Here is a 225,586-nt window from a genome sequence, read left to right as displayed (position 1 = left end):
GCAGGTTCGCCGGCGCCAGCTGCACCGAGCCGGAGTACGTCAGCAGCAGCAGGTTCGCCAGCAGGTCCGGCCGGAAGATGCCGAGCACCAGCGCCAGCGCGCTGGCCAGCACGACCGTGCCGTGGTTGATCCAGAACTGCCTGCGCTCCCCGCGCACCCGCGCGATGTTGCGCGCCACCAGCGACGAGATGCCGATCAGGATGCCGGCCGCGGGCACCATCGCGGTCGCCGTCGCGGCGACCACCACGAGGCCGGTGACCCAGCCGGGCAGCGCGTCCTTGCTCAGCGTCAGCAGCACGCCGTTGGGGTCGCTTCCCTTGGGCACCACCAGGATCGCGGCGAACCCGATGATCATCGGCAGCAGCAGGCACAGCTCGTAGAGCGGCATCCAGGCGTAGTTGCGGCGCAGCACCTTCGGGTCGCGCGCGGACATCAGCGCGGGCCAGGTGTGCGGCAGCGTCATCAGCCCGACGCCGATCGCGCTGACCAGCATGCTGGTGATGAACCAGGTCTGGTCGTTCGCGCCGGCGTGGATGAACAGCTTCTCCGGGTGCAGCTGCTCGATCTTGTGGAACACCCCGGACACGCCGCCCGCGAAGTGCGCCGGCACGGCGATGATCAGCACCACCAGTACCACCAGCATGATCGCGTCCTTGAAGTACGAGGTCGCCGCGACCCCGCGCAACCCGGCCCACAGCACGAACGCGACCACCAGCACGCTGCCCGCCACCATGCTCAGGTTGCCCGAGGCCGTGTCGCCGGTGACCAGCCGGACGATCAGGCCGAGGCCGGTGATCTGCAGTTGCAGGTACGGCAGCACGAAGATCACGCCCAGCACGGCCGAGAGCGTGCCGAGCGCGCGGCTGGAGAACCGGTCCTCCAGGAAGTCGCCCTGCGTCAGGTAACCCCGCTCCTTGCCCATCACCCAGATCCGCTTGGCGAGGAAGAACAGGACCACGTAGGCGATCGGCACGTACGGCAGCGCGTACATCGCCGCGACGCCGCCGGAGAACGCGAGCCCGGCCATGCCCAGGAAGGTGAAGGTGGTGAACACCTCGCCCGCCTGCAGGAACCACATGGTCAGCGCGCCGAACTTGCGGCCGCCGACGGTCCACTCGGCCAGGTCCGCCGCGGGACGGCGGCGCCCGACGAACCCGAGCACGCCGATCAGCACGATCCCGACGAGGGTGAAGGCGAGGATCATCGGCCATCCTCCTCGCCCGCGCGCGCCAGCAGGCGCTCGGACAGCAGCAGCGCGGGGGTGAACATCAGGCACCAGAAGCCGCCCCACACCAGCATCTTCGGCATCCCGAGCCACAGCCCGGCGGAGTTGACGAACGGCAGGAACGGCATCAGGACCAGCGCGATCACGGGCAGGATCGGCGGGAGGTGGTAGCTGCGCATGCGCTCACGCTGCCAGAGCCGCGAGCCGGCGGCAGGCCAGCTCGGCCAGCAGGGTGGCGCCGTCGGCGAGCACCGAGTCGTCGAACGCGGCACGCGGCGAGTGGTTGCCCGGCGCGTGGTCCGGGTCGTCGCCGCGGACGGCGCCCAGGAAGACGAACGCGCCCGGCACCCGCTGGAGCACCCGCGAGAAGTCCTCGGCGCCGGTCATCGGGTTCGGCAGCTCGGTGAAGCGCTCCTCGCCGAAGACCTCGCGCACGGTTTCGGCGATGAACTCGTGCCCCTCGGCGTGGTTGACCGTCAGCGGGTACTCGGGCTCGTAGGCGATCTCGACGTCCAGCCCGTGCGCCGCGGCGATGCCCTCGCAGACGCGCAGGACCTCGGTCCTGATCCGGTCGCCGACCCCCAGGTCGAACGAGCGGACGGTGGCCTCGAACACCGCGTCGTCCGGGATGACGTTGCGCCGGGTGCCCGCGTGGAAGCTGCCGACGGTGAGCACCACGGGCTCGAACGCGCTGAAACCGCGGGTCATCCGCGTCTGCAGGGCCGTGACCATCTCGCACGCGGCCGGGATCGGGTCGCGCGCCATCTCCGGTGACGAGCCGTGCCCGCCGGCGCCGACCACCCGCACCTTCACCGCTTCGGACGCGGCCATCAGCGGGCCCGGGCGGCTGGTGAACATCCCGCGCTTGTGCCGCGAAGCCGAGACATGCAGCCCGTACGCGGCGTCGACCGGGCGGCCCGCCGCGTTCAGCACGCCCTCTTCGATCATGTGCCCCGCGCCGTCCCAGCCCTCTTCGCCGGGCTGGAACATGAAAACGACGTCGCCGGGCAGCTCCGCCCGGCGCGCGGAGAGCAGCCTCGCGGCGCCGACGAGCCCGGCGGTGTGCAGGTCGTGCCCGCAGGCGTGCATCGCGCCGGGGATCTCGGACGAGAACTCCTCGCCGGACGCCTCCGTCACCGGCAGGGCGTCCATGTCGCCCCGCAACAGCACGGTGCCGCCGGTCCCGCCGCCGCCGCGCAGGACCGCGGTGACCGAGCTGAGGCCCCGGCCGATGCTGGTCTCCAGGCCGAGGCCGTCGAGCGCGGCGAGCACCTTCGCCTGGGTGCGCGGCAGGTCGAGGCCGACCTCGGGGGTTCGGTGCAGGTCGCGGCGCAGCGCGGCGAGTTCGGGCTGCAGGGCGGCGGCGTCGGAGCGCAAGGTCACAGGGGGACTCCCTCGCTGGATCGTCGGCATAAGGTGGCCCGAAGATGATGCGAGAGTCGGACACAACCGCCGCCGGAATCGCGGGAATCCGCCAGAAACCCCGCCCGGATACGAAGGATCGGCCATGTTGAGCGAGAGCGACCTCAAACTCCTCGACGCGCTGCAGACCGGCCCGCGGACGTCGTGGTCGGTGCTGGGCCGCACGCTCGGGGTCGGCGCCACCACGGCCGCCCGGCGCTGGGACGCGCTCGTCGCCCGGGGCGAGGCCTGGCTGACCGCGTACCCCGGCGGCGAGCTGGTCGCGCAGATGGCGCTGGCGTTCCTCGAGGTCGACTGCGCGCCCGGGGAGGCGCTGCGGGTGGCGCGGGTGCTGGCGGCCGACCCGCACGTGGCGACCGTCGAGTACCTGGCCGGGCACTGCGACCTGCACGTCCACGTGGTGGCGCCGACGCTGCGCGCGATCGGCGACTACGCGATCCACCGCCTGTCGACCCTGCCCGGTGTGATCGCGGCGCGGACGGTGGTTTCGCCGCGGCTGTTCACCGAGGGCAGCCGCTGGCGGGTGCGGGCGATCTCGCCGGACCAGCGGGAGGCGCTCGCCGCGCCGGTCACCCGCCCGTCCTCGCCGCTGCGCTTCGGCGAACTCGACCACACGCTGATCCTGGCGCTGGGCGAGGACGCCCGGGTTTCGGCGGCCTCGCTGGCGCTGAAGCTGGGGGTCGGGGCGAGCACCGTGCTGCGGCGGCTGGACGCGCTCGTCTCCCGCGGCGCGGTACGGCTGCGCTGCGAAATCGCCCGCCCGCTGTCCCCCGCGCCCGTCACGGCGATGCTCTGGCTGCGCGTGCCGCCGGACAAGCTGGAGACGACCGCGCGGTCACTGGCGATGCTGCCGGAGGTGCGGATGTGCGCCGCCATCAGCGGTGCGGCGAACCTGATGCTGGTGGTCTGGCTCAACTCGCAGCACGACACGGTCCCGTTGGAGAGTTCCCTGGCCGCGAAACTGCCGTGGCTGGAGATCGTGGACCGTGCCGTGACGCTGCGGAGTGTCAAGCTGATGGGTCACCTGTTGGACGACGCCGGCCTGGCCGCGGGCCGGGTGCCGCTGGACTTCTGGGCCCCGGTGACGGCCCGCGAGGACTAGCGCTGCTCAGTTCTGACAGCGTTTGCCGGTGTTGATGCAGGAGACCACCCGGTTCATCTGCGACTGGGACATCACGTTGGCGAAGTCGTCGTGGTCCGAGCGCGGGTTGTGCTTCTCCTCGGGGAACGAGTCCACTTTGTACTGTCCCTTGACCTGGACGTCGTGCGGGATCTTGTACACGAGGGTGATCTTCAGCTGCGGCACGGCCTTGAAGCCGGCCTTGCACGTGCCGCCGGCTTCGGGGAAGACGATGTGCGTCCGGTGGTTCGCGCTGTCGATGTCCTTGCCGTCCCAGCAGTTCGGGAACGCGTGGATGCGCTCGACATCGCTGCCTTGCGGGCAGATCGGGTAGTGGTCGGTGAGCCGGTCTTCGAAGCCGGTGCAGGTCCAGCTCGCCCTGGCGTTCGCCGGGCCGTTCGCGCCCTCCTTGGCATCGCCGTAGAGCACGCGCAGGAATCGGGGCATGGCAACGACTTTGCGAGCGCCGCCGCTGCCGAACGACAGCTTCGCGGACACCACCCGCTGGATGTCGCCGTCGTTGCCGGCCACCTCGTTCCGGCCGTTCACGCCGGGCAGCGCGGCCGCGGCGCCGTTGTCCTGCTTCTGCTGTTGTTGCGCGGGGCTCTCGCCCTGGCTGGGATCACTGTTGGCGCCACCGTTGTCGAGGCCCGCGCCCTGCTGATCCTGCACCGCGCACGTGGTCAGCGCCGTGGTGTCGCCGGTTTTGGCGCCGTGGGCGGCCATCTCGTCCGAGATCTTGCCCAGCGAGGCGGAACGCCGGCCCTTCACCTGGTCCAGCACCGCCGGCGGGCCTTGGCCTTGCGCCACTTGCTGATCGGCCTGGTCGACTTGGGCGTCCATCGCGTCGAGTTCGGTGTTCACCTGGTCCAGCGCGGCGTCGGGCACCTCGGGCAGCGCGCTCGCGACATCCGGGCAGTCGATGTGTGGCTGGGCCGCGTCTTTCGCGGCGGCCGCACGGTCGGCGGCGAGGTTCTGGCCCTGCGGCGCGGCGGTTTCGTTGTTGTCGCCGGTGTCGATCCGGACCACCGGCCAGTAGTAAGTGGACTTGTCGCCGTTTTTGCAGGTGGTACCGGCCTTCGCCAGGCTCTCGTTGGTCGAGTCGGCGTTGGTGGAGAGGTTGCCGACGTAGTCGTGCAGGTGCTGGGCGCCGTTGCGGACGCCGGGCTGGGCGATGAAGTTGTCCGGGTTGAAGTGGCCGCTCTCGTTCCGTCCACAATCGACGGTGAACGTGCCACGGGCGCCCCGGTCCTGGTTCCGGCCGACGTTCGCGCCGCGGGGAACCTTGGTGATGTCGAGGAAAAACGACTTGTCGGCCGGGTCCGCACCCGCCTCTCCGGGACGGCCTGACGTCGCGATCACCGTCAGCGCGCCGACGGCGACCGCCAGGCCGAGCGCACCGGTGACGATCTTCGTCCGTTTCGCCGGACGATGGCGTGAAAGAGCACGGGTCATGAAGCTGCTCACCTCGTTCGTTCAACGACAATTCGAGGTCGAAACGCACGGCACCCGGGGAGGGAAACCGGAGGTTTCCGGTGCCGGCACTGGGGAATACGGCCGGCGAGCGCATACGGTTCACAATGAGATCTGCGCGTTATCCGTTCGTTATCACACCGCGGCGGTTCAACGGGTGATCGCGGCGAGCAGGACGCCGTCGGCCGAGCGCACCTCGAAGCGGCTGATGTCCTTGTCCGCCAAGTAAGTTGTGCCACTGACGCGCAGCGGGGCCGGCGATCCCGGGACGCCGTAACCCTTCGCGGGCACGGACCAGCCGGCGACGGTGCGGATGGCCCCGTCGGAGGCGATGGCGAGCAGCTCGCAGTCGGCCGGGCCGGTGATGCCGCCCAGCTCGAGGTCGACCGAGCTGCCCCACTCCCGCGGGGCCACGGTCACGCGCGCGGTCACCACGAAGCCGCCGCCGGTCCGGCCGGACGAGGGCCCGCCGCCGGGCGAGGACGGCGCCGCCCCGGGCACGGACGCCGCGGACAGGGACTCGGCCGGCGGGGACGCGGCGGTCGTCGGAGACACCGCGTGCGGGGATACCGGGGGCGCTGCCACGGATGTCGGCGCGGCGATGCCCACCGAAGGCCCGGCCGCGTCGGCCGGGCGCACCGCGAGCGTGACGACCGGGCCGGCCACCACGAGGGCGGCGGCCGCGGCGAGCAGCGCGACCCGGCGGCGGTATTTGCGCTTCGCCTCGGCCATCAGCCCCCGCAGCACCCGCGGCCCGGGGGCCGGGGCGCGGCCGCCGGGCACGGGCGCCGGCGGGTCCGGCCAGTTCTTCTTCACCAGGTCGAGCACGTCGGGCAGCCGGTACAGCTCGACCAGGTCCAGCTGGCAGTCCGGGCAGCCCATCAGGTGCTCCTCGAACCGCGCGCTCTCGGCCTCGCCGAGCACGCCGAGCACATAGGCGGCGATGTCGGTGTGACCAGCCCCGGCCCACATTTAACGCAGTGCCTTCCGCAGCGCGCGGACGGCGTGGTGGATCCGCGACTTCACGGTGCCCGGCGGCACGCCCAGCGTCGCCGCGACCTCGTTCACCGTGCGGTCCTCCAGATAGGTCCGCTGCACAGCCTCCCGCTGTTCGGGCGAAAGTCCTTGCAGCGCGGCGTAGATGATCATGGCGGCCACCGTCTTGTCCGACTCGTCGGGCAGGACGATCGCGTCGGACTCGATCTCCGCGAGCTCCTGGGGCCGCGCGCTGCGGCTGCGCCAGCCGTCGATGACCGTGCGCCGGGCCACGGTGAACAGCCAGGCCCGCAGCATCGCCGGGCGGCGGTCGAGCTTGTCCGCGTTCCGCCATGCCTTGATCAGCGTCTCCTGCACCACATCCTCGGCCCATTGGCGGTCGTGCCCGGTCAGGCCCAGCGCGAACCCCATCAGGGCTCCGCCGAACTCTTGGTACAGCGCTTTTGCCAGGTCTTCGTGATGACCGCGTGATTCGTTTTCATGATCGTCCGTAAGGCGCAGCGTGCGATTGTGCCGTCCCACGCCGCACATCTTTGTGCGCACGGACCGCTACGTCCAGTACCAAAATCGCGGCCACGGTCACCGAAACTTTTTTGAACCGTTTCCGGTCCGTGTCCGTATCCCCCCTCGAAGACCCCCGACAAGCGTTGTCCCCCCGCAACGCCCCGCATTCACCTTGGGCTTACTGTCCACAGTGGATTGACTGCGCCCTTTTCCCGTCGTTTCCCCGGCGACGGGCGCGGTTCCGCCCCCTGGAGGAAGCCGTGAACCGCTTGATCCGCGCGGCGGCCCCGACCGCCGCCGTCCTGGCCGCTTCGGTTGTGTTGACCGCATGTCAGTCCGGCGGCGGATACTCCGCGCCCGCCTCGACGACCATGCCGATGCCCGCCGACGCCACCGGCCCGGCCCACGCCGCCCTGCGCGCCGCCCGCCCGTTCGACCTCGGCCCGATGGTCGTCGACGGCAGCGGGTTCACCGTGTACGGCTACGACCGCGACAGCTCCGCGCCGTCCCGCTCCGCCTGTGACGATGCGTGCGCGCAGATCTGGCAACCAGTCCGCGCGAGCAGCGAAGTCGCCCTTTCCGGCATCGACCGGAATCTGGTCGCCAGCCTCACCCGACGTGACGGCACGGACCAGGTAACCCTCGCCGGCTGGCCGCTGTACCGCTTCACCGGCGACCGGATGCCAGGAGAAACGGCGGGCCAGGGCAAGAACGGCGCCTGGTTCCCGCTGACCCCCGAAGGCCACGAAATCGAGACCACCACGGACACCTGGCGGGCCGATGCCTTCCGCATCTGACCCATCCCCCGATCCGGCCGCCGGCCCGCCCCTGACCCGGCCTGCCCGTTTTGTTCGAGTGCTGCTCCTCGCGTTCGGTGTGCTCACCCTCCTCTGGCCTGCCCCCGCGTTCGCCCAAAGTGCGCCGCCCGGGGTCGACGCCGGTGATCAGTTGCTGCTCACGAAGGTGCGCCAAGCCGGGCTCTGGGAGATGCCCGCCGGGTTGTGGGCCGAGACTCGCGGGGCCAGTCCGCAGGTCAAAGCCGTCGGCGCGGCGTTGATGGTCGACCACGGCCGGATCGACGTGCTGACCCGGCAGCTGGCCGCCAAGCTCGGCGTCGCGCTGCCCGATGAGCCTTCGGCCGAGCAGCAGGGCTGGCTCAGCGAACTCCAGAACGCGGCCACGCCGCAGGATTTCGACCGCATCTTCGCCAACCGGCTGCGCGCGGCCCACGGCCAGGTGTTCGCCATCATCGCGTCAGTCCGCGCCGGCACGCGCAATCCGGAGATCCGGGACTACGCCACTGTCGCCAACCAGGCCGTGCTGCGGCACATGACGCTGCTCGAAAGCACCGGGCTCGTCGACTACTCCGCGCTGCCGCAGTCGTCCGGGTCCACCACCGCGGCCCCCGCGGGCGCCGCCCTCGATCTGCGCACCACCGACGTCCTCACCGCCGCGGCGCTGGTCCTGGTGCTCGGCGGCGCCACGACCGCCGGGGTGCGCTACGTGAAGTCCGGCCGCCGGCTTCGCCCGAAATCAGGAGAAAGCCATGGTTGACGCCTTCCACCAGGCGGTGACCACCCTCGCGCAGCAGAGCACCGACACCGCTGCCCGGGGCGTCACCGCCCTCTCCGCCCGGCTCTCCTACGCGTTCATGTGCCTCACGCTCAGCTGGGGCGTGCTCACCGCCACCGGCTGGGTGCGCTCGGTCACCGGCCGCAAAGCCCTACGCAGCGGGCACATGGTCCTCGCCACGCTGACGCTGGCGTTCGGCACCCTGCACGCGCTGACCTTCCTCTACCTGACCGTGAACCCGTTCTCGCCGGCCTACCTGAGCATCCCGTTCATGCCGGGCACGCTCGCCCGGCACACGTTCGGGATCGTCGGGCTGGAGCTGATGCTGGCCATCGCGCTCACCGCGTGCGTCCGGCGGTGGACCTCCTACCGCCGCTGGCTGTGGCTGCACCGGCTCGCCTACCCGGCCGTCGCGCTGACCGCGCTGCACGCGTTTTTCGGCGCGGTCGCGAACGGGCACCTTTCGGTGGTCTGGCTCGGCGGCATCACGCTCGCCGTGCCCGCCCTCACGCTGGCCCTGCTCCGCTTCCTGCCGCCGCGGACGCTGGAGCGGATCGGCCTCGTCGAGGAGCAGGTCGCATGAAGCGCCCGGGAAGCGCGCCCCGCGTCACCGTCGACCACGACCGGTGCGAGCTCTACGGGATCTGCGCGGCCGACGCGCCCCGGCTCTTCGAGCTCGGCCAGGACGGCCGGCTCCACTTCCGCAAGCGCCTGCTCGGCGCGGACGACCTGGACCAGGCGATCGCCGCCGCCCGGGTCTGCCCGGCCCAGGCGGTCGTACTGAGAGGGGATCTCGATGGCTGACGGCGACCGGATCGTCATCGCCGGGGCCGGCGTGGCCGGCCTGCGCTCCGCGGAACGACTGCGGGAGCTCGGCTTCGACGGCGAGATCGTGCTGGTGGGCGACGAGCCCCGCCGCCCGTACCACCGGCCGATGGTCTCGAAGCAGCTGGTGACCGGCGCGGTGCGGCCGAACGACGTGTCGTTGCGGGCCTACCGCGACCTGGACGTGCACTGGCGGCTCGGCACCCGGGCCACCTGGCTCGACACCGTCGAACGGGTCGTGCACCTGCCCGGCGGCGAGCCGCTCTGGTACGACGGGCTGATCCTGGCCACCGGCGTCGTGCCGCGGCACCTGCCCGGCTCGCCGCGCCACGACCCACGGGTGCGGGTGCTGCGCACGATCGAGGACTCGATCGCCGTGCGCCGCTGCCTGGACGCGAGCAGCAAGCCCGCGGTGGTCATCGGCGGCGGGCTGATCGGCTGCGAGTTCGCCGCGAGCATGCGTCACCTGGGCCGCGACGTCACCCTCGTCAGCGACCGGAAGGCGCCGCTGCACCGCTTCGGCGAGCGCGTCTCGGGCGGGGTGGCGGACCTGCACCGGCAGCACCGCGCGCGGCTGTCGATGAAAACCGAGGTGCGGCACTGGATCAGCACCAAGGACGCCGTCGGCCTGCACCTGACGAACAACAAGCTGCTCGTGGCGAGTGTGGTGGTGCTGGCGATCGGCAGTGTCCCGGCCGTCGACTACCTGCGCGGCTCCGGCCTCGACACCTCCGACGGCGTGCTGTGCGATCCGGCGCTGTTCGCCGAGGGAGCGGCCGACGTCGTGGTCGCCGGTGACCTCGCGCGGTGGCCGAACCTGCGCTTCGACGGGGTCCCCCGCCGCGTCGAGCACTGGATCAACGCGGTGGAATCGGCGCGCGCGGCGGCGGAGAACCTGCTGACGGGCCGGTCCTCGGCCGAGCCGTTCACGCCGCTGCCACGGGCCTGGTCTTCGCTTTACGACGTGCGCCTGCAGACGGCGGGTCTGCCCGCGCTCGGCGACGACACCGTCCCGCTGGCCGGCGGCATCACGGGGTATCTGCGCGGTGGCGAACTCGTGGGCGTCTGCGGCTGGGACAAGCCACGCGCGATGCTCCACTGGACCGCCGAACTCGAACGGCGGCTGCCGGTGCCCGAGTACACCTCGATCGACGAGCCCGGCGAGTTCGGCCGTGTTTTCGACAGCGAGTTCGAGGCCGAGTTCGAGAGCCAGTTCGCCACCGGATCGATGCCTTCCTGGTCGTCCGAACCGGTGGGCTGAACCGGGGCGGGGCCGCGCGCGGCGGTCACGTCCCTCCGCCGGTCACCACATCGTCCCCCGCGGCTGGCGGTGTGGTGACCGGTCCCGGCGAAGCACTCCTCAGAGCCGCTCGATGATCGTGACGTTCGCGGTGCCGCCGCCCTCGCACATGGTCTGCAGGCCGTACCGGCCACCGCGGCGTTCCAGCTCGTGCAGCAGGGTGGCGAACAGCTTCGTGCCGGACGCGCCGATGGGGTGGCCGAGCGCGATGCCGCCGCCGTTGACGTTCACCCGCGCCGGGTCCGCGCCGGTCTCGTCGAGCCAGGCGAGCACCACGCTCGCGAACGCCTCGTTGACCTCGAACAGGTCGATGTCACCGATCGTCAGCCCGGTCTTGCGCAACGCGTGCGCGGTCGCCGGGATCGGGCCGGTGAGCATCCACACGGGATCGGCGGCGCGCACGGACAGGTGGTGGATCCGGGCGCGCGGCTTGAGCCCGTGCTCCTTCACGAAGGCTTCGGACGCGAGCAGGGTCGCGCTGGCGCCGTCGGAGATCTGGCTCGCGACCGCCGCGGTGAGCCGCGAGCCCTCGCTCAACGGCTTCAGCGCGGCCATCCGCTCCAGGCTGGTGTCGGGCCGTGGCCCCTCGTCGGTGCGGAATTCGCCGAACGGCGCGATTTCGGCCTCGAATCGGCCGTGCGAGATGGCGTCCAGCGCGCGTTCGTGGCTGCGCAGCGCGAACTCCTCCATCGCGGCTCGGGAGATGTCCCAGTGCGCGGCGATCATGTCCGCGCTCTGGAACTGCGAGACCTCCGCCCCGCCGTAACGCTCCTGCCAGCCCTTCGAACCGGAAAACGGGTCGGGGAAGCCGTATTCGCGCCCGGCCAGCATCGCCGCGCTGATCGGGATCGCCGTCATGTTCTGCACGCCCCCGGCCAGCACCAGGTCCGCCGTGCCGCTGAGCACGGCCTGCGCGGCGAAGTGCACGGCCTGCTGGCTGGAGCCGCATTGACGGTCGACGGTCACGCCCGGCACGTGGTTCGGGAACCCGGCGGCGAGCCACGCGGTGCGCGCGAGGTTGCCCGACTGCGGGCCGAGCGTGTCGACGCAGCCGAGGATCACGTCGTCCACCAGCGCCGGGTCCACGCCCGCGCGTTCGACGACCGCGCGGATCACGTGCGCGCCCAGGTCCGCCGGGTGCACCCCGCCGAGCGCGCCGCCGCGGCGGCCGACGGGGGTTCGGACGGCGTCCAGCACATAGGCCTCAGCCACGGCTCCTCCGTTTCTTCGCGCTGCCGGTTCTGCCAGTGGGCACCGCGATGCCCTCCAGCAGGATGCCGAGGTACTGCTCGGCGACGTCGTGGGCGGACAGCGCGCCGTCCGGGTTGTACCAGCGGACCGCGACCCACACCGTGTCGCGGATGAACCGGTAGACCAGCTCGACGTCGAGGTCCGGCCGGAACACGCCCGCCGCCACCCCGTCGGTGAGGATCCCGTTCCACAGCTTGCGGAACTCGGCGTTGCGGTCGTTGAGGTAGGCGAAGCGCGGCAACGACATCAGGTGCTTGGCTTCGCTCTGGTAGATCGCGACCTCGGCCGGGCGCCGGTGGATGGACTCGAACGACGCGACCACCACCGCCTCCAGCGTCTCGCGCGGTGGCAGGCCCCGGCCGACGATCTCCCCGTACGCGCCGAAAAGCTCGTCCAGGAAGCCGGTGAGGATCTCGTCGGCCATCGACTCCTTCGAGTCGAAGTGGTGGTAGAGGCTGCCGGACAGGATGCCGGCGGCGTCGGCGATGTCGCGGACGGTCGTGGACACGTAACCGCGATCGGCGAACAGCCGCGCGGCCAAGCCCAGCAGCTCGGCGCGCCGGGATCCGGGGGCGTTCTTGACGACTGGGCTCACTGGGGCGACCTCACGCATGCTGGGCACTCACCGACACGACCTCGCCGGTGAGGTACGAGGCGTACTCACTGGCGAGGAACACCATCACATTCGCGACCTCCCACGGCTTCGCCGCCCTCCCCGACACCTCGCGCGCGGTCAGCTCGGCCAGCACCTCGTCACTGGTCACCTTGGCCAGGAACGGGTGCATCGCGAGGCTCGGCGCCACGGCGTTGACCCGCACGTCGTACGGGGCGGCGTCCACCGCGGCGCACCGGGTCAGCGCCATCACCCCGGCCTTGGCCGCCGCGTAGTGCGCCTGCCCGGCCTGCGCGCGCCAGCCGAGCACGGACGCGTTGTTGACGATCGCGCCGCCGGTCCCCTGCTCGGCGAACCGGCGCAGCGCGGCCCGGGTGGCGCGGAAGGTGCCGTTCAGGGTGACGTCGAGGACCCGCGACCACTCCTCGTCGGACATCTCCAGCAAGGAGCAGGTGCCGCCGAGTCCCGCGTTGTTGATCAGCACGTCGAGGCGGCCGAAGTGCTCGACAGTGCTGTCGACGAGTCGTTGGACGTCTTCCTCGCGGGTGACGTCGCATGGGACGGCGTGGACGTCTCCGAGTTCCTCGGCCGTTTCCCGCAGGCGCCGCTCGTGCCGATCGCTGACCACCACCCGCGCGCCCTCCTCCAGGCACCGCTTCGCGGCGGCGGACCCGATCCCGGTCCCGGCGGCCGCGGTGACCACCACGACCTTGTCCCGCAACAGGTTCGCGCCCTCGGGGTACTTTCCGACACTGATCACGGACGGGCCTCCCTCGGCAGGCCGAGCACCCGCTCGGCGATGACGTTGCGCTGGATCTCGTCGGAGCCGCCGTAGATCGTGTCGGCCCGCGAAAAGAGGAAAAGCCGTTGCCACGCGTCGAGCCCATCCGGCGCGACGAGGCCGGATGCTCCACGCACCAGCATCGCCAGCTCCCCCAGCCGCCGATGCCAGCCCGCCCAGACGAGCTTGACCACGCTGGCCGCGCCAGGACTCGCGTCGCCGAGCGTGCGGACGGCGTGCGCGCGCAGCACTTCCAGCCCGACCCACGCGCGGTTCAGCTGTTCGGCGATGTGCGGGTCGTCCGCCGCACCGGTTTCCTCGGCGAGCCGGCACAGTGCTTCCAGCTCACGGCGGAAGCCGATCTGCTGGCCGAGGGTGGCGACCCCGCGTTCGAAGCCGAGCAGCCCCATCGCGACCCGCCAGCCGTCGCCGGGCTCGCCCACGACCTCGGTGGTGCGGGCACCGTCGAAGAAGACCTCGTTGAACTCGGCGGTGCCGGTGAGCTGCCGGATCGGCCGGACGTCGACGCCGTCCTGGCGCAGCGGCACGAGCAGGAAGCTGAGCCCGTGGTGGCGCTTCGAGCCGGGCTCGGTGCGGGCCAGCACAAAACACCAGTCGGCGACGTGCGCGAGCGAGGTCCACACCTTCTGCCCGGTGACCACCCACTCGCCGCCGTCGCGCTGCGCGGACGTCGACACCGCGGCGAGGTCCGAACCCGCGCCCGGCTCGGAATAGCCCTGGCACCACAGCTCTTCGACGGCGAGGATCTTCGGCAGGAACCGGCGTTGCTGCGCCTCGCTGCCGAACGCGATGAGCGTGGGGCCCAGCAGCTCCTGGCCGAGGTGGCTGACGCGCGCGGGGGCGTCGGCGCGGGCGTACTCCTCGTGGAAGACGACCTGCTCGGCGAGCGTCGCGCCGCGGCCGCCGTGCCGCTCGGGCCAGCCGATGCCGTTCCAGCCGGCGGCGCCCAGCTTCCGCTCCCAGGCCCGGCGTTCCTCGAACGCCTCGTGCTCGCGGCCCGGCCCGCCGAGGCCCTTCAGCGCCGGGTCGAGGTGCTCGGCCAGCCAGGACCGGACGCCGGCGCGAAACTCGTCCACGGTTCCTCCTCTGGCCTCGGGGCTCGTCCGTACGTTACCCTACCAAGCACTTGCTAGGGAGGCCTGCGATGTCGCTGTCCGATCCGACCGTCCCGGCGGCGCTGGACGCGGTCGCGCAGCGGTACCCCACGGGCGAAGCCGTGGTGGACGGGGCCGTGCGGCTGACCTGGGCCCAGCTGCGCAGCCGGGTGCGCCAGTGCGCGAACTTCCTGGCGGCACAGGGCATCCGGCCGGGCGCGCGGGTCGCGGTCAACTCCCCCAACACCTGGCACTGGGTGGTCGCCGGCCTCGGCGCGCTGTACGCGGGCGCGACGCTGGTGCCGGTCAGCACCCGGTTCACGGCGCGCGAGACGCAGGACATCCTCACCCGGGCGGACGTGTCGGCGCTGGTGATCACCGGCCGTTTCCTGGGCACCGACCGGCTTTCCGCCCTCGGCGCGCTGCCGCCGGTGGTGCTCCGGGTGCCCGTGGAGGGTCCCGAAGAGCCGGTCCCGGGCGTCGCGGAATGGTCCGCGCTGGAGGACTTCCCCGACGACTTCACCCCGAACGTCACCCCGGACGACGTCAGCGACATCCTGTTCACTTCGGGTACCACGGGCCGCAGCAAGGGGGCGATGAGTTCGCACCGGCAGGCGCTCGGCGTCGCGGCCGCGTGGGCTTCGTGCGGCGGGCTGACCGAGCGCGACCGTTACCTCGTGGTGAACCCGTTTTTCCACAGTTTCGGCTACAAGGCGGGAATCCTGGCCGCGGTGCTGACCGGCGCGACGATCGTGCCGCAACGCGTGTTCGAAGCCCGCGAGACGCTGCGGCTGATCGAAAACGAGCGGATCAGCGTGCTCCCGGGCGCGCCGACGATCTACCAGGTGCTCCTGGACACGCCGGAACGCGCGGCCGCGGACCTGTCGAGCCTGCGCCTGGCCGTCACCGGCGCGGCGACGGTACCGGTCGCGCTCGTCGAGCGGATGCGCGCCGAGCTGGGCTTCGAAACGGTGCTGACCGCGTACGGGCTGACCGAGGCCGTCGTAGCGACGATGAGCCTGCCCGAAGACCCCCCCGAAGTGGTGGCGCGCTTCGCCGGCCGCGCGACGGCGGGCTTCGAGGTGCGCCTCGGCGACCGCGACGAGGTGCTGCTGCGCGGCCCGAACGTGATGCTGGGCTACCTCGACGACCCGGAGGCCACCGCGTCGGCGATCGATCCGGACGGCTGGCTGCACACCGGCGACGTCGGCGAGCTGGACCCGCGCGGCTACCTGCGGATCACCGACCGGCTGAAGGACATGTACGTCTGCGGCGGGTTCAACGTCTACCCGGCCGAGGTGGAGCAGGTGCTGGCGTGGCACCCGGACGTCGCGGAGTCGGCGGTCGTCGGCGTGCCCGACGCGCGGCTGGGCGAGGTCGGCCGCGCGTACGTGGTGCCGAGACCCGGGCGTCGTCCGTCCACAGAGGATTTACTGGCGCACTGCCGGGAGAGCCTGGCGAACTACAAGCTGCCGCGTTCGGTGGCGCTCCGGGCGGAGCTGCCGCGCAACCCGGCGGGCAAGGTCCTGAAACGAGTGCTGCGGGAGGAAAAGGATGGCTGAGGTCGCCTACGAGCGGCGCGGACCGGTCGCGATCGTCACGATGAACCGGCCGGAGTACCGCAACGCCCAGAACTCGGCGATGACCTACGCCCTCGACGACGCCTTCACCCGCGCCGTTTCGGACGACGACGTGAAGGTGATCGTGCTGGCCGGCGCGGGCAAGCACTTCTCGGCGGGCCACGACATCGGCTCCCCGGGCCGTGACGCGGACGTCTCGTTCGACCGCCGCGCGGTGACCTGGTGGGACCACGTGGGCGCGTCCGGCGCGGACCAGCGCTTCGCCCGCGAATCCGAGGTGTACCTGGGCATGTGCCGCCGCTGGCGCGAACTCCCGAAGCCGACCATCGCCAGCGTGCAGGGCGCGTGCATCGCCGGCGCGCTGATGCTCGCGTGGGTCTGTGACCTGATCGTCGCCTCGGACGACGCGTTTTTCGCCGATCCCGTGGTGCGCATGGGAATCCCGGGGGTGGAGTACTTCGCGCACCCGTGGGTCCTCGGCCCCCGCGCGGCGAAGGAGGTGCTGTTCACCGGCGAGCGTTTCAGCGCCGAGCAGGCGCTGGCGTGGGGCATGCTGAACCGGGTGGTGCCGCGGGCCGAGCTGGAGTCGGAAACCCTGGCGCTGGCGGCGAAGATCGCCGAGATGCCCCGGTTCGGCCTGGCGCTGGCGAAAAAGGCCGTCAATCAGGCCGAAGACCTCATGGGCCTGCACTCGGGCATGGACTCGGTCTTCGGCCTGCACCACCTGGCCCACTCCCACAACGCCGAAACCACCGGTGACTCGCTGGCCGGGCAGGACGCCCGCTCGATGCGTTCCCCGGGGGCGTGATGGACCTCGACCTCGACGAGGCCGCTCGCCAGTTCCGCGACGAGGCCCGGGAATGGCTGGCCGCGCACGTGCCGCGATCGCCGTTGCCGTCGTTCGACACCGCGGAGGGCTTCGCCGCGCACCGCGAGTGGGAGACGGAGCTGGCGGACGCGCGCTGGTCCGTCGTCTCCTGGCCGCGTGAGTACGGCGGCCGCGACGCGAGTCTGCTCGAGTGGGTGCTCTTCGAGGAGGAGTACTACGCCGCGGGCGCGCCCGGGCGCGTCAACCAGAACGGCATTTTCATGCTGGCGCCCACCCTCTTCTCCCACGGCACGCCCGAACAGCTCGCGCGGATCCTGCCGAAAATGGCGCGGGCCGGGGAAGTCTGGGCGCAGGCCTGGTCGGAACCCGAAGCCGGCAGCGACATCGCGGCGTTACGCAGCACCGCCACCCCCGCCGACGGCGGCTGGCTCCTCAACGGCCAGAAGACCTGGAGTTCCCGCGCCGCCTTCGCCGACCGCGCGTTCGGCCTGTTCCGCAGCGACCCCGGATCGACCCGGCACCACGGCCTGACCTACCTGATGGCCGACCTGCGCGCACCCGGCGTGACCGTCCGCCCCATCCCGCAGCTCGACGGCGAACCCGGCTTCGCGGAGATCTTCTTCGACGACGTTTTCGTCCCGGACGAGGACGTCATCGGCACCCCCGGCAACGGCTGGCGCGTGGCCATGACCACCGCCAACAACGAACGCGGCCTGTCGCTGCGCAGCCCCGGCCGTTTCCTCTCCGCCGCCGACCGGCTGGTGTCCCTGTGGTCCTCGGCCGGCCGCCCGGAGGCCACGGCGGCGCGGGTGGCCGACGCGTGGATCGGCGCGCGGGCGTACCAGCTCTACACCTTCGGCACGGTCACGCGCCTCGCGTCCGGCGCCGAGCTGGGCCCGGAATCCAGCGTCAACAAGCTGTTCTGGTCGCATCTCGACGTCGCCCTCCACGAAACCGCCCTCGACCTGCTCGGCCCGTCCGCCGAACTCCGCGGCCCGTGGACGGACGGCTGGCTGTTCTCGTTGGCCGGTCCCATTTACGGCGGGACCGACCAGATCCAGCGCACAATCGTCGCGGAACGCCTGCTCGGCCTGCCGAAGGGAGACCGGTGAGATTCGCGTTGTCCCCGGAACAGGAGGCGTTCGCCGCTTCCCTGGACGCCCTGCTGTCCACTCTGGACTGTGACACGGCCACTCGCGCCTGGGGTGCGGGCGACCACGGCCCGGGGCTGAAGATCTGGCGCCGGCTCGCCGATCAAGGCCTCACCGCGCTGACCACCCCGTCCCACCGCGGCGGCCTGGCCGAGGAGGACGGCACGGGCGCGACCACCGTCGACGCCGTCCTCGCCTTCGAAGTGCTCGGCCGCTTCTGCCCGCCCGGCCCGTGGACGGATTCCGCGGTCCTCCCCTGCCTGCTCGACGACGAGATCCTGGCGTCGGCCGCCGCCGGCGAAACCCTTGTCTCGCTGGCCTTTCCGCCGTATCTCCCGTTTGCGCTGGACGCCGACATCGCCGACGCCCGATTCCTCGTCGACGGCACCTCTTTGCGCGGCTTCACCCCCGGCACTCCTCTGACCTCATTGGACAGTTCCCGTCGCCTCTTCGAGCCCGTCCCCGGCGACGAACTCGGCCCCGCGCTCGACCCGGCCCGCGCGTTCGACCTGGGCGCCCTCCTCACCGCCGCGCAGCTGCTGGGCGCCGGCCGCCACTTGCTCGAGATGTCAGTCGCGTACGCCGGCCAACGCCGCCAGTACGGCCGCGAAATCGGCCGCTTCCAGGCGATCAAGCACCTGCTGGCCGAGGTCGTCACCGCCCTCGAACTGGCCCGGCCGCTGCTGCACGGCGCCGCCGTCACCGCCGAGCCCGCCGACGTCTCCGCCGCCAAGGTCGCCTGCGGCGACGCCGCTCACCTGGCCGCCCGCACCGCCCTCCAGGTCCACGGCGCGATCGGCTACACCGCCGAGCACCCGCTCGGCCTGCGGCTCACGCGGATCCGCGCCCTGACGTCCGCCTGGGGCACGCCCGCCGTCCACCGTCACCGCGTCCTGGCGGCGATCGCACCGTGACCCCGGAGCAGGACCAGCTGCGCGCCGGCGTGCGCAAGCTCCTCGAACGCGAGCCCGAGCCTTGGACCGCGCTGTGCGCGCAGATCGGCGTGGCCGCCCTGACCGTGCCGGAACGCTTCGGCGGCCTGGCCACCGACACCGAGTCCGGCGCGGGCATCACCGAGGTGCAGATCGTCGCCGAAGAACTCGGCCGCGTGCTGGCCGACGTGCCGTTCCTCGGCTCCGCGGTACTCACCACAACGGCACTGCTCACCACCCGCGACGACAGCGCGTGCGAACGGCTCCTGCCCCAGCTGGCCGAAGGCGCCGTCGGCGCGCTGGCCTGGACCGGCGTCGACGGCCGCTGGGACCCGGAGCAGCCCGCCGTCCGGGCCCAGGGCGCCACGCTCGACGGAAGTGCGCACTACGTCCTCGACGCCGCCGAGGCCACCGTCCTCCTCGTCGCCGCGGCAACCGCGGACGGCCCCGCCCTGTTCGAGGTCGACCCGGCCCACCCCGGCGTCGAGCGGACAGCTGTCGCCGCCATGGACGAGACCCGTCACCTGGCCACGGTGACCCTCGACCGGGCCCCGGCCCGGCCGCTCGGCCCCGTCGACCTCAGCCGGGTACGGGACGTGGCCTGCGCGGTCCTGGCCGCCGAGCAAGCCGGAGCCGCCGCGCGGGCTCTGGAGCTGACCGTGGACTACACGTTGAGACGAGAGCAGTTCGGCCGTCCGATCGGCAGCTTCCAGGCGCTCAAGCACCGGATGGCCGATCTGCACGTGCTCGTCGAGACCGCTCGCTCGGCCGCCTACGCCGCGCCCGAGTCGCCCCGCCTCGCGGCCGTGGCGAAAGTGCACTGCGGCGAAGCCCTCGCGACGGTGGCCGCCGAGATGATCCAGTTGCACGGCGGCATCGCCGTGACCTGGGAACATCCCGCCCACCGGTACTTCAAACGCGCGCACGCGACCGGGCAGCTGTTCGGCCCGCCGCAGCAGCACCTCGCGCGCGTCCACCCCTAAGGGGTAGGGCCAACCCCCGCACCGCTCGTCGGGTGTGCAGGGTTCTGCCCGGCCCGGATCGCCGAAACACTCGACGAGGTGACCACAGAGAACCTCGTCCAGTCCGCCCCGGCCGGCTCCGGCAGCGATTTCGCCCGCTTGTCGCGGCGCATCGCCGACGCCGGCCTGCTCGCGCGGCGCCCCGGCTACTACACGTTCCGGATCACCCTCGTGACCGCGTTGTTCACCGGCGGCTGGGTGGCGTTCGCGCTTCTCGGCGACTCCTGGTGGCAGCTCGCGATCGCGGTGTTCCAGGCCTTCATGTTCGGCCAGATCGCCCTGCTGTCCCACGACCTCGCCCACCGCCAGGTGTTCCGCACCCGCCGCCCGACCGAGATCGCCGGCCGCATCGCGGGCAACCTCGGCGTCGGCATGAGCTACGGGTGGTGGATGGACAAGCACACCCGCCACCACGCGAACCCCAACCACGAGGAGCTGGACCCCGACGTGGACCCGGACATCCTCGTCTGGTCGAAGGACCAGGCCCGGGCGAGCCGCGGCGTGCCCCGGTTCATCGGGCGTTACCAGGCCTTCCTGTTCTTCCCGCTGCTCACCCTCGAAGGCCTGAACCTGCACTGGTCGGGCATCCGCTCGGTCGCCAAGCCCGGGCTACGCGCCCGCGGCGTCGAGGCCGCCCTGCTGGCGACCCACTTCGTCGTTTACCTGTCCGCTCTGTTCATCGTCCTCCCGCCCGGCCTGGCGCTGCTCTTCTTCGTTGTGCACCAAGGTGTCTGGGGTGTCTACATGGGATCGATCTTCGCCCCGAACCACAAGGGCATGCCGACGCTCACCGGCCGGCCGGAGCTGGACTTCCTGCGCAAGCAGGTGCTCACCTCCCGCAACGTCCGCGGCGGCGCGGTCATCGACGTCGCGCTGGGCGGGCTCAACTACCAGATCGAGCACCACCTGTTCCCGAGCATGCCGTCGGTGCACCTGCGCCGGGCGCAGCCGATCGTGCGCGACTACTGCGCGGAGCTGGGCGTGCCCTACCTGCAGACCGGCCTGATCGACTCCTACCGGCAGGCCCTCACCCACCTGCATGAAACTGGGGCCCCTCTCAGGAAGCGTTCGTAGACTCGGCTTCATGGTGAGGAAGACGGTCTCGGCACTCCGCAATTTCGCGATGGCCTTCGGTGGTGACTTCCCGGTGGCCTTCGGCGCGAAGGCCACCGGTGCCCGGGCCGAGCGCATGCGCCGGTCGCCCCAGTTCGCCGACGGCCTGTTCCGCAACGCCTCCCCCACCCGGGCGTCACCCTCGCCCTCGGCCGCGGGCGGCATCCTGCGCGAGCTGCTGTTCGGCGAAAACCGGGCCCTGCGCAAGCCCGGCGGGGAGATCCCGCTCGTCGCGCAGCCGGTCGTGGAATCCGCGGACGGCGTCTACCTGACCTGGTACGGCCACGCGTCCACGCTCGTGGAGATCGACGGCGCCCGCGTGCTGTGCGACCCCGTGTGGAGCGACCGGGTGTCGCCCGCCGCGTTCGCCGGCCCGCGGCGGCTGCACGCGCCGCCGGTGCCGCTGGCCTCGGTGGGGCGGGTGGACGCGATCGTCATCTCCCACGACCACTACGACCACCTGGACCTCGCCACCGTGCGCGAGCTGCTGGCCACCCACGACGCGCCGTTCCTGGTGCCGCTGGGCGTCGGCGCGCACCTCGAACGGTGGCAGGTGCCGGGTTCCCGGATCATCGAGCTGGACTGGAACGAGGCGGCCGAGGTCGGCGGCATCCGGTTCGTGGCCACCCCGGCGCAGCACTTCTCCGGCCGGGGCATCAGCAACGACAGCACCCTCTGGACGTCATGGGTGATCGCCGGGCCCCGGCACCGCGTCTTCTACAGCGGTGACACCGGTTATTTCGACGGCTTCGCGAAGATCGGCGAGGAACACGGCCCGTTCGACGCCACGCTGATCCAGATCGGCGCGTACGCCCCGCATTGGCCGGACATCCACATGACCCCGGAGGAGGGCGTCGCCGCGCACATCGACGTGCGCGGCGGCCTGCTCGTGCCCGTGCACTGGGCGACGTTCTCCCTCGCCATGCACCCGTGGGCCGAGCCCGCCGACCGGGTGTGGCGCGAGGCCAAGGCGAACGACCTGGCCCTCGCCGTGCCGAAGCCGGGCGAGCGGCTCGACGTCGCGAACCCGCCGGCGGTCGACGGCTGGTGGCAGACGCTCTGACAACGGCGAGCGCGGAGCGGCCCGTCGGGGTCGCTCCGCGCTGCTGTCGGTCTGTGGATCAGTGGATCAGTGGATCAGTGGAAGGTCAACGTGGCGGAGTCCACCGTTTCCGAGCTCGGGCACAGCCCGCCGCCGCCGTTGGCGGTGAACGGGCCACCGGTGTAAGTCCGCGTCGTTCCCTGGCGGGAGAGCGACAGGCCGGTCACCTTGTACGAGCAGTTGATGCCGAGCACCGTCCCGGTGACGTCCACCTCGGCCGACGAAACCGTGCCGGCCGTGTCGTCGAAGGTGGCGGTCGGGTCGTTGGTCAGGCTCGCCACGATGCTGCCGCTGCAGCTCGGCTTGACCGTCGTGTGGTCGATGGTCAGGGTGTTCGGCGCCACGTCGCTGGTGGTCGCGTTGGTCCACGAACAGCTCGAGCCGCCCACGGTGATGTTGCCGTCGACCTGGCCGGTCGCGGCGTAGGCGGGAACGGCCAGGAACATCGTCCCGGCAACAGCGGTGATGCCGACAAGCAAGCGGGTCGCCTTCATGTGGTCCTCCTACTGTGGTTCACATCTTCGGCGGTGCCTCCGCCGCCACAGTCCCGCTGGCCCGTAGAGGATCAAGAGAATCACGGGGTTCGGCGCCATTGCTCGAACGTGAAGATGATTCATGACCAAGATGGTCGCATGGTTTGGACCAAGTAACAAAGCAGATAGTCATTTGTTAACCATTGCGTGACTGATCAACTTCTTGGCCTCCTGCCGCATGCGCCTGGCGTGCCACTCAGCGGAACACGGCACCGCCTGGCACCCCCCAAGGGACTGGGTCGAACCACCTGGATCCGCCCACCGAGCCGCTTGAGCACACGGCACCGCAAGCACGGTTCGCAAGAGCCGACCCCGGCAGCTCACCCTCTCAGCACCGACCGCTAATCGACATCCTCGAAAAACTGCTTGACATCGTAATTTGCGATAAGCCGGGCCAGCCCGACCGGAGTCTGCCCCGAGCGGTTTACCTTGCGCGGATCAGCCCCGGACCGACGAAGCAATCGAATGACCTCGCCTCGTCCCTGCGAATTGAACACAGCCACGAACAGCGGCGTGTTCCCATACTTGTCAACCGCATCGACCGCGGCTCCGGCTTCCAGCAGCACCTCGGCGACCTCTACGTTGCCCTGCTGGGCCGCGAGGTGGAGCGGGACGAAACCGTCATAGTCCCCGAGGTTCGGGTCTTGCCCCTCCGCCAAGAGCGCGCGGGCTTGACCGGCAGCACCTTCAAGCGCGCTGTAATGCAGCTCAGAGCGCCCTTGGCGGTCAATCATGTCAAAGCCCCTAGCGTTACACAGAGAGGCAGCTCACACTACTACGCGAGTCCTCGGCCCAGTGGTGCGACGGCTCGTTATCCTACTCAATAAACCACTGCCAGGCCCAGTCTTCCAGCTGGGCCCGGTCACGAGCCCGCCAGCATTCAAACCCAGGCCTGTGCCCATGGCGGATCGGACCGTCCTTCGGGATGATTTTAAGCAGCAGCCCAAGAGATGACAAAATCAGGGCAAAAAGGCTCACGCGAGCGTCACCCGTTGAGCTTGGCGCATACTGTAAATGAGCGTCACAACCTACGACATCGCTTGCCGTTCATTTCTACAGAATACCTGGCCAAACCGATCCCGCAGGACGAGTTCTCGGCCGCCATGATGACCGCGGTGAACCAAGGGGACGGGTACGTACTGCCGGTCCTCTTGGGCAAGGTTCAAGTGCCATCGGATCTGATGCACCCGCACATCCACTACCTGAAGGCCGACGACTACACCCCAGAGCAGCTGGCTGAGGCGGTGGCACACCGTATCGGTGCGAGTGGTCAGCAGCCGGCCCGCGAGGTTGGCGAGGTCGTCCAAGAAGCAATGCAGGTCCGCCTGCCGAAGGTGGTGCCGCAAACCTTCAGCACCTACCGCGAGCTCGGCACCACCTACGACTACTTGGCTGACCAGCTGCAGGCCGCCGCCCACCAGCTCGAATCGGCCGGCTTCGTCGGCACCGTCCGGCGAGGTGAGGTAAAGATCGCGGTGCGCATCGAGCGACAGGGGCGCACGGTCTACGGACTGGACATCGAGAAGGGCAGTTCGTTCGGGGACAGCAGCCTGAACTTCGTGGTCGGCACCCACCGCATGGGGGCCGGTGGCAACTCGAGCAATGGATACGCGACGCCGTTCTTTGACCGCGAGGCGCAGACGCCCAAGCTCAAGATGGTGGACTTCTCCGTCTTCGGCAGCATGGGCAGCGGTGATCGCACCTACACGAAAGAAGAGTTCTTCACTGCACTGTGGGACCGCATAGTCGAACAGTTAGAGCGTTAGCCGGCTGTCCGTGTCTCGTACATAGAACGGGCGTCGGAGACTTCGATCAACGACCACTGATCATCTGCAAACCGTGGCGCGACCGGCAATCGTCTCTGCCACCAGCCGAAACTCCGTCGGACACACCTCAGTGGCAGTCTGGGTCCCATGAAGCTGAAACTCGACCTGCACGACATCTACAACCGCGGCGGTGAGATCGACCGGGCGCTGCAGGCGATCATCGACGAGGCCGTGGCGAAGAAGGCACCGCTGGTCGAGATCATTCCCGGCAAGGGGTCCGGCCAGTTGAAGAAGCATGTCCTGCGGTTTCTGGAGCGCAAGGACATCAAGGCGCTCTACCACCGGATCGAGAAGGACAAGGACAACTTCGGCCGGGTTTTTGTCCACTTTCGCTGGAAATAACCTATAACCAGTCGTCCGGGCGGGGCCAGGGCATCAGGGCCGTGAGGGCGTCCGGGACCGGCTCCGTCACGGTGTAGTGGCCGCGGTGGAACAGCAGCGGACGGGCGTCCGAGGTCTCCCCCAGGTCCGTCACGCGCCCGACCACCACGAGGTGGTCGCCGGCCGTGTGCACGGCCTCCAAGGCACAGTCCACCCAGGTCAGCGCGCCGTCCAGCAGGGGCGCTCCGGAGGGGGCCGGCCGCCAGGGCACTGAGGCGAACTTGTCGGCCCCGCGAGCGCCGAAGACGGCACTGACCTCGCGCTGCTGTTCGGCGAGCACGTTCACCGCGAAGGACCCGGACTCGGCGAGCACCGGCCAGGTCCGCGACGTCCGGGCCACGCAGAACAGCACCAGCGGCGGGTCCAGGGAAAGCGCCGCGAAGGACTGGCAGGCGAAGCCGGCCGGCGCGGCGCCGTCGTGGCCCGTGACCACCGTGACGCCGGTGCAGAAGTGCCCGAGCACCTCGCGGAAGCGGAACGGGTCCAGCACCGCTGTCACGGGGCACCGACGGAGAAGTCGTGCCCCCACAACGAAACCGCCGTGCTCTCGCGGGCGATCCAGCTCTCGTCGTCGACCTGGCGGCCTTCGCAGCCGAACTCGACGTCGAAGCCGCCGGGGGTCTTCATGTAGAACGACAGCATCAGGTCGTTCACGTGCCGCCCGAGCGTCGCGGACATCGGCACCTTGCGCCGCAGCGCGCGGTCCAGGCAGAGCCCCACGTCGTCGGTCTCCTCGACCTCGACCATCAGGTGGACGATCCCGCTGGGCGTGGGCATCGGCAGGAACGCCAGGCTGTGGTGGCGCGGGTTGCAGCCGAAGAAGCGCAGCCACGCCGGTTCGCCGTCGGCGGGACGGCCGACCAGCTGCGGCGGCAGGCGCATGGAGTCACGCAGCCGGAAGCCCAGCACGTCACGGTAGAACGTGAGGGACGCGGCGTCGTCGCGGGTCGAGAGCACCACGTGGCCGAGCCCCTGCTCACCGGTCACGAAACGGTGGCCGTACGGGCTGACCACCCGGCGGTGCTGGAGCGCGGCACCGTGGAACACCTCGAGGGTGTTGCCGGAGGGGTCGTCGAAGCTGATCAGCTCGTCCACCCGCCGGTCGGCGAGCTGCTCGGGCGTGCCTTCCTTGTACGGCACGGAAGCCGCGTCCAGCCGCGACCGGATCTCAGCGAGTCCGGCGGCGTTCTCGGTCTCCCAGCCGGCCTGCGCCAGGCGGTCCCGGGTGCCGGGAAAGATCACCAGCCGCGCGGGAAAGTCGTCCATGCGCAGGTAAAGCGCCTCCGGATCGCTGCCCGAGCCCTCGACCATGCCGAGCACTTTGAGGCCGTACACCCGCCAGGCCTCGAGGTCGGTCGCCTCGATCCGCAGGTACGCCAGCGAACGGATGCCCATCACGCACTCCCGAGAAAGTCGAGGGCGAGCCGGTTGAACTCGTCGAACTTCTCCAGCTGCGCCCAGTGCCCGCACCCGCCGAACACGTGCAGCTGCGCGCGCGGAATCGTCTTCAACGCCAGCAGCGCCCCGTCGAGCGGATTGACCCGGTCCTCACGGCCCCAGACGAGCAGCACCCGTTGCCGCAAGCGGTACGCCTCGCGCCAGAGCAGCCCTTCCTCGTACGTGTCCGGCTGCGAGAACGACCGGCCCATCGCCCGCATAGCGGCCAGGGACCCCGGCGCGCTGGCGGCGGCGAACCGCTCGTCCACCAGCTCGTCGGTCACCAGCGCCTGGTCGTGCACCATGATCCGGAGGAACGCCTCCATCCGCTCCCGGGACGGCTCGGCGCCGAACCGGGCCAGGAGCCGCACGCCTTCCGTGGGATCGGGCGCGAAGAGGTTCAGGCTCAGGCCGCCGGCACCCATGAGCACCAGCCGCCCCGCCCGGTCCGAGTGGTTCAGGGCCAGCCGGACCGCGGCCCCCGCGCCGAGCGAATTGCCGACCAGGTGCGCCCGCTTGATGCCCAGCTCGTCCATGAGCCCGGCCACGGCGTCGGCGCTGTGCCGGAAGTACTGCGGATGCTCGGCAGGCTTGTCCGACCGGCCGAACCCGGGCTGGTCGACGGCGATCGTGCGGTAGGCCTTGCCGAACACCGGCAGGTTGCGCCCGAAATTGCTCCACGCCGACGCGCCGGGCCCGCCGCCGTGCAGCAGGATCACCGTCTCCTCGTGTTCGGAGCCGGCCTCGTGGTAGTGCAGGTTCAGTCCACTTCGGACCTTGACGTACGCGCCTTCGGGTGCCATCACACCATCGCATTCTCGACGGGCAGCCCGAAGGCGCCGGTGCCGAACATGACGTACGCGCGTTCGGCGTCGTTGGCCGCGTGCACCCGGCCGGCGTGCGCGTCGCGCCAGAACCGCTGGATCGGCGTGCCCCGCTGGATCGCGCGGCCGCCGGAGTTCTCGAAGAGCCGGTCGATGGCGGAGATCGCCCGCTCGGTCCCGCGCACCTGGTCCCGCCGCACGCGCAGCCGGGTGCTGAACGGCAGCTTCTCGCCGCGGCACGCGTGCTGGTACAGCTCGTCGATGTTGTGCGTGAGCTGCAGCCAGGCCGCGTCGATCTCGCTGGCCGCCTCGGCGATCCGCACCTTCGCGAACGGGTCCTCTTTGGACTGTTCCCCCGCGTACGCCGCGCGCACCCGCTTGCCCTGGTGCTCCACGTGGGCGTCGTAGGCGCCCTGCGCCATGCCGATGATCGGCGCGGTGATCGTGCTGGGGTGCACCGAGCCGTACGGCAGCTTGTACAGCGGGCCCGGGTTCACTTCCTGGCCCGGGGTACGGCATTTCGACGTCGCCATGAAGCTCAGCGCCCGGTGCTGCGGCACGAAGACGTCGTCGACGACGATGTCGTTGGAGCCCGTCCCGCGCAGGCCGACCGTGTCCCAGACGTCGACGATGGAGTAGTCGGCGATCGGGAGCAGGTAGGTGCAGAAGTCCACCGGCTTGCCGTCGGCGAACGCCGGCCCGCCGAGCAGCACCCACGAGCAGTGGTCGCAGCCGGAGGAGAAGCTCCAGCGGCCCGACAGCCGGTAGCCGCCGTCCACCACGGTCGCCTTGCCCATCGGGGCGTAGGACGACGAGATGCGCACGTCGGTGTCCTCACCCCAGACGTCCTGCTGCGCCTGCGCGTCGAACAGCGCCACGTGCCACGGGTGGACGCCGAGGATGGAGGCGACCCAGCCCGTGGACCCGCAGGCGCTCGCGATGAGTTTCACCGCGGTGTAGAAGCTCACCGGGTCGGCTTCCACGCCCCCGTACGATTTCGGTTGCAGCAGCTTGAAGAACCCGGTCTCCTGCAGTGCCTTGACCGACTCGGCGGGCACGCGGCGCGCGTCCTCGGTCTCCTGTGCGCGGTCCCGCAGCACCGGGAGCAGGTCCCGGATCGCCGTGATCACCGCGTCGGCAGCCAGTTCGCTCATCGGCCGTCCCTCTCTCGCTCGACCGGACCAAGACTAGAACACGTTCTCGTTTTTGTCGATGCGGTCCGGCTCCAGCGCGCTGTGCAATCCCGCCCTGCGGCCGGAGAAGACGCAGTCGGCCAGCGAAAGACCGCTGACGTAGGAGCTAGAACAGATTCCCACCGCGGTCCGCCCGGCGGCGTACAACCCGGGCACCCCGGCCACCGCGCCGGTGTCTTCGTCGACCACGAGCCCGCCGAGCGTGAGCATCGGGCAGGGGTAGCCGAGGTTCGGCTTGACCGAGACGTCGATGAGCGAGTACGGCGGCGCGTCCAGCGGGCGCGCGAACTCCGCCGGCTTGCCCATCGGGTCCGGCCCGCTCCGGTAGGCCTCGTAGGTGGCCGAGAGGCCCGCGGGGTCGACACCCGCACGCCGCGCGACCTCCTCCACCGTCGCGCCGGAAACGCGGCCCCTCTGCAGGAGGTAACGCAGTTGCAGCCAGGCGAACCACTGACCCTGCCGACGTCCGTCGCGGCGGGCTTCGGCCACGATCGGCGCGTCGACGAGCAGCCAGCCCTTGCCCTCGTGCGCGGTGATCATCCGCTCGCCGATCGCCGCGCCGTAACGGGATTCGTCGATGATCCGGCGGCCGTTCGCGTCGACGAGCAAGCCGCCGAGGAACGCCGCCGGCGGGGTCAGGAACCGCCACGCCGAGATCCGGCCCATTTCGGCGGTCCGCCCACCGGCTTCGACGCCGAGCCCGATGCCCGACCCGTCGTCGGCCGAGGTGCCGAGCGCGAGGCCGCCCCGGTAGGCCGGCGCGTGCTCCCGCACCAGCTCGCGGTTCGCGATGAACCCGCCCGCGGCCAGGACCACGCCACGCCGGGCGGTGATCTTCAGCTCGCGGGCGTGCCGCCGCTCCAGCCGTTCGACGCGGCGGTGCAACGACTTGCGCAGCGAAGGCACGTAGATCCCCGGCTTGGCGGAGTACGCCGCGAGGCGCGCGTGACGGGCACGGACCGAGCGAGGCGCGTCGCGGAGACTCTTCACGACCACGCCGGTGACGGTGCCGTCCGCCGCCTTGATCAGGCTTTGCGCCTGCGTTTGGGGCAGGACCCGGATGTCACGGCGGCGCACGGCCTCGGCCAGGCGCGCCATCAGGAGCTTGCCCGAGGTGCCCGGCCCTTTGACCCGGTGCCCGCGCGGTGCGGGCTTCGCCACCTTCCGGAACTCGCCCGAAGCCTCGCTGCCGGAGTAGTACAGGTAGTGCTTGTCGCTGGGATAAGAGGTTTTGTACGGGCACAGACTGCCCTCGAACGGCACGCCCTGGGCTTCCAGCCAGGTGATCATGGCGGGACTCTCCTCGCAGAAGCGCCGCAGCGTCCGCTCGGAGACGATCTCCCCGGTTTCGAGCCGGAGGTAGGCGTACATCGCGTCGACGGTGTCCTCGACACCCGCCGCACGCTGCTGTTCGGTGCCACCGCCGGCGTAGACCACGCCGCCGCTGACCCGGCTGGCACCACCGCCGGTGAAGCGGTCGAGCAGGAGCACGTCGGCGCCCGCGTCGGCCGCCTCGATGGCCGCGCACACGCCGGCCGCTCCCGATCCGATGATCACGACATCCGCGACGAGTTCGTCCATATCGAGCCACCCTAGAACTGGAACACGTTCTCGTCTATGGTGACAGAAGCGGCTCCGAACAGGCCAGTAACGCGCTATAACACGTTGCATGTGAGGTGGAATGGCGAACGAGGAGTACGACGTCGTGGTGGTCGGCAGCGGCGCCGCCGGGATGACCGCGGCCCTAGCCGCCGCGGACCGGGGGCTCAGCACTGTCGTCCTGGAGAAGGCGGCCTGCTTCGGCGGGTCGACGGCCCGGTCCGGCGGTGGCGTCTGGATCCCCGGTAATCACGCGCTGAAGGCGGCCGGGATCGACGAGCCACCCGAGCGGGCGCGCGAGTACCTGGCGGCGATCGTCGGCGAGGTCGTCCCGGCCGAGCGGCGTGAGGCCTTCCTGGCGCGCGGGCCCGAGGTGCTGGAATTCGTCAGCGCGCGCACCCCGCTGAAGTTCCGCTGGGTGCCGGGCTACAGCGACTACCACCCCGAAGCGCCCGGCGGACGGCCCGGTGGACGGTCGGTGGAACCGAAGGCACTGGACGGCAAGCTGCTCGGCGCGGAGCTCGCGCACCTCGAGCCGCCCTACAGCGCGCCGCCGCTGGGCGTGCCGATCACGCAGTCGGACTACCGGTGGCTGAGCCTGATCGCGCGGCACCCCCGCGGGCTGGCCCGGGTGCTCGGGCTCGGCGCCCGGTGGCTGGCCGGGCGCCTGCGCGGGCAGCAGCTGCTCGCCATGGGGCAAGCGCTTGCGGCCGGGCTCCGGGCCGGGCTGGCGCGGGCGGGCGTCGACGTCCTGCTGGACACCCCGCTGCTCGACCTGCACACCGAGGACGACCAGGTCACCGGGGTGCTCGCCCGTCACAACGGCGTCGAGACGCTGTTCCGCGCGCGGCGCGGGGTGATCCTCGCCTGCGGCGGCTTCGAGCACAACGAGGAGATGCGCACCAAGTACCAGCGCGCGCCGATCGGCACCGAGTGGACCGTCGGCGCGGTGGCCAACACCGGCGACGGCATCACGGCCGGGCTCAAGCTCGGCGCGGCGCTCGACCTGATGGACGACGCCTGGTGGGGACCGTCGATGCCGCTGACCGGCGGGCCGTGGTTCGCGCTCGCGGAGCGGTCGCGGCCGGGCTGCCTGATGGTGGACGCCCGCGGGCAGCGGTTCGTGAACGAGTCCGCGCCGTACGTCGAAGCGGTGCACGCGATGTACGGCGAAGGCGACGGGCCGGGCGAGCACATCCCGACGTGGCTGGTGTTCGACCAGCGGTACAAGGACCGCTACCTGTTCACCGGCATCGGGCCGCGCCAGCCCCTGCCCGGCCGCTGGTACAAGTCCGGAGTCGTGGCCAGGGCGGCCAGCCTCGCGGAGCTCGCCGAGCGCATCGAGGTGCCCGCGGACGCGTTGACGGCGACCGTCGACCGGTTCAACGGCTTCGCCCGCGCGGGGGTCGACGAGGACTTCCACCGCGGACGCAGCGCGTACGACCATTACTACGGCGACCCGCGCAACCGGCCGAACCCGAGCCTGGGCGAGCTGTCGAAGGCGCCGTTCTACGCGGCGAAGATCGTGCCCGGCGACCTCGGCACCAAGGGCGGGCTGCGCACCGACGAACACGCGCGAGTGCTGCGCGAGGACGGCTCCGTCGTCCCCGGGCTGTACGCGGCGGGAAACACCAGCGCGGCCGTGATGGGCCGCACCTACGCCGGGCCCGGCGCGACGATCGGGCCCGCGATGGTGTTCGGCTACCTTGCGGCCGAGCGGCTGGCGAACGAAGATCGGACCGGCACGGGAGGCAGGCGATGACGCCACAGACGCAGGGATCCGAATCCGTCCGCACGATCGATGCCGGCACGCCGCCCGCGCGGTTCGCCCGCGGCTGGCACTGCCTCGGGCTCGCCGACACCTTCCGCGACGGGAAACCGCACGCCATCAACGCGTTCGGCACCAAGCTGGTGGTCTTCGCCGATTCGGCGGGCAAGCTGAACGTGCTCGACGGGTACTGCCGGCACATGGGCGGGGACCTGTCCCAGGGCTCGGTGAAGGGCGACGAGATCGCCTGCCCGTTCCACGACTGGCGGTGGAGCGGCAGCGGCAAGTGCGTCTCGATCCCTTACGCCAAAAGGGTTCCGCTGCGGGCGCGCACCCGTTCGTGGCAGGTGCTGGAGGAGAACAAGCAGCTGCTGGTCTGGCACGACCCGGAGGGCAACCCGCCGCCGGACGACGTGGTGGTGCCGCGCGTCGAGGGCGCGTTCAGCGACGAGTGGAGCAACTGGACCTGGGACTCCATCCTGATCGAGAACGCCAACTGCCGCGAGATCATCGACAACGTCGTGGACATGGCGCACTTCTTCTACATCCACTACGCCTACCCGACGTATTTCAAGAACGTCTTCGACGGCCACGTCGCCACGCAGTACCTCAACACCAAGGGCCGCCCGGACATGGGCATGGCGTCCAACTACGGCGGCGAGGACAACCTGCTGCGGTCGGAGGCGTCGTACTTCGGCCCGTCGTACATGATCAACCACCTGGTGAACTCGTTCCAGGGCTTCGAGATCGAGAACGTGCTGATCAACTGCCACTACCCCGTTTCGCCGACTTCGTTCGTGCTGCAGTGGGGGATCATGGTGAAGAAGATGCCGGGCATCTCGGACGAGCACGCGGACAAGATCGCGGAGAAGCTCGCCAAGGGCATCGGCGTGGGCTTCCTGCAGGACGTGGAGATCTGGAAGAACAAGTCGGCCATCGACAACCCGCTGCTGTGCGAGGAGGACGGGCCGGTGTACCAGCTGCGGCGCTGGTACGAGCAGTTCTACGTGGACGCTGCGGACGTCAGCGAGGACATGACGCGCCGGTTCGAGTTCGAGGTGGACACGACCAAGGCCAACGAGGCGTGGTCGGCGGAGGTCGCGGAGAACCTGGCGCGGCAGCGCGCGGAGGCGGAAGAGGCCGGGGTGTGACGGCCGAGGCCACCGAGTTCCTCACCGCCGGGCTGCGGCCGCACGAGTGCCGCAGCTGCGGGACCTGTGTGCTGGTGAAGAAGAACAGCCTCAAGCACACCAGCATCCAGTGGACCACCGACGCCGCGCGCAGCTGCCCGGTCTTCGCGGCGCACGCGGCGGCCGGCGGGAGCACCGCGCTGCTGGACACCTGCGAGAAGCTGTCGGACAGCATCGCCGACGCGGTGCGGGACGGCGTTCTGGGCCTGGCCACGGCCGCCGAACAACCGGGCGGCGGGGTCGCTCCCGCACACAGCAGCCCGGCCCAGGCCGCCAACGGAGTCGCTCCTGGTGGTGCGCCATGAGCGCGGTCGTCACCCTCACCGTCGCCGAGGTGGTGCGGGAGACCGAGGACGCGCGGTCGATCGTGTTCGAGGTGCCGCCCGAGCACGCCGCCGCGTTCGCCTACGCGCCCGGGCAGTTCCTGACCCTGCGGATTCCGAGCGAACGCACGGGATCGGTCGCGCGGTGCTACTCGCTTTCGAGTGCGCCGCACGAGGGCCGGGTGCAGGTGACCGTGAAGCGCACCGAAGGCGGATACGGCTCGAACTGGGTGTGCGACGAGCTGCGGGCCGGGTCGGCCATCGACGTCCTGGCGCCGTCCGGGGTGTTCTGCCCGGCATCGCTGGACGGGGACTTCCTGCTGTTCGCGGCGGGGAGCGGGATCACGCCGGTGATCTCGATCCTCAAGTCGGCGCTGGAACGCGGCCGCGGGCGCGTCGTGCTCGTGTACGCGAACCGGGACGAGAAATCGGTGATCTTCGCGCGGGCGCTGGCCGAGCTGGGCGCCCGGTACCCGGAACGGCTCGTCGTGCTGCACTGGCTGGAAAGCCTGCAAGGCCTGCCGCGGCCCGAACAGCTGCGCGAGCTGGTGCGGCCGTACGCCGGGCACGAGGCGTTCCTCTGCGGTCCGGCGCCGTTCATGGCGGCGGCGAAGACCGCGCTGACCGAGCTGAACGTGCCGCGTGAACGCGTCCACGTCGAGAAGTTCCAGTCACTGACCGGAAATCCGTTCGAAGCCGGCACCCCCGAGCCCGAGGCCGTCGACGCGGGCACCACGCAGCTGACCGTCAGCCTCGACGGCGAGACGCGGCAGGTCACCTGGCCACGGCAGCGGAAGCTGCTCGACCACCTGCTCGCGGAGGGGCTCGACGCGCCGTACTCGTGCCGCGAAGGGCAGTGCAGCGCGTGCGCGTGCCGGCTCGTCGCCGGTGAGGTGAAGATGCTGAACAACGAGGTACTGGACGCCGAGGACATCGCCGACGGGATCGTGCTGGCCTGCCAGTCGGTACCGTTGACCGACGAGGTTTCCATCAGCTACGAGTAGGGAGAGCCCGTGCCCATCGACCCCGCGCTGGCCGTCGGCGCCGACCTCGGCGAGCTGGCGTTCGGCTGGACGCCGTCCGACGTGCTGCTGTACCACCTGGGCCTCGGCGCGGGCGCGGACCCGGTCGACGAGCGGGAGCTGCGCTACACCTACGAGGACGATCTGCGGGTGATCCCGACGTTCGCGACTGTCGCGGCGAACCTGCGCACGTTCGAGCCGCCGAAGCTGAGCTTCCCCGGGGTGGACATCGACCTGGCCAAGGTGCTGCACGGCAAGCAGGAGATCGAGCTGCACCGGCCGATCCCGGTCGAGGGCAAGGCGGTGGCGCGCACCCGCATCGTGGACGTGTTCGACAAGGGCAAGGCCGCCGTGCTGGTGCAGGAGACCGAGGTGGCCGACGCGGGCGGGGATCCACTGTGGACAGCGCGGTCGAGCATCTTCGCGCGCGGCGAGGGCGGGTTCGGCGGCGAGCGCGGGCCGTCCGACCGGATCGCGTGGCCGGAGCGTGAGCCGGACGCCGTGCTGGAGACGCCGACCCTGCCGCAGCAGGCGCTTTTGTACCGGCTGTGCGGCGACCGCAACCCGCTGCACGCCGATCCCGCGTTCGCCCGCGCGGCCGGCTTCGACCGGCCGATCCTGCACGGCCTCTGCACGTACGGCGTGGTGGCGAAGTCGCTGATCGACGCGTTCCTGGACGGGGACCCGGCGCGGGTCGCGTCGTTCGGCACGAAGTTCGCCGGCGTCGTTTTCCCCGGCGAGCGGCTGCGGACCCGGGTGTGGCGCGAGGACGGCCGGCTCCTGGTCACCACCACCGCGCCCGAGCGCGAGGACGCGCCTGTGCTGTCCGACACAGTGCTCGTGCCGCGCTGAGCCCCGCGTCCGGCGATACCGTGTGCGGAACGGAAACCCTCGCACACGAGAAGGACGGCGGGATGTCGGACGAGCACGACGGCACCTTCTTCGTGGTACGCGGCCCGGTCGAACCGGGTGACAAACGCGGCCGCGAACTCGGGTTCCCCACGGCGAACATCGCCCTGCGCGACCAGAGCGGCCAGGTCGGCGACGGCGTCTGGGCCGGCTGGGTGGAGCGCGCGAACGGGACTTTCGTGGCGGCGGCCGTCTCGGTCGGACGCCGCCCGACGTACTACGGCGCCGACGGCTACCGGCTCGTCGAGGCCCACCTGCTGGACTTCGCGGACGATCTGTACGGCGAGACGCTCACCGTCTGGCTCGGCCGGCACCTGCGCGAGCAGCAGAAATACACGTCGGGGGAAGCGCTGGTCGAGGCGCTGGCCCTCGACGTGGCCGCGGCGCGCGAGTGGGTCGCCGGTCATCCGGCGAGCGGGCTGCCCGCCTTGGGTTCACCGCCACCGGACGGCGAAGTCCGCCGGCTGGGCTGATACTCGCCGTCACAGCGCGGCGAGCAGCATGTACCCCATACCGGCACCCATCACCGCGCGGCAGACGGTCCGCGAGGTGAAGCCCGGCGAGTACCGGCCACGCGTGCGGACGGCCAGGAAACCGGACCGCACGGCGTCGGCCGCGAAGTAAACGGCACCCCCGATCGCGAGGACCGGCAGGGCGAGCCCGGTTTCCGCGGTGGACATGGTGAGCCAGGGACCGTGGACCATGTCGCCGTGCGGCATCGCGGAAACCAGGTAGAGCATCGCCGCGGCGGAAAGCGCGTGATGGCCGCAGCCCCCGGCGTGCAGCCCGGCTTCGGCGCGAGAACGCCACCAGGCGAAGGCGAACCAGCCGGTGGTGAGGACGAGGATCGCCTGCCAGCCCGCCGCGGGGATCGGCGCACCGACCGGCGACGCCATCGCGATCATGGCGACGACGAGCAGCAGCTCGGCCAGGTCGCCGTTGCGGACGGCGGGGCCGAGGTGCACGTAGTCGAGCCGGACCAGGCGCCGGACGCACGGCAGCACCAGCACCGCGAACACCGCGGTGAGCAGCCACGCCACCACCACCGCCAGAGTCATGCCTTGCCTCACTCCGCGTTGCCGGCCGGGGATTCCACCGTGACATCCGGGTCCGGCCGGCGCCAGCCAGCAGAGGGGTGAAGCCGTTGCCCCACAAGAGTTACCGGCGCTCACCGGGGCGCTGTACGGGGCCGGGGTATGGGTGACGGTCAGTCACTCGTCAAGACCAGCCCACTGGTCGGGACGCCGGTGCCCGCGGTGACCACCACCGTCGACGCGCCGGCCACCTGGTTGACCGCCGTGCCGCGGACCTGGCGGACGCCCTCGGCGATGCCGTTCATGCCGTGGATGTAGGCCTCGCCGAGCTGGCCGCCGTGCGGGTTCAGGGGCAGCGCGCCGCCGAGCGAAAGGGTGTCGCCGGCGATGAAGCCCGGGGCCTCGCCGCGGGGGCAGAACCCGAGTTCCTCCAGCTGCATCAGCACGTACGGGGTGAAGTGGTCGTACAGCACCGCGACGTCCACATCGGACGGTCCCAGCCCCGACTGCGCCCACAGCTGCCGCCCGACCACGCCCATCTCGGGCAGCCCCGCGAGGTCGTCCCGGTAGTAGCTGGTCATCACGTACTGGTCCGGCCCGCTGCCCTGGGCCGCGGCCGCGACGACGGCGGGCGGGCAGCGCAGGTCGCGCGCCCGTTCCAGGGAGGTGACGACCAGCGCGACCCCGCCGTCGCTCTCCTGGCAGCAGTCCAGCAGGTGCAGCGGCTCGGCGACCCAGCGCGACGCCTGGTGCTCTTCCAGCGTGATCGGCCGGCCGTGGAACCAGGCTTTCGGGTTGGTGGCCGCGTGCGCGCGGTCGAGGACGGCGATCCGCCCGAAGTCCTCACTCGTCGCGCCGAACTCGTGCATGTAGCGGCGGGCGACCATGGCCACCGTCGCCGCCGGGGTGGCGATGCCCATCGGGTAGTGGAACGCGTTGTCGACGCCCGAGGAGTTCACCTGCCCGGCCGCCGCGGCGGACACCTGGCCGAACCGCTGCTCGGAACGCTCGTTGAACGCCCGGTAGGCCACCACGACCTCCGCGACGCCGCTCGCCACCGCCAGCGCGGCCTGCTGCACCGTCGCGGCCGCCGCCCCGCCGCCGTAGTGGATCCGGCTGAAGAACGACAGCTCCGGGATGCCCAGCTCCCGCGCCAGCGCGATCTCCGCGTTGCCGTCCATGGTGAACGACACCAGGCCGTCCACATCGGACGGTTTCAGGCCCGCGTCGGCCAGCGCGTGGGAAACACACTCCGCGGCCAGCCGCAGCTCGCTGCGCCCGGAATCCTTGGAGAACTCCGTCGCACCGATCCCGGCGATGGCCGCCTTCCGCGAGAGCGTCACGCGGCACCTCCAGGCAGCGTCAGCGAAACCGTTCCGGTGACGTGCTCGCCGAGACTGTCCACAGCGGACACGGCCAGCTCGACGTCGGCGCCGTCCCGGGCGACCACGTGCCCGGTGAACGTCAGGGTCTCGTAGGCGTAACACGGCACGCCGAGCCGGATCTTGATCGACCGCACCAGCGCCTCCGGCCCGGCCCAGCCGCTCACGAACCGCTGCACCAGGCCGGTGTCGGTGAGGATGTTCAGGAAGATGTCCTTCGAGCCGCGGGCGACGGCGGCGTCGCGGTCGTGGTGCACGTCCTGGAAGTCACGGGTCGCCAGCGCCGTGCTGACCACGAACGTCGGCGTCGCCTCGATCGTGAGCGGCGGCAGCTGCGCGCCCACCGAAAAGTCCGGCTGCGTTGAATCCGTCATGGGGCCACCTTCCACGCGGGCAGGGTCAGCTCGTCGTCCACGCGGACGAACGCGGCGAGCACCGGGAGTCCGATGTGGACCTCGTCCGGCCCGGCGTCCAGCAGCTCGGCCATCACCCGCACGCCCTCCTCCAGCTCCACCAGCGCCACCACGAACGGCAGCCGCTTGCCCGGCACCGCCGGGTGGTGGTGGACGACGTAGCTGTACACCGTGCCGCGGCCGCTGGCCACGACGTAGTCCGGGACCGCGTCCAGCGACCCGTCCGGCGGCATCGGCCCCGGCGGGTGCCGCAGCGTCGTGCCCCAGCGCTGGATGCGCAGCTCGCCCGCTTTCAGGCCCTCCCAGAAGAACGCCGTGTCGCGGCTGATCACCGGCCGCAGCACCGGCGCCGCCGGGGCCGCCGGAGCGGGCGGGCGGAACTTAAGCACCCGGAACACCATGTCGGCGACCAGTTCCTCGCCGACGTACCAGTTGGTGCGGGTCGTGACGAACCAGCCTTCGCCGAGGCCGGTGCGCTTCGGGCCGGTGACGTCCTCAAGGATCGTGGTGGCCGCGAGCCGCTCCCCCGGCCGCAGGTACCGGTGGTAGGTCTGCTCGGAGTTCGTCGCCACCACGGAGGTGAACCCGGCCTCGTCGAGCACGGCCATGATCGCGCCCATCGGGTCGTCCTCGGCGCGGCCGCCGTGCAGGCCGGCCATCGTCCACACTTGCGCCATCGCGGGCGGCGCCACCAGTCCCTTGTGGACGCTCGACGAGGCGAAATCCTCGTCGGTGTAAACGGGATTGACGTCGCCGATCGCCTCGACCCAGTTGTTGACCATCCCCTGGTTGACCGGGTCGCGCGCGTACCGGGGAGCGCATTCCCCCTGTGCGGCGATTTTCGCGGCGGCTTCCTCGATCGTCATCGCGGCACCCTCGGCAGTCCCAGTCCGGCGGAGGCGATCAGCTCACGCTGAATCTCGCTGACGCCCCCGCCGAACGTCAGCACCAGGTTCCGTTTCGCCAGCACGTCCAGCCACTCGGCGAGTTCCGCGGTCTCCGCGTCGGCCGGGTCGCCGTGCCGTCCCACGAGCTCGTCCAGCAGCCGCCCGATCCGCTGGATCCGCTCGGAGGAGAACACCTTGGTGGCCGAAGCGTCGGCCACCGCGACCGGCCCCGCCGACGCGGAGACCGCCACCTGCCAGTTCAGCAGCTCGTTCACCCGCGCCACCGCGAACGTCTCGGCGAGCACCGCGCGCACGTCCGGCAGGTCGAGCAGCGGGACGCCGTCCGGGGTGCGGCGCGCGGCCGCCCACGCCCACACGCGGTCGTGCAGGCCGCCGACCCGACCGGCCGGGCCGAGCATCACGCGCTCGTGGTTGAGCTGCGTGGTGATCAGCCGCCAGCCCTCGTTCTCCTTACCCACCAGCATTTCCGCGGGCACGCGCACGTCGCTGTAGTAGGTCGCGTTCACGTGGTGCGCGCCGTCGCAGGTGATGATCGGCGTCCAGGAGTAGCCGGGGTCGCGCGTGTCCATGATGAGGATCGAGATGCCCTTGTGCTTCGGCGCGTCCGTCGCGGTGCGCACGGCGAGCCACACGTAGTCGGCGTCGTGGCCGCCGGTGGTGAAGATCTTCTGGCCGTTGACGACGTACTCGCCACCTTCCCGCACCGCAGTGGTGCGCAAGGACGCCAGGTCGGTGCCCGCGTCCGGTTCGGTGTAGCCGATGGCGAAGTGGACTTCGCCGGCGAGGATCTTCGGCAGGAAAAAGGCTTTCTGCTCCTCGGTGCCGAAGGCCTGAAGCGTCGGCCCCACCGTCTGCAGTGTCACGGACGGGAGCTGGACGTCGGCACGCGAGGCCTCGTCGACGAAGATGTGCTGCTCGATCTCGCCGAAGCCCTGGCCGCCGTACTCCTTCGGCCAGCCGACGCCGAGCCGCCCGTCCCGGCCCATCCGCCGCACGATCTCCCGGTAGACGGTGCCGTGCCGTTCGCGCAGCATCGCGCGGCGCTCGTCCGGCGACACGAGGGTCGCGAAGTACGTCCGCAGCTCCGCGCGCAACGCCTGTTGCGCGGCGGTCAGTTCGATGTTCATCCCGCCACCCGTTCGCCCAGTCGCGTCAGCCGATGCGCCGCGCCCCCGACGGCGCGGGCCAGGTCCTTCACCGCCGAGGAATACCGGTGCAGCGGATACGTCTCGTCGACGCCGACACCGCCGTGCAGGTGATGGCAAGTCGCGAGCGCAGACGGCGCCTGCTCGGTCAGCCAGTAGGCGGCGATCTCGAGTTCGGTGTCCGCGTCGAGGCCCGCGGCCAGGCGCCACACCGCGGACGTCGCCGCGAGGTGCACGGTCCGGGAGGCGACGTAGACGTCGGCGATCTGCCCGGCCACGGCCTGGAACGTGGCGAGCGGGCGGCCGAACTGGACCCGTTCCCCGACGTACCGCGAAGTCAGCGCGAGCGCCCCGGCCAGCAGCCCGTCACCGAGGGCCAGCGCGCCGGCGAGAGCGAACCGGTGCAGCGTGGCGACGGCATGGCCGGGCGCGCGGTCGCGGAGCAGGTCCTCGTCGGTGACCCGCACGTGGTCGAGGCGGAGGGTGTACTCGGGCGCGCCGGTCGAACTGTGGCCGCCGACCAGTTCGACGCCGTCGGCCCGCGGGTCGACCAGCGCCACGGCCGTCCCGCCGGGCATCGCGACCGGCGTGAGGATCCGGGCGGACTCGGCGGCACACGGCACGCCGACCTTCACACCGGTCAGCTGCCAGACGCCGTCCCCGGCTTCGGCGACGGTGCCGGGCACGGTGGTCAGCGGCGCGGACGGCTCGTGCAACGCCGCCGTGAGCAGGGTCTCCCCCGTCGCGACGGGGGGCAGGAGCGCGGCCCGCTGACGGGGGCTGCCGAGCGTCTCGACCGGCAGCACGCCCAGGGCGAGCGCGGCGTACGCGGGCACGGCGGCGGCCGCGCGGCCGACCTCCGTGAGCACCTGCGCGACCTCGGCGACGCCCAAACCGTCGCCGTCGAGGTCGGCGGGCAGCGCGAGCGCGAGCAGGCCCGCGTCCGCCATCGCCCGCCACTGCCCGGCCGGCTCGTCGGCCTTGGTGAGCACACGCGCGGTCAGCGCGGTGATCTCCGCCTGCGTATCGTCAGGGGTGAAGTCCACGCCGGGCCTCCCTCCGGATGCCGGAACTGACTGGAACACGTTCTAGTCTTAACCGGAACGGGGCGGATCGGCAACCCCCGGACGCCTCGGCAACCGGGTACACAGAAGCGGAAGACGCCGTCGAACGAAGAGGGGCGCCGAGTCGACGTGGGTGCGGAACAGGTTCTCAAAGACGCGCTGGGTGACGTCGGCTGGCAGGCCACCCGGCGGCTCGCGACGATCCCGCCCACGGCCGGCGTGCCGGACCCCCAGCCGCTTTCGCTGCCCGGGCGCGGGCAGACCGTGGTGGTGGACGTCGGCCCGCGGCACGCGCCCGCGATCATCCTGCTGCACTCGGTCGCCTGCACCGGGCTGCTCACCTGGTACCCGGTGCTGGCGCGGCTCTCGGCGCGTTACCGCGTGGTGGTGTTCGACCAGCGCTGGCACGGCCAGGGGATCCGCTCGCAGGAGTTCACGCTCCAGGACTGCGCCGGCGACGTGGTGGCGGTGGCCGACGCGCTGGGCATCAACCGCTTCATGGTCGCGGGCTACTCCATGGGCGGCATGGTCGGGCAGATCGTCGCCTACCAGGAGCGTGAGCGCGTGAGCGGGCTGGTGCTGTGCTCCACGGCGAGCAACTTCCGCCGCGGCATCCGCCAGCGCGTCGCGCTCGACCTGTTCGGCCGCACCCTGCACCTGATGCGCGACCAGGCGCGGATCGGCCTGGTGCCGGGTGAGCCGCGCCGGGAACGGCTCGCGCGCCTGGAAGACCACCGGTGGGCGCTCGAGGAATTCCGCTCCACCAGCCCGTGGGCGATCGCCGTGGCACTCGACGAGATCGGCCGCTTCGACTCGTCGCCCTGGCTGCACACGCTGCGCATCCCGACGTCAGTGGTCGTCACGACCCGCGACGGCTTCATCGCGCCCGCGCACCAGCGCTCACTCGCCCGGCGCATCCCGGGCGCGGCGACGTACGAGATCCCGGCCGGGCACACGGCCTGTGTGCTGGCGGCGAACCAGTTCGTGCCCGCGGTGATGGCGGCCTGCACGGCGGTGCACGCGGCGATCGCCGACGAGGAGGCCGAGGATTCCGAAGAGGACTCGGCCTAGTTGAGACGGCTGTTGAGCGGGAATCCGTTCGAGGCAACCACCGCCGGCCCGTCATCCTGGGGAATGCTGTTCGAACTGACCGGGTCCGGCGGCTCGGGCAGGACCACCCTCGCCTTCCCGGCAGACGACCGGCGCCGGGGGATCGCCGTGCACGACCGGATCGCCACTGGCGCCAGCGCACGACCGAGCGGTGGCTCCGGCGGGCCCTGGAGTACCAGGACCGTGGAGCCGACCGGCCGGTGGGATTCCTCAGCCGTTGAAGCCTTTCTCGGCTGGGCGGCTTGGCATCGCGGCCATGCCCGAGATCCCCCCACCGCTGGACCGGCTGGGGCGCCGAGGATCCACGATGGCGCACCCACCGGCTCGACACCACCGGCGACTCGTGACCTGCCGCTAGTTCTCCGGCGCGGCCTTCAGCAACTCGTCCAGCGCTTCCGGCAACGCTTCGGCGAGCGGCCACAGGTCCTTCACGAGTTCCTTGGCGCCGATCAGGCCGACGCCGATCTTGCCGTCGTTGGACAGGACCGTGATGTTCAGCCCGGCGCCGTGGAAGACCGGGCCGAGCGGGTACAGGCCTGTGACGCGCGCGCCGAGCAGGTACAGCGGCACCGGCGGGCCGGGCACGTTGGAGATGATCAGGTTGTGCACCACCGGATGGCGCTCCGCCAGGCGCAGCGACGAATAGGCGCGCACGCCGAGGCCGAACGCCGTCGCCGGGGAGAACTGCGCCCAGTCGGCGAGCATGTCGGCGTCGATGTCGTAGTGGTGGTCCTTGGACAGCCGGTTCGCCTCGGCGAGGAAGAACACCCGCGCCGCCGGGTCGCCGAGGTGCGTGGGCAGCGAGGCGAAGAACGCGGACACCTTGTTGCTGCCGTGGTCCCGCTCGGTGCGCTCGTGCACCGACACCGGCACGGTCGCCACCAGCGGGTCCTCCGGCAGCTCGCCGCGCCCGAGCAGGAACTGCCGCAGCGCGCCGGAGACGAGCGCCAGCACCACGTCGTTCACCGTGACCCCGAAGGCGTTTTTCACGCGCTTGACGTCCTTCAGCTCGACCTGCGCGAACGCGACCGAGCGGTGGCCGGTGATCGTGCCGTTGAGCGAGGTGCGGGGCGCGGTGAACGGGACCGGCATTCCCTTGCCGCGCAACGCCTTTCCGACCCAGCGCGGCACCAGCTCCACCAGCTCGGGCAGCAGCCGCACCATTTCGAACGGGCGCCGGATGACCGACTCCACGCTCTCGCGCACCAGGTCGGCGCGCGTGGGCAGGCCGTTGTTCTGCTCCTCGTGCGGGACCTCGGGCAGCGGCGCGTCGGGCTCCAGCCCGGCCAGGTAGGTGATCAGGCTCGCGCCGCCGACGCCGTCCACGCTGGCGTGGTGCATCTTGAGCAGCACCGCGACCTGGCCGTTCGACAGGCCTTCGATCACGTAGAGCTGCCACAGCGGGTACGCGCGATCCAGCCGCTGGCCCGCGATGTGCGCGCACAGCTCGGCCAGCTCGCGGTCGTCCCCCGGCGACGGCACGCCGATGCGGTGCACGTGGTTGTCGAGGTCGAAGTCCTCGTCCTCGACCCACACCGGATGGCTGAGGTTCCAGAGTGGATTGTGGAGTTTGCGGCGGAATGCCGGGATCAGCGCGACGCGCTCGGCCAGGCGCCGCTTGACCTCCTCGAACGAGTAGCCGCCGGGGATCGTGGAGCCGTCCAGAACGAGCAGGCCGCAGACGTGCAGGACCTGCGAAGGCGTCTCCAGGTAGAGGAAACTCGCGTCCAGCCCGCTCAATCTCTGCATGTTCGCCAGCGTAAGCCAGAACGCGTCCGAGGGTGGATCGCGGCGGTAGCATCGGTGTGGTGAAGCCGAACTTCGTGACCCGCCGGGCGGTGCAGCTCGGCCTCACCGCGCTGGCGCTGCGCCCGCCGCGGCGCCGCTCCACCTCGATCCCGGTGTTCTTCGGCGCGTGGCTGACCGACGAGCTGGCACCGCACCTGCTCGGGCTCACCCTCGCCGACACCGCGCAGCACCTCGCGCGCCGCGGCCTGCGCACGCCGGGCGACCGCGCCGGGCTCGCGCTCGCCGCACTGTCCGCCGCCGGGCTCGGCTCACTGATCGCGACCGCGCAGAAAGCCCGCGGCGAGGTCGAGACGGCGTTGACCGAGGCACTCGGCCCGGACTACAGCTCGCGGCTGGCGCACCCGCCGAGCCCGCGCGACCTCGCGACGCCGTGGGGCCAGCTGGCGCTGCCGTTCCGCGGCCGCGATCCCGAAGTCGTGCGTGAGCGGAACATCCCGTACGCGCCGGGCGGCAAACGCTTCCTGCTGGACGTCTTCCGCCCGCGCGAGCCGGTGACCGGCGCGCCCGTGCTGCTCCAGGTGCACGGCGGCGCGTGGACGATCGGCAACAAGGACGAGCAGGGCCAGCCCCTGATGCGCCACCTCGCGCGCCGCGGCTGGGTGTGCGTCGCGATCAACTACCCGCTGGCGCCGGCGAGCCGGTGGCCGGCGCACATCGTCGCGGCGAAACGGGCGCTGGCCTGGATCCGCGGGAACATCGCGTCCTACGGCGGGGATCCGGGCTTCGTCGCCGTCACGGGCGGGTCGGCCGGCGGGCACCTCGCCGCGCTGCTCGCGCTGAGCCAGAACGACCCCGCGTTGCAGCCGGGCTTCACCGAAGCGGACACGAGCGTACAGGCGTGCGCGCCGCACTACGGCGTGTACGACATCGCCGCCACCAGCGGCGCGGAGGAGAGCAAGTACCGGCTGGAAAGCCTGCTCGCGGGCCGGGTCTTCGCCGCCGACCGCGACCCGGTGAACTACCTCGACGACTACATCGCCGCTTCACCGCTGGACCGGGTGTCCGACGAGGCCCCGCCGTTCTTCGTGATCCACGGCAAGCACGACTCACTGGTGCCGGTGGCGGAGGCGCGCGAATTCGTGGACCGCCTGCGCTCGGTGTCCAAGCAGCCGGTGGCGTACGCCGAGCTGGCGGGCGCGCAGCACGCGTTCGACGTGTTCCCGTCGATCCGCAGCGCCCACGTGGTCCGCGGGGTGGAGCGGTTCCTCGACCACACCTACCGGGCGTGGGCCGCCGCTACTTGTTGACGCCGGTCAGCGCGAAGAACTCCGAGCGGGAGCGCGCGTCTTCCCGCAGCGTGCCCAGCAGCGCCGAGGTGACGGTGGTCGACCCGATGGCCTGCACGCCGCGCAGGGTCATGCACGAGTGCTCGGCCTCGATCACCACGCCGACGCCCTTCGGGCCGAGCTGATCCGAAAGCCAGCCGGCGACCTGCTTGGTCAGGCGCTCCTGCACCTGCGGCCGGCAGGCGAAGTGCTCGACGACGCGCGCCAGCTTCGAAAGGCCGAGGATCCGCTCGCCCGGCAGGTAGCCCACGTGCGCGACGCCGGTGAACGGCAGCAGGTGGTGCTCGCACACCGACCGCACCGGGATGTCCCTGGCCAGCACCAGCTCGTCGTACCCCTCGTCGTTGGGAAAGGTGGTGAGGTCGAACGGACGCGGGGTGAACATCTCCGCGTATGCGCGGGCCATGCGCTCGGGCGTGCCCCGCAGGCTCTCCGACTCGATGCTGACGCCGAGCGCCCGCAGGAAGTCACCCGCCGCGCGCTCGGCGGCGGCGAGGTCGATGCCGTGGTCGGGTTCGTGGACGACGTGGAGAGCGGAGCCGGAGCGCATGGACAGTCCCTCGATTCCGTCGGGCTTTCGCACACGAATCTTGGTCTTATTCGGTGACGGGGTCAAGATGACCAGATCAGATGTGGGAGCGGCCACTTGTGGACATGGTGTTGGGCGTTATCGTGGAGGGGTGACGACTGAGCCCGCCGTCCCGGCGATCAAGGCCGTGGCGGCGCTGGAGGAAGACCTGCGCCGCGGCATGTACGGCTTCATCCGCGCCGCGCGCCGCCCCGTCACGCGTGACGAGGCCGCCGCGTCGGTCGGCATCTCCCGCAAGCTCGCCGCGTTCCACCTCGACAAGCTCGTGGACGCCGGCCTGCTGCGCGCCCGTTACGAGGCGGTCGGCGGGATCCGCAAGGTCGGCCGCACCCCGAAGGTCTACGAGCTCGCCGGCACCGACTTCACGGTCACCATCCCGCCGCGCCGCCACGGCGTGCTCGCCGACATCCTGCTCGACGCCGTGGCCACCGAACGCGAAGGCGAAACCGCGCGGCAAGCCACCGTGCGCGTCGCCGCCGGCCAGGGTGAGGAACTCGGCACGGCCGAACGAGCCGTCTCGCGCCCAGGCCGCCTCGGCACCGAACGCGGCCTCACCCTCACCGAAACCGTGCTGGCCCGCCACGGCTTCGAGCCGAGCCGCGAGTCGCCGACCCGCGTGCGCCTGCGCAACTGCCCGTTCCACCCCCTGGCGGCGAAGGCCCCGGACCTCGTCTGCGGGGTCACGCAGGCTTTCCTGACCGGCATCGTGACCGGCCTACGGGTCCCGAACATCGAGGCAGCCCTGGTGCCACCCCGCCCCGGCGAATGCTGTGTGGAACTCCGGGGCAACGCGGGCAACTGACCGCGACGCCCCGCCCAGCGGGTAGGGAACCGGGCCAGGCAGCTTCCCGCCCTCCGACCCGCGACGTCGCAGCGGCACCCGAGTCGACTCACCCCGCCTCACCCGGCGGGTAGCGGCCGGGCCGCGGCTGAGCCGTCCAGTGACCAGGAAGCGACACCAACGATGGCCGCAGCGACGCCCATGACGGCTCACCCCGGCTCGCCTTGCGGGTACGCCAAATCCAGCGGCCGGGCCGCGGCCGGGCCGTCCAGCGACCAGGCGGGCCGGAACCCAGGAAGCGCCAGCCGCGACTCACCCCTGCTGATCCGGCGGGTAAGCCAAATCCACTGGCCGAACCGCGGGCGGACCGTCCAATGACCAGGAAGAGCCGGAGCGGAGGAAGCGGTACCAGCGGTGGTCGCGGCCATAGCGGAGTTGCAGGGGGCCTTGCGTGACGCGGTTGCGCCAGGTCTTCACCGGGTCTGGCAGGCCTGCCTCGGCCAGGTCGGCGCGGGCCGCGGCGAGGGTGGCGGCGGCTGGGGTCCAGGTGTCGCGCAGGGCGGACAGGCCGGGGCGGCCCGCTTCGCGCCAGGCGTGGGCCCAGGCGGCGAGGTCACCCGCCGGGACGCCGGCCGCGGCGGCCAGCGCCGCCACGTCGGCGGCTGGGCGGGCGGCGCGTCGGGCCAGGTCCTCCTCGAAGGTGAGGTCCACGGCCCCGGTCCCGGCCAGCAGCTCCCGCGCCAGCGACGCGGCATCGGCGGCCAACGTGCCCAGCCCGCGCGTCGTCCAGCCCGTGCTCGGGGGCGGGTCGAGGTCCAGGACCGCGGGCGGACCCGGCTCGGCGGGCACCGGCGGCAGCGCGGGCGGGGCGGCGACGCGGCGGGAGTAGGCCCGGCGCGGCGTGACGCCCGGGTCCGGCGGACGCACGGACCTGGATCTGGACCCCGCCCCGGATCCGGCGCGCGCGGCCGGGGCCCGGCGGGCACGCAATTCGGCCAGCACCTCGTCTCGGGGGCGGCCGCGGAGCTTGAACAGCACAAACGGGTCGGCGTCCACCTCGTCGGCCACCAGGTAGCAGACGGCCGCGACGTGTTTGCACGGGTTCGCCGAGTCCGGGCACGAGCAGCGCGGCCGCAGGTCGCCGGGGCCGGGCAGGAGGTCGGCGCCCGCCTCGCGGGACTGGGCGGCCAGCTCCTCGGGCAGCTCGCCGTCGAGCAGCGCAGCGGTGTGGCCGAGCCGGCGGCCGGCGACGTCCAGCAGCGTTTCCCACTCCTGCGGCGAGAACTCGCGCATACGGATCTTCACCCGGTACGGCTGCGGAAGGCTCCCGCGCACCTTCGCCGTCACCTCTCCCACGCCGACGCTCAGCTCGCTGACGGTGTCCTTCCGCGCGTACGTGCGCCCGCGCGGGAGACGGTTCGGGTCGAGACTCGCGCGGTGCTCCAGCGCCTCCACCCAGGCCCGCCCCCACCAGGTGTTGCCGAACGTCCGCCGGGGCGGCATCAGCCGGCCCCGAGCCGGACGAGGTCGGCGATCTGGTCGTCCGACAGCTCCGTGATCCAGTCCTCCCCCGCCCCGACCACGGCGTCGGCCAGCCCGCGCTTGGTCTCCAGCACGACGGCGATGCGCTCCTCCAGCGTGCCCTCGGCGATCAGCCGGTGGACCTGCACCGGCCGGTCCTGGCCGATCCGGTACGCGCGGTCGGTCGCCTGGTCCTCGACGGCCGGGTTCCACCAGCGGTCGTAGTGGATCACGTGCGTGGCCCGCGTCAGGTTGAGCCCGACGCCGCCCGCCTTGAGCGACAACAGGAACACCGGCACCTCGCCGGCCTGGAACCGCGCCACCATCTCGTCGCGCTGCTTCGGCCCGACCTCCCCGGACAGCAGCTGCGTGGGCAGCCCGCGCTCGGCCAGCCGCCGTTCGAGCAGCCGGCAGAGCTGCACGTACTGGCTGAACACCAGCACGCTGTCGCCCTCGTCGAGGATCACGTCGAGCAGCTCCTCGAACGCGGCGAGCTTGCCCGAGCGCCCGGTCAGCGCACCGCCGCCCTCCTTGAGGAACTGCGCCGGGTGGTTGCAGATCTGCTTGAGCTCGGTGAGCAGCTTGAGCACCTGCCCCCGCCGCTGCACGCCCTGCGACTCCCGGATCTGCGCCAGGTTCTCCCGCACCACGGCCTCGTACAGGGTGGTCTGCTCGGCGGTCAGCGGGACGAACCGGTCGGTCTCGGTCTTGCGCGGCAGCTCCGGGGCGATGTCCGGGTCGGTTTTGCGGCGCCGCAACAGGAACGGCCGCACGGTGGTGGCCAGCCGCTCGGTCGCGGCCTGGTCGCGGTCGCGCTCGATCGGCCGCGCGACGGTGCGGCGGAACCGTTCCAGCGAGCCGAGCAGGCCCGGCGTCGTCCAGTCCACAAGGGACCACAGCTCGGTCAGCCGGTTCTCCACCGGGGTGCCGGTGAGCGCCACACGCGCGGCCGCCGGCACCTTCCGCAGCTCCTTCGCCGTGGCGGACAACGGGTTCTTCACGTGCTGCGCCTCGTCGGCCGCGACCAGCCCCCACTCCACTTCGGACAGTGACTCGCGATCGCGGCGCAGCACGCCGTACGTGGCCAGCACCACCTCGTCGACAGCTAGCTCGTCGAGATGCCGGCCGCCACCGTGGAACCGGCGCACCGGCACGCCCGGCGCGAACTTCGCGAACTCGCGCTCCCAGTTGCCCAGCAGCGAAGTCGGGCAGAGCACCAGCGTGGGCCCGGCGCCGAGCGGGCGGCGGTGCAGGTGCAGCGCGATGAGCTGGACGGTCTTGCCCAGCCCCATGTCGTCGGCCAGGCACGCGCCCAGGCCGAGCCCGGTCATCGTGGCCAGCCAGCCGAGGCCGGCCAGCTGGTACGGGCGCAGGGTCGCGGTCAGCCCCGGCGGTGGCGCGACCGGCTCGGATTCGCGCTCGCGCAGCCGTTCGACCAATCCGGCGAGCGCGGGCTGGGCGGCGAACTCGACCGTCTCACCGTCCAGCTCCAGCTCGCCGGTGAGCGCGGCGGCCAGCGCCTCGGCGCCGGTCAGCTTACGGGACCGGCGGGCGCGCATCCGGGCCAGCAGGAACGGGTCGAGCTTCACCCACTGCCCGCGCAGACGCACCAGCGGACGCTTGGCCTCGGCCAGCGCCGCGACCTCCTCGTCGGTCAGCTCCGACCCGCCGAGGCTCAGCCGCCAGCGGAACTTCAGCAGGCCGTTCAACGGAAAGGCCGGGCCGCCCTCGCTCGCCGGGGCCTGCGTGGCGCTCGCCTTCGCCTTCAGCTCGCCGGCGAACAGGTCCTTCGGCCACAGCACCTCGATGCCGGCGCCGCCCAGCTCGCGGCTGCCGTCGGTGAGCAGGCCGACCACCTCGCCGTCGGTCAGCGCCAGCTCGGTGGGCGCCGGCTCGGACAGCACCCGGCCCAGCGGCGCCCACGCCCGCGCGCCGCGGCGCAGGCCGAGCAGCAGCTGGGTTTCCACCTGGTCGCCGAGCCGGTGCAGCACGGCTTCCGGCGCGTCCCAGAGCATCGCGGCCTCGACGATCAGGCTCGGCTCCACAGTGGACCGAACGGCCAGCACCCCCGCGAACTCCGGCTCGTCGCCGCCCTCGCGCGCCTCGACGCGCAGGATCAGCTGGACGCCGTGCGGGCGGCGGGTCTCCAGCTCGGTGAGCCAGGCCGCGCCGTCGGGGCCGATCAGGGTGGGCTCGGGCTCGGCGAAGGCCGGCCCGCCCGCCCCGACCGGGGCCGCGGGGCTGCGCACGAGGACGTCGGCCGCCGCGTCCCAGAGCGCGCGGACCAACGATTCCGGCGAGTGCAGGCGGATGCGTTTGACCCCGGACAACGGCAGCGCGTGGGCCTCCGGCGGCAGCGCGGCGGCCAGGTCCCGCAGCAGTGCCTCGTCCGCCGCGTCGAGCGGCCCGACCCGCCACGATCCGACGCCGCCCGGCGTGACGGCGGGCCGGAGCCGCCCGCGCGCCACGAGATTCACCCCGGCGTTGACCGCCGCCGACCACGCGGTGACCGCCGGGCTGGCGTCGTCGGCCACCACGAGCAGCCGCGGGATGGCCTGCGAGAGCGGCACGAGGCGAGCGGAAACCTTGGCGCGCGCGAACTTCCCGCCCGAGGGCAGCACCAGCTCGATCGCGGTGTCCCCCGCGACCTCGTCTCCCCAGAGCGCCAGCACCCCGTCCCGCGGCGGATCCGACGGGACGTAGGTGGCCTGGGTGTGCTTGCCGAACTCCACGATCAGCACCGTAGGCCAGGGGTACGACAAACGGCGTCACCGACGTCGCGAAAGTCCCCCTCACGGCGCGGGCGACGGCGCTCGACGGGGCAGCCTCAAGAACGCTCCGGCAGCGGCGGCGCGAGGACTGCGGCACTCAGTGAGGCAGGCCGCAAGAGCCGTTCCCCGGCGGCAGGCGCGCACCGAGGGCCACGCCCGCCACCGGCATCGCTCAGCGGGGCAGGTCGAGGAGCCGTTCCCCGGCAGGCGTGCGGGGGACAGCACTCAGCGAGACAAAACCCAAAACCGCTCCCTAGCGGCGAGCGCGCACCAGGCATCGCGCCCACCACCGGCACAACTCAGCGAGGCCCACTGAGGAGCCGCTCCCCCGACCGGCGTGCGGGGGACGGCACGCAACGAGGCAGCCCCACGGCGGCAGGCGTGCACCGCGCATCGCGCCCACCACCCGCACCGCCCAGCGAGGCACGCGGAGGAGCCGCTCCCAGGCAGGCCTGCAGGGGACGGCAATCAGCGAGACAACGCCCAAAAACCACCCCCCGGCGACGAGCGCTCACCGGGCACCGCCGCCCACCACCGCCACCGTTCAGCGAGGCAGCCCCAAACGCCGCCGCTCCCCGGCGGCAGGCGCGCACCGAGGGTCACGCCCGCCACCGGCATCGCTCAACGGGGCAGGCCGAGGAGCCGCTCCCCGGCGACGAGCGCTCACCGGGCATCGCGCCCACCACCCGCACCGTTCAGCGGGGCAGTCCCAGCAGCCGTTCGGCAGCGGCGGTGCGGAGGATCTGAGTCGTGCCGCCCGCGATGGACAGGCAGCGGGTCATGAGGAACTCGTGCGGGATCTCGCCGCCGGACTCCAATGCCGACGGGCCCGTCAGGTCCAGTGCGAACTCCGCGACCTCCTGGCGATGCCGGACACCGAGCAGCTTGCGGACGCCCGATTCCGCGCCCGGGCTACGTCCGTCCAGCCGGCGGAGAGTGGCGCGCAGATCGAGCACCGAGCACGCGCTGCCCTCGCCCACCAAGGCGCCCAGGCGTTCCCGCGCGGCCTCGCCCAGACCCGGGTCCGGCCCATCACCGGAGGCGGCCGAACCGGTCAACGCGGCCACCAGGTTCTCCACCCCCTCCCCCACCGCCGAGCCGCTGCCGATGGCCACGCGCTCGTTCGCCAGGGTCGTGCGGGCCAGCCGCCAGCCGGCACCCTGCTCGCCGACCACGTCGGCGTCGGGGACGAAGACCTCGTCCAGGAAGACCTCGTTGAACACGCTCTCGCCGGTGATCTCGCGCAGTGGGCGGGTGGTGATGCCGGACGCGCGCATGTCGACCAGGAAGTACGTGATTCCCTTGTGCTTCGGCACTTCCGGGTCGGTGCGGGCCAGGCAGATCGCCCAGTCGGCCTCGTGCGCGAGCGACGTCCAGACCTTCTGCCCGGTCAGGCGCCAGCCGCCGTCGGCGCGGCGGGCGGTGGTGCGCAGGGCGGCCAGGTCGGAGCCCGCGCCGGGTTCGCTGAACAGCTGGCACCACGTCAGTTCGCCACGCAGGGTCGGGCCGGCGAAGCGGTCGCGCTGCTCTTCGGTGCCGTGGTCGAGGATCGTCGGGATCGCCCACGCGCCGATCACCAGGTCGGGCCGTCGCACGCCCGCCGACGCCAGCGCCGCGTCGATCCGCAGCTGTTCGGCGGCGTCCGCGCCACGGCCGTGGGGCGCGGGCCAGTGCGGGGCGAGCAGTCCGGCGTCCGCCAGCGCGACCCGTTGCCGTTCCGGCGGCAGGGCCGCGATTTCCGTGGCCTCGCGGGTCAGCGACGGGTCCGTGCCGACGTCGACGGCCAACGTCCGCCGCGACCCCGCCAGCGTCAGGTCCGCCGCGCGCCGCCGCCAGCGGGACGAGCCGCCCAGCCAGTGCCGCAACGCCAGCGCACGCCGCAGGTACAGGTGCGCGGCGTGCTCCCAGGTGAACCCGATGCCGCCCAGCACCTGCACGCAGTCCTTCGCGTTGTCGACGGCCGCGTCGAGCGCCACGGCGGCCGCGCTCGCCGCCGCCAGCGCGTGTTCCGGGCCGCCGGCCGCGGTGGCCGCGTCCCAGGCCAGCGCCTCCGCGGATTCGGCGCGGCACAGCATCTCCGCGCACAGGTGCTTGACCGCCTGGAATGAGCCGATCGGGTGACCGAACTGCTCGCGCACCTTCGCGTACTCGACCGCCGTGGTGAGGCACCACCGCGCGACGCCCGCGGCCTCGGCGACGGCGAGCGTCGCGGCCAGGTCCTCGACCCCGCCGATCCCACCCTCCGCAGAGGCCGACGAGTACCGCACCCGCGCCAAAGAACGCGAGAAGTCCATTGGCGCCAAGGGTTCCACGTCAGAAGCACCCGGCGGCAGCAGCACGTGGCCGTCCGGTCCGGGCAGCAGCAGCCAGGACGCCGCGTCCGCGCCGGGCACCAGCGAGGTGCCCGCCAGCCCGACGGCGATCCGTTCCGTGCCTTCGGCCAGCGCGGGCACCAGTTCCTTCGCGCGCGGGTGCTCCGCGAGCAGCAACGCGCCCAGCGCCGTGCCCAGCACCGGACCCGGAACCAGCGCCTCGGCCGACGCGGCGAGCCCGGCCGCGAGGTCCGCGACGGTCCCGTCCGCGCCCCCGGCCGAAGCGGGCAGCGCGACGCCGAACAAGCCGAGCGCGGCGAAGCCTTCCGGTAGTGACGCGCCGCTGCCTTCCGCGGCGCGGACCGCCGTAACCGGGTCATGGGCCGCCGCCCAGTCATGGATCGCCGCGGCCAGCGCGGCCTGTTCCTCGGTGAGTGCGACCGGCATCGGCCCTCCTCGCGGGGTACGGGACTACTCGCCAGTGTAGAACGTGTTACAGTTTTTCGGCCAGTGGGTCACCAGTTGAACGCTTCGCCAGGGGAGGTACGCTCGGACCAGAACTGGAACGGGTTCCGGACGTGGAGGAGAAGCGGATGCCGGGCAAGGCGAAGGCTCCGGCGGCGAAGGCCCGCTCGAACGGGCTCGGCGCGATCGGCGACGAACTCGGGTCCGCGGCGCAGCGCGACCGCCGCCGCCGCATCATCGACGCGACCCTCGCGCTCGCGTCGAAGGGCGGCTACGACGCCGTCCAGATGCGGGCCGTGGCCGAGAAGGCCGACGTCGCGCTGGGCACGCTGTACCGCTACTTCCCGTCGAAGATCCACCTGCTCGTGTCCGGCCTGGCCCGGCAGTTCGAGCGGGCGCAGGAGAAGATGGAGCGCGCCACGATCCCGGGTGAAACCCCCGCGGAGCGGCTGATGTCCGTGCTGGGCCGCAACACCCGCCTGATGCAACGCGACCCGCACCTGACCGAGGCGATGGTGCGCGCGTTCATGTTCGCCGACACCTCCGCGGCCGCCGAGGTCGAGCTGGTCGGCAGGCAGATGGAGGAGATGTTCGCCCAGGCCATGGGAATCGACGAGCCGACGGACGCCGACCGCGACATCTTCCACGTGGTCGCCGACGTCTGGATGGCGAATCTGGTGGCGTGGGTGACGCGCCGGGCCTCCGCGGCCGACGTCGCGAACCGGCTGGAGCTGTCGGTCCACCTGCTGCTGGACAAGTGAAAGGGGCCCGCGGCGCACCGCGGGCCCCCTCCGTCCGGCTCAGGCGTTCAGCTTCGGCAGGACTTCCTTGCCGAAGGCGTCCAGGAACGCGTCTTGGTTGCGGCCCACGTTGTGGATGTAGATCCGGTTGAAGCCCGCGTCCACGTACTTCTGCAGCGCGGCGCGGTGCACGTCCAGGTCGGACGAGACGACCATCCGGCCCTCGAAGTCCTCCCGGCGGACCAGCTTCGCCATCTGCTGGAAGTCGAACGGCGAGCGCACGTCGGCCTTCGGGAACTTCATCCCGCCGTTGGGCCACTGGTCCAGCGCGTTGGCCCAGGCGGTCTCGTCGTCCTCGGCCCAGGACAGGTGCACCTGCAGCAGCTTCGGCATCTCGTCCGGGTTCTTGCCCGCCTTCTTCGCGCCGGCTTCGAAGTTCTCGACGATCCCGGCCAGCTTCTCGATCGACGCGCCCGGCGTGATCAGGCCGTCGGCCAGCTCACCGGTCTTGCGCGAGGTGTACGGGCCCGCCGACGCGATGTACACCGGCGGCGGCGCGTCCGGCAGCGTCCACAGCCGCGTGCTGTGCAGCTTGAAGAACTCGCCGTTGTGCTTGACGTCCTTGCCGGTGAACAGCTTCCGGATCACCTCCAGCGCCTCGAACATCCGCCGCACGCGCTCCGGCGCCTCCGGCCAGTAGCCGCCGATGATGTGCTCGTTGAGCGCCTCACCCGAGCCGATGCCCAGCCAGGTCCGGCCGGGGTAGGTCGCCTCCAGCGTCGCCGCGGCCTGCGCGACCATCGCCGGGTGCAGCCGGAACGACGGGCAGGTCACGCCCGGCCCCAGGTCACCCGTCGTGTTCTCGGCCAGCGACGCCAGCACGCTCCACACGAACGAGGCCTCACCCTGCTGCGGGACCCACGGCTGGAAGTGGTCTGCCGCCATCTGCCCGGAGAAACCCCGCTCCTCCGCGGCCTTCGCCAACCGGATCGACTCCCGCGGCGAGAACTGCTCCAGCGCCGCCGCCAGGCCGATTTGCACGTCACTCACGCGTTTTCCGCTCCTTCACCGATACTCTTCGACGATCTTGGCCAGATTGTCCAGCCGGTCCAGGGTCTTCGCCTCCGGATGCGTGCCGAGCAGAAGCGTGATCCGCTCGACGCCCGCCTCGACGTAGGCATCCAGCAGCGCACGGTTCTTGCTGCCCACCGCGAACATCGACACCGGGGTGCCCGGCGCGAACTCGTCCCGCAGCGCCATCATCGGCGCGACCGCCTCGGGCACGCCCACCGAGTTCGGCATCCACACGCCGTTGTGCAGGCCCGCCCGGCGCGCCGCGAACCGGCTGTTGCCGCCGACGTAGATCGGCGGATGCGGCTGCCGCACCGGCTTCGGCCACGCCACGGCGCGGTCGAAATTCGTGAACTCGCCGTGGAAGGTGGCCTCTTCGGCGGTCCACAGTTCCTTCATCGCGTTCAGCCGCTCGTCGAGCAGCCGGCCGCGCGTGTCCGGGTCGGTGCCGTGGTCCCGCATCTCCTCCAGGTTCCAGCCCGCGCCCACGCCGAAGAGCACCCGCCCGCCGGAGTAGTGGTCGAGCGAGGCGACCTCCTTCGCGGTCTGGATCGGGTCGCGCTGGGTGAGCAGGGCGACGCCGGTGCCCAGCAGCAGCGTCGTGGTCGCCGAGGCGGCCGCGGTGAGCGCCACGAACGGGTCGTACATCCGGTAGTAGAACGGCGGCAGCTCGCCCCCGGCCGGGTAGGGCGACTGCCGGTCCGCCGGGATGTGCGAGTGCTCCCCGACGAACAGCGAATCGAACCCGCGCGCCTCGACGCCGCGGGCGAGCACGTCGGGCCGGACGCCCTCGTCGGTCACGAAACTGAAGATCCCGAACTTCATGCGCCCATCGAACCACGGCTCACCGGTGCCCCGCCGCCAGCCGGGCGAGGTCGTCGAGCGCGGTGAGCGTCTCGGCCTCGGGCATCGTGGGGAGCATGAACGTGTAGCGCTCCACGCCGGCTTCGGCGAACCGCTTGACCACGTCCGCGTCCGCCGCACCGCCGAACACGGTGAACGGCACGTGGTCGCGGCCCTGCTCGGCGAGCCATTCGCGGACCCGCCGGATCTCGTCGATCGGGGTCGACGAGCGCGGCAGCCAGCCGTCACCGTGCTTGGCGAGCCGGCGCAGCGCGGCCGGGCTCTCGCCGCCGATGTAGACCGGCACGTGCGGCTGCTGCACGGGCTTCGGCCAGGAGAAGATCGGGTCGAAGTCGACGTGCTTGCCGTGGTACTCGGCCTCTTCGGTGGTCCAGATGGCCTTGAGCGCCTCGATCTGCTCGTCCATCAGCGCGCCGCGGGTGGCCGGGTCGGTGCCGTGGTTGGCCATCTCCTCGCGGTTCCACCCCACGCCGACGCCGAACGCGACCCGCCCGCGCGAGATCAGGTCGAGCGAGGCGACCTCCTTCGCGGTGTGGATCACGTCGCGCTGGACCAGCAGGGCGATGCCGGTGCCGAGCACCAGGTCCGAGGTGCGGGCGGCGGCCGCGGTCAGGGCCAGGAACGGGTCGAGCGTCCGGTAGTACACCCGCGGCAGCTCACCCCCGCCGGGATACGGGGTCTCGCGGCTCGCCGGGATGTGCGAGTGCTCGGCCAGGAAGAGCGAGTCGAAGCCGCGCTCCTCCAGTGCCTCGCCCAGCACGTCGGGCCGGATGGCGTCGTCGGTCACAAAGGTGGAGATCCCGAAGTCCATGCCTCGTTCTACCCGCCTCCCGGCCGGGGTATTCCCGCGAGGTTGACACCTCACCGGATGGGCTGCACAGTGTAAATCATCGACTGTTGAAAAAAAATCATCTACCGCGGAAAAGGAGTCTCGCATGAGCCTGCCGGACCTCGATTTCGAGCAGCTGTACCAGGGGCAGAGCCCGATGGGCGGGGCGATGCCCTGGGACATCGGCGCACCGCAGCCGGTGCTGGTCGCGCTGGAGGGATCCGGCGGCTTCCGCGGCGAGGTGCTCGACGTGGGCAGCGGGCTCGGCGAGAACGCCGCGTTCCTCGCCTCCCGCGGCTACCGCGTGACCGGCGTCGACGGCTCCCCCACGGCCGTGCGGCGGGCCCAGGAGCGCGCGGCCGCCAAGGGGCTGGACGTCAGCTTCGAGGTCGCCGACGCCACCCGCCTCGACGGGCTCGAGGACCGCTTCGACACCGTGCTCGACAGCGCGCTTTACCACTGCCTGGACGAAGAACAGCGGCACAGTTACGTCGCCGCGCTGGTCCGCGCCACGCGTCCCGGCGCGCGCCTGCACATCTTCTGCTTCTCCGACGCGCTGCCCGAAGGCTTCCCCACGCCGTTCCGGATCAGCGAGCGGAACCTGCGGGAGACCGTCGGCCAGGGCGGCTGGCGGATCACCAGCCTGGCGCCGGCGCTCTACACCACGGCGGTGACGCCGGCGGAGCTGAAGGGCACCGTCGAGGCGTTCATGCCGGGTCAGAGCTTCGACGCCGCCATGCTCGAATCACTGGCCGTGGACGAAAACGGCCGGGTCCGCGCGCCGGTCTGGCAGCTGGCCGCCGAACGCGTCTGACCCGGCCGCCGCGTCAGACGTTGCGCCGGTACTGACCGCCGACCTCGAAGAACGCGTCGGTGATCTGGCCGAGCGAGCACACCCGCGCGGCGTCCATCAGCACCCCGAACAGGTTGCCGCCCCGGGTGGCGGCCTCGCGCAGCGCCTTGAGCGCGTCCTGGGCCTCCACCTGGTGGCGGTGCTGGAAGTCGGCCAGCCGGTCGAGCTGCGACTGCTTCTCGTCCTCGGTCGCCCGCGCCAGCTCGACCTCGACGTCCTCTTCGCCCTCGTGCGGGTTGCGGAAGGTGTTGACGCCGATGATCGGCAGCGACCCGTCGTGCTTCTTGCGCTCGTAGAGGATCGACTCGTCCTGGATCCGGCCGCGCTGGTAACCGGTCTCCATCGCGCCGAGCACGCCGCCGCGCTCGGAGATCCGGTCGAACTCCAGCAGCACGGCCTCCTCGACCAGGTCGGTCAGCTCGTCGATGATGAACGAGCCCTGCAGCGGGTTCTCGTTCTTCGACAGGCCCCACTCCTTGTTGATGATCATCTGGATGGCCATCGCGCGGCGCACCGAAGACTCGCTGGGCGTGGTCACCGCCTCGTCGAACGCGTTGGTGTGCAAGGAGTTCGCGTTGTCGTACAGCGCGCAGAGGGCCTGCAGCGTGGTGCGGATGTCGTTGAAGCTCATCTCCTGCGCGTGCAGCGAGCGGCCCGAGGTCTGCACGTGGTACTTGAGCTTCTGCGAACGCTCGTTCGCACCGTAGCGCTCGCGCATGGCCACGGCCCAGATCCGCCGCGCCACCCGGCCGAGCACCGAGTACTCGGCGTCCATGCCGTTGGAGAAGAAGAACGACAGGTTCGGCGCGAAGTCGTCGATGCTCATGCCGCGCGCGAGGTAGGACTCCACGTAGGTGAAGCCGTTGGACAGCGTGAACGCCAGCTGCGAGATCGGGTTCGCCCCGGCCTCCGCGATGTGGTAGCCCGAGATCGACACCGAGTAGAAGTTGCGCACCGCCTTCTCGATGAACCACTCCTGGATGTCGGCCATCATCCGCAGGCTGAACTCGGTGGAGAAAATGCAGGTGTTCTGCCCCTGGTCCTCCTTGAGGATGTCGGCCTGCACGGTGCCGCGCACGTTCTTCAGTGCCCATGCGGCCAGCTCGGCGTGCTCGGCCGCCGACGGGTCGCGCCCGTGCTCCGCCCTGAACACCTCGACCCGCTGGTCGATCGCCGTGTTCAGGAAGAACGCGAGGATCGTCGGCGCGGGGCCGTTGATCGTCATCGACACCGAGGTGTTCGGCGCGGTGAGGTCGAAGCCGTCGTAGAGGACCTTCATGTCCTCCAGCGTCGCGATGGAGACGCCGGACGTGCCGACCTTGCCGTAGATGTCAGGGCGGGTGTCGGGGTCGTGGCCGTAGAGGGTGACGGAGTCGAACGCCGTGGACAGCCGCTTGGCCTCGGAATCGGCCGAGAGCAGCTTGAACCGGCGGTTGGTGCGGTGCGCGTCGCCCTCGCCGGCGAACATGCGCGCCGGGTCCTCGCCCTCGCGCTTGAACGGGAAAACACCCGCGGTGTAAGGGAAGTATCCGGGCAGGTGCTCACGGCGCAGGAACGACAGCAGCTCGCCGGGCTCGGAATAGCGCGGCAGGGCGACGCGCGGGATCCGGTTGCCCGAAAGCGTGTCGCGCCACAGCTGTGTGCGCAGCTCCTTGTCCCGGATCTTCACCACCAGCTCGTCCTGGCGGTACTCCTCGGCCAGCGCCTCGAAGTGCTCGAGGAGCTTTGTCGACTCGCCGTCCACATCGGACTCGGCGGCGGCCAGCAGGCCCTCCAGCGCGTCGGTCGAGGCGTCCACTTCGGACAGCGCCACCCTGGCCGCGGCCAGGTGCTCGCGCTTGCGGACAGCGGCGACCTGCTGCTCGGTCTTCCCGTGGTAGCCGCGAAGGGTCTCGGCGATCTCCGCGAGGTACCGCGCGCGGTTGCCGGGGATGACCGTGCTGGCGTCGGTGGACACCTTGCCCTCGACCGCCGGCAGCACCCCCGCGGCGACCGAAAGCCCTTGTCCCGCCAGCAGATCACGCAGGTGCTGGTACAGCGCGGTGACGCCGTCGTCGTTGAACTTCGCCGCGCTCGTGCCGTAGACCGGCATGTCCTCGGGCCCGGACGAGAACGCCTCGCGGTTGCGCACCAGCTGGCGGGCCACGTCGCGCCGCGCGTCCTCGGCGCCGCGGCGCTCGAACTTGTTGATCGCGACGACGTCGGCGAAGTCGAGCATGTCGATCTTCTCCAGCTGGGACGCGGCGCCGAACTCCGGCGTCATCACGTACAGCGACTCGTCCACGTAGTCGACGATGCCCGCGTCGCCCTGGCCGATGCCCGGCGTCTCCACGATCACCAGGTCGTACCCCGCGGCCTGGCAGGCGAGGATGGACTCCCGCAGCCCGACCGGGATCTCGCCGACGGTGGTCCGGGTGGCCAGCGAACGGAAGTACACCGGCGAGCCGTCAAGGCAGTTCATCCGGATGCGGTCGCCGAGCAGCGCACCGCCGCCCTTGCGCCGTGACGGGTCCACGGCGAGCACCGCGATCCGCAGCTTGTCCTCCTGGTCCAGGCGGAAGCGGCGGATCAGCTCGTCGGTGAGCGAGGACTTGCCGGAGCCGCCGGTGCCGGTGATGCCGAGCACCGGGACGTGGCGCTTCCGGGCAGTTTCGGTGATGGTCTCGAGCCATTCGCCGGGCAGGCTTTCGCGCTGCAGCTGCGTGATCACGCGCGCGAGCGCCGGGACGTCGCCGGAGAGCAGCTTGTCCACGGACGCGGGCGGCTGCGCCGAGAGGTCCACGTCGCAGGCCTTGATCATCGAGTTGATCATGCCCGGCAGGCCCATCTCGTAGCCGTCCTCGGGCGAGAAGATCCGGGCCACCCCCCGGGAGTGCAGCAGGTCGATCTCCTCGCGGACGATCACCCCGCCCCCGCCGCCGAACACCTTGATGTGCCCGGCGCCGCGCTCGGCCAGCAGCTCCACCAGGTAGCTGAAGTACTCGACGTGCCCGCCCTGGTACGCGGAGATCGCGATGCCCTGCACGTCCTCGGCGATGGCGGCGGTGGCCACCTCGTCGACCGAGCGGTTGTGCCCGAGGTGCACCACCTCGGCGCCCTGGGACTGCAGGATCCGCCGCATGATGTTGATCGAGGCGTCGTGCCCGTCGAACAGGCTGGACGCGGTCACGAACCGGACCGGGTTCACCGGACGGTACAGGTCGCTGCTCATCCCCCCAAAATACTAGGACTTCCTACTATTGGAAACCCGAGTCCGCGTAACCCAGGTCTCACCCCGGCTGTCCGGCCCGGTTGACATCTCCTCGTGAGCGACTATGTTCAACCAACATGTTGATTAACCAAGTGATTGACTAGCCATGGCCGCTGATCAGCTCAGTGCCACCTTTTCCGCACTGGCCGACCCGACGCGGCGCGCCATCCTCTCCCGGCTCGCCCACGGCGAGGCCACCGTCAACGAGCTGGCCGCACCGTTCGAGGTGAGCCTCCAGGCCGTGTCGAAGCACCTCAAAGTGCTGGAACAGGCCGGGCTCATCAGCCGCGGCCGCACCCGGCAGTGGCGGCCGTGCCGCCTCGAAGCCCGGCCGCTGGCCGTCGTCGCCGACTGGGTGAGCGAGTACCGGCAGTTCTGGGAGACGGGCTTCGACCGCTTGGACGAGCACCTGCGTCAGATTCAGGCCGCCGCGAAGGAGAACGACGAATGACCGAGCACGAACTCACCATCACCCGGGTGTTCGACGCCCCGCGCGAACTGGTGTACCGCGCCTGGACCGACCCGGACCACCTGGCGAGCTGGCTGGGCCCGCAGAAGTTCACCGCGTCGTCCGTGACGACCGATCCCCGGCTCGGCGGCCGGTGGCGCGCGTGCATCAGCAGCGAGGAGTACGGCGTCGAACGCTGGATGGAGGGCAGCTACCGCGAACTCGACCCGCCCGGGCGGCTGGTGTTCACCTACTGCTGGGACCAGCCCGGCGACGAGGTCGGCGAGACGCTGGTGACCATCACGCTGCACGGCACCGGCGACCGGACCGAGATGACCTTCCACCAAGCCCCGTTCCCGAACGAGGTGGAGCGCGACGGCCACTTCCACGGCTGGGGATCCAGCTTCGAAGACCTCGCCCTCCAGCTCGCCCGGATCCGCCAGGAGGCCCGATGACCACCGCGCTCCCCCGCGTCGTCTCCGCCGAAGAGTGGCAGACCGCACGAGAAGCATTGCTACGCAAGGAAAAAGACCTCACCCGCGCGGCCGACCGGGTGGCCGCCGAGCGGCGCCGAATGCCGATGGTCCCGTTCCCGAAGCCCTACGAGTTCACCACGGCGGACGGCCCGAAGAGCCTGCTGGACCTGTTCGAGGGCCGCCGTCAGCTGATCGTCTACCACTTCATGCTGCACCCGGGCGACACCGCGGGCTGCCCCGGCTGCTCGATGATCGTGGACAACATGAGCCACCCGGCGCACCTGAACGCGCGGGACGTCACGCTCACCGTCGTCGCGCCCGCCACCCTGCCCGAGATCGAGTCCTATCGGGACCGGATGGGCTGGACGGTGCCGTGGGTTTCCGCCGCGGGCAACGACTTCACCGCCGACTGCGGCGTCGGCACGCTCTTCGGGCTGAGCGTCTTCCTGCGCGACGGCTCGGACGTGTACCGCACGTACTTCACCACCGACCGCGGTGGCGAGCAGTTCATCTCGACCCTGCGGTACCTGGACGTGACGCCGTTCGGCCGCCAGGAGGCGTGGGAGGAGTCCGGCCACGGCGCCGACGGGCCCGGCTCGTGGTGGCGGCGGCACGACGAATACTGAGCCGGAACATCCCCGCCCGGTGTCCGGTCCCCCGGCCCGGCTCCGACCGGTGGGTGACGGCGTCCCCGAGAGGCGCCGCCCGGTGAAAGAGGGTCTACGTCATGGGTGAGCTCGTCTACCAGGTGCACGTCTCGCTCGACGGCTGCGTCGAGGGGCCGCGCGGGGAGTTCGACTGGGCGCCGATGGGGCCGGAGCTGGCCGTCCACAGCGAAACGCTCACCGGGCGTTCCGCGGTGCTGGCCTACGGGCGGCGGGTGTGGGAGATGATGGCCGGCTACTGGCCGACGGCCGAGGCCTTGGACGATCCGCACGGCCGCGGGTTCGCGCCGGTGTGGCTGGACATGCCGAAGGTCGTCTTCTCCCGCACCCTGGCCGAGGCGGCCTGGAACACGCGGGTGCTCAACGGTGACCTGGCCGAAGAGGTGGCGGCGCTGAAAGCCGCCCACGAGAAGGACATCCTGCTCATCGGCGGGGCGACGCTGCCGGCCGAGCTGAGCCGGCTCGGGCTGATCGACGAGTACCAGGTCTTCGTCCACCCCGTGGTGCTGGGCGGCGACCGGCGCCCGTTCGCCGCAGACGCTGAGCGGTTCGAACTGGAACTCGTCGAGTCCCGGGTGTTCGACGGCCGCGCGGTGCTGCTGCGCTACCGGCGGTCCGCGGGCTGAGGCCGCGCCGGGTCACCGATCCGGTGACCCGGCAGCCGCGGTCAGCGGGCCTTGGCCGCCCGGAGGGCGATCCACTGGCGCATGGCGTACTCGACGAGCGTGATCAGCGTCTGCTTGGTCGACTCGCGGTCCCGGGCGTCACAGCGCACGATCGGGATGTTCGGGTCGATCGACAGCGCCTCGCGCACGTCGTTGATGTCGTGCTCCAGCACCCCGTCGAAGGTGTTGACGCCGACGATGTAGGGCAGGCCGCGGTCCTCGAAGAAGTCGATCGGCGCGAACGAGTCCGCCAGCCGTCGGGTGTCGGCCAGCACGACGGCGCCGATCGCGCCCCGGACCAGGTCGTCCCACATGAACCAGAACCGCTGCTGGCCAGGGGTGCCGAACAGGTACAGGATCAGGTCGGCGTCGAGCGACACGCGGCCGAAGTCCATGGCGACCGTGGTGGTCGTCTTGTTCGGGGTCTGGTCGAGGTTGTCGATGCCGCGGCTCGCGTCGGTCATCATCGCCTCGGTGGTCAGCGGCACGATCTCCGACACCGAGCCCACGAACGTCGTTTTGCCCGCACCGAAGCCGCCCGCCACCACGATCTTCGCCGATGTCATGGTCGGGGGCGCGGTGTCCCGCGGTGCCTTAAAGCCGACGGAGTCCACTCAAAACCCTTTCCATCAACATCAAGTGTGCTTCGGCGCCGTCATTGCCCGTGATCGTCCGGTGCACCGTGACCAGTCCCGCGTCGGCCGCGTCGCTGATCAACACCCTGGCGACCCCCAGTGGCACCCGCAGGGCCGCCGCGATCTCGGCGACCGAGCGCGGGGTCCGGCACTCTTCCATGATCGAGAAGCTCTCGATCTGCTCCGCCGCCGCGTGGGGGAAGCCCCCCGCGGCGACCTGGTCCTTGGTGGAGACCAGGGTCTCCAGTTCGAGCGCGTAGTTCGCCCGCGTGCGCCCGCCGGTGAGAGCGTACGGCCGGACGATCGCGGTCTCCTCGGCCGGGTCCACCCGATCGGGTCGCGCCGGCGCAGGGAACGAGGGCGGCATGACGAACTCGCCGCTCGGCGGTCCGGGGTCGAAGAGCCCGCCTGGTCTGGGACCGTCCGCGTCGGTACTGCCCGGTGGAGAGACTAGAGAGGTCACACGATCTCCTATCTCGGCCGGCGGCGGCGCCGCCGGCGGTTCCGCGGCCGCGTGCGCTCCGGCGGCCGGGGTTTCGGGGGACTGGGACTCCTTGGACTCTTTGGCGGTCTTCTTCCGCTTGCGGCGGGAGCGGCCGGAATCGAGGCTGAAGCCGTTGAGGACGTCGGCGAACGTGCCGTCGTCGCGGGCAGCACGAGGGGCCTCCGCACGCGGAGGCTCGCCACCCTCTCCCGGTTCCTCGCCGAACGATCCGGACCCCGTGCTCATCGCCAGATCATCCCACCGGTTCGCCGATCAGCGAGCCACCCGCGCCCTGCAGCTGCGCGCGAAGTTCCGGGGTGAGGATCTGCCCGACCCGGTCGACCAGCATCGTCATCTCGTAGGCGACCTGGCCGATGTCGCAGTTCGGCGCGGCGAGGATCGCGAGGCAGGAGCCGTCGCTGATCGACATGAGCACCATGATGCCGAGCTCCATCTCGACCACGGTCTCGTTGACCGCGCCCGCCTCGAAGCAGCGGGCCGCGCCCTGGGTCAGGCTGACCAGCCCGGACGCCACCGCGGCCAGCTGGTCGGCGCGGTCGAGCGGCAGCCGGTTGGAGGCCGTGAGCAGCAGCCCGTCCGCGGACACCACCACCGCGTGCGCGACACCCGGGACGCGCTCGGCGAAGTCGTTCACCAGCCAGCCGAACTGGTTCTGCTGCGGCTGGGCCGTATTCGGCGAGGTCATTCACCCTCCAGTGTTTCGTGGTTGGTCTCGGCGGCGGCCTGCGCGGTGCGGTGCCGGCCACGCTGGATGCCCTGCTGGAAACTGCTCAGGCGGCCACGCACGTCATGCGCGTCGCGAGTCGGACGGGGTCCCGCCGTCCCGGAAGGCGGCGGAGCGCTGCCCGGGAGCAGCTGCTCCCCTCGACGGCGCCGGGGCAATCCTGCCGAAGTGAACAAAGCGGGTGTCGACTGGGACACCGCTTCGACCTGTCGCCACTCGTCATCCGACCCGAAATTCCACTCCGAGCCGGGCGTATCGGACGAAGTGCCCAGGATTTCGGGCACCGTGGTGGGCAGATCCCGCGGCCCGTCCGCCGGCGGCCCCGGCGGCACATCACTGGCCGCCGGCCGACGCGCAGGCAACGACGCCGGAGGACTGTCGGGACGGCTGGGCGCCTCCTCCTCCGGGTGAGTGGGTGTCTCCGCGCCGGGGCGGGTAAGCGTCTCGGCCCCCGGACGGGCGAGCGTCTCCGCGCCGGGGAGGGAAGCGGACTCGGCGTTCGGACGGGCGAGTGACTCCGCGCCGGGGAGGGAAGCGGTCTCGGCGTTCGGACGGGCGGGCGCCTCCGCCCCCGGACGCCTGGACGGCAACGCGTCCGGGCGGCCGGACTCGGTTTCCTGGCCCGTCCCGGCGTGCGGCGCGGGCGCGTCCGGCCGGACTGTCTGCGGTGCACTCCCTTCGAGGCTGGCCGTCTGCGGTGCGGCGGTGTCCGCGTGGCCGTTCTGCGCGGCGGGCGTGGCCTGGCGACCGGCCTGCGTGGCGGGGGAACCGGTCTGCGGGGCAACTGTGTCCGCGCGACCGGCCTGCGCGGCAGGTGCGTCTGCAGGACCGATCTGCGGCGCGGCCGCGTCCGGGCGAATGGCCTGCGGGGCGCTCGAATCCGGGCGGATGGTCTGCTCGGGGTCGAACGCGGGCCGCACCTCCGGGCCTGCGGTGAAGGCCTCGGGACCACGGTCGGCGGTCGGCTGTGGGTCGGTCGTGGCCGGTGCCTGTGCGGCCATCCGGTCCGAATAGGACTGGAAGACGTCCTGCCCGGGAGCCGAAGGGGCCTCCGGAGCATGGCCCGCCACCGGAGCGACCGGGCCACCGGCTCCGTAGCCCTGCGCCGGGGCGTCCGTGCCGGGCGCGGTGTCCGGCTGGTCGAGGCGGCCCGCGGCGGGAGTGCCGGTGGTGCCGTCGAGCCGTCCGAGTGCCTGCGCGCCCAGTCCCTGCGACGGTCCGGCCTCGAACGGGGCCGGCTGGGCGGCGGCTGCCGGCTCGGTGGTGGCGCGGGTTTCCTGGCGGCCACGGGTGACGCCGCGCTGGAAGCTGTTCAGCCGGCCGCGGACGTCCGAAGGGTCGCGGACCGGGAGCTCCGGCTTGGCGGCCGAAGACTCGGCCGCCGACGGCTCCGAGGTCGCGCTGCCCGGCATGAGCTGCTCGCCTCGGCGGCGGCGCGGCAGTCCGGCCGGGGTGAACGCGGTGGGCTCGGCCTGCGACACCGCCTGGACGGTGCGCCAGTTCTCGTCGCTCGCGAAGTCCCAGTTCCGCTCGTCCTGCTCCGGCGTGGTGACCGGGGCGACGCCGTCCTGGGCTTCCTCGGCGCTCGCTTCCGAGGACTCGGCGGGCGAGGCCGTGGCTTCCTGGGGATCGGCGGCGGGGGCCGGCGAACGGAACCAGACCGAGAGCATCTCGTCGAAGATCGGCGTGGTCTCGACGGTCGTCTCGGCGGCCGACGGCGGCGGCACCTCCGGCACCTGCTGCGCGGCCTGGTTCCACCAGTCGCTCAGCGTGGTTCCGTTGGCGGAGAACAGGTCCTTGCCCGAGGGCAGCTCGCCCTGACGCCGTCCCTCCGATCCAGAAGGCTCAGCGGGCTCAGGGGTCTCAGCGACCGGCTCCGGCTCGGGCTCGGGCCGCGGCGGCGGGACCTGCAGGATCTGCGGCACCCGCGGCAGCGGCGGCGGGCCGTCCTCACGCGGGATCGGGCTGAACAGCGCGGTCCCGGAGATCTCGAGGTCCGACGGCGGCCGCACCGCCGGGGAGACCTGCTGGCCGTTGGCGTACCCGGCGAGGTCGCCGAACGAAGGCCGCAGCTGGTCGTCGCCGTGGCCCTGCTGCAGCGGCACCGCGCCCGGGCGAGCCGAGCCGTTGACCGGGCGCTGGCGCCGCGGCAGGCCGCCCGGGCTCACCGGCGGGGCGGCGACGCTCTTCATCGGGCCGGTGTGCGGCGCGCCGTCCAGGACCGCGCCGGTCATCACCAGCTCCGGCGGGACCAGCACGGTGGCGCGCACGCCGACGATGTCCTTGCCGCCGTGCAGCGAGACGCCGATGCGGTGGCGCCCGGCCAGGCGGCCGACCACGAACAGGCCCATCCGGCGCGAGGTGGCGAGGTCGACCGAGCCGGCCTCGGTGAGGCGGCTGTTGGCCTCCATCACCTCGTACTCGTTCATCCCGATGCCCTTGTCCAGGATGTCGATGTTGAGCGAGCCGTCGTCGGCGAGCCGCGTCGCGACCGTCACCTGCGTCTCCGGCGCGGAGAACGCGGTGGCGTTGTCGAGCAGCTCGGCGACGAGGCGCTGGACGTCGCTGGCGGCGAACCCGACGATCTTCACCGCGGGCGGCTGCTGCACCGAAACCCGTTGGTACTGCTCGATCTCCGAGACGGCGGCGCGCAGCACGTCGTGCGCGCTCACCGGCTGCCCGGAGCGGCGCCCCGGCTCGGCGCCGGAGAGGACCATCAGGTTCTCGTTGTTGCGCCGCATCCGGGTGGCGAGGTGGTCGAGCTGGAACAGCGTGGCGAGCTGGTCGGCGTCCTCCTCGTCGCGCTCCAGCCGCTCGATCAGCTGCAGCTGCCGCTGCACGAGGCTCTGGCTGCGCCGCGACAGGTTGACGAACACGCTGCTGTAGCCGGCGCGCATCGCGGCCTGCTCGGTCGCGAGCCGCAGCGCCTGGCTGTGCACCTGCTCGAAGGCGCGCGCCACCTCGCCGACCTCGTCGTGGACGTGCACCGGCACCGGCGCGACGTCGATGCTCTGGGAACGGCCCTCCTGGATGTTGCGGACCGCGGCCGGCAGCTCCTTCTCCGCGACGTCCAGCGCGCTGCGGCGCAGAGTGGACAGTGAGCGGAGCAGCTGCCGGGTGATCAGGAAGACGACCGCGGCGGCCACGACCAGCGCGGCGAACAGCAGCACGGCGAGCAGGCCGGCACTGCTGCTGGCGTCCTCGACCAGCGCCGCCGACGCCGACGTCGCCTGGGCGCCGAGCCGCTTGCCGACGTCGCCCAGCTGGTTCACCACGTCGGTCGAGGTGCTGTTCCACTCCTGGGCCGACATCCCGCGCAACGCGTCTTCGCTCGTCGCGCCCTGCTCGCCCAGCGCCTGGCCGACCATCCGCTTGCGGTCGTAGGAGGAGTCGGGCTTGAGCGTGCTGTCGAGGTCCTGGCGCTGCGGCGCGGTGGCGGCGGCGTTGAAGTCGTCCATCCGGTCGTCGAACCGGAGCTCCGCGTCGCGGACGTCGCTGAGCTGCTGCGGCGGCAGGCCGCCGCGCGAGATGCCGAACGCGATCAGCGCCTGGCTGACCGAGGCCTGCTCCTTGGCGGCCTCGAGGTCGTGCAGCGCGTTCGGGGTGCCGCCCAGCGCGTCGGCGCTGGCGCCCGCGGCCACCGCCGTGTCGGCGGCGATCAGCGCGGTGGTCACGGCGTTGTAGTCGCTGACCGCCTCGGCCGCGTCCAGCAGCCCGGCGCCGACCTGCTGGCGGATCACGGTGATCTCGTTGACCTGGGCGGTCGCGGAGTTCACCGCGCCGGACACACTGGACTCGTCGCCGCCGACCCGGCCCGCGGCCGTGGTGAAGGGGTCGACCGCGGCGTCGGTGGCCGCGCGGGCGGCCTTCAGCTCCGGCGTCACCCCGGCCGAGCCGGCGATCAGCTGCTGCGCGGTCAGGGTGCGCTCGCGCTGCAGCCCGTCGGTGAGCGCGCGCAGCTGGGTGCTCAGCCCGACCAGCCGGTCGATGCGCCCGTAGTCGTCGGAGCGGCTGACCTGGCCGACGATCGCGGTGACACCGAGCACCACCGCGAGCACGATGGGGACCAGCGTGACGGCCGACAGCTTGACCGCCAGGCTCCAGTCCCGCCAGCCCAGCACCGCACGCCAGCCGGTCGACCAGCGCGACCGCCGGGGCGGGCGGCCGAGCAGTTTCCCAACAGGCACCTGGCCTTCTCCTGCAACGGTCACGAAAGTGACTCCCTGTCCGGCGTCGTGGCTGCCCGTCGACGGCTTCCGGTGCTCCCGGCGCGGTCCACGGCATTCCGCCGACCCGCGCGAACGACCCCGGGTGGGCACCATAGAGCCGATCGGTCACCCCGGCGCCCGGAACTGTGGTTCCCGGGACTTTGCACGTGCATGGCGCAAGTTGCGTACTGCACGCGGGTGGTCGAGATCAACTTGTCTGTGCCTATCGATCGCTGCGGTCAGCTGGGCCAAAGAATCGTACACCAATCCCGGCCAGGGCAATTCTCTTCCACTTCGAGTGGCTGACCAGCGAAAAGGCGCTGGACACCCCGCGTACACGGCCCGGATTCGCCACGTTGGCCGGTAACCGGGAATTCCGGTTACCGGTTGGCCGGGGTCACGGCATCCGGCCGTCACCCGATTAGCCCACGCAGCGTAGTCAGAGTGCTCGGGGGATCTACGCTCCGTGCCCCCATCGGGTTGGTCAAGTGTCAAGATAAACCCGATGTTGTGGTGTGGCAGCAACTCGCCGCCCGACCCGGTGATTTCTTTCGGGATCCCCTGTCGGCCTGCGAATCCTCCGCCGGCCCGCACGGGGGAACGGCGAGAGCGGGGCCGACGCCCCGTTTGATGGCTACCAGGGGTGACAAATCCAGGTCATCGTCGAGTGCCGCTCCACCATTTGCCGCAGCCTTCCCGAGCTGCGGCGACGCCGTGTGACAACACCTCCACTATTCCGAGTGATCTGCTTGTGATCAAACTTCGGACGACCGTTTTTGCGTATTTCCGACGGTTAAAGGAATTCCGGGACCCGTCTGCGGAACCGGCTTTTTCCGGTGGGTCGGGCCGTCGTTACTATGGCCGCCTCCCTGTCCGCAAGAGCAGACCGGGTGCCACTCGAACGAGGGGCGCCGACCCGGCCCCGCCCACGGACGCAAGTTGCCGGAGGCACCCATGCACGACGTCACGCGGCCCCCCGCGACGAGCAACTCGCTCGACGAGACCGGCCAGCTGCCGGCCCTGTTCGCCCGCGAGGGCGAAGCACCGGCCGCGACCACCCCGAACGGGCCCGATTACGACCTGATCCAGCGCAGCCCGGAGTTCCGCACCCTGCGCCGGCGGCTCCGCGGGTTCGTCTTCCCGATGAGCATCGCCTTCTTCGCCTGGTACCTGACCTACGTGGTGCTGGCCGCCTACGCCGGCGACTTCATGAGCACCCAGGTGTTCGGCCTGGTCAACGTGGGCATGCTGCTCGGGCTCGCGCAGTTCGTGACCACCGCGCTGATCACCCTGCTCTACGTCCGGTTCGCCAACCGGCAGATCGACCCGAGGGTCGCCGAGCTCAGGGCCCGCGCCGCCGTGACGGAAGGAACCCAGCAGTGACCGTGTTGGCCGAAAGCACCTCCGGGAGCAACCCGCTCGTGAACACCGGGGTGTTCGCCCTGTTCGTCGCGATCACGCTGTACGTGGTCTATCGGGCAGGAAACCGGGGCCAGAAGACCTCGACCGCCGACTACTACGCGGCCGACAGCGCCTTCACCGGGCGGCAGAACGGCGTCGCGCTCTCGGGCGACTTCCTGTCGGCCGCCTCGTTCCTCGGCATCGCCGGCGCCATCGCGATCCACGGCTACGACGGCTTCCTCTATTCCATCGGCTTCCTGGTGGCGTGGCTGGTCGACCTGCTGCTGATCGCCGAGCTGCTGCGCAACACCGGCCGGTTCACCATGGGTGACGTGCTGAGCTTCCGGATGCGGCAGCGCCCGGTGCGCGCCGCGTCCGCGACCTCGACGCTGGTCATCTCCTTCTTCTACATGCTGGCGCAGATGGCCGGGGCCGGCGGCCTCGTCGCGCTGCTGCTGAACGTGCACTCCAAGCTGGGCCAGTCACTGGTGATCGCGGTGGTCGGCCTGGTCATGGTGGTCTACGTGCTGGTCGGCGGGATGAAGGGCACCACCTGGGTGCAGATCATCAAGGCGAGCATCCTGCTGGTCGCCGCCACGCTGATCACCGTGTTCCTGTTCGGCAAGTACGGCTTCAACTTCTCCAACCTGCTCACCGCGGCGACCGACCGCAGCCCGATGGGCAAGCAGCTGCTGGAGCCCGGCGGCTCGTACGGGCAGAGCGGCACCACCAAGCTCGACTTCGTCTCGCTGTCGCTGGCGCTGGTGCTCGGCATCGCCTCGCTGCCGCACGTGCTGATGCGCTTCTACACCGTGCCGAACTCCCGTGAGGCCCGCCGTTCGGTGGTCTGGGCCACCGCGTGCATGTTCGTGTTCTACCTGTGCACGCTGGTGATCGGCTTCGGCGCGGCGGCGCTGGTGGGCGCCGACGAGATCAAGAGCGCGCCCGGCGGCGAGAACTCGGCGGCCCCGCTGCTGGCCCTGCACATCGGCGGCACGCTGCTGCTCGGCATCGTCTCCGCGGTCGCCTTCGCCACCATCCTGGCCGTGGTCGCGGGGCTGACGATCACCGCTTCGGCCTCCTTCGCGCACGACGTCTACGCGAACATCGTGAAGCGCGGCAAGGCAGAACCGGCCGATGAGGTGCGCGTGGCGCGGCTGACCGCGCTGGTGGTCGGCGTGCTGGCGATCCTCGGCGGCATCCTGGTCAACGGGCAGAACATCGCGTTCCTGGTCGCGCTGGCGCTGGCCGTGGCGGCGTCGGCGAACCTCTCGACGCTGCTGTACTCGCTGTTCTGGAAGCGGTTCAACACGACCGGGACACTGTGGAGCATCTACGGCGGGCTGATCGCCTGCCTGCTGCTGGTGCTGTTCTCGCCGGTGGTCTCCGGCTCGCCCGACTCGATCTTCCCGGGCATCGACTTCCACTGGTTCCCGCTCAAGAACCCGGGCCTGGCCTCGATCCCGTTCTCGTTCCTGTGCGGGGCGATCGGCACCTTCGCCGGCAAGTCGAAGGCCGACGCGGGCAAGCACGCCGAGATGGAGGTCCGGTCGCTGACCGGCATCGGCTCCTGACCCGGTGCGTGAGGGGAGGCCGGACGCCGCCCCTCACGCGCGCGGGCTCAGAAGATGTTCTGCCCGGCCTGCACGCGGTGGGTCACGCGGCGCTCGACCAGGAACGAGACGAACGGGACGCAGCCGGCCAGCAGCACCAGCACCGTGCTCTTGATCGACCAGCGCGCCTTGATCGCCAGGTCGATGGTGAGCACCAGGTAGATCATGTAGAGCACGCCGTGGATCGGCGAGTAGACGGCCGCCGGGGTGGCGTTGCCGAAGCCGTATTCGACGACCATCGTGGCGCACAGCGCGAGCAGGCCGACACCGGTCACGTAGGCACTGACGCGGAAGCGCAGCAGCGGGCCGGACAGCGGCGCCGGGCGGGTCTTCGCGGCACCCTCGGTGCTGGTGGTCATGAGCTGGTCCTCACTTCTGCGGGCTTCAGGACTGCTGGTCGCGGGCGTGCAGCTCGCGCAGGTAACTGTTGTACGCGGCGAGCTCGGCGTCTTCTTCGGTGACGACCGCCGGCTGGCGCACGAGGGCGCGCCTCGGGGCGGGCACGGTCACCTCGGCCGGCTCGGGCCGTGGCGCGGCCGGGTCCGCCGCCTCGGCCTGCTCGCGCTCGCGCAGTTTCTTGATGCGCCAGAACATGAAGGCCGGGAACAGGCCGAACAACGGCCATTGCAGCACGTAGCCGAGGTTCTGGAAGGTGCCGCTGGCGGACATGAACCGGTCCCACTGCCACCAGGCCAGCCCGCAGCAGAGCGCGAGGCTCACGAGGCACGTCACGGCGATCATGAGCCGGCGCCCGAGCAGGGACGGGGCCGGGCCGGAGTTCGCTGGCACGGACTAGACGCTAGCACTGGGAATCCGGCGCCCGATGGGGAGGCGCACCGGGCGTGACCCGCCGCTCAGCCGCTGACCACGGGTTTCGCACGGATTTCACACCACGGCCGGACGCGGCGGGACGAACGCGGCGCAACTGCCCCGTCAGCCGGCCCGCACCTGCTGGGCGCTCTTGGCGTACCCGTCGGCGAGGCCGAACACCTTCTGCGCGTACTCGGTGGAGTTGTTGTACGACAGGATTCCCGACCACCAGCCGGACGGCGTCGCCATGTTGCGCCCGCCCGCGCAGAGGTACCGGCCCGCGGCGAGCGCGGCGTCGTCGATCTGCTGGGGGTCGCCGATGCCGTCGCCGTTGCCGTCGGACGCCCACTTGCGCCAGGTGCTGGGGATGAACTGCATCGGGCCGACGGCGTGGTCGGCCACCGGGTCGCCGTCGATCCGGCCGCCGTCGGTGTCGCCGATGGCCTGGACGCCGGCGGAGCCGTTGAGCGGGACGCCGATGATCGGCTTGGACGGGCGGCCGTCGGCGCCGAGCACGGCCCCGCCGTACTGGCCGTGGTTCGACTCGATGCGGCCGATGCCAGCCAGCGTCGCCCAGGAGATGCGGCAGCCCGGGTCGGCCGAGCGCATGGCCAGCTCCGCGTTGCCGTACGCGTGCAGGGCCCGCGCCGGGATGCCGGTGACCCCGGCGACCTTCCGCGCCCACCCGTCGAGCGGGTCGCCGCCCGAGGGCTGGGCCGACTGCGGCGCGGTGCCCTCGCCGGCGCCGCCCGCGACGACGGCGCTGACCGGCACGATCGATCCGGGCTTCACGTCGGCCGCCTTGACGCTCAGCGCCGGGATGTCGGTGGTGGTCGGGCTCGCCACCGGCGCCGAAGCGCGGGTGACCAGCCAGACGCCGCCGCCGGCCACGGCCAGCACGACGACCACCACGGCCAGCCGCACGGCCACGGCCACCCCGCGGCGGGGGCGGGCCGGGCCCGGTGCGGCCGGGGCCGCGGCCTCGTCCTCGGTCTGTCCGGTGGTCGGCACGAAACTCAGGTCCTCCAGCGTGGCGGTCGGTCGATCACACAACGAGCCCGCGCACGTTACTGATCCGACCGGAAGTAGGCGGACACGGGCTGCAGCCGGTCAGCATGCAGGAACCCGTTTCCGCCGTGACTGTAGTCGGATTAGTAACGACGAACCGCACAGTAGCGTTACGCGGTGCTGGGGATCGGGGCCGCCACGCCGGTTCACCCGGCCGTGTGAAACCGTCCCGTCAGGCGGACTTCTGCTGCCTGGCCAGCCGGGCGACGCACCAGGCCGGGGCGCTGCCGCGGCGCAGGTGCTGGAGCACGGTCATCGGGCCGAGCCGGCGGCTCAGGTCCGAGGGCGCGAGGCCCGCCGCGCGGTAGTCGAGGGCCCGCTGGTCGAGCGGGCTGATGCCGGCGTCCCACCACAGCTCGGCCTCGGCGACGTCGCCGACCATCTGCCACCAGCCGGCGGCGGCCACGAGCAGCTCTTCGGGGACTTCGGGCAGGCGGACGCGCATGGCGTCGAGGTAACCGGGGTCGGCCGCGTCGACCGGGGCCCACCGCGCGGGTCCGGAGCGGGCCCGCTGGCCGGGGATGCCGGGTGGCGCCTGGGGCGCGTCGGCCAGCCAGGCGGACGCGATGCGGTCGACCTCCTGCTCCTCGGGGGTCCGCTCGCGTTCCGCGGCCCACTGCCGGATCAACGCGTCCACTCCGGGATCTCCGGTCATCCCTGCCTCCTCATTGGTCCCCGACGGGCCGGCCCTGACCGCCGGCCCCGTTGCGCTTGCACGACTTGCAACCCCACCGCGAGATCGAGCGGGAAAACCCCCGCTTTCGGCCGGTTCCCGAGGGACGGGAGAACCGGCCGATCACGCAATGTGAGCACCGTAGGGCCGGGGGTGCTTTCTCCGCCATACCCGGGCCTCGACTAATTCCGCGACCAGGCCGTTTCAGGGGTCAATCCACCCGGATGGTCGAGCGCGGGCCCGCATTCCGAGATCCGGTGACAGTGCGTCACAAAGGACCGGAGAACACGGAGCGTGATCAGGCGAAGAGGGTCTTGAAGAACGTCACGATGGCTTCCGCGCCGCCCCGGAGCCAGCCCAGCACGCGGTGCACCAGGTCGGCGGACTGTGTCGGCTGCGTGATCAGGAAGAACAGCACGAGCACGACGACCGCGACGACGACGATCTTCTTCAGGCCGCTCGACATGTCTCAGTCCGCTCCGTTCCCCGGCCTCCTCGACGGACGCCGCCTGTGATCCCGCGGGTACCGCACGCGGTCGTCCCCACTGTAGTGACGCCGGGCCCGGAAAACCCGGGATCCGGCCGAGCCGGGGCCCGTGGCTCACGGGTGAGTGACGACGCTCACTATCGAGTGAGCCCGCGCCGGGCCGTCGGCGCCCGGATACGCTCCGGCGATGGACGACGGCGAGAGAGTCACGCTGCGGCCGGTCCGCGAATCGGACCTGGGGATGCTCGAAGCGCTCACCAACGACCCGGACACCGCGGGCGAGTACCAGTGGTTCGGCTGGCACGACCCCGGTTTCGTCCGGCGCCGCTGGCAGGAGGACGGCATGCTCGGCAGCGACCGCGGCATGCTCGTCCCCGCGCTGGGCGGCCGCGCGCTGGGACTGGTGTCGTGGCACCGGTCGCGGACGGGCCCCAGCTCGTTCTGCTGGAACGTCGGGCTGGTGCTGCTGCCGGAGGCGCGCGGGCACGGCCACGGCACGGAGGCGCAGCGCCAGCTCGTGCGGTACCTGTTCGCCCACACGCAGCTCAACCGCGTCGAGGCCACCACCGAAACCGGCAACCGCGCCGAGCAGCGCTCATTGGAGAAAGCCGGCTTCACCCGCGAAGGCGTGTTGCGCGGCTTCGACTTCCGCGACGGCGAGTGGCGCGACAACGTCCTGTACTCGGTCGTCCGCTCGGACCTCTCGAACCCGTTGTGAGTCAGGCGATCGCGCCCGCCTCGCGCAGGCGTGCCAGGCCGGCCGCGTCGAAACCCAGCTCTGCCAGCACTTCCTCGGTGTCGGCGCCCTTCTCGTGCGGCGCCTCGGGCGTCGCGGGAGGGGTGCGGTCGAACCGGGGCGCCGGCGCGGGCTGCACCGTGCCGCCGATGTCGACGAAGGTGCCGCGAGCCGCGTTCTGCGGGTGCGAAGCGGCTTCCCACGGGGAAAGGACCGGCGTCAGGCAGGCGTCCGTCCCTTCGGCTCGCGCGACCAGCTCGTCACGCGGGTAGCGGCGCACGGCCTCGGCGACGATCTTGCGCAGCTTCGGCCACTGGCTCTTGTCCACGTGCACCGGCAGCTCCTCGCCATCGGGACCGTCGAGGCCGAGCACCTTCACCAGGTCGCCCCAGAACCGCATCTCGATCGCGCCGATCGCCACGTACTTGCCGTCGGAGGTCTCGTACGTGTCGTAGAACGGCGCGCCGCCGTCGAGCAGGTTGTCCCCGCGCTCCCCCGGCCAGACGCCGGCCGCGCGCATGCCGTGCAGGCTCGTGGTGAGCAGCGCCGCGCCCTCGACCATCGACGCGTCCACCACCTGCCCGCGGCCGGACGTGGTGCGCTCGTGCAGCGCGGCCAGCACGCCCATCGCGAGCATCAGCCCGCCGCCGCCGAAGTCGCCGACCAGGTTGAGCGGCGGCACCGGCCGCTCGCCGGCGCGCCCGATCGGCTCGAGCGCGCCCGCGATGCCGACGTAGTTGATGTCGTGGCCGGCGGCCGCCGAGAGCGGGCCGTCCTGGCCCCAGCCGGTCATGCGGCCGTAGACCAGGCGCGGGTTGCGCGCGTGCACGGCCTCCGGGCCCAGCCCCATCCGCTCCATGACGCCGGGCCGGAAGCCCTCGATCAGCACGTCGGCCGTCTCGGCCAGCTTCAGCACCAGCTCGACGCCCTCGGCGGTCTTGGTGTTGACGCCGATCGTGCGCCGGCCGCGCGCCAGCGGGTCGTTCGGCAGGCCGAGCACGTCGGCGCCCGGGGTCGCGCGGTCGACGCGGACCACCTCGGCGCCGAGGTCGGCGAGGATCATGCAGGCGAACGGCGCGGGCGCGAGCCCGGCCAGCTCCACCACCTTCAGCCCGGCCAGTGGACCAGCTTTCACTTCGGCACGTCCTTTCCTTACGCGACAAGGGAAATCAGAGCGTGCGGGAGATGATCTCCTTCATGATCTCGCTGGTTCCGCCGAAGATCCGGGAGATCCGGACGTCGGCCCAGGCGCGCGCGATCGGGTACTCGGTCATGTAGCCGTAGCCGCCGAACAGCTGCAGGCAGTCGTCGACGACCTTGTTGACGCGCTCGGTGGTCCACAGCTTCGCCATCGCCGCGCCCTGCACGTCGAGCTCGCCCTTGAGGTGACGCTCGATGCACTGGTCGACGAACGCGCGTGCCACCGCCGCCTCGGTCGCCGCCTCCGCGAGGGTGAACTTGGTGTTCTGGAAATTGAAGATCGGCCGGCCGAACGCCGTGCGCTCCTTGGTGTACTGCAGGGTCAGGTCGATCGCGGCCTCCATGCCGGCCACCGCGGTGACGGCGATGATCAGCCGCTCCTGGGGCAGCTGCAGCATCAGCTGGACGAAGCCCTGGCCCTCGGCGTCGCCGAGCAGGTTCGCGGCGGGCACGCGGACGTCGTCGAAGAACAGCTCCGCGGTGTCCTGGCCCTTCATGCCGACCTTGTCGAGCACGCGGCCGCGGCGGAAGCCCGGGGTGTCGGTCTCGACCGCGATCAGCGACACGCCCTGCGCGCCGGCGTCGGGGTCGGTCTTGCAGGCGACCACCACGAGGTCGGCGTGGTAGCCGTTGGTGATGAAGGTCTTGGCGCCGTTGATCACGTAGTGGTCGCCGTCGCGGACCGCGCGGGTCTTGATGTTCTGCAGGTCCGAGCCCGTGCCCGGCTCGGTCATCGCGACGGCGCCGACGAACTCGCCGCTGGCGAACTTCGGCAGCCACTCGCGCTTGCGCTCCTCCGCGGCGTAGGCGAGCAGGTAGTGCGCGACAATTCCATTGTGGACGGTCACACCCCAGGCGCTGTCCCCGGCCCGCGCCTGCTCCTCGTACAGCACGGCCTCGTGCGCGAACGTGCCGCCGCCCCCGCCGTACTCCTCGGGGATGGACAGCGCGAGCAGCCCGATCTCGCCGGCCTTAGTCCAGACCTCGCGGTCGATCTTCTTCTCCGCCGCCCAGCGCTCCTGGTTCGGCACCAGCTCCTTCTGCAGGAAGGACCGGGCGAGTTCGCGGAGGTCTTCCAGCTCGGTGGTGGTCCACGAGCTCTTCTGGATCTGCAACGGCACGGCGACGCCTCCTGCGGGACGGGCTGGAAAACATGACGTGGGGAAGGTAAGTTCTAGCCGGAATGTACATCCGTTCAGTCCTGTACGTAAAGTGCCAAGCGGGGAGCCCCGATGACCGAGGTCGCGGCGAAGTCGCACCGCACCCAGGCGCAGCGCCGGGAGCAGACGCGGACCGCCCTGCTCGACGCGACCATCGAGTGCCTGGTCGACATCGGCTACGCGCGGGCGTCGGTGCAGGAGATCTGCACCCGCGCCGGGGTGTCGAAAGGCGCCGTGCAGCACCATTTCGCCACCAAGGCGGAGCTGATGGCCGCCGCGGTCGAGCACCTGACGAACCGGCTGCGGGGCGAGCTGGCGGCGTCGCTCGACGGCCTGCCCGGCGGCGCGTCCGGCGTGGCCGCGGCGATCGACCTGCTGTGGACGGGCTACTCGGGCACGCTGTCGACGGCCGTCACCGAGCTGTGGGTCGCCGCGCGCACGGACCCGGAGCTGCGCGCCGCGATCCGCCCCGTGGACCGCGCGCTGGGCCGGTCCACCCTCAAACACGTCACCCAGGTCGCCGGCGACCTGCCGAAGGACCGCGCCGAGCTGCTCTTCTGGCTCACCGTCAACCTCACCCGGGGCCTCGCGCTGGACGCCGAGCTCGGCGGCGACCCGCACCGGCGCCGTCAGCTGCTGGAGGAATGGAAGCGCATCGCGGTCCTGCTCTACTCCGACGCCGCGCCCGCCGAGGAGTGAGGCACGGCAGCAAGGTGACACCGCCCCTTATCCGGGCCGGGTTTTCGTGATGCAATCGCACCAGCCGGTCCGCGCCCCGGCCGAGGAGCCTCGATGAGCAGCGTGCCTCCGCCGCACTCGTCCCCTCCCGCCGCGCCCGCGGCCGAACCCGGCCCGGTGGCGCGGCTGCTCGCCGGAGTGCTCGGCGTGTTCGCGGCGGTGCTGGTGATCACCGGGTCGTTCCTGCCGGTCTGGGCCTACGAGGAGTCCTCGGACGGCAAGATCCAGGCTTCGCAGACCGTCACCGGGTGGACGCGGCTGTTCGGCATCGAGCCGACGGCCACCGAGCGCGCGTTCTACGACACCAGCCACGTCGCCCACTACGGCATCCCGCTGACCGTCGCCTCCGTGGTGCTGCTCGCCGGCGCGGTGCTGGTGTTCGGGCGCGCCCGCGGCGCCGGCCGCATCACCCTCGTCGCCGGGGGCGCGGGCGTGGTGGCGGCGGTGTGGATGTTCGGCATGGACGTCTCCGCGACGCTGAGCTACAACCAGGAGACCAACGGCACAAAGCTCCACTACTCCAGCGGGACCGGGTTCTGGGTGCTGCTGGCCGGCGGGGTCGTCGCCCTGATCACGCTGGGACTGGCGCTGCTCTCCGGCCGCCGCCCCCGATCGCCGGGGATCACCGCCCCTCCGTTCGGCTATCCGAGCCTGCCTCCGTACGGCTACCCGATGCCGCTCCCAGCGCAGGACGAGGGTCGCGGCCGCCACCGGACCACCGACGAACCCGATACATGAATCATTTTCACGTCACTCTGGACACCCGGCGTACCGGCGGTATGGTGTACTCGTCGGTAACACCGGTCTGAAACGGAGACGCCATGACCAGCACGACACCGGCGAACCTGAGCGGCGCGGCGGCGGACGCGGCCCAGCCCGCGACCATCGGCGGTGTCGCCGGCGCTCCCACCGCGGACCGCGCCGCCCGGCTCGTGGCCCGTGTGACCGGCGGCGAGGACTCCGCACCCGTCCGGATGCGGGCGCCGTTCACCGGGCTGCCGATCACCACGCTCCCCCAGGCCACGGACGCCGAGGTGCGTTCGGCCTTCGCCGCCGCGCGAGAGGCGCAGCGTGGCTGGGCCGCGCGCCCCGCCGCCGACCGGCAGCGCTTCCTCGTCCGGCTGCACGACCTGATCCTCGACCGCCAGGCCGAAGCCCTCGACCTCGTGCAGGTGGAGGCCGGCAAGGCCCGCATCGACGCGTTCGACGAGATCAGCGCCTCCGCGCTCGTCGCGGCCTACTACGGCAAGCACAGCGCCAAATTCCTCGCACCGCGGCGCCGCGCCGGGGTGATCCCGGGCCTGACCAAGGCCGGCGAGCTGCACCACCCCAAGGGCGTCGTCGGGATCATCTCGCCCTGGAACTACCCGCTGGCGCTGACCGCGATGGACGTCTTCCCCGCGCTCGCCGCCGGCAACGCCGTGGTGCAGAAGCCGGACAACCAGACCGCGCTGTCCGCGTTGTGGCTGCAGGAGCTGGCCGAGGAGGCGGGCCTGCCGGCCGGGCTGTGGCAGGTGGTGCTCGGGCGCGGCTCGGCCATCGGCCCCGCACTGGTCGAGGAGTGCGACTACCTCTGCTTCACCGGATCGACGCCGACGGGCAAGGACCTGGCCGGCCAGATCGCCCGGCGGCTGACCAGCTACTCCCTGGAGCTGGGCGGCAAGAACCCGATGATCGTGCTGCCGGACGCGGACGTGGCCAAGGCCGCGACGGGCGCCGTGACCGCCTGCTTCTCCTCCGCCGGGCAGCTGTGCGTTTCGGTGGAGCGGATCTACGTGCACGAGAGCGTCCGCGAGGAGTTCACTCGCGCGTTCGTCGCCCGCACGGCCGCGTTGAAGCTCGGCGGCGCGCTCGGTTACAGCGCGCAGATGGGTTCGCTGACCTCGGAAAGCCAGCTGAAGACGGTCTCCACGCACGTCGAGGACGCCCGCGCCAAGGGCGCGCAGGTGCTCACCGGCGGCCGCGCGCGGCCGGACCTCGGCCCGCTGTTCTACGAGCCGACGGTGCTCACCGGCGTCACGGCCGGGATGCTGCCGTTCGCGGACGAGACGTTCGGGCCGGTGGTCTCGGTCTACGGCTACACCGACGTCACCGAGGCCATCGAGCGCGCCAACGACACGCCGTTCGGGCTCAACGCCAGCGTCTGGTCGCGCAACGGCCGCGCCGGCTGGGAGGTCGCGGCCCGGCTCAAGGCCGGCACGGTGAACGTCAACGAGGGCTACGCCGCGACGTTCGGCAGCGTCGGCGTGCCGATGGGCGGGATGAAGGAGTCCGGCGCCGGCCGCCGCAACGGCGCCGAGGGCCTGCTGAAGTACACCGAGGCCCAGTCGATCGCCGTGCAACGCGGCCTGGCGCTGCGCCCGCCGCGACGGGTGCCGGGCAGCGTGTGGGCCCGGATGATGACCTCGAGCATGAAGCTGCTGCGCCACCTGCCCTGGCGCTGACTCGAAGCTGAAACCGTTGGGGCACAACGGAACTCAGCGTCAGTCCTTGGGTGCCGGAGCGGCGAGCAGCCCCCGGTCGTAAGCGATCGCGACGGCCTCGGCGCGACGGCCGGCGCCCAGCTTCGCCATCACCCGCGAGAGGTGCACGCTCACTGTCTTCTCGCTGATGTACAGCTCCTCGCCGACCTGGCGGTTGGTGCGGCCCAGCGCCACGCGCTCCAGGACGTCGCGCTCGCGGTCGGTCAGCGGGTCCGCCATCGGCCGGGGCACGGGATGCGGTGACACCGGGGTGACACCCGGGAGGTCGACCCGCGCTCGGTGCGCCAGGTCCCGGACGGCGTCGCGCAACGGCAGCGCGCCCAGCCGATCGGCGACGGCGTGGGCGGCCTCCAGCGGGGCCACGGCCGCCGCCGCGGCTCCGGCCGCGAACAGGGCTTCCGCCTGGTGCCAGCGGCAGGTCGCCTGCTCGTACACCGCGCCGTAGCCGAACGCTTCGGCCGCGGCCGCCCAGAGACCCGGGTCGGCAGGGCCTTCGAGCGCGCTCCCCCACGCCTCCGCCCGGGCGAGCCACGCCCGCCCTTCCGGGCCGAGCGTGCCCGAGCGCGGCGCGCCGTCTTTCGCGCACCGGCGCGCGTGTTCCAGCAGCCGGCGGCCGGCCTCGGTCATCCGCTCCGCCGCCGCCTGGTCACCGTGGGCCCGCGCTTCGGCCGCCCGCGCGACCGCCGAGGCCAGCCCCAGCGTGACGATCCGGATGCCGCCCAGCAGCAACGGCTCCATCTTCTCCAGCCACGCGACCAGCTCCTCGGTGACGCGCACCGCCTCTTCGTGCTCGCCGCGCCAGGTGGCCAGCTCGATCGCCGCGTCGCCGGAGGACAACGCGATCTGGATGTCGGCCACCCAGTGCTGCCGCAGGCCGGGCAGCAGCTTCGCCGCGTCTTCGAACCGGCCGCGCGCCACCAGGAACAGCGCCCAGTTGGCCAGGATCCGCGCCGCGACCGCGCTCGACACGCCCCGGCCCGCCCGCCCGGCCGCGTCCTCGGCCGGCCAGTCCCCCGACAGGTAACGCAGGTACAGCTGCCGCGCGCGCAGCTCCAGCCCGTACGAGCTCCAGGCGAGCCCGCTTTCCTCGGCCCGCTCGACGCCGCGCTTCGCGTGCGCCAGCGCGTCGGTCATCTCGGCCTGGTCGTCGTAGCTCAACGCGAGGAAGTACATCCCGCGAAGCTCGACGTTGAGCGCCTTGCCGTGGTGGGCCTTGCGCACCGCTTGGCGCAGCCGCTCCCGCGCCTCCTCGGCGTCGCCGGCCGAATCGGCCAGCGTGCCGAGGGTGATCAGGGCGGACGCCTCGGCCCCGGCCGACCCGACCGTGCGCGCGTCGGCGACCGCCGCGAGCGCGTTGTCCAGCGCCTCGTCCGGCCGGTCGACCAGCCGCTGGAACCCGGCGCGGGTGGCGAGCACCCACGCGCGGGTGGCACTGGGCTCGGCGTCCTTGACCAGCGCCCAGGCCTTGTCCATGGCGACCACGGCCTCGTCGAGCGTGCCCTCCAGCGCGAGCAGCGCCTCGGCCAGCCGCCGCCACACCTTGGCCGCCCGGTCCGAGGACATCTCCGGCTTCAGTGCTTCGGTGGCCGACCGCGCGAAGGCCGCGGCCCGCTCCGGCTCCCCCGACGTGCCGGCGAAGTAGGACGCTTCGTGCAGCAGCTTCAGCTCGTCGACCCCCTCGGGGCGGCCGTCTTCCGGCACCGCGTCCCAAATGGACAGTGCCTGCTCGGCGTGCCGCAGCGCGGCGCCGGGCGCGCCCAGCTTCTCCGCCTCGTCCATCGCGCGCAGCAGCGCCGGCAACGCGGTGACCAAGTCCCGGCTCTCGAGGCTGTGGAACGCCAGCTTCGCGTCGTGCCCGCGGCCCTGCTGCACCGACCTGATCCGCGCCGCGTACGCCGCGTGCATCCGCGTGCGCTCCCCCGGCAGCAAATCGCCGTACACCGCCTCCTGCAGCAGCGCGTGGCGGAACGCGTAGTTCCCGCCCTCGATCACCAGCACGTGGTGCTGCACGGCCTCGCGCAGCACCTCGTCCAGCTCCAGCTCGCCGATGCCCGAAACCGCGGTCAGCGCCGCGTGCGACACCGGCTCGTTGGCCACCGAGACCACCCGCAGCACCCTGCGGGTCTCGGCCGGGAGGCGCTCCAGCCGGGCGAGCAGCACCTCGGCGAGCCCGGCCGGCAGGTCGCGGCAGTCCGCGTCGGTGGCCAGCAGCTCCTCCACGAAAAACGGATTGCCCTCCGACCGCGCGACGATGTCGGCCACCACGTCCGCGGCCAGCGGCTCATCGGCCAGCGCCTCGACGAACGCCCGCGCGTCGGCCGTCCCGAACGGGCTCAGCGCGACCTGCTCCACGGTGGCCAGCCGGACCAGCTCCGAAAGCAGCCCGCGCAGCGGATGCCGCCGGTGCACGTCCTCCTCCCGGTAGCTCGCGACCACCAGCAGCCGTTGCGCGCGCAGCCGGCTGAGCAGGAACGACAGCAGGTTGCGGGTCGAGGAGTCGGCCCAGTGCAGGTCCTCGAGCAGGACCACCACCGGCCGCGACTCGGCGACCTCGGTCAGCACCCCCAGTACCGCGTCGAACAGCTGCAGCTGACCGAGGTCCTGTTCCGGTCGCGGCCGGCGCATCGCCTCACGTTCGTTGGCCGACACCTGGCCGTGCTCCCCCGGCACGGCCGGCTCGGGCTCGCCGCTCTGCGGCAGCAGCCGGGCCAGCGCGGGCCGGGCCCGCACGGCGGCGGCCACCAGCGGATCGGCCGAGGACCCGATCGGCGCCAGCGCCTCGGCGAACGGCAGGTACGGCAGGCCGCCGTCGCGCACGTCGATGCACCGGCCGGTGAGCACCAGCCCGCCGGCCGCGGTGACGTGCTCGCCCAGCGCGGTCAGCAGCCGGGTCTTGCCGACCCCGGCGTCGCCCGAGACCAGCACCGCGCCCGCCTCGCGCCGTTCGGCGCGGGCGAAGGCAGCGCGAAGCCGCCGCATCTCGTGAGTGCGGGCGACCAGCGGGATTCCGGAGCCGAGGCGGGGCACAAGACGCATTCTGGTCTACCCCACCGACAGTTTCGCCATGGTTTTCGCCGTCAGCGTCATGACACCCGTCTCACCGGGCCGAACCGGGTCCGGTCGGCCGCGGTTCAGCGGCACCCGGAACCGCCTGGCGCGGGGCCGGGCGGCGCCGCCGAGCGCTCCGCCCGGCCTTGCGAAGTTCGGCGGCCCGGTAGGCGGCTTCCGCGCGCATCGCGTCGTACAGAAGGTCACTGCTCATGGTTTTCGTCCCCTCAGTGTGTTCGAACGGTTTCAGCGGGCGCGGGCGTCGGACGAGGCGCGGACCGCCTCGCGGCGCTCCTGCGCCGGCACGGCCACGCCGGTCAGCCGGTGGGCGCGCAGCCAGCGCACCGCGCGGTTCGCCCGCGGGCGGCCGCCGGTGCCCCGCGTCTTCTGTAGTTCGCCGACCCGGTACGCGACTTCGGCGCGGACCGCGTCCAGGAGCAGATCGCTCATCGTTTCGTTCCCGTCTCCAAGATGTCTTCGGTGGCGACACTCAGAGTCGTCCTGAGGGGTGGACGCGGGCATCGGGTGATCACCCACACCCGGACGTCAAACGACCCCTTACCCGAACCGCGGACCAGGTCGCGGGGGTAAGGGGTCGTCTGTGGACCGTTCTGCGCCAGGCGCCTCAGCCGCGCGCCGGGCCGCCGGCGCGCACCGCCGCCAGCAGCCCCTGCCAACCCGAGGCGGGGAGGCGGAAGGCACCCCCTTCGGGATCCTTGGAGTCGCGCACCGCGGCGCCGCCGTCGACGAACGCGATTTCGACGCAGTCGTTGCCGCCGCCGCTGTAGCTGCTCTTGCGCCACTGAGCCCCAGAAAGGCCCGCGTCCGGAGTCATTTCCCCACTTCCTTACTTTTTCCTCGGTTCCAGGTGGTGTGTCGTGCGCCCCGGCAGGGCCGCCTGTTCGGCGAACCGGCCGGCTGCCTCGGCGATCAGGTCGACCGAGTCGTCCGGTTTCAGCGCGGCCGCGCGCAGATGGTCGAACATCAGCGCGTAGCGCCGGACGTCTAAGGGTTCCTCCAGGTACAGGCCGCTGGAGGTGCTGTCGTCGACGTAGACGACGTCCGGGTCGGCCTGCTCGGGGAAGCCCATGATGAGGAACGGGCCCTCCATGCCGGGGTGCGCCCCGGCGCCGAAGGGCACCACCTGGACGGTGACATTGGGCTTCTCGGCGTCGGCGACCATCCGGTAGAGCTGCTCGGCCATCACCTCGGGCCCGTCCACCACGCGGTGCAGCACGGCCTCGTCGACCACCGCCCAGTACTCCACCGGCGGGCTGTCGCTCAGCAGTTCCTGGCGCGCCATCCGCGCGGCCACGCGACGCCGGATCTCGGCGTCCTCCGCGTCCGGCCGCAGCGCCCGGATCACCGCGTGGGCGTACCGCTCGGTCTGCAGGAGCCCGGGCACGAGCAGCGCCTGGAACGCGCGCAGGGAGCTGGCATCGGCCTCGAGCCCGACGAAGGTGCCGGTGAACACCTCGTTGTACGCGTGCCACCAGCCGCGCTTGCGCGCCTCGCGGGCCAGCTGGACGAGCGCCTCCTGCTCGTCGCCGGTGATCCCGTACAGCGCCAGCATGTCCCGGGCGTCACGCGGGGTGACGCCGACGTGGCCGGTCTCGATGCGGCTGACCTTCGAAGCGGAGCACTCGAGCTTCTCGCCCACCTCGTCGATGGTGAGGTCGGCCGCCTCGCGGAGCCGCCTCAGCTCGCTCGCGAGCCTCCGACGGCGAACGGTGGGTCCCTGTCCTCTTGCCACGACAGCACCTCCGGATCCGTCTTCCCCAGTCGCGCGCGCCTTTGCCCGCACCACATATCTAACCAGCCGACCGCGTAGTCAGTGAGGTATTAACCCTGCCGAATGCCCCACCTTCGGGCAGGGTTCCGGCCTGCAATTTGCAGATTGCGCTTGTACTCTGACATCGTGCACGCAGGACCCGCACCCGGCCCTCCGGCCCGGCCGGCCGGGGCCGGTAGCAGTCCCTGAGCAGCGTAGACGAAGACCAGCCGGAAGCGCCGAACAGAGTGCGCGGGCGTTTCCGGCGGAAGGTGTCCGGGGCTGTCCCCCGACCGGTCCCGGACACCTTCATCCCCCCGGAGACCATTCGCCCGGTGCTTTCTGCGCGTTTTACTCACTCGAAAGCGTGGCCCATTCCACGCCCACCGACGCAAAGAACACTCTCGGTATCACCGAGAGCGCGGCCGTCCCCTCAGCGGACGCGCAGCAGGCCTTCCTGGACCACGGTCGCGACGAGGGTGCCGTCCTGTGCGAAGAATCGCCCGGTGGCCAGCCCGCGGGCACCCGAGGCACTCGGCGAGGCGCAGTCGTAGAGCAGCCACTCGTCGGCGCGGAAGGGCCGGTGGAACCACAGCGCGTGGTCGAGGCTCGCGCCCAGCACGTTGTTGTCGTCCCAGTAGACGCCGTGGCGCGCGAGGACCGAGTCGAGCAGGGTCATGTCGGAGGCGTAGGTGAGCACGCAGACGTGCAGCAGCTGATCGTCGGGCAGCTTGCCGTCGGCCCGCATCCAGACGCGGTTGGTGGCCGGCCGCTGCCCCGTCTCGCGGGTGATCCACGGCGGCTCGTTGACGTAGCGGACGTCGATCGGGCGCGGGCGCTCGGTGAAGCCCAGGCCGAGGCCCTCGACGCGCTCGGCGAACGTCGGCAGCGCCTCCGGGCCCGGCACGTCCGGCATGGTGTCGGCGTGCTCGATGCCGCCCTCGTCCTTCTGGAACGAGGCGGACAGCGAGAAAATCGCCTTGCCGTGCTGGACGGCTACCACCCGGCGGGTGGTGAACGAGCGGCCGTCGCGGATGCGGTCGACCTCGTAGACGATCGGCACGCTCGGGTCGCCGCCGCGGATGAAGTACGCGTGCAGCGAGTGCACCCGGCGCTCTTCGGGCACGGTGCGCCCGGCCGCGACCAGCGCCTGCCCCGCCACCTGGCCGCCGAACACGCGGACGGGCGAGTGCACCGGCGAAACGCCGCGGTAGTAGTTCTCCTCGATCTTCTCCAGGTCGAGCAGCGCGACCAGCCGGTCGAGCACCGGCTGCCCGCCGCCACCAGGGTTTTCGTCCAGCCCGGTGGCGGCCTTCCTGGCCATCTCAGTCATGCCCGAACCCTAGACGGCGGGCCCGGCGGGCGTCCCTTACGCGTGGTCGTCTTCACCGAGCCGGTGCACGTGGATCAGGTTGGTCGAGCCCACGGTCCCGGGCGGGGAGCCGGCCACGATGACCACCAGGTCGCCGCGCTGGTACTTGCCCATCTCCAGCATCTTGTGGTCGACCTGCTGGATCATCTGGTCGGTGGAGTCCACCCGCGGCACGATCTGGGTGTTCGTGCCCCAGGTCATGGAAAGCTGGCTGCGCACGCACTCCTCCGGCGTGAACGCCAGCAGCGGCAGCCGGGTGTGCAGCCGGGCGAGGCGGCGGACCGTGTCGCCGGACTGCGTGAAGGCCACCAGCGCCTTGGCGTTCAGCCGCTCGCCGATGTCGCGGGCGGCGTAGGAGATCACGCCGCGCTTGGTGCGCGGGACGTGCGTCAGCGGCGGGACGACCGGCGAGTCGGTCTCGACCGCCTCGACGATCCGGCCCATCGTCTGCACGGTCTCGATCGGGTAGCGCCCGACGCTGGTCTCGCCGGACAGCATCACCGCGTCGGTGCCGTCGAGCACCGCGTTCGCGACGTCGGACGCCTCCGCGCGGGTCGGGCGGGAGTTGTTGATCATCGACTCGAGCATCTGCGTCGCGACGATGACCGGCTTCGCGTTCTCGCGGCAGATCTGGATGGCGCGCTTCTGCACCAGCGGGACCTGCTCCAGCGGCAGCTCGACGCCGAGGTCGCCGCGGGCGACCATCACCGCGTCGAAGGCCAGCACGATCGCCTCGAGGTTGTAGACGGCCTCGGGCTTCTCGATCTTGGCGACGACCGGCAGCCGGCCCTTGCCGCTGCGGTCCATCACCTGGTGCACCAGGTCGATGTCGGCCGGCGAGCGCACGAAGGACAGCGCGACGAAGTCCACGCCCAGCTGCAGCGCGAACTCCAGGTCCTCGATGTCCTTTTCGGACATCGCGGGCACCGAAACGTCCATGCCCGGCAGGGAAACGCCCTTGTTGTTGCTGACGGGACCGCCTTCGGTCACCTCGCACACCACGTCCGGGCCCTCGACGCCCTTGACCACGAGGCCGACCTTGCCGTCGTCGACGAGCAGGCGGTCGCCCGGCTTGGCGTCCTTGGCCAGTCCCTTGTAGGTGGTGGAGACCCGGTCGTGGGTGCCGGCGACGTCCTCGACGGTGATCCGGACGATGTCGCCGGTGTGCCACTCGACCGCGCCGCTCGCGAAGGTGCCGAGCCGGATCTTCGGGCCCTGCAGGTCGGCGAGGATGCCCACCGGCCGGCCGCTCTGGGCCGCGGCGGACCGGACCAGGTCGTAGACCTGCTTGTGGTCGCTGTGGCTTCCGTGGCTGAAGTTCATCCTCGCGACGTCCATTCCGGCGTCTACGAGTGCCTGCATCTTCTCCGGCGTGGAGGTGGCAGGGCCCAGGGTACAAACGATCTTCGCGCGTCGGCTCACGTTCGTTGAGAGTAGTCCTTCGCCCGGCCCACGTCTGTACCGATACCGAAAGTTCAGAGGAACTGTTCAGAAACCCGGCGGGTCGCGCGCCGCCGCCGGCCGGCCGCGATCGCCGTCTTCGCCCTGGTCAGAGCCGGATCGGCCGGCCGCGCAGGCCGGTGACCAGCCAGTTTGCGGTACGCGCGTACTGGGATTCCGCCGAACGGGGCGGGGTCACCGTCGGGGCAGCTCGCTCGGCCCGACGTGGTCGCGGGCCCACTCGTTGAACGCCCGCAGCTGCCGCCACGACTTGCGGACACGCTCCAGCGCCTCGCGCTCGTGCAGGAAGTCGGCGGGCTCCCAGGTGCGGGCCGCGTAGACCGAGCGGTACCGGAGGAGGTCGAGGCGGGGGTGGTCCTCGGCGAAGCCGCGCGGACGCGATTTGAGCCGGTCGCCGTTGATCTCCCAGCCACCGCGCCGGAGCGTGGCGAGGATCTTCTCCAGCGCCGGGCCGTGCAGCTCGGTGTCGACCGCCGTGCGGAACCGCGCCAGCTGGTCGGACGCCAGGTGGAAGCAGCCGCCGCCGACACGCAGCCCGGCCGGGCCCAGCTCCACGTAGTACGCGCCGCCGCCGCGGCCGGCTTCGATCACCCCGCCGCAGTGGGTCTTGTACGGCGTCTTGTCCTTGGCGAACCGCACGTCGCGGTACGGCCGGAACACCTTGCCCTCGCCGAAGCCCTGGCCGAACTCGGGCGACAGCTCCTTGAGCAGCGCCTCCATCGGCTCCCGCACGTCGCCCTGGTAGACCGCCACGTTCTGGTCCCAGTAGGACTTGGAGTTGTCGGCCTCAAGCCCGTCGTAGAAATCGACGGCATACTCCCCGAACCCGGTGAACTTCACGCCGAGCACGATAATCCGGGGCACCGACAGTCTTGGCCCGTGGGGGCCCGGTGCGGCCGGCGCGCTCCTGCGCCACCGGCCGCACCGGGGAGTCACTCGAGCAGCGGCATCACTTGGAGACGGCGGTGATCAGCTCGCCGTCGGTGGTGTCGCCCGAAAGCTCCCAGACCATCGCGCCGCCGAGGCCCTGGGTCTTGGCGTAGCCGACCTTGCCCGCGATCGTGGCCGGGGTGTCGTAGCTCCACCAGTTCGAGCCGCACTTGGCGTACGCGGTGCCGGCGATCGTGCCGGTGGACGGGCAGCTGGACTTGAGGATCTTGTAGTCCTCGATGCCCGGCTCGTACTTGGCCGCCGCGGGGCCGGTGGCGGTCCCGCCCGGGGCGTCCTGCGTGACGCCGGTCCAGCCTCGGCCGTAGAAGCCGATGCCCAGCAACAGCTTCGAGGCCGGGACGCCCTTGCTCTTGAGCTTCTGGATGGCCGCGTCGGCGTAGAAGCCCGCGGTCGGGATGCCGTTGTAGGAGGTCAGCGGCGAGTGCGGGGCGGTCGGGCCCTGCGCGTTGAAGGCGCCGAAGTAGTCGTAGGTCATCACGTTGTACCAGTCGACGTACTGGGCGGCGCCCGCGTAGTCGGCGGCGTCGATCTTGCCGCCGTTCGTGCCGTCGGCGGTGATGGCCGCGGTGACCAGCTTCGAGGAGCCGAACTTGGCCCGCATCGCCGCCATCACGTTCTTGTACGCCGCCGCGCCGCTGGTGTCACAGCTCAGGCCGCAGGCGTTCGGGTACTCCCAGTCGAGGTCGATGCCGTCGAACACCCCGGCCCAGCGGGGGTCGTTGACCAGGTTGTAGCAGGAGTCGGCGAACGCGGCCGGGTTCTGCGCGGCCTGGCCGAAGCCGCCGGACCAGGTCCAGCCGCCGAACGACCAGAGCACCTTCAGGCCGGGGTGCTTGGCCTTGAGCTTCTTCAGCTGGTTGAAGCTGCCGGCCAGCGGCTGGTCCCAGGTGTCGGCGACGCCGTCCACACTGCCCGCGGCGTCGTAGGTCTTCTGGTAGTCGGCGTACGCGTCGCCGATCGCGCAGCCGCCGTTGGTGACGTTGCCGAACGCGTAGTTGATGTGCGTCAGCTTCGCCGCCGAGCCGGAGGTCTCGACGTTCTTGACGTGGTAGTTCCGGTCGTAGACACCCCATTCGGTGAAGTAGCCGACGACCTTGCCGACGGACGCCTGCGCGCTCGCCGGCGCGGCTTCTCTGTCGTGGGCGGGGGCAGCGGGCGCTGCCGGGGCGGCGAGGGCGAGGCCGACGAGCGCTGCGCTCACCGTGCCGATCAAGGACAAGAAGCTCTTCCTGCGCGGACCTACCATGCCGGGCTCCCTTCGGGGAGTCACACCAGGTGACGGGACGAGGTGGGGACCGTCACACCGTAAAGTGGACTAGACCATTAGGTCAATGGTCTAGTCCAGATACGACACCGGGCAATTCGCACATTCCTTGACAGGCATGAACGCGGGGAGGCACATTCCCCGGTGTGATGCAGACTTTCGACGTCCTCGCCGAGCCCCGCCGCCGCTCGATCCTCGACCTGCTCCGCGACGGCGAGCGGTCCGTCGGCGAACTGGTCGACGAGCTGGCGCTCAGCCAGCCGGCCGTGTCCAAGCACCTGCGCGTGCTGCGGGAGGCCGGCCTGGTCACGGTGCGGGTCGCGGCCCAGCGCCGCTGCTACCGGCTGCGCCCCGAGCCGCTGGCCGAGGTGGACGCCTGGCTGGCGCCGTACCGCCGGTTCTGGTCCGGCCGGCTCGACGCGCTGGAGCAGCACCTGGACGCGACCGACCCAGCCTGACCCGGGACGCAGAGTGACGCGTCAGGCCGGCGTCTCGAACGTGATCCCGGTGGCCGCGGCCCGGCGTTCGCCCCAGGCGTAGAGCGCGGTGAGGGCGGGGCCGAGCGCCTCGCCCTCCTCGGTGAGCCGGTACTCGACGTGCGGCACCCTGCCGTCGAGGCTCTCGCGGCGGACGAGCCCGTCGGCGGTCAGCTCGCGCAGCTGCTGGGTGAGCATCTTCTCGCTGATGCCCGGCATGCGGCGGCGCAGCTCGCCGTAGCGGTGCACGCCCTCCTTGAGGTGCGCCAGGATCACCGGCTTCCACCGCCCGCCGATCACGTCGACGGCGAGCTCGACCGGGCACCAGTACCGCCTGCCCGTCATCACGGCCTCCTCGCTACGCACCGGAAAGTACGTGGTTGCCCGGCCGCGCCGGGTGCGGTCTGCTGGCCGCATGATCGTGGAATACCTGCGCTACACCATTCCAGGCGACCGGGCGGCGGCGTTCGAGGCCGCGTACGCCGAGGCCGCCGTCTCGCTCGCGAAGGCGCCCCAATGCCTCGGCTACGACCTCAGCCGCTGCGCCGAAGACCCTACGCGCTACATCCTGGCAATCCGGTGGACCTCGGCGAAGGACCACCTCGAAGGCTTCCGCGGCGGCCCGCACTTCCCGGCGTTCTTCGCGGCGATCCGCGACTACGTCGGGGACCTCGACGAGATGCGCCACTACGAGCCGACCGCCGTGGCGGGCCAGGGCGGCGCCCGCCCGCCCACGCTGTACGAGTGGGCCGGCGGCGGCCCGGCACTCGTGCGCCTGACCGAGGTCTTCTACGGCCACGTGCTCCAGGACCCGTTGCTGGAACCGGTTTTCCGCACCATGGACGCCCACCACGCCGAGCACGTCGCGACTTGGCTCGGCGAGGTGCTCGGCGGGCCGCCGGACTACACCGACCACCACGGCGGGCACCCGCACATGATCGGCAGGCACCTGGGCCGCGGGATCACCGAGGAGCAGCGCCGCCGCTGGGTGTCGCTCCTGCTCGACGCCGCCGACGAGGCCGGCCTGCCCGCCGACCCGGAATTCCGCGCCTCGTTCGCCGGCTACCTGGAGTGGGGCAGCCGGCTGGCCGTGCTGTTCTCGGCACCCGATGCCGGTCCCGCCACCGACGAGCCGGTGCCGCACTGGGACTGGGTCAGGCCGCCGTGGCAGGCGCCGTCGTCCTGATCAGCTGCCGCTCAGGAGGCGGCGCGCTTGTCGCGAACGGCCGCCAGCTCGGCGGGGTGAAACCGGCCTGCCGACCTGGGGCCGATGCCGCATGGGGACCGGAACAGACCGCCGCAGCAGACCCCCGCGTCCTGGCTAACTGCCGCTCAAAAGGCGGCGCGCCGTGGCCAGCGCGGTGTCGCGGCCGGCCGTCAGTTCGGCGGGGGTGAAGACCGGCGTGCGGACGTCCGGGGCGATGCCGGTGCCGTCGTACGTGTGCCCGCGCGGGTCGAGGTACTCCTCGTTGGGCACGACGGCCGTCCAGCCCGGTTCCGGCAGGGTGCGGTCCATCGTGTCGGAGTAGACGCCCTGGGTGTTCTCGCCGATCAGGATCGGTCGCGGCGTGCGGTTGAGCAGGGACTGCGTGAAGGTCTCCCCCGCCGACACGTCGAGGTTCCCCACCAGCACGGCGAGCGGGCCGGTGTAGCGCGGTCCCGCGGCCGGGCGCACGGTGAACGGCTGCGGGGTGGTGAACCGCGCCGGGTCGGCCGGGTCGTTGCGGGTGCGCTTGGCGTAGGCGAAGTGCGGCGCGCCGGTCAGCCTGGCCGCGACGGCGAGGCCCAGCGGGTCGGCGCCGCCGCCGTTCACGCGCAGGTCGAGCACCAGCCCGCGCAGCGATTCCGTGCGGGAAGCCGTGAAGACCGCGTCGAGCGCGTGCTCCAGCACCTCGCGGTCGCCGGCGAACGTGTCGGTGTAGCCCTGGAAGCCGGTGATCCGCAGGTAGCCGAGGCCGCCCGGCAGGTCGGCGTACGCGATCGCCCCGTCGGCCCAGCGCTGGACGGGGGCGCCGAGCGCGGCGTCCGTCACGGCGACGGCCCGCGGGATGATCGAGGGATCCGGGGTGCCCGGCCGCGGCGACGTGCAGCGCTTGTCCGGCGTCAGCAGGCCGACGTGCGCGTCGTGCAACGGGGTGATCAGTCCACAGAGGACGTCGTACAGCCGTTCCGGGTGCGCGGCGACCTCGGCGCGCGCGGCCTGCCCTTCGGCCCGCCAATCGACGCCCTTCGCGGCGAAAAACGGGTAGTTCTCGGCGTAGGTGTGCCAGAAGACGTCGAAAGTGGACAGTGCGCTCCGGTCCGGCGCCGCCTGGCAGGCGCGGGGCAGCCCGCCCGGCAGGCGGCGCAGCGATCGCACGCCCAGGTCGCCGTCGAAGCTCAGCGTGCCCTGGCGGACCGTGGCGACAGTGCCCTCGTTCGTGGTGAACGTCGTGCCGTCGCCGGTCCCGGTGAGCGAGCCCGGCAGGCAGCTGACCGAGGTGACGTCGTAGGTGGTCAGCCGGCCGCCCGAGACCGCCACGAGCTGCCCGTAGCCGTCGGTCCGCCACACACCATCCACAGTGGACGCAGTGGACACAACGGGGCCGGGAACCGCCGCCAGCGAGAACAGGGCCAAGCCCGCCAAGAGAATCCGCATGGCAGCGAAGGTAGTGATCCGGCGGGAGCGCCCGGAATCCCGCGCGCCCCAGTACACCGGGTGGGGCTGGCCCCACCCGGTGCGGCCAGGACTCAGCCGAAGAAGACCTCGGCCTCTTCGTAACGCTCCAGCGGCACCGTCTTGAGCTCGGCGGTCGCCTCCGACAGCTTCACGCGGACGATGTCGGTGCCCTTCAGCGCCACCATCACGCCGAAGTCGCCGTCGGCCACCGCGTCCACCGCGTGCAGGCCGAAGCGGGTGGCGAGCACGCGGTCGTACGCGGTCGGCGTGCCGCCGCGCTGCACGTGCCCGAGCACCACGGCCCGCGACTCCTTACCGGTGCGGCCGGCGATCTCGTCGGCCAGCCAGTTGCCGATGCCGCCGAGGCGGACGTGCCCGAAGGAGTCCTTCTCACCGGTCAGCAGCTTCTCCTGGCCGCCCTCGGGCAGCGCGCCCTCGGCGACCACGATGATCGGCGCGTACTCGCGCTCGAACCGGCGCTCGACCCACTCAACGACCTGGTCGACGGAGAACTCGCGCTCCGGCATGAGGATCACGCTCGCGCCGCCGGCCACGCCGGAGTGCAGCGCGATCCAGCCGGCGTGCCGGCCCATGACCTCGATCACCAGCGCGCGGTGGTGCGACTCCGCGGTGGTGTGCAGCCGGTCGATCGCCTCGGTCGCGATGGACACCGCGGTGTCGAAGCCGAACGTGTAGTCGGTGGCGCCCAGGTCGTTGTCGATCGTCTTGGGCACGCCGACCACGCCGATGCCGTCGTCGGTCAGCCGCTTCGCGACGCCGAGGGTGTCCTCGCCGCCGATCGCGATCAGCGCGTCGACCTGCTGCTCGGCCAGCACGGACTTGATCTTCTCGACCCCGCCGTCGACCTTGTACGGGTTCGTCCGCGAGGAGCGCAGGATCGTGCCGCCGCGGGTGAGGATGTCTTCGACGTCGTCGAGGCCGAGCGGCCTGCTGTCGCCGGTGAGCGGCCCCTGCCACCCGTTGCGGAAGCCGACGAGCTCCCAGCCGTGCACCTCGATGCCCTTGCGGACCACCGCGCGGATCACCGCGTTCAGGCCCGGGCAGTCCCCGCCACCCGTCAGCACACCGACACGCATCTCGAGCCTCCGTCTTTCGTCACGTGGAGATTGCAGTCACATTTCGCCGCCAGGGTAGCGGCTTTCCTCTGGATCGGTGCAGCCCGTACCACCTGGCGAATCGGTACGGCGTCACGGCTGTGCTAGGTTGGCGCCGTGCAGCGCTATTTCTGGTTTACGAAGCCGGCCCCGGGTGGGCACGGCGGCGTGAACCTGCGCTGACCTCCACCGCCCGAGCCGGATTTCCCACCGGCTCGGCGAGTTCCCCGCGGGTCGGTGTCCTCCAGGAAGGACTCACCCGTGACCACCCCCCAGCTGATCACTCAAAAACTCAGCGCCGGTCCCGCCGACGCGGGCACGCTCGACGCCCACCGCACCACCGCGATCAGCCCGCTCATCTCCCCCGCCCTGCTCCGCGAGGACCATCCCGTGGACGCCGCCGTGGCCAAGGTGGTCCGGCAGGGCCGCAGTGAGACCGTCGACATCCTCGACGGGCGCGACGACCGGCTCGCCGTCGTCGTCGGCCCGTGCTCGGTGCACGACCCCGAAGCCGCGCTCGACTACGCCCGCAAGCTGGCCGCCAAGGCCGAGGAGCTGCGCGGCGACCTGCACATCGTGATGCGCGTGTACTTCGAGAAGCCGCGCACCACGCTGGGCTGGAAGGGCCTGATCAACGACCCGGACCTCGACGGCACCTTCGCCGTGAACAAGGGCCTGCGGCTGGCCCGGGAGCTGCTGCTCGACGTGTCGGCGCTCGGCCTGCCGGTGGGGTGCGAGTTCCTGGACCCGATCACGCCGCAGTTCATCGCCGACATCGTCAGCTGGGGCTCGATCGGCGCGCGCACGGCGGCGAGCCAGGTGCACCGGCAGCTGTGCAGTGCGCTGTCGATGCCGGTGGGGATCAAGAACTCGACCGAGGGCGACATCCAGGTGGCGGTCGACGCCACCCGCGCGGCCGCGGCGTCCCACGTGTTCCCCGGCATCACCATCGACGGCCTCGCGGCGCTGCTGACCACCTCCGGCAACCCGGACTGCCACGTGATCCTGCGCGGCAGCTCGGCCGGCCCCAACTACGACCCCGCGTCGGTGACCGAAACGCTGGGGCGCTTGGAGAAGTCGGGTCTGCCGGAGCGCGTGATCATCGACGCCAGCCACGGCAACAGCCGGAAGGACCACGTCCGCCAGGGCGAGGTGGTGACGGAGCTGGCCGCGCGGATCGCCGAGGGCGAGCGCGGGATCGTCGGCCTGATGATGGAGAGCTTCCTGACCGCCGGGCGCCAGGAGCTGGTGCTGGGCCGGGCTTCCGAGCTGACCTACGGCCAGTCGATCACCGACGCCTGCCTGGACTGGGACTCGACCACCGGCCTGCTCGACACGCTCGCCGCCGCCGTCCGCGCGCGTCGCTGACCGGCTCAGCGGTGGGCGCACCCGGTTTGGGTGTGCAGCCACGCCGTCGCGGCCGCGACCACTTCATCGTTGGTCGTGGCCGCGGGCAGCGGGTGATCGGGCCGGATCGGGGTGTTGTCGTAGACGCGGCCGGCCCGGTCCACGGCGCGCGAGGTCGTGACCAGCAGTTCGGCGCCGTCGCTGAGCCGGAAGGCTTCGTTGCCGGTGACGAAACCGGCGGTGGCTTGGCCGAAGGCGGCGGTGCGGGACCGGCCGCGGAAGGCCACCAGGGTCAGCTCACCCGAGCTGGCCGTCCGGCCGTCGGTGAGCACGGCGACCGGCGGCCGCGGACGGGCCAGGCGCACCGGGTTGGCCTCGGCGGCCTGCGGCTTGCCGTCGAGCAGGACCTGACCGTCGCGCAGGGTCCAGGCGCTCGTGCCGTCGGGGCCCTGGAACGAGCCCAGCACCCCCTCGTCCAGCAGCGGCGCCAGTACCGTGAGCATCGGGGCCATCGCCCCGCCGACGTTGCCGCGCAGGTCGACGATCCAGCCGCACGGACGGCTCGAATCGGCGTTCGCGACGGCGGTTTGCCCGGCGTCGACGTACCGGCGCTCGGCGGCCGGGTCGAAGGTGAACTGCGGGATGGTCAGCACGGCCACGTCGCCCGAGGTCCAGCTGGTCGGCACCTCGATGGTCTGCGGCAGCGGGGGCACCGCCTGCGCGGGGGTGAGCAGGCTGGTGTGCGGGTTGCCCAGCTGGTGGATCACGCTCTGGATCGCCGGGTAGGTGCCCGCCGGGCCGGACGCGTTCGCCGCCAGGTGCAGCGCGTCGGCTTCCACCTCCGGCCAGTCGAGGGAGTCCCGGTCGATCGAGTGGGCCCGCAGCAGGTTGAGCGCGTAGACCAGGTACTCCCGCGGCGAAGCCGGGCTCGGTGCCGACGCGGCCAAACCCGCGACAAGCACCACGAAAACGGCAAGCAGACGACGCATCGCACTCCCCCAGCGCGGCCGGACCCGGATATCTCAGCGGCGGCGGAAGGCCGACTCGATGACGTCCCAGCGCTGGTAGTTGTGGCGGGCGTCGGCCAGTGCGTCGTGCTGGTCGGTGGGGGCGGCGGGCAGCTTGGGCTTGCCCGCGTCCTCCCAGCGCTGGCGCAGGTCACGCGTGAAGCGCGGCAGCTGGCGCGGCAACGCGGGCATCGGGCCCCACAGCTGGGCGAGGGCGACGTGGTCGTACGCCGCGAACCAGGCCCACAGCTCGATGCCGCCCGGGGGCTTGCCGAAGAACTCCAGCAGGTCGGTGCGGATCTTCTCGCGGCTGCGCCATGCGGGGTCGGCCGGCGAGGGCAGCTTCGGCAGCACGTTGTCCCGCACCCAGGGGCCGGCCTTGCCCGGGTCGAAGTCGGTCGACACGGCGTAGAACTCTCGGCCGCGCTCGTCAACGACACCGATCGACACCAGGTCGATCGTCACGCCGTCCTCGATGAACTCGGTGTCGTAGAAAAAACGCATCGCGAAAACGTAGCAGCGTCGCTTCGCGGCGCCGCTAGCCCGCCTTGGTCTCGGGCACCCGGGCGGCGTCGCGGCCGGACGGCTGCTCCGGCACCTTCGCCTTGACCCCGGCGGCCTCGGCGGCGATCAGCTCCTTGGCCTTCGCCGCGTAGATGTCCACGTACTCCTGGCCGGACAGCTCCATCAGCGCGTACATGATCTCGTCGGTGATCGACCGCTCGATGAAGCGGTCGCCGGACAGGCCGTCGTAACGCGAGAAGTCCAGCGGCGTGCCGAAGCGGATCTCCAGGCGGCGCGGCCACCACATCTTGGAGCCGATCGGGTTGACCTTGTCGGTGCCGACCATGGCGACCGGCACGACCAGGCCGCGCGACTCCAACGCGATCCGCGCGACGCCGGTCTTGCCCTTGTACAGCCGGCCGTCGGGCGAGCGCGTGCCCTCGGGGTAGATGCCGAGCAGGTGGCCCTCGCGGACCAGGCGGGTGGCGGTGTCGAGGGCGGCCTGCGCCGCGTTGCCGCTGGAGCGGTCGATCGGGATCTGGCCGACGCCGGTGAAGAACCACTTCTTGAGCAGGCCCTTCAGGCCCGGCTCGGTGAAGTACTCGGACTTGGCCGGGAAGGTGACCTTGCGCTTGACTCGCAGCGGCATGAAGAACGAGTCGGCCACCGCGAGGTGGTTGCCGGCCAGGATCACGCCGCCGGTCTCGGGGATGTTCTCCGCGCCCACGACCTTGGTCGGCCACAGCGTCTTGAGCAGCGGACCGATGAACACGAACTTCATGAGCCAGTACAGCACCGCGCTCTTGTCCTTCCCGTGGCCCGACGTCCGAGTTCTCAGTGGTCAAGACTACGAAACCCGGCGGTCCGCGCACAATGCGAGACCGGGGGCTACTGCCCGGCAGCGACCGATCTCACAGCGCAGGCGGGTGAGCACGGGGACCGGCCGGGGCCCCACAACACCGCGCGAGCGTGAGAGCATGGAAGACCTACACCGCTTCGATCGGAAGGCGTTCGTCATGGGCGTGCTCGCCGGCGCGGAACCGTTCGCCCACACCGGTTCGTCCGGGGCCGGGTTCCTGCTCTGCCACGGCTTCACCGGGACGCCGGCGGGGCTGCGGGCATGGGGCGACCACCTGGCCGAAGCCGGGTACGCGGTCCGCTGCCCGCTGCTGCCCGGCCACGGCACCCGCTGGCAGGACCTGAACCGCACGACCTGGCAGGACTGGTACGGCGCGGTGCGCGAGGAGCTGCTCGCGCTGCTTTCCACCTGCGAGACGGTGTACGTCGGCGGCCTGTCCATGGGCGGCACGCTCACCCTGCGGCTGGCCGAGGAGTTCGGCGACCGGATCGCCGGGCTCGTGCTGGTCAACCCGTCGGTCACCCGGTTGAAGTGGGACACGAAGCTGCTGCCGCTGCTGGCGCACATCGTCCCCTCGGTGCCCGCGATCGCGAACGACATCGCCAAGCCCGGCGAGACGGAGCTGGCCTACCCCCGCACGCCGGTGCACGCCGCCGCCAGCCTGGCGCAGCTGTGGCGCCTGGTGCGCGCCGACCTGGGCAAGGTCACGCAGCCGGTGCTGCTGCTGCACTCGCGGGTCGACCACGTCGTCGAGCCCGAGAACTCACGGCTCGTGCTGGCCGGGATCGCCAGCACGGACGTCACCGAAGTGGTGCTGGAGCACAGCTTCCACGTCGCGACCCAGGACAACGACGCGGAACTGATCTTCAGCAGCAGTGTCGACTTCGCCCGGGCGACGCGGGCGGGACAGGTAGGTGCCTGATGAGCAGGGGGAAAGGCACGGACGGGCCTGAGGACGTCGACGCGACGTTCGCCGAGATCGTGGCGGACCTGCGCGCGGAAGGGGTGGGCGTGTTCGCCGAGGACGCGCTGGAGGTCGCCGAGGACACGGCGGCCGACCGGCCCTCGGACACCAGCCCGCCCAGCACGCCGCCCGCGAAGCAGGACAAGCCCGCGGAGCCGAGCGAAGGCTGGCGCGGTGGCGGCACGACGTGGGACGCCACCATGTTCTCCGACGACCCGGCCGAGGACGACGAGCACTTCGTCCCGCCGGAGCCCCCGCCGCTGCCCCGCCCGCGCAAGGGCGCCTTCGTGGTCCTGCTGTTCTTCGTGGTGGGACTGCTGCTGCTGATCGTGCCGAACCTGATCGGCGTCAGCCCCTCGCTGTCCATGCCGCTGGGCATCCTCGCGCTCGCCACGGCGATCGCGCTCCTGCTGCTGCGCGTGCGCCAGGGCCCGCCGCCCGGCGCGGACCCGCACAACGGCGCCCAGGTCTGACCGGGCGGGCATGCGGATCGACTTCACCCCTTCACGCCGTTCGACGATCGGCGCAGAGTGGGAACTGGCGCTGGTGGACCGGCGCAGCGGCGAGCTGTCCTCGGTAGCGGAGCGGATCCTCGACCAGGTGCGCCCGGACGGCGCCGCCGAGCACCCGAAGATCAAGCAGGAGCTGCTGCTCAACACCATCGAGGTGATCTCCGGCGTCTGCACCACGGTGGCCGAGCTGAAGGCCGACCTCACCGAATCGCTCGACCTGGTGCACCAGGTCACCGACCCGCTGGGCGTGGAGCTGTTCTCCGCCGGCACGCACCCGTTTTCCAATTGGTACCAGCAGAAAGTGACCGACAAGGCGCGGTACGCCAAGCTGATCGACCGCACCCAGTGGTGGGGCCGGCAGATGCTGATCTACGGCGTCCACGTGCACGTCGGCCTCGACCACCGGGACAAGGCGCTGCCGGTGCTCGACGCGATGCTGAACTACGCGCCGCACCTTCAGGCGCTCTCGGCGTCCTCGCCGTACTGGGGCGCGGAGGACACCGGGTACGCGTCCAACCGGGCGCTGATGTTCCAGCAGCTGCCGACGGCCGGGCTGCCGTTCCAGTTCGCCGAGTGGGGCGAGCTGGAGCAGTACGTGGCCGACATGTTCACCACCGGCGTGATCGACCACTTCTCCGAGATCCGCTGGGACATCCGCCCGGCGCCGCAGTTCGGCACGATCGAAATGCGCGTGTGCGACGGCCTGCCGACGCTGGAGGAGGTCGGCGCCATCTCGGCGCTGACGCAATGCCTGGTGGAGGACTTCAGCACCCGCCTCGACGACGGCGAGCGGCTGCCGACGCTGCCGCCGTGGCACGTCCAGGAGAACAAGTGGCGCGCCGCCCGCTACGGCATCGACGCGATCGTCATCCTCGACGCCGCCGGCCGCGAGCGCCTGGTCACCGACGACATCGCCGACCTGCTGGACCGCCTCGAGCCGGTGGCCCGCCGGCTGGAATGCGCGGCCGAACTGCGCGACGTCGAGACGATCCTGGCCTGCGGCCCGAGCTACCTGCGCCAACGAGCGGTGGCGAAGCAGTACAACGGCTCGCTGAAGGCCGTGGTGGCCTCGCTGGTCGCCGAGATGCGCGACGGCATCGCCCGCTGAGCCTGGTCAGCTGTCGAGGTGACGCAGGAGCGTGCCCGGGCCGATCACCGAAGCGCCGAGATCCGTGACGCGGCCGCGCAGCTCACGGTCGGCCGTCACCACGACCACGTGGTCGTCCGGGCGGGTGCGGGCCGACGCCGTGACCTCGACGATCTTCGAGTCGCCGTCGGTCTCGGCGGGGACGACCTGCACGCCCGACGCCGGCTCGACGCCGCGGGCCTGGCCCTCGACGACGAGCACGACCCGGGGCCACCACGTCCACTCCGGTCCGGCGCCGATGCCCGCGACCGCGTCCGGGATCCCCGTCTCGGCCGGTTTCACCAAGCGGTCGCGCAGCCGCTCGGCCGCGCCGCGGCGGTCGCGCCACCAGCCGTCGGGGCGCGAGCCGACGACGTTCGCACCGTCGACCACCAGCACGAGTTCACGGCCGATCTGCGCGCGCAGCCGTGGCCACGAAGCGGCGAAATCCCTGTGCAGCGGCAAATCCGCGACGTCGCCGGGGTCGACCCAGCGGACCTCCGCGCTCTCCTGGTTGGCCACCCGCGCGTCGAGCGAGCTGTGCGCGACACCGAGAACGGTGGTGTAGCGCCAGACTTCGTGGTCGAGCACCGAAGCGGACAGCGCCCGGAAATCGGACTTCGCCACGTCCGCCTCTTCCCACGCCTCGCGGGCGGCCGCGTCTCGCACGGTCTCGCCCACTTCCAGCGCGCCGCCGGGCAGGGCCCAGGTGCCGCCGTTGTGCACCCACCAGGCCCGCCGTTGCAGCAGCACGCCGCGCGCGGGGTCCGAGAGCAGGAGCCCGGCCGCGCCGAACGCTCCCCAGTGCAGCCGGCCGCAGGTGGTGCACCGCACGAAGCGGCTGGCGGTCCTCGGCGTCACGCCTTCAGCCTGTCACACCGACTTCGGCTCCGGGAACCTTCGCGGCGTCGACGGCCAGCGCCGCGGCGCCGACGATCGCCGTGTCGTCGCCGAGGTGCGCGGTGCGGATGCGGGCCAGCGGCCGATAGCGGGCGCCGGTGATGGCGCCGGCGTAGTGCTCGCGGGCCTCGTCGAGGAACAGCGGCGCGGACTCCGACACCCCGCCGCCGATCACGATGATCTCCGGGTCGAACACGTCCGCCACCAGTGCCAGGCCCTCGCCGAGCCACTTGGCCAGCTCGGCCATCGCCCGCAACGCGATCGGGTCGCCGTCACGCGCGGCGCCGGCCACCCGGCGGCCGGTGACCGAGCCCGGGTCGCCCGCGATCTCGCGCGAAAGCACCGTCGAACGGCCGGGGTAGCGCGCGAGCAGCTCGACGGCCGTCGCGGCCAGCGCCGTGCCGCTGCAGTAGCGCTCCCAGCAGCCGTACTTCCCGCACGGGCAGGCCCGCCCGCCAGGCACCATGGTCAGGTGGCCCAGCTCGGGCGCGACGCCGTACGCGCCGCGGTAGATCTCGCCGTCGAGCAGCAGGCCGGCGCCGATGCCGGTGCCCAGCGCGACCAGCGCCGCCACCTTCGCCCCGCGCGCGGCGCCGAAGCGGTGCTCGCCGACGACGGCCGAGTTCACGTCGTGCTCCAGCGTCACGGGCAGGCCCACGCGCTTGGCGATCCGGTCGGCCACTGGCGCGTCGCGCCAGGCCAGGTGCGGCGCGAACATCACCGAACGGCGGTCCCGCGTCACGAACCCGGCCACGGCCAGCCCGACGGCCGCGACCTCGTGCCGGTTGCGCAGGTCCTCGACGACGCCCGCGATGGCGTCCTCGAGCGCGTTCTCCTCGCTCGGCGTCCCGACGCGGGCGGTGTCCAGCAGCGAACCCCGCTCGTCCACGACGCCGGCGCGCACACTCGTGCCCCCGACGTCCACCCCTATCGTCAGCACTCAGCTCTCCCGCTCCGGCCGCCAGTCTTCCCGCTTGAGGACGGCGATGTGCTGCACCCGGGACCCCTCCGGAGACGCCTCGGGCGCCGCCGGCCGGGGCTCGGGCCGGAAGCCCGGCATGTGCACGCCCTCGTCCGGCTCCCACCGGTCGGCGAGCACCGCCCGCAGCAGCGCCACCAGCTGGGCCAGCTGTTCCAGCACCCGGGCGGCGAACTCCGGCCGCTCACCTCGCACGACGGCGACGATGGCACACAGCGGGCACCAGCCGCACGTCGAACCGCCCTCGGCCCCCGCTTCGTGGGACTCGTCACCGCCGTGACCGGCCGAGATCACCCCGTCGAGCCAGGGCGCGGCGCGCTCCACCAGCATCTCGGTCAGCAGGCGGATCTCCTCGGCCAGCCGAAGGCCCTCGGCGCCGGACTCGTCGTCTTCGCTCACCCGGGTCCCCGGTTCCCGGCCAGGCTGACCACCAGGCCGTCGGCGTCGGATTCCGCGCCGGTGATCCGGCACGGCCGCAGCGGCTCGGGCAGGGCGATCAGCCTGCGGAAGCCGTCCACGGTGATCGCCAGGTCGTCGTCGACGCGGGCGAGGTCCACGTCCGCGTCCCGCTCCAGCGGGATCGCCACGCGCAGCCGGAAGCCGTCCTCGGCCGGGCTGACCTGAAGCAACGGGGTGACGGGCTTTCCGTTGCCCGCCAACGGGTCCTGCCCGTGGTACAGCTCTTCGGCCAGCTCTGCCAGCGCCCGCGCGCCCACCGGCTCGCTCGCCCGGTGCTCGACGCGCGCCAGCTCGCGCGGCCCGAAGCCCGCGGCCGCCAGCTCGGCCAGCACCGCGTCCTGCTGGGTCCGCCGGGTGCGCAGCCAGGCGGCGGCCGAACCGCGCCAGAAGCCGGGCGCGGGCATCCGCCGGTTCGCGATCAGGCCGTCCACGGCGATGCCGCGCAGCGCCAGCGCGCTGAGCGTGCGCCGCGCCTCGGCGACCACCACCCGCTCCGGGGTGAGCACCAGCCGGACCGTGGTCACGGCCGGGTCGGTGAGCAGCGCGCGCAACGACTCCAGGTGCGCGCCGAGCCGGCCCACCGAGTCCACCACGCGGCCGCGACGGCCCGCCTTCCAGCCGTACATCCGCTTCAAATACCCCGAAACGGCCTCGGGCAACGCGAGCAGCCGCAGCGTCTCGGCGGTCGGGCCGCAGTCGACCACCACGGTGTCCCACGGGCCGTGCTCGGCGAGCCGCTGCACCTCGGTCAGCGCGAGCAGCTCGTCGACGCCCGGCAGCACGGTCAGCTCCTCGGCGTCCAGCGCGTCGAGGCCGGCGCCCGCCAGCGTCGAGCGCAGCTGGCCGCGCAGGTCGTCCCAGGTCCGGTCGGCCAGTGAGCGGGAATCGACCTGCACGGCCGACAGCCGGTTCGCCACCGCGGCGGTGCCGGGCGCGACGTCCACTTCGGACGGCTCCGCCCCGAGCGCGCGGCCGAACGCGTCGCCCAGCGAGTGCGCCGGGTCGGTGGAGACGACCAGCGTCTTCCTGCCGCGGCCGGCCAGCGCGGTGGCGGTGGCCGCGGCGAGCGTGGTCTTCCCGACACCCCCCTTGCCGGTGAACAGCAGGATCCGCATGCGCTCGCCCTATTCCCCGCCTTCGGCCCGCTTCTTGAGTTCCTTCAGCGCGGTGTCCATGACCATCTTCTCGGCCTTGCGCCGCAGCAGCCCGATCATCGGCAGCGCCAGCTCCACCGACAGCGTGTACGTCACCTTCGTGCGCCCGCCGGGCAGGTCCTCCAACGCGTAACGACCGTTCTGCGCCTTCTGCATCTGGCCCTTGACCAGGTGCCAGCTGACGCCGAGGCCGGTGGCGTCCCAGTCGTACTCGAGGGTGTACACGTCCTTGATCGGGCCGGCGTCCAGGGTGAGCTTCACCTGCTTCGCGCGCCCGGCGTCGTCGGTGCCCAGCACCTCGGCCTCACGGACGGCCTTCGCCCACTCGGGGTAGGCGGGGAAGTCGGCGATCACCGCCAGCACCCGGGCGGGCTCGGCGTCGACCTCGATGGACTGCGTGGACTGCTCGGCCATGGGACGAAGCGTAGCCGGAGAGCGTCTTCACCAGCGCAGCACGTAGGGCTGCCCGGTCTCCTTGAAGTGACCGACGTTACGGCACTCGGTGCGCCCGAGCCGCCGCCGCGCGGCCAGCGGCTGGTGCACGTGGCCGAACACCGACCACCGCGGCCGCTGCTCGCGGATCAGCTCCAGCAGCGCCTTCGAGCCCAGCTCGGCGCGGCGCGCGACCACGTCGTAGGTCAGGTCGGCCACGGCGGGCGGGATGTGCGTGCAGAGCACGTCGACGTTCTCGAGCTTGGCCACGGACTCGTCGAATTCCTCGCGGGCCCGCAGGTAGGGCCGCCAGGCCGCGCCCTTGCGGGGCCGCGGCACGACGCCCTCGGGCAGCACCGCGCCGCCGACGAAGCCGAACCGCAGGCCGCCGATGGTGGTCACCTCGCCGTCGAGCACCTCGACGCCGGAGCCGGTGAACTCGGGCCACAGCGCGGGCGCGTCGACGTTGCCGGGGGTGGCGTAGGTGGGCGCGGTCATCGCGGCGAACAGGGTCGCGTACTGGCTGCGCACCGCCTCGTCGACGGCCGCGGCCGGGTCGTCGAGGGTGGCCCAGAGCGTGCGGGAGTACGCGACGGTCTCGTCCCGGCTGCCCTCCCGGCGCAGCCGCGCGAACTCGCCGACCCGCTCCGCGCCGAACAGGGCGCCCATGATGCCCTTGTCGTGCTCGCGGTAGTCGACGAAGTCGAGCAGGTCGCCGAGCACGACCAGCGCGTCCGCCCCCTCACCGGCCCGCTTCAGCGCGTCGGCGTTGCCGTGCACGTCCGAAACGACGTGAACCCGCACAAGACCCTCCTAGTCCTCGGACCCCGGCTCCGGGAGCCACTGCGGCGGGATCCCGGGCTCGCGCCCGTCCTCGAGGACGTCCTTGAGCCCCAGCGTGAGCTCCTTCGCCGCGCGGGCGCGGCGGTCGAACTCACGGCGCAGCTCGCGCGGGCTCAGCTCACGCGGCGCGCCGCCGGGGCCGGCGGGCGTCGCGCGCAGGAAGTAGTGCAGCACGGTGCCGTCGAGCACGGGTTCCAGCCAGACCTCCATCGTACCGACGAGCGCGCCGGTCACGGTCCAGCGCAGGCCCTTGTCCCCGCGGTCGGTGTAGACCTCGAGGGAAAGGTCCGGCCAGTACCGCCGCCAGGCGGCCGGGTCGGCGAACGCCGCGGCGACGGTGCTCGGCGGCACGACGATGAAGGTCTCGTCCACGAGGTCCAGTGCAGGTGGTCCGGGGTTCACCGGCGCAGAATGTCATGACCTCGTCCGGCGGGCCGCCGCGGCGTGGTCTTAAGGTCTACGGCAAGCTAAGTTGACCGGCGGGTAACCGCACGCGTCGAACACGGAGGTCCACGTGCGCGAATACAGCGCCCCCGCCGGGAAGCCGGTGACCGACGACGAGAACCTGGCGGATGTCGTCTGGGCTAACGCCGAGCGGTTCTCCGACGTCGTCAGCTTCCGCAGGCAGGTCGACGGCAGCTGGCTCGACGTCACCGCGAAGGACTTCGCGGACCAGGTCGCGGCCGTCGCGAAGGGCCTCGCCGGGGCCGGCATCGGGCACGGCGACCGCGTCGCCCTGATGTCGAAGACCCGCTACGAGTGGACCCTGATCGACTTCGCGATCTGGGCCGCCGGCGCGGTCACCGTCCCGATCTATGAGACGTCCTCGCCCGAGCAGGTGCAGTGGATCCTCTCGGACTCGGCCGCGAAGGCCGTGATCGTGGAGACCGACGAGCACCGCGGCGCCGTCGACCAGGTCCGCGACCGGCTGACCGCGCTGGAGCTGACCTGGCAGATCGAGAGCGCCTCCCCCGCGATCGACGAGCTGACCGCGCTGGGCGCCGAGATCTCCGACGAGGACCTGCACTCGCGGCGGCGCGCCGTCTCCGCGGGCGAGCTGGCCACCATCGTCTACACCTCCGGCACCACCGGGCGGCCCAAGGGCGTCGAGCTGACGCACCGCAACCTGCTGACCGAGATCCGGGCCGACATCGAGGCCTTCCCGGAGCTGATGGAGCAGGGCAACTCGCTGCTGTGCTTCCTGCCGCTGGCGCACATCCTGGCCCGCGCCATCGCCGTCACCGCGCTCTCGGCCCGGGTCACGCTGGGGCACACCCCGGACGTCAAGAACCTGGTCCCCGACCTGGGCACCTTCCGCCCGACGTTCGTGGTCGCCGTGCCGCGGGTGTTCGAGAAGGTCTACAACTCGGCGAAGCAGAAGGCGCACAGCGAAGGCAAGGGCAAGATCTTCGACGCGGCGGAGGCCGTGGCGGTCGCGTACAGCGAGGCCCAGGACGGCGGCGGCGCCGGGTTCGGCCTGCGCGCCAAGCACCTGCTGTTCGACAGGCTCGTGTACAGCAAGCTCCGCGCGGCGCTCGGCGGCCGGTGCGTCGCGGCGGTGTCCGGCGGTGCCCCGCTGGGCGCGCGGCTGGCGCACTTCTTCCGCGGCATCGGCGTGCCGGTGTTCGAGGGCTACGGCCTGACCGAGACCTCGGCGGCGGCGAACGTGAACACCAAGACCGCGTTCCGCGTCGGCACCGTCGGCAAGCCGGTGGCGGGCAACTCGGTCCGCATCGCCGACGACGGCGAGATCCTGGTCAAGGGCGGGGTCGTCTTCGGCGCGTACCACAACAACGCCGAGGCTTCGGCCGAATCGCTCACCGACGGCTGGTTCCACACCGGCGACCTCGGCGAGCTCGACGCCGACGGCTTCCTGAAGATCACCGGACGCAAGAAGGAGATCATCGTCACCGCGGGCGGCAAGAACGTGGCGCCGTCCGGGCTGGAGGACACGATCAAGGCGTCGCCGCTGATCAGCCAGGCCATGGTGGTGGGCGACCAGCGGCCGTTCATCGGCGCGCTGGTGACCGTGGACGAGGAGTACTTCCCGTCGTGGAAGACCCAGCACGGCAAGCCCGCGCAGGCCACGGTCGCCGATCTGGCCACGGACGAGGACCTGCTCAAGGAGATCCAGGCCGCGGTGGACGAGGCCAACCGGCAGGTCTCGCACGCCGAGGCGATCAAGAAGTTCACCGTGCTGGCCAAGGACTTCACCGAGGCGGGCGGCGAGATCACGCCGAGCATGAAGCTCAAGCGCAACGTGGTGAGCAAGAACTACGCCGGCGACATCGAAGCGCTGTACCGGAAGTAACCCGTTCGACGCCGATGGCCCCCTGGTTCGCGGACCGGGGGGCCATCGGCGTTCGCGGAAGGGCTCAGCCCTGCTGGAAGTTCTGCGGCGGCTGGAACTGCTGCTGCTGCGGCGGCTGACCCTGCGGCTGGCCCTGCTGCGGCTGGCCCGCCGGGGGCTGCTGCTGGCCCTGCTGCTGGCCGGCCGGGGGCTGCTGGCCGCCTTCGGGGACGACGTACACGGCGGTGCCGTACGCGGCGATCTCGCTGGCCGTCTGGGCGATCTCGTTGCAGTCGAAGCGCAACGCGAGCACCGCGTTCGCGCCGTGCTGCATGGCTTCCTGCGAAAGGCGGTGCAGCGCCTCGTAACGCGAGTCCGACAGCAGCTTCGACAGGCCCTTGAGCTCACCGCCCGCCATCGACTTGAAGCCGGCACCGATGTTGGAGAACATGTTGCGGCTGCGCACGGTCAGCCCGAAAACCTCGCCGAACACGCGAACCACGCGGTAGCCGGGCAGATCGTTCATAGTGGACAGCAGGATCGGGAACTGCTGCGGGGGCGCGGGTTGTGTCATGGACGGATCGTAACCAGACCGAGGCCGCCGCACCCGTTAATCAGGAAGTGATCCGCTCGTTCCAGTCGATGTGGTGGTGATACAGCCAGCCGGGCTCCTCGCCGACGTCCTCGCCCGCGCTCGCGGCCACCAGCTTTTCGACGCGGGTGCGGCGCAATCGCTCGTACGCGGCGAAGGCCGAGGGCGCGTCCGGCTCGTCCCGCAGGCACAGGGCGAGCACCACGCTGTCTTCCAGCGCCATCGAAGCGCCCTGCCCGGCCGCCGGGGACGCCGCGTGGGCCGCGTCGCCGACCAGCACCATCCGGCCGGTGGACCAGAGCCGGGTGGCCGGCACGTCGTAGGAGTGGCCGCCGAAGACCTCGTCGCCGGTGGCCGCGATGATGTCCGCGCACGGCAACGGATCGCCGTCGAACTTCCCGTGCGCGAACTCGCGCCACTGCGCCGGGGTCACCGCGGCGATCTCGTCGCGGGGCCGCTCGGTGTCGTCGATGCGGGCGAACCAGAACGTGGCGCCGTCCGGCGCGGTGGTGTAGCCGAACGCCGCGCGGCTGCCGCGGATCATCCGGTAGACGCCCGGGGCCGGGGGGAAGCCGCCGGCGCGGGTGTAGCCGTAAACGACGGTGAGGCCGGTGAAGCGCGGCCGGTCGGCGTCCGGGTCGATCAGGGTGCGGACCACCGAGTGCAGGCCGTCCGCGCCGATCAGCACATCGCCGGATTCGGTGGAGCCGTCGTCGAAGGTGGCGACCACCCCGTCCGGGCCCGATCCGGCCGAGACCAGCCGGCGCCCGTGCGTCACGGTGATCCCGCGACGGCCCGCCTCCTCCTGCAGCACGCGGTAGAACGCGGCGCGGGTGAGCGTGCGCGGGCCGGCCAGCCCGACGTCGTCGAAGTCGCGGGTGCCCACGGTTTCACCGCCGGGCGCGACCACCTCGACGCCGAGGGCGGCGAACGACGCCTCGATCACCGGGCCGTCGGCCTCGATCGCGCGCAGGGCGTCCATCCCGTTGTGCATCACGGTGAGGAACGCGCCCGCGTCCGCTCCGCCGGACGGGTAAGCCTCGAAGACCACGGCCTCGTGCCCCGCGCGCTGCAGCGCCATCGCCGTGACCGTGCCCGAGATGCCGCCGCCGGCGACGAGAACCCGCATCGACCAAACCCCCCGAAAAGAAAGTGCCGCCACCGACCCTAACGGACGGATGGCGGCACGGATCCGGCTCAGGCGCGCTCGGCGACCGCGAGCCGCAGGCAGACCACCAGGCCGCGGACCGCCTCTTCCAGCTCGCCGATCTCGGGGAAGGACGGCGCGATGCGGATGGTCGCGTCGGCCGGGTCGTCGCCGTACGGGTGGGTGGCGCCGGCCGGGGTCAGCGCGACGCCCGCCTCCTTGGCCAGCCGCACGATCTCCTTGGCGGTGCCCTCGGGCGCGGTCAGCGTGATGAAGTACCCGCCGGCCGGCCGCGTCCAGCTCGCCAGGCCCGAGCCGCCCAGCTCCTCGGTCAGGATGCGGTCCACCGCGGCGAACTTCGGCGCCAGGATCTCCGCGTGCTTGCGCATGTGGGCGCGGACCCCGTCGGCGTCCTTCAGGAACAGCGCGTGCCGCAGCTGGTTCACCTTGTCCGGGCCGATCGTGCGCTTGGCGACCAGGCCGGACCACCAGGCGATGTTGGCCGCCGACGCGCCGAAGAACCCGACGCCGGCCCCGGCGAGGGTGATCTTCGAGGTGGAGCCGAAGACGAACGCGCGGTCCGCGTTGCCCGCCTCGGCGCAGAGCGCGAGCACGTCGGCCAGCACCGGCTCGTCATCGGTGAGGTGGTGCACGGCGTAGGCGTTGTCCCAGAAGATCCGGAAGTCCGGCGCCGCGGTGGCCATGCCCGCCAGCCGGCGCACGGTGTCGTCGGAGAAGGTGCTGCCGGTCGGGTTCGAGTACTTCGGCACGCACCAGATGCCCTTGATCCCGGCGTCCTCGGCGACGAGGCGCTCGACCACGTCCATGTCCGGGCCGGCCTCGGTCATCGGCACCTGGATCAGCTCGATGCCGAACCGCTGGGCGAGGTGGAAGTGCCGGTCGTAACCCGGGACCGGGCAGAGCATCGCGACCCGCGGCTCGTCGGCCCAGCGGCGCTCGCCGCCCGGCAGCACGCTGAGCAGCGACTGCACCACGGCGTCGTGCATCAGCTCGAGGCTCGAGTTGCCCACGGCGAGCAGCTGGTCCACCGGGACCTGCAACGCTTCGGCGAACACCCGGCGCAGCTCCGGCAGGCCCTTGGCGCCGCCGCCGTAGTTGCGCGTGTCCGTGCCGTCCTCGGCCTTGTACCGGCCGTTCGGCAGCGTCAGCAGGTCGGCCGAGAGGTCGAGCTGCCGGGGGGACGGCTTGCCGCGGGTGATGTCCAGGGAGAGGCCGCGGCCGACGAGCGCCGCGTAGTCACGGCGGGCGGAGTCGACGTCGACAGGAGCAGTGGTCATGGACACCACGCTAAACCGCGCGTCACTATCATTTCCGATGACCCCCTGTCCAGGGTCTAACGTGGGCACGTGCTTCTCGTGGTTCACGCCGACCAGCGTCAGTTCTCGGTGCGCGACCCCTCGGCCTGGGTGCCGGGCGAGGGCGGGTGGACCGGGGAAGCGGTGACCTCCCACCGGATCGCGGTCGAGCCGTTCTCGCTGGCCGTGGCCACCGCACGGTCCGACCTGGTCGAGGCGGCGGTCTCGGTCCACCCCGCGCGGCCCGCCGTTCCCGACGGCGCCGAGCACGTGGTCGAGGCCGATCTGGAGGTCCGCGGCGCCACCCTCACCGTCGCCGGTCCCTCGGACTACCGGAGCCAGGAGCACCACCTGCCCGTCGAGCCCGGGCGCTACCGGGTACGGGTGTCCTATGTGGAGAGTGGCCCGCCGGACGCGGAGTGGAACGACTTCGAGTACGGCGCGCACTTCCGCTACGTCCTCGACCTGTGGCCGTCCACGGACCCGGCGCCGGTCGTCGTGGTGCGCCAGGGTGCCGGGGTCTGGGACGGCTAGAGCGCGTCCAGGCCGGTGATCTTCCACTGCCCGTCGGCGCGGTGGGCGGTGACGCCGAGCTGCGCGACCGCCGATTGCGGCGCCCCACCGCCCGGGGTGATGGTCTGCTGGTCGAGGAAGAGCAGCAGCGACGCGTCGTCGCCGTGCAGTGTGCGGACGCCGATGGACCGGATCGTGGTGGTGCGGATCAGCTTCCCGGCCGCGGCGCGCTTGCCCGCGGCCGCGAACTGGGTCCGGTACTGGTCCACGGCGGCGCCGGTGAGCACGTCGGCGGCGGCGCGGGTGGTGCGTTCGAGATCGCCGTAGTCGTAGGAGAACACGGCTTTCACGCCCGCGCTGACCTGGTCGCACAGCTCGGCGGTGGCGGACTGGTCGACCAGCGCCGCGTTGTCCTCCGGCTGCAAAGCCGAAGCCTGCACGGCGAACCACACCGCACACGCGAGCGCCACCACCGCGACGGCGCCGACGATCGGCAGCGCACGGCCCTTCACGAGCGCACGGCCCTTCGCGAGCCCGCCGCGCTTCACGAGCCCACCGCCTGCACCGCGCCGACCTTCCAGGCGTCGCCGACGCGCGCGAAGTCCACCGTGAGCCGGGACTGCTTCGGCACGGGCGCCGCGCCGGCCGTGCCGACGCGGACGTCGAGCACCGCGATCAGCCGGGCCGTGCCCGCCGCCGGGTCCAGCTCCGTCACGGCGGCTTGCACGAGCGACGCCGTCGACACGGTTTTGGTGCTCGTCGCGCGGTCGATCTGCAGCTGGCGGTCGCCGGAGAGGTCGTGGCCGTACTGGCCGGTGGCGGCGCCGATCCACCGGTCGACGTCGGCCGCGCCGGTGCGGTAGTCGATGGTGTTCAGCGTGACCAGCTCGGTGCTCGCGGCGGCCAGCACCGCGTCGCGGTCACGGCCGCGGGCCAGCGAGTCGTCGTGCGCGGCCTGCCACCACGACCAGCCGAACCAGGCGGCGGCGAGCACGGCCAGCGCCGCGACCACGCCGAGCAGCCGGGCCGGCATCAGGAGCCGCCCAGCAACGCCCCGAGGCCGCCCTGCGCCGGCTTGCCCAGCTGACTCAGCAGGCCGGGCAGCTGGTTCGCGTCCGGGCTCGCGGTCTGCGCCGAGGCCTGCGGTGCCGCGGGAATGGCGGGCGGCTTGCCCGCGTACGGCGCGTTCTGCGAGCCGCGCACGCCGGTCGGGCTGCCCGGCGGCTCGGCGCAGTAGGCGTTCATGTTCACCGGCGCTTCGCTGGTGTCGTTGGCGGGGCGCTCCTTCGTGCCTTCGTAGCCCTTCGTGCACGAGGCCGGGTCGAAGAAGTTGAACACCACGCCGAGGTGGCCGGTGCCGTCCGGCGAGGTCGTCGGCGAGAACGCCCCGATCACCGGGTACGCCACGAGCAGCTCCTCGAGCGCGTCCGTGCGGGCCGAGGTGATCTGCGCCGTGGTCAGCGCGTTCGCGAACAGCACGCCGAGGTCGGTGCCCGAGGTGGCGAGCACGTCGCTGATCTGCCGGCTCAGCTGCGGCGCCTCGTCGATCACCTTGCGCAGGTCCGGGTCCGACGACTTGAGCTGCGCGGTGATCGTCTTCAGCCCGCTCGCGAACGAGGTGATGTTCGCCGCCTGCCGCTCCTGGGTGGCGAACACCGTCCGGGAATTCGCCAGCAGGCCCTGGGTCTGCGGGATGTACTGGGCCGCCGTGGCAGTCAGGGAACTCGTGCTGTCCAGCAGCTTCTGCAGCTGCGGCCCGGTGCCCGCGAACGCGTTGTAGGTCTCGTCCACGACCGTCTTCAGCGAGTCCGGGTGCACGCTCGCCACCAGGTTGTCGAGGTGGGTCAGCACGGAGTCCGGCGACGCGGGCAGCGACGTCCGGTCCTGCGTGATCACCGAGCCGTCGTGCAGGTACGGGCCGGAGTCGTGGTCCGGCAGCAGGTCCACGAACTGCTCCCCCACCGCGGACCGGTCCGCCACCTGCGCGTGCAGGTCGGCGGGGATGTCCGGGCCGCCGGAGTCGAGGTCGAGGTGGGCGTCGACGCCGTGGCCGGTCAGCGTCAGCGCCGAAACCCGGCCCACCGTCACCCCGCGGTAGGCGACCTCGGAGTTGACGAAGACCCCGCCGGAGTCGGCGAGCTGCACGGTCACCTGATAGCCCTGCGAGCCGAAGAGCCGGTCGAGCCCCGCGTAGTGCCCGCCCGCGTACACCACCGAAACCAGGGCGATCACCACGAAGGCGATGAGCTGGATGCGAGTCTTGCGGCTGGTCATCCGGCCCCACCCCCGAGCAGCGTGCCGAGCAGGCCGCCGAGGACGCCGCCCTGGTTCTTCGCCGGCGGCGCGGTGGTCGGCAACGGCAGCGGCGACGACGAGCCAGTGCCAGTGCCGGTGCCGGTGCCGGTGCCGGTGCCGAGCGGCAGCTGGACCGGCGGCTGCGAGGAGTTGGTGAAGTTCTGCACCAGCTTGTCCAGGTCGAGGTCGATGGTCGCGTCGACGTTCGCGTAGTCGCCCTTGATCGTGTTGCCCGCGTAGTCCGGGAACGGGTAGGTGAGCAGGATCTGCAACGCGTTCGGCAGGTTCTGGCCCGCCTCGCCGAGCTTCTGCAGCGTCGGCTCCAGCGCCTTGAGGTTCGCCACGAGCTGGTCGCGGCTGCGGTTCACGGTGTCCACCGCGACCCCGGAAAGCTTGTTCAACGCGTTCAGCATCCCCACCAGCTGGTCGCGCTGATCGGCCAGGATCTTGATCCCCGGAGCCAGATTGTCCAGCGCCGTGGTGAGGTTCCGGGTCTGCCCGACGAGCGTGTGCGACAGCTTGCCGAGCCCGTCGATCGCGCGCAGGATCTCGGCCTTGTGCCCGTCGAGCTGGGTCGCGAGATCGTCCACTCGGGACAGCAGCGCGCGCATCTGCGGCTCATTGCCCGACAGCGCGTCGTTCAGCTCGTGGCTGATGTTCTGGATCTGGTCGACGCCGCCGCCGTTGAGCAGCAGCGAAAGCGCGCCCAGCACCTCCTCGATCTCGGGGTTGCGGTTGGTGCGCCCGAGCGGGATCTGCGCGCCGTCGGTGAGGTGCCCGGCCGGCTTCTCCTGCGTCGGCTGGCTCAGCTCGACGAACTTCTCCCCCAGCAGGCTGGACTGCCGCAGCTCCGCGTGCGCGTTGGCAGGCAAGGAAATGTCGCCGTTCACGGTCATCGCGACGAGCGCGGCCTTCGTGTCCGGCGTGAGCGTGATGCGGTCGACGCGGCCGACGGCGACGTCGTTGACCTTCACACTCGACTGCGGCACCAGGTCGAGCACATCGGTGAACAGTGCCGTGACGTGGTACGGGTGGTCGCCGAGGTCCGGCCCGCCCGGCAGCGGCGTGGAGTACAGCCCGGAGAAGCCGCCGTCGCTGCACCCGGCGAGCACGAGCACGCCCGCGAGCACGCCGGCCAGCCGCTGCTTCACGCGCTTCACTTGCCACCGCCCGAAAGCTGCGTCAGCACATCGGTCAACGGCAGGGGCAACGGTGGCAGCTGGCCGTTCTGCAGCGAGTTCAGCACCTGCGGCACGGTCGGCAGCTTCAGCGTGCCGTCGAGCACCGGCGCGAGCTGTTTGCAGATGGTGCCGAGCGCGTCCGGGACCTGCTTCGGCGTGCCCGCGCTGATCAGCCGGCAGACGGTGAGGATCGGCGGGTTGGTGATCTCGTTGAGGTTGTCGCGCACCGCGATGGTGCCCGAGGCCGCGTCGTAGGAGTTGATGAAGTTCGTGGCGCCGGTCGGGGCGATGTCGAGCACCTCGGCGAGCGCGGCCCGCTGGTCCACCAGCACCTTGGTCAGCGACGCCAGTTTGCCCACATTGGACTCCAGGCCGGACTTGTTGTCCGCCACGAACTGCTGCACGTCGCCGAGCGAGGAGGCCAAAGAGGACAGTGCCGCCCCGACCTGGCTGGAATCGTCGGCGAGGAACCCGCTCACGTCGGCCACGCGCTGGTAGAACTCGTTGAGCTGGCTGTCGCTCTGCGCCAGCGCCGAGGTGAACGAATCCAGGTTCTGCACCGTGGCGAACAGGTCGTCCTTCGAGTCGTCCAGCGTGCCGGCGAGGTCGGCCAGCCGGCCGACGGTCGAGTTGAGGTTCGCGCCGTTGCCCTTGAGGTTCGCGGCCGCGGTGTCCAGCACGTTCGACAGGGCACCGTTCTTGTTCGCCCCGTCCGGGCCGAGCGCGGTGGACAGCTTGTCCAGGCTCGCGTACAGGTCGTCCAGCTCGACCGGCGTCGCGGTCTTGTCCCGCGCCAGCACGGTCCCGCTCGCCAGCGTCGGGCCGCTGTCGTACGACGGGGTCAGCTGCACGTACCGGTCGCTGACCAGGCTGGGCGCGACCACCACGGCGCCGACGGCCGCGGGGATCGGCACATCGCCGTCCACCCGCATGTCGACCCGGACCGCGTCGCCCGCCGGCGTCACGTCGGTGACCTCGCCGACCGGCACGCCGAGCACCCGCACCGACGAGCCGGAGTACAGCCCGACGGTTTTGCCGAAGTACGCCGAAAGCTTCGTGCCGCCGTTGTCCCGCAGCGCCAGCCACAGCCCGGCGGTGAGCAGAAGTGCCGCCACACAGCCGAAAGCCAGCCAGGTCACGAGGTCGCGCCCGTTCCGGGTCTGGATCGTCATCGTCCACCCACCCCCTGGTTCGGCGCCGCGATCGGCGGGGTGCAGCCCTCGGGGTTGATCGACAGCCCGGCGGCGGTGATCGTCGGCGGCAGCAGGCCGCACAGGTAGCCCTCGAACCAGCGCCCGTTCCCGGTCGCGTTCGCGCCGACCCGGGCGAACGGCGCCATCAGCGCCAGCCCGCGGTCGAGGTTGCCCTGGTTGCGTTGCAGCACATCGGTCACCTTCCCCAGCGCGTCCAGCGTGGGCTTGAGCTGTGTGCGGTTGTCCGCGACGAGCCCGGACAGCTGCTGCGAGATCTGCTGCGTCCCGGTGAGCAGGGTGCTGATCTGCTGACGGCGCTGCTGCAGTTCGCTCAGCAGCAGGTTGCCGTCGCCGATCACCTGCTGCAGCTGGGCGTTGCGGTCGGACAGGGTCTTGGACACCGCGCTCGTGTTGGCCAGCAGCGTGTGCAGGTCCGCGTCGCGTGAGGACACCGTCTGGGACAAGGAAGAAAGGCCCGACAGGGTGTCCTTCAGGTATTGCGGGCTGTCCTTGAGCGAATCGGACAATGCGTTGAAGCTGTCCGCGAGCTGTTTCGTGTCGATGTCGCCGACGGTGGTGGAAAGCTGGTTGAACGCGTCCTGCAGCTCGAACGGCGTGCGGGTGCGGTTCACCGGGATGGTGGCGTCCGGGTTTTGCGTGCCGCCGCCCTTCGGCACCAGTGCCAGGTACTTCTCCCCCAGCAGCGTCTTGATCTCGATCGACGCCGTGGAAGCGTCGCCGACCCGGGTGCCCTTCACCCGGAACTTCACCAGCACCTGCTTGTGCCCCAGCTCGACCGACGTCACCTGGCCGACCTTGACCCCGGCCACTTCCACCTCGTTGTCCGCGGCTAGCCCGGCGGCCTCCGCGAAGTACGCGGAGTAGGTGGTGCCGTTGCCGAACATCGGGATGCTGTCGGAGAAGTAAGTGACCGCGGTGACGAGCAGGATCAGCACCAGCGTGACCGCGCCGACCGCCGCCTGATTGCGTTGCTTCAACGGTTTCACGGACCACACCTCGCCGCGCGCTCGGTCGCCGGGAGCGGGATGACCGGCAGCGTCACGTCCAGCGACGAGATGCCGATCTTGCCCTCGATCCCGCACAGGTAGTAGTTGAACCAGCTGCCGTAGCTCAGGGTCCGGGTGAACTTCTCCAGGTTGCCCGGCAGCACCTGCAGCAGGTGGTCGAGCAGCTGGTCGGAGTCGCCGAGGTTCTTCGACAGGATGCCCAGCTGCGCGACGTCGTCCTTGACCGCCGGGCGCGCGTCCGCGAGCAGCCCGGAGGTCGCCGTGGTCAGGTCGCCCAGCGCGCCCACGGCGTCGCCGATCGGCTTGCGCTGCTCGGCCAGGCCGCTGACCAGCCGCTGGGTCTGGTCGATCAGGTCACCGAGCTGCGGGCCGCGCGCGTTCACCGTGTTCAGCACCTGGTTGAGGTTCGCGATCACCTCGCCGATCACCTTGTCCTTGCCCGCGATCGAGGAGGTGATCGACGCGGTGTGCTGCAGCAGGCTGGTGATCGTGCCGCCCTCGCCCTGGAACACCTGCACGATCTCGGCCGAGAGCTGGTTGACCTCCTTCGGGTCCAGCGCCTTGAACAAGGGCTTGAACCCGTTGAACAGCACGGTGAGATTGAGTGCGGGCTTCGTCCGCTCGGTCGGGATGACGCCGCCGTCCGGCAGCGTGCCGCCACCGCCGACGTCCGTGCCGAGCGCGAGGTACCGCTGGCCGACGAGGTTGCGGTACTTGATCGTGGCCGTCGCCAGTTCAGGCAGCTTGTACGCGGCGTCGACGGCGAAGTGCACCTCGGCGAGGTTCTGGTCCCCTTCGACCACACCGATTTCGCCGACCTGCCCGACCTTGACGCCCGAGATCCGCACGTCGTCACCCGGCTGCAGGCCGGACGCGTCGGTGAACTTCGCGGAATAGCCCGAAGCCGTGCCGAAGTTGGTGTTCGCGATGGTGGCCGCGAGGATTCCGGTGAGCAGGATGGTGACCACGGCGAAGATGCCGATCTTCACCAGCGCGGGGACGAACGACCTCATTTCAGCTCCACCTCCGCCCCCCGGTAGAGCGGCCCGACGAGCAGGCCCGCCCAGCCCGGCACCTGATCGGGCGAAGTGCCCAGCGCCGGTGAGGCGAGCAGGTTGATCAGGTTTTCCTCGTCGGTCGAGCCCACCACCGAAGGTGCGGGCGCGCCGCCGGAAGCGCCACTGCCGGACGGGATCGCGCCCGAGGTGATCTCCCCCGGCAGCGTCTCGGCGGGCACGTGCGGCGGCGGGGGCTTGCTGGAGCCGTCCTGCACCGCGCCGTCCGGCGGGTACTGCGGCCAGTGGCCGGGCTTCGGCACCTCCGGGTAACAGCGCGGGCCGCGCTTGTCGTCGTACTTCGGCTCGTCCACGCCGGGCAGGTACTTGCCGCGGCTGGCCGTGAACTCGATGGTCACGCGGCTGACCTCCGGGTGCGCCGTGCCCTTGCCGAACGCCAGCTCGGCCCGCGGCACGGACTCCGCCAGCTGGCGCAGCAGGCACGGGTACTCGGGCGCGTACTTGGCGAGCACGTCGAGCGTCGGCTGCACCGCCGTGGTGAGCCGGATCAGGTTGTCCTTGTTGACTTCCAGGAAGCTGGTGAGATCGGTCGACGCGTTCGTCACGGTGGCGTACACATCGGACAGCCCCTGCTGTTTCTCCACCACGGTGCGGCTCGTGGTGGTCAGGTCGGCCAAGGCGTTGAGCAGGTCCGGCGCCGCCTTGTCGTAGATGTCGGAGACGTCGGCGAGCCCGGAGATGTCGGCCTTGAGGTCGGGCAGCGAGGGGTTGAGCTTGCCGAGGTAGTCCGAAACCTGCGTGAGCGTCTGCCCCAGCTGCTTGCCCCGCCCGTCCAGCGCGGTCGAAACGGCGGTGAGCGTGCTCGCCAGCTTCTCCGGCTGCACCGCCTGCAGCAGCGGCATCACGTCGTTGAGCACCTGCTCCATCTCGATCGCCGTGCTGCTGCGGTCCTGCGGGATCACGTCGCCGGCCGCGATGTGCGGGCCCGGCTTGTCCGGCAGCTGGAGCGCGACGTAACGCTCGCCGAACAGCGTCTTCGGCAGCAGCCGCGCCGAGACGTTCGCCGGGATCACGTCGATCTTGTCCGGCTGCAGCGCCAGTTCCAGCTCCGCGTGGTCGCCCTTCGACTGCACCGAACGGATTTCGCCGACGAGCAGCCCGCGCACCTTCACATCGCCGCCCACGCGCAGCTGGCTGCCGACGTGGTCGGTTTCCAGCTTCACCAGCGTGACCGGGGTGAACACCTTCTGGTACAGCGCGATCGTGGTGGCGAAGAACAGCGCCGCGACGACCAGGAAGATCAGGCCCAGCAGCTGGTACCTGAGCCGTTTCACCACCTCGCGCCGCGTGCTCATCCGGAGATCCTCACCGTGGTGTTGGCGCCCCAGATCGCCAGGCTGAGGAAGAAGTCGAGGACCGAGATCAGCACGATCGACGTCCGCACCGCGCGGCCCACCGCGACGCCGACCCCCGCCGGGCCGCCTTCCGCGGTGTAGCCGTAATAACAGTGGGACAGGATCACCAGCACGCTGAACACGATCACCTTGGCGAACGACCAGAGCACGTCTTCCGGGGGCAGGAACAGCGTGAAGTAGTGGTCGTAGGTGCCGGCGGACTGGCCGTAGAGCCAGATGGTGATCTGCCGTGAGGCGAGGTACGAGGACAGCAGGCCCACCGCGTACAACGGGATCACCGCCGTGACCCCGGCCAGCACCCGCGTGGTGACCAGGTACGGCAGGCTCGGCACCGCCATCACCTCGAGCGCGTCGATCTCCTCGGAGATCCGCATCGCACCGAGCTGCGCGGTGAACCCGCAGCCGACCGTGGCCGAAAGCGCGAGCCCGGCCGAGAGCGGCGCGACCTCGCGGGTGTTGAAGTAGGCCGAAATGAAGCCGGTGAGCGCGGCGGTGCCGAGCTGGTTCAGCGCCGAATAGCCCTGCAGGCCGACGATCAGCCCGGTGAACAGCGTCATGCCGATCATCACGCCGAGCGTCCCGCCGATCACCGCGAGCCCGCCGGTGCCGAAGCAGACCTCGGTCAGCAGCCGGGTGGTCTCGCGGCCGTAGCGGCGGATCGTGCGCGGGGACCAGGCGAGCGCGCGGCCGTAGAAGGAAAGCTGGCGCCCCAGGCCCTCCAGGCTGGCGCCGGGGCGCGCGATGATCTCCAGCGTCCGGTCGGTCACCGGGATCGCTGGCGCCTTTTCGATCGGCTCGGCGGTCATCTACAGCGCCTTCGGCGGCACGATCTTGAGGTAGATCGCCGTCAGCACGACGTTGATCAGGAACAGCAGCAGGAACGTGATCACCACGGCCTGGTTCACCGCGTCGCCCACGCCCTTCGGCCCGCCCGCCGGGTTCAGCCCGCGGTAGGCGGCCACCACCCCGGCGACGAACCCGTAGAGGAACGCCTTGATCTCGCTCACCCACAGGTCCGGCACCTGGGCCAGCGCGTTGAAGCTGGCCAGGTACGCCCCGGGCGTGCCGCCCTGCAGCACCACGTTGAAGAAGTAGCCGCCGAGCACGCCGACCACGCTGACCAGTCCGTTGAGCAGCACCGCCACCACGATCGCGGCGAGCACCCGCGGGACGACGATGCGCTGGATCGGGTTGACCCCGAGCACCTCCATCGCGTCGATCTCCTCGCGGATCTTGCGAGCGCCGATGTCGGCACAGACGGCGCTGCCGCCCGCGCCGGCCACCAGCAGCGCCGTGATCAGCGGGCTCGCCTGCTGCACGATGGCGAGCGCGCTGGCCGCGCCGGTGAACGACTGCGCGCCGATCTGCGCGGTCAGCGAACCGAGCTGGAGCGCGATCACCGCGCCGAACGGAATGGCGACCAGCGCCGTCGGCAGGATCGTGACACTGGCGAAGAACCAGCACTGCTGGATCCATTCGCGAAACTGGAACGGACGCCGGAAGATCGCCCGCAGCACCTCCCAGGACAGCGTGGCGAGCCGGCCGACCTGGGTCAGCGCCGCGGTGCCCGGGAGGGTGATCGAGCCGGTCTCGCCCACCGCACCTCCCAGTAGTCAGTCCCGAGTCTTGTCCATGACCGCTGCCCGAGTTCCGTTAGCGGTGTTCACTACCTAGTCCGGATCGCCGGGATTACTCCATTCAGCCGCCTGCCGCCCGGATTCGGTCATACCTTCAACGCGTGCGTGGCGGTGGCCCCGCCGTCGGCCACGAACTCGCTGCCCGTGGAATAGGAGCTTTCGTCGCTCGCGAGGAACACGAGCAGCTTCGCGATCTCGTCCGGCCGGCCGACCCGGCCCAGCGCGACCTTCTTGCCGACCCAGGACACGTCGACGTCCGCGCCGGCCGCGTCGGAGACCATCTTGGTGTCGATCATGCCGGGGTGGACGGAGTTCACCCGGATGCCGCGCGCGCCCAGCTCCAGCGCGGCGACCTTGGTCATCCCGCGGATCGCGAACTTGCTCGCGGTGTACGCGACGAGGAACGGCATCCCGGCCAGACCCTCCACAGAGGACACATTCACGATGGAGCCGCCACCGGCCCCGGTCATGGGTTCAACGACCGAGCGCATGCCGAGAAACGCCCCGATCTGATTTACCCGGACCACGCGCTCGTAATCGGCCAGCGTGGTGCGTGCCAGCTCGGAAAAGTGCAGGACACCGGCGTTGTTGACCAGGACCGTCGGCGGCCCGAACTCGGTCTGGACCCGCTCGAGCGCCGCCGTCCAGGCATCCTCGTCGCCGACGTCGAGGTGCTGGAACACCGCGGCGTCACCGAGGTCGGCGGCGAGCTTTTCGCCCGCTTCGTCGAGCAGGTCCGCGATCACCACGCGCGCGCCCTCGGCCACGAAGGCGCGGACAGCCGCCTCGCCCTGACCGCGCGCGCCACCGGTGACCAGCGCGACCTTGCCTTCGAGCCGGCCCATCAGATCAACTCCTCATCGAGTTGCACGACTGTTCTGTGTGGCGCTCAGGGCAGAGCGAGGATTTCCGTGGCGGCGAACATCCGCTCCGGGTCGCGCTCGGCGAAGTGGGCGCCGACGCGGTCGGCCAGCTCGGCGGTGGTCCAGACCCCGTGTTCAGTGTCGAACCGCTGCTCGACCGAGGGCGGGCGCAGCAGCGCGACCATGCCGCCGTGCACCACGAACACCTGGCCGTTCACCTTCTCCGCGGCCGGCGAGGCGAGGAACGCGACGAACGGCGCGACGTGCTCCACCGACAACGGGTCGACGCCGTCACCCGGCGCGTCGCCGAACACGTCGGCCGTCATCGCCGTGCGGGCACGGGGGCAGATCGCGTTCGCGCGCACGCCGTACTTCGCCAGCCCGCGCGCGGCCGAGACGGTGAGCGCGGCGATCCCGGCCTTCGCGGCGGCGTAGTTGGGCTGGCCGGGCGAGCCGATGAGGAACGCCTCGGAGGCGGTGTTCACCAGCCGCCCGTACACCGGTCCGCCCTCGGCCTTGGACTTGTCCCGCCAATACCGAGCGGCGTGCCGGGACGACAGGAAGTGACCGCGCAGGTGCACGGAGATGACCTTGTCCCATTCTTCGTCGGTCATCGAGAAGAGCATCCGGTCGCGCAGCACGCCCGCGTTGTTGACCAGGATGTCGAGGCTGCCGAAGTGCTCCACGGCGGCGGCCAGCAGCGCGTCGGCGGTCGCGGACTCGGAGACGTCGCCCGCCACCGCGAGCGCCTTGCCGCCGCCGGCCTCGATCTCCTCGACGACGGCTTCGGCACCGCTGACGTCGTTGACCACCACGGCCGCGCCTTCACGGGCCAGTGCCAGCGCTTCCGCCCGGCCGAGTCCCGCCCCGGCACCCGTCACCACGGCTACTCTCACCGCGAGCCTCCTCGTCGAAGCCTGTTTGACCGGACCCTAGACTAGAATCTGTTCTCGTTTCTAGCAAGGCCCGATCAACCGCGTTTGAACAGGGCATTCCTGGGACAACCGGTCAACGCTTGCGAAACACGTTCTACCTGACTTTCGGGTACCGCTCCAGGAGCGATCACCAGTTCCTCGTCCTCGTCGAGGTCGAAGACCTCCGGCGCGAACCCGACACACACCGCGTTCGCCTCGCACAGCGAGCGGTCGACGCCGACCTCCATGCTTCCTCCTGATCGCCGCACCTGATACAACTAGAACAGGTTCTAGCCTACCGCCGGGGACCGGTGCCACACCACGGCTCCCGCGGCGGCCCGGAGGTGAGACATGCGGATCGACCACACCGAAGCCCAGCGGGCGCTGGCCGGCGAGCTGCGCGAGTACTTCGCGGAGCTGATGACGCCGGCCCGGCGCGAGAGCCTTTCCGCCGGCGGCGGCGAGTACGGGGATGGGTTGGCGTACAAGGAGATTGTCCGCCGGCTGGGCAAGGACGGCTGGCTCGCGCTGGGCTGGCCGCGCGAGTACGGCGGCCAGGACCGGCCCATGCTCGACCAGCTCATCTTCACCGACGAGGCGGCCGTCGCCGGGGTGCCCGTGCCGTTCCTGACGGTCAACACGATCGGCCCGACGATCATGCGGTTCGGCACCCCGGACCAGAAGGCGTTCTACCTGCCGAAGATCGCCGCCGGCGAGCTGCACTTCTCGATCGGCTACTCCGAGCCGGAGGCGGGCACGGACCTCGCGTCGCTGCGCACGCGCGCCGAACGCGACGGCGACGACTACGTGGTCACCGGGCAGAAGATGTGGACCAGCCTGATCGAGTACGCCGACTACGTCTGGCTCGCGGTGCGCACGGACCCGGACGCGCGCAAGCACAAGGGCCTGTCGATGCTGATCGTGCCGACGTCCGCGCCCGGCTTCTCCTGGACGAAGGTGCACACCGTCGCCGGGCCCGGCACGAGCGCGACCTACTACGACCGCGTGCGCGTGCCCGTCACCTCGCGGATCGCCGACGAAAACGCCGGCTGGCCGCTGATCACCAACCAGCTCAACCACGAGCGCGTCGCGCTGACCTCGGCCGCGCCCATCCGCTCGGCGCTGCACGACGTGCTGGCGTGGGCCCGGTCCGCCGTCTCCGCCGACGGCCGTCCCCTGCTGGAATCGGAATGGGTGCGGCTGCACCTGGCGCGGGTGCACGCCCACGCCGAGTACCTGAAGCTGCGCAACTGGCAGATCGCCTGGGCCGCCGCCGCGAAGGAGCTGGGGCCGGCCGAGGCGTCGGCGACGAAGGTGTTCGGCACCGAGTTCGCGATCGAGGCCTACCGGCTGCTGATGGAGGTGCTCGGCGCGGGCGCCGTCGTCCGCGAAGGCTCGCCCGGCGCGCTGCTCGCGGGCCGCATCGAGCGGCTCCACCGCTCCGCCCTGATCCTCACCTTCGGTGGCGGCACGAACGAGGTGCAGCGCGACATCGTCGCCGCGGCCGCGCTCGGCCAGCCCGTGACCCGCTAGGAGGCCCGTGATGGACTTCTCCCCCACCGAGGCGCAGCAGGACCTGGCCGCACTCACCCGGCGGATCCTCGGCGACCAGGTGACCCCGGAATCGCTGGGAGCACACGGCTCCGGCGGCTTCGACGCTCCACTGTGGACCGTACTGGCGAAGGCGGGCGTGCTCGACGCGGCCCTGCCGCAGACCGTCGGCGGAGGCGGCTTCGGGCTGCTGGAACAGTGCTCGGTGCTGACGGAGGTGGGCCGCGCCGTCGCGCCGGTGCCGTACCTCGCGTCGGTGGTCCAGGCGGCCTCCGCGCTCGCCGAGTTCGGCCCGCCGGAACTGGTCGAACGCTGGCTGGTGCCGGTGGTCCGTGGCTCCGCCGTCTTGGCTGTCGCGCTCGGCAGCGGCTTCACTGCTTCGGACGGACGCCTCAGCGGTACGCAGACAGCGGTCCCGTACGCAGCCTTCGCGGACGCGCTGCTCGTCGAAGCGTCCGGCGGCGTGTACGTCGTCGAGAAGGACGCGCCCGGCGTCTCGATCGCACCGCAGCGAACCATCGACCACGCCGATGCGGGGCTGGTGGAGCTGACCGACGCGCCCGGCCTGCCACTCGGCGACATCGCGGTGTGGCTGCGGCGTCGCCGAACCGTCGGGCTCTGCGCGCAACAGCTCGGCGTCGTGGAGCGCGCGCTGGAACTGACAGCGGCGTACACCCGTGAGCGCAAGCAGTTCGACCACGTGCTCGGCGGGTTCCAGGCCGTCCGCCAACGGCTGGCCGACGCGTACCTCGACGTCGAGGCCGTGCGGCTCACCCTGTGGCAGGCCGCCTGGCGGCTCTCGGAAGGACTGCCCGCGGACGCCGAGCTGGCCACCGCGAAGTACTGGGCCAGCGAGGCCGGCCACCGCGTCGCGCACACCGCCGTCCACCTCCACGGCGGCGTCGGCATCGACGTCGAGCACCCCCTGCACCGCTACTTCGCCGCGGCGAAACGGCTGGAGTTCACCGGCGGCGGCGCGACCGAGCACCTGCTGGCCCTCGGCACGCTGCTGGCCCGATAACGCGCTCGTCAGCTGAGCCCGGCGTCCGCGGATCCCGGCCGGCCGCCGAGGAAGTCGAGCAAAGTGCGGGTGAGCCAGACCGGGCGCTCTTCAGGGACCCAGTGCCCGCATCGGTCCACGACGGCGGTGGTGACCGTGGTGGCGAACTGGCGGGCGGCGTCGCCGACGCGGGCGCCGAAGCTTTGCCGGGCGCCGATGGCGAGCACGGGCATGGTCAGCGGGTTCCGCGCGAATTCCCGGTTCTGGGCGAGGGAGGTGTCGCGGGCCCGGTGGTGGGCGAGGGCGCCGCGGAGCGCGCCGAGTGAGGCCAGCGCGGCAGCGTAGGCGTCGATGTCGTGGTCGGTGAAGGTGGTGGGGTCGTGGGCCGCGGCCCGGAAGAAGTACGTGAGCAGCTCGCGTTCCCGGCCAGGGATGAGCGCCTCGGGCAGGTCGGGGGTGCTCAGGAAGCCGTAGTGCCACATCGGTTTGTCGTGCAGCGTGGGACCGGCGGGTGCGCCGGCGGCGCCGAGGCCGGCGGGGATCGCCTCGGTCAAGGTCACGGTTCTGACCTGCTCGGGGCGGACGGCGGCCCACGCGTACGCCGTCGACGACCCGGTGTCGTGGCCGACGACGTCGGCGGCGTCGAAGCCGAGCGCGGTGACCAGGCGGCTCATGTCGGTGGCGACGGACCGGACGTCGTAGCCGTCCAGTGGTTTGTCGGAGCCGCCGAACCCGCGCAGATCCGGCGCCAGGACCGTGTACCCGGCGGTGACGAGGTCCGGCAGGACGTGCCGCCATTCGCGCCAGTTCTGCGGAAACCCGTGCAGCAGCACGACCAGCGGCCCGTTCCCGGCGATCACCGAGTGAATGCGCACCCCGTCCACGGCGGTGACCTGGTGCCGGATCCCGGCTTCGGCCACGGGCGCGTCCCGGCGGTCACGGTCGAGCAGATACGTGTCCGTCATCGGAAGATCTCCTTGTCCGTGTTGCCCGCCAGCATCCCGGCGACGGCGTCGCGCACCGCCGTATCCCGCGGGCTCGATTCGCTTCGCCAGGCGATGAAGCCGTCCGGGCGAATCAGCATCGCGCCCGTCCCGCCATCACCCACGCGGTCCCAGTCGTCCGGTCCCAGCTCGGCCACCTCGACTCCGGCGGGCACGGTGTCGCGCCACGGCGCGCCGCCCGGACCGGTCAGCAGCACGGCGCCAGCCGCCCACAAGTCCACAGTGGACATCCGCTGACCGCCGCGGGTCACCCACGCGTGCGGCAGCCGGGTGCCGGGTTCTCCCGAGGGGGCGCCGGGGTCTTCGGTCACCGGCCCGGGGCCGTAGCGGTAGCCGAACATGACGGTCACGTCGTCGAGCATGGCCCCGCTGACCGGGTACGGTTCGCCGAACCAGGCACGGCCGCGGTGCAGTGCCTGGCCCACGGTCATTTCGGCGACCGGCCGCCGCTCGGTGTGATAGCTGTCCAGCAGCCGCGGCGGCGCGGAGCCGTCCAGGACCAGAGCCAGCTTCCACGCGAGGTTGTAGGCGTCCTGGATGCCGGTGTTGGCACCGAACGCGCCGCTGGGCGGCATCACGTGCGCGGCGTCGCCGGCCAGGAACACGCGGCCCGCCGAGAACCGCCGGGCCACCGCGGCGCTCGGCTGCCAGGCGGACACGCCCAGCGGGGTCACGGCCAGGCTGGGGATTCCGACGACGACGCGGGCCAGCGCCACGCACCGATCGGGGGTGAACCGGTCGATCGACTCGCCGTCGCCGGGCCGATAGCCGACGTTGATCGTCAGCCGGTCGCCGACGATCCGGACCATCGCCGAAACCTCCGGATTGTCGATCTTGCCCACGGCGAACCGGTGCCGGACGGCGGACAGGTCGGCGCGAACGGTGATCCCCGCCTGGTGGTCGAGCACCCCGGGCCCGTCGCGCCCGATGCCGAGCCGGGCGCGGATGGCGCTGTCCGCCCCGTCCGCCGCCACCAGGTAGTCGACCGTGGCTTCCCGGGTCGCGCCGGTCTCGAGATCACGCAGCACGGCGGTGACGCGATCACCGTCGTCGTGGAAGGACTCCAGCATCGTGCCGAACCGCAGCACCGCACCGGCCGCCTCGGCATGCCGGCGCAGCACCGGCTCCAGCAGGTCCTGGCTGAGGACGGCCGGCTCGGCCGGTGTGAGGCCGGAGAAATCATCCGTCGGGCCGCGCATCGCCGGTGGCTCGAGCCACCGCACCTGCTCGCTGGTCAACGTGGCAGCCACCAGCAGCCCCGACCCGTCCAGCTGCCACGGACCCGCCTGCCGCACGGCACGCTCCACCCCGGCGGCGCGGAACAGCTCCATCGAGCGCGCGTTGTAGCCCGGCGTCCTCGGGTGGACGGCGGTCCCGGGGTGGCGTTCGACGAGCAGGGTGGCGACGCCGCGGCGAGCCAGGAACAGCGCCGTGCACAGTCCGACGAGGCTGCCGCCGGCCACCAGCACGGCGGGCCCGCGCACGCCCGCGGTCATGATTCCCGCCTGGACAGCACCAGTTCGACCGCGGCGGTTACGTCGTCCGGGACACCGCCGGGCAGCGGCGGGCGCAGCACGAGCCCGAACACCAGGTACATCAACGCGGTGGCCGTCTCCGCGAGGTCGAGGTCCGGCCGGACCTCACCGGCGGCCCGGGCGTCGGCGAGCCAGCCCCGGATGGCTTCGTGCCACTCCCCGTGCCAGCCGGCCAGCAGCGTGGCCAGCGCCGGATCGTCGTGGGACAGCCAGATCATTTCGTGCAGGAGCCGGAACATTCCCGGCTGGGCCGCGGCCCGGGCGCGCAGCGCGCCCACCATCGCGCGGATGCGGCGCAGCCCGCCGGGCACGTCCTCGACCGCCAGCGCCGCCACGATCCGCTCCCGGATGGCGTACTCCAGCACCGCCCGCACCAGGTCGTCCTTGGCGGGAAAGTAGTAGTGCAGGGTCGCCACGGTGATGCCCGCCGCGGCCGCGACCTCCCGGGTCCGGAGGTTCGCCAGCCCGGTGCGCACGATCGTCTCGTACGCGGCGACCACGAGATCCCGCCGCTTCCGGTCGACCCGTTCCCCCGCCTGCGCACGCCGCGGTGCCATCGCCCCTCCTGTGTCTATCAGTTGATTGACACCGACGGTACGCAGGCACCGCCGCGAATGTCAATCAACTGATAGACAGCGCGGTCAGGAGTCGGCCGGCGTGATGTGCCGCAGGCGGCGCGGGCCGGTGTCCGGGCGGCTGGGCGGCGGGCCCAGCACCATCCGGGCGTTCGCCACGAAGGCGCCGTCCGGCGAGGCCAGGATCGGGTCCAGCGACAGCGAGCGGACCTCCGGGTTGTCCTCGGCCAGCGCGGCCACGCGTAACACCATGTCCTGCAGCGCGGCGAGGTCCGCGGGCTCGTCGCCGCGGTAGCCGGTGAGCAGCGGCGACGTGCGGGGCTCGCGGATGAGCGTCGCCGCGTCCACATCGGTCAGCGGGACCGCGCGGTAGGCCCGGTCCCCCAGCAGCGTGCTGACCAGGCCGGACAGCCCGAACGACACGAGCGTGCCGAACGACGGGTCGTCCTGCAGGCCGATCACGCACGAGATGCCCTTCGGCGCCATCCGCTGCACGTAGACGTCGTCCTCGCCGGAAACCTCCCGCAGGTCCCGGTAGGCGACGCGCACGGAGTCCTCCGACGTCAGGTCCAGCCGCACGCCGGCCAGGTCCGGCCGGCCGCGCAGCCGCTCGTCGACGGCCTTGAGCGTCACCGGGTAGCCCAGCTCGGCGGCCGCCGCCACCGCGTCGTCCACAGTGGACACGACCCGGAACGGGACCACGGCCACGCCGTAACAGCCGAGCAGGCGCACCACGTCGTCGTCCGAGAGCAGTGTGGCGTGGCCCTCCTCGTCCGAAAGCAGTTCCCGCACCAGCTCCTGCGCCTGCTCCACGTGCATTCCGCCCGGGCGCACCAGCGCGCCCTGCGGCCGCTGCCGCCAGGCGGCGTACCGGACGACGCGGGCCAACGCGTCCACCGCGCGCTCCGGGCTGGGGTACGAAGGGATCGAACCGCGCGTCGGCACGCCGTCGTCCGAGAGCACGGCCAGCTCGTCCGGCACCCCTTCGGCGGCGAGGAACGTCGAGACGATCGGCTTGCTCTGCTTGAGTTCTACAACCGCTTCGCGCAACGCCCGCGCGTACGCCGCGCCCGGAATCGCGACGGGCGGGGCGAACACGGCGATCAACGCGTCGGTGTCCGGCGAGTCCAGCGCCTCGCGCACGGCGGCGGCGAACTCCTCCGGCCCGGCCTGCGGCCCGATGTCGACGGGGTCGAAGGCCAGCCGCAGCCCTTGCGACCGCGCGGTGTCCGCGGCCAGCAGCCCGATGGCGATGGAGTTGCCGACGATCCCGATCCGCGGCCCGGCCGGCAGCGGCTGGTGCGCGAACACCAGCGCCGTGTCGAACAGCTGCGCGAGCGACTCGACGCGCACCACGCCCGCCTGTTCGAAGAGGGCCTTCACACTCGCCTCGTCGACCTCCGCCGACGTCGCCGCCAGCTGCGGCCGCACCGCGTGCCGCCCCGACTTGACCGCGACGATGGGCTTGCTGCGCCCCAGCCGCCGCGCCAGCCGCGCGAACTTGCGCGGGTTGCCGAACGACTCCAGGTACAGCAGCACGAGATCGGTTTCCGGGTCGGTTTCCCAGTACTGCAACAGGTCGTTGCCCGAGACGTCGGCACGGTTGCCGGCCGAGACGAAGGTGGACAGCCCGAGCCCGCGCGAGCCGGCGTCGGCCAGGATCGCCGTGCCCAGCGCGCCGGACTGGCAGAAGAAGCCGGTGCGGCCGCGCTTCGGCAGGACGGGCGCGAGCGTCGCGTTCAGCCGGATGTCCTTCGCGGTGTTCAGCACGCCGAGCGCGTTCGGCCCGACCACGCGCATGCCGTGCGCGCGGGCCTCGCCGACGAGCCGCAGCTCCGCGTGCAGCCCCAGCGGCCCGGACTCGCCGAAGCCGCCGGAGACGATCAGCAGCGTCTTCACGCCCTTGGCCAGGCAGGCGTCCAGCACGGACTCGACGGCCTCCGCCGGCACCGCGACCAGCGCGAGGTCGACCGGGTCGGGGATGTCGAGCACGGAGGGGTACGCGCGCACGCCGCGGACCGAGCGGTGCTCGGGGTTGACCGGGTAGACGGTGCCGGTGAAGTCGGCGCTGAGCAGGTTCCGGAACGCGACGTGGCCGACCTTCATGTGGTCCGTGGACGCGCCGATCACCGCGACCGAACGGGGATGCAGCAGGTTGTGCACGCTGCGCGCCTCGGCCGCCTGCTCCCGCGACCGCGCGACGGCCAGCGACTCCTCCGTCGGGTCGATGTCGAACTCCAGGTGCAGCACGCCCTCTTCGATCGCGCGGCTGACCTGGTACCCGGCGTCGCGGAACACGCGCACCATCGCGGCGTTCTCACTCAGCACCTCGGCGACGAACCTCCGCAGCCCGCTCTCCGACGCGGCCGCGGCCAGGTGCTCCAGCAGGATGGAGCCGAGCCCGCGCCCCTGATGCCGGTCGTCCACCAGGAACGCGACCTCGGCCGAAGGCCCCTGGTCAAGCCGCTCGTACCGCCCCACCGCGACGATGTCGTCCCCGAGCAACGCCGCGAACGCAACCCGGTCGTGATGGTCGACGGTGGAAAACCGCACCAGATCCCGCGGCGGGATCCGCGGGTACGCCCCGAAGTACCGGAAGTAACGAGTCCGCTCGGAAAGCCGCCCATGCAACGCGACCAGCCCATCGGCGTCACTCGGCACGACCGGCCGCAGGTGCACCGTCCCCCCATCGGAGAGCACCACGTCGGCCTCCCAGTCCCGCGGGTAGTCAAACGGCTCGCGAAGACCTTTCCGGTCACTGTCGTTCGCCACGGGGCGGTCGGCTGTTGCTTGGTCACCGGGCTGGTGGTCGGCGGGGTTGGTGCCGCCACCGGATTGGCCGGCGGGTTTGCTGCCGCCGGGTGAGTCGCTGCTGAACTCGTTGCCGCTGCTGGGTTTGCCGCTGCTGGGTTTGCCGCTGCTGGGTTTGCTGCCGGATTGGCCACCACCCGACGAGTCACTGCTGGACACGTTGCCACCACTAGGTTTGCCGCCGTTGGGCTGGCCGCCAGATTGGCCACCGCCAAGCGAGTCACCGCCACCAGGCTGGCCGCCGCTGGGCGAGTTGCCGCCGCTGGCTTCGTCGCCGCTGGACAGGTTGCCGCGGCTGTCGGCCGTGTTGCTGCCGGGTGTGTTCCCCTCGGCCGGTGTGGTGTCGTCTTGGGGCATGGTCAGTCCCTCGGATCGTCCGGGTCCAGCCCGTGCAGCGGGAAGACGGCGCGGCGGGTGTCCCGGATGGCGATGTCCACCGGCTCGTCGGCGTCGTCGCCCCATGGCTTGAACGTCGTGTCCCGGTCGTCGGTCATGGCGCGCGGGATCTCCGCGGCCGGCGCGGCACGCGTGACGGCGTCGACCCAGCCCGGCGGCAGCAGCGTCTCCGGCGCGACGTCCCGGTCCAGCACGGTGGCGATCAGGTGCGTCCAGGACCGCGGGACCACCCGGATCAGCTGGTAGCCGCCCCCGCCGACGGCCAGCCAGCGGCCGCCGGCGTAGGTCTCGGCGAGGTCGCGCAGGGTGGCGTAGATCGTGCGGTGCCCGTCGACGGACAGCGACAGGTCGGCGAGCGGGTCTTCCTCGTGCGAGTCGACGCCGCATTGCGTCACCAGGATCTGCGGTTCGAACTCCGCGAGCAGCGAGGGCACCACGGCGTTGAACGCCCGCAGCCACCCGGGGTCCCGCGTGTGCGGCGGCAGCGGCACGTTCACGGCGGTGCCGGCGCCCTTGTCCTTGCCGGTCTCGGCGGAGTAGCCGGTGCCGGGCCAGAGCGTGAACGGGTGCTGGTGCAGCGAAACGGTGAGCACCCGCGGGTCGTCGTAGAAGGCGGCCTGGACGCCGTCGCCGTGGTGGACGTCGGTGTCGACGTAGGCGATGCGGTCGAAGCCGTGGTCGAGCAGCCACGAAATGGCGACCGAGCAGTCGTTGTAGACGCAGAAGCCGGACGCGTGGTCGCGCATCGCATGGTGCAGCCCGCCCGCGATGTTCACCGCCCGCTTGACCTCGCCGTCGGCGATCTTGCGCGCGGCCAGCAGCGTCGACCCGACCACCAGCGCGGACGCTTCGTGCATGCCGCTGAACACCGGGTTGTCGGTCGTCCCCAGCCCGTGCCCGACGTCCCACCCGACCAGCGGCGCCTCCCTCACGGCGGCGAGGTACTCGGGCGCGTGGATCCGCAGCAGCTCCTCGTCGCCCGCGGCGGAGGGCACGAGCAGCTCCACCCCGTCCAGCACCCCGAGCTCCGTCGCGAGCCGCACCGTGAGCTCCAGCCGGACGGGGTTGAACGGATGCTCGCCGCCGAGGTCGTACCCCAGCAGCGCGGAATCCCAGACGACAGCAGGCGATGCCATGACCAGCACTGTACTGGCCGGACGCCCGCCCAGCCGCCCTTCGCAGCTCGGCCGCGACCCCCCGGCCGAGCCGAGTCCGAGGCACCCCGAGCGCGAAGCACGCCACGCCCAGGCTGGCCGAGCCCGCAGCACGCGGGTCCGAAGCAGACCGGCCCGAAGGAGGCGAGTCCGAAGCAGGCCAGGTCCGGGCAGGCAGCCCGAGACAGACCGGGGTCCGAAGCACGCCACATCCGAGCAAGCCGACCCGAGGCAGCCCTGATACGAAACAGACGGGTCCGAAACGGGCGGGTCCGAAGCACCCCCAGTCCGAGGCAGGCCAGGCCCGAAGCAGCCCAGGTGCGAAACAGGCGGGGTCCGAACCACACCCACGCCCGAGGCAGGCCAGGTCCGAAGCACACCAAGCCCAGGGCAGGCCAGGCCCGAACCACACCAAGCCCGGGACAGGCCAGGCCCGAAGAACACCAAGCCCGGGACAGGCCAGGCCCGAAGCACACCAAGCCCAGGGCAGGCCAGGCCCGAAGCACACCCACGCCCGAGGCAGGCCGGGTGCGAAGCAGGCCGGTCCGAAGCACACCGCGTCCAGGCAAGCCGGGCCCGAGAGAGCCCGACTGCGAAGCGCGCCGAGCCCGAGGCAGGCCCGGCGCGTCAGCCGGGTTCGTTGCCCATGGCAGCCGGGCGCGCGGGGTCGCGGGACCAGTGCGACCACGAGCCCGCGTAGAGGGCCGCCGGTGCCGCGCGGCCCGCGACCTCCAACGCCAGCACCACCGACGACGCCGTGACACCGGAACCGCAGTAGGCGCCGGCCGGCGCGTCGTCGCGGAGGCCGAGGGCGGCGAACCGCTCGGCGAGGTCCGCCGGGGTGCGCCAGCGGCCGTCGGCGCCGACGTGCTCCGCCGAGGGCGCGTTGACCGCGCCGGGGATGTGGCCTGCCCGCGGGTCGACCGGCTCGGTCTCGCCCGCGTAACGCGCCCTCGCGCGAGCGTCGAACAACACGCCCGCCCGTGCCAGCCCAGCGGCTTCGTCGGCGGAAAGCACCGGCATACTGCCCGGGACCACGTCGATGTCACCCGATTCAGGCACCGGGACTTCGGCGGTCACCGCACCGCCGTCGGCGATCCACGCTGCGTAACCGCCGTCGAGCACAGCCACTTCCTGATGCCCGGCCCAGCGCAGCAGCCACCACGCCCGCGCCGCGACCGAGCCGTCGGCGTCGTCGTAGACCACCACCGGACGGCCGGTGCTCACCCCGGCTTTCCGCAGCTCACGCTGCAGATCGGCCGGATCGGGCAAGGGGTGCCGGCCGCCCTCGCCGGGCGGCGAGGCGAGCACGGTGTCCAGGTCGACGAACACCGCCCCGGGCAGGTGCCCGTCCCGGTAGGACTCGGCGCCGGGCGGGCCGCCGAGCCGCCAGCGGACGTCCAGTACGGCCGGGCGCTCCCCCGCGGGCAGGGCGGCGAGCTCGGCGGTGGTGATCAACGGTCGCATGCACCCATCCTGCAGGTCCGGACGGTCTTCGCCCACCGGGCCCGGACTTTTCCCCGCCCGGGACTTGTTACCCCGAGGCGCGCCGTCGCTGTCGGGGCCAACGACTACGATGAGCTACGCGGACGAAGGGGACAGCGTGAACGATCTCATCGACACGACCGAGATGTACTTGCGTACGATTTACGAGCTCGAAGAAGAGGGTGTCGTCCCGCTGCGGGCCCGCATCGCGGAACGGTTGCAGCAGAGCGGCCCGACCGTGAGCCAGACCGTGGCCAGGATGGAGCGCGACGGGCTGGTGGTCGTCGCCGACGACCGGCACCTGCAGCTGACCGACCACGGCCGCGAGCTGGCCATCGCGGTGATGCGCAAGCACCGCCTGGCCGAGCGTCTCCTCGTCGACGTCATCGGCCTCGAGTGGGAGCACGTCCACACCGAGGCCTGCCGCTGGGAGCACGTGATGAGCGAGGCGGTGGAGCGCAAGCTGGTCAAGCTGCTCGACCACCCGACCACGTCGCCGTACGGCAACCCGATTCCCGGCCTGGACAAGCTCGGCGACGGCGACCCCGCCCCACCGCCCGAGTCGGACCTGGTGCGGCTCGACGAGTTCGCCCGCACCGGCGGCGGCGACGTCGAGATCCGGCGGATCGCCGAGCACGTCCAGCTGGACGAGTCGCTGATGACCGAGCTGAAGTCCGTCGGCATCGTGCCCGGCGGCCGCGTCCGGATCGGCAAGGCGAACGGCGGCAGCGTGACCATCGAGGTCACCGGCACGGACTGCAGCGCACAGGTCGCGACGTCGGCCCTGCACGCGGTGCTGGCGCAGGCCAGGTGAGCCCGGCCACCGAAGCGGCCGAGGCGTTCCACCGGATCCACGGCCGGGCCCCGGCCGGGGTCTGGTCCGCGCCGGGCCGCGTCAACCTGATCGGCGAACACACCGACTACAACGACGGCTTTGTACTGCCCTTCGCCCTGCCCCACCGCCTGGCCGCGGCCGGGGCGCCGCGCCAGGACGGGGTGCTGAACGTCGCCACCCTCGGCGACGACGGGCAGCTCCAGCACTCCGGACCGCTCGAGATCGCGTCGCTGGAGCCCCGGTCCGTCGCGGGCTGGGCCGCCTATCCGGCGGGCGTCGCCTGGGTGCTGCGCGACCAGGGCTATGCCGCGGGCGCCGACCTGGTCATCGCCGGTGACGTGCCGTCGGGTGCGGGCCTGTCCTCCTCGCACGCGCTGGAGTGCGCCGTGACGCTGGCCCTGCTGGGCCTCGCCGGCGTCGAGATCGACGGCGACACGCCCGGTGCGCCGGACCGGCCGCAGATCGCCCTCTGGGTGCAGCGTTCCGAAAACGACTTCGTCGGCGCCCCCACCGGGCTCCTCGACCAGACGGCCTCGCTGTGCTGCACCGAGTCGTGCGTGCTGTTCCTCGACGTCCGCTCGGGCGAGATGGAGCAGGTCCCGTTCCCGCTGGCCGAGGCCGGCGTGCGGATCCTGATCATGGACACCCGCACCAAGCACTCCCACGCCGAAGGCGGCTACGGCGAGCGCCGCCGCGGCACCGAGCGCGCCGCGGAGCTCCTCGGCGTCAAGGCATTGCGCGACGTGACGCTCGAAGGCCTGCCCGCCGCGCTGGCCCAGCTCCCGGACGAACTCGCGCCACTGGTGCGCCACGTGGTCACCGAGAACCAGCGGGTGCTCGACGTGGTCGCGCTGCTGCACCAGGACAAGCTGGCCGAGATCGGCCCGCACCTCGACGCTTCGCACGTGAGCATGCGCGACGACTACCGCATCTCGACCACCGAACTCGACCTGGCAGTCGACTCCGCCCGGGCGGCCGGCGCGCTGGGCGCCCGGATGACCGGGGGCGGCTTCGGCGGCTCGGCCATCGCGCTGGTGCGCGAGGCCGACCTGGAGACGGTCCGCTCCGCCGTGGAGGCCGCGTTCGACAACGCCGGCCTCCGCCGCCCGCGGACCTTCACAGCCGTTCCTTCCCGAGGCGCCGGCCGCGACGAGGTCTGATCCCGAGCCGGGAGCCCCGGTGGTCGTTCCCGGCGGAGCACTCGGCGGCTGGGCGTCCTGGCGACGTCGCTCGGCGGCGTGCCCGGCGCGCCGCTTGACGGCGTGCCGTTTGACGGCGTGCCGTTTGACGGCGTGCCGTTTGACGGAGGTCCCGGCGCGCTGTTCGGTAACGGTTCTCGCGCGCCGTTCGACAGTCCCATCTGGAGTAGCCGGCCCGCCGCCCCAGGGCGTGGCCCGATCCGGCCGGTCCCGATCCACCGCGGCGCTGTCGGCCGGAGACGGCCGAGACAGGCTGCGGCGGCGTCGGCTCCGGCGAAGCCCGATCGCCGCGCTGGGCCATCCGGGGCAACCCCCGGGCGGGTCGTCGCGTCGCCGTAAGGGAAGACTGTGCCGCACAGTCACCACCCTCAGCAGAAAGGCCACGACGTGACCGACCAGCAGAGCCCCCTGAAACTGATCGTCACGGGTGGCGCCGGGTACGTGGGCAGTGTGTGCGCCGCGCGGCTCATCGAGGCCGGTCACCAGGTCACCGTCGTGGACGACCTGTCGACCGGCCACGCCGACGCCGTGCACCCCGACGCCCGCTTCATCCAGGGTGACGCCGCCGCGGTGGCCGCCGACATCCTCGGCGAGGGCTTCGACGGCGTCCTGCACTTCGCCGCGAAGTCGCTGGTCGGCGAGTCGATGACGGACCCGGCGAAGTACTGGGAAGGCAACGTCGTCACCTCGCTGCGCCTGCTCGAGGCCATGAAGGCCAACGGCACGCCGCGCCTGGTGTTCTCCTCCACCGCGGCCACCTACGGCGAGCCGGAGTCTTCGCCGATCCCGGAGACCGCGCCGACGCAGCCGACCAACACCTACGGCGCGTCCAAGCTCGCGATCGACCACGCCATCACCAGCTTCGCGCGCGCCCACGGCCTGGCCGCGGTCAGCCTGCGCTACTTCAACGTCGCGGGCGCGTACCAGGCCTTCGGCGAGCGGCACACCACGGAAACCCATCTCATCCCCCTCGTCCTCCAGGTCGCCACCGGCGACCGCGAGCACATCTCGATCTACGGCGACGACTACCCGACGCCCGACCACACGGCCGTCCGCGACTACATCCACGTCGTCGACCTCGCCGACGCCCACCAGCTGGCCCTGAGCCACGCCGCGGCGGGCGAGCACCGCATCTACAACCTGGGCAGCGGCACCGGGTTCTCGGTCCTCGAGGTCGTCGAGGCCTGCCGGGAGGTGACCGGCCACCCGATCCCGGCCGTCGTGGCCCCGCGCCGCGCCGGCGACCCGTCGGTGCTCGTCGCCTCCAGCGCGAAGGCCGCCGAGGAACTCGGCTGGAAGCCCGAGCGCACCGACCTCACGGGCATCGTCTCCGACGCCTGGGAGTTCACCCGCTCGCGGCGGTCCTGACCCGTCATCCATCGCCGCTGTCCTCGAGGCCGAGGTCCACTTCGGACCCGGCCCCGAGGCCGGCGAGCTTCGCCGGGTCGGTGCCCCGGTTCCACACCGCGTACAGCAGCTGGGCCAGCAAGTGTCCGGAACTCGCCTCGAGAGCGTTGTCCAGGGCCATCCCGGCCAGCGCGCCCTCGCCCCGGAGCAAGGTCGTGTACGCGAGCAGACAGGCGGCCTCGGCGCGATGCGGCGGGGGCAGCTCCTTGACCAGCGAGAGCCACAAGCCTTCCGCTTCCAGGGCCACCTCGGTGCCCGGCGGCAGGGCGAGCGCGAGGCAGGCTTCCCGGACCGGCTTGATCGTGAGCGCGTGTGCGAGGCGCACCGCCTGTTCGTCGTCGAGGTCACCGGTGCCAGCCCTTCTCCGCTGGAACGCCGCGCGGACCTCCGCAGCCGCCGCAGCGACCTCGTCTTCGGTGTCCCAGGGTGGCTGCGCGGCGCGACCGAGCAGCACGGTCCGGCGGACGATCGCCTCCCGCGAGCGTGGCTCCAGCAACGCGGCCACGTCCTCGCGGCTCGGGAACGAGACGAGCCCCGCCTTCGTCGTGGCGGCGGCGATGACCGTGCCACGGGGGTCCGGCAGCAGGCCGCCGCAGTCGTCGTCGCGGTAACACGCCCAGGGCGCGTCTTCCTCGATCGCGGCCGTCCACAGTGGATGGAGAAGCCGCTGGCCGTGCTCGTCCAGCGCCCGCCGGAGCTGGGCGACGAACTCGGCGAACGGCGGCCCTCCACCGGGCTCGGCGCGGCCGCCGACGACAACCGCCGTGACGCCGACGTGAACGGCGCCCCGGAAGCGCGGAGCGAGCGCATCGGCCTGGTACGCGAACAGGTCTCGGGGCGGCAGGTCCGCCCGCAGCATCAGGCCGATGCCGGTGCCGGGCGGCCGGTGCCCGAGCAGGACGAGTGAGTCCGCGGGCGTGAACCCGAGCAGGTACGGGAGCGCCACGATCAGCTGTGCGGGGTCGGTGAGTACGGGCCGGGCCGAGCCCGGCGGTGTCGAGGTGGTCACGCCTCCACTCTGCGGGAGAAATCGGAGCCGGTGGGGAGCGGTCGCGAATCTGTGGACAAACCCGGGCCGGCGCGGGCCGATGTGGACAACTCGGGGCGGGCGCGCTGCCGAGGGCGGGTTTTGTCGGTGGGGTGGGCTAGGGTGCGCGGCTCCTTTGCGCCGGGAAGTCCGCGGGCAGGGTGGTCGGCGCCGGGAAGCCCGGGTGCAGGGCGATCGACGGCGGACGCCGGAAGGGATTCGGCTGGGCAGCGCGGGGTTGGGTCGGGTGGACAGGCTGGTTGGGTGCGCACGCTTGGGGTGGGCAGGCTGGTTGGGTGCGCACGCTCGGGGTGGACAGGCTGGGGCGACGCGACCACGAGACGGCTGCGGCGGATATGGCGAGCAAGGCGGACAAGGCCGCTGCGACTGGCGCGAAGAACAAGGCAGCGGCCCAACGGACGCGGCAAGCACGGCGAACAGAACGGCTGCGGCAGTTGCGGCGGTCAAGGCGGCTGGGGCGGGCAAGACGATTGCAGCGAGCAGGGCGAGGCGGCGAGCAAGATGGCTGCAGCGGACAAGGCCGCTGTGACGATTGCAGCGAGCAAGGCCGCTGCAGCGGCCGCGGCAGGCAAGGCCGTCGCCGCGAGCAGGACCCCGCGCACTTCCGCGAGCCGGGCTGGCGCAACGGGCAGGACTCTGGGGCGAGCAACCAGCTGCGACCGACAAGACGGCTGCGGCAGTTGCGGCGGGCAAGGCGGCTCGGCCCTGCAAAATGGCTGTGACGAGCGGCGGCGGCGAGCAGGCAGGGCCGTCGCCGCGGGGAGGGCCCAGCGGCGGACCAGGCCGCCGATAGGCCCTGCAAGACAGCTGCGGAGAACACGGCAAGTGCGGCGAACCGGCGCGACCCCGAAAGCGCGCTTAGCTCCGGTCCAGCGCAATTGCCGGACGCCGCTCACTGAAGCCACGCGAGGAGCCACGCAACGCAAGCCGTCCAGCGGAGCCTGACAGGGAGCCACGCAACGCAAGGTGCCCGGCGGAGCCAGGCAGGAAGCCATGCAAGCAAGCCGCCCAGCGAAGCCAGGCAACGCAAGCCACCCAGCGAAGCCACGCAGACAAGCCACGCGGGGAGCCAAGCAACGCAAGCCGCCCAGTGGAACCGGACAGGAAGCCGCGCGAGTGGGCCGCTGCAAGTACATTTTCGTACAAGCACCCGGGAGGGACATGGACACCGTCACCATCACGACCGGCGAGGAACGGCGGCCGCTGGGGCCGTTGGACTGGTTGCGCTGGGGGCTGGTCTCGTTTCCGATGCTCGTCTCGATTCCCGGGGCGAGCGGGTGGTTGTGGCCGTTGATCGGCGTCACGCTGGTTTGCTCGGTGCCGATGCTGAGGCCGCCGGCGCGGCCTGCCTGGGTGTTGCCGGCCGGGATGGTCGTCGTGATCATGAGTTCGGGCACGTTATGGGTGCTGCAGCCGAACAGCTTGACGTCGGTCGCGATGTTCAGCACGACGTTCTACCTGATGCGGGCGTACGGCAAGGTGCTCACCACCGCCGCCACCGTGCTCAGCGTGATCGCCATCGTGGCGATGGCCTGGATACACCGGCTCGACTGGCTGAGCGCCGTCTCGATCCTCTCCCTCCCCGTGGTCATGCTCCTGCTCGCCGCCAACCGGCGGGGCCGCAGCGCGCGGCTGGAGCAGACCGAACTCGCGCTCGCCCGCGCGCAGACAGCGGCCGAGGAGCACGCGCGCGCCGCCGCGCTGGCCGAGCGCGCGCGGATCGCCCGCGAGGTGCACGACGTGCTCGCCCACTCACTCGCCGGGCTCGCACTGAACCTGCAGGGCGCGCGGCTGATGCTGGTCCGCGACGGCGCCAGCCCCGACGCCGTCGCCCAGGTCGAACGCGCGCAGAAGCTGGCGTCGGACGGGCTGGCCGAGGCGCGCAAGGCCGTCGCCGCGCTGCGGGAGGACGCCGTGCCGGTCGAGCGCGCGGTGGCCGACCTGCTGGCGGGCTACCGGCTGGACACCGGTGCGCGGGCGGACCTCGTCGTGGAGGGTGAGCCGCGGGAACTCGACGCGGCCGTCGGCACCACGCTGGTCCGCGCGGTGCAGGAAGCGCTGGCCAACACGCGCAAGCACGCGCAGAAGGCCGACGTCGACGTCACCCTGGTCTTCTCACCCGAGCAGGTGGAGCTGACCATCGCCGACCGGCAGGGCAGGCGGCCGCCGGACGCGCCGGCGGCGGGATACGGTTTGCGGGGCATGGGCGAACGGGTCGCGCTGCTCGAGGGAGAACTGGTCAGCGGGCCGGGGGAGGACGGATGGCGGATTCACCTGACGGTGCCGGCGTGGACCTGCGCGTGGTGATCGCCGACGACCAGGCCGTGGTCCGGGAGGGCCTGGTGACGCTGCTCGGGCTGCTGCCGGGCGTCGAGGTCGTCGGCGCGGCCGCGGACGGCGTCGCCGCGCTGGACCTCGTCGCCGAGCACCGGCCGGACGTCCTGCTGGTCGACCTGCGCATGCCGCGCCGCGACGGCGTCGAGACCACGGAGCTGGTGCGCGCGCGGCACCCGGGCACCGAGGTCGTCGTGCTCACCACCTACACCGACGACGACTCCCTGCTGGCCGCGCTCAAGGCCGGCGCCCGCGGCTTCCTCACCAAGGACGCCGACGCCGAGGCGATCGCCCGCGCCCTGCGCTCCGCCGCCGCCGGTCAGTCCACAGTGGACGGCGAACTGCAGCAACGGCTCGTGGAGGCCGCCACCCGGCGGGCCCCGGTGCGCGCCCAGGAGGTCGAAGGCCTGACGACGCGCGAGATCGAGGTGCTGCGGCTCATCGCGGCGGGGCTGTCGAACACCGAGATCGCGCGCACGCTGGTGGTCAGCGAGGCGACCGTCAAGACCCACGTGAACCACCTCTTCTCGAAGGCCGGGCTCCGGGACCGCGCGCAGGCCGTGGCTTTCGCGTACCGGGCCGGGATCGCGGACTAGCGGGCCGGGAACGCCGCCGAAAGCGCGGCGCGCCCGCCGGTCACCGGCAGCGTGACCGACGTGCGGGTGAGGTCCAGTGCCAGCCCGGCGCCCGGCGCGGGCCGCAGGGTGTAGTCGTGGTCGCTGGAGGCCAGCAGGAACTCCAGACGGTGGCCGGCGGCCAGCACGTAGTCCTTCGGCATCAGGTCCACCCCGATCCGATACGGCGTGCCCGGCGTGACGGGTGTGGTGACGGCCGGGCTCGTGCGGTTCTGCGGGTCGACCCAGCCGCGGCTGATCACGTGCGATGTCCCGTCCGGCGCGCGGTCGGCGAGGACCACGGTGACGTTCGCGGCGGGGCGGTCGAAGGACAGCTCCAGGTCCGCCCGCGCGGTGCCCGAAAGCCGTAACGGCAGGCGAGCCGCCGGAGTCGCGTACAGCAGGCGGTTACCGGAGGACGCGGCGTCGACCAGTTGCTCGATCGTCTTTCCCGCGTCGTCGGACAGAGTCTCGACGGTGGGGCGGCCGGGCACCGGGTTGTGCGTGTCCAGCGTGCCCTTCGCCTTCCCACCGGGCCACGGGTAGACCTTGACGCCGGTCGTGCCCGGCGCGGGCCAGTCCGCCTCGTCGGTCCAGGACTTGTCCTCGCGCTGGATGGTCGCCTTCGGCTCGTTCTGGATCCCGTTGTCCACGCCGTACAGGTAGTGCGACATCCACTTGTTCAGCGTCTGGAGCCAGACGTCGCGGCGCAGCGACAGCGGGTCGTTGTGCCCGAACTGGTGCAGCCAGATCTTGTGCTCGACGCCGTGGGCCTTCAGCGCCTCGTACCAGGTCGCGACCTGGTCGGTCTTCACGTTCCAGTCGTTCAGCCCGTGCACGGCGAGCACGGACGCGTGGACCTTGCTGACGTCATTGCGGTAGTTCCGCACGTCCCAGAACGGGCTGTAGTCGCCGGTCACCCGGTCCTGGGCCGCGGTCAGGCCGTCGATCACCGGGCGGCAGACCTGCCGGTCGGCGCGGGTGTAGACGTACTCGGCGAGCACGTCGGCGTCCTCACCCTGGTAACCGCCGGCCGCGACGACCGCGCCGGCGTTGCGGTAGTAGTCGTACCAGCTGGAGATGGCGGCGATCGGCACGATGGTCTCGAGGCCTTCGACACCGGTGCTCGCGACGGCGTTCGGCAGGGTTCCGTTGTAGGACACGCCCATCATGCCGGTACGGCCGGTGCTCCAGCCCGCCGTGACGGGCGCGCCCGCGGCGTCACGGGCGGGCGCGCGGCCGTTCAGCCAGTCGACCACCGAACGGGCGCCGGCCGTCTCGTTGACGTCGCCCGTGGTCGGGCAGCCGGTGGACGAGCCGGTGCCGAGCGATTCCCCGTACACCACGGCGAATCCGCGCGCGGTGAAGTAGTCCTGGTAGCTCCAGCCGATGGGAGCCTGCGGGCCGACGCGCCGGGTGGGCACCCGCGGCCCCTCCGCCGGCACGTTCAGCTCGGTGTCCACGTTGTGGTTCGCGACGTCGTTGCCGCCCGCGAAGTAGGGGCTCGCCTGGTACACGACAGGGACTTTCATGCCCTGCAACGTCGCGCGCGGCCGGACCACCTGGGCGTGCACGAGGTCGTCGCGCCCGTCGTGGTCGCTGTCCACCGGCGCGGTCACCCAGACGTCCTCGCGCAGCACGTCGGCCGGGTCGAACACCGGCTGCGCCTGCCCGCCGGTGAACACCGGGGCGGGCGGCGGGTCCGCCTGCGCCACGGCCGAGCCGAACGGCAGCGCCAGCACGACGCCGAGCACCAGGGCGACCCGAGAAACCTTCACCAGAACCCCCAAGCAGGACGAAGCGGGCGAGCAGACCTCACACTTCCGGCAACCGCGCGCCGCGTCTACCGACTAACGTCGCCGGTATGGCCACCACCGTGGAAGCCCCGATCGTCGCCGTCACCGTCTACCCGCAGCAGGCGCGGATCACCCGCCGCGGCCGCGCGAGCCTGAACGACGGCGCGCGGCTGCGCATCGCCGGACTGCCGCTGGCTCTCGACGCGGAATCCGTACGCGTCACCGGCACGGGTGCCGCGCTGGTCACCGGCGTCGACGTCTCGTTCGAGCAGCACGCGGAGCCGGCGGACGCGACGCTGCGCGCGCTCGTCGAGCAGCGGCGAGAAGGCCAGGCGACGCTCGACGCCGCTGCGGACGACGAAGCGGCCGAAGCAGCGAAGGTGGAGATGCTGACGGGCGTCGCGCGACGCAGCGGAACCAGCTTCGCGAAGGCGCTCGCCGCGGGAGACGCGGAGCCGGGCCGCGTCGCGGAGGTCAGCGACGCGCTCGGTACCCAGCTGGCCGCCGCGCTCAAGGGCCGCCGCGCCGTCAACGCCCGGCTGGACCGGCTCCGCGAGGACCTCGCCGCGCTGGACCGGCGGATCGAGGCCCACAGCGCACAGTCCGAACAGGACAGTTCCGCGGTGACCGTCGAGCTGGAACCCTTGGCAGGAGAGGAAACCGGCGAAGTCGAGCTGGAACTGTCCTATGTGGTCCCCGGCGCGAGCTGGGAACCGGGCTACGACGTGCGGGTGCGCGGCGCGCAGGTCACGGTGACCTCCCACGGCCTGGTCAGCCAGCACACCGGCGAGGACTGGCCGGAATGCGAGCTGGCGCTGTCCACCGCCCGCCCGGCGAACACCGTGGTGGTGCCGGAACTCCAGCCCTGGTACCTCGACCGCGTCCAGCCCCCTCCCCCGGCCCAGCCCATGGCCTACGCCGCGGCCGCGCCCGGCAGCGCGATGGTGCGAGACCGCGCCTCGTTCTCGCTCAACCGGATGGCGCCGAAGGTCGCCGCCGTCGAGCAGGGCGCCACCGCCGTCACGTACCGGCCGGGCCGCCCGGTCGCGATCCCGTCCGGTGCGCAGGGCCACCGCACCACGCTCGCGCAGCTGGACCTCGAAGCGAAGCTGGGTTACGTGACCGCGCCGGTCCAAGCCGCGGAGGCATACCTGCGCGCGACCGTCGTCAACACCTCCGAGCACACCCTGCGCCCGGGCCGCGCGTCGGTGTTCCACGAGGCCGAGTTCGTCGGCACCACCCGGCTGGACGTGTGGGCGCCGGGCGAGGAGCTGGAGCTGGCGCTGGGCGTCGACGACCGCATCCGGGTCGAGCGTGAGCTGGTGAAGCGCACGGCGAGCAAGGCGACGCTGTCCGGGCAGCGCCGCCGCGAGGCGGAATACCGCACCACCGTGACGAACCACGGCCCGCGCGAGGCCGCCGTCACCGTGCTCGACCAGTCGCCCGTCTCGCGCGACGACGCGATCACGGTCCGGGACGTGCGCACCACCCCGGAACCCGCCGAGCGCACCGAACTGGGCGAGCTGACCTGGCTGCTCGCACTGGCGCCGGGCGCGACCGGGACGGTGACGCTCGCCTACCGCGTCGACGTCGCCAAGGGCGTCGAGCTGAGCGGCTGGCGCGAATAGCGCTCAGCCCTGGGCGATGTACGCCTCGAGCTGCTCCTGGCTCTTCTCCAGCTGTTCCATCCGGCTCTTCACCACGTCGCCGATGCTGACGATCCCGGCGAGCCTGCCCTCGACGAGCACCGGCACGTGCCGGATCCGCCGCTCGGTCATCAGCACGCTCAGCTGGTCGACGGAGTCCTCCGGGCCACAGCTGGCGACGAGCTTGGTCATGATGTCCGCGACCGGCCCGTCGAGGATCGCCGACCCGTGGTCGTGCAACCGCCGGACCACGTCCCGTTCGGACACGATCCCGGCGATGCCACCGTCCTCGGCGGTCACCACCATCGCGCCGACGTTGTGCTTGGCGAGGCCGGCGAGCAGTTCGGTCACTGTGGTCCCCGGGGTGACCGTCGCGACTGCCGTGCCCTTTCCGCGCAGCAAATCTTCAATCCGCATGGCGATCCCTTCTCCGCAGTGAGCTGGGACATACCAGGCTAAGGCCCCCGTGCCGTGCGCGAAAGTCCAGCGGGCCACCTTCACCTGTGGTACGGAGCGGCTCAGGACAGCCGTTCGGCCAGCCCGTCCAGCGCGGCGCGGATCCCGGCGGCGTAGTCGTCGTCGCCGAGCGCGTCGAGCCGCTCCCGCGCCGACTCCAGGTGACGGCGGGCGGCTTCGAAGTCACCCAGTTTGCGGTAGTCCTCACCGAGATTCAGGTGCAGCGACGGGTAGAAACCACGCACCGCGAGCTTCGACTGGTGCTCCTGCACCCGCTCGTCGGTGAGCGAATCGGCCGCCGCGAGCGCGCGCAGGTCCCACTCCAGCTCCTCGGCCGGGTCGTCGCAGACGTCGGCCAGGTGGTGCGCCAGCGCGCAGCGGTGCAACGGGTCGCCGTCCGCGCCGATCTCGGCCCACAGCTTGACGAAGGCCTCGCGGGCGCCGGCCCGGTCGCCGCCGATGTGCCGGCGCAGGCCCGCGTCGATGGCCACCATCACGTCGTCGGTCATCGATCTCCCTCGTCCAGGACCCGGCGCAGCCGGGCCAGCCCCGGCGCGATGCGCTCGGCCGCGATCGCACCGTAGCCGAACAGCAGGCCGTGTCGCTGTGAGGTGACGGCGAAGTCGTCCAGCGCGAGCAGGCGGATCCCCGCCGCTCTGGCCCGCGGCAGCACCGCGCGCAGGTCCCGTTCGGAAGTCGCGCTGAGGTGCAGTCCGGCCGCCGACGGCCGTGGTGCCAGCACGTCGGCGAAGTCGCGGCGCAGGAGGCCGAGGAGGACGTCGTGCCGCTCGCGGTAGACCTTGCGCATCCGCCGGATGTGCCGGGCGAAGCCGCCCTCGGCGAGGAAATCGGCCAGCACGGCCTGCTCGATCGCCGGCGAGGACCAGTCGGCCAGGTACTTCGCCTTGACGATGGCGCCGGTGAGCGAAGGCGGCGCCGCGAGAAACCCCATCCGCAACGCTGGGGAGAGCACCTTCGAGAACGAGCCGACGTACACCACCCGGCCGTGGGAGTCCAAGCTGTGCAAAGGTTCCAGCGGCCGGCCGGTGTAGCGGAACTCCGTGTCGTAGTCGTCTTCCACGAGCACCGCGCCGGTGCGCTCGGCCCAGTCGAGCAGCTCGTGGCGCCGCGCCAGCGACATCGACACGCCCAGCGGGTACTGGTGCGAGGGCGTCACGTGCACCAGCCGCGTCCCGGCCGGGATCTCCGCGACGACGATGCCCTCGTCGTCCACCGGGACGGTCGCCACCCGCACCCCGAGCGTGCCGAGCAGCAGCCGCGGCGGCGGGTACCCGGGGTCCTCCACGGCCGCCAGGTCACCCGGCCCCAGCAGCACCCGCGCCACGAGGTCGACGGTCTGCTGCGCCCCGGCGGTGACCACGATGTCGTCGGCCCGGACCCGAACGTTCCGCGAAACGCCGACGTGCCGCGCGATCCCGGCCCGCAGCCGGGGATCGCCCCGCGGGTCGCCGTAGGTCAGCAGTTCCGCGCGGGACTCGCGCAGCCGCGACGCGGTCAGCCGGCGCCACGTGTCGAACGGGAAGAGCCGCACATCCGGGACCCCGGAACGGAAATCGAACTCCGGGGTGTCCGCGAACGAGCGCGGCGGCGGCGGGACGTCCGTCCACTCCGGACGCGGCCGCACGCCCGCGGCGGGTTCGGCGGCCGGCCCGGCGGGCCACGGGGCGGCGCCGGACCGGACGAACGTGCCGGCGCCGACGCGTCCGCTGAGGAAGCCCTCGGCGGTGAGGCGGTCGTAGGCCGCGCTGACCGTGGTGCGCGAGACGGCCAGCCGCTGGGCCAGCTCGCGGGTCGGCGGCAGCGCGTCGCCGTCGCGGATCCGGCCGTCGAGGATGGCCTCGCGGATCTGGCGGTAGATCTCGTCCCGGTGGCCGCGCGGGCCGGTCAGGTCGATGTGCAGCTCCACCGTGCTGATTCTAGATTGGCCCACCGCAGTTAGCGCGGTTTTGGCTCTCCTGCTGGTCCGATCCGGCGGTTAGCGTTCCGGGCATGACCCCGTTCGAACTTGACCGCCAGTCCCTGCTCGTCCTCGACAAGATCGTCGCCAGTGCCACCGCCGCGGACCTGGACCGGCCGACCCCGTGCGCCGGCTGGACCTTCGCCGACCTGCTGCGTCACCAGGTCAGCGAGAACCACGCGTTCGCCGAAGCCGCCCGTCACGGCTCCGCGGCCGACTGGGAGTCCGGCGAACTCGGCGCTGACGCGTACGCCTCGTACGCGGCTTCGGTCGAGGACTTCCTGAAGGCGTTCTCCGAGGACGGCGTGCCCGCCCGGCAGCTGCGGATCAACACCTTCGGCACCTTCCCCGGCGAGGTGGCCGCCGCCATGCACCTGGTCGACACCGTGGCCCACGGCTGGGACCTGGCCAAGGCGCTGGACGTGCCCTACGAGCCGGTCGCCGAGGCGGTGACCACCGCGCTGCAGTTCGCCGCCGTGATCCCGGCCGACCCCGAAGAGCGCGAGAAGAACGGCACTTTCGCGCCGCTGGTCGCCGTGTCCGCCGACGCGAGCGAACTGGACCGGTTCCTCGGGCTGCTCGGCCGCGACCCCGGCTGGACGGCTAGGTGACCTGATCCGCCGGCGCGGCCCAGGTGTTGCAGGCGGCCGTGGTCCCGCCGGAGAACCCGGCCTTCGCCCAGGACAGCTGGTGCGCGCGGCTGCCGTGGTCCACGCTGTCGTCGGCCCGGCCGTAGTCGGCCACCGCGGCGTTGCCGACCGCCCGGCTGACCGAGCCCTGGCCGATCGCGCTCGCGACGAACAACGCGCCGAAACAGTTGGCCTGCAACTCGATCCGGCGCACGATCGCCTGGTCGCCCGGGCTGCTCTGGTCCGGTGTGGACATCTTGTCGGCGGCCGCGGCCAGGATGCCGCTCTCCCGCTGCACGTGGTGGCCGTACTCGTGGGCGATGGTCGCGAGGTGGCGCGAGCGGTTCAGCCCGGCGTCCGACAGCATCCAGTCGGCGGGCGCGTAGATCGTGGTGTCGCCGCCGCAGTAATAGGCGACGGCCTCCTCCTTGGACGGCGCGGCGCCGCACGCGCTGACCTTCGGCAGCGTGACCGACACCGTGGCCGGCAGCCGCGGCTCGCCGACCTTGTCCAGCGCCGGGCGCCAAGCCTCGTCAAGACAACTGACCAGCGCGCTGTAGAACCCCTGGAGCTGCGCGTCCTGGCGGCCGAGCGCGGGCAGATCACACGAGACGCGGGCGAGCGTGACGCCGGCCGCGAGCAGCGGGTTCGTCTCCAGCTGGACGACCGCGCGCGGGTCGGTCCCCGCACCGCTGAGCGGGCGGCCCGCCTCGGACCGCTGGGCGGAGCCGGGCGCGGCCACGGCGTTGCCGGACAGCTCGCGCGGGACCGCGGCCATCAACGCGAGCGCGGCCACCACGATGACCACCGCGATCATGGCGCCGGCCAGCCCGCGACGGCGCGGCGGCGGGGGCGGCGGAGCCCAGGCGGGCGGTGGCCAATACGGCCCCGGCGGCGCGAAGCCCGGAGGCCGGGCCACCACCGGCGGCGGTAGTGGTGGCCCGGCCTGCTCCGGCGGCCCTTCGCCGTCAGCCCGTTCGGTCACGTTTCGCTCCCCCTGTCCGACCCGCGGTCCAGCATACGGTCGGGCCCCGGTGCCGGGATCACGAAACGGGAACGCCGATCCGGTGGCCGGGAGCAGGGTGTTACGGCAAGACTGGGCAGATGAGTGAGGAGACCGGGCCCATGGCTGTCGAAGATCCGTACCTGTGGCTGGAAGACGTGACCGGCGACGAGGCACTGGACTGGGTCCGCACCCGCAACGCCGAGACGCTGGAGGCGTTGACCTCCGGCGAGCGCTTCGCCGCGCTGCGGGACGAGATCCGGGAAGTGCTCGACGCCGACGGCCGCATCCCGTACGTCGTGCGCCGCGGCGCGCACCTGTACAACTTCTGGCAGGACGCCGGGCATCAGCGGGGTCTCTGGCGGCGCACCACGCTGAGCAGCTACCGCCAGGCCGAGCCCGAGTGGGAGGTGCTGCTCGACCTCGACGCGCTGGCCGAGGCCGAGGGCGAGAACTGGGTGTGGAAGGGCGCCGCGGTGCTGCGCCCGGACCACCGGCTGGGCCTGGTGGAGCTGTCCCGCGGCGGCGCGGACGCGACCGTGGTCCGCGAGTTCGACCTCGACGCGCACGCCTTCGTCGAGGACGGCTTCTTCCTGCCCGAGGCCAAGAACCGCGTCGGCTGGATCGATGCCGACACGCTGTACCTCGGCACCGACTTCGGCCCCGGCACGCTGACGAACTCCGGCTACCCGCGGCTGGCGAAGGAGTGGCGCCGCGGCACGCCGGTCGAGCAGGCGAAGCTGGTGTACGAGGCCAAGCCGGACGACGTCGCCGCGACCGCCTACCACGACCCGACCGAGGGCTTCGAGCGCGACTTCGTCCACCGGTCCATCGAGTTCTACCGCACGGAGCTGTTCGAGCGGACGGCTTCCGGGCTGGTCAAGGTCGACGTGCCGGACGACGCGCGCGCCTCGGTGCACCGCGAGTGGCTGCTGGTGCACCCCCGCACGCCGTGGACCGCCGGCGGCGTCGAGTACCCGGGCGGTTCCTTGCTGGTGATCGGCTACGACGCCTTCATGGCCGGTGCCCGCGACTTCACCGCACTGTTCACGCCGGACGCGCACACCTCGCTGGACTACTGGGCCTGGACGCGCCACCACCTGCTGCTCGCGACGCTGCACGACGTCAAGTCCGAGCTGCGCGTGCTCACCCCGGGCCCGGACGGCTGGGCGGAGGCGCCGCTGGGCGGGGCGCCGGAGTTCGGCAGCGCCGAGATCGTGGACACCGAGCCGGACGTCGACGACGAGTACCTCATCGACTCGTCCAGCTACCTGCAGCCTTCCACGCTGAGCCGCGGCGTCGTCGGCGAGGAGGTCGAGGTGCTCAAGCAGGCGCCCGCGTTCTTCGCCACGGAGGGGATCGAGGTCAGCCAGCACTTCGCCACGTCGGAGGACGGTACGAAGATCCCATACTTCGTGGTGCGGCCCTCGGGCGCGGAAGGCGGCCCGACGCTGCTGACCGGTTACGGCGGCTTCGAAGTCTCGCTGACGCCCTCGTACAGCGGCGTGATCGGGCGCGGCTGGCTGGCGCGCGGCGGCACGTACGTCGTCGCGAACATCCGCGGCGGCGGCGAGTACGGGCCGGACTGGCACTCGAGCGCCATCAAAGCCAACCGGCACAAGGTGTACGAGGATTTCGCCGCCGTGGCCGCCGACCTGACCGCCCGCGGGATCACCACGCCCGCCCGCCTCGGCATCCAAGGCGGCAGCAACGGCGGGCTGCTCATGGGCGTGATGCTCACGCGGTACCCGGAGCTGTTCGGCGCGATCGTCAGCCAGGTGCCGCTGCTGGACATGCGGCGCTACCACCTGCTGCTGGCGGGTGCTTCGTGGATGGCCGAGTGGGGCGACCCGGACGTGCCGGCGGAATGGGAGTACATCGCGGAGTACTCGCCGTACCACAATGTCCACAAGGGACGGAAGTACCCGCCGACCCTGTTCGCCACGTCCACCCGCGACGACCGCGTGCACCCCGGCCACGCCCGGAAGATGGTGGCGCGCATGAGCGAACAGGGCCACGGCGTCCGGTACTACGAGAACATCGAAGGCGGCCACGGCGGCGCCGCGGACAACAAGCAGCTCGCGTTCAAGTGGGCGCTGGTGTTCGAGTTCCTCTGGTCCCGGCTGGCGGGCTGACGCCGTGGCGCGGGGGCGCCGTCGCGGTGCCCCCGCGTCACCGCCCGGCGCGGCGCCAGATCACCACCGCGCCGAGCACCAGCAGGACCACCGCGCCCAGCACGATCAGGCCCTTGACCAGCAGGTCCATCATCAGCTCGTGCAGGACCTCCTGGCCGTCGGCGACGGCCGGTTGCGCGGTCATCGGTCACCCCGGCCGACGCTGTTGTCGATCCGCCGCACGGCCTCGCGGGCGACGCGGTTCCCGAGCCCACCCCCACGCCGGGCTCGGAAACCACCGCCGTGCCGCTCGTCCAGCACCCGTCCGGCGAACCGGGCGGCGGTCGCCACCCCGTCCCGTACACGATCGCTCTTTCCCTTGCGCCGCAACGAAACCGCGGCCGCGAAGGCCACCAGCCCGAGGACCACCACACCCGCGGCGATCAGGCCGAACCGGATCAGCAGCAGGTTGAGCACCGTCTCCATGTCTCCCACCTCGTTTTTCTATCACGACTGTGACATAAACATTCGTATCACAGGTGTGATAGAAAGGTCCAGTGCCCAAGCAGGTCGACAGTGAGCAGCGGCGAGCGCACATCGCGGACGCCGTGCTGCGGCTGGCCGCGCGCGACGGACTGCAGGCCGTGTCGCTGCGGTCGGTGGCGACCGAGGCCGGGCTGAACATCGGCTCGGTGCGGCACTACTTCGACGGCCAGCGCGACCTGATGCGCTTCGCCATGCGCTCGACCATCGACCGCGTGACGGCCCGGCTGGAGCGGCGCCGGGAGTCGCTGCGCCCGTTGTCGGAGCTGACCCGCGAGGAGGCGGCGGACCAGCTGACGGAGTTCCTGGCCGAGTTGCTCCCCCTCGACGCGACCCGGCGGGCCGAGGCCGCCGTCCTGGTGGAGTTCCTCGTCGCCGCCCGGGTCGACCAGGAGATCACGGACCTGGCGCGTGAGGCGATGCGGGGCACGCTGATCCTGGCCCGGCGCATCACCGACGCGATGGCCCGCCAGGACCTGCTGCCGTCCGAAGCCGCCGCCCCCGAGGCCCAGCGATTGGCGGCCCTGCTGGACGGGTTGAGCTTCCGCGCCGTCCTGCAGCCCGAAGTGACTTCGGAGCAGGATTGCCGCGACGTGCTGCGCGCGCACCTCGCGTCACTCCTGCGCTGACGCGGTTCTTCAGACCAGCCCCCGCGGCCTGGCCCGGCGCGGAAAGGGCCGCACCCGAGCCGGCTCCGTGCGTCCATAGTGGACGTCCACCAGCACCCGCTCGAACCGGCCCAGCACCCCGGCGGCGAACGCGATCCGCGTGACCCCCAGCCGGCGCAGCGCCCGCCCGTGGTCGAGCAGCACCACCGCGAGCGCGCCGGCCAGCAGCACCCGCCACCCGAACTCGACGGCCTTGCCGGTCGTCCCGCCGAACTCGCCACGCAGCCGGTCGCAGTGGAAGGGCACGTGCCGCTCCTCGTCGGCCAGGATGCGCGCGGCGACCTCGCGGGTGAGCGGGTCCCCGCTGCCGTCCCGCAGCGCCCGGTAATACCGCAGCGCCACGACTTCCGCGATCAGCAGCACCATCAGCTCCAGCCGCAGCCCGAGCGCGCGCCGAAGCCGGACGAACACCGCGTCGGACCAATGCGCGTCGATCGTCGGGCTCCCCGCGGCCGCCAGCAGCCGGGCGAGCAGCCGCGCGTGATTCTGCTCCTCGGCCACGAACAGCACGACCGCCTCCCGATACCGCCCGCCCGCCTTGGCCAGCAGGTTGGCCCCGTCGCCGGACTCCCCGACCTGGAACCGCTGGACACTCCGCGCGACGACGGGATCCAGCCGCGCGCCCCGTCCCCACTCGGGTTCCGGCCGTACCCGCTGCCGCCGCGCTGCCGCCGTGAATTCTCCTCGCCAGTCCACGGCACCGATGCTGGCCCTTCGATGTGCCCTTGCGGCGGGGAAAGTGTGGAGATCCGGTGGAGGCCTGTGGGAAGGTCGGTGCCGAGGGTGAGGGGACCGTCGTCATGAAGGACTTTTCCACGGACTACCAGGCGGACAGCCGGGCGAACCGGCTCGAGGACTACGAGCTCGAAAAGTCGTCGACCACCTGGTTCCTGAATCTCCGCGGCTCCGAGGAGGCGACCCGGCACATCGTCGGCGCCCTGCCGCGGGCCAAGGTCGCCCGGCCCGCGGCCGGCGAGCGCCAGTGGCCGCAGCGGATCCGGCTCGACTTCGAGCCGCCGCCGAGCCTGACCGAGCTGCTGGAATTGCTCAAAACCGTCTACGTCATCGAAATCAAGTACCCGGATTCGCTCAACGCCGCGCTCGCCCTGGACTTCTACCAGGACTCCGCCGACGGCGCCGGGCCTCAGCCCACCGAGACGGGCGAGTGGATCCGCCGGGTGAAGCGCTACGGCGAATATCACGACCTCCCCCAGCCGGAGGTCGACGCGGCCGGGAAGCAGCTCTGTGAGGCGCTCTTCGACACGATCGCCCAGCACGATTGGTTCGCCGGGGCCGACCGGGTCCTCCTGGTCCCCGGGCATGTGCCCGGCCCGTCGGCCGGCTTCATGCTGGGCGTCAACGTGGCCGAGCAGATCGGCCGTCCCCGGGTCGAGGTCGAACCGGTGACCGCCGGCCGGAAATCCGCGAAACAGATGACCACGAAGGAACGCGCGGGCCTGCTCGCCGGGTACCGGATCAGGGAGGACCTGACCGGCGAAACCGTCCTCATCGTGGACGACCTCTACCAGACCGGCTCGACGATGACCGGCATCGCCCGCGCCGCCCGCCGGGCCGGCGCGACGACGGTGCTCGGCCTCGCGGCGACCCGCACCCTCAGCACGAGCACGACCGTCGACCGGAAGCTGCGTGAGTCCCGCCGCCGCTGAACCGATCCTCAGCGGTCCGCGTGGATCGTCCGCCGGATCCAGCCCGAGAAGGCGGACACGTTGCTGTAGAGACCCGGCCCGCCCGCGCAGGTCGGACGGGAGCTGCCAGGGCCGGAGGTGGTTCCGATCAGTTCCCACCGCCCGTCGAAGCCGCGCCGGACCTGCGGGCCGCCGGAATCCCCGATGCACGCCATGGCCTCCGGCTTCGGGCTGATCGTGCACAACCGGCTCCAGCCCGCGTAACCGGTGCCGCACTCGGCGTCGGCGCCCCGGCGCGTGTCGAGTTCCTGGAGCCGTTCCGCGTACACCGCCCGGGAAAGGTCGTTGGTGTCGACGACGGTGCCGAAGCCGAGCAGCCGGGTCGGAGTGCCGGGCGCGCCGGGCCAGGCAGCCAGGCGGACGGGCTGCTCGGCGACCGGCCGGTCGAGCTTGATCAGCGCGATGTCGTTCTGGTTGTACGGCTTCTCGCCGCTCAGCAGGTAACCGGGGTTCGTCACCATCTTCGCGATGTGGCGGACGGTGCCCCCGGAGGACCGGAACCCACTGCCGACGCGGATCGTGCCGTCCGGCGTCACCAGGCTCGGGTCCACGCAGTGTCCCGCCGTCACCACCCACTGGGGATCGATCAGGGACGCCCCGCAAACGCCGTGCTGCCCGGTCCCGTTCACTGTCTCCGGGATCGAGGCCATGAACGAGTAGCGCTGCGTGGAGTCCTGTCCGTTGACGATGGCTTCGGCGCTGCCGGCCGTCAGCAGCATGCCGCACGTCGCGCTGGCGACCGCCACCGCGACGACGCTCGCCGCGGACTTCAGGGTGAACACCGAGGGTGTCCCTTCATTCGGGGATGTGGACACGCTCAGTTTTCGCGACCAAGATCAACGGGGACATCCGGACAGCAGGCCTTTTCCCGGTGGGGTCAGCCCCCGCCCGGCCGAACGTTGCCGCCCGATCAGGCGCCCTCGGTCCAATAGCGCTGAAGCCGCTCGGCTGCCTCGCCCTTGCTCATCCCGGCCACCACAGCCTCGTCGAGGCCGACCCGCGAAATCAGCATGTGCACGAGGTCGGCGGGCAGGGCCGCCGCCGGTGGCTCAGGTCTCCCGCGAGCTGGTCTGACGCCGTCCTGCACACAGGACCAGAACTCGGGTTCCCCCACTTCGAGCTGATCACGGAGGATGTACTTCCACAGGCTCTGTCCGTACCCGCTGCGGTCCACCGGGTGCGAGATGCGGGTACGCAGAATCCTGCCGTCGACAAGATCGAGCTCGTAAGTGACGTGATGTGTCCCGGTTCGCCCGTGAGCGTCGCGCACCCGTCGCCATTCTTCAGCCTGGCAGAATGTCTCGTGATCCTTGCGGGTCGGCTGCGGCCACGAAGTCACCGCGCGGCACCGACAAGCCAGTCACGCAGTTGCCCGTCGTCGCTGAAGCTGATCAGCTGCACCAATCCCCAGTTGTCACGGTGGTTCGGGGCATCCAGCAGGCGCTCCTGCCAATCCTGCGCGTACTCCCGCAGGGCGTCGACCATCTCGTCGACCGCCTTATCGAACGACGAGCCGTCCGCAGCCACCGGCAACCCCGGAATGAACACCGACCAGCCACCGGCCTCCGGGACGACCTGGGCGTGCGACGGAACGATCGACGCGAGGAAGTGGCGCAGCCGCTCGACATCCACAACCGCGGTCGTCGCGGAGTCACGGCGAACTGTGGCGACCCGCCCCTTCTCGGCGGCGTCCAGCAGGTCCTTCAGATGTGCGCGCGCGTCGGTGTAGCTGTCGTAGTGGACAGCAGACATGTCAGCCTCCCGGTGATCCTCACCAGGATGCCTTCGTCATCCAAGTACGTCAAGTACGTGACGTACTTGGATGACGAAAGCGCTCGAACTCAGCTGCACCCAGAGGTGGCGCCGCAGCCTTCGCAGGCGTAGCAGGAGCCCGCGGGGCGCATCTTGGTGCCGCAGGTCATGCACAGTGGTGCGTCCGCGGCCTTGCCGAGGTGGAGTTCCATCAGCTCGGCCGTGCTCCGGGCGTCACGCGGCGCAGTGTCCGAAGTGGACGCCGACGTCGAGGATTCGACGCCGGAGCGCAAGGCTTCCACGTCCACGCTCTGCCCGCCGTAGCTCGCCTCGACCTCGGCCGAGCGCTCGTCGGCGGTGAAGATGCCGAGCTGCGAACGCTTTTCGTAGGGCAGGTAGTCCAGGGCCAGGCGGCGGAACAGGTAGTCCATCACGCTCGTGGCGATCCGGATGTCCGGGTCGTCGGTCATGCCGGCCGGCTCGAAGCGCAGGTTGGAGAACTTCGAGACGTAGAACTCCAGCGGGATGCCGTACTGCAGGCCCACCGAGATCGACATCGAGAAGGCGTCCATCACGCCCGACAGGGTGGAGCCCTGCTTGCCGAGCTTCACGAAGATCTCGCCGAGGCCGTCGTCCGGGTACGAGCCGGCGTGCAGGTAGCCCTCGGCGCCGCCGACGGTGAAGGACACCGTCTGGCTCGGGCGCTTCTTCGGCAGGCGACGGCGCACCGGGCGGTACTCGACCACCTTCTCCGCCTCGGCCGACTCCTGCTTCTTCTTGCCGGTGGAGAGCGGCTGGCCGACCTTGCAGTTGTCGCGGTAGATGGCCAGCGCCTTGAGGCCCAGCTTCCAGCCCTGGAAGTAGATCTCCTCGACCTCTTCGACGGTGGCCGACTCCGGCATGTTCACCGTCTTGGAGATGGCGCCGGACAGGAACGGCTGCACCGCGGCCATCATCCGGACGTGGCCCATCGGCGCGATCGAGCGCTCGCCGACCGCGCAGTCGAACACCTCGTAGTGCTCGGGGCGCAGGCCCGGCGCGTCGACCACGTGGCCGTGCTGCGCCACGTACTCGACGATCGCCTCGATCTGCTCGTCCTGGTAGCCCAGCACCTGCAGCGCGCGCGGCACCGTCTGGTTGACGATCTGCATCGAGCCGCCGCCGACGAGCTTCTTGAACTTCACCAGCGAGAAGTCCGGCTCGATGCCCGTGGTGTCGCAGTCCATCATGAAGCCGATGGTGCCGGTGGGCGCGAGCACCGACGCCTGCGCGTTGCGCCAGCCGTGCCGCTCGCCCAATTCGTTGCCGCGCCGCCATTCCTCGCTCGCCAGCGCGCGGACCGCCCCGTCGTTCGAGTGGTGCGTGCGGACCAGCTCGTTCGCCGCCGCGTGCTTGCGCATCACGCGCTGGTGCGCCTCGGCGTTGCGGGCGTAACCCTCGTACGGGCCGACGGCCTTGGCCAGCTCCGCCGAACGCCGGTAGGACACCCCGGTCATCAGCGAGGTGATCGACGCCGCGAGCGCGCGGCCGCCTTCGGAGTCGTACGCGTGGCCCAGCGCCATCAGCAGGGCGCCGAGGTTCGCGTACCCGATGCCCAGCTGGCGGAACTTGCGGGTGGTCTCGCCGATCGGCTCGGTCGGGAAGTCGGCGAAGCAGATCGAGACGTCCATCGCGGTGATGACGAACTCGACGGCCTTCGCGAACAGGGGCGCGTCGAACGTGCCCTCGGCCGAGACGAACTTCAGCAGGTTCAGCGACGCCAGGTTGCAGCTGGAGTTGTCCAGGTGCATGTACTCGCTGCACGGGTTGGACGCGGTGATCCGGCCGGACTCCGGGCAGGTGTGCCAGTCGTTGATCGTGCCGTCGTACTGCACGCCGGGGTCGGCGCACTCCCACGCCGCCTGCGCCATGGTGCGGAACAGCTTCTTCGCGTCGAGGCGCTCGATCTCCTCGCCGGTGAGCCGGCCGCGCAGCGCGAACTGCCCCTCGGTTTCGACCGCCTGCATGAACTCGTCGGAGACGCGGACCGAGTTGTTGGCGTTCTGGTACTGCACCGAGGAGATGTCGGCGCCGGAGAGGTCCATGTCGAACCCGGCGTCGCGCAGGACCCGGATCTTCTTCTCTTCGCGCGCCTTGGTCTGGATGAACTCCTCGATGTCCGGGTGGTCGACGTCGAGCACGACCATCTTCGCCGCGCGCCGCGTGGCGCCGCCGGACTTGATCGTGCCCGCGGACGCGTCGGCGCCGCGCATGAACGACACCGGGCCGGACGCGGTGCCGCCGGAGGTCAGCAGCTCCTTCGAGGAGCGGATGCGGGAGAGGTTGAGGCCCGCGCCGGAGCCGCCCTTGAAGATCAGGCCCTCCTCGCGGTACCAGTTGAGGATCGACTCCATCGTGTCGTCGACGGCGAGGATGAAGCAGGCGGACACCTGCTGCTTCGACGCCGTGCCGACGTTGAACCAGACCGGCGAGTTGAAGCTGAAGACCTGGTGCAGCAGCATCCAGGTGAGCTCGTGCTCGAAGACCTCGAGGTCGGCCGGAGCGGCGAAGTAGGAGTGGTCGGCCGCGGCCTTGACGTAGGTCTTCACCACCCGGTCGATGAGCTGCTTGAGGCTGCTCTCACGCTGCGGCGAGCCGACCGCGCCGCGGAAGTACTTGCTGGTGACGATGTTGGTGGCGTTGACCGACCAGGACTCGGGGAACTCGACCCCGCGCTGCTCGAAGTTCACGCTGCCGTCGCGCCAGTTGGTCATCACGACGTCGCGCTGCTCCCAGGCGACTTCGTCGTACGGGTGCACGCCTTCGGTGGTGAAGACCCGCTCGACGGTCAGCCCGCCACCACCGGACTTCTTCTTGCTCCGCCCGGTCGTCGCTGCGCCGGTTCCCACGGTTTCGGTCATCGGGTCTCGTCCCCTTACTCCCGCGCGCGGCCGGCGACTTCTCAATCGCCTTCGGCGCGCTCGCCTTCTTCTTCCGCAGCAGCACCCGCCATGGCCTGACGCAGGTCGGAGATCTCCTTCTCGAAGTCCTCGACCGAGGAGAACGAGCGGTAGACGCTGGCGAACCGGAGGTAGGCGACCCCGTCGAGCTCACGCAGCGGGCCCAGGATCGCCAGGCCGACCTCGTGACTCGGGATCTCCGCCAGCCCGGCGGAGCGGATCGACTCCTCCACGCGCTGCGCGAGCTTCTGCAGCGCGTCGTCGTCTACCGGCCGGCCCTGGCACGCCCGGCGGACGCCGTTCACGACCTTGTCCCGGCTGAACTGCTCGGTGACGCCGGACCGCTTGACGACGGCGAGCACCATCGTCTCCGACGTGGTGAAGCGCCGGCCGCACTGCGCGCACGAGCGCCGCCGCCGGATCGCCTGACCCTCGTCCACCTCTCGGGAGTCGACCACCCGAGAGTCCGCATGCCGGCAGAACGGGCACCTCATCCGCCGATCACCTTCCCCTCCGCACCGGCCGATTCCTTCGCCGCCCGGCCCCTGCCGCCACGCTACGGCCTGGGCCACGATCCCCCCGCACGGCCCCGTGCCTGGTGATCGACATGTGGACAGCCGGTGGATGAACGCCGGTCAGCTGTGGACAACTGCCACCGAGTCTACCCCAACCTGTGGTCCAACTACAGCGGTGTAACTACTAGATATAGGGGCTGACGATAGATCTCCCCCGGGCCGGGCGCAAGCGGCGGCGCAAGATGGACCCCACAGGGTGATAGCGGCCGAACCCGGCCTGCGACCGAGCCGATCCGGGCCGCCACGGGGTGACACGGGGTGACACGGGGTGACACGGAAGCGGCGCGCGGCAACCGTCAGTGGCGACCGCTTCAGAGCAGACACACGGGGCGATCCGGGCCTTGCCGGAGCAGGGAAACCGGGGGCGCGAAGCAGGGACAGAGAACCGCGGCTGCGAAGAGGAGGCTGCGAAGCCGGTCGTGAATCGGGGCTGCGAAACCGGGGACGCGAGGCAGGGACGCGAGGCCAAGGCCGCGAAGCGGGGTCGCGACCAGGGGCAGCGAAACCGCGGCTGCGAAGTCGGCCCCCGACGCGGAGACTGCGAAGCCGAAGCCGAAGCCGAGGCCGAAGCCGAGGCCGCGAAGCCGAGGCCGCGGAATCGGGGCAGGGAAATCGGGGCCAGGGAAGCCGCGACTGCGGAATCGGGGCTGCGGAGCGGCGGACATCAACCTGACTCCATCAGCCGGACCCGGGGAAGAGTCACCGGGCGGTCCCCGCAATTCCCGCCGTCCGGGTGAATCCCAGCGGCGCCGTCCGGGTAAATCCTCGCGGCGCCGTCCGCGTAATCCCAGCAGCGCCGTCCGGGTCGATCCCAGTGATCCGGGTAGCCGCGCTGGAGTCTCGCCGGGCAGACCTGAACCTGGCAGCCTTCTCCCCCCGCGCGAAAAGCGCCGCCGCCAGCAACGCGTCCTCCCGCACGAAGCGCGACGGGCCAAGCGAAGCACGGCAGTCCGACGAAGCGCGACGGCATCAACGAACGGCAGTGCCCGCGTTGCCGCGTCCGCCCACGTCCGCCTGCATCCACCGCATCCACTGCGTTCACCACAGCCGCCGCGAGGTCACGAAAGTCAGGAGCCCAGCCCGGCGCTGTCGCCGGAGACCGGGACGGTCAGGGGCAGGCCCGGGGTCAGGACGGCGCCGTCGAGGTTGTTGAGCTGTTTGATGCGGGTGACCACGGCGTCCTGGTCACTGCCGGGGGCGAAGCGGGCGGCGATCGCGGACAGGGTGTCGCCCTGTTCGACCGACACCGAGGCCGTGCGGGACGGGACCGCGCCACCCGGTGCGCCCGCGCCGAAGACGCCCAGTGCGGTGACCACCAGGCAGGCCGCCGCGGCGATCGCGAGCAGCCACGGCCAGCGGACGGCGGGGCGGCGCGCTTCGGCGCACGCGGCGGCGGTGCCCTTGCGGCCCGCGACGACACGCGCGCGGGTCGGCGGCCGCAGCGGCTCGCCGCGGCGCTCGCGCGCCACTCGCGCCGGGGCGGAAGGGCCCGACACGGTGTCGCGGCGGGCAGGGGCGACCTGACGGACGGGGCGAAGCGGGCGGACCAGCCCGCGGTCGGCCAGGATCGACATGGCGAACCTCCTCGTGACCTGCTGCTCGGTTCGATCCCGGTCCCCGCGGCGCTCGCACCGGCGCCGATGGGACTGAGGTCGAACAGGCGTTCTATCGAACGCCCGTGCGAAGGTCTACCACCCCCCACCGACAAAATCGAGAGGACACGGCGTGTCGATCGAACAGATGTTTGAAATCGTCGTTACTGACGGCTAACGTCGGTCACCAGGACATCTGCCGGGCAGATGTCGTCGGCGAGCGTGCCCGCACCAGCGGGTGCCGGCCGGCGCACGCGGAACGCACAGCCGCCCCCGGGGCGGCCGTGGGACGGCTGGAGGATACGCAGTGGCCAAGGAGAGCAAGGCGGGCACCACGCCCGGTGGCCCGGGCAAGGTGAGCGCCCTTCCCGAGGTCTTCGACGTGGACGAGACGCTCACCGTGCGTCAGCAGCAGGTGCTGGACGTGATCCGGACCTGGGTGAGCCGGTTCGGCTACCCGCCGAGCGTCCGGGAGATCGGCGAAGCGGTCGGGCTCACCTCGACCTCCTCGGTGTCGCACCAGCTGCGCGCGTTGCAGCGCAAGGGTTATCTGCGCCGGGACGCGAACCGGCCGCGCGCGGTCGGCGTGCTGTCGACCACCGACGACAACCCGATGGGCATCGACATCGACCAGCAGCCGTCCATGCCGAAGGCGGCGTACGTGCCGCTGGTGGGCCGGATCGCCGCGGGCGGGCCGGTGCTCGCGGAGCAGGCCATCGAGGACGTTTTCCCGCTGCCGCGCGAAATCGTCGGCGAAGGCGAGCTGTTCCTGTTGAGCGTCACCGGCGATTCGATGGTGGACGCGGCCATCACCAACGGCGACTGGGTGGTCGTGCGCCAGCAGCCGACGGCCGACAACGGCGAGATCGTCGCGGCGATGATCGACGGCGAGGCCACGGTGAAGACGTTCAAGCGCAAGGACGGCCACATCTGGCTGATGCCGCACAACGAAGCGTACGAGCCGATCCCCGGCGACGACGCCACGATCCTGGGCAAGGTCGTCGCGGTCCTGCGCCGCCTCTGACAGCGCTTCCCCAGCGGGCCTCCGGCCGCGCGGTGACGACGAGCAGCCCGGCCTCGGTCGCACCCACGGCACGGAGGCCGCGGCCGGAACCGGCGCCTGTCTCCGGGGGCGGCGCCGTGACCGCGCGATCGGGCCGATTGTCCTCAATGGACAGAACCGGGAGCGGCCGGCGTCAGCGGCGGCGCAGTTTGCGGACCAGAAGCCAGCCGCCGAAGACCACCACGACCGCCAGCACCGCCGCCGGCAGCGCGGGGACTCCCCCACCGGGTGAAGAACCGGCCGCTGCCTCACCCTGGGGCGCGCCGGCCGCCTCGGCCCCGGCGGCGGAAACCAGCGAAGCGGCGTTCTTCACCGCGCGGACGGGCTGGCCGACCCCTTCACCGGCCGACAACAGGGTGCCGTCGGGCTCGAAAGCCAGCGCCTCACCCTGTTTCTCCCCCGCCAAGGGGATCCGGACGGGCGTGCGTTTCAGCGCCGCGGCGACGTCGCCGTCCGGAGCCGCGTACAGGTAAGCGTCGGTGTAGGTGCGCAGCGCGACCACGGTGCCGTCGGTGCTGGTCGCGCCGCCCGTCACCAGTACCGAGCCGAAGGCGCCCACCGGGCCGCCCTTCGTGTCGGTGCTGCGGATCGTGACCGTGCCGACCTGCTCCAGCGGGGTCGGGCCGGGGGTCGCGAGCGGGCCGTTCGGCCGGTACACCTTCGCGTCGCCCAGGATGTCCTTGGTGACCAGGTACAGCGTGCCGGACCGGTCGAGCAGCAGGGCTTCGGTGTCGTGCGGCCCGTCCGGGTAGGTCAGCCGGTGCAGCGTCACGCCTCCCCCGGACGGCTTCAGCTCCAGCAGGGCGACGGTCGACCGCTTGTTGCTGTTGTCGCCGGTGTCCGAGAGCCACAACGTGCCGTCCGCCGCACGGGCGAGGTCCTCGACGTCGTACGGGTCGGTGCTCGCGGAGAGCACCTTCTGCACCGCGCACGAACGGTCCAGCACGAACACCTGGACCTTGGTTCCGCCGTCGTTGATCGCGTACCAGTGCGTGCCGTCGGAGACCAGCCCGGAAAGCTCGGTCACCCGCGGATCGGTCACCTGGCACAGCGTTTCGGGCGCGGGCGGCGCCGCGGCCGAAGCGGGCAGGGCGCCGATCAGCAGGAAAAACGCCGTCGCGGCCAGGACGACTCGCACCAGCTCACCTCCGTAGTGCGCGGCCGGGATCAGCCGCACACTACGGAAGACGCGTCAGCGAGGCGTGGAGTTGGTCTCGAACCGGCGCAGCGCCGCCGCGAGGTCCGGGTGGACCCGCACGAGCAGCCGCGTGCCGTCTTCGACGTGCTCCTCTTCCAGCACCTCGCCGTCCTTGTGGGCCCGGGCCACGAGCTCACCCCGCGTGTACGGGACGAGCGCCTCGACCACCATCTCCGGGCGCGGGAGCCGGTCGGCCAGCACCTCGGCCAGCTCGGGAATGCCGGCGCCGGTGCGCGCGGAGACCAGCACGGAGCCGGCCAGCTGGTGCCGCAGCCGGGCCAGGGTGACCTGGTCGGCCGCGTCGGCCTTGTTGATGACGAGCAGCTCCGGCGGCAGCGGGTCCTTGCGGCTGCGGGTGATCTCGGCGAGCACCTCGCGCACGGCGTTCACCTGCTCCTCGGGCGCCGGGTCGGCGCCGTCCACCACGTGCACCAGCAGGTCGGCGTCGGCCGCCTCCTCCAGCGTCGAGCGGAACGCGTCGACCAGCTGGTGCGGCAGGTGCCGCACGAACCCGACGGTGTCGGTGAGGGTGAACGTACGCCCGTCCGCCGTCTGCGCCCGCCGGGTGGTCGGGTCCAGGGTGGCGAACAGCGCGTCCTCGACCAGCACGCCCGCGCCGGTCAGCGCGTTGAGCAGGCTCGACTTGCCGGCGTTGGTGTAGCCGACGATGGCCACGCTGGGCACCTCGTTGGCCACGCGCCGGCCGCGCTTGGTCTCGCGGATGGTGTCCATCGCGGCGATCTCGCGGCGCAGCTTGGACACGCGCTTGTTGATCCGCCGTCGGTCGGTCTCCAGCTTGGTCTCACCGGGACCGCGCAGGCCCACGCCGCCGTTCGCGCCGCCGGCGCGGCCACCGCCCTGCCGGGACAGCGACGCGCCCCAGCCGCGCAGCCGCGGGATCAGGTACTGAAGCTGGGCCAGCTCGACCTGGGCCTTGCCCTCCTTGGAGCTGGCGTGCTGCGCGAAGATGTCGAGGATCAGCGCGGTCCGGTCGATCACCTTGACCTTGACCTTCTCCTCGAGCTGGCGCAACTGGCCGGGCGAGAGCTCCCCGTCGCAGATCACCGTGTCGGCGCCGGTCGCGATCACCACGTCGCGCAGCTCCCGCACCTTGCCGGAGCCGATGTACGTGGCCGGGTCCGGCTGCACGCGCCGCTGGACCAGGCCTTCCAGCACCTCGGAGCCCGCGGTTTCGGCCAGCCGCGCCAGCTCCGCGAGGGAGGCGTCGTTCTGCTCGGCCGTGCCCTCGGCCCACACGCCGACCAAGACGACCCGCTCCAGCCGCAGCTGCCGGTACTCGACCTCGGTGACGTCCGCGAGCTCGGTGGACAGTCCCGCGACCCGGCGGAGCGAGGCGCGGTCCTCGAGCTCCATTTCCCCGGTGGACGGGTCTTCCTCGTAGTGGTCTTCATGTGTCAGTTCTGTCATCGTGCCTCCATGCTCCCACGATTCCCCGCGGGAGCCGAGTGGTTTACCTGCTCGGATAGATCGAAACGTAGACCGCGGTACGGCCCTGGCCCGGTGCGTCGGGACGCCGGCTGAACTCCTCCAGCAGCTCCCCGAGCCGCTCTTTGAATTCCTCGACGTCCTGGGGCGGGACCTGGAACACGAGCCGGGAGGAGTCCACCTCGCCCGGCTCTGCCTCGGCGAATTCGGCCAGGTAGGCCTCGAGCATCGCCTCGTTGAGCGGGGCCGGCTCGACGTCGTCGTTTTCGAGCTGCCAGGACAGCCCGGTCGAGCGGTACGGGATCTCCTTCGCGCCGCGCGTGCCCCGGCGCGGCTCCTGCGGGGCCAGGAAACCGGTCTCCACCAGCCTGCGCACGTGGTGCAGCATGGTTGCCGGGTCGCGGCCGAGCCGCTCGGCGAGCTCCTTGTTGGTCATGGCCCCGTAGGAGGTCAACCGGATGATGCGCAGGCGTATTCCGGACGCGAGCGCGGCGGCCTCGGCCTCCGTCGAGAGACGTCGTTTCGTCGGCACTCCACCAGCCTAAGGGGGTTAAGTGATTGACAGTCTCCAATCACTCGAAGACACTCTTTCGGGTGAGTAGGGATTCGCTCTTCTTCCACGCGGACTTCCGCCGGCTGTGGGCCGGGGACACCGCGAGCCAGCTCGGCATGTTCGTCGGCATCACGGCCGTCCCGCTGCTGGCGGCGGTGACGCTGGCGGCCACGCCGTTCGAGATGGGCCTGCTGACCATGGCCGAGACGCTGGGCTTCCTGCTCCTCGGGCTGCCCGCCGGGGTCTGGGTGGACCGGTTGGCGCGCCGTCCGGTGATGCTGACCGCCGACGTGGTGCGCGCCGTGCTGATGCTGAGCATCCCGGTGGCCTGGTGGGCGGGCGTGCTGACGATGGGGCAGCTGCTCGTCGTGGTGCTGCTGACCGGCTTCGCGACGGTGTTCTTCGACGTCGCGTACCAGGCGTACCTGCCGGCGCTGGTCGGCCGCGAGCGATTGCTGGAGGGCAACGCGAAACTGCAGGCCGTCCAGTCCACCGCGCAGATCGCCGGGCCGAGCGCGGCCGGCGTGCTGGTCCAGGTCATCGGCGCGGCCAGCACGGTGTTCGCCACCGGGCTCGGCTACCTGACCTCCGCGCTGTGCCTGTGGCGGATCCGCACCGTCGAAACCGTGCCGGAGCGCACCGGCCACGAGCGCCTGCTGCCACAGATCATCGAGGGCCTGCGGTTCGTCTTCGCCGACAAGCCGCTGCGCGCGATCGTCGCCTGCACCGCCACCGCGAACCTGTTCGGCGCCGCCGCTCAGGCCGTGCAGGTGCTGTTCCTGACCCGCACGGCCGGACTTCCGCCGGCGGCGGTCGGCGTGCTGCTGGCCGTCGGCGGCATCGGCGGCATCCTCGCCGCGCTGTGCTCGGGCGCGATCATCCGGCGGATCGGCCAGGCGCGGTCGATCTGGCTGGTCCCGCTGCTGGTGTGGCCGGGCAACCTGCTCGTGCCGCTGGCCGGCCCCGGCTGGCGGCTGGCGCTCGCCGGCTTCGGCCTGGCCGCGGCCGGGTTCGGCGTGATCCTCTACAACGTCGCGCAGGTCTCCTACCGCCAGGCCATCACGCCGGACCGGTTGCTGGGCCGGATGAACGCGAGCGTGCGGTTCGTGGTGTGGGGCGCGATGCCGCTGGGCGGCCTGCTGGGCGGGGCGCTCGGCGAGACCGTCGGGCTGACGGGCGCGCTGTGGATCGCTGTGATCGGCGAACTCTGCGGCGCGCTCTGGGTGGTCTGCTCGCCGCTGCGGCGGATGCGGGATCTCCCGGTCACGGAGAAGGACACTTTGGCGCCCGCCTAGAGTTGGCGCATGAACGCAACTCCCAACCCCAGCCCACGAGTCCCGGACAAGGTCGGTGTCGACGGTCTGGAGGCCAAGTGGGTACCGGTATGGGAGAGCGAAGGCGTCTACCGGTTCGATCGCGTGAAGCAGCGTGAAGACGTCTACTCGATCGACACCCCGCCGCTGACGGCGAGCGGTTCGCTGCACATCGGGCATGTGTTCTCCTACACCCACACCGATCTCGTCGCGCGGTATCACCGGATGCGCGGACGCGAGGTGTTCTACCCGATCGGCTGGGACGACAACGGCCTGCCGACCGAACGCCGGGTGCAGAACCACTTCGGCGTGCGCTGCGAGCCTTCGCTGCCGTACGACCCGGGCTTCCGGCCGCCGGAGAAGCCGGGCAAGAACGCGATTCCCGTGTCACGGCGCAACTTCGTCGAGCTGTGCCAGGAGCTTTCGGAGACCGACGAGAAGGTCTTCGAGGACGTCTGGCGCCGGATCGGGCTCTCGGTCGACTGGAGCACGGCGTACCAGACCATCGACCCGGCCACGACGCAGATCTCGCAGCGCGCTTTCCTGCGCAACCTCGCGCGCGGCGAGGCTTACCAGTCCGAGGCGCCGACGCTCTGGGACGTCACCTTCCGCACCGCTGTCGCGCAGGCGGAGCTGGAGGACCGCGAACGGCCCGGCGCTTACCACGATCTGGTGTTCCACACCGCCGATGACGCCGAGGTGCTCATCTCGACCACGCGCCCGGAACTGCTGCCCGCGTGCGTCGCGCTCGTCGCGCACCCGGACGACGAGCGGTACCAGCCGCTGTTCGGGAAGACCGTGCGGACACCGGTGTTCGGCGTCGAGGTCCCGGTGCGCGCGCACCACCTCGCCGATCCCGAGAAGGGCACCGGCATCGCGATGGTCTGCACCTTCGGCGACACCACCGACGTGACGTGGTGGCGCGCGTTGCGTCTGGAGACGCGGCCGGTGCTCGGGCGTGACGGCCGGTTCCTGCCCGAGCCGCCGCGTGACGTGCCGGCCGAGGCGTACGCGCCTCTGGCGGGCAAGACTGTCCACACGGGACGCCAGATTCTCGTGGAAATGCTGCGGGAGAACAGTTCGCTGCGCGGTGAGCCGCGGCCGATCACGCACCCGGTGAAGTTCTACGAGAAGGGCGACCGGCCGCTCGAGATCGTCACCAGCCGCCAGTGGTACATCCGCAACGGCGGTCGTGACGAGCCGCTGCGCGCTCGGATGCTGGAGCGTGGCGCCGAAGTGCAGTGGGTGCCCGCGCACATGCAGGTCCGCTACCGCGGCTGGGTCGAGGGCCTGACGAGCGACTGGCTGATCAGCCGGCAGCGGTTCTTCGGCGTGCCGATCCCGCTCTGGTACCCGCTGGACGCGCACGGCGAGCCGGACCACGACGCCGTGCTGGTGCCGGACGACTCGAGCCTGCCGGTCGACCCGAGCACCGACGTGCCGCCGGGCTACACCGCCGATCAGCGTGACGTGCCGGGCGGCTTCACCGCCGAGGTGGACGTGATGGACACCTGGGCGACGTCGTCGCTCACGCCGCAGATCGCCGGGCGCTGGAGCCTGGACGACGACCTGTTCCGCCGCGTGTTCCCGTACGACCTGCGGCCGCAGGCGCACGAGATCATCCGCACCTGGCTGTTCTCCACGGCCGTGCGCGCGGAGCTGGAGGAGGGCGTGCTGCCGTGGCGCGAGGCGGCGATCTCCGGCTGGGTGCTCGACCCGGACCGCAAGAAGATGTCGAAGTCGGTCGGCAATGTCGTCACCCCGGCCGACCTCCTGGAGAAGTACGGCTCGGACGCGGTGCGGTACTGGGCGGCGAGCGCGCGGCCCGGCGTCGACACGGCCGTGGACGAGGGCCAGATGAAGGTGGGCCGCCGGCTGGCGACGAAGCTGCTCAACGTGAGCCGGTTCGTGCTCGGCCTCGGGCTGCCTTCGGCGGACGCGGTGGCGTCGGAGCCGCTGGACCGCGCGGTGCTGGCGGCGCTCTCGACGGTCGTCACGGAGGCGACGGCGGCGTTCGAGGCGCTCGACTACGCGCGAGCGCTGCAGCAGAGCGAGACGTTCTTCTGGACGTTCTGCGACGACTACGTGGAGCTGGTGAAGGGCCGCGCGTACGGCGACCGCGGCGAGGCCGCGGCGCAATCCGCGCGGGCGGCGCTGACCACGACGCTTTCGGCGGTCGTACGGCTGTTCGCACCGTTCCTGCCGTACGCGACGGAGGAGGTCTGGTCGTGGTGGCAGGAGGGCTCGGTGCACCGCGCGCCGTGGCCCGGCCCGCTGCCGGCCGAGGGCGACCCGGCTCTGCTCACGCTGGCCGGCTCGGTGATCGCGGCAGTGCGGCGCGCGAAAACCGACGCGAAGGTGTCGATGCGCGCGGGCGTGGATTCCCTGACGGTGACCGCTCCGCCCGAGGTGCTCACCGGTTTCGGCGACATCGAGGCGGACATCCGCACTGCTGGAACGGTCGCGTCGGTCAGCACCCGCCCCGGCGAAGGCGACCTGGCGGTCGAGGTGACGATCGGCTCCTGACGGCGGCCGCCGCCGGCGCTTCACACGCCGGCGGCGGCCCACCAGGCTTCGTCGAGTTCGCCGCGGGCGACGATTTCCGCGGGGCCGGTCAGGGTGGACGCGCCGCGGGCCACCGTGACGGTCACGCGGCCGCCCGGGATGTCGACCGTCGAGGAGCCCGTGTCGGTGCCCGCGAGGTGCAGGGCGGCGGCCACGGCGGCGACCGTGCCGGTGCCGCAGGCGCGCGTCTCCCCCACGCCGCGCTCGTGGACGCGCATCCGCAGCGCGCCGTCGCCCAGCAGGTTGACGAACTCGAGGTTCACGCCGGCGGGGAAGAAGTCGTGGTCGAAGTCGGGCTGGTGCGCCAGGTCGAGGTCGGCCACGTCGTCGTCCAGCACCGAGACCAGGTGCGGGTTGCCCACGTCCACGGCCACGCCGGAGAACGGGCGGCCCGCCACCACCGTCACCGAGGTGCCGGTGATCGCCGCTGGTCCCATGTGGACGGTCACGGTGCGGTCCGGGTGGACCACCACCGGGCGGTCGCCCGCGCGGGTGCCGACGGTGAACTCGCCCGCCTCGGCCAGGCCCGCCTCGACCAGGTACCGCGCGAACACGCGCACGCCGTTGCCGCACATCTCCGCGATCGAGCCGTCGGCGTTGCGGTAGTCCATGAACCACTCGCCCGCGGACTCCAGGCCCGCCGCGCCCGAGCGGACGACCCGCAGCACGCCGTCCGCGCCCAGCCCGCGCTGCCGGTCGCACAACGCGGCCACCCGGGCCGCGGTGAGGTCGAGCCGGCCGGACGGGTCGGGCAGCAGCACGAAGTCGTTCTGTGTGCCGTGGCCCTTAAGGAATTCGATACCGCCCATGGCTTCAGGTTACCGGCCGAGGACGTCGAGTACGCGTGCGGCCAGCCCCTCCGAAGCACCGTCGAACCACTGGATCCGCTTGTCCCGGCGGAACCAGGAACGCTGTCGCCGGACGAAGCGGCGGGTGGCCTGCGCGGTCGAAGCGGCGGCCGCTTCGAAGTCGCCTTCAGCGTCCAGCTCCGCGAGCACCTGCTGGTAGCCGAGCGCCCGCGAAGCCGTCTTCCCCTCGCGCAGCCCGCGCCCGGCCAGCGCGCGCACCTCGTCGACGAGCCCGGCCTCGAACATCCGCGCCACCCGCAGGTCCACGCGCTCGTCCAGCTCGGCGGCCTCGCGGTCGACGCCGATCAGCACTGTCCCGTAACGGGCCGGCCCCGGCTTCGGCAGGTTGGCCGAAAACGGCTCGCCGGTGATCTCGATGACCTCCAGCGCGCGCACGATCCGGCGGGTGTTGGTCGGCAGGATCGCGGCGGCCGCGGCCGGGTCGCGCTCTCCCAGCCGGCGGTGGAGCGAATCGGTGCCGAGCTCCGCCGCCTCCGCGTCGAGCCGGGCCCGCACGGCCGGGTCGGTGCCGGGGAATCGCAGGTCGTCGAGCACCGCCTGGACGTACAGGCCCGAGCCGCCGGCCAGCACCGGGACGCGGCCCGCCGCCAGCACGTCCTCGATCCGCTGCCGGGCGTCACGCTGGTAGGCGGCAACGGAAGCGGTTTCGGTGACGTCGAGGACGTCGAGCAGGTGGTGCGGCACCCCGCGCCGCTCCGCGGGGGTGGCCTTCGCGGTGCCGATGTCCATGCCGCGGTAGAGCTGCAGCGCGTCCGCGTTCACGACCTCGCCGCCCAGCGCCAGGGCCAGCTCGACGGCCAGCGCCGTCTTCCCGGTGGCGGTGGGGCCGACGACGGCCACCGGGCGGAGCGGCTGAGCAGGGCTGATCACGCCGGTTGACGCTACCTGGACGGGTAGCGCCTGCGGACACGGAGCGTCCCGGAGAAGTAGGATCACTGGCTTCGGGTGGCTCATCCGATACCACGGTGGACGCTGAGCTGCTTGAATGCCGCTGGGGCCCCATGCCCCCGGAGCACTACGCGTAACCCGGCCCCGCCGCACGGCGGGGCGCCCGCACCAGCGGGCGTACAGGCGATAAGGAGCCTGCGATGGCCCAGGAGAACACGTCTACCGGCACCCCGGCGCCGCACCCGGTGCCGCACGCGCACGGCAGCGGGCACACCGCACCGCCCGTGCCGCCCGCCGAGCCCGCCCCGTCCACCTGGGGCCGGGTCGACGCCGAGGGCACTGTCTTCGTCTTCACCGCCGACGGCGAGCGGGCGGTGGGGGTCTGGCAGGCCGGCAGCCCGGAAGAGGGACTGGTCCACTACGCCCGCCGCTTCGACGACGTGCGCACCGAGGTCGAGCTGCTGGAGACCCGGCTGCACTCCGGCGCCGGCGACCCGAAGCACGCGCTGTCCACCGCCACACAGCTGCGCGACGGGCTGGGCGAGTCGGCCGTGGTCGGCGACCTGGTCGCGCTGGGCGCCCGCCTCGAGTACGTGATCGGCGAGGCCGAGAAGGCGCTGGCGAACGTCAAGCAGGAGCGCGAAGAGGCCCGCGCGGCCGCCGTCACGCGCAAGCAGGCGCTGGCCGAGGAGGCCGAGCAGATCGCGGCCGAGTCGACGCAGTGGAAGGCCGCGGGCGACCGGCTGCGCTCGATCCTGGACGAGTGGAAGACGGTCAAGGGCGTCGATCGCAAGACCGACGACGAGCTGTGGAAGCGGTTCTCCAAGGCCCGCGAGGCGTTCAACCGCCGTCGCGGCTCGCACTTCGCCGAGCTGGACAAGCAGCGGGCGACCGCCAAGCAGCGCAAGGAAGAGCTGATCGCGGAGGCCGAGTCGCTGGCCGAGTCCGACGACTGGGGCGCCACCGCGGGCCGCTACAAGGACCTGATGACCGAGTGGAAGGCCGCCGGGCGCGCGCCGAAGGACAGCGACGAGGCGCTCTGGCAGCGTTTCCGCGCGGCGCAGGACGCGTTCTTCGCGCGCCGCTCCTCGGTGTTCTCCGAGCGCGACGCCGAGTTCGCCGGCAACGCCGCCCGCAAGGAAGAGCTGCTGGTCGAGGCCGAGAAGATCGACGTGGCGGCCAACCTCGAGGCCGCGAAGAACGCGCTGCGCCGGATCCAGGAGCAGTGGGACGAGCTCGGCAAGGTGCCGCGCGAGCGCATCCGCGAGCTGGACGGCCGGCTCAAGGCGGTCCAGGACGCGGTGAAGTCCGCCGAGGACAGCCGCTGGCGCCGTACCGACCCGGAGGCCCAGGCGCGCGCCGCGCAGTTCCGCGAGCGCGTCGAGCAGTTCGAGTCCCAGGCCGCCAAGGCCCGTGCCGCCGGTGACGAGCGCCGGGCGAAGAAGGCCGACGAGCAGGCCGCGCAGTGGCGTGAATGGCTTCAGGCGGCGGAAGCCGCGGTCGCCGACCGCTGACCGTCAAACGCAAGAGGCCCCGTCACCGCGGTGACGGGGCCTCTTGCTCAGGAGCGGGAGAACGCGGTGCGCATCCACAGCGTCGCGAGCACGATGGTGGCCGCCCAGGCGAGCAGCAGGCCGATGCCCGGGCCGCCGCCGGCCGCGCCGGAAGCGTGGGCGGACTGCTGGGACCAGACCGCGAGCAGGCCGTCGACCGAGGCGAACCAGCCGCCCGCGGCACAGCACCAGGACACCCACCAGCGGCGGGTCACCAGCGCCAGCGCGCCGGCCAGCACACCGATCACCGTCGACGTGGCGGCGAACAGCTGCGGGATGCCGCCGCCCTGGCCGGCCAGCACCTCGTAACCACGGTGCTCGCCCACCCACGGCAGGAGCTGCGCGATCAGCAGCACGAAGATGAACACGGCGATGGTGAAGCCGCGCCGGCCCAGCTCGACCGTGCGCGAGGCCCGCTGGCCCGCCTGGTCGATCTCCTCGGTCAGTTGCGGGCCCACCTCGGCGGACGTTCCCGGTTCGGTCACAGCGCACACCCACTCACCGGGGCGGGCTGGGCCGCCGGGGCTCCGAAGCCCGGCAGTCCCAGCGTGACCCCGCTCGTCTTGGGCCGAAGACCGGCTTCGGCGTTGTCGCCCGCCCGCGTGCGGCGGTGCGTCAGCAGGTCGCCGTCGGCGACCAGGTGGTGCGGGGCGCCGTAGCTGATCACGGCCTCCACCACGTCGCCCGGGCGCACGGAACCGTCCACAACGGACCCGGCGGGCGTGAAGTGCACCAGCCGCCCGTCGCGGGCGCGGCCGCTCATCCGGTGCGTCTCGGCGTCCTTGCGGCCCTCGCCCGAGGCGACCAGCAGCTCCACCCGGCGGCCGACCAGGTTCTTGTTCTCCGCCCAGGAAATCTCGTCCTGCAGCTCGGCCAGGCGCTCGTAGCGCTCCTGCACGACGGCCTTCTGCAGCTGGTCCGCCATCGTGGCGGCCGGCGTGCCGGGACGCTGGGAGTACTGGAAGGTGAACGCGCTGGAGAACCGCGACTCGCGCACCACGTCCAGCGTCGCCTGGAAGTCCTCCTCGGTCTCACCGGGGAAGCCGACGATGATGTCGGTGGTGATGGCGGCGTCCGGCATCGCGGCGCGCACCTCTTCGAGGATCTTGAGGTACCGCGCGGAGCGGTAGGAGCGGCGCATCTCGCGCAGCACGCGGTCGGAGCCGGACTGCAGCGGCATGTGCAGCTGGTGGCAGACGTTGGGCGTCTCGGCCATGGCGTCGATCACGTCGGAGGTGAACGCGGCCGGGTGCGGCGAGGTGAACCGCACGCGCTCCAGCCCGTCGATCCCGCCGCAGGCGCGCAGCAGCTTGCCGAACGCGAGCCGGTCGCCGAACTCGGCGCCGTAGGAGTTCACGTTCTGCCCCAGCAGGGTCACCTCGAGCACGCCCTCGGCGACCAGCGCCTCGACCTCGGCCAGGATCTCGCCCGGCCGGCGGTCGCGCTCCTTGCCGCGCAGGGACGGCACGATGCAGAAGGTGCAGGTGTTGTTGCAGCCGACCGAAACCGACACCCAGCTCGCGTACGACGACTCCCGGCGGGCGGGCAGCGTCGAGGGGAACGTCTCCAGCGACTCGAGGATCTCGACCTCGGCCTCGGCGTTGTGCCGCGCGCGCTCCAGCAGCGCCGGCAGCGAGCCGATGTTGTGCGTGCCGAACACGACGTCGACCCACGGCGCCCGCTTGACGATCTCGCCGCGGTCCTTCTGCGCCAGGCACCCGCCGACGGCGATCTGCATGTCCGGGTTCGCGGTCTTGTCCGGCCGCATGTGGCCGAGCGTGCCGTACAGCTTGTTGTCCGCGTTCTCCCGGACCGCGCAGGTGTTGAACACGACCAGGTCCGGCTTCGCCGCGCCGTCCGCGGCGACGTAACCGGCCTCTTCGAGCTGGCCGGCGAGCCGTTCGGAGTCGTGCACGTTCATCTGGCAGCCGAAGGTGCGGATCTGGTAAGTGCGCGCGTTCATCACTGGTCAGGGTAACCCCAGCCTGACCAGGCAAAGCCGCCGCCCGCCTGCCAGTGCCCCTCCGCCTCCCCCACGGCGGCCTGCCCATCATCGCGGTTTGCGACGCTGCTCCGAAATGCGCCGGATCGCGTCCGTGGACCGGTTGCTGCCTTCGGTGGTTTTGTCCAAGGCGCGGAGCGAGTCCGCGGAGATCTCGCTCAGCGTGCGAGTCAGCTGGTCCAGCGACGGCGCACTCGGCAGCGACGCTGTCACGTCGGCTTGCATGGTGTCCATCGCCTCGCCCACGCCGGTCGGTGGCTCGGGTGGAGTGGAGCCGGCCGTGGGTCCGGCACCGTGCCGGTCGCGCCCGCGACGTCCCACCCGGTGACCTGGTCGGCGTCGAATCCGACGCGGACCAGCCGGGCACTGGTCAGATCAGCGCCCGTCAGATCGACACGACTTCGGATGTGTGGATCGGCCGCGCCTCTCCTTGCCCAGGTGCTCGCGCACCAGCTCGGACAATGGCGCGCCCAGCTCGCGAATCGCGGTGATGGTGGTGTTGACCGCGAACGCAACCAGCTGGGCGATCACCGCGATCTTCAACGCCAGTACGTGCCCGCCCACGGAGTAGAACGGGAGGGACACAGCCCCGGCCGCGATACCGCAGTCGACGCTCTTCGCAGCCTCGCCCGACCAGCCCGGTCATCGCCCAGCCGGCCCCGCGTCTGGCACGATCGCCCCCATGCGGTGGAGGCGGAGGACGGCGGTCGTGGTCGCGCTCGTGACGGCCGGTGCGCTGCTGACCGGGTGCGGCCCGGACTTCTCCGGGCTGCGGCTGCGCATCGCGGCGGGCTCGCAGGGCGGGGTGTACAGCGACCTCGCCCAGCCGCTCGCCGACGCGTGGGCCGCCGACCTGGGCATCGAACGGCCTGCGGTGCTGGCGACGCAGGGTTCGCGCGACAACCTCAACCGGGTGGAGTCGGGCGGCGCCGACGTCGCGTTCGTGGCGGCCGACCTCGCCGCCGAGGCCGCCGCCGCGAAACCCGGCAAGCTGGCGGCGCTGGCCCGCATCCACGATGACTACCTGCACATCGTGGTGCGTTCGGACTCGCTGTACACCTCGGTGCCCATGCTGAAAGGGCGCCACATCGCCGTCGGCTCGCCGGAGTCGGGGGTGGAGTACATCGCCGAGCGTGTGCTGCAGGTCGCCGGGCTGACGGACTCCGTCTCCGTGCAGCGGCTCAGCCTGGAGGACTCGCTGAAGGCGCTGGAGAGCCGCACCGTCGACGCCCTGTTCTGGTCCGGCGGCCTGCCGACGCCGCTGATCACGCAGTACACGCAGAAGGTCGGCCTGCGGCTGCTCGACATGTCGGCCCTGATGCCCGGTATGCAGGCCTTCAGCCCGGTCTACGGCTCGGCGACGATCCCCGGCAGCACCTACAACCAGCCCGGCCCGGTGACCACGCTGGTGGTGCCCAACTTCCTGGTGGTGCCGACCTCGATGCCGGACGCCGTCGCCGAAGCCCTCACCCGCGGCCTCTTCGACGCGCGCCCGGCACTGGCCGAGGCCAACCGCGCGGCCCTCTCGATCGACGTGCACCCCGGCATCGAGACCGAGCCGCTGCCGCTGCACCCGGGCGCGCTCAGCTACTACCGGAGCGTGAAGACCTGAGCACCGGCCTCCGCGCCAGCGCCGTGACGGTCGAGGCGACGGCGAGCGCACCCGAGGCGACGACCACGGCACCGAGCTGACGGAACCTGCGCGCCCGCTCGCGGCCCCGGCGTTCCTCGGCGTCCCGCACCGCCACGCCCGCGTCGAGGAACCGGCGCTCCCGGCCGGTCAGCCTCGCCCGCGCCGACCAGTCCAGCACGGATTCCAGCCGCGCGCCCCGGTACACCAGGGCCGGGTCGCCGTTCGCCTCCTCCCACAGGCCGGTGGCCTCGGTCAGCCTCCGGTGCACGGCGAGGCCGCGCCGGTCGGCGGCCAGCCAGCCACGCAGCCGCGGCCAGTCGCGGACGAGCGCGTCGTGGGCGAGGTCCAGGCCGTCGGCGTCCACGGTGACCAGCCGCGCGCGGACCAGGCGCTCGACCACGACGTCCAGGTCCGGGCCGGCGTCCAGCTCGCGGCGGTGGACGTGGCGCGCGGTGCCGTCCGTCTCCTCGCTCAGGCGCACGAAGAGATCCCGGGCGGCGGCCCGCCGGACGTCGTCGAACTCGTCGTAAACGTCTTCGGCGACCCGCACCAGCGACCGGGTGATCCCGCCGGCCGCGCGGTACTCCTCCAGCGTCAGCGCTGCACCGCGCTGCCACGTTTCCCGCAGGACCCGGGAAACCAGAGCCAGCGCGCCGGCCTGCCGCGCCGTTTCGGCCATCAGTGTGGCCAGCAATGCGCTGTCCACGCGGTGACCGGCCTCGGCGGCGGGGCGCACGATCGCCGAGCGCAGCTGCTCGGTGGTCATCGCGCCGACCCGCACGTGCGCCGTCCGCAGGGTTTCGGCCAGCCCGGGGATCTCGGCGCACCGCGCCAGGAAATCCGCCCGGACGCCCAGCACGACCCGGACCCGGCTGTCCGGATCCCGCGCCGCCCGGTCCAGCGCCGCCAGGAAGGCGTCACGCTCACCGCGATCGCGGCACCGGGTGAACAGTTCCTCGAACTGGTCGACGACGATCAGCAGCTCCGCGTCCGGCCCGGCGTACCGGTGCAGGTTCGCGGCATCGGCCGCGAGCCCGGCGCGCAGCGGCCCCGCCGGTTCCCCGGTCAGCTCCGCCAATCGGGCCGCGCATTCCCCGAGCGGGAACGGCCCGGGCGTCATCAGGATTACCGGGCCGGACGACCGAATTCGCGCGACGAGCCCGGCCCGCAGGACCGATGATTTCCCGGCTCCGGAAGCGCCGGAAACAACCGCTGAACGTTCCGAAGCGACCATTCCGGTCAGCCGCTCGACAACATCCTCCCGGCCGAAGAACCGGTCGGCATCGTCCGGCTCGAACGACGCGTCTCCGCGAAACGGCCCTTCGGTAACAGCAGGTGATCCGGCGGCCACTGCGAGTTCTTCGACAACTTCGCGGTAACGCTTTTCCCATTCCACGACATCGCCTTCGCATGCCCGCACGTACGCCCTCGTCACCGCCAGCGTCGGCAGTTTCCGGCCCCCAGCCGCGTCGGACAGCGTTCCGGCGGCGTAGTGCGCGCGCCGGCCCAGCTCCCGATACGGCGGACTTCCCGCTTTCTCTCGCAGTTTCCGCAAATCCACCGCGAACTGTGACAAAACTCCCCCATCCGCAACAAGCGGACGCTCACGCCTTGGCATGACGCCACCCCCCTCAGGCGAATCCCATTGTTCGGTGTTTGTCGTTCGCTGTCCAGCGCTTCACCGCGAACAACCCCAACGCACTAGACAGGGACGAGGCCGGATCGGGATCGAACCGGCCGACCGGAAACGAATTCACGTCCAATACATCAGGGGGAGTTACGCAGATGAAGAACACCAAGTTCACCCGGATCGGGGTCGTGGTGGCGGGGGCCGCTGCGGTCGTCGGCTCCGTGGCACTGGCGGGCACGGCCTCGGCGGCCACGGCGGCGCCGACCGTGCACGAGCACATCGTCTTCCCGAGCCAGGGCGGCGTCCAGCCGGACCACGTCTCGAGCTTCGTGACCACCTACCACGACAGCAACCGGTGGACGGCCAACGTGCGCGTCGACTCCGGCCGCAGCGGCGCCGTGACCCGCTGCTCGGACGGCAGCGTCCGGTACGGGCCGCTGCAGAACCCGGGTTACTGGATCTTCGGCGGGAACTGCTCCGGCGCGGGCACGCTCACCGCATTCGGCTGGTACAGCGGGTGATCCGCTGACCATCGGCGAACCGAGGGCCCTCTCCGCACGGGGAGGGCCCTCCCACCGTGGGCCGAAAGGGTCACGGCGATTTCCTGCCAGCGCCCACCCGGTCGTGCTTCCTACGCTCGGCTCGTGCAAACCGAAATCACCGCGCCGGTCGCGGGACTCGTCCGGGGCCCGGTGGTCGGGTTCATCTCGCTCGCCGCGGCGGTCGGCACCGCGGCCGTCTACCCGTTGCAGCCCGCCATCGCCGAGGTCGGTGGCGCGCTGGGCACTTCGCTCGCCTCGGTGGGCGTGGCGCTGGCCTGCGGCCCGATCGGCTACCTGTGCGGGCTGGCCCTGCTGGTCCCGCTCGTCGACCAGTTTTCCTCGCGCTACGTGCTTTCCGCGCAGTTCGGCGCGCTCGCCGCGGCGCTGGCGCTGAACGCGGCGGTCGGCCAAGTCTGGCTGCTCGGCCTGGTGCTCGGCGTGGTCGGCGCCTGCTCGTCGGTCGGCGCCGGGCTGAGTTCGGTGGTCGGCAGGCTGGCGGTCCCGGACCGGCGGGCCACCTCGCTGGGCATCGTCACGGCGGGGATCTCGGCCGGGATTCTCGCCGGCCGGATCGCCGGCGGCTGGCTGGCCGACCTGATCGGCTGGCGGGGGATGCTGGGGGTCTTCGCCGGCGCGTGCGCGGCCATCGCCGTCACCGTGCTGTTCGTGCTTCCCCCGGTTCGCGGCTCGACCGGTCGCGGCTACCTCGCCACGCTGCGCTCGATCCCCGGCCTCTACCTGCGGCACTCCGCTCTGCGCCTCGCCGCGGCACGGGGAGCCCTCTGGTTCTTCGCGTTCTGCGCGGTTTGGGGCGGGCTCGCGGTCGCCTTGTCGAAGCCGCCTTACTCGTACTCCGCGGAACGCATCGGGTTGTACGCCTTCGCCGGAATCCTGGGGATCGCCGCCACCCGGGTCGCGGGCGCGTGGACCGATCGCGTGGGCGCCCGCCGGGTGATCCTCTGCGGCTTGTGCCTCGCCGGCCTCGCCGCCGTCCTGCTCGCCTTCACCCTTTCCGGCACCGTGTCGACGCTGATCGGCCTGGCCCTGTTCGACGCGGGCCTGTTCGCCGCCCAGGTCGCGAACCAGAGCACGGTGCTCGCCATCGAGCCGAACGCACCGGCGAGGTTCAACAGCGCGTACATGATCGTCTACTTCGCCGGGGGAAGCCTCGGCACGGCTTTCGGCGCGGCCGCGGTCGAGCGGGCCGGCTGGACGGTGACCGCCCTCGTCACGGCGGGGGTGATCACGATCGCGGCGGTCGTCACCCTGATCAGGCGGACGCGGCCGGGGCCGCCGGGAAGTCCATGGTGATCCGCAGCCCGCCGCCGTCGGGGAGGTCCAGCCGGAGGTCGCCGCCGGAGTGGCGGACGATCTCGCGGACGATGGCCAGGCCGAGGCCCGAGCCGGGGACGTTCTGGTGGGCGCCGCTGCGCCAGAAGCGGTCCATCGCGCGCTCCAGCTCGTCCGGGCGCAGGCCGGGGCCGTGGTCGCGGACCGCCAGCGTGACGCGGTCGCCTTCGCGGGCCGCCGAGACGAGCACCGACGTGCCGGGGGCGGTGAACTTGAAAGCGTTGTCCAGCAACGCGTCCAGGATCACCTCGAAGCCGCGCGGCGGGACCGGCACCCGCACTCCGGCGGCGTCGCCGGCGGTCTCCAGGGTCACGTCGCGGGCCGCGCCGACCACCGTCCAATCCGCGACGCGGTCGGCGATCACCGCGCCGAGGTCCGTGGCCACCAGCTCGCCGCCCGAGGCCTCCGCTCGGGCCATCGAAAGCAGCTCGTCGAGGATCTGGTGCAGCCGCCCGGCGTCGACGCGGGCGGCGTCGAGGTCGGCGGCCGCGGCCTCGTCGCCGACCTGGCCCTCGAGGTTGCCGAGCCGGATCTTCAACGCTGTCAACGGGTTCCGCAGCTGATGCGAGGCGTCCGCGACGAACGCGCGCTGCGCGGCCAGCGCTTCCGAAACGCTCGCGGCCATCCGGTCGAACGACCGGCCGAGCTGGCGCAGCTCCGGCGGGCCGCCGCTCTCCCCCACCGGCTCCGCCGTCCGGCCGCTGACCACCGACGCCACGAGCGCGCCGGTCGCCTCGTCGAGCCGCCGCACCGGCCGCAGCGTCCAGCGCACCACCGGCAGGGCCACCAGCAGCGCCAGCCCGAACGCGACGACCGCGCCCGCCGCCAGCACCAGCCACTGCCACAGCAGCTCCGTGCGCACGTGCTCGGTGGAAGACTCCGTGACGACGGCGCCGCGCACCTCGCCGTCGATGAGGATCGGCTCGGCCAGCACCAGCGGCGCGGTCTCCCACGGCAGCAGCATCGAGCCGGGCAGCGGGTGCCGCCCGGCGAGCGCCTCGTTCGCCGGGCCCTCGATCGCGCGCGAGTCGATCCGCTCCGCGTCCGTCCCGCCGAGCGAGCTGAGCACGGCGACGTTGTCCTGGTTCACCACCACGACCTGCACGCCGTACACCTCGGTGTAGCGGCGCAGCTCCGGCTCCAGCAGCCCGGGCTGGTTGTCCAGCAGCGGCCGTTGCGCGAGCGACGCGAACCGCGCGGTGTCGGTCAGACGGTCGAGGAAGAGGTCCTGCTGCTTGCTGCCCGCCATGCTCAGCGCGAGCGGGATGCCCAGGCCGAACACCAGCAGCGCGACGAGCGTGACCACGATCCCCTGGAGGCGGACGCGCACGGCTCAGCCCCGCCCGCCGAGGCGGTAGCCGACGCCGCGGACGGTCTCGATCAGCGCCGGGCGGCCCAGCTTCGTGCGCAGCGTGGCCACGTGCACGTCGAGGGAACGGCTCTCCGCCGCGCCCCGGTGGCCCCACACCTCGGTGAGCACGTGGTCGCGCGAGCACACCGTGCCGCGCGCGCCCGCCACCAGGGCGAGCACCTGGAACTCCTTGCGGGACAGGGCGATCGACTGCCCGTCCACGAGCACCTCGTGCCGGGCCAGGTCGATCCGCACGTCGCCGACCTCGATCACCGGAGACGGCCCGGGCGCGCCGGCCCGCTCGACGCGGCGGCGCCGCACGGCCTCCACCCGCGCCAGCAGCTCCTCGACGTCGTAGGGCTTCACCAGGTAGTCGTCGGCGCCGGCGCGCAGGCCCTGCACCCGGTCGTCGACCTCGCCGCGGGCCGACACCACGATCACCGCGACGTCGCTGACCGCGCGGATCTGGCGGCACAGCACCACGCCGTCGACGTCGGGCAGCCCCAGGTCGAGCAGCACGACGTCCACCTCGTGCACCCGGTCGAGCACCCCGGCCCCGGACGCCAGCCGTTGCATGACCAGCCCGCGCCGGGTCAGCGCGGGCACCAGCGCGCCCGCGACCCGGTCGTCGTCCTCCACCAGCAGCACCCGCACCGCTCGCCTCCCCGGTGATCCAGCCCACGGTAGCCGGGAACTCTAGGGGCCCGCCGCGCGCGAGCGCGAAACGCCTGCCGCGAACTACCCTGGGTGACACGCCGGTGCCGATCCGACCGGGCGGCGCCCGTCGTTTTGGCTAGGCTGAGCAGCGTCAGACCGATTCGGGCCCGGCCGGGCGGGGCGGCGAGCCGATACCTACTTGAAACCCTAAGTATTGCTCAAGCGGCCTTTACAAAAGGGCCTTCGAGGGTAGGTTTCCGCCATCAACGTGGGATCCGGGTCCCGCGGCAGCAGGTATGAGGAGCTCTGGAGGCCAGATGACCACGGAGGTGGCGGCGCCGATGATCAAGGCGGCCGCCGTGAACAAGTACTTCGGCGACCTGCACGTGCTCAAGGAGATCACCCTCGAGGTCCCGCGTGGCCAGGTCGTGGTGGTGCTGGGGCCGTCCGGGTCGGGCAAGTCGACGCTGTGCCGCGCGATCAACCGGCTGGAGCCGATCAACTCCGGCGAGATCGCGGTGGACGGCGTCGCGCTGCCGGCCGAGGGCAAGGCGCTGGCCGCGCTGCGCGCCGACGTCGGCATGGTGTTCCAGTCGTTCAACCTCTTCGCGCACAAGACGATCCTCGAGAACGTCATGCTCGCGCCGGTGAAGGTGCGCAAGACCGCCGGTGCCGAAGCGCGCAAGACCGCGATGGAGCTGCTGGAGCGGGTCGGCATCGCCAACCAGGCCGACAAGTACCCGGCGCAGCTGTCGGGCGGCCAGCAGCAGCGCGTGGCGATCGCCCGCGCGCTCGCGATGCGCCCGAAGGTGATGCTGTTCGACGAGCCGACCTCGGCGCTGGACCCGGAAATGGTCCAGGAGGTGCTGGACGTGATGACCGGCCTGGCCAAGGACGGCATGACGATGCTCGTGGTCACCCACGAAATGGGCTTCGCGCGCCGGGCCGCCGACCGCGTCATCTTCATGGCGGACGGCGAGATCGTCGAGGACACCACGCCGGAGGAGTTCTTCACCAAGCCCAAGAGCGACCGGGCGAAGGACTTCCTCGGCAAGATCCTCACCCACTGAGCCACCGAACCCGACCGACCACTGACCCACCGGCGCCTTCACCGGCCCGGCCCCGGAGCGGCAGCGACCCTGGCCGTACCGACGACAGATACAGGAGACACTCAGATGAGGATCCGCACCCTCGCGGTGGGCCTGCTCGCCGGCAGCCTGCTGCTCACGGCCTGCGGCAAGCAAGGCACCCCGGCGAGCCCCGGCGGCGACGCCGCCGGCACGAACACGGCGGCCCTGCCGACCTACACCGTCGCGCAGAACGTCGACCTGGCGGGCTCGCCGGTGTTCGCCAAGATCAAGGCGGCGGGCGGCATCACCATCGGGGTCAAGGACGACCAGCCGGGCCTCGGCTTCAAGGACCCGACCACGGGCAAGTTCGGCGGCTTCGACATCGAGATCGCCCGGATGGTGTCCGCGGGCCTCGGCTTCAGCGAGGACAAGATCAAGTACACGACGGTCGACTCGGCCGCGCGTGAGCAGGCGATCGCGAACGGGCAGGTCGACCTCTACGTCGGCACCTACACGATCACCGACAAGCGCAAGGCGCTCGTCTCCTTCGCCGGCCCGTACTTCCAGGCCGGCCAGGGCCTGCTGGTCCGCGCCGACGACAACTCGATCACCGGCCCGCAGACGCTGAAGGGCAAGAAGGTCTGCTCGGTCACCGGGTCGACCCCGATCCAGCGGGTCCGCGACCAGGGCCTGACCGAGCCGGGCAACATCGTCGAGTTCCAGAAGTACTCGCAGTGCATCGACAAGCTGCAGAGCAAGGACGTCGACGCCCTCACCACCGACGACGCGATCCTCAAGGGCTACGCGTCCCAGGACAAGACCCTGAAGGTCGTCGGCCAGCCGTTCTCGCAGGAGCCCTACGGCGTCGGCCTGAACAAGGACGACAAGGTGCTGCGGGACAAGATCGACGACCTGCTGCAGGCCAGCCTGGACGACGGCACCTGGCAGAAGATCTACGACGCCACCCTCGGCAAGTCCGGCGCGACCGCGACCAAGCCGACGATCGTCAAGTACTGACCCGGTAAGCGGCCGGTGGACGGGGCTCTCCCGGCCACCGGCCGCTTGACATCCACCACCAGCCCACGGACGCGGGGAAGGGCCCATGGACGTCCTGCTCAACAATCTGGACCTGTTCGGTCCGTTCTTCCTCACCACGATCGAGCTGTTCGCGATCGCCGCGGTCGGCAGCCTGGTCTTCGGCACGATCCTGGCGATGCTTCGGGTGAGCCCGGTCCCGGTGTTCCGCGCGATCGGCACGACGTACGTGACGATCGTCCGCAACACACCGCTGACCCTGGTGTTCGCCTTCTTCGTCTTCGCCTACCCGCTGCTGGACATCGTCAAGATCAGCTACTTCACCGCGGCCGTGGTCTCGCTGACGGTGTACACGTCGGCGTTCATCTGCGAGGTCGTGCGCTCGGGCATCAACACGGTGCCGGTCGGCCAGGCGGAGGCGGGTCGCGCGCTCGGCCTCAACTTCGGCCAGATCCTCGGTCAGGTGGTGCTGCCGCAGGCCTTGCGGTCGGTCGTGCCGCCGCTGATCAGCACCCTGATCGCGCTGCTGAAGAACAGCACGATCGCCGGCGGGTTCTCGGTGGCCGAGGCCGGCGCGATCCGGAGTTACATCTCCGAGCGCGGTGACAACCAGATGGTCGCCCTGCTGTGGGTGGCCCTCGGCTTCATCATCCTGGTCGCCGTGCTGTCCTTCGTGCAGCGCAATCTCGAGAAGCGCTGGAGCGTGGCCCGATGAACAACGTGCTCTTCGACGTCCCCGGGCCCAAGGCGAAGGCGCGGCACCGGCTGTACGCGGTGATCGGCATCCTCGTGGTGCTGGCGCTGATCGCGTTCGTCGTCTACAGCTTCTACGACAGCGGGCAGTTCGCCGGCCAGAAGTGGGAGTGGCTGCAGTACGCGCAGGTCCAGTCGGACCTCGCGAACGCGGTGGTGGCGACCCTCAAGGCGTTCGCGCTGGGCGCGGTGTTCGCGCTGATCTTCGGCGCGGTCTTCGCGGCCGGGCGGCTGTCCGACCACGCCTGGGTCCGCGGCATCTCCACGGCGATCGTCGAGTTCTTCCGCGCGATCCCGTTGCTGATCCTGATGTTCCTGTTCTACTACGGCCTGCCGACGCTGGGCGCCGACACTTCGCCGCTGTTCGCCGTGGTGCTCGGCTTGACGCTGTACAACGGCTCGGTGCTCGCGGAGGTCTTCCGCGCGGGCATCAACTCGCTGCCGAAGGGGCAGGCCGAAGCGGCGTACGCGCTGGGCATGCGCAAGACCCAGGTGATGTTCACGGTCCTGCTGCCGCAGGCGATCCGCGCGATGCTGCCGACGATCATCAGCCAGCTGGTGGTGCTGCTGAAGGACACCGCGCTCGGCTTCCTGGTGACCTACCCGGAGCTGCTCTACTACGCGCGTTACATCGGCTCGCAGGGGGTGTTCGCCCGGCCGATCGTGCCGTCGACCATCGTGGCGGCGGCGATCTACATCGCCATGTGCCTGCTGCTGACCGCGCTCGCGACGTACCTGGAGCGGCGCAACCGGCGGAGCAAGAAGCACATCGAGCCGACGGACCGCAAGGCCGAGCAGGTCGTGCTCGGCAACGCCGCGGGCGGTGCGGGCTTCTCGGGCACCTAGGCCTGAGCCCACGATCGTCGAGAAGCCCCCGGTGGTTCGTCCACCGGGGGCTTCTTCCGTCTCGGCCCTGTCGCACCCGGGTGGTGATGGCTAACGTCGGCCTCGCGGATCCCGAGCCGCGAGGAGCAGCCGTGGCCGACCAGCGTTACGAAGAGGCCAAGCGGATCCCTGCCGGGCGCGCGGAGACGGCCACCGTGCTGGCCGCCGTCGGGGACCTGTCCCGCCGCTCGGTGCTGGACGTCGGCTGCGGCGCCGGCTTCCACCCCCGGCTGTTCCGCTCCGCCGGCGCGTCGCGGGTCTTCGGCGTGGACGCGGCGCGCACGTTGATCGGGTACGCCCAGCGCCAGGAGGAGCGCGATCCGCTGGGCATCTCGTACGAGGTGCACGACGCGTTGGCGCTGCCGGTGATCGGCGCGTTCGACGTGGTCACCGCCCTCGGACTGATCGGTTACGCGCCGGGTGCCGCCGCGCTGGACACCATGCTGGCCGGCCTGGCGGCGAACGTCCGGTCCGGCGGGCGGCTGGTCCTCCTGCACCCCGACCCGGACGCCGACTGGACCGCTCTGGCGGACCACACGCGCTACGGCCTGACCGTGACCCGACACGACGTCGTCGACGGCCGCACGCGCACGACCGTCCACTTGGCGACCGAACCGCCGTGGGAGTTCGAGTCGTTCGTCTGGCCGCCGGGCGTGGTGGAGGCGGCGCTGGCCCGGACGGGGCTGAGCGCCGTCCACCGCCAGACCGTCGTGACTCCTCCCGGAGACGAGGGCTTTTGGCGGCCCCTGCGGGAAAACCCGACTTTCGCGGTGCTGACGGCCACGCGTCCCTAGGCGGTTTTCACTTCGGGCTGCGCTCTGCCGGTACTCCGCCGCCCCGCGTTCGTCTTCCAGCTTGGGATGCGGTGAGTTGTTGTAGTGAAAACTGCTCGACGGCTGGACCGCGGTCTTCCGCCCGGACCGGATCCCGGGTCGTGTCCTTCAGCCGGTCGAGCTCGTACTCATACGCCTCGGCGTCGCCGCTGGAGTTCACCCCGTAGCCAGCCGTTCTCCCCCCGCGCGGCTTCGAGTTCCTTCTCCGGCTCGCCTCCCGCGTGGAGCCGACATCCCTGATGGAGTCGGCCGCGCGAAAGGTCCTGTTACCGGGAAGCGATCATGGCAACTGATCGGTCTCCTTGCGGGCCACCAGAATCCCGAGCACTCCCAGCAGTACGAGCAGCGCCAGCAGCAACGCCGCCCACATCGTGACGTGCAATTGCAGCAGGCCGCCCGCGAAGGCGCCCAGCAGCATGGCCGCGACGGCCGCCAGCTGGCGGACCGGGCGGGCCCCCTGGCCGCCCGCGGCCTTGGAGTCGGCGGCCAGGCCGGTGAGGGTGCGGGTGAGCACGGTGGTCGTCAGGTCCGGGATGTCGATGCGGCGCACGGCGGCGTTCTGCAGGCCCATCGCCAGGCCGAGCACGACGATCAGCAGCTCGCTGCCCAGCCGGCCGCCCGCGCCGAGCGTCGCCGCGAGGACGACCGACACGGCCACCAGCCCGGTCTGCACCGTGGTCGAGTGCCGCAGCAGGCGGTGGCCGCGGTCCTCGATGCGGCTGATGAGCCGTCCGCCGGCCAGCGCGCCGAGCAGGAACGCCAGCACCGCCGTCACCGACGCGACCACCGAAAGCGACGCCTCGCCCGCCGCGGCGAACCCCAGGAACACGACGTTGCCCGTCATGTTCGCGACGAACACCCGCCCCAGCCCCAGAAAACTCACGGCGTCGACGACCCCGGTGACGAACGTCAGCGTCAGCAGCAGCCAGACGAGGTCCCGCGGCGGGGGCGGCTTCGAAGCGGTCACCCCAGCAGTACAGCACCAACGGCCGCGGTCCACCCGGCGAGTCACGGTCCTTCGGCGGTCAGCGCGGCCGACACGGCCCGGGTCCGCGCCGGGCGCCCCAGCACATCGGTGCTGTCCACCCACTGGTCCACCGCGCCGACGCTCCCCGGCGCGAGCGCGTCGGCGAACCGGCCGGCGGCCGGCACCCGGAACGGACGGCTGTGGAAACCCCGGACCCGCGGGTCGAGCGGCTCCGTCAGGCCCAGGTCGTTGTGTTGCACCGCAACGGTTTCGTACGCGGATACCAGGAACTCTTCCCGCTCGAGCCACGTCTTCGCGGCCAGCGCGCCGGTGAGTGCGGGCGTCAGCTCACGCGCTCCGGGCAGGCGGGCGAACGCGCTGCCCAGCCACTTGCTGTACGGCGGGTACTGCCGGGCCATCAGCAGGCACAGCCGCATGAGGTCGCGCACGAGCCGGGCGGCAACGACCGCCGAGCCCAGCTCGTCCCCGGCCTCGCCGCAGCGGCCGACGAACGCCTCCTCCTGCGCGATCCGCCGCCACTGCCCGGAAAGCACCTCCCGCCAGACGTCGTCGGGGTACCAGCCCAGCCGGCGGCGCACGGAACCCAGCCGCGCGAGCCCGTCGTGGAAGACGGCGCCGCCGGTCACCTCCGCGAGCGCCTGCGTGGGCGTGGCCAGCCAGTCGGCGCGGGTGACGCCGTGCAGCGGGTCGAAGCCGAGGCGCCCGGACAGCCAGCCGCCCAGATCGGCGACGACCACGCCGTGCCGGAGCGGGCCGTCGGCCGGCGCCATCCGCCGGGTCGGGTCGCCTTCGTTGTCCGCGAAGTGCGTGGAGTAGCCCAGGAATTCGCGTGGCAGCTCTCGGGCCAGCAGCTCGTCGAGCGCCGGTTCGGGCTCCTGCGGGAACAGCAGCAGCCGCGGCCCCCAGTCGTGGTCGGCGGACCGCGCGCTGTCGAAGCCGAGCACCTCCGAACCGGGCCCGATCAACGCCGCCGAATGCACCAGTCCGGGACGGTGCCGGTCCAGCAGCGGCCGGACCGCCTCGGCGTAGAAGCGCCGCGAGAGTTCGAGACCGGGTACGAAGTCCACAGTGTCCACGGCGCCGAGTCTGCCGATCCGGCTGCCCCACCGCGACCACATTTCAGCCTGTCACGAGGCGTCCTTGCTGCCAGACCGCGCGGACGCGGCCGGCAAGATCCGTCACGTCCACCTCAGCTCCGTGCAGCAACAGGAGATCCGCGCGCAGGCCGGGTTCGATCCGGCCGCGGTCGTTGAGGCGTAGCAAACGGGCCGCTTCGCTCGTGGCCGCCCGCACCGCGCCGGCCGGGCCCAGGCCGGCTTCGGACAGCAGCCGCAGCTCGGTCGTCAAGTCGACATGGGGCCGGGGTGCGAGGTCGGAGCCCGCCGCGATCGGGACGCCCGCCGCCCGGGCGAGATCCAGTGAACGCCGGTGCGCACGGCGCAGGTCCGGGTCGCCGTCCGCGGGCGCGAGGGTGGGCACGTACCAGCAGCCGCTCTCGCGCATCGCCGTGACCGCGGCTTCGTCGAGGAACACCCCGTGCTCGATGCTGCGCGCCCCGGCGCGGGCGGCGGCCGCGGCCGAGCGTGTGGTGTGCGCGTGCGCCATCACATCGCGGCCGCAGCGGCCGGCCTCGTCCACCACGGCGTGCAGCTCCGCGTCGGTCGGCTCGACGCTGCGGCCCTCGCGGATCGAGGCCAGCGCGCCGCTCGCGCCGAGCTTGATCCAGTCCGCGCCGGCCCGCACCATGCGCCGCACCGCCGCGCGCGCCTCGTCCGGCCCGTCGAACACGCTGTCCGGCAGCGACGGGTCCGCGATCCGGTCCTCCCGCCCGGCGTCGGCGGCCCACCAGTCGCCGAGCCCGCCGGTCGGCGACAGCTGCCGCAGGCTGACGAGCAGGTCCGGCCCGGTGATCCAGCCCTCGCGCAGCGCGTGCCGGAACCCGGCGTCCGCTCCCCAGGCGTCGCGCACCGTCGTCACCCCGCGGGCCAGCAGTCCACTGAGGACGGAAACCGCCTCGAGGACCCGGGCACTGCGCGGCAGCGGTTCCGCACGGGGGAACGCGACGTGCACGTGACAGTCGATCAGGCCGGGCAGCAGCAGCCCGCCGTTGCCGTCAAAGGGATCAGGGCCGTCCACATCGGATCCGACGGCCTCGATCACCCCCTCGCGGACGAGCACGTTCGCGCGATCGGTCACACCGCGTTCGACGTCCATTACGGACACGTTGGTAATGAGCACGAGCCCACCTTAACGAAACATCAAGCAAAGCCGAGGGCCCTTCGTATCCCTCCGTCATTTGCCCTGCTCGTGGGTTTTTTTCCACCCAGGCCGTGCATTCCGGCACAGCGGCTGCAATACTCGGGCCAGGCCGTTGATCATGAACGGCCGCTACTGGGAGATCTGGGGAAAGAGTGAACATGATGAACAGTGTCGTGGAAAAGCGTGCGCCCAAACGCGCCCGTATCGCTTCCGTCGTCGCGGCGTTCGCGGTGACCTCGCTGCTTTCGGCGGGCTTCGCGGCGGCACCGGCGTCGGCGGCGCCCAGCAGCGCCATGTGGCTGTGCAGCGGCACCGCGTCCGGGATCGTCGGGAAATGGGGCCCGGTCTCGAAGAAGTGCTCGTACACCAGTCCGGCCAGCGGCTGGAGCGGCAAGCTGCGCGTCTACTGGAGCGTGCAGGAGAGCACCAACCAGTCCGCGTGCGTCGAGGCCCGGATGGGCAAGGCCGTTCACCCGGACGCTTGGCAGTCGGTCAGCTGCGGCACCAAGGGCACGGGCACGATCAAGTGGCCGTCGAACACGGCGTCCATGCTGGAAGTCCGCGTGAAGGCCAACCCCACCGCACTGGCCGCGAACGTCGACTACCACATCTGACGGGCATCTGATCCGGGGCGGGGCTCAGCCGAGCTCCGCCCCGGCCAGCTCGATCGTCTCCTCCGCCAGCGCGGCCAGACCGGGTTCCCGGGCGACGGCCGCGCGGGCCAGCCGCGTGACGTCGTCAGTCCACTGCCCGCTCGCCGAATCGGCCACGCCGATCCGGGCGAACCCGCGGTCCAGCAGGCCCCGCGCGTCCTCGAACCGCCCGCGTGCCACGGCTTTCACCGTGCCCAGCGCGTTGGCCAGCGCACTCGCCGGGCGGGACCACTCGTCGTCCCGTGCGGGCGCCACCGGCTCGTCCCGGCTCGGGTCCACGGGCGCGGATGCCTCGCGCACAGCGAGGTCGAGCCGCCAGAACAACGGCACTCCGGCGAACCGCACGAACAACAGCCGCCGCACGGGCGAGTGCAAGAAGTCCGGCGAGGTGCGCACCGCGGCGACCGGCCGGACCCGTTCCAGCACCGAGCGCGCCCGGGCGACACAGGCATCGAGCCGACCGTCCGGGACCACCCACTCGACGTCGATATCGCTGTAGGCGTCAGCGGTCCCGGCCGCGAGCGAGCCGAGCAATCCCGCGCGAGAACCGGGACCGGCCGCGGTCAGCGCCGCGATCACCGCCCCAGCCAGCTCGTCCCGCGCCGGCGTCACCGATCGCGGCGGAAGAGCTTGTTGCCGAGCCAGACGATCGGGTCGTACTTCTGGTCGGCGACCCGCTCCTTCATCGGGATCAGCGCGTTGTCGGTGATGTGGATGCCTTCCGGGCACACCTCGGTGCAGCACTTGGTGATGTTGCACAGGCCGAGGCCGTGCTCCTCCTGCGCGGCGTCGCGGCGGTCGGCGACGTCGAGCGGGTGCATCTCCAGCTCGGCGATCCGCATCAGGTACCGCGGCCCGGCGAAGTTCTCCTTGTTCTCCTCGTGATCGCGCACCACGTGGCAGGTGTTCTGGCACAGGAAGCACTCGATGCACTTGCGGAACTCCTGCGAGCGCTCGACGTCCACCTGCTGCATCCGGTACTCGCCCGGCTTCAGGTCCTTCGGCGGCGTGAACGACGGGATCTCCCGCGCCTTGGCGTAGTTGAAGGACACGTCGGTGACCAGGTCGCGGATCACCGGGAAGGTGCGCAGCGGCGTGACGGTGACGACCTCGTCCTCGGTGAACGTGGACATGCGGGTCATGCACAGCAGCCGCGGCTTGCCGTTGATCTCCGCCGAGCACGAGCCGCACTTGCCCGCCTTGCAGTTCCAGCGCACGGCGAGGTCCGAGACCTGAGTGGCCTGCAGGCGGTGGATGATGTCGAGCACCACCTCGCCCTCGTTCACCTCGACCTTGAAGTCCTGCAGCTCGCCGGCGGTGTCGTCGCCGCGCCAGACCCGGAAACTGGCCTTGTAACTCACGAGTCCCTCCCGGGGTGGCTCTGGAGCTCGCCGTCGGTGTAGTACTTGCCCAGCTCATCGAGCTCGAACAGCTCCAGCAGGTCCTGGCGCAGCGGGAGCTGCTCTTCCACCACCACGTCGACGTCCGGCACCGTCGGGTTGTCACCCGCGACGGCGGAGCAGACCAGCAGCTTGTGCCGCCACTCCGCGTCCATGCCCGGGTAGTCGTCACGCGTGTGGCCGCCGCGGCTCTCGGTGCGGGTGAGCGCCGCGCGGGCCACGCATTCGCTGACCAGCAGCATGTTGCGCAGGTCGACGGCGAGGTGCCAGCCCGGGTTGAACTGCCGGTGCCCCTCCACCGTCACGCGCAGGATCCGCCGCCGGATCTCGCCGAGCTTCTCCAGCGCCTGCCGGATCTCGCCGGCCTTGCGGATGATGCCGACCAGGTCGTTCATCGACTGCTGCAGCTCGGTGTGCAGGGTGTACGGGTTCTCGGCGACCCCCTCTTCGGGCGGGTCGAAAGGCGCCAGCGCCATCTTCGCCGCGGCGTCCACATCGGACTCCCCGACCTTCGGCCTGCTCTCGCCGAGCCCGCCGACGTACGCCGCCGCGCCCAGCCCGGCCCGGCGGCCGAACACCAGCAGGTCGGACAGCGAGTTGCCGCCGAGCCGGTTGGAGCCGTGCATGCCGCCGGAGCACTCGCCCGCCGCGAACAGGCCCGGCACGCTCGCCGCGCCGGTGTCCGGGTCGACCTCGATGCCGCCCATCACGTAGTGGCAGGTGGGGCCGACCTCCATGGCCTCCTTGGTGATGTCGACGTCGGCCAGCTCCTTGAACTGGTGGTACATCGACGGCAGCCGGCGCTTGATCTCCTCGGCCGGGAGCCGGCTCGCGATGTCGAGGAACACCCCGCCGTGCGGCGAGCCGCGGCCCTCCTTGACCTCCGAGTTGATCGCGCGCGCGACCTCGTCCCGCGGCAGCAGGTCCGGCGTGCGGCGGTTGTTGTCCGCGTCGGCGTACCAGCGGTCGGCCTCCTCGACGCTGTCCGCGTACTGGCCCTTGAACACGTCCGGCACGTAACCGAACATGAACCGCTCGTCGTCGGAGTTCTTCAGCACGCCGCCGTCGCCGCGGACGCCCTCGGTCACGAGGATGCCCTTCACGCTCGGCGGCCAGACCATCCCGGTGGGGTGGAACTGGACGAACTCCATGTTGATCAGCTTCGCGCCCGCGCGCAGGGCCAGCGCGTGACCGTCGCCGGTGTACTCCCACGAGTTCGACGTGACCTTGAACGACTTGCCGATGCCGCCCGTCGCGAGCACCACGGCGGGCGCGTCGAACAGCACGAACCGGCCGCTCTCGCGCCAGTAGCCGAACGCGCCGGCCACCGCGCCGCCGTCGAGCAGCAGCTCGGTCACGGTGCACTCGGCGAAGACCTTGATCCTCGCCTCGTAGTCGCCGAACTTCGCGAAATCCTCCTGCTGCAGCGAAACGATCTTCTGCTGCATCGTGCGGATCAGCTCGAGCCCGGTCCGGTCGCCGACGTGCGCCAGCCGCGGGTAGGTGTGCCCGCCGAAGTTGCGCTGGCTGATCCGGCCGTCGGCGGTGCGGTCGAACAGCGCGCCGTAGGTCTCCAGCTCCCAGACCCGGTCCGGCGCCTCCTTGGCGTGCAGCTCGGCCATCCGCCAGTTGTTCAGGAACTTCCCGCCGCGCATGGTGTCGCGGAAGTGCACCTGCCAGTTGTCATTGGAGTTCGCGTTGCCCATCGACGCCGCGCAGCCGCCTTCGGCCATCACGGTGTGGGCCTTGCCGAACAGGGACTTGCACACCACCGCGACGCTGTAACCCTGTTCGCGCGCTTCGATCACCGCGCGCAGACCGGCGCCGCCGGCACCGATCACCACCACGTCGTAGCTGTGCCGTTCGACCTCGGTCATGAATAGAGCCACCTCGAGAGCTGCTGGAACGCCATTGTTCTTCGTTACTGCCGGTTTCGCCGACCGCCGGTGCGGATGCCGACGCTAGCCCACGAAACGCAGGTCCGCGATGGCCCCGCTCGACACGAGCATCACGTAGAGGTCGGTCAGCACCAGGGTGCCGAGCGTCGTCCACGCGAGGGCCATGTGGCGGGTGTTGAGTTTCGAGACCTTCGTCCACACCCAGTACCGCACCGGATGCTTCGAGAAGTGCTTGAGCCTGCCGCCGGTCACGTGCCGGCACGAATGGCAGGACAGCGTGTACGCCCACAGCAGCACCACGTTCGCGACGATGATGATGTTGCCGAGCCCGAAGCCGAAACCGCTCGGGCTGCGGAACGCCATGATCGCGTCGTAGGTGTTGACCAGCGAGACGATCGTCGCCACGTAGAAGAAGTAGCGGTGCACGTTCTGGATGATCAGCGGCAGCCGCGTCTCCCCCGAATACCGCGCGTGCGGCTCGGCGACCGCGCACGCCGGCGGCGAGAACCAGACCGAGCGGTAGTAGGCCTTGCGGTAGTAGTAACAGGTCAGCCGGAAGCCGAGCAGGAACGGCAGCACCAGCGCCCCGAGCGGGAGCCAGCTCGGGAAAGCGCCGAACCAATGCCCGAAGTGGCTCGAGCCGGCGACGCAGGACGTGGAGACACAGGGCGAGTAGAACGGCGTCAGGTAGTGGTAATCGGGCACCCAGTAGGCGGTGCGCACGAACGCCCGGACCGTCGCGTAAACGATGAAAGTGGCCAGCCCCAGCACAGTGAGCAGGGGCTGCAGCCACCATCGGTCGGTCCGCAGGGTCCGGTCGGCGATCCGGGCCCGGCCCGGTGCGCGGACACCGGTGCCCTCCCGGCTGACGTCGTTCTCAGCGTCCTTGGCGGGAGCGCTCACCGCTGGTCGCGCTTGTAGCCGCCGACACCCTCGTCGTCGGCGCCTTGCCACAGCGCCGGGTCGTACGGGGTATCCGGCACCGGGACGCGTTCGGCGGGTTTCGCCTGGGCCGGCACGGCAGGCGGGTGCCCGTCCAGGTCGGCGGTGTCGATGTCGAGCCGCTCGACGTCGTTGGCCAGCCGGCGAACGGCCGACGCGTCGCCGTACCGGGAGCGCAGGGCGCCCACGCACTGCCGTAGCTGGCCGATGGTGCGCCGTAGTTCGGCGAGTTCGGTGGTGGTGGACATCGGGAACCTCCTTCTCCTGCGCTGACAGGACCGGGGTGACGATCACGCCGCCACCTACGACTCTGCCCCGCTGTGTGCACTGTGACAAGTAGCACATCCACTAGGCCGAGCGTGATCGGGCTCACCTCTAGGGGTTTTCTGAATCGATTTTGATTAGGCGGCTCCGACCGGCTACCGTGGCTGACGTCACGTTCCTGCGACGCCAGAGCTGCCGTCCCGCGGACCCCCCACCACCAGTGAGCCGGGAGCCGGACATGAACAGCATCCCGAACCTGCCCGCCGAACAGACCCCCGTGCACCCCGTCGTCGCCGAAGTGACCGCCCGCATCGTGGAGCGCAGTGCGGCGACGCGTGGGGCTTATCTCGAACGCAGCGCCGCGGCGCACGACGAAGGACCGGTCCGCCGCGGCCTGGCCTGCAGCAACCTCGCGCACGGTTTCGCCGCGATGGACGGCGTCGACAAGGCCGCGCTGCGCGAAGCCCGCGCGCCGGGCGTCGCGATCGTTTCCTCTTACAACGACATGCTTTCCGCGCACCAGCCGATGCAGGAGTACCCGGCCTGGCTGAAGAAGTCGGTGCGCGAGGCCGGCGGCGTCGCCCAGTTCGCCGGCGGCGTGCCCGCGATGTGCGACGGGATCACGCAGGGCCGCCCGGGCATGGAGCTGTCGCTCTTCAGCCGCGAGGTGATCGCGATGGCGACGGCGATCGCGTTGTCGCACGACATGTTCGACGCCTCGCTCCTGCTGGGCGTGTGCGACAAGATCGTGCCGGGCCTGCTGGCCGGCGCGCTGTCCTTCGGGCACCTGCCGGCGATCCTCGTGCCCGCGGGGCCGATGAACTCCGGCCTGCCGAACAAGGAAAAGGCCCGCGTGCGGCAGCTGTACGCCGAGGGTCTCGCGTCGCGCGAAGACCTTCTCGACGCCGAAGCGGCTTCGTACCACTCCGCGGGAACCTGCACGTTCTACGGCACCGCCAACTCGAACCAGATGGTGGTCGAGGTGATGGGCCTGCACCTGCCCGGCGCCAGCTTCGTCCAGCCGAATTCGGCGCTGCGTCGAGCGTTGACCGAGGAGGCCGGACGGCGCGTGGTCCGGCTGTCGCGCGGCGAGTCGTACACGCCGATTTCCCTGGTGCTGGACGAAAAAGCGCTCGTCAACGGCGTCATCGCGCTGCTGGCCACGGGCGGCTCGACCAACCACACGATGCACCTGGTCTCGATCGCCGCCGCGGCGGGCATCCAGCTGACCTGGGACGACTTCTCGGACCTGTCCGCGGTGGTGCCGCTGCTGGCGCGGGTGTACCCGAACGGCAGCGCGGACATCAACCACTTCCACGCCGCCGGCGGCATCCAGTTCCTGGTGGGCACGCTGCTCGACGCGGGGCTGCTGCACGAGGACGTGCACACCGTCGCCGGATTCGGGCTGCGCCGCTACACCCAGGAGCCGATCCTGTCCGAAAGCGAGCTGGTGTGGCGTGACGTGCCCACCCGCAGCCTCGACGAGGACGTGCTGCGCCCGGTGTGGCGGCCGTTCGCCCCGGACGGCGGGCTGCGGATGGTCGCGGGCAACCTCGGCCGGGCGGTGACCAAGGTTTCGGCCGTGGCGCCGGAGCACCGCGTGGTGCAGGCGCCGGCGCGGGTGTTCACGTCGCAGGAGGCGTTCAAGGCGGCGTTCGAGGCCGGCGAGCTGGACCGTGACGTGGTGGTCGTGCTGCGGCAGCAGGGCCCGCAGGCCAACGGGATGCCGGAGCTACACGGCCTCACGCCGGCGCTCGGCGTGCTGATGGACCGGGGTCACCGGGTGGCGTTGCTCACCGACGGCCGCATGTCGGGTGCCTCGGGCAAGATCCCGGCGGCGATCCAGGTGACGCCGGAAGCCGCCGTGGGCGGGCCGATCGGCCGGATCGCCGACGGCGACGTGATCCGCCTCGACGCCCGTTCCGGCACACTGGACGTGCTGGTCGGCGCCGACGAACTCGCCGGCCGCGAGCTGGTGGACGCGCCCCCGTCCGAGGCATCCTGGACCGGCACCGGGCGGGAGTTGTTCGGGGCGCTGCGCCGGGCGGTGGGTCCCGCCGACCAGGGCGCGAGCGTCTTCGGGGCGCTCACGCCGGAGCTGGACCTGTTCCGCGGGGTCCAGGGTCCGCCGCCCCGCGGCCGTGGCCCGGGGTTCGGTCCCGGAGAATTCGACCTGCCCGCTTTGGAAACCGCTTTGGAAACCCAGGAGGTCGGTCAGTGACCACCGGCACGGACCTGCTCGAGCTGTCCCCCGTGATGCCCGTCGTGGTGATCGACGACGTCGATGACGCGGTGCCCACCGCCCGCGCCCTGCTCGCCGGCGGCATCAGGGTGATCGAGCTGACCCTGCGCACACCCGTCGCGCTCGCCGCGATCGAGCGCGTGGCCACGGAGGTGCCGGGCATCGTGATCGGCGCCGGCACCGTGACCAGCGCCGGCCAGGCCAAGCAGGCCGCCGACGCGGGCGCGAAGTTCCTCGTGACGCCGGGCTGCACGGACACCGTCCTCGAAGCCGCCTTCGCCACCGGCCTGCCGTTCCTCCCGGGCGCCGGCACGGTGTCGGAGGCGATGCGGCTGGCCGAACGGGGCCTGACCGCGCTGAAGTTCTTCCCCGCGGAGGCCAGTGGCGGTGTGGACTACCTGAAGTCCGTCGCCGGCCCGCTGCCGTCCCTGCGCTTCTGCCCGACCGGCGGCATCACCGCGGCCACCGCCCCGGCCTACCTGGCCCTGCCGAACGTCGGCTGCATCGGCGGCTCCTGGCTGACCCCGAAGAAGTCGCTGGCCGCCAAGGACTTCGCGACGGTCGAGTCCCTCGCCGCGGAAGCCGCGAAGCTCGGCGCCTGACTTCGGGCCGCCGTTCCCCTTGGTCGGGGGGAACGGCGGTCTTCCTTACACGTCAACGAAAGCGGCTCGGTCGTGGCCGGTCATTCGATGACGGCGTCGTCCAGGATGGTGGACTCGGCGCCGTACTCGCGCAGCTCGTCGCGGATGACGGTGTAGGCCAGCCCTTGGGGATAGCCTTTGCGGCCGAGGAAGCCGAGCAGGCGCCGGATGGCCGTCTGCTCGTCGACGTTGCCCAGTGAGCCCAGGCGTTTGCGGACCAGCTCGCGGGCGCGCTGCTCCTCGGCCTCGCGGTCGACCTCGCTCGCGGCCTGGACGGCGATCTCGTCGTCAACGCCCTTACGCCGCAACTCGGCGACGAGCGCGGTGCGGGAGAGGCCCTGGTTGGCGTGCCGGGAACGGACCCAGATCTCGGCGAACTCCGCGTCGTTGATCAGCCCCGCCCGGTCCAGCTTGCCGAGCAGGGTCTCGATCGTCGCCTCGTCGAACCCCTTGCGGTGCAAGGCCTGCCGGAGCTCGTCGCCCGTGCGGGGCCGCATGGCCAGCAGATCGAAGCAGATCTCCTTGGCCTTCTTGGCCCGCTCCTCCGGCGGCAACTCCGCCGGATCCACCTTCGGCGCCCTCGCCACAACCGCTCCCCTCACTGGAACTCAGGCAACGCCACCCACCCACGATGGGCAGCCCCGCAAACCACCCCGCCCCGCACCCACCGCCCGCAACGACCGCGATCGCGACCGCACCACGAACCGCAACCACCACCGGGGGTCCAGGGGGCTCGCCCCCTGGCGGGGGTTCGGGGGTTCGACCCCCGAAGAACACCGGTCGGGCAGCCGCAGGTGAGCGTGTTCCGCGAACACACTCCACCCACTACCCGACCGACCCGCCCTCAGAAGTCGACGGGGGCGGGCACCGCTTCGACGGCTGCGACCTCGGCGTCGAGCTGCGCGCCGATGCCCAGCTTCTCCTTGATCCGCTTCTCGATCTCGTTGGCGATGTCCGGGTTGTCGAGCAGGAACTTCCGCGCGTTCTCCTTGCCCTGGCCGAGCTGGTCGCCCTCGTAGGTGTACCAGGCGCCGGACTTGCGCAGGATGCCCTGGTCGACGCCCATGTCGATGAGCGAGCCCTCGCGGGAGATGCCGTGGCCGTAGAGGATGTCGAACTCGGCCTGCTTGAAGGGCGGCGCGACCTTGTTCTTGACGACCTTCACCCGGGTGCGGTTGCCGACCGGCTCGCCGCCGTCCTTGAGGGTCTCGATGCGGCGCACGTCGAGGCGGACCGAGGCGTAGAACTTGAGCGCCTTGCCACCGGTCGTCGTCTCCGGGGAGCCGAACATGACGCCGATCTTCTCGCGCAGCTGGTTGATGAAGATCGCGGTGGTGCCGGAGTTGTTCATCGCACCGGTCATCTTCCGCAGCGCCTGGCTCATCAGGCGGGCCTGGAGGCCGACGTGGTTGTCACCCATCTCGCCCTCGATCTCGGCGCGCGGCACGAGCGCGGCGACCGAGTCGATGACCAGGATGTCGAGCGCGCCCGAGCGGATCAGCATGTCCGCGATCTCCAGCGCCTGCTCACCGGTGTCCGGCTGGGAGACCAGCAGCGCGTCGGTGTCCACGCCGAGCTTCTTGGCGTACTCCGGGTCCAGCGCGTGCTCCGCGTCGATGAACGCCGCGATGCCGCCGTTCCGCTGCGCGTTGGCCACCGAGTGCAGGGCGACGGTCGTCTTACCGGAGGACTCCGGGCCGTAGATCTCGACGACCCGGCCCCGCGGCAGCCCGCCGATCCCGAGCGCGACGTCGAGCGCGATCGCCCCGGTCGGGATCACGGCGATGGGGGCGCGGCCCTCTTCGCCGAGGCGCATCACGGAGCCCTTGCCGTACTGCTTGTCGATCTGGGCCAGGGCGAGCTCGAGCGCCTTGTCCTTGTCGGGTGCTGCTGGTGCCATGGGAAGTCCACCTCGCTGGTTGGGCCTGTGGGGCTTGTTCGGTTGTCCAGATCAAGCTCTGTTCGGTCCGACGCTACGGGCAGGGACCGACAATTCCAGGCGCGGCGACCGATCTGTGGATCGCTGGCCCCGGTGTGCACAACACCCTAGACGAACACCTGTTCGAGGCGGGAAGCGACACGCCCTTGCGCTAGGATTTTTCGCCCGTCCGGGTCGACGTGGCGAAGAACCCGCAGCTCAGCGCCGCTCCGGCGGAATGTCGAAGGCGGCACACACCTCGCGCCAGATCTGCTTGGGCGGGATGCCGGAGCCCAGCGCCTGTTCGATGGTCCGGCCACCGAGCCCGCTGAACACGTGGTCGCTGGTCAGCACCGCGGCCCGGCCGGCCCCGAACTCTTCAGCCATGAGCCGTCGGAAAACCGTGATACGCATCGGCCGAATGCTAGCTCGCGCGCACCCCGGCGCAGCGAACGGCCCGTTCGCGCCGAAGCGGGCTCCGGGCTCCGCTCACTTCCCCGGCTGGACGCTCTGTTCGAAGTAGTCGGCCAGCGTGCCGGGCGTGGTCGCGGCCGCCTGGTCGCTCGAGTTCAGCTGGTAGATGAAGCCCACCAGCGGCCGGTCGGACACCGTGAACACCAGCACCGCCGAGGTCTGCCCGGCCGCGGACGAGTACCGGCCCTTGAGGCCGTTGCCCGCCCAGTCGGCCTCGGTGCGGTCGCCGCCCGCGGAACTCAGCAGCCCGTCGGTGTACTGCTTCAGCTCGTCCGCCGAAGTGCCCTGCACGTACGTCACCTGAGTGCCCGCGCGACCGGGCGCCGAGCAGGTCGACGTCGCGCCGAGGCTCTGCGCGGGCGCGGCGGGGCCGTTGCCCATGCCCGGCTTGCAGCCGCCGGTGTCGGCGATCGTCCCGGCGAGCTGGCGCATGCAGCCGGTGAGCCCGGCGGAGTCGGCCGGGCCGGGCGTCTTGCACTCGTCGGCGGTGTAGGTCTGCACCGAGGAGCTCGAGGTCAGGAAGAACGTCAGCCCCGCCGCGAGGACCACGACCACCGCCACGGCGATCCCGATCCACAGCTTCGTCCGCCCGCCCTTCTTCGGCGGCGCGGCCTGGTCGGACAGCGAGTACGTCGGGAAGTTCGACGGCGCCGGCTGCTGCTGGGGCGGAAACTGCTGCTGCGGGTAGCCGGGCCGGGGCGGGTAACCGCCCGGCACCGTGGCGACCGGCGGCGCGAACGGCGCCGACGCCCCGGCCGCGACCTGGCCCTCGACGTTCTGTGTCCGCATCGAAAGCCCGTCGCGCGCCACGTGCTGCGCGCCGAGCGCCACGGCTGTCTCCGGCTGGTCGAGGCTGCCCGGCACCACGCCGAGCTTCTCCGCGATCATCGAGCCGACCAGCGGCAGCCGGCTCGACCCGCCGACCAGGTAGATGCCGGCGAGCCGGTCCGGCGTCAGCCCGGACGAGCGGAGCGTGCGCGAAAGCAGCTCGACGCTGCGCAGCATCGCCGGGCGCACCAGGCCTTCCAGCTCGCCGCGCGTGACCAGCACGTCCTTGAACGGCTCCGGCATCGGCACCTCGGTCTGCGGGTGCCGGGACAACGCCTCCTTCGCGGCCTTCACGTCTTCTTGCAGCGCGCGCCGCGTACGGCGGTCCGCAGTGGACTCCGGGCGCAGGAGCCGTTGCCAGCGCTGCGGGTCCGAGTGCGAGACCTCCCGGCCGACGTGCACCATCAGCGCCTGGTCCACGTCGAGCCCGCCGAGGTCGGGCAGGCCGTCCTCGGCCAGCACCACGAAGCCGTTCTGGGTGGCGCCGACGACGGCGACGTCGAAGGTGCCCGCGCCGAGGTCGTAGACCGCGAGCGCCTGCCCGGGCGCCAGCGCCTTGCCGGGGAACGACGCGAAGTGCGCGGCCGCCGCGACCGGCTCGGGCACCAGCAGCACGCTCGAGCCGATGCCGGCCAGCCGGGCGGCGGACAGCAGGACGTTGCGGCGCACCGGCCCCCACTGGGCGGGATGCGTCAGCCGGACCTCGTCGGGCTGCTCGCCGCCGAGCTGGCGGGTGATCTCGTCGAGCACGCGGCGCAGGATGGCGGCCAGCGCCTCGTTCACGGGCACGACGTCGGTGCCCAGCAGCAGGGTCTGCTCGTCGATACGGCGCTTCGGGTTGGGCTCGAAGCGGGTCGGGTCCAGGCGCGCTCGGCGCTCGGCGTCGCGGCCGACCATGATCGTGCCGTCCTCGCCGGCGAAGATCGCGGAGGGCATGTTGGCCGAACCGTCCACCTCGACGACCCTCGGCGGCATGCCGTGTGCCGAAAGGACGGCGACGGTGTTGGACGTCCCGAGGTCCACCGACAGGATCCGCACAGCACTTCCCCTCGACGTAGCGGCGCTGGCGGTGATGCTCCCACGCGGGCGGTCACCGTGCGTGCGGACCCGCGAAACTCGCTCCCCCTCGATGGGCGAACGTGACGGGACCCACCGTCTCGCCACCGCGGCAGCTCGTGCGGACAGCCTGATCGGGTGCGGCCGCATCCCTCCGGCACCGCCTCGACCAGGCGTTATCATCGGCCGTTCGCTCTGAGCGGACCGGCCCCGGCGGCGGCCGGGACCGAAATTGTCGGGGGTGCCGCGCATGATGGGGAACGTGGCAGCAGACGTGTTGGACCTCTTCTCCCCCGCGACCCGTACGTGGTTCGCCGGGGCCTTCGCCGCACCCACCGCGGCGCAGGCAGGGGCCTGGCGGGCCGCGCATGCCGGGGAACACGCCCTGGTCGTCGCACCCACCGGGTCCGGCAAGACGCTGTCCGCGTTCCTCTGGGCGCTGGACCGGCTGTCGGTGGAGCCGCCGCCGGCCGAGCCGCGCAAGCGCTGCCGGATCCTGTACGTCTCGCCGCTCAAGGCGCTGGCGGTCGACGTCCAGCGAAACCTGCGCGCGCCGCTCGCCGGGATCTCGCAGGCGTCGCGGCGGCTGGGGCTGCCGGTGCCGGGGATCGAGGTCGGCATGCGCACCGGCGACACCACGGCGGCCGAGCGCCGGTCGTTCGGCAAGACACCGCCGGACGTGCTGGTGACCACGCCGGAGTCGCTGTTCCTGATCCTCACCTCGTCGGCGCGCGAGTCGCTGACGGGGGTCGAGACGGTGATCGTCGACGAGGTGCACGCGGTCGCGGGCAGCAAGCGCGGCGCGCACCTGGCGCTGTCGCTGGAACGGCTCGACGCGCTGCTGCCCAAGCCGGCGCAGCGGATCGGGCTGTCCGCGACCGTCCGGCCGGTCGACGAGGTGAGCGCGTTCCTCGCGGGCGGGCGCCCGGTCAGGGTGGTGCAGCCGAAGCTCGCGAAGACGATCGAGGTGCGGGTCGAGGTGCCGGTCGAGGACATGGCGAACCTCGACGGGCCGGCGCCCTCGCCGATGGAGCGGCTGGACGACCTGACCTCGCTGTCCGAATTGCCGTCGGAAGGCGGCATCGGCACCCAGGAGGAGATCGCGGGGGCCGCGGTGAAGCGGCCGTCGATCTGGCCCGCCGTCGAGGAGCGGGTGCTGGAGCTGGTCCGGGCACACCGCTCGACCATCGTGTTCGCCAACTCCCGGCGGCTGACCGAGCGGCTCACCGCCCGGCTCAACGAGCTGGCGGCCGAGCAGACCGGGCTGCGCGCCGAAGACGCGTTCCCGGCCGAGGCGATCGGGCAGTCCGGGCTGGCCACGGGCGCGGCGCCGGTGGTCGCGCGGGCGCACCACGGGTCCATGTCGCGGGAGCAGCGCACCCACGTCGAAGAGGACCTGAAGTCCGGGCGGCTGCCGTGTGTGGTGGCGACCTCGTCGCTGGAGCTGGGCATCGACATGGGCGCGGTCGACCTGGTCGTGCAGATCGAGGCCCCGCCGACGGTCGCGTCCGGGCTGCAGCGGGTCGGCCGGGCCGGGCACCAGGTGGGCGCGGTGTCGTCGGGGGTGATGTTCCCGAAGTTCCGGGGCGACCTGGTCTCGTGCGCGGTGGTCGCGGAGCGGATGGCGGCCGGCGCGATCGAGGCCGTGCGGTACCCGCGCAACCCGCTCGACGTGCTGGCCCAGCACGTGGTCGCGATGGTGGCGCTGGAGCCGTGGACGGTGGCCGGCGTCGCGGCGCTGGTGCGGCGGGCGGCGCCGTTCGCCGCGCTGCCGGACGACGCGCTGCACGCGGTGCTGGACATGCTCGCCGGCCGGTACCCGAGCGAGGAGTTCGGCGAGCTGCGCGCGCGGATCACCTGGGACCGCGTCGCCGACGAGCTGCGCGGCCGGCCGGGCTCGCAGCGGCTGGCGGTCACCTCCGGCGGCACGATCCCCGACCGCGGGCTGTTCACCGTGATGACCCCGGGCGCGGACGGCAAGCCCGGCTCGCGGGTCGGCGAATTCGACGAGGAGATGGTGTACGAGTCGCGGGTCGGCGACACCATCCTGCTGGGCACGTCCTCGTGGCGGATCACCGAAATCACGCACGACCGCGTGCTCGTGGTGCCCGCTCCGGGGGAGCCCGCGCGGATGCCGTTCTGGAAGGGCGACGCGGCCGGGCGGCCGCTGGAGCTGGGGCGGGCGCTGGGCGCCTTCGTCCGCGAGCTGTCCACATCGGACACCGAGGCGGCCAGGGCGCGGGCCGCGGCGGCCGGGCTCGACCAGCGGGCGTGCGACAACCTGCTGGCATACCTGGAGGAGCAGAAGTCGGCGACCCGGCACGTGCCGAACGACCGCACGATCCTGCTCGAGCGCTACCGCGACGAGCTGGGCGACTGGCGGATCGTGGTGCACTCGCCGTTCGGGGCGCAGGTGAACGCGCCGTGGGCGCTGGCCATCGCGGCCCGGCTTCGGGAGAACCGCGGGGTGGACGCGCAGGTGGCGCACTCCGACGACGGCATCGTGCTGCGGCTGCCGGACGCGCTCGATGCCGACGGCGCCGAGGTGACCATCGGCGCCGACGATGTGCTGCTGGACCCGGAAGAGGTCGAGCAGCTGATCGTCGCGGAGGTCGGCGGCTCGGCGGTGTTCGCCGCCCGGTTCCGGGAGTGCGCGGCGCGGTCGCTGCTGCTGCCGCGGCGGGACCCGAGGCGCCGGACGCCGTTGTGGCAGCAGCGGCAGCGGGCCTCGCAACTGCTGTCGGTGGCGTCGAAGTACGAGCGGTTCCCCGTGGTGCTCGAAGCAATGCGGGAAGTCCTGCAGGACGTCTACGACGTGGGCGGGCTGCGGGAGCTGATGGCCGATGTCCGGTCGCGCAAGGTGCGGCTGGTGGAGGTCGAGACGCCGTCGGCCTCGCCGTTCGCGCGCAGCCTGCTGTTCGGCTACGTCGGGATGTTCCTGTACGAGACCGATGCGCCGCTGGCCGAGCGGCGGGCGGCGGCGCTGTCGCTGGACTCCACGCTGCTCGCCGAACTGCTGGGCACGGAGGCTATCCGAGAGCTGCTCGACCCGGACGCGGTGCGCGAAGTGGAGCGGTCGCTGCAGCGGCTCGATCCCGAGCGCCACGCGCGGTCGGCCGAGGACGCGGCCGACCTGCTGCGGTTCCTCGGCGATCTGTCCACAGTGGAGGCTGGTGAGCGCGGGATCCGGCCGGAGTGGCTGGCGGAGCTGGAATCCGCGCGGCGGGCCATCCGGGTGCGGATCGCCGGCGAGGAGCGATACCTCGCGATCGAGGACGCGGGCCGGGTGCGCGACGCGCTGGGCGTGGCGCTGCCGGTGGGCGTGCCCGAGGCGTTCACGGAACCGGTGGAGGACCCGCTCGGCGACCTGCTTTCGCGGTATGCGCGGATTCGCGCGCCGTTCCCGGCGTCGGCGGCGGCCGCGCGGTTCGGGCTGGGCTCGGCGGTGGTGGTCGGCGTGCTCGACCGGCTGACCGGGCAGGGCAGGCTGGTGCGCGGGGAGCTGAGCCCGGTCGGGCACCCGGAGACGCACGGCGTCGGTGTCGAGTACTGCGATTCGGCGGTGCTGCGGCGGCTGCGGCGGGCGTCGCTGGCGCGGCTCCGGGCGGAGGTCGAGCCCGTGGAGCCGGCGGCGCTGGGCCGGTTCCTGCCGGCGTGGCACGGAATCGGCGGCCGGCTGCGGTCGGCGCCCACGGCCGACGACGTGCTGTCGGTGGTGGAACAGCTGGCGGGCGCGCCGTTGCCGGCCAGCGCGGTCGAGTCGCTGATCCTGCCGAGCCGGCTGCCGGGGTACTCCCCCGCACTGCTCGACGAGCTGACCACGGCGGGCGAGGTCACCTGGGCGGGCTGCGGGGCGCTGGCGGGCGGCGACGGCTGGCTGGCGCTGGCGCCGTCCGACGTCGCGGACCTGCTGCTGCCGGAGGTGGAAGAGGATCCGCCGTCGAGCCCGCTGCACGAGGCCATCGTGTCCGCTTTGGACGGTGGGGCGCTGTTCTTCCGCCAGCTGGTGGACCGGGCCACGCCGCAACTGGAGGCGCCGCCGGAAGACGGGGCGGTCGTCGCCGCGTTGTGGGACCTGGTCTGGGCCGGGCTGGTCACCGGTGACACCTTGGGGCCGCTGCGTGCGCAGGTCGCCGGGCACGGCGCGCACAAGCCCCGGCGGCAGGCGCCGCGCGGGCGGTACGCGCGGATGCGGGCGGGCCGTCCGGCGATGCCGTCGCGGAGCGGGCCGCCGACGGTCGCCGGGCGCTGGGCCCTCACCCCACCCCGTGAGACGGACCCGACCCGCCGGGCGCACGCGCGCACCGAAGCGTTCCTGGAACGCCACGGGGTGCTCACCCGCGGTGCCCTCGACACCGAACGCGTCACGGGCGGGTTTTCGGGGATCTACAAGGTGCTGCGCGGCATGGAGGACGCCGGCCAGGTCGTGCGCGGTTACGTCGTCGAAGGCCTCGGCGCGGCGCAGTTCGCGGCGAAGGGCGCGGTCGACCGGCTCCGCGCGGTGTCCGGCCCCCAGACCGATCTCTCCGGGGGCCGGCCGGGCCAGACCGGCAGTGCGGTGGTGCTGGCCGCGGCGGACCCGGCGCAGCCGTACGGTGCGGCGTTGTCCTGGCCGGCCGCGACGGGCGACACGAAGCACCGGCCGGCACGGAAGGCCGGGGCGCTGGCGGTGCTGGTCGACGGGGTGCCGGCGTTGTACGTCGAGCGAGGTGGCAAGTCGCTGCTGAGTTTCACCGAGGAGCGGGCGGCGTTGCAGCAGGCCGCGGCGGCGTTGTCCACCGCGGTGCGGGAAGGCTGGCTCGGGCAGCTCGCCGTGCAGCGGGCCGACGGGGAGCACGCGCTGACGTCCGAACTCGCGGACATCCTGCAGGAGGCCGGGTTCCGCGCGACGCCGAAGGGCCTGCGGCTACGGGCGTGAGCACCGTGGTCACTAGACTTTCCGCGGACACTCGGTGACATAAGGACGTTTCGATCATGGCGATGCGCGAACTGCGCTACTTCGGTGACCCGGTGCTGAAGACGGTCTGCGATCCCGTCACCACCTTCGACAAGAAGATCGAAGCGCTGGTGAAGGACCTGCTGGACTCGGTCGAGCCGGAGGGCCGGGCCGGGCTCGCGGCGCCGCAGATCGGCGTGGGCCTGCGGGTGTTCAGCTACGACGTCGGCGGCCTGACGGGCTACGTGATCAATCCCGAGATCGTCTCGCTTTCGGAGGAGACGCACGAGATCGGCGAAGGCTGCTTGTCCGTGCCGGAGCTGTGGTTCCCCACGGTGCGCGCGAAGCACGCTGTGGTCCGGGGCGTCGACCTCCGCAACGAGCCGATCGAAGTCGAGGGCGTCGACGTGCTCGCCCAGTGCCTCCAGCACGAGACCGACCACCTCGACGGCAAGCTCTACCTGGACCGTCTCGCGTCCGATCACAAGAAGCAGGCCCTCCGCGAAGCCCGCGGCAAGGACTGGTTCTGGAACCGCTGATCCGGCGGCCGCCGGTCCGCCCAGCCTGACCACCGCCGGCGTTTCGGTTCAGCGCGGGAAGAAGCGCAGGGCCGAGGTGTCCGTGGTGGAGCGTTCGGCGCGGAGGCCGGCGCGAGTGGCGGTCCGGAGCATCGTGTCGTCGCCGGGAAGGCAGACGGCGGTGAGTTCCGCGTGGCCCGCGGCAGTGGCCAGGACGGCGACCCGGGCCAGCAAAGCCGTGCCGATGCCCTGGCCCTGCCAGGCGTCCTCCACCAGCAGTGAGACTTCCGCGGTGCCGTCCGGTTGCGGGATCAGCTGTCCCAGGCCGATGACCTCGCGGCCGCAGACCGCGAGAACGCTCGAACCGCGCGGGGGCGTCAGCAGTTTGTGGAGCCATCTGCGCGGCACCGTGCGGACGCCGGTGTGGTAGCGCCGGAACAGCGTTTTCATCGAACAACGCTGGTGCAGCTCGGAAACAGCGTCGACGTCACGGGGGGTGCCGGGGCGGAGGACGACGGCGGCGCCGTCCGGGCGGTCCAGCACGACCGCGCCCGAGACGTTGTGCTGCGCGGCCGCCAGCAGCGTGATCAACGCGGCCGCGCGGGTCAGCTCCAGCTCCACGAACGGCGCCCAGCGGCGGCGTGCGACGAGGACGGTTTCCGCGTCGAGCGGGAAAACCGCGCGGTGGCCGCTCTCGGTGCGGCCCGGGTTGCCCTCCGGCGCCGGGACCCGCGTGACGAGGTCGGCGGCGAGCACGTCACGGAGCACTTCGGCGAGGCGCTCGGGGTCGTCGACCGCGCGGCGGGCCGCCGACAACGCGGACGACGCCGTATCGCGCAACTCGCGGACGTCGGCATCGACGATGCCGGAGCACTCGCAGCCCTCACCGCGGATGGCCTCCGCCAGGACATCCTTGGGCAGGCCGGTGGCGGGCCGCAGCACGATCTCGTCGAGCACGCCGCCGGGCACCGGGAGCACGGTGAGGCCCAGGATGTTGCACTCGAGGTCGGCCAGGCGGATGGCGAGGCGCGCGAGCGTGCCGGGCCGGTCGTCCATCCGGACCCGGACGCGCCACGCGGACGCGGTCGGCTCCTCGGGCGGCAGCTCCGCCACCAGCGGCGTGCGGTTCGGCCGGGCTCGGAAGGTTTCCATGCCCCCACGGTCCCCGGTGGTTGTAACCGGGCCCGTCCCGCGGTGTTTCGCGCTTGTCAGCGTTCGGCGGAGTTCCGTTATCCGTTCGAAACACGGGTCAGCGGGGCGTGAGCACGCAGAACTCGTTTCCTTCGGGGTCGGCCAGCACGGCCCACGGTGTGTCGCCCTGCCCGATGTCGGCCCGCACCGCCCCGGCCGCGATCACCTGCGCGACCGCCGCCGCGTGGTCCTCCCCCGCGGCCGGGGCGACGTCGAGGTGCAACCGGTTCTTGCCGACCTTGTCCTCGGCCGAGCGCAGGAACTCCAGCCGCGGCCCCCGCCCGGACGGCGCCCGCAACCCGACGATCACCTCCTCCGCCGAGTACACGGGCCAGCCCACGAGCACCGACCAGAACCCCGCCAGCCGCGCAGGCTCCCCCGAATCGACGACGATCGCCGCCACCGCGCCCGATCCCGCATACACCGCACGCGGCTCCAGCACGCAGAATTCGTTCCCTTCGGGATCGGCCAGCACCACCCACGGCACGTCGCCCTGCCCAAGATCCCGCCGGCGCGCGCCCAGCCCCAGCGCACGCTCCACGAGCGCAGCCTGGTGCTCGGGCGAAGTACTGGCCAGATCGAGGTGGACGCGGTTCTTGGCCGCCTTCGGCACCACCGACCCAGCCGGCGCCGACTGCGCGGACGCTGTCGATGCCGGCGACGGCGCATGCGGTGCCGGCCCAGGCGCTGGCAGGACTGGCGGCAACAGCGGGACTGACCCTGATGAGGCTGGCGGCGCAGGCGATCCTGACCCTGACCGCGCCGACAGAACTTGCGAAGCCGGCGGCAACCGCAACGCCGACGAGGCTGACGACGGCGCCGGTATTGGCGGGACTGACTCTGACCGCGCTGGCAAGGCTGGCTCTGACTGTGCCGACAGGGCTGGCGGCGCCGCTGACAGAGCTGACTCAGGCCGTGCTGACGAGGCTGGCTCTGGCCGTGCCGACAGGGCTGGCGGCGCCGCTGACAGAGCTGGCTCAGGCAGTGCTGGCGGGGTTGGCGGGACTGACCCTGGCCGCGCTGGCAAGGCTGGCCCTGGCAGCACCGGCAGAGCTGGCGGCGCCGCTGACAGGGCCGACTCAGGCAGTGCTGGCAGTGCTGGCGAGGCTGGCGAGGCTGGCGAGGCTGGCCATGCTGGCGAGGCTGGCCATGCTGGCGAGGCTGGCCATGCTGGCGAGGCTGGCGAGGCTGGCGAGGCTGGCGAGGCTGGCCATGCTGGCGAGGCTGGCGAGGCTGGCGAGGCTGGCGAGGCTGGCGAGGCAGACTCTGGCAGAGCTGGCACCGGCACTGGCACCGGCACGAAGATCAGGTCGAGCTCCCACCCGTCTTCGGCCGGGGCGTGGACCTCGACTTCGGCTGGGGACTCGGCGGCTACCTGCCAGCCGAGCAGTGCGGCCCAGAAGGCCGCGAGCTGCCGCGGCCGCGCTGCGTCGACGACCAGGTTCACCAAACGTGTGCCCATCCCGCCAAGCTAGCGGCGGGTACCGACAGAAACCGCTGTCAAGGCGGGTTCGGCTGAGGGTTCGGCGGCGGGTGCCGGCGGCGGGGTCGCTGCCGGCGCAGAAGCTGCCGACACACAAGCCGCCGGCGGTGGAACCGGGAAAGCTTCCCCACTTTCCGGTTCAGCGGGTGGCGAGCCGCAGGAGGGCCCAGACCTGGGCGGCCAGGTCGTGGCCGCCGGTGACGGTGACGGCGGTCGGGGCCGCGCGGCCCCAGAGCCACAGGTAGACCCTTGACGCTTCGGCTTCGACCAGTTCGTCCGCGGCGGCGGCCTCCTCGACGGAACAGCGCCAGGCGGTCGTCTCGTCGGGGCCCGCGCGGGCGATCCAGCTGTGCCCGCCGGTGCGGATCCCCACCGTGCCGTGGCGGGTGCCGGCCAGGCCCATGGTGGCGAGCTTCTGGTCGAAGTACAGGGTGAGCACCTCGTCGACGCCGTCGGCGGCCAGGTCTTCCGGGACCGTGGCGTGCTCGACATCTGCCGCGCGCTCGGCGTCGAACCGGTGGATCAGGGTCTCGTGCAGCATGCGGCGGATCCAGAAGCCGTAGGTCGGGTCCGCGGGCCACCAGGTGGACGCGCGCGCGGCCGGGTCGTGCGCGGCCAGTTCGGCCAGCAGCGCCTCCCGGCCGGCGTCGAAGTACCCGGCCACCGGCTCGCCCGGCAGGGGGCCGCGCTGCCAGTGGGTGGGACGGCGCCCTTCCTCCATCCAGCCCAGCGCGAGCCGGTAGATGCTGCCGACGTGCCGGAGCAGCTCGCTCAGCGTCCAGCCCGGCGCGGTGGGCACCGGGCTGTCGGGCGACGCCGCGTGGGCCACCTCCCCGAGCACCCTCGCCTCGATCCCGAGGGCTTCGAGCAACCGGCCGTGGTCGACCGGACCGAGCTCACGCGACATGGGCTTCGCCGGTGACAGGCTCTCCGTGCACGACACGGCGGACGACCTCGAGGAACAGCGATGTGGCGCGTAACAGGTCCGCCGCCGACTCGGCGGTGACCCGGCCGGTGATGCCGGCTTCCGCGGCGGCGCGAGTGGCCGAGTTGGCCGCGAAGAACGCCGACCACTCACGGAGTTCGGGCGCGACGACGTCGAGCAGCACCCAGCCGCTGGCCGGGCGGGAGCGTCCGCGGCCCGGGCGGCCACGCGCGGCGAGCACTGCCGCGGCGCCGCGCAGCGCGGACAGATAAGCCCCGATGAATCGTTCCGCCGGGTCGCGCTCGCGCTCGGCTTCGGCGAGCCCGCGCTTGGCCTGGGCGAGCAGGGCGACCGCGGCCGGCGGCGCGGGCGGCCGCAGCGACAGGGGCAGCTGCGGCTGCCCGGGGTCCGCGGGGGACACGACCGAGACGGACATGACAACCCTCCTCCTGCTCGGGTGAGCCCCGGCCCGGTGCCCGGAGCGGAGGCGCTTCCCCCGCCCTCGCGCCGGGCACCGGCCGGTGCGCGCTCACCAGTTGTCGAACGTCTGTTCGAACGATTTCCAGAGTAACCCCAGGTGCCGCGTTCGCTCAACCCCGCCGGTGGATTCCGGGGGCGTGGCGCGGGACACGGTGCCGGTGGCGTGGTCTCATAACCGCATGAGCTCGCTCGACCATCCCGCCGTCGCCAAGGTCACAGCCGTGCTGGCCGAGGCGGGCCAGCAGGCCGCCGCCGACGGCGTACGCGTGCTGCCCGCCGAAGTCCGCACCGCCGCGCAGGCCGCGGAAGCACTCGGCGTCCCGGTCGGCGCCATCGCCAACAGCCTCGTCTTCCGCGCCCGCACCGCCGACGGCGCGGAGACGGCGCTGCTCGCCCTCACCTCGGGCGCCCACCGCGCCGACCCGGCCCGGCTGGCCGAGCTCTCCGGCCTCACCGACGTCGGCAAGGCCGACGCGGCCTTCGTCCGCGAGCACACCGGTCAGCCCATCGGCGGCGTCGCGCCCGTCGGCCACCCGGCGAAACTGGTGACGCTCGTGGACACGGCGTTGCGCGCCTACGACGTGGTGTGGGCCGCGGCCGGACACCCGAAGTCGGTCTTCCCGACGACCTTCGACGGCCTGGCGGAGCTGACCGGGGCCACCGCCGGCGAGCTGGCGGGCGAAGAGAAGGATGACCGATCGTGACCGCGACGTCCTCCGGGTGCTTCCGTTACGTCCAGCTTTCCGCGGACGAGTTCCGCGCGCGCCTGCCCGAAGCGCTGGCCATCTACGTGACCGCGATGCGCTACCCGGACGGCACCGCCGAGCAGCGCGCGCCGATGTGGCTGACGCACGCGTTGCGCGCGGGCTGGCGCTGCATGGCCGCCCTCGACGCCGACGACGAACTGCTCGGCATCGCCTACGGGTACAAGGGCCGCGCCGGGCAGTGGTGGCACGAGCAGGTGCGCCAGGGGCTGACCCGCCGCTCGGGCGTGCCGGAAGCCGACCGCTGGCTCACCGACTACTTCGAGCTGACCGAGATCCACGTGCGCCCGGAGAACCAGGGCAAGCGCATCGGCGAGGACCTGCTGCGCCGGCTGCTCGACGGCGTGCCGAGCGCCAACGTCCTGCTGTCCACGCCGGAGGGCACCAGCCGGGCGTGGAAGCTGTACCGCCGCTTGGGTTTCCTCGACGTGCTGCGCGACTACCACTTCACCGGCGACCCGCGGCCGTTCGCGATCCTCGGCCGTCCGCTGCCGCTCGACGCGCCGTAACGTCACCTCGGTTCCGGGCGCCAGTAGCCGACCGCGAGCGCCGCGACGAGCAGCGCCGCGCCGCCCCACGCGAGCGCGCTCAGGCGTTCGTGCAGGAAGACGACCGAAAGCACGGTCGCGGTGAGCGGCTCCAGCAGCGCGGACAGCGCGCCCAGCACCGGATGCGCGCCGCCGAGGCCGCGGAAGTACGCGGCATACGCGACGACCGTCGGGACAGCGCCGAAGTACACGGCCAGCAGCAGCACGTCGGCACGGGCAGGCAGGCCCATGCCGAGCCACATCGCGGCGGGCGTCAGCAGCAGTCCCCCGGCCAGGCAGCCGAATGCCGTGGTGGACAACGGTTCCAGACCGTCGACGGGCTTCGCCGTGACGAGCGTGAGCACGGCGAACCCGGCCGCCGCGAGCAGCGCGAAGCCGATCCCGCCGGCCAGCCGCGCGGGTGACGTCGCCACCTCCGGCGACCAGCGCAGCAACACCAGCCCCGCCACGGCGCCGCCGACGGACACCAGCGTCCACAGCCGGGGCGCGCGACGGTTTCGCACCGCGGAAACCACGGTGAGCACAACGGGTGCGGCGCCGATCGTGGTCATCGTCGCCGTGCTGACCGAGCTGAGCGAAACAGCGGCGAAGTAGCTGGTCTGGAACAAGGCGAACAGGCCGCCCACCGCGAGCAGGCGGCGTAGCGCTTCGGGGGTGCGCGGCAGGTTGCGCAGGCCGCCGGTAAGAGCGACGTACGCGGAGGCAATGAAGCCACCGACCAGGAGCCGGTACGCGGCCACGGCCAGCGGGTGCAGCCCGGCGAGCTGCCCCAGCAACGAACCGGCGAGCCCGCCGGTGCCCCACAGCACCCCGGCGAGCACCAGCGCGGCCGACGAACGGGCGCGCGCGGGCGAAGTTGTCGAAAGAGACATCGGAAACGCTCCAGCGTCGAAGGATTTCAGGACGTTCGACGACGCGGGGCGGACTTTGTCCAGGCCGTGTTACGGCAGCACCGAACAGCCGCGGAACCGACACCGCGGCTGGTACCACCCCGCTCAGACGCGGGGCGGCGGGGTGACGAGGAAGATCCGATGCACGGGCGGGAGCCTAGTGACGGAAACCTGGTGGGGCCAAGGGTTTTCCAGCGGGCTGGGATGTTTGGCGGTGTGGCTGGGGTCAGTGCGGCCGGGGCGGGCGCGGTCTGGGCTGGCCGGCGCGGCCGGGATCGACGCGGTCAGGGTCAGTGCGGCCGAGATCAGCGGGGCGGGGATCGGCACGGCCGGACTCGGCGCGGCCGGGTCAGCGCGGCCGGAGTCGAAGCGGCCAGAGGTCGGCGCGGCCGGGATCGGCACGGCCGGAGTCGAAGCGGCCGGAGGTCGGCGCGGCCGGAGGTCGAGGCGACCGGGGCCAATGCGGCGGGTCCCGCAGCCGGGATCGGCGTGGCCGGAGGTCGGCGCGGCCCGAGGTCGGCGCGGCCCGAGGTCGGGCTAGGTCAGGTTGAAGCGGCCGGGGTCGGCACGACTGGGGCCAGTGCGGCCAGGAATCAGCGCCACCAAGGTCAGTGCGGCCGGGGGTCAGCGCGACCGGGGCGAGGCGATCGGGCGGGACCAGCCAGGGTGGAAGCGGCCGGGGGTCAGCGCGACCGGGGCGAGGCGATCGGGCGGGGCCGCTCAGGGTGGAAGCGGCCGGGCTCGGCGCGGCCGGAATCGGGGCAGCCGCCGTCGGGGCAGCCGCCGTCGGGGCAGCCGCTGTCGGGGCAGTCGGGGTCGGGGCAGTCGGGGTCGGGGCGTGAGCACTCCGACGACCTCGCGCACCGACCCGCGCGACGAGCAGGTTGCCGCGCCGGGTGACGCTACTTCTGGCCGAGAATGCCGCTGACGTAAAGCATTCCGCCCATGCGCAGGTCGTCGTCCTTGGTGGGGAGGCCGTTGGTGGTGAGCAGGTTTCCGATGGTGCTTCCGGTCAGGGTCCAGCCGAGGGTGGTCAGGTAGGGGGCGGCTTCGTTGCGGGGGCCGAAGTAGCGCAGGCTGGTCATGTCGGGGTCGAAACCGTGGGCGCGCCAGAGTTCGGAGATCCGGTCCAGGCCTTCCTTGACCTTCTCCTCGCCGCCCGGGTTCGGGTTGGGCTTGCTTTCGGTGGCCACGCGGCTGCCCGGTGCGCTGAGTTCGGTGATGGTGTCCAGCAGGCGGTCCTGCGCCTCGGGCGGCAGGTAGCCCAGCAGGCCTTCGGCGCTCCACGCGGTCGGCCGGGCCGGGTCGAAGCCGGCGGCGCGCAGGGCGGCGGGCCAGTCTTCGCGCAGGTCGACGGCGGCCGGTCGGCGGTCGGCGGTGGGCTCGGCGCCGAGGGCGGCCAGTGCGCGGGTCTTGAATTCGATGACCCGCGGCTGGTCGACCTCGTACACCACGGTCCCGGACGGCCACTTCAGCCGGTACGCCCGGGAATCCAGCCCCGAAGCCAGGATCACGGCCTGCCGGACGCCCGCCGCCCCCGCGTCGCGGAAGAAGTCGTCGTAGAACTTCGCGCGGATCTTGGCCACGTCGATCGCCATCGGCCCGACCAGGTCACCCGGCGGCAGCTCGCCGCTGGCCAGCCGGGTGAGCAGGTCGACGCCGACGGCCCGGACCAGCGGTTCGGCGAACGGGTCGTCGACCAGCGAAGGGTCCGCGCGGGTCGCGATCGCCCGGGCCATCGCGGACATGGTGGCGGTCGAGCCGACGCTGGAGGCCAGGTCCCAGGTGTCGCCGTCGTGCCGGGGGGAAGCCATCAGTCCAGCTGGGCCAGCTGCTCGCGCAGCGTGTCCAGGCCCATGCCGCCCATCTGCAGCGCCTTGGTGTGGAATTCCTTGATGTCGAAGGATTCCCCCTGACGGCTGCGGGCCTCGTCGCGGGCGGCGAGCCAGAGGCGTTCGCCGAGTTTGTACGCGGGGGCCTGGCCCGGCCAGCCGAGGTAGCGGTCGATCTCGTCGTGCACGTGGGCCTGATCGGTGATCGTGCGGGTGAGCATGAACTCCAGGCCCAGCTCCGGGGTCCACCGCTCGCCCTCGTGGAAGCCCGTGCCCGCCGGGATCTCCAGCTCCAGGTGCATGCCGAGGTCGACGACCACGCGGGCGGCGCGGAACAGCTGCTCCGACAGCATGCCGAGCAGGTTCCCGTCGTCGGCGAGGTAGCCGAGGTCCTGCATCAGGCGCTCGGCGTAGAGGGCCCAGCCCTCGCCGTGCGCGGAGATGAACGTCATCAGCCGCTGGTACTTGGTGAGCGAGTCCGCCTGGTTGACGGCCGTCGCCACCTGCAAATGGTGGCCGGGGACGCCCTCGTGGTAGACGGTCGAGACCTCGCGCCAGGTGGTGAACTCGTCCTTGTCCGCGGGCAGCGACCACCACATCCGGCCCGGACGGCTGAAGTCCTCGCTCGGCCCGGTGTAGTACGCGCCGACGCCGCCGCCCGGCGGCGCGATCCGGCACTCCAGCGCCATCAGCCGGTCGGGGATGTCGAAGTGCTTGCCGCGCAACGATTCCAGCGCGTCGTCCGACAGCGACTGCATCCAGGCCTCGAACTGAGCGCGGCCCTTCACGCGGTAACGCGGGTCGGCGTCGAGCACCGCGGCGGCCTCGGCGACGGTGGCGCCCGGCCGGATCCGGTCCGCGACCACGCGCATTTCGGCGTCGATGCGCGCGAACTCGCCCCAGCCCCACTCGTAGGCCTCGCGCAGGTCGAGCGAAGCGCCGATGAAGTACCGCGACCACAGCTTGTAGACGTCCTCGCCCACCGCGTCCTTGGCCGGCGCGCGCGGCGCCAGCTCGGCGCGCAGGAAGCCCGCGAACTCCGCGAACGCCTCCTCCGCCCCGCGCGCGCCCGCGGCGAGCTCGTCCTCCAGCCCGGCGGCGGCCTCACCAGCAGCGCCGACGAGCCCGGTGAAGAAGCCCGCCCCCTCCTTGAGCCCCGCCCAGGTCTCGCACTGCTCGGCGACCTTGCCGATCTGGCGCAGCGCCGAAACGTGGCCGCCGTCCGCCGCGGCCAGCAGCGACGCGCGGATCCCGGCGAGCGCCGCGGGCACCTTCCCGAGCCGGGCCACGATGTCGCCCCACTGCGCGGCGGTGTCCATCGGCATCAGGTCGAACACCATGCGCAGGTCCTGCACCGGGCTGGCGATCACGTTCAGCGCGGCCAGGTCGAGGCCGGCCTCGTGGATCTCGACGTCCAGGCCCACCCGCTCGGCGAACACGGCCTTGGCGACGCGCTCGCCCGCGTCGGCGGGCTCGGCGGCGGTGATCGCGGCCAGCGCCCGCGCGGCGAGCGCGGCCCGGGCCGCGTGCCCCTCCGGCGAGTAGTCGGTGAGCTGGTCGTCGTAACCGTCGACGCCGAGCACGGTCGCGGCGACCGGGTCCAGGGCCGCGTAGTCGTCGACGTACCGGTCACAGATCCCGCGCACGCCCTCTTCGGTGGAAGCCATGCGGGGCACGCTACCGGCCTGTCGCCATCCGGCGACACCGACTTGCGGATTACGCGCGAGCCGGCACGAGGCCCAGCCGGCCCACCACCTCACGCGTGGCCTTGGACCGGTTGAACGTATAGAAGTGCAGGTCGGGCACGCCTTCGGCGATGAGCTTCTCGCACAGGTCGGTGACCACGTCGATGCCGGCCGCGCGGAACGCCTTGGGGTCGTCCGCGAGCGGTTCGAGCCGGTCCAGCAGCCGCTGCGGCGCCGGCACGCCCGCCAGCCTGATGGTGGTGCGCAGCGTCCGCAGCGTGGTCAGCGGCATGATGCCGGGCAGCACCGGCGCGTCGCAGCCCGCCGCGGCCACCCGGTCGCGCAGCCGCAGGAAGTCCTCGGCCTCGAAGAACAGCTGCGCGATGGCGAAGTCGGCGCCCGCGCGGAACTTGCGGACCAGGTACTTCGTGTCCGTCTCCAGGTCCGGCGAGCGCGGGTGCCCGTACGGGAACGCCGAGACGCCCACGCAGAAGTCGCCGAGCGAGCGGACCAGCTCGACCAGCTCCTCGGCGTACTTCAGCCCTTGGGGGTGCGGGACCCAGTCGCCGTAGACGTCGCCCGGCGGGTCCCCGCGCACGGCCAGGATGTTGCGGACGCCGACGGCGGCGTACCAGCCGATCACGTTGCGCAGCTCCGAAACCGAGTGGTTGACGGCGGTCAGGTGCGCCATCGGGCAGAGCGTGGTCTCGGTGGCGACGCGGGCGATGCTGCGGATGGTGCCGTCGCGGCTGGAGCCGCCCGCGCCGTAGGTGATGGACATGTAGGCGGGGTCCAGCGGTTCGAGTTCGCGGACGGCCTTCCAGAGCACGGCCTCGTCGGCCTCGTCCCGTGGGGGGAAGAACTCGATGGAGAACGCGGGCGCGTCCCCCTGCAACCGCTCGATCACCGACGTCATGAACGCAAATGGTAGTGGGCGGAACCGGGCGCGGGCACTCCCTGCACGTGGCCTTGACCACGGGTACCGTCAGAACCCGGACGCGATGGAGACGCCATGAGCGAGCTAGCGAGTGCAGCAACCCGGGTTCCGGCCGCCCGCGAGAGCCTGGACACGGCCTGGGACGAGGACGTGCGAGTGGCCGTGTACCGGGCGTTCGCGGTGCACGGCCGGCCGCCGACCGCGCCGGAGCTGGCCGACGCCGCGCACGGCTCGCTGGCCGTGGCCAAGCAGGCGCTGCACCGCCTCGACGCCGCCCGCCAGCTCGTGCTGGACGAGTGCGAGCACGTGGCGCTGGCTCACCCGTTCGCGGCGATTCCGCTCGGGTTCTCCGTGATGGGCGCCCGCACGCTGTGGTGGGGCGGCTGCGCTTGGGACTCGTTCGCGATCCCGCACCTGGTGCCGGACGAGCCGGAGGTGCTGGTCTCGACCCGCTGTCCCGGCTGCGGCGAGCCGAGCGCGCTGGTCGTCGGCCGCGAAGGGCCGCCGTCGGGCGCGCAGGTGGCGCACTTCCCCGTGCCGGTGGCCCGGATGTGGGACGACGTGCGGCGCACCTGCTCGCTCCAGCGGCTGTTCTGCGACGAGTCCTGTGTGGACGGATGGGCCGGGGAATCGGGCACCGCCAAGGGATCCGTGCTCGACCTGGACACGCTGTGGCACCTGGCGAGCGGCTGGTACGCGGGCCGCCTCGACCACGGCTACCGGCGCCGTGAGCCGGCCGAGGCGGCGGACTACTTCCGGGGCGTCGGGCTGACCGGGGCTTTCTGGGACGCATAGCCGACGATCTTCCCGTCGAGCACACAGCTCGCCACCGGCGGTGACTGCGGCGACAGCGTCACCACGTCCCGCGGGCACGGCGGCGGTGGTTCCGGGCCGCTGCCCGCCGACACCAGCGCGACCACCGCGGCGACGGCACCGGCCACCACCGCGCCGGCTCCCGCCCAGACCAGTCCGCGCCGCGGCTTTCGGCGCGGTGGAGCCGAAATCGCGACAGGTTGACGCCGCACGGGCCGGAGTGCCGCGACCCGGGCCAGCCCGACCTCGAACGGCGCCGACGCCTCCGCGCGGAACTCCTCCTCGCCGTCGAGGAAGCGGCGGTAGACGGCCAGCGCGAGCGCGTCCGTCCGGGCGAGGGCGGCGCCGGCGTCGTCCGGTTCGCCGCGCGGGCACAGGAACCCGTGCAGCAGGACGAGCGGCCGGCCGTGCTCGTCGCGGGGCTCGCGTCCGGCGTCGCCCGCCGTCACCGCGTGCTCGGCCCAGGTGAGTGAGCCGAACGGGGTCGCGGCGGTGCGGAAGGACACGTCGTCCAGCGGCACGGCGGTTTCCTCCAGGAACCCGTGCTCGCCGAGGAAGCCCGGCACGAGCAGCGCCGAGTAGCCGCGCCGCCGTCCCCGCGCCACGAGGAACGGCCACGCCTCGCCCATCACCAGTCACCCCAGCGTTCGCCGCCGAGGCGGGAGTCGGGCAGCTTCGCCTCGAGCACCGCGACCTGCCGCTGCAGCTCGCCGACGACCCGTCGCCGGGCCTGGACGAACTCCTCCGCCCGGCGGTCCGCCTCGCCCAGGCGCGCCAGCCGGGCACTGTGCTCCGCCGGGTCGTAGCCGCGCGGGCCGAGCGTGTCGAGCAGCAGCGACAGGCCGGATTCCGCGACCACGCCCGCGCCGACCGCGGAGATCAGGATCCGCGCGGCCTTCCCCGTGACGTACGCGCCGAGCGTCCGCACCGCCTCCCCCGGCCCCATCCGCACCCGCCGCTGCGCCGCCGCGAGCAGCTCGGCCCGCGTCGCCTGGTCGAGCGACATCTCGGTCTGGCGCAGGATGTCCGGCACCACCACCGAAAGCGCGGCCTCCACGTTCGACGGCCGGAACCGGCCGCCGGGGTTCTTGCGCACCGCGCCGTCGCGGTACTCGGCGAAATCGTGCCCGACGGCGGTGACCGGGATCAGCCGCACGATCCGGCGGGCGCTGTGGACCTTGACCAGATCGGCGAACCCGGGGGTGTCCAGCAGCCGCTCGCGCACCATCCGCAGCCGCTCGTTCTCGTCCGGGTGCAGGTGGTCGAGCAGGTCCCACTTGGTGATCACGAAGACGATCGGGCTGCGCACCGGCAGCATCGCGTTGATCATCGCGTCGAGCGACGCCTCGAGCAGCAGCTGCCCGCGCTGGTCGCCGTTGTGGGCCTGGAGCAGCCGGAAGCCGTCGATGATGCCCACCAGCGCGTCGGCGCCGGCGATCGCCTCGAGCAGCGTGGCCTGCGCGGTGGAGCCGGGCGCGTCCGGGTCGGTCAGCAGTTCGCCGGGGTACTCGAGGTAACCGAGCTTCACCACGGGCTCGGCGTCCGCGCCGACCTGGGTCATCACGCTGAACTCGAACTCGCGCAGCTCGCCGCGGGTGGTCCCGCGCGGCCACTCCTCGTTGACGTCGGCGGCCTTGCGGTACCAGCGGTTCAGCTCGATCAGCTGCTCGTGCGGCACGCGCAGGTAGAAGCCTCGGTCGGCCGGCGTCTGCAGGCGGCGGTAGATCCCGGTCAGCAGCAGGGTCTTGCCCGAGCCCTGCAGGCCGAGTGTCACGATGCGGAACGCCGGGACGCCGCCGGGCGGTCCGGTCAGGTTTTCCTTGGCGTGCTTACGTTTCCGGCGCCGCAAGGTCAGCCCGATGGCCAGCGCGAGTACGAGGACCAGCAGCAGGATCGTCATGGTCGCCTCACCTCTCCCTCTGCCGAACGGAGCCGCGGGCGGAGCCGGTGATACAGCGCGTTTCGCGGGTTTCAGGAACCGGCGCCGACGCACACGAAACCCGCTGCCGCAGCGGCGGCGGCCGGGCCGTGGCCCCGCACCGCCTGCTGGGCGCGGGCCAGCGCGACGGCCGCCGGCTGCCCGTCGGCGAGCAGCCGGTGCAGCTCCACCATCAGCGGCGCCGTTTCGGCGTCCGGGATCGGCACCACGGAGGCGACGAGCTGCGCGGCGCCGTTCGCGACGAAGGCCGCGCCCAGCCCGAGCAGCTCGTCGCCGGTGCAGACGACCGAACGGCCGCTGTCGCACGCGGCGAGCACCACCGTGTGCGGCACCCGGCCGAGCCGGTCGAGGTCGTAGGCGAGCAGCGGCCCGTCGTGCAGCCGGAGGCTGGAGAACAGCGGATGGTCGACGGCCAGCGTGCCGTGGGCGGCGAGGTGCGCCAGCCGCGCCTTGGCCAGTTGGGCGAGCACGAGGTCCACGGTCCCGTCGGTGATCGGCCGCACGTGGTGGATCGCCGCGATCGCCTCGGCCTCGGCGCCCGCGCCGGCGAGCCCGGGCCCGGCGGCCACGGTGACCGGCCCGGTCGCGGCCTCGCGCGCGTTCGCCGCGTGCCAGAGCGTGGCCGACGGCGAGACGGCGACCGCCCGGCCGGCGCAGGAGGGCAGCACCGACCACGGCAGGCTGTGCAGGATCCCGGTCGGCACGACCACCAGCGGCCGTCCCGCCAGCTCGGGCAGCGGGCCGAACAGCGCCTCGTCGAGCCGGCCCGCGGCGTTCGCCAGCAGGTGCCCGGCGGCGGCCGCCGAGGCCGGGGCGGCGGCGACGTCGGCCATGCGGTGCAACGCGAACGGCAGCCGGTCGAGCAGGTCCGCCACGCGCGCGGCGGGGCCCAGCTCGTGCCGCCGCAACCGGCCGTCGACCACCGTGAGCGCCTGGAGTTCGCCGTCGAGGCGGAGCCATTCGACCAGCGCGCGCTCGCCGAGGGCGCGGCCCAGCTCGGCCACCCGCACCGGCTCGGTCGCCGGGCCGCCGGTCGCCCGGCGCTGCCGGATGTGGTCGCGGATCCGCCGTTCCAGGGCGGCCTGGCGAGGCAGCGTCTTCGCGGGGCCGGAGGCGTTCTCGGCTTCCCTTGCGGTGGAACGCAGTTCGGCGAGCAGGCCGGCCAGCACCTCGTCGTCCGGCGGGCGGACCGGCGGACGGGCGAGGCGGCTGGCCCGGCCGCGCTCGGCCCACTCGAACACCGCCTCCGCGCGCCCGCCCGCGACCGCGGTGCGCAGGCCCAGCTCGGCGAGGTCGGTGCGCTGCGCGGCGGTGCGCGCGCGCAGGTCCGCGGCGCCGAGGGCGGCACCGTGGTCGTCGAGCACCCGCAGCCCGGACCGGGCCGCGTGGACGACTCCCGCGGGATCCCCGAAGTCCTTACGCAACAACGCTTCCGCGTACCAGCCGCGGGCCCGCAAGGTCGCCGGGCCACGTCGCCGGGCCGTGGCCGCCTCCCGGAGCAGGCCGCAGCCGCGTTCGGGGTCACGGCGGGCGAGCGCGAGCCGTCCGGCGAAAAGTCGGGCCTCCAGCTCGGCCGCGGGCCAGCCCGCGCCGGCCAGAACCCGCACCATCGCGGCGATCCGGGCGGACGCGACGGGCGGCGGCGGGCCGGACGTCCACCGCGCGCGCAGCCCGGTCAGGTAGGCCAGTTCGGCCCACGCGGCCCGGCCCTGGCGGGCGAACTCGCGCCGGGCCGCCCGCGCCTGCGCCACGGCCGTGACGGGGTCTTCGCTCAGCGAAGCGGCTTGGGAAAGCACCAGCCGCACCTCGGGCACCCCCAGCAGGCGGCGCTCCCGCCGGCAGGTGGCGACGGCCCGTTCGGCGGCGTCGCGGGCCTCGGCGACGAGCCCGGCCGAGAGCAGCAGCTCGGCCCGGTGACGCTGCACCCAGCCCAGCTGCGCGCCGTGCTCGGCGATGATCCGTTCGGCGCGGCCCAGCTGCGCCAGCGCGGCCGGGATGTCCCCGCGCAGCGTCTCCACCAGGCCCAGGTTCTCGGCGACGATGCCCTCGGTGAGCTCGCGGCCGAGCTGCCGCGCGAGCCGTCCGGCCTCCAACAGGTCCGCCTCGGCCGCGGCGAAGGCGTGCCGGTCGGCCAGCAGGAACGCGCGGTTGATCAGCAGCCGCTGGACGCCGAGCAGGTCGCCGGTGGCCCGCAGCGTCGGCAGCACGGCGTCGAACTGGGCGAGCGCCTCGTCGAGGCGGCCGTCCATGTGCAGCACGATCGCGCGCTGGGCGAGCGCGCGGCCGGCCGGCGCGCCGTCGAGGTCGGGCACCGCGAGGTCGATTTCCCGCAACGCCGTGGCGGGACGGCCCCGCTGCAGCAGCGCGAACGCCATCTTCATCCGCGCCTCGGCCGCGAGCGCCGCCGAGCCCGCGCGCTCGGCGCACCGCACCGAACGGCGGAAGTGGCGCAGCGCGTCGTCCATCTCGCCGCAGTGCAGGAGGGCGTGGCCCCAGGCCCGCTCGGCGACGGACCCGGCCGCCGCGTCCCGCTCCCGCGCCGCCGCGGCCACCGCTTCGCGCGCCGGCCCGAGCGCGCGGGCGGGGTCGAGGTCGGCGAGCCGCACGACGGCGTCCGCCTGTTCTTTTGCGCCGGGGTGATGCATCACAGCGCGCATTCGCGACTCCGGTAGGGAAGACCACCTCGAGAGGAATCTACGCAGATGACCGAAACACCGGAACAGCCGAACGGGCAGACCCTCCCGCTCGCCGCCGAGCTGAAACCCCTTCCCGACGAGCTGATCGTCGACAGCGACGACCTGGTGGTGGTGCTCGACGCGCTGCGCGAGCTGAAGACGGAGTGGGCGGAGGTCGTCGAAGACACCCGGCTCGGCCTCGCCCGGCTGACCGGAGTGGCGTGCTCGACCGGCGAAGTCGCCGACCTGCCGGGACGGCTCCGCGCGGTTTTCGCCACATCCGCGGGCGGGTGGCAGCCGGAGGTCGACCTGCACTGGTCGACCCTCGGCTCGATCGGGTCCGCCGGGTCGAAACCGATGGGCGCAGGCGGGATCGAGCCCGCCGGGTCGAAGCCCATGGGAACGGTCGGCATCGCCGGGTCGAAGCCGATGAGCGGCGGCGTGATC

The 225,586-nt window shown here is 71.9% G+C and carries 212 protein-coding genes and 3 pseudogenes (2 of these 215 cut by a window edge); 77 read left to right on the top strand and 138 right to left on the bottom strand.

The window, feature by feature from the left end:
• The 3 genes in view from BMY97_RS17060 to BMY97_RS17050 are tightly spaced (at most 4 nt apart) and all read right to left on the bottom strand, a layout consistent with a single transcriptional unit that may run on beyond the window.
• A protein-coding gene (locus BMY97_RS17060) for a sodium:solute symporter family protein (RefSeq protein WP_091617820.1) crosses the window boundary here: on the bottom strand, positions 1-1,204 show its 5' portion. The gene continues 227 nt to the left of window position 1, outside the view; the window shows 1,204 of its 1,431 coding nt (coding positions 1-1,204); it begins with the start codon at positions 1,202-1,204; the stop codon falls past the left edge of the window.
• Entirely contained in the window at positions 1,201-1,404 is a 204-nt protein-coding gene (locus BMY97_RS17055) for a hypothetical protein (protein WP_091617819.1), read from the bottom strand. The genes BMY97_RS17060 and BMY97_RS17055 overlap by 4 nt, the downstream gene beginning before the upstream one ends.
• Positions 1,405-1,408: 4 nt before the next feature.
• Positions 1,409-2,608 (bottom strand): M20 metallopeptidase family protein, encoded by a 1,200-nt coding sequence (locus tag BMY97_RS17050; protein WP_091617818.1) that lies wholly within the window; start codon positions 2,606-2,608, stop codon positions 1,409-1,411.
• A 124-nt stretch (positions 2,609-2,732) separates the two neighbouring features.
• On the opposite strand from BMY97_RS17050, the gene BMY97_RS17045 reads away from it, so the two are divergent.
• Entirely contained in the window at positions 2,733-3,749 is a 1,017-nt protein-coding gene (locus tag BMY97_RS17045) for an Lrp/AsnC family transcriptional regulator (RefSeq protein WP_091617817.1), read from the top strand.
• A gap of 6 nt (positions 3,750-3,755) precedes the next feature.
• On the opposite strand, the gene BMY97_RS17040 is transcribed toward BMY97_RS17045, so the two are convergent.
• The 3 genes from BMY97_RS17040 to BMY97_RS17030 all read right to left on the bottom strand — a co-directional run bounded on the left by BMY97_RS17040 (position 3,756) and on the right by BMY97_RS17030 (position 6,758).
• On the bottom strand, positions 3,756-5,222 hold the full coding sequence (locus BMY97_RS17040) for a DUF1996 domain-containing protein (protein WP_091617930.1): 1,467 nt from the start codon (positions 5,220-5,222) through the stop codon (positions 3,756-3,758).
• Between the two features lie 168 nt (positions 5,223-5,390).
• Positions 5,391-6,212, bottom strand: coding sequence for an anti-sigma factor family protein (locus BMY97_RS17035; RefSeq protein WP_091617816.1), 822 nt, complete (start codon positions 6,210-6,212; stop codon positions 5,391-5,393).
• Positions 6,213-6,758 carry a sigma-70 family RNA polymerase sigma factor gene (locus BMY97_RS17030; RefSeq protein WP_425425282.1) on the bottom strand — a complete coding sequence of 182 codons (546 nt, stop codon included), beginning with the start codon at positions 6,756-6,758 and terminating at the stop codon, positions 6,213-6,215.
• A 242-nt stretch (positions 6,759-7,000) separates the two neighbouring features.
• On the opposite strand from BMY97_RS17030, the gene BMY97_RS17025 reads away from it, so the two are divergent.
• From BMY97_RS17025 to BMY97_RS17005, 5 genes are all read left to right on the top strand, one after another.
• Positions 7,001-7,537 (top strand): COG4315 family predicted lipoprotein, encoded by a 537-nt coding sequence (locus BMY97_RS17025; protein ID WP_245787348.1) that lies wholly within the window; start codon positions 7,001-7,003, stop codon positions 7,535-7,537.
• A gap of 151 nt (positions 7,538-7,688) precedes the next feature.
• A complete protein-coding gene (locus tag BMY97_RS17020; RefSeq protein ID WP_245787347.1) occupies positions 7,689-8,294 on the top strand; it encodes a DUF4142 domain-containing protein in 606 nt (201 codons plus the stop codon).
• Positions 8,287-8,895: a ferric reductase-like transmembrane domain-containing protein gene (locus tag BMY97_RS17015; RefSeq protein WP_091617813.1), complete on the top strand. Its 609-nt coding sequence runs from the start codon at positions 8,287-8,289 to the stop codon at positions 8,893-8,895. Before BMY97_RS17020 ends, BMY97_RS17015 begins: the two co-directional genes overlap by 8 nt.
• Complete coding sequence (locus BMY97_RS17010; RefSeq protein ID WP_091617812.1) at positions 8,892-9,116, top strand: ferredoxin; 225 nt, start codon at positions 8,892-8,894, stop codon at positions 9,114-9,116. The genes BMY97_RS17015 and BMY97_RS17010 overlap by 4 nt, the downstream gene beginning before the upstream one ends.
• Positions 9,109-10,398, top strand: a complete 1,290-nt coding sequence (locus BMY97_RS17005; RefSeq protein WP_091617811.1) for an NAD(P)/FAD-dependent oxidoreductase — start codon at positions 9,109-9,111, stop codon at positions 10,396-10,398. Before BMY97_RS17010 ends, BMY97_RS17005 begins: the two co-directional genes overlap by 8 nt.
• A 99-nt stretch (positions 10,399-10,497) precedes the next feature.
• Here the strand turns inward: BMY97_RS17005 and BMY97_RS17000 are convergent, their stop codons facing one another.
• From BMY97_RS17000 to BMY97_RS16985, 4 genes are read right to left on the bottom strand one after another with little or no spacing between them, the layout of a single operon-like run.
• Entirely contained in the window at positions 10,498-11,649 is a 1,152-nt protein-coding gene (locus BMY97_RS17000; RefSeq protein ID WP_091617810.1) for an acetyl-CoA C-acetyltransferase, read from the bottom strand.
• Positions 11,642-12,283: a TetR/AcrR family transcriptional regulator gene (locus tag BMY97_RS16995; protein WP_245787346.1), complete on the bottom strand. Its 642-nt coding sequence runs from the start codon at positions 12,281-12,283 to the stop codon at positions 11,642-11,644. The genes BMY97_RS17000 and BMY97_RS16995 overlap by 8 nt, the downstream gene beginning before the upstream one ends.
• 10 nt (positions 12,284-12,293) lie before the next feature.
• On the bottom strand, positions 12,294-13,061 hold the full coding sequence (locus tag BMY97_RS16990) for an SDR family oxidoreductase (RefSeq protein WP_091617808.1): 768 nt from the start codon (positions 13,059-13,061) through the stop codon (positions 12,294-12,296).
• Entirely contained in the window at positions 13,058-14,179 is a 1,122-nt protein-coding gene (locus BMY97_RS16985; RefSeq protein WP_091617807.1) for an acyl-CoA dehydrogenase family protein, read from the bottom strand. Before BMY97_RS16985 ends, BMY97_RS16990 begins: the two co-directional genes overlap by 4 nt.
• Before the next feature lie 74 nt (positions 14,180-14,253).
• Between BMY97_RS16985 and BMY97_RS16980 the strand changes: the two genes are divergently transcribed.
• From BMY97_RS16980 to BMY97_RS16950, 7 genes are all read left to right on the top strand, one after another.
• The gene (locus BMY97_RS16980; RefSeq protein ID WP_281246902.1) at positions 14,254-15,759 is read left to right on the top strand and encodes a FadD3 family acyl-CoA ligase; all 1,506 of its coding nucleotides are present in this window, start codon (positions 14,254-14,256) and stop codon (positions 15,757-15,759) included.
• A complete protein-coding gene (locus BMY97_RS16975) occupies positions 15,752-16,585 on the top strand; it encodes an enoyl-CoA hydratase (RefSeq protein ID WP_091617805.1) in 834 nt (277 codons plus the stop codon). The genes BMY97_RS16980 and BMY97_RS16975 overlap by 8 nt, the downstream gene beginning before the upstream one ends.
• The gene (locus BMY97_RS16970; RefSeq protein ID WP_091617804.1) at positions 16,585-17,718 is read left to right on the top strand and encodes an acyl-CoA dehydrogenase family protein; all 1,134 of its coding nucleotides are present in this window, start codon (positions 16,585-16,587) and stop codon (positions 17,716-17,718) included. The genes BMY97_RS16975 and BMY97_RS16970 overlap by 1 nt, the downstream gene beginning before the upstream one ends.
• Positions 17,715-18,671: an acyl-CoA dehydrogenase family protein gene (locus tag BMY97_RS16965; RefSeq protein ID WP_091617803.1), complete on the top strand. Its 957-nt coding sequence runs from the start codon at positions 17,715-17,717 to the stop codon at positions 18,669-18,671. The genes BMY97_RS16970 and BMY97_RS16965 overlap by 4 nt, the downstream gene beginning before the upstream one ends.
• On the top strand, positions 18,668-19,672 hold the full coding sequence (locus BMY97_RS16960; RefSeq protein ID WP_091617802.1) for an acyl-CoA dehydrogenase family protein: 1,005 nt from the start codon (positions 18,668-18,670) through the stop codon (positions 19,670-19,672). Before BMY97_RS16965 ends, BMY97_RS16960 begins: the two co-directional genes overlap by 4 nt.
• Before the next feature lie 78 nt (positions 19,673-19,750).
• Positions 19,751-20,785 (top strand): fatty acid desaturase family protein, encoded by a 1,035-nt coding sequence (locus BMY97_RS16955; RefSeq protein WP_091617801.1) that lies wholly within the window; start codon positions 19,751-19,753, stop codon positions 20,783-20,785.
• A gap of 13 nt (positions 20,786-20,798) precedes the next feature.
• On the top strand, positions 20,799-21,887 hold the full coding sequence (locus tag BMY97_RS16950; RefSeq protein ID WP_091617928.1) for an MBL fold metallo-hydrolase: 1,089 nt from the start codon (positions 20,799-20,801) through the stop codon (positions 21,885-21,887).
• A gap of 74 nt (positions 21,888-21,961) precedes the next feature.
• Here BMY97_RS16950 and BMY97_RS16945 read toward each other — a convergent pair whose 3' ends face one another.
• Positions 21,962-22,420, bottom strand: coding sequence for a hypothetical protein (locus tag BMY97_RS16945; RefSeq protein WP_091617800.1), 459 nt, complete (start codon positions 22,418-22,420; stop codon positions 21,962-21,964).
• A 380-nt stretch (positions 22,421-22,800) separates the two neighbouring features.
• Complete coding sequence (locus BMY97_RS16940) at positions 22,801-23,193, bottom strand: ankyrin repeat domain-containing protein (RefSeq protein ID WP_091617799.1); 393 nt, start codon at positions 23,191-23,193, stop codon at positions 22,801-22,803.
• Between the two features lie 306 nt (positions 23,194-23,499).
• On the opposite strand from BMY97_RS16940, the gene BMY97_RS16935 reads away from it, so the two are divergent.
• On the top strand, positions 23,500-24,225 hold the full coding sequence (locus tag BMY97_RS16935; RefSeq protein ID WP_091617798.1) for a flavodoxin domain-containing protein: 726 nt from the start codon (positions 23,500-23,502) through the stop codon (positions 24,223-24,225).
• Between the two features lie 147 nt (positions 24,226-24,372).
• Positions 24,373-24,627 carry a Smr/MutS family protein gene (locus tag BMY97_RS16930; RefSeq protein ID WP_091617797.1) on the top strand — a complete coding sequence of 85 codons (255 nt, stop codon included), beginning with the start codon at positions 24,373-24,375 and terminating at the stop codon, positions 24,625-24,627.
• 1 nt (position 24,628) lies between these two features.
• On the opposite strand, the gene hsaB is transcribed toward BMY97_RS16930, so the two are convergent.
• From hsaB to BMY97_RS16905, 5 genes are read right to left on the bottom strand one after another with little or no spacing between them, the layout of a single operon-like run.
• Positions 24,629-25,165: a 3-hydroxy-9,10-secoandrosta-1,3,5(10)-triene-9,17-dione monooxygenase reductase subunit gene (hsaB, locus tag BMY97_RS16925; RefSeq protein ID WP_091617796.1), complete on the bottom strand. Its 537-nt coding sequence runs from the start codon at positions 25,163-25,165 to the stop codon at positions 24,629-24,631.
• Positions 25,162-26,061, bottom strand: coding sequence for an iron-dependent extradiol dioxygenase HsaC (hsaC, locus tag BMY97_RS16920; protein ID WP_091617795.1), 900 nt, complete (start codon positions 26,059-26,061; stop codon positions 25,162-25,164). The genes hsaB and hsaC overlap by 4 nt, the downstream gene beginning before the upstream one ends.
• Positions 26,061-26,906 (bottom strand): 4,5:9,10-diseco-3-hydroxy-5,9,17-trioxoandrosta-1(10),2-diene-4-oate hydrolase, encoded by an 846-nt coding sequence (gene hsaD / locus BMY97_RS16915; RefSeq protein ID WP_177231380.1) that lies wholly within the window; start codon positions 26,904-26,906, stop codon positions 26,061-26,063. The genes hsaC and hsaD overlap by 1 nt, the downstream gene beginning before the upstream one ends.
• Positions 26,906-28,081, bottom strand: coding sequence for a 3-hydroxy-9,10-secoandrosta-1,3,5(10)-triene-9,17-dione monooxygenase oxygenase subunit (gene hsaA, locus BMY97_RS16910; protein ID WP_091617793.1), 1,176 nt, complete (start codon positions 28,079-28,081; stop codon positions 26,906-26,908). Before hsaA ends, hsaD begins: the two co-directional genes overlap by 1 nt.
• Positions 28,082-28,114: 33 nt before the next feature.
• Positions 28,115-29,701, bottom strand: coding sequence for an FAD-binding protein (locus BMY97_RS16905; protein WP_091617792.1), 1,587 nt, complete (start codon positions 29,699-29,701; stop codon positions 28,115-28,117).
• A 100-nt stretch (positions 29,702-29,801) separates the two neighbouring features.
• On the opposite strand from BMY97_RS16905, the gene kstD reads away from it, so the two are divergent.
• From kstD to BMY97_RS16875, 6 genes and pseudogenes are all read left to right on the top strand, one after another.
• A complete protein-coding gene (gene kstD / locus BMY97_RS16900) occupies positions 29,802-31,481 on the top strand; it encodes a 3-oxosteroid 1-dehydrogenase (RefSeq protein WP_091617791.1) in 1,680 nt (559 codons plus the stop codon).
• A complete protein-coding gene (locus tag BMY97_RS16895; protein WP_091617790.1) occupies positions 31,478-32,638 on the top strand; it encodes a 3-ketosteroid-9-alpha-monooxygenase, oxygenase component in 1,161 nt (386 codons plus the stop codon). The genes kstD and BMY97_RS16895 overlap by 4 nt, the downstream gene beginning before the upstream one ends.
• Positions 32,635-32,883 (top strand): annotated as a pseudogene (locus tag BMY97_RS16890) (hypothetical protein); the annotation flags it as partial. The gene BMY97_RS16895 and the pseudogene BMY97_RS16890, both read left to right, overlap by 4 nt.
• A 95-nt stretch (positions 32,884-32,978) precedes the next feature.
• Entirely contained in the window at positions 32,979-34,004 is a 1,026-nt protein-coding gene (locus tag BMY97_RS16885) for a ferredoxin--NADP reductase (protein WP_091617789.1), read from the top strand.
• Between the two features lie 9 nt (positions 34,005-34,013).
• Entirely contained in the window at positions 34,014-34,874 is an 861-nt protein-coding gene (locus BMY97_RS16880) for a MaoC/PaaZ C-terminal domain-containing protein (RefSeq protein ID WP_091617788.1), read from the top strand.
• 62 nt (positions 34,875-34,936) lie between these two features.
• Positions 34,937-35,404 carry a riboflavin kinase gene (locus tag BMY97_RS16875; protein WP_091617787.1) on the top strand — a complete coding sequence of 156 codons (468 nt, stop codon included), beginning with the start codon at positions 34,937-34,939 and terminating at the stop codon, positions 35,402-35,404.
• A 9-nt stretch (positions 35,405-35,413) separates the two neighbouring features.
• Here the strand turns inward: BMY97_RS16875 and BMY97_RS16870 are convergent, their stop codons facing one another.
• The 6 genes from BMY97_RS16870 to BMY97_RS16845 all read right to left on the bottom strand — a co-directional run bounded on the left by BMY97_RS16870 (position 35,414) and on the right by BMY97_RS16845 (position 40,859).
• Complete coding sequence (locus BMY97_RS16870; protein WP_091617786.1) at positions 35,414-35,989, bottom strand: DUF5134 domain-containing protein; 576 nt, start codon at positions 35,987-35,989, stop codon at positions 35,414-35,416.
• A gap of 149 nt (positions 35,990-36,138) precedes the next feature.
• Positions 36,139-37,308: a lipid-transfer protein gene (locus BMY97_RS16865; RefSeq protein ID WP_091617785.1), complete on the bottom strand. Its 1,170-nt coding sequence runs from the start codon at positions 37,306-37,308 to the stop codon at positions 36,139-36,141.
• Positions 37,305-37,721, bottom strand: coding sequence for a MaoC family dehydratase (locus BMY97_RS16860; protein ID WP_091617784.1), 417 nt, complete (start codon positions 37,719-37,721; stop codon positions 37,305-37,307). Before BMY97_RS16860 ends, BMY97_RS16865 begins: the two co-directional genes overlap by 4 nt.
• Entirely contained in the window at positions 37,718-38,626 is a 909-nt protein-coding gene (locus BMY97_RS16855) for a bifunctional MaoC family dehydratase N-terminal/OB-fold nucleic acid binding domain-containing protein (protein ID WP_091617783.1), read from the bottom strand. Before BMY97_RS16855 ends, BMY97_RS16860 begins: the two co-directional genes overlap by 4 nt.
• On the bottom strand, positions 38,623-39,795 hold the full coding sequence (locus BMY97_RS16850; RefSeq protein WP_091617782.1) for an acyl-CoA dehydrogenase family protein: 1,173 nt from the start codon (positions 39,793-39,795) through the stop codon (positions 38,623-38,625). Before BMY97_RS16850 ends, BMY97_RS16855 begins: the two co-directional genes overlap by 4 nt.
• Complete coding sequence (locus BMY97_RS16845; protein ID WP_091617781.1) at positions 39,792-40,859, bottom strand: acyl-CoA dehydrogenase family protein; 1,068 nt, start codon at positions 40,857-40,859, stop codon at positions 39,792-39,794. Before BMY97_RS16845 ends, BMY97_RS16850 begins: the two co-directional genes overlap by 4 nt.
• 147 nt (positions 40,860-41,006) lie before the next feature.
• Here BMY97_RS16845 and BMY97_RS16840 point away from each other — a divergent pair, with 147 nt between their 5' ends.
• Positions 41,007-41,948, top strand: coding sequence for an alpha/beta fold hydrolase (locus BMY97_RS16840; RefSeq protein ID WP_091617780.1), 942 nt, complete (start codon positions 41,007-41,009; stop codon positions 41,946-41,948).
• Positions 41,949-42,341: 393 nt separating this feature from the next.
• Here the strand turns inward: BMY97_RS16840 and BMY97_RS16830 are convergent, their stop codons facing one another.
• The gene (locus BMY97_RS16830; RefSeq protein WP_091617779.1) at positions 42,342-43,736 is read right to left on the bottom strand and encodes a WS/DGAT/MGAT family O-acyltransferase; all 1,395 of its coding nucleotides are present in this window, start codon (positions 43,734-43,736) and stop codon (positions 42,342-42,344) included.
• A gap of 59 nt (positions 43,737-43,795) precedes the next feature.
• Here BMY97_RS16830 and BMY97_RS16825 point away from each other — a divergent pair, with 59 nt between their 5' ends.
• On the top strand, positions 43,796-45,043 hold the full coding sequence (locus tag BMY97_RS16825; protein WP_091617927.1) for an alpha/beta hydrolase: 1,248 nt from the start codon (positions 43,796-43,798) through the stop codon (positions 45,041-45,043).
• Here BMY97_RS16825 and folE read toward each other — a convergent pair.
• Positions 45,033-45,632, bottom strand: a complete 600-nt coding sequence (folE, locus tag BMY97_RS16820) for a GTP cyclohydrolase I FolE (protein WP_091617778.1) — start codon at positions 45,630-45,632, stop codon at positions 45,033-45,035. The two genes, BMY97_RS16825 and folE, sit on opposite strands and share 11 nt — an antisense overlap.
• A gap of 199 nt (positions 45,633-45,831) precedes the next feature.
• On the opposite strand from folE, the gene BMY97_RS16815 reads away from it, so the two are divergent.
• A complete protein-coding gene (locus BMY97_RS16815; RefSeq protein WP_245787364.1) occupies positions 45,832-46,473 on the top strand; it encodes a helix-turn-helix transcriptional regulator in 642 nt (213 codons plus the stop codon).
• 291 nt (positions 46,474-46,764) lie between these two features.
• On the opposite strand, the gene BMY97_RS16810 is transcribed toward BMY97_RS16815, so the two are convergent.
• The 3 genes from BMY97_RS16810 to BMY97_RS16800 all read right to left on the bottom strand — a co-directional run bounded on the left by BMY97_RS16810 (position 46,765) and on the right by BMY97_RS16800 (position 53,503).
• A complete protein-coding gene (locus tag BMY97_RS16810; RefSeq protein ID WP_091617776.1) occupies positions 46,765-47,955 on the bottom strand; it encodes an SWIM zinc finger family protein in 1,191 nt (396 codons plus the stop codon).
• Positions 47,955-50,705, bottom strand: a complete 2,751-nt coding sequence (locus BMY97_RS16805; RefSeq protein WP_091617926.1) for a DEAD/DEAH box helicase — start codon at positions 50,703-50,705, stop codon at positions 47,955-47,957. The genes BMY97_RS16810 and BMY97_RS16805 overlap by 1 nt, the downstream gene beginning before the upstream one ends.
• A gap of 734 nt (positions 50,706-51,439) precedes the next feature.
• Entirely contained in the window at positions 51,440-53,503 is a 2,064-nt protein-coding gene (locus tag BMY97_RS16800; RefSeq protein WP_091617775.1) for an acyl-CoA dehydrogenase family protein, read from the bottom strand.
• A 146-nt stretch (positions 53,504-53,649) separates the two neighbouring features.
• Here BMY97_RS16800 and kstR point away from each other — a divergent pair, with 146 nt between their 5' ends.
• Positions 53,650-54,282 carry a cholesterol catabolism transcriptional regulator KstR gene (kstR, locus tag BMY97_RS16795; RefSeq protein WP_091617925.1) on the top strand — a complete coding sequence of 211 codons (633 nt, stop codon included), beginning with the start codon at positions 53,650-53,652 and terminating at the stop codon, positions 54,280-54,282.
• Between the two features lie 39 nt (positions 54,283-54,321).
• Here kstR and BMY97_RS16790 read toward each other — a convergent pair whose 3' ends face one another.
• Genes BMY97_RS16790 through BMY97_RS16780 form a run of 3 tightly spaced genes read right to left on the bottom strand, consistent with a single transcriptional unit; the run spans position 54,322 to position 57,007 of the window.
• The gene (locus BMY97_RS16790) at positions 54,322-55,311 is read right to left on the bottom strand and encodes a TIGR03557 family F420-dependent LLM class oxidoreductase (RefSeq protein ID WP_091617774.1); all 990 of its coding nucleotides are present in this window, start codon (positions 55,309-55,311) and stop codon (positions 54,322-54,324) included.
• A 15-nt stretch (positions 55,312-55,326) separates the two neighbouring features.
• A complete protein-coding gene (locus BMY97_RS16785) occupies positions 55,327-56,157 on the bottom strand; it encodes an LLM class F420-dependent oxidoreductase (RefSeq protein WP_091617773.1) in 831 nt (276 codons plus the stop codon).
• 19 nt (positions 56,158-56,176) lie between these two features.
• Entirely contained in the window at positions 56,177-57,007 is an 831-nt protein-coding gene (locus BMY97_RS16780; RefSeq protein WP_091617772.1) for an LLM class F420-dependent oxidoreductase, read from the bottom strand.
• Between the two features lie 124 nt (positions 57,008-57,131).
• On the opposite strand from BMY97_RS16780, the gene BMY97_RS16775 reads away from it, so the two are divergent.
• On the top strand, positions 57,132-57,839 hold the full coding sequence (locus BMY97_RS16775) for a class I SAM-dependent methyltransferase (RefSeq protein ID WP_091617771.1): 708 nt from the start codon (positions 57,132-57,134) through the stop codon (positions 57,837-57,839).
• A 13-nt stretch (positions 57,840-57,852) separates the two neighbouring features.
• On the opposite strand, the gene icmF is transcribed toward BMY97_RS16775, so the two are convergent.
• Positions 57,853-61,089 carry a fused isobutyryl-CoA mutase/GTPase IcmF gene (gene icmF / locus BMY97_RS16770; protein ID WP_091617770.1) on the bottom strand — a complete coding sequence of 1,079 codons (3,237 nt, stop codon included), beginning with the start codon at positions 61,087-61,089 and terminating at the stop codon, positions 57,853-57,855.
• 145 nt (positions 61,090-61,234) lie between these two features.
• Here icmF and BMY97_RS16765 point away from each other — a divergent pair, with 145 nt between their 5' ends.
• From BMY97_RS16765 to BMY97_RS16750, 4 genes are all read left to right on the top strand, one after another.
• A complete protein-coding gene (locus BMY97_RS16765) occupies positions 61,235-61,579 on the top strand; it encodes an ArsR/SmtB family transcription factor (RefSeq protein WP_091617769.1) in 345 nt (114 codons plus the stop codon).
• The gene (locus BMY97_RS16760; RefSeq protein WP_091617768.1) at positions 61,576-62,031 is read left to right on the top strand and encodes an SRPBCC family protein; all 456 of its coding nucleotides are present in this window, start codon (positions 61,576-61,578) and stop codon (positions 62,029-62,031) included. The genes BMY97_RS16765 and BMY97_RS16760 overlap by 4 nt, the downstream gene beginning before the upstream one ends.
• Positions 62,028-62,678 carry a DUF899 domain-containing protein gene (locus BMY97_RS16755; RefSeq protein ID WP_091617767.1) on the top strand — a complete coding sequence of 217 codons (651 nt, stop codon included), beginning with the start codon at positions 62,028-62,030 and terminating at the stop codon, positions 62,676-62,678. The genes BMY97_RS16760 and BMY97_RS16755 overlap by 4 nt, the downstream gene beginning before the upstream one ends.
• Positions 62,679-62,779: 101 nt before the next feature.
• Positions 62,780-63,343 (top strand): dihydrofolate reductase family protein, encoded by a 564-nt coding sequence (locus BMY97_RS16750; RefSeq protein WP_091617766.1) that lies wholly within the window; start codon positions 62,780-62,782, stop codon positions 63,341-63,343.
• A gap of 41 nt (positions 63,344-63,384) precedes the next feature.
• On the opposite strand, the gene BMY97_RS16745 is transcribed toward BMY97_RS16750, so the two are convergent.
• The 4 genes from BMY97_RS16745 to BMY97_RS16730 are packed head-to-tail and all read right to left on the bottom strand — an operon-like array spanning position 63,385 to position 69,433.
• Complete coding sequence (locus BMY97_RS16745) at positions 63,385-63,948, bottom strand: GTP-binding protein (protein WP_091617765.1); 564 nt, start codon at positions 63,946-63,948, stop codon at positions 63,385-63,387.
• 28 nt (positions 63,949-63,976) lie between these two features.
• Entirely contained in the window at positions 63,977-64,747 is a 771-nt protein-coding gene (locus BMY97_RS47060; protein WP_177231378.1) for a DUF742 domain-containing protein, read from the bottom strand.
• A 7-nt stretch (positions 64,748-64,754) separates the two neighbouring features.
• Complete coding sequence (locus BMY97_RS16735; protein ID WP_091617763.1) at positions 64,755-65,207, bottom strand: roadblock/LC7 domain-containing protein; 453 nt, start codon at positions 65,205-65,207, stop codon at positions 64,755-64,757.
• Positions 65,204-69,433, bottom strand: a complete 4,230-nt coding sequence (locus tag BMY97_RS16730; protein WP_245787345.1) for a sensor histidine kinase — start codon at positions 69,431-69,433, stop codon at positions 65,204-65,206. The genes BMY97_RS16735 and BMY97_RS16730 overlap by 4 nt, the downstream gene beginning before the upstream one ends.
• A 975-nt stretch (positions 69,434-70,408) precedes the next feature.
• On the opposite strand from BMY97_RS16730, the gene BMY97_RS16725 reads away from it, so the two are divergent.
• Both BMY97_RS16725 and BMY97_RS16720 read left to right on the top strand, forming a co-directional pair.
• A complete protein-coding gene (locus BMY97_RS16725) occupies positions 70,409-70,837 on the top strand; it encodes a DUF485 domain-containing protein (RefSeq protein WP_091617761.1) in 429 nt (142 codons plus the stop codon).
• Positions 70,834-72,429, top strand: coding sequence for a solute symporter family protein (locus BMY97_RS16720; protein WP_091617760.1), 1,596 nt, complete (start codon positions 70,834-70,836; stop codon positions 72,427-72,429). The genes BMY97_RS16725 and BMY97_RS16720 overlap by 4 nt, the downstream gene beginning before the upstream one ends.
• 47 nt (positions 72,430-72,476) lie before the next feature.
• On the opposite strand, the gene BMY97_RS16715 is transcribed toward BMY97_RS16720, so the two are convergent.
• The 5 genes from BMY97_RS16715 to BMY97_RS47055 form a co-directional block, all read right to left on the bottom strand.
• Positions 72,477-72,827 carry a DUF3817 domain-containing protein gene (locus tag BMY97_RS16715; protein ID WP_091617759.1) on the bottom strand — a complete coding sequence of 117 codons (351 nt, stop codon included), beginning with the start codon at positions 72,825-72,827 and terminating at the stop codon, positions 72,477-72,479.
• Between the two features lie 25 nt (positions 72,828-72,852).
• The gene (locus BMY97_RS16710; protein WP_177231392.1) at positions 72,853-73,209 is read right to left on the bottom strand and encodes a hypothetical protein; all 357 of its coding nucleotides are present in this window, start codon (positions 73,207-73,209) and stop codon (positions 72,853-72,855) included.
• Between the two features lie 192 nt (positions 73,210-73,401).
• Positions 73,402-74,289 carry a lytic transglycosylase domain-containing protein gene (locus BMY97_RS16705; RefSeq protein ID WP_177231377.1) on the bottom strand — a complete coding sequence of 296 codons (888 nt, stop codon included), beginning with the start codon at positions 74,287-74,289 and terminating at the stop codon, positions 73,402-73,404.
• 229 nt (positions 74,290-74,518) lie between these two features.
• On the bottom strand, positions 74,519-75,001 hold the full coding sequence (locus BMY97_RS16700; protein ID WP_091617758.1) for a transcriptional regulator: 483 nt from the start codon (positions 74,999-75,001) through the stop codon (positions 74,519-74,521).
• Positions 75,002-75,317: 316 nt separating this feature from the next.
• Positions 75,318-75,485, bottom strand: a complete 168-nt coding sequence (locus BMY97_RS47055) for a hypothetical protein (RefSeq protein ID WP_177231376.1) — start codon at positions 75,483-75,485, stop codon at positions 75,318-75,320.
• A 208-nt stretch (positions 75,486-75,693) separates the two neighbouring features.
• On the opposite strand from BMY97_RS47055, the gene BMY97_RS16695 reads away from it, so the two are divergent.
• Positions 75,694-76,224, top strand: a complete 531-nt coding sequence (locus BMY97_RS16695) for a GNAT family N-acetyltransferase (RefSeq protein WP_091617757.1) — start codon at positions 75,694-75,696, stop codon at positions 76,222-76,224.
• A 1-nt stretch (position 76,225) separates the two neighbouring features.
• Here BMY97_RS16695 and BMY97_RS16690 read toward each other — a convergent pair whose 3' ends face one another.
• Both BMY97_RS16690 and BMY97_RS16685 read right to left on the bottom strand, forming a co-directional pair.
• Complete coding sequence (locus tag BMY97_RS16690; RefSeq protein ID WP_091617756.1) at positions 76,226-77,377, bottom strand: CaiB/BaiF CoA transferase family protein; 1,152 nt, start codon at positions 77,375-77,377, stop codon at positions 76,226-76,228.
• 34 nt (positions 77,378-77,411) lie between these two features.
• Positions 77,412-78,563, bottom strand: a complete 1,152-nt coding sequence (locus tag BMY97_RS16685; protein ID WP_091617755.1) for an acyl-CoA dehydrogenase family protein — start codon at positions 78,561-78,563, stop codon at positions 77,412-77,414.
• A 111-nt stretch (positions 78,564-78,674) separates the two neighbouring features.
• On the opposite strand from BMY97_RS16685, the gene BMY97_RS16680 reads away from it, so the two are divergent.
• The 3 genes from BMY97_RS16680 (at position 78,675) to BMY97_RS16670 (ending at position 81,784) form a co-directional block, all read left to right on the top strand.
• Positions 78,675-79,301 carry a TetR/AcrR family transcriptional regulator gene (locus BMY97_RS16680; RefSeq protein ID WP_091617754.1) on the top strand — a complete coding sequence of 209 codons (627 nt, stop codon included), beginning with the start codon at positions 78,675-78,677 and terminating at the stop codon, positions 79,299-79,301.
• A gap of 93 nt (positions 79,302-79,394) precedes the next feature.
• Complete coding sequence (locus BMY97_RS16675; protein ID WP_091617753.1) at positions 79,395-80,078, top strand: hypothetical protein; 684 nt, start codon at positions 79,395-79,397, stop codon at positions 80,076-80,078.
• 83 nt (positions 80,079-80,161) lie between these two features.
• Entirely contained in the window at positions 80,162-81,784 is a 1,623-nt protein-coding gene (locus BMY97_RS16670) for a succinic semialdehyde dehydrogenase (protein ID WP_091617752.1), read from the top strand.
• Between the two features lie 39 nt (positions 81,785-81,823).
• Here BMY97_RS16670 and BMY97_RS16665 read toward each other — a convergent pair whose 3' ends face one another.
• The 8 genes from BMY97_RS16665 to BMY97_RS16630 all read right to left on the bottom strand — a co-directional run bounded on the left by BMY97_RS16665 (position 81,824) and on the right by BMY97_RS16630 (position 91,672).
• The gene (locus tag BMY97_RS16665) at positions 81,824-84,859 is read right to left on the bottom strand and encodes a helix-turn-helix transcriptional regulator (protein ID WP_091617751.1); all 3,036 of its coding nucleotides are present in this window, start codon (positions 84,857-84,859) and stop codon (positions 81,824-81,826) included.
• 258 nt (positions 84,860-85,117) lie between these two features.
• The gene (locus BMY97_RS16660; protein WP_091617750.1) at positions 85,118-85,321 is read right to left on the bottom strand and encodes a hypothetical protein; all 204 of its coding nucleotides are present in this window, start codon (positions 85,319-85,321) and stop codon (positions 85,118-85,120) included.
• Positions 85,322-85,496: 175 nt separating this feature from the next.
• Positions 85,497-85,706: a DUF397 domain-containing protein gene (locus BMY97_RS16655; RefSeq protein WP_091617749.1), complete on the bottom strand. Its 210-nt coding sequence runs from the start codon at positions 85,704-85,706 to the stop codon at positions 85,497-85,499.
• Positions 85,707-85,718: 12 nt separating this feature from the next.
• Positions 85,719-86,624, bottom strand: coding sequence for a helix-turn-helix domain-containing protein (locus BMY97_RS16650; RefSeq protein ID WP_091617748.1), 906 nt, complete (start codon positions 86,622-86,624; stop codon positions 85,719-85,721).
• Positions 86,625-87,075: 451 nt separating this feature from the next.
• Entirely contained in the window at positions 87,076-87,975 is a 900-nt protein-coding gene (gene tesB / locus BMY97_RS16645) for an acyl-CoA thioesterase II (RefSeq protein ID WP_091617747.1), read from the bottom strand.
• Positions 87,976-88,011: 36 nt separating this feature from the next.
• A complete protein-coding gene (gene pyk / locus BMY97_RS16640; protein ID WP_091617746.1) occupies positions 88,012-89,436 on the bottom strand; it encodes a pyruvate kinase in 1,425 nt (474 codons plus the stop codon).
• 213 nt (positions 89,437-89,649) lie between these two features.
• Complete coding sequence (locus tag BMY97_RS16635; RefSeq protein WP_091617922.1) at positions 89,650-90,315, bottom strand: DUF2461 domain-containing protein; 666 nt, start codon at positions 90,313-90,315, stop codon at positions 89,650-89,652.
• 109 nt (positions 90,316-90,424) lie between these two features.
• Positions 90,425-91,672, bottom strand: a complete 1,248-nt coding sequence (locus tag BMY97_RS16630; RefSeq protein ID WP_091617745.1) for a glycoside hydrolase family 18 protein — start codon at positions 91,670-91,672, stop codon at positions 90,425-90,427.
• A gap of 164 nt (positions 91,673-91,836) precedes the next feature.
• Here BMY97_RS16630 and BMY97_RS16625 point away from each other — a divergent pair, with 164 nt between their 5' ends.
• Positions 91,837-92,148, top strand: a complete 312-nt coding sequence (locus BMY97_RS16625; RefSeq protein ID WP_091617744.1) for a metalloregulator ArsR/SmtB family transcription factor — start codon at positions 91,837-91,839, stop codon at positions 92,146-92,148.
• A 21-nt stretch (positions 92,149-92,169) separates the two neighbouring features.
• Here the strand turns inward: BMY97_RS16625 and BMY97_RS16620 are convergent, their stop codons facing one another.
• Entirely contained in the window at positions 92,170-92,511 is a 342-nt protein-coding gene (locus BMY97_RS16620; protein ID WP_091617743.1) for a winged helix-turn-helix transcriptional regulator, read from the bottom strand.
• A gap of 70 nt (positions 92,512-92,581) precedes the next feature.
• Here BMY97_RS16620 and BMY97_RS16615 point away from each other — a divergent pair, with 70 nt between their 5' ends.
• Positions 92,582-93,352, top strand: coding sequence for a group II truncated hemoglobin (locus tag BMY97_RS16615; RefSeq protein WP_091617742.1), 771 nt, complete (start codon positions 92,582-92,584; stop codon positions 93,350-93,352).
• Between the two features lie 135 nt (positions 93,353-93,487).
• Here BMY97_RS16615 and BMY97_RS16610 read toward each other — a convergent pair whose 3' ends face one another.
• Positions 93,488-94,804 (bottom strand): S41 family peptidase, encoded by a 1,317-nt coding sequence (locus tag BMY97_RS16610; protein ID WP_091617741.1) that lies wholly within the window; start codon positions 94,802-94,804, stop codon positions 93,488-93,490.
• Between the two features lie 92 nt (positions 94,805-94,896).
• Entirely contained in the window at positions 94,897-95,922 is a 1,026-nt protein-coding gene (locus BMY97_RS16605; RefSeq protein ID WP_091617740.1) for a 6-phosphofructokinase, read from the bottom strand.
• Between the two features lie 279 nt (positions 95,923-96,201).
• On the opposite strand from BMY97_RS16605, the gene BMY97_RS16600 reads away from it, so the two are divergent.
• Positions 96,202-97,308, top strand: coding sequence for a 3-deoxy-7-phosphoheptulonate synthase (locus BMY97_RS16600; protein WP_425425281.1), 1,107 nt, complete (start codon positions 96,202-96,204; stop codon positions 97,306-97,308).
• Positions 97,309-97,313: 5 nt separating this feature from the next.
• On the opposite strand, the gene BMY97_RS16595 is transcribed toward BMY97_RS16600, so the two are convergent.
• From BMY97_RS16595 to BMY97_RS16585, 3 genes are read right to left on the bottom strand one after another with little or no spacing between them, the layout of a single operon-like run.
• Complete coding sequence (locus tag BMY97_RS16595; protein ID WP_091617739.1) at positions 97,314-98,276, bottom strand: S41 family peptidase; 963 nt, start codon at positions 98,274-98,276, stop codon at positions 97,314-97,316.
• A 33-nt stretch (positions 98,277-98,309) separates the two neighbouring features.
• A complete protein-coding gene (locus BMY97_RS16590) occupies positions 98,310-98,798 on the bottom strand; it encodes a polyadenylate-specific 3'-exoribonuclease AS (protein WP_091617738.1) in 489 nt (162 codons plus the stop codon).
• 34 nt (positions 98,799-98,832) lie between these two features.
• Positions 98,833-99,594 carry a lysophospholipid acyltransferase family protein gene (locus BMY97_RS16585; protein ID WP_091617737.1) on the bottom strand — a complete coding sequence of 254 codons (762 nt, stop codon included), beginning with the start codon at positions 99,592-99,594 and terminating at the stop codon, positions 98,833-98,835.
• 220 nt (positions 99,595-99,814) lie between these two features.
• On the opposite strand from BMY97_RS16585, the gene BMY97_RS16580 reads away from it, so the two are divergent.
• The 3 genes from BMY97_RS16580 to BMY97_RS16570 are packed head-to-tail and all read left to right on the top strand — an operon-like array spanning position 99,815 to position 102,241.
• Positions 99,815-100,579, top strand: a complete 765-nt coding sequence (locus BMY97_RS16580; RefSeq protein ID WP_091617920.1) for an alpha/beta hydrolase — start codon at positions 99,815-99,817, stop codon at positions 100,577-100,579.
• The gene (locus BMY97_RS16575) at positions 100,579-101,094 is read left to right on the top strand and encodes a hypothetical protein (protein WP_091617736.1); all 516 of its coding nucleotides are present in this window, start codon (positions 100,579-100,581) and stop codon (positions 101,092-101,094) included. The genes BMY97_RS16580 and BMY97_RS16575 overlap by 1 nt, the downstream gene beginning before the upstream one ends.
• 10 nt (positions 101,095-101,104) lie before the next feature.
• Positions 101,105-102,241: a glutamate--cysteine ligase gene (locus BMY97_RS16570; RefSeq protein ID WP_091617735.1), complete on the top strand. Its 1,137-nt coding sequence runs from the start codon at positions 101,105-101,107 to the stop codon at positions 102,239-102,241.
• A 6-nt stretch (positions 102,242-102,247) separates the two neighbouring features.
• Here BMY97_RS16570 and BMY97_RS16565 read toward each other — a convergent pair whose 3' ends face one another.
• Genes BMY97_RS16565 through BMY97_RS16535 form a run of 7 tightly spaced genes read right to left on the bottom strand, consistent with a single transcriptional unit; the run spans position 102,248 to position 107,428 of the window.
• Complete coding sequence (locus tag BMY97_RS16565; protein WP_091617734.1) at positions 102,248-103,120, bottom strand: NUDIX domain-containing protein; 873 nt, start codon at positions 103,118-103,120, stop codon at positions 102,248-102,250.
• Positions 103,121-103,124: 4 nt separating this feature from the next.
• On the bottom strand, positions 103,125-104,084 hold the full coding sequence (locus tag BMY97_RS16560) for an ROK family protein (RefSeq protein WP_091617733.1): 960 nt from the start codon (positions 104,082-104,084) through the stop codon (positions 103,125-103,127).
• A gap of 15 nt (positions 104,085-104,099) precedes the next feature.
• On the bottom strand, positions 104,100-104,537 hold the full coding sequence (locus BMY97_RS16555) for a hypothetical protein (protein WP_177231375.1): 438 nt from the start codon (positions 104,535-104,537) through the stop codon (positions 104,100-104,102).
• Positions 104,534-105,712: an ArsA family ATPase gene (locus BMY97_RS16550; RefSeq protein WP_091617732.1), complete on the bottom strand. Its 1,179-nt coding sequence runs from the start codon at positions 105,710-105,712 to the stop codon at positions 104,534-104,536. Before BMY97_RS16550 ends, BMY97_RS16555 begins: the two co-directional genes overlap by 4 nt.
• Positions 105,713-105,721: 9 nt before the next feature.
• Entirely contained in the window at positions 105,722-106,165 is a 444-nt protein-coding gene (locus tag BMY97_RS16545) for an SRPBCC family protein (RefSeq protein WP_091617731.1), read from the bottom strand.
• A gap of 27 nt (positions 106,166-106,192) precedes the next feature.
• Entirely contained in the window at positions 106,193-106,987 is a 795-nt protein-coding gene (locus BMY97_RS16540; protein ID WP_091617730.1) for a metallophosphoesterase family protein, read from the bottom strand.
• Between the two features lie 9 nt (positions 106,988-106,996).
• Positions 106,997-107,428 carry a polyketide cyclase / dehydrase and lipid transport gene (locus BMY97_RS16535; RefSeq protein WP_091617729.1) on the bottom strand — a complete coding sequence of 144 codons (432 nt, stop codon included), beginning with the start codon at positions 107,426-107,428 and terminating at the stop codon, positions 106,997-106,999.
• Positions 107,429-107,540: 112 nt separating this feature from the next.
• On the opposite strand from BMY97_RS16535, the gene BMY97_RS16530 reads away from it, so the two are divergent.
• Positions 107,541-109,337, top strand: a complete 1,797-nt coding sequence (locus tag BMY97_RS16530; protein ID WP_091617728.1) for an AMP-dependent synthetase/ligase — start codon at positions 107,541-107,543, stop codon at positions 109,335-109,337.
• A gap of 64 nt (positions 109,338-109,401) precedes the next feature.
• Here BMY97_RS16530 and BMY97_RS16525 read toward each other — a convergent pair whose 3' ends face one another.
• The 3 genes from BMY97_RS16525 to BMY97_RS16515 form a co-directional block, all read right to left on the bottom strand.
• Complete coding sequence (locus BMY97_RS16525) at positions 109,402-109,890, bottom strand: YbjQ family protein (protein WP_091617727.1); 489 nt, start codon at positions 109,888-109,890, stop codon at positions 109,402-109,404.
• A gap of 40 nt (positions 109,891-109,930) precedes the next feature.
• A complete protein-coding gene (locus tag BMY97_RS16520; RefSeq protein ID WP_091617726.1) occupies positions 109,931-111,037 on the bottom strand; it encodes an FAD-dependent oxidoreductase in 1,107 nt (368 codons plus the stop codon).
• A gap of 68 nt (positions 111,038-111,105) precedes the next feature.
• A complete protein-coding gene (locus tag BMY97_RS16515) occupies positions 111,106-112,353 on the bottom strand; it encodes an aspartate aminotransferase type Ic (protein WP_091617725.1) in 1,248 nt (415 codons plus the stop codon).
• Between the two features lie 69 nt (positions 112,354-112,422).
• Between BMY97_RS16515 and BMY97_RS16510 the strand changes: the two genes are divergently transcribed.
• Positions 112,423-112,905, top strand: a complete 483-nt coding sequence (locus BMY97_RS16510; protein ID WP_091617724.1) for a hypothetical protein — start codon at positions 112,423-112,425, stop codon at positions 112,903-112,905.
• Here the strand turns inward: BMY97_RS16510 and BMY97_RS16505 are convergent.
• The 13 genes and pseudogenes from BMY97_RS16505 to BMY97_RS16445 form a co-directional block, all read right to left on the bottom strand.
• Positions 112,902-113,396, bottom strand: a complete 495-nt coding sequence (locus tag BMY97_RS16505) for a hypothetical protein (RefSeq protein ID WP_425425287.1) — start codon at positions 113,394-113,396, stop codon at positions 112,902-112,904. The two genes, BMY97_RS16510 and BMY97_RS16505, sit on opposite strands and share 4 nt — an antisense overlap.
• Positions 113,397-113,428: 32 nt before the next feature.
• The gene (locus BMY97_RS16500) at positions 113,429-113,917 is read right to left on the bottom strand and encodes a hypothetical protein (RefSeq protein WP_091617723.1); all 489 of its coding nucleotides are present in this window, start codon (positions 113,915-113,917) and stop codon (positions 113,429-113,431) included.
• On the bottom strand, positions 113,917-115,158 hold the full coding sequence (locus BMY97_RS16495; protein WP_091617722.1) for an MCE family protein: 1,242 nt from the start codon (positions 115,156-115,158) through the stop codon (positions 113,917-113,919). Before BMY97_RS16495 ends, BMY97_RS16500 begins: the two co-directional genes overlap by 1 nt.
• The gene (locus BMY97_RS16490; RefSeq protein ID WP_177231374.1) at positions 115,155-116,339 is read right to left on the bottom strand and encodes an MCE family protein; all 1,185 of its coding nucleotides are present in this window, start codon (positions 116,337-116,339) and stop codon (positions 115,155-115,157) included. Before BMY97_RS16490 ends, BMY97_RS16495 begins: the two co-directional genes overlap by 4 nt.
• Positions 116,336-117,532, bottom strand: a complete 1,197-nt coding sequence (locus BMY97_RS16485) for an MCE family protein (RefSeq protein ID WP_091617721.1) — start codon at positions 117,530-117,532, stop codon at positions 116,336-116,338. Before BMY97_RS16485 ends, BMY97_RS16490 begins: the two co-directional genes overlap by 4 nt.
• The gene (locus BMY97_RS16480; RefSeq protein WP_177231373.1) at positions 117,529-118,560 is read right to left on the bottom strand and encodes an MlaD family protein; all 1,032 of its coding nucleotides are present in this window, start codon (positions 118,558-118,560) and stop codon (positions 117,529-117,531) included. The genes BMY97_RS16485 and BMY97_RS16480 overlap by 4 nt, the downstream gene beginning before the upstream one ends.
• On the bottom strand, positions 118,557-119,594 hold the full coding sequence (locus tag BMY97_RS16475; RefSeq protein WP_091617719.1) for an MCE family protein: 1,038 nt from the start codon (positions 119,592-119,594) through the stop codon (positions 118,557-118,559). Before BMY97_RS16475 ends, BMY97_RS16480 begins: the two co-directional genes overlap by 4 nt.
• The gene (locus BMY97_RS16470; protein ID WP_091617718.1) at positions 119,591-120,952 is read right to left on the bottom strand and encodes an MCE family protein; all 1,362 of its coding nucleotides are present in this window, start codon (positions 120,950-120,952) and stop codon (positions 119,591-119,593) included. The genes BMY97_RS16475 and BMY97_RS16470 overlap by 4 nt, the downstream gene beginning before the upstream one ends.
• Complete coding sequence (locus tag BMY97_RS16465) at positions 120,949-121,818, bottom strand: MlaE family ABC transporter permease (protein ID WP_091617717.1); 870 nt, start codon at positions 121,816-121,818, stop codon at positions 120,949-120,951. Before BMY97_RS16465 ends, BMY97_RS16470 begins: the two co-directional genes overlap by 4 nt.
• A complete protein-coding gene (locus BMY97_RS16460; RefSeq protein ID WP_091617716.1) occupies positions 121,819-122,610 on the bottom strand; it encodes an MlaE family ABC transporter permease in 792 nt (263 codons plus the stop codon). It abuts the gene before it with no gap.
• Between the two features lie 125 nt (positions 122,611-122,735).
• Positions 122,736-123,494 carry a glucose 1-dehydrogenase gene (locus BMY97_RS16455; protein WP_091617715.1) on the bottom strand — a complete coding sequence of 253 codons (759 nt, stop codon included), beginning with the start codon at positions 123,492-123,494 and terminating at the stop codon, positions 122,736-122,738.
• A 44-nt stretch (positions 123,495-123,538) separates the two neighbouring features.
• A pseudogene (locus BMY97_RS16450) lies at positions 123,539-124,432 on the bottom strand (3-oxoacyl-ACP reductase); the annotation flags it as partial.
• 50 nt (positions 124,433-124,482) lie between these two features.
• Complete coding sequence (locus BMY97_RS16445) at positions 124,483-124,674, bottom strand: ferredoxin (RefSeq protein WP_091617713.1); 192 nt, start codon at positions 124,672-124,674, stop codon at positions 124,483-124,485.
• A gap of 103 nt (positions 124,675-124,777) precedes the next feature.
• On the opposite strand from BMY97_RS16445, the gene BMY97_RS16440 reads away from it, so the two are divergent.
• Both BMY97_RS16440 and BMY97_RS16435 read left to right on the top strand, forming a co-directional pair.
• Positions 124,778-125,959 carry an acyl-CoA dehydrogenase family protein gene (locus BMY97_RS16440; RefSeq protein WP_091617712.1) on the top strand — a complete coding sequence of 394 codons (1,182 nt, stop codon included), beginning with the start codon at positions 124,778-124,780 and terminating at the stop codon, positions 125,957-125,959.
• A gap of 10 nt (positions 125,960-125,969) precedes the next feature.
• Entirely contained in the window at positions 125,970-126,998 is a 1,029-nt protein-coding gene (locus BMY97_RS16435) for an acyl-CoA dehydrogenase family protein (RefSeq protein ID WP_091617711.1), read from the top strand.
• An 8-nt stretch (positions 126,999-127,006) separates the two neighbouring features.
• On the opposite strand, the gene BMY97_RS16430 is transcribed toward BMY97_RS16435, so the two are convergent.
• The 6 genes from BMY97_RS16430 to BMY97_RS16405 all read right to left on the bottom strand — a co-directional run bounded on the left by BMY97_RS16430 (position 127,007) and on the right by BMY97_RS16405 (position 135,919).
• Complete coding sequence (locus BMY97_RS16430; RefSeq protein ID WP_091617710.1) at positions 127,007-127,942, bottom strand: alpha/beta fold hydrolase; 936 nt, start codon at positions 127,940-127,942, stop codon at positions 127,007-127,009.
• Complete coding sequence (locus BMY97_RS16425) at positions 127,939-129,477, bottom strand: FAD-dependent oxidoreductase (RefSeq protein ID WP_091617709.1); 1,539 nt, start codon at positions 129,475-129,477, stop codon at positions 127,939-127,941. The genes BMY97_RS16430 and BMY97_RS16425 overlap by 4 nt, the downstream gene beginning before the upstream one ends.
• Positions 129,474-130,073, bottom strand: a complete 600-nt coding sequence (locus BMY97_RS16420) for a TetR/AcrR family transcriptional regulator (protein ID WP_091617708.1) — start codon at positions 130,071-130,073, stop codon at positions 129,474-129,476. The genes BMY97_RS16425 and BMY97_RS16420 overlap by 4 nt, the downstream gene beginning before the upstream one ends.
• Positions 130,074-130,157: 84 nt before the next feature.
• Positions 130,158-133,259 (bottom strand): bifunctional acetate--CoA ligase family protein/GNAT family N-acetyltransferase, encoded by a 3,102-nt coding sequence (locus BMY97_RS16415; RefSeq protein WP_425425280.1) that lies wholly within the window; start codon positions 133,257-133,259, stop codon positions 130,158-130,160.
• Positions 133,260-133,261: 2 nt separating this feature from the next.
• A complete protein-coding gene (locus tag BMY97_RS16410) occupies positions 133,262-134,434 on the bottom strand; it encodes an acetoin utilization protein AcuC (RefSeq protein ID WP_091617915.1) in 1,173 nt (390 codons plus the stop codon).
• A gap of 645 nt (positions 134,435-135,079) precedes the next feature.
• Complete coding sequence (locus BMY97_RS16405) at positions 135,080-135,919, bottom strand: sulfurtransferase (protein ID WP_091617707.1); 840 nt, start codon at positions 135,917-135,919, stop codon at positions 135,080-135,082.
• Positions 135,920-136,028: 109 nt separating this feature from the next.
• Here BMY97_RS16405 and BMY97_RS16400 point away from each other — a divergent pair, with 109 nt between their 5' ends.
• The 3 genes from BMY97_RS16400 (at position 136,029) to galE (ending at position 139,339) form a co-directional block, all read left to right on the top strand.
• Positions 136,029-136,751 (top strand): iron-dependent transcriptional repressor DtxR, encoded by a 723-nt coding sequence (locus BMY97_RS16400; protein WP_091617706.1) that lies wholly within the window; start codon positions 136,029-136,031, stop codon positions 136,749-136,751.
• Positions 136,748-137,932 carry a galactokinase gene (galK, locus tag BMY97_RS16395; RefSeq protein ID WP_091617705.1) on the top strand — a complete coding sequence of 395 codons (1,185 nt, stop codon included), beginning with the start codon at positions 136,748-136,750 and terminating at the stop codon, positions 137,930-137,932. The genes BMY97_RS16400 and galK overlap by 4 nt, the downstream gene beginning before the upstream one ends.
• A 426-nt stretch (positions 137,933-138,358) precedes the next feature.
• On the top strand, positions 138,359-139,339 hold the full coding sequence (galE, locus tag BMY97_RS16390) for a UDP-glucose 4-epimerase GalE (RefSeq protein WP_091617914.1): 981 nt from the start codon (positions 138,359-138,361) through the stop codon (positions 139,337-139,339).
• A 4-nt stretch (positions 139,340-139,343) separates the two neighbouring features.
• Here galE and BMY97_RS16385 read toward each other — a convergent pair whose 3' ends face one another.
• A complete protein-coding gene (locus BMY97_RS16385) occupies positions 139,344-140,387 on the bottom strand; it encodes a DUF4192 domain-containing protein (protein WP_091617704.1) in 1,044 nt (347 codons plus the stop codon).
• A 1,200-nt stretch (positions 140,388-141,587) separates the two neighbouring features.
• Between BMY97_RS16385 and BMY97_RS16380 the strand changes: the two genes are divergently transcribed.
• Positions 141,588-142,733: a sensor histidine kinase gene (locus BMY97_RS16380; RefSeq protein ID WP_091617703.1), complete on the top strand. Its 1,146-nt coding sequence runs from the start codon at positions 141,588-141,590 to the stop codon at positions 142,731-142,733.
• Positions 142,715-143,356, top strand: coding sequence for a response regulator (locus tag BMY97_RS16375; RefSeq protein ID WP_091617702.1), 642 nt, complete (start codon positions 142,715-142,717; stop codon positions 143,354-143,356). The genes BMY97_RS16380 and BMY97_RS16375 overlap by 19 nt, the downstream gene beginning before the upstream one ends.
• On the opposite strand, the gene BMY97_RS16370 is transcribed toward BMY97_RS16375, so the two are convergent.
• Positions 143,353-145,152 (bottom strand): Xaa-Pro dipeptidyl-peptidase, encoded by a 1,800-nt coding sequence (locus tag BMY97_RS16370; RefSeq protein WP_091617701.1) that lies wholly within the window; start codon positions 145,150-145,152, stop codon positions 143,353-143,355. The genes BMY97_RS16375 and BMY97_RS16370 overlap by 4 nt on opposite strands.
• Before the next feature lie 86 nt (positions 145,153-145,238).
• Between BMY97_RS16370 and BMY97_RS16365 the strand changes: the two genes are divergently transcribed.
• A complete protein-coding gene (locus BMY97_RS16365) occupies positions 145,239-146,798 on the top strand; it encodes a DUF4139 domain-containing protein (protein WP_091617700.1) in 1,560 nt (519 codons plus the stop codon).
• Between the two features lie 3 nt (positions 146,799-146,801).
• Here BMY97_RS16365 and BMY97_RS16360 read toward each other — a convergent pair whose 3' ends face one another.
• The 3 genes from BMY97_RS16360 to pdxR form a co-directional block, all read right to left on the bottom strand.
• Complete coding sequence (locus BMY97_RS16360; RefSeq protein WP_091617699.1) at positions 146,802-147,233, bottom strand: CBS domain-containing protein; 432 nt, start codon at positions 147,231-147,233, stop codon at positions 146,802-146,804.
• Positions 147,234-147,334: 101 nt separating this feature from the next.
• On the bottom strand, positions 147,335-147,781 hold the full coding sequence (locus BMY97_RS16355) for a hypothetical protein (RefSeq protein WP_091617698.1): 447 nt from the start codon (positions 147,779-147,781) through the stop codon (positions 147,335-147,337).
• Positions 147,778-149,199 carry a MocR-like pyridoxine biosynthesis transcription factor PdxR gene (gene pdxR / locus BMY97_RS16350; protein WP_091617697.1) on the bottom strand — a complete coding sequence of 474 codons (1,422 nt, stop codon included), beginning with the start codon at positions 149,197-149,199 and terminating at the stop codon, positions 147,778-147,780. Before pdxR ends, BMY97_RS16355 begins: the two co-directional genes overlap by 4 nt.
• Before the next feature lie 83 nt (positions 149,200-149,282).
• Between pdxR and BMY97_RS16345 the strand changes: the two genes are divergently transcribed.
• A complete protein-coding gene (locus BMY97_RS16345) occupies positions 149,283-149,861 on the top strand; it encodes a TIGR03086 family metal-binding protein (protein ID WP_091617696.1) in 579 nt (192 codons plus the stop codon).
• Here the strand turns inward: BMY97_RS16345 and BMY97_RS16340 are convergent.
• Complete coding sequence (locus BMY97_RS16340; RefSeq protein ID WP_425425286.1) at positions 149,854-150,798, bottom strand: neutral zinc metallopeptidase; 945 nt, start codon at positions 150,796-150,798, stop codon at positions 149,854-149,856. The genes BMY97_RS16345 and BMY97_RS16340 overlap by 8 nt on opposite strands.
• A 185-nt stretch (positions 150,799-150,983) precedes the next feature.
• On the opposite strand from BMY97_RS16340, the gene BMY97_RS16335 reads away from it, so the two are divergent.
• Entirely contained in the window at positions 150,984-153,017 is a 2,034-nt protein-coding gene (locus BMY97_RS16335; protein ID WP_342744039.1) for a prolyl oligopeptidase family serine peptidase, read from the top strand.
• Between the two features lie 37 nt (positions 153,018-153,054).
• Here the strand turns inward: BMY97_RS16335 and BMY97_RS47050 are convergent, their stop codons facing one another.
• Both BMY97_RS47050 and BMY97_RS16330 read right to left on the bottom strand, forming a co-directional pair.
• A complete protein-coding gene (locus tag BMY97_RS47050) occupies positions 153,055-153,201 on the bottom strand; it encodes a hypothetical protein (RefSeq protein ID WP_177231371.1) in 147 nt (48 codons plus the stop codon).
• Entirely contained in the window at positions 153,198-153,482 is a 285-nt protein-coding gene (locus BMY97_RS16330; RefSeq protein WP_091617693.1) for a hypothetical protein, read from the bottom strand. Before BMY97_RS16330 ends, BMY97_RS47050 begins: the two co-directional genes overlap by 4 nt.
• Positions 153,483-153,553: 71 nt before the next feature.
• On the opposite strand from BMY97_RS16330, the gene BMY97_RS16325 reads away from it, so the two are divergent.
• On the top strand, positions 153,554-154,168 hold the full coding sequence (locus tag BMY97_RS16325; RefSeq protein ID WP_091617692.1) for a TetR/AcrR family transcriptional regulator: 615 nt from the start codon (positions 153,554-153,556) through the stop codon (positions 154,166-154,168).
• 9 nt (positions 154,169-154,177) lie between these two features.
• Here the strand turns inward: BMY97_RS16325 and BMY97_RS16320 are convergent, their stop codons facing one another.
• Positions 154,178-154,903, bottom strand: a complete 726-nt coding sequence (locus BMY97_RS16320) for a ferritin-like domain-containing protein (RefSeq protein WP_425425279.1) — start codon at positions 154,901-154,903, stop codon at positions 154,178-154,180.
• Positions 154,904-155,007: 104 nt separating this feature from the next.
• On the opposite strand from BMY97_RS16320, the gene BMY97_RS16315 reads away from it, so the two are divergent.
• Positions 155,008-155,874: a phosphoribosyltransferase gene (locus BMY97_RS16315; protein WP_143086208.1), complete on the top strand. Its 867-nt coding sequence runs from the start codon at positions 155,008-155,010 to the stop codon at positions 155,872-155,874.
• 8 nt (positions 155,875-155,882) lie between these two features.
• Here BMY97_RS16315 and BMY97_RS16310 read toward each other — a convergent pair whose 3' ends face one another.
• The 6 genes from BMY97_RS16310 to BMY97_RS16285 all read right to left on the bottom strand — a co-directional run bounded on the left by BMY97_RS16310 (position 155,883) and on the right by BMY97_RS16285 (position 162,753).
• Entirely contained in the window at positions 155,883-156,695 is an 813-nt protein-coding gene (locus tag BMY97_RS16310; protein WP_245787343.1) for a S1 family peptidase, read from the bottom strand.
• A 128-nt stretch (positions 156,696-156,823) separates the two neighbouring features.
• Complete coding sequence (locus tag BMY97_RS16305; RefSeq protein ID WP_091617689.1) at positions 156,824-157,252, bottom strand: cytotoxic translational repressor of toxin-antitoxin stability system; 429 nt, start codon at positions 157,250-157,252, stop codon at positions 156,824-156,826.
• Complete coding sequence (locus tag BMY97_RS16300) at positions 157,249-157,665, bottom strand: prevent-host-death protein (RefSeq protein ID WP_091617688.1); 417 nt, start codon at positions 157,663-157,665, stop codon at positions 157,249-157,251. The genes BMY97_RS16305 and BMY97_RS16300 overlap by 4 nt, the downstream gene beginning before the upstream one ends.
• 89 nt (positions 157,666-157,754) lie before the next feature.
• The gene (locus BMY97_RS16295) at positions 157,755-160,565 is read right to left on the bottom strand and encodes a vitamin B12-dependent ribonucleotide reductase (RefSeq protein WP_091617687.1); all 2,811 of its coding nucleotides are present in this window, start codon (positions 160,563-160,565) and stop codon (positions 157,755-157,757) included.
• Positions 160,566-160,606: 41 nt separating this feature from the next.
• Positions 160,607-161,098, bottom strand: a complete 492-nt coding sequence (gene nrdR, locus BMY97_RS16290; protein ID WP_091617686.1) for a transcriptional regulator NrdR — start codon at positions 161,096-161,098, stop codon at positions 160,607-160,609.
• Positions 161,099-162,246: 1,148 nt separating this feature from the next.
• Positions 162,247-162,753 (bottom strand): LysM peptidoglycan-binding domain-containing protein, encoded by a 507-nt coding sequence (locus BMY97_RS16285; RefSeq protein ID WP_091617685.1) that lies wholly within the window; start codon positions 162,751-162,753, stop codon positions 162,247-162,249.
• A 325-nt stretch (positions 162,754-163,078) separates the two neighbouring features.
• On the opposite strand from BMY97_RS16285, the gene lexA reads away from it, so the two are divergent.
• Positions 163,079-163,795 (top strand): transcriptional repressor LexA, encoded by a 717-nt coding sequence (lexA, locus tag BMY97_RS16280; RefSeq protein ID WP_091617684.1) that lies wholly within the window; start codon positions 163,079-163,081, stop codon positions 163,793-163,795.
• A gap of 172 nt (positions 163,796-163,967) precedes the next feature.
• On the opposite strand, the gene BMY97_RS16275 is transcribed toward lexA, so the two are convergent.
• From BMY97_RS16275 to BMY97_RS16265, 3 genes are read right to left on the bottom strand one after another with little or no spacing between them, the layout of a single operon-like run.
• A complete protein-coding gene (locus tag BMY97_RS16275; protein ID WP_425425278.1) occupies positions 163,968-164,972 on the bottom strand; it encodes a hypothetical protein in 1,005 nt (334 codons plus the stop codon).
• Positions 164,973-165,026: 54 nt separating this feature from the next.
• On the bottom strand, positions 165,027-166,460 hold the full coding sequence (gene hflX / locus BMY97_RS16270; RefSeq protein WP_091617683.1) for a GTPase HflX: 1,434 nt from the start codon (positions 166,458-166,460) through the stop codon (positions 165,027-165,029).
• A gap of 43 nt (positions 166,461-166,503) precedes the next feature.
• Positions 166,504-167,010: an ArsR/SmtB family transcription factor gene (locus BMY97_RS16265; protein WP_091617682.1), complete on the bottom strand. Its 507-nt coding sequence runs from the start codon at positions 167,008-167,010 to the stop codon at positions 166,504-166,506.
• Positions 167,011-167,072: 62 nt separating this feature from the next.
• Between BMY97_RS16265 and BMY97_RS16260 the strand changes: the two genes are divergently transcribed.
• Together BMY97_RS16260 and valS are read left to right on the top strand one after the other, a co-directional pair.
• Positions 167,073-168,326, top strand: coding sequence for an MFS transporter (locus BMY97_RS16260; RefSeq protein WP_091617681.1), 1,254 nt, complete (start codon positions 167,073-167,075; stop codon positions 168,324-168,326).
• 9 nt (positions 168,327-168,335) lie between these two features.
• Positions 168,336-170,870: a valine--tRNA ligase gene (gene valS, locus BMY97_RS16255; RefSeq protein ID WP_091617680.1), complete on the top strand. Its 2,535-nt coding sequence runs from the start codon at positions 168,336-168,338 to the stop codon at positions 170,868-170,870.
• A 20-nt stretch (positions 170,871-170,890) separates the two neighbouring features.
• On the opposite strand, the gene dapF is transcribed toward valS, so the two are convergent.
• Together dapF and miaA are read right to left on the bottom strand one after the other, a co-directional pair.
• Positions 170,891-171,718 (bottom strand): diaminopimelate epimerase, encoded by an 828-nt coding sequence (gene dapF / locus BMY97_RS16250; protein WP_091617679.1) that lies wholly within the window; start codon positions 171,716-171,718, stop codon positions 170,891-170,893.
• A 9-nt stretch (positions 171,719-171,727) separates the two neighbouring features.
• Complete coding sequence (gene miaA / locus BMY97_RS16245) at positions 171,728-172,648, bottom strand: tRNA (adenosine(37)-N6)-dimethylallyltransferase MiaA (protein ID WP_245787342.1); 921 nt, start codon at positions 172,646-172,648, stop codon at positions 171,728-171,730.
• 218 nt (positions 172,649-172,866) lie between these two features.
• On the opposite strand from miaA, the gene BMY97_RS16240 reads away from it, so the two are divergent.
• Complete coding sequence (locus tag BMY97_RS16240; RefSeq protein ID WP_091617677.1) at positions 172,867-174,180, top strand: DUF349 domain-containing protein; 1,314 nt, start codon at positions 172,867-172,869, stop codon at positions 174,178-174,180.
• Between the two features lie 47 nt (positions 174,181-174,227).
• Here BMY97_RS16240 and BMY97_RS16235 read toward each other — a convergent pair whose 3' ends face one another.
• The 4 genes from BMY97_RS16235 to BMY97_RS16220 all read right to left on the bottom strand — a co-directional run bounded on the left by BMY97_RS16235 (position 174,228) and on the right by BMY97_RS16220 (position 176,806).
• Positions 174,228-174,677, bottom strand: a complete 450-nt coding sequence (locus BMY97_RS16235; protein ID WP_091617911.1) for an Rv2732c family membrane protein — start codon at positions 174,675-174,677, stop codon at positions 174,228-174,230.
• A 23-nt stretch (positions 174,678-174,700) separates the two neighbouring features.
• The gene (gene miaB / locus BMY97_RS16230) at positions 174,701-176,182 is read right to left on the bottom strand and encodes a tRNA (N6-isopentenyl adenosine(37)-C2)-methylthiotransferase MiaB (RefSeq protein ID WP_091617676.1); all 1,482 of its coding nucleotides are present in this window, start codon (positions 176,180-176,182) and stop codon (positions 174,701-174,703) included.
• 87 nt (positions 176,183-176,269) lie between these two features.
• Positions 176,270-176,455: a hypothetical protein gene (locus BMY97_RS16225; protein ID WP_143086207.1), complete on the bottom strand. Its 186-nt coding sequence runs from the start codon at positions 176,453-176,455 to the stop codon at positions 176,270-176,272.
• Between the two features lie 141 nt (positions 176,456-176,596).
• Positions 176,597-176,806, bottom strand: coding sequence for a hypothetical protein (locus BMY97_RS16220; RefSeq protein WP_091617674.1), 210 nt, complete (start codon positions 176,804-176,806; stop codon positions 176,597-176,599).
• A 97-nt stretch (positions 176,807-176,903) separates the two neighbouring features.
• Between BMY97_RS16220 and BMY97_RS16215 the strand changes: the two genes are divergently transcribed.
• The gene (locus BMY97_RS16215; RefSeq protein WP_091617673.1) at positions 176,904-177,833 is read left to right on the top strand and encodes a TAXI family TRAP transporter solute-binding subunit; all 930 of its coding nucleotides are present in this window, start codon (positions 176,904-176,906) and stop codon (positions 177,831-177,833) included.
• On the opposite strand, the gene BMY97_RS16210 is transcribed toward BMY97_RS16215, so the two are convergent.
• Positions 177,805-179,472 carry an nSTAND1 domain-containing NTPase gene (locus BMY97_RS16210; protein WP_342744038.1) on the bottom strand — a complete coding sequence of 556 codons (1,668 nt, stop codon included), beginning with the start codon at positions 179,470-179,472 and terminating at the stop codon, positions 177,805-177,807. The genes BMY97_RS16215 and BMY97_RS16210 overlap by 29 nt on opposite strands.
• 167 nt (positions 179,473-179,639) lie before the next feature.
• On the opposite strand from BMY97_RS16210, the gene BMY97_RS16205 reads away from it, so the two are divergent.
• Together BMY97_RS16205 and BMY97_RS16200 are read left to right on the top strand one after the other, a co-directional pair.
• Complete coding sequence (locus BMY97_RS16205) at positions 179,640-180,005, top strand: hypothetical protein (RefSeq protein ID WP_091617671.1); 366 nt, start codon at positions 179,640-179,642, stop codon at positions 180,003-180,005.
• A gap of 123 nt (positions 180,006-180,128) precedes the next feature.
• The gene (locus BMY97_RS16200; RefSeq protein WP_245787341.1) at positions 180,129-181,337 is read left to right on the top strand and encodes an MFS transporter; all 1,209 of its coding nucleotides are present in this window, start codon (positions 180,129-180,131) and stop codon (positions 181,335-181,337) included.
• Here BMY97_RS16200 and BMY97_RS16195 read toward each other — a convergent pair.
• A complete protein-coding gene (locus BMY97_RS16195) occupies positions 181,297-182,706 on the bottom strand; it encodes a sensor histidine kinase (RefSeq protein WP_091617670.1) in 1,410 nt (469 codons plus the stop codon). The genes BMY97_RS16200 and BMY97_RS16195 overlap by 41 nt on opposite strands.
• Before the next feature lie 3 nt (positions 182,707-182,709).
• Entirely contained in the window at positions 182,710-183,381 is a 672-nt protein-coding gene (locus tag BMY97_RS16190; RefSeq protein ID WP_091617669.1) for a response regulator transcription factor, read from the bottom strand.
• A gap of 344 nt (positions 183,382-183,725) precedes the next feature.
• Between BMY97_RS16190 and BMY97_RS16185 the strand changes: the two genes are divergently transcribed.
• The 5 genes from BMY97_RS16185 to BMY97_RS16165 all read left to right on the top strand — a co-directional run bounded on the left by BMY97_RS16185 (position 183,726) and on the right by BMY97_RS16165 (position 187,921).
• Positions 183,726-184,454, top strand: coding sequence for an amino acid ABC transporter ATP-binding protein (locus BMY97_RS16185; RefSeq protein WP_177231390.1), 729 nt, complete (start codon positions 183,726-183,728; stop codon positions 184,452-184,454).
• Positions 184,455-184,559: 105 nt separating this feature from the next.
• Positions 184,560-185,471, top strand: coding sequence for a glutamate ABC transporter substrate-binding protein (locus BMY97_RS16180; protein WP_091617667.1), 912 nt, complete (start codon positions 184,560-184,562; stop codon positions 185,469-185,471).
• An 85-nt stretch (positions 185,472-185,556) separates the two neighbouring features.
• Positions 185,557-186,204 (top strand): amino acid ABC transporter permease, encoded by a 648-nt coding sequence (locus tag BMY97_RS16175; protein ID WP_091617666.1) that lies wholly within the window; start codon positions 185,557-185,559, stop codon positions 186,202-186,204.
• Complete coding sequence (locus tag BMY97_RS16170; protein WP_091617665.1) at positions 186,201-187,088, top strand: amino acid ABC transporter permease; 888 nt, start codon at positions 186,201-186,203, stop codon at positions 187,086-187,088. The genes BMY97_RS16175 and BMY97_RS16170 overlap by 4 nt, the downstream gene beginning before the upstream one ends.
• A gap of 131 nt (positions 187,089-187,219) precedes the next feature.
• Complete coding sequence (locus BMY97_RS16165) at positions 187,220-187,921, top strand: class I SAM-dependent methyltransferase (RefSeq protein ID WP_245787340.1); 702 nt, start codon at positions 187,220-187,222, stop codon at positions 187,919-187,921.
• Between the two features lie 319 nt (positions 187,922-188,240).
• Here BMY97_RS16165 and BMY97_RS16160 read toward each other — a convergent pair whose 3' ends face one another.
• The 3 genes from BMY97_RS16160 to BMY97_RS16150 are packed head-to-tail and all read right to left on the bottom strand — an operon-like array spanning position 188,241 to position 191,162.
• Positions 188,241-188,927 (bottom strand): YoaK family protein, encoded by a 687-nt coding sequence (locus tag BMY97_RS16160; protein ID WP_091617663.1) that lies wholly within the window; start codon positions 188,925-188,927, stop codon positions 188,241-188,243.
• 41 nt (positions 188,928-188,968) lie between these two features.
• Complete coding sequence (locus BMY97_RS16155; RefSeq protein WP_091617909.1) at positions 188,969-190,024, bottom strand: DUF4037 domain-containing protein; 1,056 nt, start codon at positions 190,022-190,024, stop codon at positions 188,969-188,971.
• A 43-nt stretch (positions 190,025-190,067) separates the two neighbouring features.
• Positions 190,068-191,162 (bottom strand): amidohydrolase family protein, encoded by a 1,095-nt coding sequence (locus BMY97_RS16150; RefSeq protein WP_091617662.1) that lies wholly within the window; start codon positions 191,160-191,162, stop codon positions 190,068-190,070.
• 203 nt (positions 191,163-191,365) lie between these two features.
• Here BMY97_RS16150 and BMY97_RS16145 point away from each other — a divergent pair, with 203 nt between their 5' ends.
• Entirely contained in the window at positions 191,366-191,821 is a 456-nt protein-coding gene (locus BMY97_RS16145; RefSeq protein ID WP_091617908.1) for a hypothetical protein, read from the top strand.
• Between the two features lie 24 nt (positions 191,822-191,845).
• Here BMY97_RS16145 and BMY97_RS16140 read toward each other — a convergent pair whose 3' ends face one another.
• The 5 genes from BMY97_RS16140 to BMY97_RS16120 form a co-directional block, all read right to left on the bottom strand.
• Positions 191,846-192,472 (bottom strand): hypothetical protein, encoded by a 627-nt coding sequence (locus BMY97_RS16140; protein WP_218156789.1) that lies wholly within the window; start codon positions 192,470-192,472, stop codon positions 191,846-191,848.
• Positions 192,469-193,221, bottom strand: a complete 753-nt coding sequence (locus BMY97_RS16135; RefSeq protein ID WP_091617661.1) for a succinate dehydrogenase/fumarate reductase iron-sulfur subunit — start codon at positions 193,219-193,221, stop codon at positions 192,469-192,471. Before BMY97_RS16135 ends, BMY97_RS16140 begins: the two co-directional genes overlap by 4 nt.
• Positions 193,218-195,137, bottom strand: coding sequence for a fumarate reductase/succinate dehydrogenase flavoprotein subunit (locus BMY97_RS16130; protein ID WP_091617660.1), 1,920 nt, complete (start codon positions 195,135-195,137; stop codon positions 193,218-193,220). Before BMY97_RS16130 ends, BMY97_RS16135 begins: the two co-directional genes overlap by 4 nt.
• 84 nt (positions 195,138-195,221) lie before the next feature.
• Positions 195,222-196,061, bottom strand: a complete 840-nt coding sequence (locus tag BMY97_RS16125) for a hypothetical protein (RefSeq protein ID WP_091617659.1) — start codon at positions 196,059-196,061, stop codon at positions 195,222-195,224.
• Positions 196,058-196,348: a hypothetical protein gene (locus tag BMY97_RS16120; RefSeq protein ID WP_091617658.1), complete on the bottom strand. Its 291-nt coding sequence runs from the start codon at positions 196,346-196,348 to the stop codon at positions 196,058-196,060. Before BMY97_RS16120 ends, BMY97_RS16125 begins: the two co-directional genes overlap by 4 nt.
• A gap of 254 nt (positions 196,349-196,602) precedes the next feature.
• Here BMY97_RS16120 and edd point away from each other — a divergent pair, with 254 nt between their 5' ends.
• Positions 196,603-198,585, top strand: coding sequence for a phosphogluconate dehydratase (edd, locus tag BMY97_RS16115; RefSeq protein WP_091617657.1), 1,983 nt, complete (start codon positions 196,603-196,605; stop codon positions 198,583-198,585).
• Complete coding sequence (gene eda / locus BMY97_RS16110; RefSeq protein ID WP_091617656.1) at positions 198,582-199,208, top strand: bifunctional 4-hydroxy-2-oxoglutarate aldolase/2-dehydro-3-deoxy-phosphogluconate aldolase; 627 nt, start codon at positions 198,582-198,584, stop codon at positions 199,206-199,208. The genes edd and eda overlap by 4 nt, the downstream gene beginning before the upstream one ends.
• Positions 199,209-199,288: 80 nt before the next feature.
• Here eda and BMY97_RS16105 read toward each other — a convergent pair whose 3' ends face one another.
• The 4 genes from BMY97_RS16105 to BMY97_RS16090 all read right to left on the bottom strand — a co-directional run bounded on the left by BMY97_RS16105 (position 199,289) and on the right by BMY97_RS16090 (position 203,505).
• Positions 199,289-199,816 carry a regulatory protein RecX gene (locus tag BMY97_RS16105; protein WP_091617906.1) on the bottom strand — a complete coding sequence of 176 codons (528 nt, stop codon included), beginning with the start codon at positions 199,814-199,816 and terminating at the stop codon, positions 199,289-199,291.
• A 275-nt stretch (positions 199,817-200,091) separates the two neighbouring features.
• The gene (gene recA, locus BMY97_RS16100) at positions 200,092-201,147 is read right to left on the bottom strand and encodes a recombinase RecA (protein ID WP_091617655.1); all 1,056 of its coding nucleotides are present in this window, start codon (positions 201,145-201,147) and stop codon (positions 200,092-200,094) included.
• A 237-nt stretch (positions 201,148-201,384) separates the two neighbouring features.
• The gene (locus tag BMY97_RS16095) at positions 201,385-201,579 is read right to left on the bottom strand and encodes a DUF3046 domain-containing protein (protein ID WP_091617654.1); all 195 of its coding nucleotides are present in this window, start codon (positions 201,577-201,579) and stop codon (positions 201,385-201,387) included.
• A 75-nt stretch (positions 201,580-201,654) separates the two neighbouring features.
• Positions 201,655-203,505, bottom strand: coding sequence for an Hsp70 family protein (locus BMY97_RS16090; protein WP_091617653.1), 1,851 nt, complete (start codon positions 203,503-203,505; stop codon positions 201,655-201,657).
• A 268-nt stretch (positions 203,506-203,773) separates the two neighbouring features.
• Here BMY97_RS16090 and BMY97_RS16085 point away from each other — a divergent pair, with 268 nt between their 5' ends.
• Both BMY97_RS16085 and def read left to right on the top strand, forming a co-directional pair.
• Positions 203,774-208,441, top strand: coding sequence for an ATP-dependent helicase (locus tag BMY97_RS16085; protein WP_091617652.1), 4,668 nt, complete (start codon positions 203,774-203,776; stop codon positions 208,439-208,441).
• A gap of 56 nt (positions 208,442-208,497) precedes the next feature.
• Positions 208,498-208,998, top strand: coding sequence for a peptide deformylase (gene def, locus BMY97_RS16080; RefSeq protein WP_091617651.1), 501 nt, complete (start codon positions 208,498-208,500; stop codon positions 208,996-208,998).
• Between the two features lie 48 nt (positions 208,999-209,046).
• Here the strand turns inward: def and BMY97_RS16075 are convergent, their stop codons facing one another.
• From BMY97_RS16075 to BMY97_RS16050, 6 genes and pseudogenes are all read right to left on the bottom strand, one after another.
• Positions 209,047-210,129 carry a GNAT family N-acetyltransferase gene (locus BMY97_RS16075; RefSeq protein WP_091617650.1) on the bottom strand — a complete coding sequence of 361 codons (1,083 nt, stop codon included), beginning with the start codon at positions 210,127-210,129 and terminating at the stop codon, positions 209,047-209,049.
• Positions 210,130-210,226: 97 nt separating this feature from the next.
• On the bottom strand, positions 210,227-211,213 hold the full coding sequence (locus tag BMY97_RS49140; protein WP_281246901.1) for a VOC family protein: 987 nt from the start codon (positions 211,211-211,213) through the stop codon (positions 210,227-210,229).
• 34 nt (positions 211,214-211,247) lie between these two features.
• Positions 211,248-211,382, bottom strand: coding sequence for a hypothetical protein (locus BMY97_RS49135; protein WP_281246904.1), 135 nt, complete (start codon positions 211,380-211,382; stop codon positions 211,248-211,250).
• Between the two features lie 89 nt (positions 211,383-211,471).
• Positions 211,472-211,630: pseudogene (locus BMY97_RS48415) on the bottom strand (VOC family protein); the annotation flags it as partial.
• 160 nt (positions 211,631-211,790) lie between these two features.
• Complete coding sequence (locus tag BMY97_RS16055; protein ID WP_091617649.1) at positions 211,791-212,558, bottom strand: maleylpyruvate isomerase N-terminal domain-containing protein; 768 nt, start codon at positions 212,556-212,558, stop codon at positions 211,791-211,793.
• Positions 212,548-213,012, bottom strand: a complete 465-nt coding sequence (locus BMY97_RS16050; RefSeq protein WP_091617648.1) for an SAV_6107 family HEPN domain-containing protein — start codon at positions 213,010-213,012, stop codon at positions 212,548-212,550. The genes BMY97_RS16055 and BMY97_RS16050 overlap by 11 nt, the downstream gene beginning before the upstream one ends.
• A gap of 223 nt (positions 213,013-213,235) precedes the next feature.
• Here BMY97_RS16050 and BMY97_RS16045 point away from each other — a divergent pair, with 223 nt between their 5' ends.
• Positions 213,236-213,760 carry a YbaK/EbsC family protein gene (locus tag BMY97_RS16045; protein WP_091617647.1) on the top strand — a complete coding sequence of 175 codons (525 nt, stop codon included), beginning with the start codon at positions 213,236-213,238 and terminating at the stop codon, positions 213,758-213,760.
• On the top strand, positions 213,757-214,329 hold the full coding sequence (locus tag BMY97_RS16040; protein WP_091617646.1) for a GNAT family N-acetyltransferase: 573 nt from the start codon (positions 213,757-213,759) through the stop codon (positions 214,327-214,329). Before BMY97_RS16045 ends, BMY97_RS16040 begins: the two co-directional genes overlap by 4 nt.
• Positions 214,330-214,331: 2 nt before the next feature.
• Here the strand turns inward: BMY97_RS16040 and BMY97_RS16035 are convergent, their stop codons facing one another.
• The 4 genes from BMY97_RS16035 to metF all read right to left on the bottom strand — a co-directional run bounded on the left by BMY97_RS16035 (position 214,332) and on the right by metF (position 219,691).
• Positions 214,332-215,240 carry a DMT family transporter gene (locus BMY97_RS16035; protein WP_091617645.1) on the bottom strand — a complete coding sequence of 303 codons (909 nt, stop codon included), beginning with the start codon at positions 215,238-215,240 and terminating at the stop codon, positions 214,332-214,334.
• Positions 215,241-216,160: 920 nt separating this feature from the next.
• Entirely contained in the window at positions 216,161-217,072 is a 912-nt protein-coding gene (locus tag BMY97_RS16030) for a class I SAM-dependent methyltransferase (protein ID WP_091617644.1), read from the bottom strand.
• Positions 217,072-218,757, bottom strand: a complete 1,686-nt coding sequence (locus BMY97_RS16025) for a DUF885 domain-containing protein (protein WP_177231368.1) — start codon at positions 218,755-218,757, stop codon at positions 217,072-217,074. The genes BMY97_RS16030 and BMY97_RS16025 overlap by 1 nt, the downstream gene beginning before the upstream one ends.
• A gap of 49 nt (positions 218,758-218,806) precedes the next feature.
• The gene (metF, locus tag BMY97_RS16020; protein WP_091617642.1) at positions 218,807-219,691 is read right to left on the bottom strand and encodes a methylenetetrahydrofolate reductase [NAD(P)H]; all 885 of its coding nucleotides are present in this window, start codon (positions 219,689-219,691) and stop codon (positions 218,807-218,809) included.
• A 96-nt stretch (positions 219,692-219,787) separates the two neighbouring features.
• Between metF and merB the strand changes: the two genes are divergently transcribed.
• Positions 219,788-220,507 carry an organomercurial lyase gene (merB, locus tag BMY97_RS16015; protein ID WP_091617641.1) on the top strand — a complete coding sequence of 240 codons (720 nt, stop codon included), beginning with the start codon at positions 219,788-219,790 and terminating at the stop codon, positions 220,505-220,507.
• Here merB and BMY97_RS16010 read toward each other — a convergent pair.
• From BMY97_RS16010 to BMY97_RS16000, 3 genes are all read right to left on the bottom strand, one after another.
• The gene (locus tag BMY97_RS16010; protein WP_245787339.1) at positions 220,462-221,154 is read right to left on the bottom strand and encodes a hypothetical protein; all 693 of its coding nucleotides are present in this window, start codon (positions 221,152-221,154) and stop codon (positions 220,462-220,464) included. The genes merB and BMY97_RS16010 overlap by 46 nt on opposite strands.
• Positions 221,154-222,425: a hypothetical protein gene (locus tag BMY97_RS16005; protein WP_091617639.1), complete on the bottom strand. Its 1,272-nt coding sequence runs from the start codon at positions 222,423-222,425 to the stop codon at positions 221,154-221,156. The genes BMY97_RS16010 and BMY97_RS16005 overlap by 1 nt, the downstream gene beginning before the upstream one ends.
• Positions 222,426-222,496: 71 nt before the next feature.
• On the bottom strand, positions 222,497-225,121 hold the full coding sequence (locus BMY97_RS16000) for a CHAT domain-containing protein (protein ID WP_091617638.1): 2,625 nt from the start codon (positions 225,119-225,121) through the stop codon (positions 222,497-222,499).
• A 45-nt stretch (positions 225,122-225,166) separates the two neighbouring features.
• Between BMY97_RS16000 and BMY97_RS15995 the strand changes: the two genes are divergently transcribed.
• Positions 225,167-225,586, top strand: partial view of a S8 family peptidase gene (locus tag BMY97_RS15995; protein WP_091617637.1) — the 5' portion only. Its footprint extends 840 nt past the window's final position; 420 of the gene's 1,260 nt are visible here — the first part of the coding sequence; the start codon lies at positions 225,167-225,169; the stop codon falls past the right edge of the window.

The organism is Amycolatopsis saalfeldensis (assembly GCF_900110575.1).
GTDB classification, from domain to species: Bacteria; Actinomycetota; Actinomycetes; order Mycobacteriales; family Pseudonocardiaceae; genus Amycolatopsis; species Amycolatopsis saalfeldensis.
This window is presented reverse-complemented; position numbering and strand designations above follow the sequence as displayed.

Bases quoted from the DNA above. Each gene is read 5' to 3' on its own strand.
- BMY97_RS16170 (WP_091617665.1), top strand. From the start codon at position 186,201: ATGAACAACGTGCTCTTCGACGTCCCCGGGCCCAAGGCGAAGGCGCGG.
- BMY97_RS16870 (WP_091617786.1), bottom strand. From the start codon at position 35,989: ATGACTCTGGCGGTGGTGGTGGCGTGGCTGCTCACCGCGGTGTTCGCG.
- BMY97_RS16525 (WP_091617727.1), bottom strand. From the start codon at position 109,890: ATGACACAACCCGCGCCCCCGCAGCAGTTCCCGATCCTGCTGTCCACT.
- BMY97_RS16210 (WP_342744038.1), bottom strand. From the start codon at position 179,472: ATGCCAAGGCGTGAGCGTCCGCTTGTTGCGGATGGGGGAGTTTTGTCA.
- BMY97_RS16850 (WP_091617782.1), bottom strand. From the start codon at position 39,795: ATGAACATCGAACTGACCGCCGCGCAACAGGCGTTGCGCGCGGAGCTG.
- BMY97_RS16895 (WP_091617790.1), top strand. From the start codon at position 31,478: ATGACGCCACAGACGCAGGGATCCGAATCCGTCCGCACGATCGATGCC.
- folE (WP_091617778.1), bottom strand. From the start codon at position 45,632: ATGCGCTCCGGCTCCGCTCTCCACGTCGTCCACGAACCCGACCACGGC.
- BMY97_RS16725 (WP_091617761.1), top strand. From the start codon at position 70,409: ATGCACGACGTCACGCGGCCCCCCGCGACGAGCAACTCGCTCGACGAG.
- BMY97_RS16810 (WP_091617776.1), bottom strand. From the start codon at position 47,955: ATGCCGCCCCGGCGGACGTTCGGCAACACCTGGTGGGGGCGGGCCTGG.
- nrdR (WP_091617686.1), bottom strand. From the start codon at position 161,098: ATGAGGTGCCCGTTCTGCCGGCATGCGGACTCTCGGGTGGTCGACTCC.
- BMY97_RS16655 (WP_091617749.1), bottom strand. From the start codon at position 85,706: ATGACTCCGGACGCGGGCCTTTCTGGGGCTCAGTGGCGCAAGAGCAGC.
- BMY97_RS17035 (WP_091617816.1), bottom strand. From the start codon at position 6,212: ATGTGGGCCGGGGCTGGTCACACCGACATCGCCGCCTATGTGCTCGGC.
- BMY97_RS16575 (WP_091617736.1), top strand. From the start codon at position 100,579: ATGAGCAGGGGGAAAGGCACGGACGGGCCTGAGGACGTCGACGCGACG.
- BMY97_RS16300 (WP_091617688.1), bottom strand. From the start codon at position 157,665: ATGTCTGCTGTCCACTACGACAGCTACACCGACGCGCGCGCACATCTG.
- edd (WP_091617657.1), top strand. From the start codon at position 196,603: ATGAACAGCATCCCGAACCTGCCCGCCGAACAGACCCCCGTGCACCCC.
- BMY97_RS16700 (WP_091617758.1), bottom strand. From the start codon at position 75,001: ATGACCGGAGATCCCGGAGTGGACGCGTTGATCCGGCAGTGGGCCGCG.
- BMY97_RS16440 (WP_091617712.1), top strand. From the start codon at position 124,778: ATGCGGATCGACCACACCGAAGCCCAGCGGGCGCTGGCCGGCGAGCTG.
- BMY97_RS16360 (WP_091617699.1), bottom strand. From the start codon at position 147,233: ATGCGGATTGAAGATTTGCTGCGCGGAAAGGGCACGGCAGTCGCGACG.
- BMY97_RS16315 (WP_143086208.1), top strand. From the start codon at position 155,008: ATGAAGGACTTTTCCACGGACTACCAGGCGGACAGCCGGGCGAACCGG.
- metF (WP_091617642.1), bottom strand. From the start codon at position 219,691: ATGACGTCGGTGATCGAGCGGTTGCAGGGGGACGCGCCCGCGTTCTCC.
- BMY97_RS16500 (WP_091617723.1), bottom strand. From the start codon at position 113,917: ATGCCGGCCCGGCTGCTCGGCGTGGTCGCGGCGCTGGCCGTGCTCGCC.
- BMY97_RS16435 (WP_091617711.1), top strand. From the start codon at position 125,970: ATGGACTTCTCCCCCACCGAGGCGCAGCAGGACCTGGCCGCACTCACC.
- BMY97_RS16355 (WP_091617698.1), bottom strand. From the start codon at position 147,781: ATGACCGACGACGTGATGGTGGCCATCGACGCGGGCCTGCGCCGGCAC.
- BMY97_RS16285 (WP_091617685.1), bottom strand. From the start codon at position 162,753: ATGTCGATCCTGGCCGACCGCGGGCTGGTCCGCCCGCTTCGCCCCGTC.
- BMY97_RS16945 (WP_091617800.1), bottom strand. From the start codon at position 22,420: ATGAAGGCGACCCGCTTGCTTGTCGGCATCACCGCTGTTGCCGGGACG.
- BMY97_RS16545 (WP_091617731.1), bottom strand. From the start codon at position 106,165: ATGGCCGAGCAGTCCACGCAGTCCATCGAGGTCGACGCCGAGCCCGCC.
- BMY97_RS16610 (WP_091617741.1), bottom strand. From the start codon at position 94,804: ATGCGGATTCTCTTGGCGGGCTTGGCCCTGTTCTCGCTGGCGGCGGTT.
- BMY97_RS16615 (WP_091617742.1), top strand. From the start codon at position 92,582: ATGATCGTGGAATACCTGCGCTACACCATTCCAGGCGACCGGGCGGCG.
- BMY97_RS16400 (WP_091617706.1), top strand. From the start codon at position 136,029: ATGAGCTACGCGGACGAAGGGGACAGCGTGAACGATCTCATCGACACG.
- BMY97_RS16120 (WP_091617658.1), bottom strand. From the start codon at position 196,348: ATGTCCACCACCACCGAACTCGCCGAACTACGGCGCACCATCGGCCAG.
- BMY97_RS16930 (WP_091617797.1), top strand. From the start codon at position 24,373: ATGAAGCTGAAACTCGACCTGCACGACATCTACAACCGCGGCGGTGAG.
- BMY97_RS16775 (WP_091617771.1), top strand. From the start codon at position 57,132: ATGAGCCTGCCGGACCTCGATTTCGAGCAGCTGTACCAGGGGCAGAGC.
- icmF (WP_091617770.1), bottom strand. From the start codon at position 61,089: ATGAGCAGCGACCTGTACCGTCCGGTGAACCCGGTCCGGTTCGTGACC.
- BMY97_RS16075 (WP_091617650.1), bottom strand. From the start codon at position 210,129: ATGGAAACCTTCCGAGCCCGGCCGAACCGCACGCCGCTGGTGGCGGAG.
- BMY97_RS16335 (WP_342744039.1), top strand. From the start codon at position 150,984: ATGAGTGAGGAGACCGGGCCCATGGCTGTCGAAGATCCGTACCTGTGG.
- dapF (WP_091617679.1), bottom strand. From the start codon at position 171,718: ATGGGCGGTATCGAATTCCTTAAGGGCCACGGCACACAGAACGACTTC.
- BMY97_RS16860 (WP_091617784.1), bottom strand. From the start codon at position 37,721: ATGACGGATTCAACGCAGCCGGACTTTTCGGTGGGCGCGCAGCTGCCG.
- BMY97_RS16420 (WP_091617708.1), bottom strand. From the start codon at position 130,073: ATGGCACCGCGGCGTGCGCAGGCGGGGGAACGGGTCGACCGGAAGCGG.
- BMY97_RS16765 (WP_091617769.1), top strand. From the start codon at position 61,235: ATGGCCGCTGATCAGCTCAGTGCCACCTTTTCCGCACTGGCCGACCCG.
- BMY97_RS16745 (WP_091617765.1), bottom strand. From the start codon at position 63,948: ATGACATCGGCGAAGATCGTGGTGGCGGGCGGCTTCGGTGCGGGCAAA.
- BMY97_RS16885 (WP_091617789.1), top strand. From the start codon at position 32,979: ATGAGCGCGGTCGTCACCCTCACCGTCGCCGAGGTGGTGCGGGAGACC.
- BMY97_RS16185 (WP_177231390.1), top strand. From the start codon at position 183,726: ATGATCAAGGCGGCCGCCGTGAACAAGTACTTCGGCGACCTGCACGTG.
- BMY97_RS16445 (WP_091617713.1), bottom strand. From the start codon at position 124,674: ATGGAGGTCGGCGTCGACCGCTCGCTGTGCGAGGCGAACGCGGTGTGT.
- BMY97_RS16710 (WP_177231392.1), bottom strand. From the start codon at position 73,209: ATGATCGCCGTGACGTGCCTCGTGAGCCTCGCGCTCTGCTGCGGGCTG.
- BMY97_RS16495 (WP_091617722.1), bottom strand. From the start codon at position 115,158: ATGACCAGCCGCAAGACTCGCATCCAGCTCATCGCCTTCGTGGTGATC.
- BMY97_RS16085 (WP_091617652.1), top strand. From the start codon at position 203,774: ATGATGGGGAACGTGGCAGCAGACGTGTTGGACCTCTTCTCCCCCGCG.
- recA (WP_091617655.1), bottom strand. From the start codon at position 201,147: ATGGCACCAGCAGCACCCGACAAGGACAAGGCGCTCGAGCTCGCCCTG.
- BMY97_RS16670 (WP_091617752.1), top strand. From the start codon at position 80,162: ATGACCAGCACGACACCGGCGAACCTGAGCGGCGCGGCGGCGGACGCG.
- BMY97_RS16875 (WP_091617787.1), top strand. From the start codon at position 34,937: ATGTCGGACGAGCACGACGGCACCTTCTTCGTGGTACGCGGCCCGGTC.
- BMY97_RS16055 (WP_091617649.1), bottom strand. From the start codon at position 212,558: ATGTCGCGTGAGCTCGGTCCGGTCGACCACGGCCGGTTGCTCGAAGCC.
- BMY97_RS16215 (WP_091617673.1), top strand. From the start codon at position 176,904: ATGCGGTGGAGGCGGAGGACGGCGGTCGTGGTCGCGCTCGTGACGGCC.
- BMY97_RS47055 (WP_177231376.1), bottom strand. From the start codon at position 75,485: ATGTCGAGCGGCCTGAAGAAGATCGTCGTCGTCGCGGTCGTCGTGCTC.
- BMY97_RS16520 (WP_091617726.1), bottom strand. From the start codon at position 111,037: ATGCGGGTTCTCGTCGCCGGCGGCGGCATCTCGGGCACGGTCACGGCG.
- BMY97_RS16000 (WP_091617638.1), bottom strand. From the start codon at position 225,121: ATGCGCGCTGTGATGCATCACCCCGGCGCAAAAGAACAGGCGGACGCC.
- BMY97_RS16595 (WP_091617739.1), bottom strand. From the start codon at position 98,276: ATGCGTCGTCTGCTTGCCGTTTTCGTGGTGCTTGTCGCGGGTTTGGCC.
- BMY97_RS16780 (WP_091617772.1), bottom strand. From the start codon at position 57,007: ATGGACTTCGGGATCTCCACCTTTGTGACCGACGACGCCATCCGGCCC.
- BMY97_RS16345 (WP_091617696.1), top strand. From the start codon at position 149,283: ATGACCCCGTTCGAACTTGACCGCCAGTCCCTGCTCGTCCTCGACAAG.
- BMY97_RS16415 (WP_425425280.1), bottom strand. From the start codon at position 133,259: ATGCCCCAAGACGACACCACACCGGCCGAGGGGAACACACCCGGCAGC.
- BMY97_RS16830 (WP_091617779.1), bottom strand. From the start codon at position 43,736: ATGCAGAGATTGAGCGGGCTGGACGCGAGTTTCCTCTACCTGGAGACG.
- BMY97_RS16785 (WP_091617773.1), bottom strand. From the start codon at position 56,157: ATGAAGTTCGGGATCTTCAGTTTCGTGACCGACGAGGGCGTCCGGCCC.
- BMY97_RS16365 (WP_091617700.1), top strand. From the start codon at position 145,239: ATGGCCACCACCGTGGAAGCCCCGATCGTCGCCGTCACCGTCTACCCG.
- BMY97_RS16295 (WP_091617687.1), bottom strand. From the start codon at position 160,565: ATGACCGAAACCGTGGGAACCGGCGCAGCGACGACCGGGCGGAGCAAG.
- BMY97_RS16675 (WP_091617753.1), top strand. From the start codon at position 79,395: ATGAGCAGCGTGCCTCCGCCGCACTCGTCCCCTCCCGCCGCGCCCGCG.
- BMY97_RS16680 (WP_091617754.1), top strand. From the start codon at position 78,675: ATGACCGAGGTCGCGGCGAAGTCGCACCGCACCCAGGCGCAGCGCCGG.
- BMY97_RS16380 (WP_091617703.1), top strand. From the start codon at position 141,588: ATGGACACCGTCACCATCACGACCGGCGAGGAACGGCGGCCGCTGGGG.
- BMY97_RS16225 (WP_143086207.1), bottom strand. From the start codon at position 176,455: ATGGACACCATGCAAGCCGACGTGACAGCGTCGCTGCCGAGTGCGCCG.
- BMY97_RS49135 (WP_281246904.1), bottom strand. From the start codon at position 211,382: ATGGCCAGCCTCGCCAGCCTCGCCAGCCTCGCCAGCCTCGCCAGCATG.
- BMY97_RS16580 (WP_091617920.1), top strand. From the start codon at position 99,815: ATGGGCGTGCTCGCCGGCGCGGAACCGTTCGCCCACACCGGTTCGTCC.
- BMY97_RS17015 (WP_091617813.1), top strand. From the start codon at position 8,287: ATGGTTGACGCCTTCCACCAGGCGGTGACCACCCTCGCGCAGCAGAGC.
- BMY97_RS16430 (WP_091617710.1), bottom strand. From the start codon at position 127,942: ATGACGGACACGTATCTGCTCGACCGTGACCGCCGGGACGCGCCCGTG.
- BMY97_RS17045 (WP_091617817.1), top strand. From the start codon at position 2,733: ATGTTGAGCGAGAGCGACCTCAAACTCCTCGACGCGCTGCAGACCGGC.
- BMY97_RS16750 (WP_091617766.1), top strand. From the start codon at position 62,780: ATGGGTGAGCTCGTCTACCAGGTGCACGTCTCGCTCGACGGCTGCGTC.
- BMY97_RS16755 (WP_091617767.1), top strand. From the start codon at position 62,028: ATGACCACCGCGCTCCCCCGCGTCGTCTCCGCCGAAGAGTGGCAGACC.
- BMY97_RS17005 (WP_091617811.1), top strand. From the start codon at position 9,109: ATGGCTGACGGCGACCGGATCGTCATCGCCGGGGCCGGCGTGGCCGGC.
- BMY97_RS16330 (WP_091617693.1), bottom strand. From the start codon at position 153,482: ATGGAGACGGTGCTCAACCTGCTGCTGATCCGGTTCGGCCTGATCGCC.
- BMY97_RS16045 (WP_091617647.1), top strand. From the start codon at position 213,236: ATGAGCTCGCTCGACCATCCCGCCGTCGCCAAGGTCACAGCCGTGCTG.
- BMY97_RS16240 (WP_091617677.1), top strand. From the start codon at position 172,867: ATGGCCCAGGAGAACACGTCTACCGGCACCCCGGCGCCGCACCCGGTG.
- valS (WP_091617680.1), top strand. From the start codon at position 168,336: ATGAACGCAACTCCCAACCCCAGCCCACGAGTCCCGGACAAGGTCGGT.
- kstD (WP_091617791.1), top strand. From the start codon at position 29,802: ATGGCGAACGAGGAGTACGACGTCGTGGTGGTCGGCAGCGGCGCCGCC.
- BMY97_RS16130 (WP_091617660.1), bottom strand. From the start codon at position 195,137: ATGACCGAGGTCGAACGGCACAGCTACGACGTGGTGGTGATCGGTGCC.
- miaB (WP_091617676.1), bottom strand. From the start codon at position 176,182: ATGAACGCGCGCACTTACCAGATCCGCACCTTCGGCTGCCAGATGAAC.
- hsaD (WP_177231380.1), bottom strand. From the start codon at position 26,906: ATGGCACCCGAAGGCGCGTACGTCAAGGTCCGAAGTGGACTGAACCTG.
- hsaC (WP_091617795.1), bottom strand. From the start codon at position 26,061: ATGGGCATCCGTTCGCTGGCGTACCTGCGGATCGAGGCGACCGACCTC.
- BMY97_RS47050 (WP_177231371.1), bottom strand. From the start codon at position 153,201: ATGACCGCGCAACCGGCCGTCGCCGACGGCCAGGAGGTCCTGCACGAG.
- BMY97_RS16095 (WP_091617654.1), bottom strand. From the start codon at position 201,579: ATGCGTATCACGGTTTTCCGACGGCTCATGGCTGAAGAGTTCGGGGCC.
- BMY97_RS16665 (WP_091617751.1), bottom strand. From the start codon at position 84,859: ATGCGTCTTGTGCCCCGCCTCGGCTCCGGAATCCCGCTGGTCGCCCGC.
- BMY97_RS16425 (WP_091617709.1), bottom strand. From the start codon at position 129,477: ATGACCGCGGGCGTGCGCGGGCCCGCCGTGCTGGTGGCCGGCGGCAGC.
- BMY97_RS16010 (WP_245787339.1), bottom strand. From the start codon at position 221,154: ATGGGCGAGGCGTGGCCGTTCCTCGTGGCGCGGGGACGGCGGCGCGGC.
- BMY97_RS16905 (WP_091617792.1), bottom strand. From the start codon at position 29,701: ATGGACGAACTCGTCGCGGATGTCGTGATCATCGGATCGGGAGCGGCC.
- BMY97_RS16660 (WP_091617750.1), bottom strand. From the start codon at position 85,321: ATGAGCGATCTGCTCCTGGACGCGGTCCGCGCCGAAGTCGCGTACCGG.
- BMY97_RS16515 (WP_091617725.1), bottom strand. From the start codon at position 112,353: ATGACCACTGCTCCTGTCGACGTCGACTCCGCCCGCCGTGACTACGCG.
- BMY97_RS16150 (WP_091617662.1), bottom strand. From the start codon at position 191,162: ATGGACGTCGAACGCGGTGTGACCGATCGCGCGAACGTGCTCGTCCGC.
- BMY97_RS17010 (WP_091617812.1), top strand. From the start codon at position 8,892: ATGAAGCGCCCGGGAAGCGCGCCCCGCGTCACCGTCGACCACGACCGG.
- BMY97_RS16940 (WP_091617799.1), bottom strand. From the start codon at position 23,193: ATGATTGACCGCCAAGGGCGCTCTGAGCTGCATTACAGCGCGCTTGAA.
- BMY97_RS16760 (WP_091617768.1), top strand. From the start codon at position 61,576: ATGACCGAGCACGAACTCACCATCACCCGGGTGTTCGACGCCCCGCGC.
- BMY97_RS16695 (WP_091617757.1), top strand. From the start codon at position 75,694: ATGGACGACGGCGAGAGAGTCACGCTGCGGCCGGTCCGCGAATCGGAC.
- merB (WP_091617641.1), top strand. From the start codon at position 219,788: ATGAGCGAGCTAGCGAGTGCAGCAACCCGGGTTCCGGCCGCCCGCGAG.
- BMY97_RS16405 (WP_091617707.1), bottom strand. From the start codon at position 135,919: ATGCGACCGTTGATCACCACCGCCGAGCTCGCCGCCCTGCCCGCGGGG.
- BMY97_RS16145 (WP_091617908.1), top strand. From the start codon at position 191,366: ATGATGAACAGTGTCGTGGAAAAGCGTGCGCCCAAACGCGCCCGTATC.
- BMY97_RS16175 (WP_091617666.1), top strand. From the start codon at position 185,557: ATGGACGTCCTGCTCAACAATCTGGACCTGTTCGGTCCGTTCTTCCTC.
- BMY97_RS16605 (WP_091617740.1), bottom strand. From the start codon at position 95,922: ATGCGTGTCGGTGTGCTGACGGGTGGCGGGGACTGCCCGGGCCTGAAC.
- BMY97_RS16855 (WP_091617783.1), bottom strand. From the start codon at position 38,626: ATGACGATCGAGGAAGCCGCCGCGAAAATCGCCGCACAGGGGGAATGC.
- BMY97_RS16715 (WP_091617759.1), bottom strand. From the start codon at position 72,827: ATGACCACCAGCACCGAGGGTGCCGCGAAGACCCGCCCGGCGCCGCTG.
- BMY97_RS17040 (WP_091617930.1), bottom strand. From the start codon at position 5,222: ATGACCCGTGCTCTTTCACGCCATCGTCCGGCGAAACGGACGAAGATC.
- def (WP_091617651.1), top strand. From the start codon at position 208,498: ATGGCGATGCGCGAACTGCGCTACTTCGGTGACCCGGTGCTGAAGACG.
- BMY97_RS16205 (WP_091617671.1), top strand. From the start codon at position 179,640: ATGAAGAACACCAAGTTCACCCGGATCGGGGTCGTGGTGGCGGGGGCC.
- BMY97_RS16005 (WP_091617639.1), bottom strand. From the start codon at position 222,425: ATGACGATCCTGCTGCTGGTCCTCGTACTCGCGCTGGCCATCGGGCTG.
- BMY97_RS16485 (WP_091617721.1), bottom strand. From the start codon at position 117,532: ATGACGATCCAGACCCGGAACGGGCGCGACCTCGTGACCTGGCTGGCT.
- BMY97_RS16035 (WP_091617645.1), bottom strand. From the start codon at position 215,240: ATGTCTCTTTCGACAACTTCGCCCGCGCGCGCCCGTTCGTCGGCCGCG.
- hflX (WP_091617683.1), bottom strand. From the start codon at position 166,460: ATGACAGAACTGACACATGAAGACCACTACGAGGAAGACCCGTCCACC.
- BMY97_RS16455 (WP_091617715.1), bottom strand. From the start codon at position 123,494: ATGGGCCGGCTCGAAGGCAAGGTCGCGCTGGTCACCGGTGGCGCGCGC.
- BMY97_RS16025 (WP_177231368.1), bottom strand. From the start codon at position 218,757: ATGGCTTCCACCGAAGAGGGCGTGCGCGGGATCTGTGACCGGTACGTC.
- hsaA (WP_091617793.1), bottom strand. From the start codon at position 28,081: ATGAGCGAACTGGCTGCCGACGCGGTGATCACGGCGATCCGGGACCTG.
- BMY97_RS16030 (WP_091617644.1), bottom strand. From the start codon at position 217,072: ATGGCTTCCCCCCGGCACGACGGCGACACCTGGGACCTGGCCTCCAGC.
- BMY97_RS16590 (WP_091617738.1), bottom strand. From the start codon at position 98,798: ATGCGTTTTTTCTACGACACCGAGTTCATCGAGGACGGCGTGACGATC.
- BMY97_RS16815 (WP_245787364.1), top strand. From the start codon at position 45,832: ATGTACGGCTTCATCCGCGCCGCGCGCCGCCCCGTCACGCGTGACGAG.
- BMY97_RS16570 (WP_091617735.1), top strand. From the start codon at position 101,105: ATGCGGATCGACTTCACCCCTTCACGCCGTTCGACGATCGGCGCAGAG.
- BMY97_RS16975 (WP_091617805.1), top strand. From the start codon at position 15,752: ATGGCTGAGGTCGCCTACGAGCGGCGCGGACCGGTCGCGATCGTCACG.
- BMY97_RS16410 (WP_091617915.1), bottom strand. From the start codon at position 134,434: ATGGCATCGCCTGCTGTCGTCTGGGATTCCGCGCTGCTGGGGTACGAC.
- BMY97_RS17055 (WP_091617819.1), bottom strand. From the start codon at position 1,404: ATGCGCAGCTACCACCTCCCGCCGATCCTGCCCGTGATCGCGCTGGTC.
- BMY97_RS16630 (WP_091617745.1), bottom strand. From the start codon at position 91,672: ATGGTAGGTCCGCGCAGGAAGAGCTTCTTGTCCTTGATCGGCACGGTG.
- kstR (WP_091617925.1), top strand. From the start codon at position 53,650: ATGCCGGGCAAGGCGAAGGCTCCGGCGGCGAAGGCCCGCTCGAACGGG.
- BMY97_RS16620 (WP_091617743.1), bottom strand. From the start codon at position 92,511: ATGACGGGCAGGCGGTACTGGTGCCCGGTCGAGCTCGCCGTCGACGTG.
- BMY97_RS16800 (WP_091617775.1), bottom strand. From the start codon at position 53,503: ATGCCGGTCGCACTCACCGAGGAACAGGCCGCGCTGGCCGCGGCGATC.
- BMY97_RS16180 (WP_091617667.1), top strand. From the start codon at position 184,560: ATGAGGATCCGCACCCTCGCGGTGGGCCTGCTCGCCGGCAGCCTGCTG.
- BMY97_RS16050 (WP_091617648.1), bottom strand. From the start codon at position 213,012: ATGTCCGTCTCGGTCGTGTCCCCCGCGGACCCCGGGCAGCCGCAGCTG.
- BMY97_RS16735 (WP_091617763.1), bottom strand. From the start codon at position 65,207: ATGACCTCGCCGAATACGGCCCAGCCGCAGCAGAACCAGTTCGGCTGG.
- BMY97_RS16470 (WP_091617718.1), bottom strand. From the start codon at position 120,952: ATGAGCACGCGGCGCGAGGTGGTGAAACGGCTCAGGTACCAGCTGCTG.
- BMY97_RS16970 (WP_091617804.1), top strand. From the start codon at position 16,585: ATGGACCTCGACCTCGACGAGGCCGCTCGCCAGTTCCGCGACGAGGCC.
- tesB (WP_091617747.1), bottom strand. From the start codon at position 87,975: ATGACTGAGATGGCCAGGAAGGCCGCCACCGGGCTGGACGAAAACCCT.
- BMY97_RS47060 (WP_177231378.1), bottom strand. From the start codon at position 64,747: ATGAGCACGGGGTCCGGATCGTTCGGCGAGGAACCGGGAGAGGGTGGC.
- BMY97_RS16550 (WP_091617732.1), bottom strand. From the start codon at position 105,712: ATGCGGATCCTGCTGTTCACCGGCAAGGGGGGTGTCGGGAAGACCACG.
- BMY97_RS16465 (WP_091617717.1), bottom strand. From the start codon at position 121,818: ATGACCGCCGAGCCGATCGAAAAGGCGCCAGCGATCCCGGTGACCGAC.
- BMY97_RS16475 (WP_091617719.1), bottom strand. From the start codon at position 119,594: ATGAGGTCGTTCGTCCCCGCGCTGGTGAAGATCGGCATCTTCGCCGTG.